This is a genomic window from Rhizobium laguerreae (genome assembly GCF_019778565.1).
Taxonomy (GTDB): domain Bacteria; phylum Pseudomonadota; class Alphaproteobacteria; order Rhizobiales; family Rhizobiaceae; genus Rhizobium; species Rhizobium laguerreae.
In genome coordinates this window covers 1-215,111 of record NZ_JAAXQT010000003.1, presented here as the reverse complement: position 1 = coordinate 215,111, position 215,111 = coordinate 1, and the positions used below count along the sequence as shown (strand labels likewise).

238 protein-coding genes and 18 pseudogenes (1 of these 256 running past the window's edge) are annotated in these 215,111 nt (G+C 60.4%); 118 read left to right on the top strand and 138 right to left on the bottom strand.

Going from position 1 to position 215,111, the window contains the following annotated elements:
- On the bottom strand, positions 1-38 hold the start of the coding sequence (locus tag HFO71_RS11610; RefSeq protein WP_131665885.1) for an SDR family NAD(P)-dependent oxidoreductase. Its footprint begins 733 nt before the window's first position; only the first 38 of its 771 coding nucleotides appear in the window; its start codon is at positions 36-38; the stop codon falls past the left edge of the window.
- 177 nt (positions 39-215) lie between these two features.
- Between HFO71_RS11610 and HFO71_RS11605 the strand changes: the two are divergent.
- Positions 216-1,123, top strand: a pseudogene (locus HFO71_RS11605) (AraC family transcriptional regulator).
- Here HFO71_RS11605 and HFO71_RS11600 read toward each other — a convergent pair.
- Positions 1,120-1,965: a metallophosphoesterase gene (locus HFO71_RS11600; protein WP_221967822.1), complete on the bottom strand. Its 846-nt coding sequence runs from the start codon at positions 1,963-1,965 to the stop codon at positions 1,120-1,122. The pseudogene HFO71_RS11605 and the gene HFO71_RS11600 sit on opposite strands and share 4 nt — an antisense overlap.
- A gap of 139 nt (positions 1,966-2,104) precedes the next feature.
- Positions 2,105-2,707, bottom strand: coding sequence for a superoxide dismutase (locus HFO71_RS11595; RefSeq protein ID WP_221967820.1), 603 nt, complete (start codon positions 2,705-2,707; stop codon positions 2,105-2,107).
- 224 nt (positions 2,708-2,931) lie between these two features.
- On the opposite strand from HFO71_RS11595, the gene HFO71_RS11590 reads away from it, so the two are divergent.
- The 3 genes from HFO71_RS11590 (at position 2,932) to HFO71_RS11580 (ending at position 4,934) form a co-directional block, all read left to right on the top strand.
- Complete coding sequence (locus HFO71_RS11590; RefSeq protein WP_077975981.1) at positions 2,932-3,258, top strand: hypothetical protein; 327 nt, start codon at positions 2,932-2,934, stop codon at positions 3,256-3,258.
- Between the two features lie 229 nt (positions 3,259-3,487).
- On the top strand, positions 3,488-4,141 hold the full coding sequence (locus HFO71_RS11585; protein ID WP_077975980.1) for a class I SAM-dependent methyltransferase: 654 nt from the start codon (positions 3,488-3,490) through the stop codon (positions 4,139-4,141).
- Positions 4,142-4,202: 61 nt separating this feature from the next.
- The gene (locus HFO71_RS11580; RefSeq protein ID WP_077975979.1) at positions 4,203-4,934 is read left to right on the top strand and encodes a sulfite exporter TauE/SafE family protein; all 732 of its coding nucleotides are present in this window, start codon (positions 4,203-4,205) and stop codon (positions 4,932-4,934) included.
- Positions 4,935-4,963: 29 nt separating this feature from the next.
- On the opposite strand, the gene HFO71_RS11575 is transcribed toward HFO71_RS11580, so the two are convergent.
- Entirely contained in the window at positions 4,964-5,308 is a 345-nt protein-coding gene (locus HFO71_RS11575; RefSeq protein ID WP_221988113.1) for a nuclear transport factor 2 family protein, read from the bottom strand.
- A gap of 399 nt (positions 5,309-5,707) precedes the next feature.
- On the opposite strand from HFO71_RS11575, the gene HFO71_RS11570 reads away from it, so the two are divergent.
- Positions 5,708-6,946 (top strand): multidrug efflux MFS transporter, encoded by a 1,239-nt coding sequence (locus tag HFO71_RS11570; protein ID WP_168258159.1) that lies wholly within the window; start codon positions 5,708-5,710, stop codon positions 6,944-6,946.
- Here HFO71_RS11570 and HFO71_RS11565 read toward each other — a convergent pair.
- The gene (locus HFO71_RS11565) at positions 6,943-7,563 is read right to left on the bottom strand and encodes a TetR/AcrR family transcriptional regulator (RefSeq protein WP_077975976.1); all 621 of its coding nucleotides are present in this window, start codon (positions 7,561-7,563) and stop codon (positions 6,943-6,945) included. The genes HFO71_RS11570 and HFO71_RS11565 overlap by 4 nt on opposite strands.
- A gap of 115 nt (positions 7,564-7,678) precedes the next feature.
- On the opposite strand from HFO71_RS11565, the gene gstA reads away from it, so the two are divergent.
- Entirely contained in the window at positions 7,679-8,362 is a 684-nt protein-coding gene (gene gstA, locus HFO71_RS11560) for a glutathione transferase GstA (protein ID WP_077975974.1), read from the top strand.
- A gap of 42 nt (positions 8,363-8,404) precedes the next feature.
- On the opposite strand, the gene nadE is transcribed toward gstA, so the two are convergent.
- Both nadE and HFO71_RS11550 read right to left on the bottom strand, forming a co-directional pair.
- The gene (gene nadE, locus HFO71_RS11555) at positions 8,405-9,238 is read right to left on the bottom strand and encodes an ammonia-dependent NAD(+) synthetase (RefSeq protein WP_077975972.1); all 834 of its coding nucleotides are present in this window, start codon (positions 9,236-9,238) and stop codon (positions 8,405-8,407) included.
- Positions 9,239-9,464: 226 nt separating this feature from the next.
- Positions 9,465-10,352, bottom strand: coding sequence for a branched-chain amino acid aminotransferase (locus HFO71_RS11550; protein ID WP_077975970.1), 888 nt, complete (start codon positions 10,350-10,352; stop codon positions 9,465-9,467).
- Positions 10,353-10,599: 247 nt separating this feature from the next.
- Here HFO71_RS11550 and HFO71_RS11545 point away from each other — a divergent pair, with 247 nt between their 5' ends.
- Complete coding sequence (locus HFO71_RS11545; RefSeq protein WP_221988111.1) at positions 10,600-11,643, top strand: zinc-dependent alcohol dehydrogenase family protein; 1,044 nt, start codon at positions 10,600-10,602, stop codon at positions 11,641-11,643.
- A 63-nt stretch (positions 11,644-11,706) separates the two neighbouring features.
- Here HFO71_RS11545 and HFO71_RS11540 read toward each other — a convergent pair whose 3' ends face one another.
- Positions 11,707-12,525 carry a sugar phosphate isomerase/epimerase family protein gene (locus HFO71_RS11540; RefSeq protein ID WP_077975968.1) on the bottom strand — a complete coding sequence of 273 codons (819 nt, stop codon included), beginning with the start codon at positions 12,523-12,525 and terminating at the stop codon, positions 11,707-11,709.
- 15 nt (positions 12,526-12,540) lie between these two features.
- On the opposite strand from HFO71_RS11540, the gene HFO71_RS11535 reads away from it, so the two are divergent.
- Together HFO71_RS11535 and HFO71_RS11530 are read left to right on the top strand one after the other, a co-directional pair.
- The gene (locus tag HFO71_RS11535) at positions 12,541-12,825 is read left to right on the top strand and encodes a hypothetical protein (protein ID WP_165503808.1); all 285 of its coding nucleotides are present in this window, start codon (positions 12,541-12,543) and stop codon (positions 12,823-12,825) included.
- A 125-nt stretch (positions 12,826-12,950) separates the two neighbouring features.
- Positions 12,951-13,418 (top strand): cupin domain-containing protein, encoded by a 468-nt coding sequence (locus tag HFO71_RS11530; protein ID WP_077975966.1) that lies wholly within the window; start codon positions 12,951-12,953, stop codon positions 13,416-13,418.
- A gap of 58 nt (positions 13,419-13,476) precedes the next feature.
- On the opposite strand, the gene HFO71_RS11525 is transcribed toward HFO71_RS11530, so the two are convergent.
- Entirely contained in the window at positions 13,477-13,986 is a 510-nt protein-coding gene (locus HFO71_RS11525; RefSeq protein WP_221988169.1) for a P-loop nucleotide/nucleoside kinase family protein, read from the bottom strand.
- An 803-nt stretch (positions 13,987-14,789) separates the two neighbouring features.
- Here HFO71_RS11525 and HFO71_RS11520 point away from each other — a divergent pair.
- The 3 genes from HFO71_RS11520 to zwf all read left to right on the top strand — a co-directional run bounded on the left by HFO71_RS11520 (position 14,790) and on the right by zwf (position 18,572).
- Positions 14,790-16,070: a hemolysin family protein gene (locus tag HFO71_RS11520; protein ID WP_131641495.1), complete on the top strand. Its 1,281-nt coding sequence runs from the start codon at positions 14,790-14,792 to the stop codon at positions 16,068-16,070.
- Positions 16,071-16,157: 87 nt separating this feature from the next.
- Complete coding sequence (gene tam / locus HFO71_RS11515; protein WP_131641496.1) at positions 16,158-16,928, top strand: trans-aconitate 2-methyltransferase; 771 nt, start codon at positions 16,158-16,160, stop codon at positions 16,926-16,928.
- Positions 16,929-17,063: 135 nt separating this feature from the next.
- Complete coding sequence (gene zwf / locus HFO71_RS11510; protein WP_221988109.1) at positions 17,064-18,572, top strand: glucose-6-phosphate dehydrogenase; 1,509 nt, start codon at positions 17,064-17,066, stop codon at positions 18,570-18,572.
- 34 nt (positions 18,573-18,606) lie between these two features.
- Here the strand turns inward: zwf and HFO71_RS11505 are convergent, their stop codons facing one another.
- The 3 genes from HFO71_RS11505 to HFO71_RS11495 all read right to left on the bottom strand — a co-directional run bounded on the left by HFO71_RS11505 (position 18,607) and on the right by HFO71_RS11495 (position 19,970).
- The gene (locus HFO71_RS11505) at positions 18,607-18,948 is read right to left on the bottom strand and encodes a hypothetical protein (protein WP_077975954.1); all 342 of its coding nucleotides are present in this window, start codon (positions 18,946-18,948) and stop codon (positions 18,607-18,609) included.
- Between the two features lie 76 nt (positions 18,949-19,024).
- Positions 19,025-19,480 carry an NUDIX hydrolase gene (locus HFO71_RS11500; RefSeq protein WP_168258155.1) on the bottom strand — a complete coding sequence of 152 codons (456 nt, stop codon included), beginning with the start codon at positions 19,478-19,480 and terminating at the stop codon, positions 19,025-19,027.
- A gap of 97 nt (positions 19,481-19,577) precedes the next feature.
- A complete protein-coding gene (locus HFO71_RS11495; protein WP_003546502.1) occupies positions 19,578-19,970 on the bottom strand; it encodes a hypothetical protein in 393 nt (130 codons plus the stop codon).
- A gap of 222 nt (positions 19,971-20,192) precedes the next feature.
- Between HFO71_RS11495 and HFO71_RS11490 the strand changes: the two genes are divergently transcribed.
- The 4 genes from HFO71_RS11490 to HFO71_RS11475 all read left to right on the top strand — a co-directional run bounded on the left by HFO71_RS11490 (position 20,193) and on the right by HFO71_RS11475 (position 24,510).
- Complete coding sequence (locus tag HFO71_RS11490; protein WP_077975951.1) at positions 20,193-21,755, top strand: helicase HerA-like C-terminal domain-containing protein; 1,563 nt, start codon at positions 20,193-20,195, stop codon at positions 21,753-21,755.
- Between the two features lie 218 nt (positions 21,756-21,973).
- Positions 21,974-22,333, top strand: coding sequence for a type II toxin-antitoxin system RelE/ParE family toxin (locus HFO71_RS11485; RefSeq protein WP_026265072.1), 360 nt, complete (start codon positions 21,974-21,976; stop codon positions 22,331-22,333).
- Positions 22,323-22,652, top strand: coding sequence for a helix-turn-helix domain-containing protein (locus tag HFO71_RS11480; RefSeq protein WP_077975949.1), 330 nt, complete (start codon positions 22,323-22,325; stop codon positions 22,650-22,652). The genes HFO71_RS11485 and HFO71_RS11480 overlap by 11 nt, the downstream gene beginning before the upstream one ends.
- Positions 22,653-22,914: 262 nt before the next feature.
- On the top strand, positions 22,915-24,510 hold the full coding sequence (locus tag HFO71_RS11475; RefSeq protein WP_221988108.1) for an ABC-F family ATP-binding cassette domain-containing protein: 1,596 nt from the start codon (positions 22,915-22,917) through the stop codon (positions 24,508-24,510).
- A 102-nt stretch (positions 24,511-24,612) separates the two neighbouring features.
- Here HFO71_RS11475 and HFO71_RS11470 read toward each other — a convergent pair whose 3' ends face one another.
- Both HFO71_RS11470 and HFO71_RS11465 read right to left on the bottom strand, forming a co-directional pair.
- Positions 24,613-24,885, bottom strand: coding sequence for a hypothetical protein (locus HFO71_RS11470; RefSeq protein WP_206103010.1), 273 nt, complete (start codon positions 24,883-24,885; stop codon positions 24,613-24,615).
- A 135-nt stretch (positions 24,886-25,020) separates the two neighbouring features.
- Positions 25,021-25,680 (bottom strand): helix-turn-helix domain-containing protein, encoded by a 660-nt coding sequence (locus HFO71_RS11465; protein ID WP_231285192.1) that lies wholly within the window; start codon positions 25,678-25,680, stop codon positions 25,021-25,023.
- 453 nt (positions 25,681-26,133) lie between these two features.
- Here HFO71_RS11465 and HFO71_RS11460 point away from each other — a divergent pair, with 453 nt between their 5' ends.
- Positions 26,134-27,654, top strand: coding sequence for an ABC-F family ATP-binding cassette domain-containing protein (locus tag HFO71_RS11460; protein WP_221988106.1), 1,521 nt, complete (start codon positions 26,134-26,136; stop codon positions 27,652-27,654).
- A gap of 238 nt (positions 27,655-27,892) precedes the next feature.
- Here the strand turns inward: HFO71_RS11460 and HFO71_RS11455 are convergent, their stop codons facing one another.
- The 3 genes from HFO71_RS11455 to HFO71_RS11445 all read right to left on the bottom strand — a co-directional run bounded on the left by HFO71_RS11455 (position 27,893) and on the right by HFO71_RS11445 (position 30,047).
- Positions 27,893-28,672 carry a VOC family protein gene (locus tag HFO71_RS11455; RefSeq protein ID WP_077975940.1) on the bottom strand — a complete coding sequence of 260 codons (780 nt, stop codon included), beginning with the start codon at positions 28,670-28,672 and terminating at the stop codon, positions 27,893-27,895.
- 70 nt (positions 28,673-28,742) lie between these two features.
- On the bottom strand, positions 28,743-29,210 hold the full coding sequence (locus HFO71_RS11450) for a DUF1579 domain-containing protein (protein ID WP_168258152.1): 468 nt from the start codon (positions 29,208-29,210) through the stop codon (positions 28,743-28,745).
- 108 nt (positions 29,211-29,318) lie between these two features.
- The gene (locus HFO71_RS11445) at positions 29,319-30,047 is read right to left on the bottom strand and encodes a DUF899 domain-containing protein (protein ID WP_168258151.1); all 729 of its coding nucleotides are present in this window, start codon (positions 30,045-30,047) and stop codon (positions 29,319-29,321) included.
- An 88-nt stretch (positions 30,048-30,135) separates the two neighbouring features.
- Between HFO71_RS11445 and HFO71_RS11440 the strand changes: the two genes are divergently transcribed.
- Positions 30,136-30,582, top strand: coding sequence for a MarR family winged helix-turn-helix transcriptional regulator (locus HFO71_RS11440; RefSeq protein ID WP_020049099.1), 447 nt, complete (start codon positions 30,136-30,138; stop codon positions 30,580-30,582).
- Positions 30,583-30,674: 92 nt separating this feature from the next.
- Here the strand turns inward: HFO71_RS11440 and HFO71_RS11435 are convergent, their stop codons facing one another.
- On the bottom strand, positions 30,675-31,097 hold the full coding sequence (locus tag HFO71_RS11435; protein WP_077975934.1) for an organic hydroperoxide resistance protein: 423 nt from the start codon (positions 31,095-31,097) through the stop codon (positions 30,675-30,677).
- Between the two features lie 124 nt (positions 31,098-31,221).
- Here HFO71_RS11435 and HFO71_RS11430 point away from each other — a divergent pair, with 124 nt between their 5' ends.
- Entirely contained in the window at positions 31,222-31,710 is a 489-nt protein-coding gene (locus tag HFO71_RS11430; protein WP_026265067.1) for a MarR family winged helix-turn-helix transcriptional regulator, read from the top strand.
- Between the two features lie 55 nt (positions 31,711-31,765).
- On the opposite strand, the gene HFO71_RS11425 is transcribed toward HFO71_RS11430, so the two are convergent.
- The 10 genes from HFO71_RS11425 to HFO71_RS11380 form a co-directional block, all read right to left on the bottom strand.
- A complete protein-coding gene (locus tag HFO71_RS11425) occupies positions 31,766-31,990 on the bottom strand; it encodes a hypothetical protein (protein ID WP_003546479.1) in 225 nt (74 codons plus the stop codon).
- Between the two features lie 221 nt (positions 31,991-32,211).
- Entirely contained in the window at positions 32,212-32,451 is a 240-nt protein-coding gene (gene rpsU / locus HFO71_RS11420) for a 30S ribosomal protein S21 (protein WP_003546477.1), read from the bottom strand.
- Positions 32,452-32,528: 77 nt separating this feature from the next.
- On the bottom strand, positions 32,529-32,813 hold the full coding sequence (locus tag HFO71_RS11415) for a hypothetical protein (protein ID WP_020049097.1): 285 nt from the start codon (positions 32,811-32,813) through the stop codon (positions 32,529-32,531).
- Between the two features lie 164 nt (positions 32,814-32,977).
- Positions 32,978-33,187: a cold-shock protein gene (locus HFO71_RS11410; RefSeq protein ID WP_003546468.1), complete on the bottom strand. Its 210-nt coding sequence runs from the start codon at positions 33,185-33,187 to the stop codon at positions 32,978-32,980.
- Positions 33,188-33,535: 348 nt separating this feature from the next.
- Complete coding sequence (locus HFO71_RS11405) at positions 33,536-34,270, bottom strand: L,D-transpeptidase family protein (RefSeq protein ID WP_077975933.1); 735 nt, start codon at positions 34,268-34,270, stop codon at positions 33,536-33,538.
- A gap of 177 nt (positions 34,271-34,447) precedes the next feature.
- Positions 34,448-35,254, bottom strand: coding sequence for a L,D-transpeptidase (locus HFO71_RS11400; RefSeq protein ID WP_168255130.1), 807 nt, complete (start codon positions 35,252-35,254; stop codon positions 34,448-34,450).
- 106 nt (positions 35,255-35,360) lie between these two features.
- Positions 35,361-36,281 (bottom strand): alpha/beta hydrolase family protein, encoded by a 921-nt coding sequence (locus HFO71_RS11395; protein WP_077975930.1) that lies wholly within the window; start codon positions 36,279-36,281, stop codon positions 35,361-35,363.
- Between the two features lie 116 nt (positions 36,282-36,397).
- Positions 36,398-38,023 carry a cisplatin damage response ATP-dependent DNA ligase gene (locus HFO71_RS11390; RefSeq protein WP_168255135.1) on the bottom strand — a complete coding sequence of 542 codons (1,626 nt, stop codon included), beginning with the start codon at positions 38,021-38,023 and terminating at the stop codon, positions 36,398-36,400.
- Positions 38,024-38,303: 280 nt separating this feature from the next.
- Positions 38,304-39,314 carry a ligase-associated DNA damage response exonuclease gene (locus HFO71_RS11385; protein ID WP_017959550.1) on the bottom strand — a complete coding sequence of 337 codons (1,011 nt, stop codon included), beginning with the start codon at positions 39,312-39,314 and terminating at the stop codon, positions 38,304-38,306.
- A 71-nt stretch (positions 39,315-39,385) separates the two neighbouring features.
- The gene (locus HFO71_RS11380) at positions 39,386-40,207 is read right to left on the bottom strand and encodes an alpha/beta fold hydrolase (protein ID WP_168287837.1); all 822 of its coding nucleotides are present in this window, start codon (positions 40,205-40,207) and stop codon (positions 39,386-39,388) included.
- Positions 40,208-40,317: 110 nt separating this feature from the next.
- Between HFO71_RS11380 and HFO71_RS11375 the strand changes: the two genes are divergently transcribed.
- A complete protein-coding gene (locus HFO71_RS11375) occupies positions 40,318-41,289 on the top strand; it encodes a glycerophosphodiester phosphodiesterase family protein (protein ID WP_221988104.1) in 972 nt (323 codons plus the stop codon).
- A 79-nt stretch (positions 41,290-41,368) separates the two neighbouring features.
- On the opposite strand, the gene HFO71_RS36310 is transcribed toward HFO71_RS11375, so the two are convergent.
- Both HFO71_RS36310 and HFO71_RS11370 read right to left on the bottom strand, forming a co-directional pair.
- The gene (locus HFO71_RS36310; RefSeq protein WP_331275732.1) at positions 41,369-41,524 is read right to left on the bottom strand and encodes a PAS domain-containing protein; all 156 of its coding nucleotides are present in this window, start codon (positions 41,522-41,524) and stop codon (positions 41,369-41,371) included.
- A 246-nt stretch (positions 41,525-41,770) separates the two neighbouring features.
- Positions 41,771-43,561 (bottom strand): methyl-accepting chemotaxis protein, encoded by a 1,791-nt coding sequence (locus HFO71_RS11370; RefSeq protein ID WP_077975921.1) that lies wholly within the window; start codon positions 43,559-43,561, stop codon positions 41,771-41,773.
- A gap of 479 nt (positions 43,562-44,040) precedes the next feature.
- On the opposite strand from HFO71_RS11370, the gene HFO71_RS11365 reads away from it, so the two are divergent.
- Positions 44,041-44,763, top strand: a complete 723-nt coding sequence (locus HFO71_RS11365) for a helix-turn-helix transcriptional regulator (RefSeq protein WP_077975919.1) — start codon at positions 44,041-44,043, stop codon at positions 44,761-44,763.
- A gap of 35 nt (positions 44,764-44,798) precedes the next feature.
- Here the strand turns inward: HFO71_RS11365 and HFO71_RS11360 are convergent, their stop codons facing one another.
- Positions 44,799-47,096: a sensor domain-containing protein gene (locus HFO71_RS11360; protein ID WP_221988102.1), complete on the bottom strand. Its 2,298-nt coding sequence runs from the start codon at positions 47,094-47,096 to the stop codon at positions 44,799-44,801.
- 254 nt (positions 47,097-47,350) lie between these two features.
- Between HFO71_RS11360 and HFO71_RS11355 the strand changes: the two genes are divergently transcribed.
- The gene (locus HFO71_RS11355) at positions 47,351-48,718 is read left to right on the top strand and encodes a TIGR03808 family TAT-translocated repetitive protein (protein ID WP_131641514.1); all 1,368 of its coding nucleotides are present in this window, start codon (positions 47,351-47,353) and stop codon (positions 48,716-48,718) included.
- 35 nt (positions 48,719-48,753) lie between these two features.
- Here HFO71_RS11355 and HFO71_RS11350 read toward each other — a convergent pair whose 3' ends face one another.
- Complete coding sequence (locus HFO71_RS11350) at positions 48,754-49,218, bottom strand: YbhB/YbcL family Raf kinase inhibitor-like protein (protein WP_131641515.1); 465 nt, start codon at positions 49,216-49,218, stop codon at positions 48,754-48,756.
- A gap of 17 nt (positions 49,219-49,235) precedes the next feature.
- A complete protein-coding gene (locus tag HFO71_RS11345; RefSeq protein ID WP_131641516.1) occupies positions 49,236-49,475 on the bottom strand; it encodes a hypothetical protein in 240 nt (79 codons plus the stop codon).
- 288 nt (positions 49,476-49,763) lie between these two features.
- On the opposite strand from HFO71_RS11345, the gene HFO71_RS11340 reads away from it, so the two are divergent.
- Positions 49,764-50,429: a glutathione S-transferase family protein gene (locus HFO71_RS11340; RefSeq protein WP_065279280.1), complete on the top strand. Its 666-nt coding sequence runs from the start codon at positions 49,764-49,766 to the stop codon at positions 50,427-50,429.
- 3 nt (positions 50,430-50,432) lie between these two features.
- Here HFO71_RS11340 and HFO71_RS11335 read toward each other — a convergent pair whose 3' ends face one another.
- Positions 50,433-51,329, bottom strand: a complete 897-nt coding sequence (locus HFO71_RS11335; protein ID WP_131641517.1) for a LysR substrate-binding domain-containing protein — start codon at positions 51,327-51,329, stop codon at positions 50,433-50,435.
- A gap of 161 nt (positions 51,330-51,490) precedes the next feature.
- On the opposite strand from HFO71_RS11335, the gene HFO71_RS11330 reads away from it, so the two are divergent.
- The 3 genes from HFO71_RS11330 to HFO71_RS11320 all read left to right on the top strand — a co-directional run bounded on the left by HFO71_RS11330 (position 51,491) and on the right by HFO71_RS11320 (position 52,547).
- The gene (locus HFO71_RS11330) at positions 51,491-51,691 is read left to right on the top strand and encodes a hypothetical protein (protein ID WP_077976276.1); all 201 of its coding nucleotides are present in this window, start codon (positions 51,491-51,493) and stop codon (positions 51,689-51,691) included.
- A 149-nt stretch (positions 51,692-51,840) separates the two neighbouring features.
- Positions 51,841-52,068, top strand: a complete 228-nt coding sequence (locus tag HFO71_RS11325) for a hypothetical protein (protein WP_231285188.1) — start codon at positions 51,841-51,843, stop codon at positions 52,066-52,068.
- A gap of 113 nt (positions 52,069-52,181) precedes the next feature.
- Entirely contained in the window at positions 52,182-52,547 is a 366-nt protein-coding gene (locus tag HFO71_RS11320; protein WP_077975908.1) for an MmcQ/YjbR family DNA-binding protein, read from the top strand.
- On the opposite strand, the gene HFO71_RS11315 is transcribed toward HFO71_RS11320, so the two are convergent.
- Positions 52,532-53,152 carry a glutathione S-transferase family protein gene (locus tag HFO71_RS11315; protein ID WP_077975906.1) on the bottom strand — a complete coding sequence of 207 codons (621 nt, stop codon included), beginning with the start codon at positions 53,150-53,152 and terminating at the stop codon, positions 52,532-52,534. The genes HFO71_RS11320 and HFO71_RS11315 overlap by 16 nt on opposite strands.
- 353 nt (positions 53,153-53,505) lie before the next feature.
- The gene (locus HFO71_RS11310; RefSeq protein WP_003546432.1) at positions 53,506-53,862 is read right to left on the bottom strand and encodes a hypothetical protein; all 357 of its coding nucleotides are present in this window, start codon (positions 53,860-53,862) and stop codon (positions 53,506-53,508) included.
- 144 nt (positions 53,863-54,006) lie between these two features.
- Between HFO71_RS11310 and HFO71_RS11305 the strand changes: the two genes are divergently transcribed.
- Positions 54,007-54,762: a DeoR/GlpR family DNA-binding transcription regulator gene (locus HFO71_RS11305; protein ID WP_077975904.1), complete on the top strand. Its 756-nt coding sequence runs from the start codon at positions 54,007-54,009 to the stop codon at positions 54,760-54,762.
- On the opposite strand, the gene HFO71_RS11300 is transcribed toward HFO71_RS11305, so the two are convergent.
- The gene (locus HFO71_RS11300) at positions 54,737-55,477 is read right to left on the bottom strand and encodes a hypothetical protein (RefSeq protein WP_168258147.1); all 741 of its coding nucleotides are present in this window, start codon (positions 55,475-55,477) and stop codon (positions 54,737-54,739) included. The two genes, HFO71_RS11305 and HFO71_RS11300, sit on opposite strands and share 26 nt — an antisense overlap.
- A 129-nt stretch (positions 55,478-55,606) precedes the next feature.
- The gene (locus HFO71_RS11295; protein WP_077975900.1) at positions 55,607-56,614 is read right to left on the bottom strand and encodes an asparaginase; all 1,008 of its coding nucleotides are present in this window, start codon (positions 56,612-56,614) and stop codon (positions 55,607-55,609) included.
- A 410-nt stretch (positions 56,615-57,024) separates the two neighbouring features.
- Between HFO71_RS11295 and HFO71_RS11290 the strand changes: the two genes are divergently transcribed.
- Together HFO71_RS11290 and HFO71_RS11285 are read left to right on the top strand one after the other, a co-directional pair.
- Complete coding sequence (locus tag HFO71_RS11290; protein ID WP_231285186.1) at positions 57,025-57,246, top strand: hypothetical protein; 222 nt, start codon at positions 57,025-57,027, stop codon at positions 57,244-57,246.
- Between the two features lie 144 nt (positions 57,247-57,390).
- The gene (locus HFO71_RS11285; protein ID WP_221988100.1) at positions 57,391-58,602 is read left to right on the top strand and encodes an MFS transporter; all 1,212 of its coding nucleotides are present in this window, start codon (positions 57,391-57,393) and stop codon (positions 58,600-58,602) included.
- Between the two features lie 20 nt (positions 58,603-58,622).
- Here the strand turns inward: HFO71_RS11285 and HFO71_RS11280 are convergent, their stop codons facing one another.
- Positions 58,623-59,246, bottom strand: a complete 624-nt coding sequence (locus HFO71_RS11280) for a helix-turn-helix transcriptional regulator (protein ID WP_221988099.1) — start codon at positions 59,244-59,246, stop codon at positions 58,623-58,625.
- A gap of 103 nt (positions 59,247-59,349) precedes the next feature.
- On the opposite strand from HFO71_RS11280, the gene HFO71_RS11275 reads away from it, so the two are divergent.
- On the top strand, positions 59,350-60,786 hold the full coding sequence (locus HFO71_RS11275) for an MFS transporter (RefSeq protein WP_077975892.1): 1,437 nt from the start codon (positions 59,350-59,352) through the stop codon (positions 60,784-60,786).
- 149 nt (positions 60,787-60,935) lie between these two features.
- Here HFO71_RS11275 and HFO71_RS11270 read toward each other — a convergent pair whose 3' ends face one another.
- The 4 genes from HFO71_RS11270 to HFO71_RS11255 all read right to left on the bottom strand — a co-directional run bounded on the left by HFO71_RS11270 (position 60,936) and on the right by HFO71_RS11255 (position 64,959).
- The gene (locus HFO71_RS11270; protein ID WP_168258143.1) at positions 60,936-61,934 is read right to left on the bottom strand and encodes an NAD(P)H-quinone oxidoreductase; all 999 of its coding nucleotides are present in this window, start codon (positions 61,932-61,934) and stop codon (positions 60,936-60,938) included.
- A 78-nt stretch (positions 61,935-62,012) separates the two neighbouring features.
- On the bottom strand, positions 62,013-63,818 hold the full coding sequence (locus tag HFO71_RS11265; RefSeq protein ID WP_131641520.1) for a GGDEF domain-containing protein: 1,806 nt from the start codon (positions 63,816-63,818) through the stop codon (positions 62,013-62,015).
- 154 nt (positions 63,819-63,972) lie between these two features.
- Complete coding sequence (locus tag HFO71_RS11260) at positions 63,973-64,212, bottom strand: ribbon-helix-helix domain-containing protein (protein ID WP_168255148.1); 240 nt, start codon at positions 64,210-64,212, stop codon at positions 63,973-63,975.
- 192 nt (positions 64,213-64,404) lie between these two features.
- Positions 64,405-64,959, bottom strand: a complete 555-nt coding sequence (locus tag HFO71_RS11255; RefSeq protein ID WP_077975887.1) for an HdeD family acid-resistance protein — start codon at positions 64,957-64,959, stop codon at positions 64,405-64,407.
- A gap of 139 nt (positions 64,960-65,098) precedes the next feature.
- Between HFO71_RS11255 and betI the strand changes: the two genes are divergently transcribed.
- The 3 genes from betI (at position 65,099) to betA (ending at position 69,052) form a co-directional block, all read left to right on the top strand.
- Complete coding sequence (gene betI / locus HFO71_RS11250; RefSeq protein WP_376766860.1) at positions 65,099-65,740, top strand: transcriptional regulator BetI; 642 nt, start codon at positions 65,099-65,101, stop codon at positions 65,738-65,740.
- The gene (gene betB, locus HFO71_RS11245; protein ID WP_221988098.1) at positions 65,737-67,200 is read left to right on the top strand and encodes a betaine-aldehyde dehydrogenase; all 1,464 of its coding nucleotides are present in this window, start codon (positions 65,737-65,739) and stop codon (positions 67,198-67,200) included. Before betI ends, betB begins: the two co-directional genes overlap by 4 nt.
- Positions 67,201-67,402: 202 nt before the next feature.
- Complete coding sequence (gene betA / locus HFO71_RS11240; RefSeq protein ID WP_168255150.1) at positions 67,403-69,052, top strand: choline dehydrogenase; 1,650 nt, start codon at positions 67,403-67,405, stop codon at positions 69,050-69,052.
- Between the two features lie 138 nt (positions 69,053-69,190).
- Here the strand turns inward: betA and HFO71_RS11235 are convergent, their stop codons facing one another.
- Positions 69,191-70,288, bottom strand: a complete 1,098-nt coding sequence (locus tag HFO71_RS11235) for an NADH:flavin oxidoreductase/NADH oxidase (RefSeq protein ID WP_221988168.1) — start codon at positions 70,286-70,288, stop codon at positions 69,191-69,193.
- Between the two features lie 94 nt (positions 70,289-70,382).
- A complete protein-coding gene (locus HFO71_RS11230; protein ID WP_168283741.1) occupies positions 70,383-71,183 on the bottom strand; it encodes an SDR family NAD(P)-dependent oxidoreductase in 801 nt (266 codons plus the stop codon).
- 89 nt (positions 71,184-71,272) lie between these two features.
- On the opposite strand from HFO71_RS11230, the gene HFO71_RS11225 reads away from it, so the two are divergent.
- Both HFO71_RS11225 and HFO71_RS11220 read left to right on the top strand, forming a co-directional pair.
- Positions 71,273-71,812: a MarR family winged helix-turn-helix transcriptional regulator gene (locus HFO71_RS11225; RefSeq protein WP_168283740.1), complete on the top strand. Its 540-nt coding sequence runs from the start codon at positions 71,273-71,275 to the stop codon at positions 71,810-71,812.
- 32 nt (positions 71,813-71,844) lie between these two features.
- On the top strand, positions 71,845-72,033 hold the full coding sequence (locus HFO71_RS11220) for a hypothetical protein (protein ID WP_131666466.1): 189 nt from the start codon (positions 71,845-71,847) through the stop codon (positions 72,031-72,033).
- Between the two features lie 100 nt (positions 72,034-72,133).
- Here the strand turns inward: HFO71_RS11220 and HFO71_RS11215 are convergent, their stop codons facing one another.
- From HFO71_RS11215 to HFO71_RS11195, 5 genes are all read right to left on the bottom strand, one after another.
- Complete coding sequence (locus HFO71_RS11215) at positions 72,134-72,541, bottom strand: helix-turn-helix domain-containing protein (protein ID WP_077975883.1); 408 nt, start codon at positions 72,539-72,541, stop codon at positions 72,134-72,136.
- A 4-nt stretch (positions 72,542-72,545) separates the two neighbouring features.
- A complete protein-coding gene (locus tag HFO71_RS11210) occupies positions 72,546-72,833 on the bottom strand; it encodes a type II toxin-antitoxin system HigB family toxin (RefSeq protein WP_221988097.1) in 288 nt (95 codons plus the stop codon).
- 109 nt (positions 72,834-72,942) lie between these two features.
- Positions 72,943-73,416, bottom strand: a complete 474-nt coding sequence (locus tag HFO71_RS11205; protein WP_077975881.1) for a DUF6644 family protein — start codon at positions 73,414-73,416, stop codon at positions 72,943-72,945.
- A gap of 22 nt (positions 73,417-73,438) precedes the next feature.
- Positions 73,439-73,825 (bottom strand): DUF6152 family protein, encoded by a 387-nt coding sequence (locus HFO71_RS11200; RefSeq protein ID WP_221988096.1) that lies wholly within the window; start codon positions 73,823-73,825, stop codon positions 73,439-73,441.
- Between the two features lie 131 nt (positions 73,826-73,956).
- Positions 73,957-74,832, bottom strand: a complete 876-nt coding sequence (locus tag HFO71_RS11195; RefSeq protein ID WP_276522904.1) for a LysR family transcriptional regulator — start codon at positions 74,830-74,832, stop codon at positions 73,957-73,959.
- Positions 74,833-74,951: 119 nt separating this feature from the next.
- Here HFO71_RS11195 and HFO71_RS11190 point away from each other — a divergent pair, with 119 nt between their 5' ends.
- The gene (locus HFO71_RS11190; RefSeq protein WP_131641528.1) at positions 74,952-75,713 is read left to right on the top strand and encodes an SDR family NAD(P)-dependent oxidoreductase; all 762 of its coding nucleotides are present in this window, start codon (positions 74,952-74,954) and stop codon (positions 75,711-75,713) included.
- 43 nt (positions 75,714-75,756) lie between these two features.
- On the opposite strand, the gene HFO71_RS11185 is transcribed toward HFO71_RS11190, so the two are convergent.
- Positions 75,757-76,203 carry an RrF2 family transcriptional regulator gene (locus HFO71_RS11185; protein ID WP_131641529.1) on the bottom strand — a complete coding sequence of 149 codons (447 nt, stop codon included), beginning with the start codon at positions 76,201-76,203 and terminating at the stop codon, positions 75,757-75,759.
- 420 nt (positions 76,204-76,623) lie between these two features.
- Here HFO71_RS11185 and HFO71_RS11180 point away from each other — a divergent pair, with 420 nt between their 5' ends.
- From HFO71_RS11180 to HFO71_RS11155, 6 genes are all read left to right on the top strand, one after another.
- Complete coding sequence (locus HFO71_RS11180; protein WP_018068798.1) at positions 76,624-77,382, top strand: phosphoadenylyl-sulfate reductase; 759 nt, start codon at positions 76,624-76,626, stop codon at positions 77,380-77,382.
- Positions 77,383-77,495: 113 nt separating this feature from the next.
- Positions 77,496-78,449 (top strand): sulfate adenylyltransferase subunit CysD, encoded by a 954-nt coding sequence (cysD, locus tag HFO71_RS11175; protein ID WP_025393709.1) that lies wholly within the window; start codon positions 77,496-77,498, stop codon positions 78,447-78,449.
- Between the two features lies 1 nt (position 78,450).
- Complete coding sequence (gene cysN, locus HFO71_RS11170) at positions 78,451-79,947, top strand: sulfate adenylyltransferase subunit CysN (protein ID WP_025393708.1); 1,497 nt, start codon at positions 78,451-78,453, stop codon at positions 79,945-79,947.
- A gap of 407 nt (positions 79,948-80,354) precedes the next feature.
- Entirely contained in the window at positions 80,355-80,996 is a 642-nt protein-coding gene (locus HFO71_RS11165; RefSeq protein ID WP_221988094.1) for a peroxiredoxin-like family protein, read from the top strand.
- Between the two features lie 182 nt (positions 80,997-81,178).
- Positions 81,179-83,467, top strand: coding sequence for a PBP1A family penicillin-binding protein (locus HFO71_RS11160; RefSeq protein ID WP_221988093.1), 2,289 nt, complete (start codon positions 81,179-81,181; stop codon positions 83,465-83,467).
- 472 nt (positions 83,468-83,939) lie between these two features.
- A complete protein-coding gene (locus HFO71_RS11155; protein ID WP_221988092.1) occupies positions 83,940-84,893 on the top strand; it encodes an NmrA/HSCARG family protein in 954 nt (317 codons plus the stop codon).
- Positions 84,894-84,946: 53 nt separating this feature from the next.
- Here the strand turns inward: HFO71_RS11155 and HFO71_RS11150 are convergent, their stop codons facing one another.
- Together HFO71_RS11150 and HFO71_RS11145 are read right to left on the bottom strand one after the other, a co-directional pair.
- Complete coding sequence (locus HFO71_RS11150) at positions 84,947-85,867, bottom strand: LysR family transcriptional regulator (RefSeq protein ID WP_221988090.1); 921 nt, start codon at positions 85,865-85,867, stop codon at positions 84,947-84,949.
- 126 nt (positions 85,868-85,993) lie between these two features.
- The gene (locus HFO71_RS11145) at positions 85,994-86,983 is read right to left on the bottom strand and encodes a LacI family DNA-binding transcriptional regulator (RefSeq protein ID WP_221985105.1); all 990 of its coding nucleotides are present in this window, start codon (positions 86,981-86,983) and stop codon (positions 85,994-85,996) included.
- Positions 86,984-87,580: 597 nt separating this feature from the next.
- Between HFO71_RS11145 and HFO71_RS11140 the strand changes: the two genes are divergently transcribed.
- Positions 87,581-89,086, top strand: coding sequence for a DegQ family serine endoprotease (locus HFO71_RS11140; RefSeq protein WP_221985104.1), 1,506 nt, complete (start codon positions 87,581-87,583; stop codon positions 89,084-89,086).
- Positions 89,087-89,228: 142 nt separating this feature from the next.
- On the opposite strand, the gene HFO71_RS11135 is transcribed toward HFO71_RS11140, so the two are convergent.
- Both HFO71_RS11135 and HFO71_RS11130 read right to left on the bottom strand, forming a co-directional pair.
- Complete coding sequence (locus tag HFO71_RS11135) at positions 89,229-89,594, bottom strand: hypothetical protein (RefSeq protein ID WP_221988167.1); 366 nt, start codon at positions 89,592-89,594, stop codon at positions 89,229-89,231.
- 71 nt (positions 89,595-89,665) lie between these two features.
- Entirely contained in the window at positions 89,666-90,070 is a 405-nt protein-coding gene (locus tag HFO71_RS11130) for a hypothetical protein (RefSeq protein ID WP_131641539.1), read from the bottom strand.
- Between the two features lie 174 nt (positions 90,071-90,244).
- On the opposite strand from HFO71_RS11130, the gene HFO71_RS11125 reads away from it, so the two are divergent.
- The 8 genes from HFO71_RS11125 (at position 90,245) to HFO71_RS11090 (ending at position 93,515) form a co-directional block, all read left to right on the top strand.
- Positions 90,245-90,544: a hypothetical protein gene (locus tag HFO71_RS11125; protein ID WP_011650973.1), complete on the top strand. Its 300-nt coding sequence runs from the start codon at positions 90,245-90,247 to the stop codon at positions 90,542-90,544.
- A 140-nt stretch (positions 90,545-90,684) separates the two neighbouring features.
- The gene (locus HFO71_RS11120) at positions 90,685-90,948 is read left to right on the top strand and encodes a DUF1488 family protein (protein ID WP_012756525.1); all 264 of its coding nucleotides are present in this window, start codon (positions 90,685-90,687) and stop codon (positions 90,946-90,948) included.
- Positions 90,949-91,026: 78 nt separating this feature from the next.
- Entirely contained in the window at positions 91,027-91,389 is a 363-nt protein-coding gene (locus tag HFO71_RS11115; protein ID WP_077975834.1) for a hypothetical protein, read from the top strand.
- A gap of 71 nt (positions 91,390-91,460) precedes the next feature.
- Positions 91,461-91,607, top strand: a complete 147-nt coding sequence (locus tag HFO71_RS11110; RefSeq protein ID WP_017959492.1) for a hypothetical protein — start codon at positions 91,461-91,463, stop codon at positions 91,605-91,607.
- An 84-nt stretch (positions 91,608-91,691) separates the two neighbouring features.
- Entirely contained in the window at positions 91,692-92,135 is a 444-nt protein-coding gene (locus HFO71_RS11105; RefSeq protein ID WP_025393686.1) for a pyridoxamine 5'-phosphate oxidase family protein, read from the top strand.
- Positions 92,136-92,349: 214 nt separating this feature from the next.
- Positions 92,350-92,586: a hypothetical protein gene (locus HFO71_RS11100; protein ID WP_017959490.1), complete on the top strand. Its 237-nt coding sequence runs from the start codon at positions 92,350-92,352 to the stop codon at positions 92,584-92,586.
- Between the two features lie 231 nt (positions 92,587-92,817).
- Positions 92,818-93,000 (top strand): DUF3606 domain-containing protein, encoded by a 183-nt coding sequence (locus tag HFO71_RS11095; protein ID WP_077975832.1) that lies wholly within the window; start codon positions 92,818-92,820, stop codon positions 92,998-93,000.
- 314 nt (positions 93,001-93,314) lie between these two features.
- On the top strand, positions 93,315-93,515 hold the full coding sequence (locus HFO71_RS11090; RefSeq protein WP_131641540.1) for a hypothetical protein: 201 nt from the start codon (positions 93,315-93,317) through the stop codon (positions 93,513-93,515).
- Positions 93,516-94,156: 641 nt separating this feature from the next.
- On the opposite strand, the gene HFO71_RS11085 is transcribed toward HFO71_RS11090, so the two are convergent.
- Complete coding sequence (locus HFO71_RS11085; protein ID WP_025393684.1) at positions 94,157-94,342, bottom strand: hypothetical protein; 186 nt, start codon at positions 94,340-94,342, stop codon at positions 94,157-94,159.
- 433 nt (positions 94,343-94,775) lie between these two features.
- Between HFO71_RS11085 and HFO71_RS11080 the strand changes: the two genes are divergently transcribed.
- Positions 94,776-95,012, top strand: coding sequence for a DUF6894 family protein (locus HFO71_RS11080; protein WP_025393683.1), 237 nt, complete (start codon positions 94,776-94,778; stop codon positions 95,010-95,012).
- Between the two features lie 218 nt (positions 95,013-95,230).
- The gene (locus HFO71_RS11075; RefSeq protein WP_131641541.1) at positions 95,231-95,998 is read left to right on the top strand and encodes a Crp/Fnr family transcriptional regulator; all 768 of its coding nucleotides are present in this window, start codon (positions 95,231-95,233) and stop codon (positions 95,996-95,998) included.
- Between the two features lie 68 nt (positions 95,999-96,066).
- On the opposite strand, the pseudogene HFO71_RS11070 reads toward HFO71_RS11075, so the two are convergent.
- A pseudogene (locus HFO71_RS11070) lies at positions 96,067-96,494 on the bottom strand (DUF1515 domain-containing protein).
- Positions 96,495-96,614: 120 nt separating this feature from the next.
- Here HFO71_RS11070 and HFO71_RS11065 point away from each other — a divergent pair.
- Positions 96,615-96,752: a hypothetical protein gene (locus HFO71_RS11065; protein WP_155247477.1), complete on the top strand. Its 138-nt coding sequence runs from the start codon at positions 96,615-96,617 to the stop codon at positions 96,750-96,752.
- A gap of 30 nt (positions 96,753-96,782) precedes the next feature.
- On the opposite strand, the gene HFO71_RS36435 is transcribed toward HFO71_RS11065, so the two are convergent.
- From HFO71_RS36435 to HFO71_RS11045, 4 genes and pseudogenes are all read right to left on the bottom strand, one after another.
- Entirely contained in the window at positions 96,783-97,097 is a 315-nt protein-coding gene (locus HFO71_RS36435; protein ID WP_376776693.1) for a hypothetical protein, read from the bottom strand.
- 729 nt (positions 97,098-97,826) lie between these two features.
- Positions 97,827-99,314: pseudogene (locus HFO71_RS11055) on the bottom strand (terminase); the annotation flags it as partial.
- The gene (locus HFO71_RS11050; protein WP_131641543.1) at positions 99,280-99,753 is read right to left on the bottom strand and encodes a terminase small subunit-like protein; all 474 of its coding nucleotides are present in this window, start codon (positions 99,751-99,753) and stop codon (positions 99,280-99,282) included. The gene HFO71_RS11050 and the pseudogene HFO71_RS11055, both read right to left, overlap by 35 nt.
- Positions 99,754-99,775: 22 nt before the next feature.
- The gene (locus tag HFO71_RS11045; RefSeq protein ID WP_077975830.1) at positions 99,776-100,012 is read right to left on the bottom strand and encodes a spike base protein, RCAP_Rcc01079 family; all 237 of its coding nucleotides are present in this window, start codon (positions 100,010-100,012) and stop codon (positions 99,776-99,778) included.
- A 477-nt stretch (positions 100,013-100,489) separates the two neighbouring features.
- Here HFO71_RS11045 and HFO71_RS11040 point away from each other — a divergent pair, with 477 nt between their 5' ends.
- The gene (locus HFO71_RS11040; RefSeq protein WP_077975828.1) at positions 100,490-101,371 is read left to right on the top strand and encodes a dienelactone hydrolase family protein; all 882 of its coding nucleotides are present in this window, start codon (positions 100,490-100,492) and stop codon (positions 101,369-101,371) included.
- A 105-nt stretch (positions 101,372-101,476) separates the two neighbouring features.
- On the opposite strand, the gene HFO71_RS11035 is transcribed toward HFO71_RS11040, so the two are convergent.
- Positions 101,477-101,974, bottom strand: a complete 498-nt coding sequence (locus HFO71_RS11035) for a hypothetical protein (protein WP_077975827.1) — start codon at positions 101,972-101,974, stop codon at positions 101,477-101,479.
- A gap of 298 nt (positions 101,975-102,272) precedes the next feature.
- On the opposite strand from HFO71_RS11035, the gene HFO71_RS11030 reads away from it, so the two are divergent.
- From HFO71_RS11030 to HFO71_RS11015, 4 genes are all read left to right on the top strand, one after another.
- The gene (locus tag HFO71_RS11030) at positions 102,273-102,602 is read left to right on the top strand and encodes an ArsR/SmtB family transcription factor (RefSeq protein WP_077975825.1); all 330 of its coding nucleotides are present in this window, start codon (positions 102,273-102,275) and stop codon (positions 102,600-102,602) included.
- Positions 102,599-103,063, top strand: coding sequence for an SRPBCC family protein (locus HFO71_RS11025; protein WP_132610389.1), 465 nt, complete (start codon positions 102,599-102,601; stop codon positions 103,061-103,063). The genes HFO71_RS11030 and HFO71_RS11025 overlap by 4 nt, the downstream gene beginning before the upstream one ends.
- A gap of 43 nt (positions 103,064-103,106) precedes the next feature.
- A complete protein-coding gene (locus tag HFO71_RS11020; protein WP_077975822.1) occupies positions 103,107-103,523 on the top strand; it encodes a GFA family protein in 417 nt (138 codons plus the stop codon).
- 210 nt (positions 103,524-103,733) lie between these two features.
- On the top strand, positions 103,734-104,525 hold the full coding sequence (locus HFO71_RS11015; protein ID WP_077975820.1) for an aldolase: 792 nt from the start codon (positions 103,734-103,736) through the stop codon (positions 104,523-104,525).
- Positions 104,526-104,632: 107 nt separating this feature from the next.
- On the opposite strand, the gene HFO71_RS11010 is transcribed toward HFO71_RS11015, so the two are convergent.
- The 3 genes from HFO71_RS11010 to HFO71_RS11000 are packed head-to-tail and all read right to left on the bottom strand — an operon-like array spanning position 104,633 to position 105,985.
- On the bottom strand, positions 104,633-105,106 hold the full coding sequence (locus tag HFO71_RS11010; protein ID WP_077975818.1) for a nucleoside deaminase: 474 nt from the start codon (positions 105,104-105,106) through the stop codon (positions 104,633-104,635).
- 13 nt (positions 105,107-105,119) lie between these two features.
- A complete protein-coding gene (locus tag HFO71_RS11005; RefSeq protein WP_221988089.1) occupies positions 105,120-105,539 on the bottom strand; it encodes a nuclear transport factor 2 family protein in 420 nt (139 codons plus the stop codon).
- Positions 105,536-105,985: a VOC family protein gene (locus tag HFO71_RS11000; RefSeq protein WP_221988088.1), complete on the bottom strand. Its 450-nt coding sequence runs from the start codon at positions 105,983-105,985 to the stop codon at positions 105,536-105,538. The genes HFO71_RS11005 and HFO71_RS11000 overlap by 4 nt, the downstream gene beginning before the upstream one ends.
- 51 nt (positions 105,986-106,036) lie before the next feature.
- Here HFO71_RS11000 and HFO71_RS10995 point away from each other — a divergent pair, with 51 nt between their 5' ends.
- Positions 106,037-106,639: a TetR/AcrR family transcriptional regulator gene (locus HFO71_RS10995; RefSeq protein ID WP_020048985.1), complete on the top strand. Its 603-nt coding sequence runs from the start codon at positions 106,037-106,039 to the stop codon at positions 106,637-106,639.
- A gap of 53 nt (positions 106,640-106,692) precedes the next feature.
- On the opposite strand, the pseudogene HFO71_RS35805 reads toward HFO71_RS10995, so the two are convergent.
- Positions 106,693-107,013: pseudogene (locus HFO71_RS35805) on the bottom strand (hypothetical protein).
- Between the two features lie 75 nt (positions 107,014-107,088).
- The gene (locus HFO71_RS10990) at positions 107,089-107,805 is read right to left on the bottom strand and encodes an SOS response-associated peptidase (RefSeq protein WP_077975812.1); all 717 of its coding nucleotides are present in this window, start codon (positions 107,803-107,805) and stop codon (positions 107,089-107,091) included.
- A 173-nt stretch (positions 107,806-107,978) separates the two neighbouring features.
- Here HFO71_RS10990 and HFO71_RS10985 point away from each other — a divergent pair, with 173 nt between their 5' ends.
- The 6 genes from HFO71_RS10985 to HFO71_RS10960 all read left to right on the top strand — a co-directional run bounded on the left by HFO71_RS10985 (position 107,979) and on the right by HFO71_RS10960 (position 115,275).
- Positions 107,979-108,569, top strand: coding sequence for a TetR/AcrR family transcriptional regulator (locus HFO71_RS10985; RefSeq protein ID WP_077975811.1), 591 nt, complete (start codon positions 107,979-107,981; stop codon positions 108,567-108,569).
- Positions 108,570-108,640: 71 nt separating this feature from the next.
- Positions 108,641-109,270: a hypothetical protein gene (locus tag HFO71_RS10980; protein ID WP_221988087.1), complete on the top strand. Its 630-nt coding sequence runs from the start codon at positions 108,641-108,643 to the stop codon at positions 109,268-109,270.
- A gap of 215 nt (positions 109,271-109,485) precedes the next feature.
- Positions 109,486-110,064, top strand: coding sequence for a DUF308 domain-containing protein (locus HFO71_RS10975; protein WP_245006919.1), 579 nt, complete (start codon positions 109,486-109,488; stop codon positions 110,062-110,064).
- Between the two features lie 441 nt (positions 110,065-110,505).
- Positions 110,506-112,428 carry an adenylate/guanylate cyclase domain-containing protein gene (locus tag HFO71_RS10970; protein ID WP_221988085.1) on the top strand — a complete coding sequence of 641 codons (1,923 nt, stop codon included), beginning with the start codon at positions 110,506-110,508 and terminating at the stop codon, positions 112,426-112,428.
- A 336-nt stretch (positions 112,429-112,764) separates the two neighbouring features.
- The gene (locus tag HFO71_RS10965) at positions 112,765-114,471 is read left to right on the top strand and encodes an adenylate/guanylate cyclase domain-containing protein (RefSeq protein ID WP_151518902.1); all 1,707 of its coding nucleotides are present in this window, start codon (positions 112,765-112,767) and stop codon (positions 114,469-114,471) included.
- A gap of 69 nt (positions 114,472-114,540) precedes the next feature.
- Positions 114,541-115,275 (top strand): phosphotransferase enzyme family protein, encoded by a 735-nt coding sequence (locus HFO71_RS10960; protein ID WP_221988084.1) that lies wholly within the window; start codon positions 114,541-114,543, stop codon positions 115,273-115,275.
- Between the two features lie 23 nt (positions 115,276-115,298).
- Here the strand turns inward: HFO71_RS10960 and HFO71_RS10955 are convergent, their stop codons facing one another.
- The 3 genes from HFO71_RS10955 to HFO71_RS10945 form a co-directional block, all read right to left on the bottom strand.
- Positions 115,299-115,793 (bottom strand): SRPBCC family protein, encoded by a 495-nt coding sequence (locus HFO71_RS10955; protein ID WP_017959462.1) that lies wholly within the window; start codon positions 115,791-115,793, stop codon positions 115,299-115,301.
- Positions 115,774-116,136 (bottom strand): ArsR/SmtB family transcription factor, encoded by a 363-nt coding sequence (locus tag HFO71_RS10950; RefSeq protein ID WP_221988083.1) that lies wholly within the window; start codon positions 116,134-116,136, stop codon positions 115,774-115,776. Before HFO71_RS10950 ends, HFO71_RS10955 begins: the two co-directional genes overlap by 20 nt.
- A 66-nt stretch (positions 116,137-116,202) precedes the next feature.
- Positions 116,203-116,844 (bottom strand): dihydrofolate reductase family protein, encoded by a 642-nt coding sequence (locus HFO71_RS10945; RefSeq protein ID WP_221988082.1) that lies wholly within the window; start codon positions 116,842-116,844, stop codon positions 116,203-116,205.
- A 142-nt stretch (positions 116,845-116,986) separates the two neighbouring features.
- On the opposite strand from HFO71_RS10945, the gene HFO71_RS10940 reads away from it, so the two are divergent.
- The 6 genes and pseudogenes from HFO71_RS10940 (at position 116,987) to HFO71_RS10920 (ending at position 119,930) form a co-directional block, all read left to right on the top strand.
- A complete protein-coding gene (locus HFO71_RS10940) occupies positions 116,987-117,343 on the top strand; it encodes an ArsR/SmtB family transcription factor (RefSeq protein ID WP_017959459.1) in 357 nt (118 codons plus the stop codon).
- Positions 117,318-117,806 carry an SRPBCC family protein gene (locus tag HFO71_RS10935; RefSeq protein ID WP_221988081.1) on the top strand — a complete coding sequence of 163 codons (489 nt, stop codon included), beginning with the start codon at positions 117,318-117,320 and terminating at the stop codon, positions 117,804-117,806. Before HFO71_RS10940 ends, HFO71_RS10935 begins: the two co-directional genes overlap by 26 nt.
- 213 nt (positions 117,807-118,019) lie before the next feature.
- Positions 118,020-118,124: pseudogene (locus HFO71_RS36580) on the top strand (DoxX family protein); the annotation flags it as partial.
- Positions 118,125-118,506: 382 nt separating this feature from the next.
- Positions 118,507-118,839 carry an ArsR/SmtB family transcription factor gene (locus HFO71_RS10930; protein WP_221988080.1) on the top strand — a complete coding sequence of 111 codons (333 nt, stop codon included), beginning with the start codon at positions 118,507-118,509 and terminating at the stop codon, positions 118,837-118,839.
- Complete coding sequence (locus HFO71_RS10925) at positions 118,832-119,317, top strand: SRPBCC family protein (protein ID WP_221988078.1); 486 nt, start codon at positions 118,832-118,834, stop codon at positions 119,315-119,317. Before HFO71_RS10930 ends, HFO71_RS10925 begins: the two co-directional genes overlap by 8 nt.
- Positions 119,310-119,930 (top strand): glutathione S-transferase family protein, encoded by a 621-nt coding sequence (locus HFO71_RS10920; RefSeq protein WP_221988077.1) that lies wholly within the window; start codon positions 119,310-119,312, stop codon positions 119,928-119,930. Before HFO71_RS10925 ends, HFO71_RS10920 begins: the two co-directional genes overlap by 8 nt.
- A gap of 127 nt (positions 119,931-120,057) precedes the next feature.
- On the opposite strand, the gene HFO71_RS10915 is transcribed toward HFO71_RS10920, so the two are convergent.
- Positions 120,058-120,408 (bottom strand): ethanolamine utilization protein, encoded by a 351-nt coding sequence (locus tag HFO71_RS10915; protein WP_026158575.1) that lies wholly within the window; start codon positions 120,406-120,408, stop codon positions 120,058-120,060.
- Between the two features lie 408 nt (positions 120,409-120,816).
- Here HFO71_RS10915 and HFO71_RS10910 point away from each other — a divergent pair, with 408 nt between their 5' ends.
- Entirely contained in the window at positions 120,817-121,755 is a 939-nt protein-coding gene (locus HFO71_RS10910; RefSeq protein ID WP_221988075.1) for a sialate O-acetylesterase, read from the top strand.
- A gap of 140 nt (positions 121,756-121,895) precedes the next feature.
- Here the strand turns inward: HFO71_RS10910 and HFO71_RS10905 are convergent, their stop codons facing one another.
- Complete coding sequence (locus HFO71_RS10905; RefSeq protein ID WP_221988073.1) at positions 121,896-122,369, bottom strand: SRPBCC family protein; 474 nt, start codon at positions 122,367-122,369, stop codon at positions 121,896-121,898.
- 33 nt (positions 122,370-122,402) lie between these two features.
- A complete protein-coding gene (locus HFO71_RS10900; protein ID WP_221988071.1) occupies positions 122,403-123,272 on the bottom strand; it encodes an SDR family oxidoreductase in 870 nt (289 codons plus the stop codon).
- A 104-nt stretch (positions 123,273-123,376) separates the two neighbouring features.
- On the opposite strand from HFO71_RS10900, the gene HFO71_RS10895 reads away from it, so the two are divergent.
- The 3 genes from HFO71_RS10895 to HFO71_RS10885 all read left to right on the top strand — a co-directional run bounded on the left by HFO71_RS10895 (position 123,377) and on the right by HFO71_RS10885 (position 125,531).
- Positions 123,377-124,267, top strand: coding sequence for a LysR family transcriptional regulator (locus HFO71_RS10895; RefSeq protein WP_221988068.1), 891 nt, complete (start codon positions 123,377-123,379; stop codon positions 124,265-124,267).
- A gap of 72 nt (positions 124,268-124,339) precedes the next feature.
- Entirely contained in the window at positions 124,340-124,774 is a 435-nt protein-coding gene (locus HFO71_RS10890; protein WP_221988066.1) for a hypothetical protein, read from the top strand.
- Positions 124,775-124,946: 172 nt separating this feature from the next.
- On the top strand, positions 124,947-125,531 hold the full coding sequence (locus tag HFO71_RS10885) for a GNAT family N-acetyltransferase (protein WP_221988064.1): 585 nt from the start codon (positions 124,947-124,949) through the stop codon (positions 125,529-125,531).
- A 90-nt stretch (positions 125,532-125,621) separates the two neighbouring features.
- Here HFO71_RS10885 and HFO71_RS10880 read toward each other — a convergent pair.
- Positions 125,622-125,738, bottom strand: a pseudogene (locus tag HFO71_RS10880) (CopG family transcriptional regulator); the annotation flags it as partial.
- A 699-nt stretch (positions 125,739-126,437) separates the two neighbouring features.
- Positions 126,438-126,536 (bottom strand): annotated as a pseudogene (locus HFO71_RS35800) (CopG family transcriptional regulator); the annotation flags it as partial.
- A 163-nt stretch (positions 126,537-126,699) separates the two neighbouring features.
- Here HFO71_RS35800 and HFO71_RS10875 point away from each other — a divergent pair.
- Complete coding sequence (locus tag HFO71_RS10875) at positions 126,700-127,245, top strand: BA14K family protein (RefSeq protein ID WP_077975783.1); 546 nt, start codon at positions 126,700-126,702, stop codon at positions 127,243-127,245.
- Between the two features lie 222 nt (positions 127,246-127,467).
- Here the strand turns inward: HFO71_RS10875 and HFO71_RS10870 are convergent, their stop codons facing one another.
- The 4 genes and pseudogenes from HFO71_RS10870 to aac(3) (HFO71_RS10860) form a co-directional block, all read right to left on the bottom strand.
- A complete protein-coding gene (locus tag HFO71_RS10870; RefSeq protein ID WP_221988061.1) occupies positions 127,468-128,385 on the bottom strand; it encodes an RNA polymerase sigma factor in 918 nt (305 codons plus the stop codon).
- Positions 128,382-129,125 carry an SDR family NAD(P)-dependent oxidoreductase gene (locus HFO71_RS10865; protein ID WP_168287669.1) on the bottom strand — a complete coding sequence of 248 codons (744 nt, stop codon included), beginning with the start codon at positions 129,123-129,125 and terminating at the stop codon, positions 128,382-128,384. Before HFO71_RS10865 ends, HFO71_RS10870 begins: the two co-directional genes overlap by 4 nt.
- Before the next feature lie 87 nt (positions 129,126-129,212).
- Positions 129,213-129,361 (bottom strand): annotated as a pseudogene (locus tag HFO71_RS36430) (sulfite exporter TauE/SafE family protein); the annotation flags it as partial.
- A gap of 1,099 nt (positions 129,362-130,460) precedes the next feature.
- Positions 130,461-131,276, bottom strand: a complete 816-nt coding sequence (gene aac(3) / locus HFO71_RS10860; protein ID WP_132610706.1) for an aminoglycoside 3-N-acetyltransferase — start codon at positions 131,274-131,276, stop codon at positions 130,461-130,463.
- Between the two features lie 388 nt (positions 131,277-131,664).
- On the opposite strand from aac(3) (HFO71_RS10860), the gene HFO71_RS10855 reads away from it, so the two are divergent.
- Positions 131,665-131,853: a hypothetical protein gene (locus tag HFO71_RS10855; RefSeq protein ID WP_077975779.1), complete on the top strand. Its 189-nt coding sequence runs from the start codon at positions 131,665-131,667 to the stop codon at positions 131,851-131,853.
- A 343-nt stretch (positions 131,854-132,196) separates the two neighbouring features.
- On the opposite strand, the gene HFO71_RS10850 is transcribed toward HFO71_RS10855, so the two are convergent.
- A complete protein-coding gene (locus HFO71_RS10850; protein ID WP_231285169.1) occupies positions 132,197-132,943 on the bottom strand; it encodes a glucose 1-dehydrogenase in 747 nt (248 codons plus the stop codon).
- 106 nt (positions 132,944-133,049) lie between these two features.
- Here HFO71_RS10850 and HFO71_RS10845 point away from each other — a divergent pair, with 106 nt between their 5' ends.
- Positions 133,050-133,394, top strand: a complete 345-nt coding sequence (locus tag HFO71_RS10845; RefSeq protein ID WP_132610369.1) for an ArsR/SmtB family transcription factor — start codon at positions 133,050-133,052, stop codon at positions 133,392-133,394.
- Positions 133,395-133,867: 473 nt separating this feature from the next.
- On the opposite strand, the gene HFO71_RS10840 is transcribed toward HFO71_RS10845, so the two are convergent.
- Together HFO71_RS10840 and HFO71_RS10835 are read right to left on the bottom strand one after the other, a co-directional pair.
- Positions 133,868-134,233 carry a hypothetical protein gene (locus HFO71_RS10840; protein ID WP_245006918.1) on the bottom strand — a complete coding sequence of 122 codons (366 nt, stop codon included), beginning with the start codon at positions 134,231-134,233 and terminating at the stop codon, positions 133,868-133,870.
- A gap of 1 nt (position 134,234) precedes the next feature.
- Positions 134,235-134,684, bottom strand: coding sequence for a hypothetical protein (locus HFO71_RS10835; protein WP_376778401.1), 450 nt, complete (start codon positions 134,682-134,684; stop codon positions 134,235-134,237).
- A gap of 140 nt (positions 134,685-134,824) precedes the next feature.
- Here HFO71_RS10835 and HFO71_RS10830 point away from each other — a divergent pair, with 140 nt between their 5' ends.
- Entirely contained in the window at positions 134,825-135,808 is a 984-nt protein-coding gene (locus tag HFO71_RS10830) for a phosphotransferase enzyme family protein (protein ID WP_221988060.1), read from the top strand.
- A 363-nt stretch (positions 135,809-136,171) separates the two neighbouring features.
- On the opposite strand, the gene HFO71_RS10825 is transcribed toward HFO71_RS10830, so the two are convergent.
- The gene (locus tag HFO71_RS10825; protein WP_221988059.1) at positions 136,172-136,906 is read right to left on the bottom strand and encodes an NADPH-dependent F420 reductase; all 735 of its coding nucleotides are present in this window, start codon (positions 136,904-136,906) and stop codon (positions 136,172-136,174) included.
- A 135-nt stretch (positions 136,907-137,041) separates the two neighbouring features.
- On the opposite strand from HFO71_RS10825, the gene HFO71_RS10820 reads away from it, so the two are divergent.
- Positions 137,042-137,425 carry a winged helix-turn-helix transcriptional regulator gene (locus HFO71_RS10820; protein WP_221988058.1) on the top strand — a complete coding sequence of 128 codons (384 nt, stop codon included), beginning with the start codon at positions 137,042-137,044 and terminating at the stop codon, positions 137,423-137,425.
- Positions 137,426-137,523: 98 nt separating this feature from the next.
- Here HFO71_RS10820 and HFO71_RS10815 read toward each other — a convergent pair whose 3' ends face one another.
- Positions 137,524-138,168 (bottom strand): TetR/AcrR family transcriptional regulator, encoded by a 645-nt coding sequence (locus HFO71_RS10815; RefSeq protein WP_221988057.1) that lies wholly within the window; start codon positions 138,166-138,168, stop codon positions 137,524-137,526.
- 126 nt (positions 138,169-138,294) lie between these two features.
- Here HFO71_RS10815 and HFO71_RS10810 point away from each other — a divergent pair, with 126 nt between their 5' ends.
- A complete protein-coding gene (locus tag HFO71_RS10810) occupies positions 138,295-139,173 on the top strand; it encodes an SDR family oxidoreductase (RefSeq protein ID WP_132610361.1) in 879 nt (292 codons plus the stop codon).
- Positions 139,174-139,249: 76 nt separating this feature from the next.
- On the opposite strand, the pseudogene HFO71_RS10805 reads toward HFO71_RS10810, so the two are convergent.
- Together HFO71_RS10805 and HFO71_RS10800 are read right to left on the bottom strand one after the other, a co-directional pair.
- A pseudogene (locus HFO71_RS10805) lies at positions 139,250-139,680 on the bottom strand (GFA family protein).
- A gap of 19 nt (positions 139,681-139,699) precedes the next feature.
- Complete coding sequence (locus HFO71_RS10800; protein WP_077975768.1) at positions 139,700-140,392, bottom strand: winged helix-turn-helix transcriptional regulator; 693 nt, start codon at positions 140,390-140,392, stop codon at positions 139,700-139,702.
- A gap of 165 nt (positions 140,393-140,557) precedes the next feature.
- On the opposite strand from HFO71_RS10800, the gene HFO71_RS10795 reads away from it, so the two are divergent.
- On the top strand, positions 140,558-141,715 hold the full coding sequence (locus tag HFO71_RS10795; protein ID WP_168260265.1) for an acyl-CoA dehydrogenase family protein: 1,158 nt from the start codon (positions 140,558-140,560) through the stop codon (positions 141,713-141,715).
- Positions 141,716-141,982: 267 nt separating this feature from the next.
- On the opposite strand, the gene HFO71_RS10790 is transcribed toward HFO71_RS10795, so the two are convergent.
- The 3 genes and pseudogenes from HFO71_RS10790 to HFO71_RS10780 form a co-directional block, all read right to left on the bottom strand.
- Positions 141,983-143,092, bottom strand: a complete 1,110-nt coding sequence (locus HFO71_RS10790; RefSeq protein ID WP_245006917.1) for a sulfite oxidase — start codon at positions 143,090-143,092, stop codon at positions 141,983-141,985.
- A 325-nt stretch (positions 143,093-143,417) separates the two neighbouring features.
- A pseudogene (locus tag HFO71_RS10785) lies at positions 143,418-145,306 on the bottom strand (adenylate/guanylate cyclase domain-containing protein).
- A gap of 431 nt (positions 145,307-145,737) precedes the next feature.
- Positions 145,738-146,625, bottom strand: a complete 888-nt coding sequence (locus HFO71_RS10780) for a LysR substrate-binding domain-containing protein (protein ID WP_168335646.1) — start codon at positions 146,623-146,625, stop codon at positions 145,738-145,740.
- 116 nt (positions 146,626-146,741) lie between these two features.
- Here HFO71_RS10780 and HFO71_RS10775 point away from each other — a divergent pair, with 116 nt between their 5' ends.
- From HFO71_RS10775 to HFO71_RS35795, 5 genes and pseudogenes are all read left to right on the top strand, one after another.
- Positions 146,742-147,446, top strand: a complete 705-nt coding sequence (locus HFO71_RS10775; protein ID WP_168335647.1) for an SDR family oxidoreductase — start codon at positions 146,742-146,744, stop codon at positions 147,444-147,446.
- 94 nt (positions 147,447-147,540) lie between these two features.
- Positions 147,541-148,110 (top strand): pyridoxamine 5'-phosphate oxidase family protein, encoded by a 570-nt coding sequence (locus HFO71_RS10770; RefSeq protein ID WP_168335648.1) that lies wholly within the window; start codon positions 147,541-147,543, stop codon positions 148,108-148,110.
- Positions 148,111-148,307 (top strand): annotated as a pseudogene (locus HFO71_RS36425) (hypothetical protein); the annotation flags it as partial.
- Positions 148,308-148,385: 78 nt separating this feature from the next.
- Complete coding sequence (locus HFO71_RS10765; protein WP_168335649.1) at positions 148,386-149,231, top strand: class I SAM-dependent methyltransferase; 846 nt, start codon at positions 148,386-148,388, stop codon at positions 149,229-149,231.
- Positions 149,232-149,306: 75 nt separating this feature from the next.
- Positions 149,307-149,453: pseudogene (locus HFO71_RS35795) on the top strand (kinase); the annotation flags it as partial.
- A 16-nt stretch (positions 149,454-149,469) separates the two neighbouring features.
- On the opposite strand, the gene aac(3) (HFO71_RS10760) reads toward HFO71_RS35795, so the two are convergent.
- The gene (aac(3), locus tag HFO71_RS10760; RefSeq protein ID WP_132610349.1) at positions 149,470-150,285 is read right to left on the bottom strand and encodes an aminoglycoside 3-N-acetyltransferase; all 816 of its coding nucleotides are present in this window, start codon (positions 150,283-150,285) and stop codon (positions 149,470-149,472) included.
- A gap of 351 nt (positions 150,286-150,636) precedes the next feature.
- Between aac(3) (HFO71_RS10760) and HFO71_RS10755 the strand changes: the two genes are divergently transcribed.
- The gene (locus tag HFO71_RS10755; protein WP_131641572.1) at positions 150,637-151,758 is read left to right on the top strand and encodes an NADH:flavin oxidoreductase/NADH oxidase; all 1,122 of its coding nucleotides are present in this window, start codon (positions 150,637-150,639) and stop codon (positions 151,756-151,758) included.
- A 183-nt stretch (positions 151,759-151,941) separates the two neighbouring features.
- Here the strand turns inward: HFO71_RS10755 and HFO71_RS10750 are convergent.
- Positions 151,942-152,190: pseudogene (locus HFO71_RS10750) on the bottom strand (transposase domain-containing protein); the annotation flags it as partial.
- A 271-nt stretch (positions 152,191-152,461) separates the two neighbouring features.
- Here HFO71_RS10750 and HFO71_RS10745 point away from each other — a divergent pair.
- Positions 152,462-152,650 carry a hypothetical protein gene (locus HFO71_RS10745; RefSeq protein WP_077975759.1) on the top strand — a complete coding sequence of 63 codons (189 nt, stop codon included), beginning with the start codon at positions 152,462-152,464 and terminating at the stop codon, positions 152,648-152,650.
- 154 nt (positions 152,651-152,804) lie between these two features.
- Here HFO71_RS10745 and HFO71_RS10740 read toward each other — a convergent pair whose 3' ends face one another.
- Positions 152,805-153,455, bottom strand: coding sequence for a pyridoxamine 5'-phosphate oxidase family protein (locus HFO71_RS10740; RefSeq protein WP_131641573.1), 651 nt, complete (start codon positions 153,453-153,455; stop codon positions 152,805-152,807).
- A gap of 348 nt (positions 153,456-153,803) precedes the next feature.
- On the opposite strand from HFO71_RS10740, the gene HFO71_RS10735 reads away from it, so the two are divergent.
- The gene (locus tag HFO71_RS10735) at positions 153,804-155,489 is read left to right on the top strand and encodes an adenylate/guanylate cyclase domain-containing protein (protein ID WP_245006916.1); all 1,686 of its coding nucleotides are present in this window, start codon (positions 153,804-153,806) and stop codon (positions 155,487-155,489) included.
- Between the two features lie 685 nt (positions 155,490-156,174).
- On the opposite strand, the gene HFO71_RS10730 is transcribed toward HFO71_RS10735, so the two are convergent.
- Entirely contained in the window at positions 156,175-156,555 is a 381-nt protein-coding gene (locus tag HFO71_RS10730) for a hypothetical protein (protein ID WP_131641574.1), read from the bottom strand.
- Positions 156,556-157,208: 653 nt separating this feature from the next.
- Here HFO71_RS10730 and HFO71_RS10725 point away from each other — a divergent pair.
- The 3 genes from HFO71_RS10725 (at position 157,209) to HFO71_RS10715 (ending at position 158,987) form a co-directional block, all read left to right on the top strand.
- Positions 157,209-157,424 (top strand): hypothetical protein, encoded by a 216-nt coding sequence (locus tag HFO71_RS10725; RefSeq protein WP_131666416.1) that lies wholly within the window; start codon positions 157,209-157,211, stop codon positions 157,422-157,424.
- Positions 157,425-157,429: 5 nt separating this feature from the next.
- Positions 157,430-157,960, top strand: a complete 531-nt coding sequence (locus HFO71_RS10720) for a metallophosphoesterase family protein (RefSeq protein ID WP_131666452.1) — start codon at positions 157,430-157,432, stop codon at positions 157,958-157,960.
- A gap of 205 nt (positions 157,961-158,165) precedes the next feature.
- Positions 158,166-158,987 carry a DUF1206 domain-containing protein gene (locus HFO71_RS10715; protein ID WP_221988055.1) on the top strand — a complete coding sequence of 274 codons (822 nt, stop codon included), beginning with the start codon at positions 158,166-158,168 and terminating at the stop codon, positions 158,985-158,987.
- Positions 158,988-159,014: 27 nt separating this feature from the next.
- Here the strand turns inward: HFO71_RS10715 and lov are convergent, their stop codons facing one another.
- Positions 159,015-160,052: a blue-light-activated histidine kinase gene (lov, locus tag HFO71_RS10710; RefSeq protein ID WP_168255324.1), complete on the bottom strand. Its 1,038-nt coding sequence runs from the start codon at positions 160,050-160,052 to the stop codon at positions 159,015-159,017.
- A gap of 206 nt (positions 160,053-160,258) precedes the next feature.
- Between lov and HFO71_RS10705 the strand changes: the two genes are divergently transcribed.
- From HFO71_RS10705 to HFO71_RS10695, 3 genes and pseudogenes are all read left to right on the top strand, one after another.
- Positions 160,259-161,284, top strand: a complete 1,026-nt coding sequence (locus tag HFO71_RS10705) for a sensor histidine kinase (RefSeq protein WP_131666419.1) — start codon at positions 160,259-160,261, stop codon at positions 161,282-161,284.
- Between the two features lie 41 nt (positions 161,285-161,325).
- Positions 161,326-161,676 (top strand): annotated as a pseudogene (locus HFO71_RS10700) (DUF1214 domain-containing protein); the annotation flags it as partial.
- Between the two features lie 219 nt (positions 161,677-161,895).
- Positions 161,896-163,095 carry a glycosyltransferase family 2 protein gene (locus HFO71_RS10695; RefSeq protein WP_077975753.1) on the top strand — a complete coding sequence of 400 codons (1,200 nt, stop codon included), beginning with the start codon at positions 161,896-161,898 and terminating at the stop codon, positions 163,093-163,095.
- 72 nt (positions 163,096-163,167) lie between these two features.
- On the opposite strand, the gene HFO71_RS10690 is transcribed toward HFO71_RS10695, so the two are convergent.
- Positions 163,168-164,787 carry an arylsulfatase gene (locus tag HFO71_RS10690; protein ID WP_168335654.1) on the bottom strand — a complete coding sequence of 540 codons (1,620 nt, stop codon included), beginning with the start codon at positions 164,785-164,787 and terminating at the stop codon, positions 163,168-163,170.
- A gap of 904 nt (positions 164,788-165,691) precedes the next feature.
- On the opposite strand from HFO71_RS10690, the gene HFO71_RS10685 reads away from it, so the two are divergent.
- The 3 genes and pseudogenes from HFO71_RS10685 to HFO71_RS10675 form a co-directional block, all read left to right on the top strand.
- The gene (locus HFO71_RS10685) at positions 165,692-165,964 is read left to right on the top strand and encodes a BON domain-containing protein (protein WP_017959395.1); all 273 of its coding nucleotides are present in this window, start codon (positions 165,692-165,694) and stop codon (positions 165,962-165,964) included.
- 397 nt (positions 165,965-166,361) lie between these two features.
- Positions 166,362-166,757, top strand: a complete 396-nt coding sequence (locus HFO71_RS10680) for a DUF1236 domain-containing protein (RefSeq protein ID WP_077975751.1) — start codon at positions 166,362-166,364, stop codon at positions 166,755-166,757.
- Between the two features lie 99 nt (positions 166,758-166,856).
- A pseudogene (locus HFO71_RS10675) lies at positions 166,857-167,036 on the top strand (DUF1236 domain-containing protein); the annotation flags it as partial.
- 104 nt (positions 167,037-167,140) lie between these two features.
- On the opposite strand, the gene HFO71_RS10670 reads toward HFO71_RS10675, so the two are convergent.
- The 9 genes from HFO71_RS10670 to HFO71_RS10630 all read right to left on the bottom strand — a co-directional run bounded on the left by HFO71_RS10670 (position 167,141) and on the right by HFO71_RS10630 (position 177,320).
- The gene (locus HFO71_RS10670) at positions 167,141-167,905 is read right to left on the bottom strand and encodes a slipin family protein (protein WP_077975750.1); all 765 of its coding nucleotides are present in this window, start codon (positions 167,903-167,905) and stop codon (positions 167,141-167,143) included.
- 28 nt (positions 167,906-167,933) lie between these two features.
- Entirely contained in the window at positions 167,934-169,283 is a 1,350-nt protein-coding gene (locus HFO71_RS10665) for an NfeD family protein (protein ID WP_168255329.1), read from the bottom strand.
- Between the two features lie 233 nt (positions 169,284-169,516).
- The gene (locus HFO71_RS10660) at positions 169,517-170,050 is read right to left on the bottom strand and encodes a DUF2062 domain-containing protein (RefSeq protein WP_168335656.1); all 534 of its coding nucleotides are present in this window, start codon (positions 170,048-170,050) and stop codon (positions 169,517-169,519) included.
- 209 nt (positions 170,051-170,259) lie between these two features.
- The gene (locus tag HFO71_RS10655; RefSeq protein ID WP_168335657.1) at positions 170,260-171,510 is read right to left on the bottom strand and encodes a glycosyltransferase; all 1,251 of its coding nucleotides are present in this window, start codon (positions 171,508-171,510) and stop codon (positions 170,260-170,262) included.
- A 97-nt stretch (positions 171,511-171,607) separates the two neighbouring features.
- A complete protein-coding gene (locus HFO71_RS10650; RefSeq protein WP_168335658.1) occupies positions 171,608-172,858 on the bottom strand; it encodes a cation:proton antiporter in 1,251 nt (416 codons plus the stop codon).
- 50 nt (positions 172,859-172,908) lie between these two features.
- Entirely contained in the window at positions 172,909-174,810 is a 1,902-nt protein-coding gene (locus tag HFO71_RS10645; RefSeq protein ID WP_221988053.1) for a potassium transporter Kup, read from the bottom strand.
- A gap of 501 nt (positions 174,811-175,311) precedes the next feature.
- Positions 175,312-175,569, bottom strand: a complete 258-nt coding sequence (locus HFO71_RS10640; RefSeq protein WP_168263182.1) for a GlsB/YeaQ/YmgE family stress response membrane protein — start codon at positions 175,567-175,569, stop codon at positions 175,312-175,314.
- Between the two features lie 167 nt (positions 175,570-175,736).
- Positions 175,737-175,955 carry a hypothetical protein gene (locus HFO71_RS10635; protein WP_168335660.1) on the bottom strand — a complete coding sequence of 73 codons (219 nt, stop codon included), beginning with the start codon at positions 175,953-175,955 and terminating at the stop codon, positions 175,737-175,739.
- Positions 175,956-176,444: 489 nt separating this feature from the next.
- A complete protein-coding gene (locus HFO71_RS10630; protein ID WP_168335661.1) occupies positions 176,445-177,320 on the bottom strand; it encodes a LysR substrate-binding domain-containing protein in 876 nt (291 codons plus the stop codon).
- Positions 177,321-177,393: 73 nt separating this feature from the next.
- Between HFO71_RS10630 and HFO71_RS10625 the strand changes: the two genes are divergently transcribed.
- Together HFO71_RS10625 and HFO71_RS36420 are read left to right on the top strand one after the other, a co-directional pair.
- The gene (locus HFO71_RS10625) at positions 177,394-178,029 is read left to right on the top strand and encodes a permease (RefSeq protein WP_204347583.1); all 636 of its coding nucleotides are present in this window, start codon (positions 177,394-177,396) and stop codon (positions 178,027-178,029) included.
- The gene (locus HFO71_RS36420; RefSeq protein ID WP_077975741.1) at positions 178,005-178,223 is read left to right on the top strand and encodes a YjiS-like domain-containing protein; all 219 of its coding nucleotides are present in this window, start codon (positions 178,005-178,007) and stop codon (positions 178,221-178,223) included. The genes HFO71_RS10625 and HFO71_RS36420 overlap by 25 nt, the downstream gene beginning before the upstream one ends.
- A 42-nt stretch (positions 178,224-178,265) precedes the next feature.
- Here the strand turns inward: HFO71_RS36420 and HFO71_RS10615 are convergent, their stop codons facing one another.
- From HFO71_RS10615 to HFO71_RS10600, 4 genes are all read right to left on the bottom strand, one after another.
- Positions 178,266-178,877: an ATP-dependent Clp protease proteolytic subunit gene (locus HFO71_RS10615; RefSeq protein WP_168335662.1), complete on the bottom strand. Its 612-nt coding sequence runs from the start codon at positions 178,875-178,877 to the stop codon at positions 178,266-178,268.
- A 46-nt stretch (positions 178,878-178,923) separates the two neighbouring features.
- The gene (locus tag HFO71_RS10610; protein WP_077975739.1) at positions 178,924-179,283 is read right to left on the bottom strand and encodes an SRPBCC family protein; all 360 of its coding nucleotides are present in this window, start codon (positions 179,281-179,283) and stop codon (positions 178,924-178,926) included.
- Complete coding sequence (locus HFO71_RS10605; protein WP_003546150.1) at positions 179,280-179,594, bottom strand: ArsR/SmtB family transcription factor; 315 nt, start codon at positions 179,592-179,594, stop codon at positions 179,280-179,282. Before HFO71_RS10605 ends, HFO71_RS10610 begins: the two co-directional genes overlap by 4 nt.
- Positions 179,595-179,729: 135 nt before the next feature.
- A complete protein-coding gene (locus HFO71_RS10600; protein WP_168335663.1) occupies positions 179,730-180,341 on the bottom strand; it encodes a TetR/AcrR family transcriptional regulator in 612 nt (203 codons plus the stop codon).
- Positions 180,342-180,478: 137 nt separating this feature from the next.
- Between HFO71_RS10600 and HFO71_RS10595 the strand changes: the two genes are divergently transcribed.
- The 3 genes and pseudogenes from HFO71_RS10595 to HFO71_RS10585 all read left to right on the top strand — a co-directional run bounded on the left by HFO71_RS10595 (position 180,479) and on the right by HFO71_RS10585 (position 182,136).
- The gene (locus HFO71_RS10595; RefSeq protein WP_077975738.1) at positions 180,479-180,868 is read left to right on the top strand and encodes a RidA family protein; all 390 of its coding nucleotides are present in this window, start codon (positions 180,479-180,481) and stop codon (positions 180,866-180,868) included.
- A 336-nt stretch (positions 180,869-181,204) separates the two neighbouring features.
- Positions 181,205-181,520 (top strand): annotated as a pseudogene (locus tag HFO71_RS10590) (PepSY domain-containing protein).
- Between the two features lie 16 nt (positions 181,521-181,536).
- Positions 181,537-182,136, top strand: a complete 600-nt coding sequence (locus HFO71_RS10585) for a general stress protein (protein ID WP_168335664.1) — start codon at positions 181,537-181,539, stop codon at positions 182,134-182,136.
- Between the two features lie 116 nt (positions 182,137-182,252).
- Here the strand turns inward: HFO71_RS10585 and HFO71_RS10580 are convergent, their stop codons facing one another.
- The 8 genes from HFO71_RS10580 to HFO71_RS10545 all read right to left on the bottom strand — a co-directional run bounded on the left by HFO71_RS10580 (position 182,253) and on the right by HFO71_RS10545 (position 190,621).
- Positions 182,253-183,116: a ferritin-like domain-containing protein gene (locus HFO71_RS10580; RefSeq protein WP_168335665.1), complete on the bottom strand. Its 864-nt coding sequence runs from the start codon at positions 183,114-183,116 to the stop codon at positions 182,253-182,255.
- A 157-nt stretch (positions 183,117-183,273) separates the two neighbouring features.
- Positions 183,274-183,990: an RNA polymerase sigma factor gene (locus HFO71_RS10575; protein ID WP_131666436.1), complete on the bottom strand. Its 717-nt coding sequence runs from the start codon at positions 183,988-183,990 to the stop codon at positions 183,274-183,276.
- Between the two features lie 371 nt (positions 183,991-184,361).
- The gene (locus HFO71_RS10570; RefSeq protein ID WP_077975735.1) at positions 184,362-184,823 is read right to left on the bottom strand and encodes a DUF2231 domain-containing protein; all 462 of its coding nucleotides are present in this window, start codon (positions 184,821-184,823) and stop codon (positions 184,362-184,364) included.
- A gap of 234 nt (positions 184,824-185,057) precedes the next feature.
- Positions 185,058-185,852 (bottom strand): Crp/Fnr family transcriptional regulator, encoded by a 795-nt coding sequence (locus HFO71_RS10565; RefSeq protein WP_221988051.1) that lies wholly within the window; start codon positions 185,850-185,852, stop codon positions 185,058-185,060.
- A gap of 115 nt (positions 185,853-185,967) precedes the next feature.
- Complete coding sequence (locus tag HFO71_RS10560) at positions 185,968-186,204, bottom strand: DUF6894 family protein (protein WP_221988048.1); 237 nt, start codon at positions 186,202-186,204, stop codon at positions 185,968-185,970.
- A gap of 594 nt (positions 186,205-186,798) precedes the next feature.
- Positions 186,799-189,003, bottom strand: coding sequence for an amylo-alpha-1,6-glucosidase (locus tag HFO71_RS10555; RefSeq protein WP_221988046.1), 2,205 nt, complete (start codon positions 189,001-189,003; stop codon positions 186,799-186,801).
- A gap of 17 nt (positions 189,004-189,020) precedes the next feature.
- Positions 189,021-190,115 (bottom strand): glycosyltransferase family 4 protein, encoded by a 1,095-nt coding sequence (locus HFO71_RS10550; protein WP_077975732.1) that lies wholly within the window; start codon positions 190,113-190,115, stop codon positions 189,021-189,023.
- 209 nt (positions 190,116-190,324) lie between these two features.
- A complete protein-coding gene (locus HFO71_RS10545; RefSeq protein WP_077975731.1) occupies positions 190,325-190,621 on the bottom strand; it encodes a DUF982 domain-containing protein in 297 nt (98 codons plus the stop codon).
- A 304-nt stretch (positions 190,622-190,925) separates the two neighbouring features.
- On the opposite strand from HFO71_RS10545, the gene HFO71_RS10540 reads away from it, so the two are divergent.
- Together HFO71_RS10540 and HFO71_RS10535 are read left to right on the top strand one after the other, a co-directional pair.
- Complete coding sequence (locus tag HFO71_RS10540; protein ID WP_077976261.1) at positions 190,926-191,603, top strand: winged helix-turn-helix domain-containing protein; 678 nt, start codon at positions 190,926-190,928, stop codon at positions 191,601-191,603.
- Between the two features lie 44 nt (positions 191,604-191,647).
- Positions 191,648-193,078 (top strand): sensor histidine kinase, encoded by a 1,431-nt coding sequence (locus HFO71_RS10535; RefSeq protein WP_077975730.1) that lies wholly within the window; start codon positions 191,648-191,650, stop codon positions 193,076-193,078.
- On the opposite strand, the gene HFO71_RS10530 is transcribed toward HFO71_RS10535, so the two are convergent.
- Entirely contained in the window at positions 193,026-193,847 is an 822-nt protein-coding gene (locus tag HFO71_RS10530; protein ID WP_077976260.1) for a glycosyltransferase family 25 protein, read from the bottom strand. The two genes, HFO71_RS10535 and HFO71_RS10530, sit on opposite strands and share 53 nt — an antisense overlap.
- Before the next feature lie 625 nt (positions 193,848-194,472).
- On the opposite strand from HFO71_RS10530, the gene HFO71_RS10525 reads away from it, so the two are divergent.
- A complete protein-coding gene (locus HFO71_RS10525) occupies positions 194,473-195,750 on the top strand; it encodes an ABC transporter substrate-binding protein (protein ID WP_245006913.1) in 1,278 nt (425 codons plus the stop codon).
- 376 nt (positions 195,751-196,126) lie between these two features.
- Here HFO71_RS10525 and HFO71_RS10520 read toward each other — a convergent pair whose 3' ends face one another.
- From HFO71_RS10520 to HFO71_RS10490, 7 genes are all read right to left on the bottom strand, one after another.
- Positions 196,127-197,266, bottom strand: a complete 1,140-nt coding sequence (locus tag HFO71_RS10520) for a response regulator (RefSeq protein ID WP_168335668.1) — start codon at positions 197,264-197,266, stop codon at positions 196,127-196,129.
- A gap of 12 nt (positions 197,267-197,278) precedes the next feature.
- Positions 197,279-197,644: a response regulator gene (locus HFO71_RS10515; RefSeq protein WP_168255361.1), complete on the bottom strand. Its 366-nt coding sequence runs from the start codon at positions 197,642-197,644 to the stop codon at positions 197,279-197,281.
- Positions 197,641-199,752, bottom strand: a complete 2,112-nt coding sequence (locus tag HFO71_RS10510; RefSeq protein WP_221988044.1) for a sensor histidine kinase — start codon at positions 199,750-199,752, stop codon at positions 197,641-197,643. Before HFO71_RS10510 ends, HFO71_RS10515 begins: the two co-directional genes overlap by 4 nt.
- Entirely contained in the window at positions 199,715-200,299 is a 585-nt protein-coding gene (locus HFO71_RS10505) for an SCO family protein (protein WP_131623497.1), read from the bottom strand. Before HFO71_RS10505 ends, HFO71_RS10510 begins: the two co-directional genes overlap by 38 nt.
- Complete coding sequence (locus tag HFO71_RS10500; protein WP_168335670.1) at positions 200,296-200,535, bottom strand: hypothetical protein; 240 nt, start codon at positions 200,533-200,535, stop codon at positions 200,296-200,298. Before HFO71_RS10500 ends, HFO71_RS10505 begins: the two co-directional genes overlap by 4 nt.
- Before the next feature lie 241 nt (positions 200,536-200,776).
- Positions 200,777-201,784 carry an ABC transporter substrate-binding protein gene (locus HFO71_RS10495; RefSeq protein WP_168335671.1) on the bottom strand — a complete coding sequence of 336 codons (1,008 nt, stop codon included), beginning with the start codon at positions 201,782-201,784 and terminating at the stop codon, positions 200,777-200,779.
- A gap of 749 nt (positions 201,785-202,533) precedes the next feature.
- Positions 202,534-203,043 (bottom strand): DEAD/DEAH box helicase family protein, encoded by a 510-nt coding sequence (locus tag HFO71_RS10490; protein WP_168335672.1) that lies wholly within the window; start codon positions 203,041-203,043, stop codon positions 202,534-202,536.
- A 164-nt stretch (positions 203,044-203,207) separates the two neighbouring features.
- Here HFO71_RS10490 and HFO71_RS10485 point away from each other — a divergent pair, with 164 nt between their 5' ends.
- Complete coding sequence (locus tag HFO71_RS10485) at positions 203,208-203,444, top strand: hypothetical protein (RefSeq protein WP_132614480.1); 237 nt, start codon at positions 203,208-203,210, stop codon at positions 203,442-203,444.
- A gap of 74 nt (positions 203,445-203,518) precedes the next feature.
- On the opposite strand, the gene HFO71_RS10480 is transcribed toward HFO71_RS10485, so the two are convergent.
- The 9 genes and pseudogenes from HFO71_RS10480 to HFO71_RS10440 all read right to left on the bottom strand — a co-directional run bounded on the left by HFO71_RS10480 (position 203,519) and on the right by HFO71_RS10440 (position 208,974).
- Complete coding sequence (locus HFO71_RS10480) at positions 203,519-205,093, bottom strand: carboxylesterase family protein (RefSeq protein WP_168335673.1); 1,575 nt, start codon at positions 205,091-205,093, stop codon at positions 203,519-203,521.
- 1,075 nt (positions 205,094-206,168) lie between these two features.
- Positions 206,169-206,762: a hypothetical protein gene (locus HFO71_RS10475; protein WP_077975716.1), complete on the bottom strand. Its 594-nt coding sequence runs from the start codon at positions 206,760-206,762 to the stop codon at positions 206,169-206,171.
- 13 nt (positions 206,763-206,775) lie between these two features.
- Positions 206,776-206,973, bottom strand: coding sequence for a response regulator transcription factor (locus tag HFO71_RS10470; protein ID WP_077975715.1), 198 nt, complete (start codon positions 206,971-206,973; stop codon positions 206,776-206,778).
- Positions 206,970-207,269 (bottom strand): GcrA family cell cycle regulator, encoded by a 300-nt coding sequence (locus tag HFO71_RS10465; protein WP_168335674.1) that lies wholly within the window; start codon positions 207,267-207,269, stop codon positions 206,970-206,972. Before HFO71_RS10465 ends, HFO71_RS10470 begins: the two co-directional genes overlap by 4 nt.
- Positions 207,266-207,664 carry a hypothetical protein gene (locus tag HFO71_RS10460; protein ID WP_025393569.1) on the bottom strand — a complete coding sequence of 133 codons (399 nt, stop codon included), beginning with the start codon at positions 207,662-207,664 and terminating at the stop codon, positions 207,266-207,268. Before HFO71_RS10460 ends, HFO71_RS10465 begins: the two co-directional genes overlap by 4 nt.
- Positions 207,630-207,995, bottom strand: coding sequence for a hypothetical protein (locus HFO71_RS10455; RefSeq protein ID WP_077975713.1), 366 nt, complete (start codon positions 207,993-207,995; stop codon positions 207,630-207,632). The genes HFO71_RS10460 and HFO71_RS10455 overlap by 35 nt, the downstream gene beginning before the upstream one ends.
- 51 nt (positions 207,996-208,046) lie before the next feature.
- Positions 208,047-208,326 (bottom strand): annotated as a pseudogene (locus HFO71_RS10450) (sigma-70 family RNA polymerase sigma factor).
- Between the two features lie 247 nt (positions 208,327-208,573).
- Positions 208,574-208,786 carry a hypothetical protein gene (locus HFO71_RS10445; protein ID WP_168287972.1) on the bottom strand — a complete coding sequence of 71 codons (213 nt, stop codon included), beginning with the start codon at positions 208,784-208,786 and terminating at the stop codon, positions 208,574-208,576.
- Positions 208,783-208,974 carry a hypothetical protein gene (locus HFO71_RS10440; protein WP_168336881.1) on the bottom strand — a complete coding sequence of 64 codons (192 nt, stop codon included), beginning with the start codon at positions 208,972-208,974 and terminating at the stop codon, positions 208,783-208,785. Before HFO71_RS10440 ends, HFO71_RS10445 begins: the two co-directional genes overlap by 4 nt.
- Positions 208,975-209,117: 143 nt before the next feature.
- Here HFO71_RS10440 and HFO71_RS10435 point away from each other — a divergent pair, with 143 nt between their 5' ends.
- Complete coding sequence (locus HFO71_RS10435; protein ID WP_221988042.1) at positions 209,118-209,765, top strand: S24 family peptidase; 648 nt, start codon at positions 209,118-209,120, stop codon at positions 209,763-209,765.
- 122 nt (positions 209,766-209,887) lie between these two features.
- Here HFO71_RS10435 and HFO71_RS10430 read toward each other — a convergent pair whose 3' ends face one another.
- Positions 209,888-210,169, bottom strand: coding sequence for a hypothetical protein (locus HFO71_RS10430; protein WP_245006911.1), 282 nt, complete (start codon positions 210,167-210,169; stop codon positions 209,888-209,890).
- A gap of 452 nt (positions 210,170-210,621) precedes the next feature.
- Between HFO71_RS10430 and HFO71_RS10425 the strand changes: the two genes are divergently transcribed.
- Genes HFO71_RS10425 through HFO71_RS10415 form a run of 3 tightly spaced genes read left to right on the top strand, consistent with a single transcriptional unit; the run spans position 210,622 to position 211,354 of the window.
- Positions 210,622-210,885, top strand: coding sequence for a hypothetical protein (locus tag HFO71_RS10425; protein ID WP_017963219.1), 264 nt, complete (start codon positions 210,622-210,624; stop codon positions 210,883-210,885).
- Between the two features lie 11 nt (positions 210,886-210,896).
- Positions 210,897-211,133: a hypothetical protein gene (locus tag HFO71_RS10420; RefSeq protein WP_168336882.1), complete on the top strand. Its 237-nt coding sequence runs from the start codon at positions 210,897-210,899 to the stop codon at positions 211,131-211,133.
- Positions 211,130-211,354 (top strand): hypothetical protein, encoded by a 225-nt coding sequence (locus HFO71_RS10415; RefSeq protein ID WP_025393563.1) that lies wholly within the window; start codon positions 211,130-211,132, stop codon positions 211,352-211,354. Before HFO71_RS10420 ends, HFO71_RS10415 begins: the two co-directional genes overlap by 4 nt.
- A gap of 26 nt (positions 211,355-211,380) precedes the next feature.
- On the opposite strand, the gene HFO71_RS10410 is transcribed toward HFO71_RS10415, so the two are convergent.
- On the bottom strand, positions 211,381-211,620 hold the full coding sequence (locus HFO71_RS10410) for a DUF982 domain-containing protein (protein ID WP_077975709.1): 240 nt from the start codon (positions 211,618-211,620) through the stop codon (positions 211,381-211,383).
- Positions 211,621-211,803: 183 nt separating this feature from the next.
- On the opposite strand from HFO71_RS10410, the gene HFO71_RS10405 reads away from it, so the two are divergent.
- From HFO71_RS10405 to HFO71_RS10390, 4 genes are all read left to right on the top strand, one after another.
- On the top strand, positions 211,804-211,992 hold the full coding sequence (locus tag HFO71_RS10405; protein WP_132614466.1) for a hypothetical protein: 189 nt from the start codon (positions 211,804-211,806) through the stop codon (positions 211,990-211,992).
- 9 nt (positions 211,993-212,001) lie between these two features.
- Positions 212,002-213,024 (top strand): LuxR family transcriptional regulator, encoded by a 1,023-nt coding sequence (locus tag HFO71_RS10400; protein WP_168285235.1) that lies wholly within the window; start codon positions 212,002-212,004, stop codon positions 213,022-213,024.
- 111 nt (positions 213,025-213,135) lie between these two features.
- Entirely contained in the window at positions 213,136-213,387 is a 252-nt protein-coding gene (locus HFO71_RS10395) for a type II toxin-antitoxin system Phd/YefM family antitoxin (protein WP_168336883.1), read from the top strand.
- A complete protein-coding gene (locus tag HFO71_RS10390) occupies positions 213,384-213,833 on the top strand; it encodes a type II toxin-antitoxin system VapC family toxin (protein ID WP_168285237.1) in 450 nt (149 codons plus the stop codon). The genes HFO71_RS10395 and HFO71_RS10390 overlap by 4 nt, the downstream gene beginning before the upstream one ends.
- Before the next feature lie 138 nt (positions 213,834-213,971).
- Here the strand turns inward: HFO71_RS10390 and HFO71_RS35790 are convergent, their stop codons facing one another.
- Together HFO71_RS35790 and HFO71_RS10385 are read right to left on the bottom strand one after the other, a co-directional pair.
- The gene (locus HFO71_RS35790) at positions 213,972-214,208 is read right to left on the bottom strand and encodes a hypothetical protein (RefSeq protein ID WP_245006910.1); all 237 of its coding nucleotides are present in this window, start codon (positions 214,206-214,208) and stop codon (positions 213,972-213,974) included.
- A 59-nt stretch (positions 214,209-214,267) separates the two neighbouring features.
- Positions 214,268-214,516: a hypothetical protein gene (locus HFO71_RS10385; protein WP_077975707.1), complete on the bottom strand. Its 249-nt coding sequence runs from the start codon at positions 214,514-214,516 to the stop codon at positions 214,268-214,270.
- Between the two features lie 220 nt (positions 214,517-214,736).
- Between HFO71_RS10385 and HFO71_RS10380 the strand changes: the two genes are divergently transcribed.
- Positions 214,737-214,976: a DUF6894 family protein gene (locus HFO71_RS10380; protein WP_131666974.1), complete on the top strand. Its 240-nt coding sequence runs from the start codon at positions 214,737-214,739 to the stop codon at positions 214,974-214,976.
- A 1-nt stretch (position 214,977) separates the two neighbouring features.
- On the opposite strand, the pseudogene HFO71_RS35785 reads toward HFO71_RS10380, so the two are convergent.
- Positions 214,978-215,111, bottom strand: a pseudogene (locus HFO71_RS35785) (Crp/Fnr family transcriptional regulator); the annotation flags it as partial.

Genomic DNA, 215,111 nt, shown 5'->3' with positions numbered 1-215,111 from the left:
ACGATTGCGACTTTCGAGGTTGAGTTCTGGTTCGGCATTTCAGGTACTCCTGATGTTTTGATCGCCCAGCTTATGCACCGCAAGCTTGGAATCCTGAATGCCGAAATCCCGCAATTTCTTGCCTATTCCTCCAAACGCCTTGCCCAGCCGGGCTGAGGGATTAAGATCATCCTTACCGGCGCGGCAGACCGACCCCGCGTTCACTGGAGGCGAAGATGTCCGCAGATCTGAAGCAGGCGCTCAATGGGTACATGGATGCACATGGCGGAGGTGACGGGCTCTTTGCCACCACTATCGACGGTCTTTTCCTGATGCGTTCCAGCACTCTCTCCATGCCGAAACCGGCGATCTACCGACCGGCGCTCTGCATCATCGTCGATGGCGCCAAGCAGCTCATGTTCGGAGGCCGGCTTTTCGATTACGAAGCGATGCAAGCGCTGATCATCAGCGTCGAGATGCCGGCTTTCGGACAGGTGACGAAAGCCAGTGCCGAACGGCCGATGATCGCCATCAACCTGGAACTCGACGTCACTATTCTACGCGAGGTGCTGGAGGAGATGGATGCACCGCCGAGGCCGGCAGGCGACGGCGGGCCGGGTGTTTTCGTACAAGAATTCGGCCCCGAGCTGCAGGACTGCATACTGAGACTGATCCGGACGCTCGCGACGCCCAAAGCGATCCCAATCCTTCATCCGGCAATCATGCGAGAGATCAGTTTCTGGTTGCTTTCCGGAAAAAATGGCAATGAGATCTGCAAGCTTGCATTACCCGACAGCCATACGCGCCGCGTGGCCGAGGCCATCTACTTGTTGCGCGGTAATTTTGCGGACGCCGTCCGGGTGGAAAAGCTCGCGGCGGCAGCCAAGATGAGCCCTTCCTCCTTCCACCAGCATTTCAAAAGTTGACCTCGATGACGCCGCTGCAGTATCAGAAGCAGTTGCGGCTACTCGAGGCCCGGCGGCTGATGGTGACCGATGGGTTCAACGCCGCAAACGCGGCCTATCAGGTGGGTTACGAGAGCGCCTCCCAGTTCAGTCGCGAATATGCCCGCATGTTCGGGACACCACCGAAGCGCGACATCAGTGAAATGAAGGCGATGCCGGTTGAGCCGGCAATCAGCTAGATGGACAGCGTGCGGCTCACCTCGCGGCCGAAGCCGCGGATTTCGATGCTGGAGGCATGGACCTCGACGATCGCGAAGGCGTTTTCCGTCTCAGTATCGACCACGCCCTTGAAATTGACGAAGTGGCAGGCGCCGGCCATGCCGTAATTGCCGACGTGGTCGTGACCGTTGAGATAGGCGACGACATTGCGCTCAGAGGCGAGCAGCGCGACGATGCGCTCGCTGTCCCACATGCCGTGCTCACTGGGCGGATGCACCGGATAGTGATTCATGACGATCACCTTCTCGCCGGCCCCGGCCGCTTTTGCGATTTCATCACCGAGCCAGGCGAACTGCTCGTCGCTCAGCGCAGCATTCCAGCGATGCGCATTCCTCGCACCCTTGGCCTGCAGCTCCGCCAGCATCTCAGCGGCCAGCTCACGATGATGATGGCCTTCGGGCGGCGCGAAGATGCTGACCTCGTTGCCGTCGAGCACGATAAAGCGCCAGCCGTGGCGCAAGAAGCTGTAATAGGGCGACGGCATGCCGAGACGCGCCGCGACTTCGGAGAGATGGCCCGCAGAAACCGAGAAATCATGATTGCCGAGCAGGAAGAGCGCCTCGTGCCTCAGCTTGCCGTAGACCGGCAGGATATCGTCGAAGCTTGAAAAGCTGCGGTCGATGACATCGCCGAGCGTCATGACGAAGCTCAGCTCCTCACCGTTGAATATCTCGATCGCCTCGGCGACCTTGGAAAGGCTGTTGGCATAATAACGATCCATGGCCACATGCGGCGCGATCGCCGCATATTGCGGGTCGGCGATAATGCCGAAGCGGAACAGGGGAGAAGCAGAGGAAGACATGGGGCGTGATTAGGAGCGGCCGATGACAGGCATGTGACGGCTTCGCGTGAAAACAGAACACCCGGCGCTTTGGACGCGCCGGGTGTCAAATTCAAAAAGGCGGACGACATCGCCGCCATGGCGGCGAGCCTGGTACCGCTTACTTCGTGGCTTCTTCGTAGCGTTCCAGGACGTAGTCCCAGTTGATCAGGCTATCGACGAAGGCCTCGAGATATTTCGGGCGGGCGTTGCGATAGTCGATGTAGTAGGAGTGTTCCCAGACGTCGACGCCGAGGATCGGGGTGGCGCCGTGAACCAGCGGGTTTTCGCCATTCGGGGTCTTGGAGATTTCGAGCTTGCCGTTCTTGACGGAAACCCAGGCCCAGCCGGAGCCGAACTGGGTGGCGCCGGCATTGGCGAAATCGGCCTTGAACTTGTCGTAGCCGCCGAGATCAGACGTAAAGGCCGCTTCGAGCTTGCCCGGCAGCTTGTTACCGCCGCCGCCCTTCTTCATCCACTTCCAGAAATGGATGTGGTTGTAGTGCTGGGCCGCGTTGTTGAAGAGGCCGGCATTGGTGCCGAAGGACTTCTTGACGACGTCTTCGAGCGACAGGTCCGAAAGACTGGCTTCGGCGGCGAGCTTGTTGCCGTTGTCGACATAGGCCTTGTGGTGCTTGTCGTGGTGGAACTCCAGCGTTTCCTTCGACATGAAGGGAGCAAGCGCTTCGTAGTCATAGGGAAGTTCAGGCAATTCGAAAGCCATGTCAGATCTCCTCTTGGCAATAGATTGCGTCTCGGCAGGTGAGGCGGAACATAGGAGGGGAAAGGGGGAGAGGCAACCGGCGAATTATCAAAAAACGACCGACCGGAGGAAAATTTGCCTCAGTTGCAAGGCTGGAATCGCGCATGCAAATCGCCTGGACAAATCCCTGGGGATGCCCGCCCCGAAAACCGCTTCGCTGGGGATAAAGATCAACGGAGACCGATATGAACAGGAATATAATCCAGCTTCTCGCCACAGCCGCGCTGCTTTCGCTGGCAGGTGCGGCGCATGCCTCCTCCGATGAGGCCTGGAAGCAGCTCGCCGCCGACGTCGAGGCCAAATGCAAGAAGGCAGCGGTCACGATCGAGAAGCCCAGCGCCACCGTCGATCCCTTCGGCAGCTCGCATTACGGGCTTGCCCTGGTGACCGGCAAGCCGAAGGGCGCCAAGGGGCTGATCGCCCAGATCTGCGTCTACGACAAGCAAAAGAAGACCGTCGAGATCGGCAGCGAACTGGACGCCAAACAGCTTGGGCTGATGCCGGCAAAATAGGCGGCAGCGGACTGCCACCCAGGCGCCCCTAAAGTGGTCGCAGGTGAGAATCTGTGCCTTGTGTCACATTTCGTGGGGAACCGGAGCCTCCCTTACGAGTTGAAAGGCTGGGCTTTACGGCGGATCGCGCTATTTCATGGAAGCGCAGAACCGCTGAAATCTTTTGTTTTATGCAATTCCTGGAAAACCGCTTTTCACTTTTCCTGGAATTTTCTGGGGAGGTGCCGGCATGTCAGAGCTTCGCAGCAGGGCGGAAGATCAGCAAAAAATCTATCAGCGCTGGGCACCGGTCTATGACCGGGTCTATCGCGGCATCCTGCGCGATGGCCACCGCAAGCTTGCAGCCCTGGCCGCTGCGGCCGGCACCGACATCCTGGAGATCGGCGTCGGCACCGGCCTGACACTCGGGCATTACCCGCGCCACTGCCGGGTGACCGGCATCGACATTTCCGAACACATGATCGCGCGGGCGCGTGAAAAGGCGAAACGCGAAAACCTTGAGCATGTGCAGGCGCTGGAGGTAATGGATGCGCATGCGCTCACCTTTGCCGACCGGTCTTTCGATGCCGTCTGCCTGCCCTTCGTCATCACGCTCATCCCCGAACCCGAACGGGCGCTGGACGAATGCGCGAGAGTGCTGAGGCCAGGCGGCGAAATCATCCTTGCCAGCAAGCTTGGCGACGGCGCCGGTCTGCAGGGTGCGATCGAGACGGCAGTGGCGCCGCTGGTGCGTCACATCGGCTGGTCCTCCGCCTTCCGCATTCACCGCATCGTCGCCTGGGCCGAGCGCCGCGGTGACTTTGCCGCTGCCGATATCCTGCCGGTCTTTCCGAACGGCTTCTTCAAGATCATCCGGCTGAAGCAGCGCGGACTTGCCGGCTGAGACCGGAAATTTTTTCCCCGCGTCGCTTATTCTGATGCTACCGTTCGTCTGAGGGGACTGCATGACATCGGATTTCTTCTTTTTCATCGTCGTGGGTTTCTGCGCGCAGATCGTCGACGGCGCACTCGGCATGGCCTTCGGCGTGCTATCGACGACGAGCCTTCTCGCCTTCGGGGTGCCGGCGGCCAATGCCAGCGCCATGACGCATGTGGCGGAAATGTTCACCACCGCCGCCTCAGGCATCTCGCATGCCTATCACCGCAACGTCGACTGGCGCCTGGTGGCGCGCCTTGCACCGGCCGGTATGATCGGCGGCGCGATCGGGGCCTATCTGCTTGCCAATATCGACGGCAAGGCGATCGAGCCCTTCGTGTCGGCCTATCTGATCGCGATCGGGCTGGTGATTCTCTACAAGGCCTTTCGGCCGCCGCCGAAGCGGGATGTTCGCGACTGGATGGTGCCGCCGGTCGGGCTTTTCGGCGGCGTGCTCGATGCGATCGGCGGCGGCGGCTGGGGGCCGATCGTCACCAGTTCGCTCGTCAGCCGCGGTCACGACCTGAAGCGGGTGATCGGCTCGACCAATTTCACCGAATTCGCGGTGACGCTGACGATTTCCCTGACCTTCATCCTGACGCTCGGCTGGTCGGAACTCGATTCGGCGATCGGCCTGATCATCGGCGGCGTCATCGCCGCCCCCTTCGGCGCGATCCTCGTCAAACGGCTGCCGGTGCGGCCGCTGATGGTGGCGGTGTCGATGATCATCATCGGCACTTCGGCGATACGCCTCCTGTAAAGCCAGGGCGATCACAGCCTCGGCCGGAGCTACAGATTTCGGCCGAAATAGACATCCACGGAGGCGATCTTGTCGCCGCGGAAGCGAAAGCACTCTATGTTGCGGAAGCTGCCGCCATCCCGTTTTTCGGCACGGTAGCGGACGACCGCCTCGTCGCCGTCGATCGCCAGGAATTCGATGTCAAAGCCGCGGAAGACCGGCTCCTTCGGCCAGCAGCGCTCGAAATAAGTCGCCCGGTCGATGTGGTCGTCGCGCGGACTGGAGAAGGTGAAATCCTCCGTCAACATGGCGCCGACGATATCCTTGCGGTCGTCGAGATAGGCGGCGTAGAGATGACGGACGGTCTGTTCTCGGGATGTGCGCATGTCGTTCATGGCAATGTCCTTGGATTAACCGATTGCATCATGCAATCGGTCCTGCTCTAGCACTTTTGCCGGAGAGGGTCCAGATTGCAGCTCTCATTTCCAAAGGCAGGTCAGCGATCTGGAAAGCGTTGTCTTGAGGATGGGCCATAGCGCGGTTATATCAGCGCGTGCCCGCCCTGGAACGGCGAGCGCATGCACCGCTACGGCCTATGCGCTCGACCTCGAAAAGCTCGATCTTCAGGACAGTTTCACCCGCGCCGATCCCCTCGCCGCGGCAAAGGGCACATCGTTCCATCAGGCGTGCGAACTTCGCCGCCGCATATTTCCTCAAATCGGAACCGATTTAAGGAAATATGCAGATTTCAAAGTGCTACAGCGGCGCTGTAGATCAATGCCGAGGCCGAGAAAATGACCGATACGCAGTGGGACGCCAGCGCCAGGCCGGGCTCGATCTACTGGAAGCGCAATCTCACCATCTCGCTGATCGGCTCCTTCACCACGATCGTGGCGATGACGCTGCTGCTTCCCTTCCTGCCGCTTTATGTCGAGGAACTCGGCGTCAGCGACCATGCTGACATCGTGCAATGGTCGGGCATCGCCTATGGCGCCACCTTCTTCGCCGCGGCTCTGGTCGCGCCGCTCTGGGGCCGGCTCGGCGACATCTACGGCCGCAAGCTGATGCTGGTGCGCGCCAGCCTCGGCATGACGCTGGCGATCTCGCTGATGGGCATGGCCGGCAATGTCTGGCAGCTGGTGGCGCTGCGCCTCTTCGTCGGGCTTGCCGGTGGCTATGCCTCCGGCTCGATGGTGCTGGTGGCGACGCAGACGCCGAAGGATCGTTCGGCCTGGGCGCTCGGCGTTCTGTCTTCCGGCATCATGGCCGGCAATCTCGTCGGGCCGCTCATCGGCGGCGCACTGCCGCCGATCATCGGCATCCGCGGCACGTTCCTCGCCGCCGGCGGCATGATCTTCCTCGCCTTCCTCGCCACGGCCTTCCTGATCAAGGAGGAAAAATCGCCGGCCCGCAAAAAGGCGGCCAAGGCCAGCGGCGGCTGGAAATCCATTGCCGACAAGCGGCCCGTCATCGCCATGCTGGCGACCGGCATGCTCTTGATGTTTGCCAATATGTCGATCGAGCCGATCATCACCGTCTATGTCGCGCAACTGGTGCCCGTCGAATCCCAAGTGACGATGGTATCAGGCGTTGTCATGTCGGCCGCCGCCCTCGGCAGCATCCTGTCAGCCTCGTGGCTCGGCAAGCTCGCCGACAGGATCGGCCACTGGCCGGTGATTTCAGGCGCGCTCGCCGTCGCCGGCCTGCTGCTGATCCCGCAAGCCTTCGTCACCAGCGCCTGGCAGCTGATTATCCTGCGTTTCCTGATGGGTGTGGCACTCGGCGGGCTGCTGCCCTGTATCGCCGCGGTCATCCGCCACAGCGTGCCGGATAGTGCGGCCGGCAGCATTCTCGGGCTTTCGATTTCCTCGCAATATGTCGGCCAGGTGGCCGGCCCCATCCTTGGCGGTTTTGTCGGCGGCCATATTGGCATGCGGGCGGTGTTCCTCGGCACCTCCGTGCTGCTTCTCGCCGGTGCGGCCTATGCCTGGGTAGTCCGGCCGAGGGATACGGAGACCCGGGACTCGACCTAAGGATTATTGGCGCTTCCGCAGATCAGCTCGACGCCTGACCGGGCAATCGCTTCCAATACCTCGCGGCTGTCGCCGGCGCGGGCGCGGACGGCGAGCGAATGCATGACGGCGGAGGCGAGCCTGGCAAGCATCTGCGGATCGGCGCTTTCCGGAAGCTCGCCTCTTTCCACGCCAAGCCGCATGCGCTTCTCAATCTTGTCGTCGAAATCGTTGAGGCTGCGGCCGAGCACCTCGCGGACCCGCTCATGCTGGACCGCCTCGGCCGACGCCGTGCCGATCAGCAAACAGCCGCGGGCGGCGGTTTCACCATGCAGATAGATCGCCAGCGCACCGGCATAAACGCGGGCGATGTTGTCGCGCAGCGGCAGTGACGGGTCGAGCGCCTCGGCGAGCGTATTCATGCCGTCCTGCCGATACCCCTCCAGCGTATCGAGATAGAGATCCTCCTTGTCGCCGAAGGCGCCGTAGAGGCTCGGGCGGTTGAGGTTGGTCGCAGCGCTCAGATTGTCGAGCGAGGCGGCGGCAAACCCCCTGTCCCAGAAGACATCGCGCGCCTTGCCGAGCGCCGCCTTGGCGTCGAAGGCCCTCGGGCGGCCGCGCCTCTTCTCGTCCTTCATATTTGTACCGTTTCGCATTAAATTCTTGACGAGAGACATTTTATGCGAAACAGTACAGATGTTCAACACTGTCGGCCGGCGGCATCGACCGCCTCCGCAAGGAGAGGAAACCGCAATGAAACTTTACATGCACGCCGCGGCCTGCTCGCTTTCGCCGCACATCATCTGCCGAGAGCTCGGGTTCGATATCGAGCTCGTCCAGGTCGACCGACGGACCCACAGGACGAGCAACGGCGAGGATTATCTCGCGATCAACGGCAACGGCTATGTGCCGGCGCTGATGCTCGACGATGGCAAGGTGCTGACCGAGGGGCCGGCGATCGTGCAGTTCCTCGCCGACAGCGTGCCCGAAGGGGCAGCCCTATTGCCGCCGATCGGCGATCTCCGCCGCAACGAAGTGCAGTCCTATCTCAACTTCATCACCGCCGAGCTGCACAAGCCGATGGTGCTGCTCTTCGAACCGACTTATTCCGGTGTTCATGGGGAGGTCCGCGCGCTGATATCGAAGCGGCTGACATGGCTGAACGGCCGTCTTGCCGGACCCTATCTCACCGGCGATGCCTTCACGGTGGCGGATGCCTATCTCTTCGTCTGCCTGAACTGGTCGCCCTGGACCGATATCGATCTCAAGCAATGGCCGGCGCTGCACGGCTTCATGGCCCGCGTGGCGGCACGACCGAAGGTGCGCGAGGCGCTGCAGGCCGAAGATCTCGAAGCCTTCGATGCCGGCGGCGTCTATTTCGCGCCGCATGCCTATCTCGCTTCGTCAGGACGGACGGGCGAGCCGGTAAGGCCGTAAACCCCGGGTCGCGCCCGCACGCATCCCGCGCCTGGACGACCTTCAGAGGGCGTTGACGGCCACCGGCAAGGCGCGCTTGTGGGCGGTCGCCCGATAGGCGGCGAAGATGCGGCGGCGGGCGATCTCGCCGACCGGCTTGCCTTCGAGGAAATCGTCGATCTCGTCATAGCTGACGCCATAGGCCTCCTCGTCGGGGCGCAGCGGCCGCTGGTCCTCGAGATCGGCTGTGGGCACTTTGAACACCAGTTCGTCCGGGGCGCCGAGCCGCTTTGCCAGCAGGCGGACGCGGCGCTTGTTGAGGCCGGCGAGCGGCAGGATATCGGCGGCGCCATCGCCGAACTTGGTAAAGAAGCCCATGACCGCCTCGGCCGCATGATCGGTGCCGATGACGAGGCTGCCAAGCGCCCCGGCAAGGGCGAACTGGGCGATCATGCGCTGGCGCGCCTTGATATTGCCGAGGATGAAATCCTGACGGCCGGCATCGGCAAAGGCGAGACCGCCATCCTGCGCGGCGGCAAGCATCGCATCCGCCGACGCTTTGATGTTGACCACCATCGAGCGGTCGGCGCCGATCGTTTCCAGCGCCTTCACCGCATCGGCCTCGTCCGCCTGGACACCATAGGGAAGGCGCACGGCGATGAATTCGGCCGCATGGCCGCTTTCCCGCAGCTCGCGCACCGCCTTTTGAGCCAGCAGCGCCGCCGTCAGCGAATCGACGCCGCCGCTGATGCCGAGGACGTAGCCGCGCATGCCCGAGGCGACGAGATAATCCTTGAGGAAAGCAGTTCGCCGTTCGATCTCCCGCTCAGGGTCGATATCGGCGGCAACACCCAGTTCGCGGATGATCTCGCCTTGTTCGTCGAACAGCATAGTCATAAGCCTCTTCCTCCCCGCTTACGGAATTTCGGCGCCACTATGGCGAAAAGATGGGGGAGGACGAAGCCGTTTTGGGCAAACCTGCCATGCATTTTATGCAAGTGGGCGGCTTGGTATCTCTCGGTAGGGTGTGCGGCACCCCCCTCTGCCCTGCGCTTGCGCTCCGGGCGTTCGTCGCGGCAATCGATTCACTGGATCGATTGCTTCGGCTTCGCCGAACCGCTGCTCACTCTTCGCTTTCGCTGCGGCCGTGGGCCCAGTCCATGTAGAGATCCAGCGCCTTGCGGGTGACCGGGCCTTCCTGGAGATCGCGGTCGTCGAGACGGATGACGCCGACGACTTTGGAATAGTTGCCGGTGGTGAAGATCTCGTCGGCTTGCATGAAATCCTCGACGGAGAGTGTTGCTTCGTGCACGTCGAAACCGGCCTTGCGCAGCAGGCCAATGACGCGGGCGCGGGTGATGCCGGCGAGGAAGGTTCGGTTGGCGGCCGGCGTCATCACTACGCCGTCCTTGACCATAAAGACGTTCGAAGAAGCGGTTTCGACGACGTTGCCGTTCAAGTCGCGCACCAGCGCATTGTCGAAGCCGCGGCTGCGCGCTTCGGCGATCATGCGGCCGCTGTTTGGATAGAGCGAGCCGGTCTTCGCCTCGGTCATCGCCGTTTCCGGCGACGGGCGGCGGTAGGGCGAGACGGTGAGGCTGGTGCCGCCATGGCCACCCATCGGCGCCTCGAACAGGCAGAGCGCGAAGCGGGTTGAGTCCCCATCGACCGAGACGACGCTGCCCGGCGAACCGTGCTCGCCCCAATACATCGGCTTGATGTAGATCGGTGTGGCGCCATCGAATTTCGCGACGCCTTCCCAGGCAAGTGCCACAATCTCCTCGGCTGATTTCACCGGCTTCAAGCCCATGGTGAGCGCCGAGCGGTTGATGCGCTGGCAGTGCAGGTCGAGATCCGGCGCGATGCCATCGAACCAGCGGGCGCCGTCGAAGACCGTGGAGCCGAGCCACATGGCATGCGAGGTTGGCCCGATCAGCGGCGGATTGCCGGGAAGCCACTCCCCGTCGACATGAGTCCACGTGGTTGAACGGGGTGATGTATCGACGGCCATGATGGTTTCCTCCTGAAGCCGGAGAAGGAAAAACCGCCGCGGCAAGCCGGGTCAAGGACAAATCCCGAGCGGAAACACGGAAGCAAGAAAATGCCAGGGAATGGCGCCAGGCCGCAATATTCGTGCGCAGCGATGGCAGCTTCATCGGTGGATGCATCAGCAAAAATGATGGAATGGAATGTTGGAATGGCTAGCTGCCGCATGCGATGATGGCGTAACAGCGGATAAGCAGCAAGGGAAGACGCCGATGAAAGCCATGTTCTACGAAGCCTTCGAACAGGCGCCCGAAATCCGCACCGTTGCCGATCCGACACCGACAGAGGACGGCGTCGTCATAGCGGTCGGGGCCAGCGGGCTCTGCCGCAGCGACTGGCACGGCTGGATGGGGCACGACCCGGATATCCGCTTGCCGCATGTGCCGGGACACGAGCTTGCCGGGCGGATCGTCGCCACCGGCCGCGGCGTGATGCGTTTCAAGGTGGGCGACCGGGTGACCGTGCCCTTCGTTTCCGGCTGCGGCCATTGCAGCGAATGCCATTCCGGCAACCAGCAGGTCTGCCCGAACCAGTTCCAGCCGGGCTTCACCCATTGGGGATCGTTTGCCGAATATGTGGCGATCGATTATGCCGATACCGATCTGGTGCACCTGCCCGATACGATCGACGATGCGACGGCGGCAAGCCTCGGCTGCCGCTTTGCCACCTCGTTTCGCGCCGTCGCCGACCAGGCGCGCACGGGGCCTGGCGAATGGATCGCCGTGCATGGCTGCGGCGGTGTCGGCCTGTCGGCAATCATGATCGCCACAGCGCTCGGGGCGAATGCGATCGGCATCGATATATCCGAGGAGAAGCTTGCCTTCGCGCGGGATTGCGGGGCGGTGGCGACGGTCAATGCATCCGGCGTCGCCGACGTGGCGGAGGCGGTGCGCGAGATCACCAAGGGCGGCGCGCATGTCTCGATCGACGCGCTCGGCCATCCCGTCACCTGCTTCAACTCGATCAAGAACCTGCGCCGGCGCGGCCGGCATGTGCAGGTGGGACTGATGCTGGGCGAGCATGCGACACCACAAATTCCGATGGCGCAGGTGATCGGCCACGAGCTGGAAATCTACGGCAGCCACGGCATGCAGGCCTGGCGCTACGACGCCATGCTGTCGATGCTTTCGGCCGGCAAGATCGCGCCGCAGAAGCTGATCGGACGGCGGGTCAGCCTCGAGGAAGCCGTGCCGGCGCTGATGGCGCTGGATAAGGCTGAGGCGACGGGGATCAGCGTCATTACGCGGTTTTCATGAGGGAACTCACCCTCCCCTCCTGTGCCGAGCACAGGTGAGGGAGAGCGGGACGAGCAACAGACGTTATTCAGCCACGCCGATCGAGGTGAGATAGGCAGCAGAGGCCGGTATCTTCGACTTGTCCTTGATCTCGATGATGAGGCGCGGATTGCTTTCAAGCTTGGCAAGGGCTGCGAAGACGGCATGCCAGCGGATCGTGCCTTCGCCGAGGCTCCAGTGGCGGTCGGCATATCCGTCGGCATCCTGCAGGTGGACATGCTGGAGGCGATTGCCGGCGGCCTTGACATAATAATCGACCGGCGGCGCACCAGTATAGCCGTGGGCATAATGGGCGTGGCCGGTATCAATCGAGACGGCGACGGCGGGCGAGTTGAAGCTTTCGGCAAGCGCCACGCGAATATGCGGATCCTTGTCCTCGATGTTCTCGATGACCATGGTGCAGCCGATATCCTCGGCGCGCCTGACGGCGTCGCGCAGGGTCATGTGCGTGCGCTCGGCCAAGGCTTCGCGGGCGCCGGCATTGTCGTCGAGATTGTTGTAGGACCAGGACGTATAAGGGCTGTGGATGACCATATGGGTCGCGCCGATGGCGGCGCAGACATCAAGACCCTGCAGCAGGCGCCGGGTGACGATGGCGCGGATATCGGGATCTTCCGAGGCGACGGTGAAGCCCCAGAACGGGCCGTGAATGCCGAGGCGGCCGCCATGACCGTCGAGAAGCCTTCTGGCGCGGGCGGCAAGCGGCGCCCAGTCGCCGTTGAGAATCTCGGCATCGATGAAGCTCTGCAATTCGAGATCGCGGGACTTTTCGAAGAGCCAATCACGGTGAAGTTCGACTTCATCGAGCGTCATGGCGGCGCCGACGACGGGAAGAGAGGACATGGTTGCGCTCCATCAATGTGGATGATCAATGTGAATGCCGGGACGGCGTGGAAGGACGGCCGCCGCGTTCTATGCGCCCCTTCTGTGTCGGCGGTATTACAGGCGCCGAGCCTTTCGAACCCGTCCGGCCTCAGTCATTTCCGCATAGCTGATGCGGCATTGGCGGACCTTGCGGAAACGCCCCGAAGTACCGATATCGGCCTCGACAGTCTCGTGACGCAGTGGCGCGCGAGCGGCGCTGAACCCCTGGCAACGGAGCCGTTTGTTCATCGCTTCGGCTGGCGCAGCGTGCTTCTTTGAAGCGCCGTCGGCGATGTTACCCCCAACAACAGGGGGTGGGTTGTCAAAGGCGGCGCAAAGGTCTAACGGCTGCGCCCGCAAGAAAAAGCCCATAAGAAGAAGCCCTGTAAGAAAAAGAAAGAGACATGATGTCCAACTCATTTGTGAAAATGCCTGCGAGCGACGAGGCAAAGCGGTTTTTTGTCCTCGGCGACAGGGTCGAGCGGCGGCTTAGAATCAGCGGAACCTGGCTCAATATCTTCGACGTCACCGTGCCATCAGGCAGCCGGACGCCGAAACATGCGCATGCGAGCCCCGAAGTGTTCCGCATCATCGAGGGACGCCTGACGATCTGGCGCCTAGGCGACAGCGGCCCCGAAGAGATCGAAGCCAGCGCCGGCGACATCGTCACCATCCCGCCCTTCATGGTGCACGGCTATTCCAACCGCGGAACCGTTCCCGTGGTCTTTTCCGCGGTCGTCGATCGGGGCATGGCCGAGTTCATCGAAGCGGAAGGTACGACCGAGCCACCGAAGGCCAGTCCTTCGACGGAGACCATCGCCCGCATGACGGCGGCGGCCAATGCCTATGGGATCACCATCCTCGCGGCGTGATGGCGTGAGTGCATGATGCCTTTTTCAGACGACATCATGCATTCCTTCGTCGATCATGCTACGCATTTAACGGGAACGATTTCAATCGGCTCACCAGTTCATCCAAAGCTTCGTCGACCGTTTTCGAGGCGGTGTCGATGACGATCGCATCGTGCCATTCGTCATAGGCTCTTTCGGAAGTCTCTTGCCATGTCGGCTTCACCAGATCTTCGACGTCGGTGAGGCGCGTTTCAGCACGCTTGCGGTGCTCGGCTTTATCCGAGCAAACGACCTCGACCTCCGCCGCCGGCACCCCGGCCGCTTGGGCGACTGAAAGCCACGCTGACCTGGTTATCCGGAGCGGGTTGACTGAGTCGGCGATAACAATCCTGCCGAGGGTCAGATTGTCTCCGGCGACACCGTAAGCTGCGATATAGCCTGCAGGCCCTGCATCATCAGCTATTCCGGAAGCGCGGATTGCCTGTTCAATGGTATCGACGCGCACATGGACTGCATTCAACCGCTCAGCCAAAGCACGGGCAATCGTCGTCTTTCCACTGCCGGGCAGACCGCCCAAGATAATGAGCATCGTGACCTCGTCGTTTTTGGAGAAGCTCCACGAGAAACCAGAGCAGCTCGCGGTCACAACAATCATTCACCATTAAGGCCCGGTTCGCAATTCCTTCGTCAGCACCAGATTTGTCATAGGCTCGAGCGCCGCGCGTCCTTTCAGACGTTTAAACAACGCTAACTTTGACTTTGTAGGTAACTTTGTCCTTGGCTCCACCTCTTTACCAGATCGCTATTCCAGCTCGTGGGACGCGCCGCAGTCCCCACGCTCCATCCCGTCAAATTCCCTCTGCCGACAGCTCGGTCATTACCAGGCGCTTTTGCAGAAAAGCGGAAAACCAGCCGAAATCCTCAACCAAAACGAGGTGCTGCTCTCCTTTTCAAAACTGTCACATCAAGACGCTATAAGGATTTTCGCCCGGCGCCTCTTGCGTCGGCACTGTTTCACCGTCAAAATTGCGATATGCCTGACAGCGACCCATCCAGTACAAGCTCCGCTCCTTCCAACCGGGATCTCCCGGCCGAGGAAGCAGGCGACCATTGTAGACGGTGCGATGACCTCCGCCTCGCCTCAGGCCTATCAAGGCTCCCGCAGAGAGGGCCGCTTCCCATTGTCAATGACGGGTGGCCGCAGCCTGCCGGTTTTACCGATGGCCCTGACTTTCACTTCAGAGGAAGCGGCCTTATGGAACCTGAACTGATGTCAACACGATAATGGAAAGACGACAGGCGATGCGTATATGCGTATAAGAGCGTCCCTTCGAATGCCTCGCCGCTTCGCCTGACGAACGCGGCATTACAACCTCAACGAATAGGGTCCCTGTGTTTCTGGAAATTGGAATTGTGGCGTTTCTCACCATCCTGAATGGTGTGCTCGCCATGTCTGAGCTGGCCGTCGTGTCTTCTCGAACAGCCCGCCTGAAGGTTCTCTCCGACAATGGAAGCAAGGGTGCAGCTCAAGCGATCAAACTTGCCGAAAACCCCGGTCGTTTTCTCTCTACGGTGCAGATCGGCATCACGCTGGTCGGCGTTCTATCCGGCGCTTTCTCAGGGGCCACGCTCGGCGGCCGCCTGAGCGGATGGCTGGAAGTCCAAGGAATGTCATCGACAGCCGCTGATGCCCTTGGCGTGGGTTCAGTCGTGGTGGCAATCACCTATCTTTCGCTGATCATAGGCGAACTTGTTCCAAAGCAGATCGCGTTACGGGAACCCGAAGCGGTTGCGGCCAAGGTCGCACCCGCTATGGCGGTCCTTTCAAAAATTGCGCTGCCACTCGTGTGGCTTCTGAACGCCTCCGGAAACCTTGTGCTCAAGCTCCTGGGCCAGGCAGGAAAAGGTGGCGACAATGTCTCTGACGCAGAGATCAAGACCGTTCTGGCCGAGGCGCAGTCGGCTGGAGTGATCGAAAGCGAAGAGTCCGCGATGATATCGGGTGTCATGCGGCTGGCTGACCGCACCGCCCGAGCACTTATGACGCCCCGACGCGACGTCGAAATTATCGATATTGACGACAGCCTTGATGAAATTCGGACCCAGTTGCACAGGACGAAGCGGTCGCGGTTGCCGGTTCGAAAAGGCAGTTCGGACGAGGTGATCGGGATCCTTCCGGTCAAGGACTTCTACGACTCGATGTCCGAACACGGCACTGTCGACATCAAGGCGCTGACGCAAGATGTCCCGGTGGTTTCAGACCTTGCAACTGCCATCAATGTTATTGAAGCCATCAGGAAATCGCCCATTCACATGGTGCTGGTTTTCGACGAGTACGGCCACTTCGAGGGGATTGTCTCGTCGGGTGACATTTTGGAAGCAATCATGGGGGCTCTCCAGGAGGGACCTGTCGATGAACAGGCCATCGCTCGTCGAGATGACGGTTCTTACCTCGTGTCGGGCTGGACGCCGATTGACGAGTTCGCTGAATTCTTAAACCTCAGGCTCGATGACGACTTGGAATATCAGACTGTGGCCGGTCTGGTGTTGGAGGAGCTGAAACATCTGCCCGAATTGGGGGAGAGCTTCACGAGAGGTGGATGGCGCTTCGAGGTCATCGATCTCGACGGGAGGCGCGTCGACAAAATACTTGTGTCTGAAGATCGAGGGTGACGGCTTGGCCCGTGTCGTCAAGCTCGACGGCAGCAACATCGACACGATGCGCATGGAAGACGTGGCCCGACACCAGGAGGTACCGCCATGGCATGGTCCGCCAGCCAATATGTGAAATTCGAGGACGAGCGCACGCGACCGTCGCGTGACCTTCTGGCACAGGTGCCGTTGCAAAACATTCGTCATGCCATCGATCTCGGCTGCGGCCCGGGCAATTCGACCGAGCTGATCATCGAGCGCTATGGGGCGGACGGCGTCTCCGGCGTCGACAGCGACATGAACATGCTGGAGGCGGCGCGCAAACGGCTGCCGGGCACAGCCTTCGTCGAGGCTGATCTCGCCAGCTGGCACCCGGCTGAACCCGCCGACCTGTTGTTTGCCAATGCGGTCTTCCAATGGCTGCCCGATCACCTCGACATCTTCGACCGGCTGATGGACGGGCTTTCCGAAGGCGGCGTTCTTGCCGTGCAGATGCCCGATAATCTCGGCGAACCCTCGCATCTAGCAATGGAAGAGACCGCCCATGCCGGCCCGTGGAAGGCCGCCTTCGAGGCGAAGAGCATGCGCCGCAAGCCGCTGCCGCCGCCGTCCAGCTATTACTCCAGGCTGATTGCCAAAGCCTCGCGCGTCGATATCTGGCACACCATCTACAATCACCCGATGGCGGCTGCTGAGGCGATCGTCGAATGGGTGAAGGGAACCGGGCTGATGCCCTATCTCGCCCATGCCGGCGAAGAGCATCGCGAGGCATTCCTGGCGGATTATCTGGAGCGGTTGGAAAAGGCCTATCCCAAGATGTCGGACGGGCGGGTGCTGCTCAGGTTTCCGAGGATCTTCATGGTGGCGGTGAAAGGGTAGTCGGCCGCCCCGGCCAAGGTGACGCGAGGGTCGGCCACTCCGCATGGTGTCAAATGCCTGTTATCCCTCGCCTGCATATGTTGCGACACAGCCGGCGCGCGGTATAGTCGGCCGCAAATTCCACGGAGATGACACATGGACGCTGCCCCTACCCCGCCGGTCACTCTCGTCATCTTCGGCGCCACGGGAGACCTGACGCGCCGCTTGCTGGTGCCGGCGATCATCAATCTGACGCGCAGCCGCCTGGTCGGCGAGGATCTCCACATTCTCGGCATCGGCATCGAACCGGGTGACGACGAATTCCTGCGCGGGCGGCTCGATCAATTCCTCAACCATCTGAGCGGCGAAGCGCCAACGGTGAAGGACGAAGCCTGGGAAAGCCTGCGCCGGCGCATTTCCTATACGTCCGGCGATTTCACCAAGGACGATATTTTCGCCGAGATCGGCAAGCGACTGGGGCCGCATGCCAATGCCGCCTTCTATCTCGCGGTGCCGCCATCCTTCTTCGGGACGATCGTCGAGAAACTTGCCGCTCATGGGCTGAGCAATGAAAGCGACGGCGTCTTCCGCCGCGTCGCCATCGAAAAGCCGTTCGGCACCGATCTCGCCTCGGCGCAGGCGCTCAATGCACAGATCCTCGCGCAGATCGGGGAAAGCCAAGTCTACCGGCTCGACCATTTCCTCGGCAAGGAAACCGTGCAGAACCTGATGACGGCGCGTTTCGCCAATATGATGATCGAGTCCTTGTGGAACAGCCGCTACATCGACCATGTGCAGATCACCGCCGCCGAAATCGTCGATGTCGGCAGCCGCGGCAAATTCTACGATGCAACCGGCGCGCTGCGCGACATGGTGCCGAACCATCTCTTCCAGCTGCTGGCGATGATCGCCATGGAACCGCCGAACAGCTTCGATGCCGAAGCGATCCGCAACGAGAAGAGCAAGGTGCTGAAGGCGCTGCGCATCTATACGCCTGAGGAGGCCAAGATGCATGGCGTACGCGGCGCCTATGGCGCGGGGCCGCTCAATGGTGCTGAGCTTCCGGCCTATCGCGATACCAAGGACGTCTCGCCCGACAGCAGGACCGAGACCTTCGTGGCGCTGAAGCTCTATGCCGATACCTGGCGCTGGGCCGGCGTGCCCTTCTATCTCAGGACCGGCAAGGCGCTGACGGCGCGCGACACCGAGATCGTCATCACCTTCCAGCCGGTTCCCTTCGCGCAGTTTCGCGAGACCGACGTCAAGCGCCGCCTGCCGCCGAACCGGCTGGTGATCCAGGTGCAACCGGACGAGGGCATGAGCATGAAAATCTCGATCAAATCGCCGGGGCTTTCCGTCGATACCGTGCCGGTCTCGCTCGATTTCCGCTATGCCGACAAATTCGATATTGCCAAGACGACCGGCTATGAATCACTGCTCTATGATCTCTTCATCGGCGACCAGACACTGTTCCAGCGCGCCGACGGGATCGAGGCCGGATGGGCGGCGGTGCAACCCTTCCTCGATATCTGGGCTAGGGATGAGAGCGTGCCTGACGCTTACGCGCCGGGCAGCATGGGACCGATCTGCGCCGACGAACTGATCCAGCGCGACAGGCGGCAGTGGCATGAACTCGGCGTCGTGCTGCACAAAAACGACAAATAGCCGGTCCTGCTTTTCTATACCCGGGACTATCCCGTCAGCGGCAGGCGTCGCTTAGCGTACCGTCGCGCTCGGCCGCGCGGTACTGACGCGTCCCGGGGCGCGGGCATGTGGGCCGATCCGGCGGAATGACGACGTTGATATCACCGGTTTCGACAGAATCGAACGGAATCACGAGTCCGCTGCTGGATTCCGCCCCCGGCACCGTGCCGGGCGGCATACCGCCGAAGCGGCCGCTATAATCCATATCAGCAAGCGCCTGGGAGAAGGCCGGCGTGGCGAATCCGAGGAGAATGATCGAGGCTGCTGCAAGAAACATACGCATGATGCTATTCCCTATGGTTTCAGCGATGCGACAGAAACAGCACGATGACCTCATTGTTCCCCGGAAGCGGGGGCCGACGATCAAGGTTTGGCGATCGGAATATGGCGCCTCACAGCGGGCGATCTCCAGCTCAATCGCGCCAGCGCGACAGCAGCCTGTCGAGACCTGTCGGATAGAGATCGATGCCGGCGTCCTGCAGCCTGTCGCGGCCGAACCAGCGCGCCGTCGCCGCCGTCTCGTCGAGTTCGGAATAGCGGATTTCGTCGCGCTGATAGAGCGACGCATCGGCCAGTTCGATATCGGCGGCGAAGATGTATTCGTGACCGATTGCGCCTTGATGTTCGTAGATGTTTTCAAGCAGATGCCAGGGACCGACGATACGGATATCGGTCTCGAGTTCCTCCCTGAATTCGCGGTGCAGGGCCTCTTCGCGGCTCTCGCCGAATTCAATCGCGCCGCCGAGCGGGCGAACGCCCTTGATGCGGCCGCTGTCGTCCTCCACCTCGGCGGCAAGCAACTGGTCTTTCCGCCAGGCGAGGCCGATCACCTTCACCCTGATCTGCTGCGATGGGCGCCAGACGGTCATCTGCTCTCCTTCGATAGGGGCAGCGCTTGCTTTTCACCCCGGTGTGGCGAGAACAGCGAGCCCCGCAACAAAGCGAGGCTCCTGCCGACTTCTCGTTTCAGACGAACTGGCTGAGGCCCGGGACGGAAGCGACGACCTCGTCGACGACCTCTTCGCCGGCATATTGCTTGGCGATCGCGATGGTTTCCTTGGCAAGCGAGGTGATTTCGCCCATGCCGAGGCCTTCGCCCATCAGCTGCTGCCCGAGCCCCATGATGCCGCCGCCGCCGAGCGAGCTCATCAGCCCGCCGAGCAGACCGCCGCCGCCGGCACCTGCGCCGTTGAACTGGGCGACAAGATCAGCGCCGCCGGGGATCGCTTCGATCATCTTGGCAACCGGGCCATCGGCGGCCTCGCGCTGCAGGAAGCCGAGCATCATGCCGAGCGCCTTTTCGGCGAGATCAGGCGCAATACCCACGCGATCGGCGATCTGGGTCACAATTTCATTCATCGTCAGCCTCCTGTTTTTTGACGTTAACGTCAACGTTAATCGAGATTCGACCACAACTCAAGCCGGCCCCTCCCCGGGCCGCACTTTGTCCGGTTTTGCTTTCAATGCAAACAGTTGTCCGCATGCGCATGCCTGCTTATAACAGGGAAACGATGGTTCGATGAAGGCGGCAGAAGCACGCCTTCTCATACAAATGGCGGCACAGCCCAAGGAGCATTCCGAATGATCGAGGAAGGCAAGATTTTCATCGGCGCGAGCCGCAATCCCGATGACAGCATCAACAAGCCGGAATATCTCGACCTGAAATTCGGCAATCGCCACGGCCTCGTCACCGGCGCGACCGGCACCGGCAAGACGGTGACGCTGCAGGTGCTGGCCGAAGGCTTCTCGCGGGCCGGCGTTCCGGTGTTTGCGGCCGATATCAAGGGCGATCTTTCCGGCATCGCCGCCAGGGGCGAGCCCAAGGACTTCCTGACGAAGCGCGCCGAGCAGATCGGCTTTACCGACTACGAATTCGACCAGTTTCCAGTGATCTTCTGGGATCTGTTCGGCGAGAAGGGCCACCGGGTGCGCACCACCATCGCCGAGATGGGACCGCTGCTGCTCGCCCGCCTGATGGATGCCTCCGAACCGCAGGAAGGCGTCATCAACATCGCCTTCAAGATCGCCGACCAGGGCGGGCTGCCGTTGCTCGACCTCAAGGATTTCAGCTCGCTGCTCAACTATATGGGCGAGAACGCCAGCCAACTTTCCAACCAGTACGGGCTGATCTCCAAGGCTTCGGTCGGCTCGATCCAGCGGGCGCTGCTCGTTCTCGAACAGCAGGGTGCGGAGCACTTCTTCGGCGAGCCGGCGCTGAAGATTTCGGACATCATGCGCACCAGCAATAATGGCTACGGCCAGATTTCGGTGCTGGCCGCCGACAAGCTGATGATGAACCCCCGGCTTTACGCCACTTTCCTGCTCTGGCTGCTCTCCGAACTCTTCGAGGAGTTGCCCGAGGTGGGCGATCCCGAAAAGCCGAAGCTCGTCTTCTTCTTCGACGAGGCGCACCTGCTCTTCAACGACGCGCCAAGGGTGCTGACCGAACGCGTCGAGCAAGTGGTGCGGCTGATCCGCTCCAAGGGCGTCGGCGTCTATTTCGTCACGCAGAACCCGCTCGACGTGCCGGAAACGGTGCTCGCCCAGCTCGGCAACCGGGCGCAGCATGCGCTTCGCGCCTATTCGCCGCGCGAGCAGAAAGCGGTGAGGACGGCGGCCGATACATTCCGTGCCAACCCGGCCTTCGATTGCGCCACCGTCATCACCAATCTCGGCACCGGCGAGGCACTGGTCTCGACACTTGAGGCCAAGGGCGCGCCTTCGATCGTCGAGCGAACACTGATCCGCCCACCATCCGGCCGCGTCGGCCCGGTGACGGATGCCGAGCGCCGGCAGATCATGGACAAGAGCCCGGTTCTTGGCATCTATGACGAGGATGTCGACCGCGAATCCGCCTTCGAGATGCTGGTGGCGCGGGCAAAGAAGGCGGCCGATGCCGAGGCCGCCAAGCGAGCGCAGGAAGAAGCGGCAGAGCAGCAGCCGGGCACCACCTCCGGCTGGACCCTTCCCGGCTTCGGCGGCAGCAATGACGACAGCCAGGGTCGCGGCCAGTCGCGCGGCCGGGCGTCCGGCTATCAGCGCGAAACGGTGGTGGAAGCAGCGATGAAGAGCGTGGCGCGCACTGTTGCGACGCAAGTCGGCCGGGCACTGGTGCGCGGGATCTTGGGGAGCTTGAAGCGGTGAGCCTGGGTCTCTTCTTCCCTGGGTCCGAAGGACGATGCCCGCAGGCAGATGAAGGGTAAGAAGCATCATCGAGAACGCCTTGAGCGACCAGTGAAAGGCAGCAACGCGGTGTTCTGTCCCTCATTCGAGCTGCTTGGGTTGAGCCACGTCTCTCAATCCAGCTTGTTTGATCTCGATCTTGATTTTATATCTTTAAATATATATTTCTTAGGCAGCCGATGACATATAAGGTTCAATTCCATCCCGACTTCGTTCCTGAATGGAAAGAACTGGAGATGGGGTTAAAAGAACTGGTTGGCGAAGTGTTCGACCACCTTGAAGATGATGGCCCGTTCTTAGGGCGCCCTGAGGTCGATACGCTTTCAGGTTCCGATTATGCGAATATGAAGGAAATCAGAGTCAAATTTGGCAAACAGGTCTGGCGTTTTGCTTTCGCCTTCGATCCCGCTCAAAGTGCCATCATCCTTTGCGGAGGAGACAAGCAAGGCATGAATAAAGCGCTCTTTTACAAACAACTGATCAACAAAGCTGACGCGCGGTTCGGTGCGTGGCTGAAGGAGAAGAAAAATGAGCACTGAATGGAAGACGTTACGCGACGAACTTCCAGAAGATGTTCGTGCCCGGCTCGACATGAAACGTCAGGAGCGTCGTCTGGGCAAAGCCTTGGCGGAAGTGCGCAAAGCGATGCATGCAACACAGCAAGAGGTCGCTACGCGTGCGGCCATGACGCAGAACACTGTTTCGAAAATCGAAAGCGCCGACGATGTCCTCCTGTCGTCCATCGTGCGGTACATGCATTCTCTTGGAGGCGGAGTCGAGCTTGTCTTGAAAACGCCTGACGGAAAAGCGAGGCGCGTTGATTTTGATCCTGAGATCTACGTGAGGCAGACCGTGTAACTGCAGAGCAATCGAATACGGCAGCCCTGCGCTCCGTGTGCGGAACATTCTGCAGCCTGAAGCGACAAATCCGCCGGCTGCTGCAAGCAGAAGAAGGGCGGCAAGATCGCTGTCTGCCGCCCGATTGGCTGCGTTGCCTTGAACCGGATGCCTTTATTCCCTAAATTACCTGCCATCGACCATTTCAACAGGATGTGTGCCGCAATGGATTTCAACCCGATCGCAACGCCAGTTCGCCTTGCCAACGGGGAAATCCATATTCATGCCTGCATCCATCACTCTCTCCCAAATTTCATGGTCCGCTCCTGACGGGCGGCCACTTTTTTCCAATCTCGACCTGAGTTTCGGGGCCGAGCGGACCGGTCTCGTCGGGCGCAACGGCGTCGGCAAGACGACGCTGCTGAAGCTCGTCTCCGGAGAGGTCCATCCGCATTCCGGGACGGTATCCGTCGGCGGCAGCCTCGGTGTGCTGCGGCAGAGTATTCAGGTGGCGCTCGAGGAAACGGTCGCCGATCTCTTCGGCGTGACCGATGCGCTCGCTATTCTTCGCCGCGCCGAAGCCGGCGAAGCAACGGCCGATGAGCTCGCATCGGCGGACTGGATGCTGGAGGCGCGCATCGCCGCAGCGCTCAATCGGACGGGGCTCAACGCACCGCCGGAGACGCCGCTTGCCGTGCTCTCTGGCGGGCAGCGCACCCGTGCCGGGCTTGCCGCGCTTGTTTTCACCGAACCGGATTTCCTGCTGCTCGATGAACCCACAAACAATCTCGACCGCGACGGCCGCGAGGCGGTGATCGCGCTGATCTCAGGCTGGCGGGCCGGCGCCATCATCGTCAGCCATGACCGGGAACTGCTCGACAGCGTCGATGCGATCGTCGAGCTGACGTCGCTCGGTGCCACGCGCTACGGCGGCAACTGGAGCCATTATCGCGAGCGCAAGGCCCTTGAGCTCGCGGCGGCACAGCATGATCTCACTGAAGCCGAAAAACGCATGGCCGAGGTGGCGAAGAAGGCGCAGGCGACGGTGGAGCGTCAGGCGCACAGGGACAGCACTGGGCGGGAGGTCGCAGCCAAGGGCGGCATCCCGCGCATCATGCTCGGCGGCATGAAGGAACGGAGCGAAACGACGGGTGGCGACAATGCCCGGCTCGCCGACCGCCGGCGCGCCGAGGCAATGGAAGAGGCAACAGCAGCGCGCGGGAAGATCGAGATCCTCCAGCCCTTGTCGGTCACCCTGCCACCAACCGGACTGCCCGCCAGCAAGATCGTGCTGAGGATAGATGGCGTGACATCGGGCTACCAGCCTGATGATCCCGTCATCCGCGATCTCTCCTTCGATATGACGGGACCCGAGCGTATCGCCGTCACCGGCCGCAACGGCTCGGGCAAGACGACCTTGTTGGCGCTTGTTGCCGGCGCGCTGAAACCCTGGGCGGGCACGGTCAGCGTCATGACCGCTTTCTCGATGCTCGATCAGAAGGTGAGCCTGCTCGATCCGTCGGCTTCGATCCGCGACAATTTTCGCTGGATCAATCCGCAGGCCGATGAAAATACCTGCCGGGCTGCCCTTGCCCGCTTCATGTTCAGGGCCGATGCGGCGCTACAGACGGTATCGACGCTGAGCGGCGGGCAATTGCTGCGGGCGGGCCTTGCCTGCGTCCTTGGCTCGGCACCGCCGCCGCTGTTGATCCTCGACGAGCCGACCAATCATCTCGACATCGACTCGATCGCCGCGGTCGAGGCAGGACTGCGCGCCTATGACGGCGCGCTGCTGGTGGTCAGCCACGACGAGACATTCCTCAGGAGTATCGGGATAACGCGGAGGCTGGAGCTGCTTGGCGGCGAGCGGGCCGGATAATCAGAAATTGGGTCGCAACTGCGCCAAAGACATGCGGACGCATGCCAATTGCCGGCCAGCCATATACCGCCACTGGCATCGCCGATGCCGGCACCACGGCGGTTATTTCGAAAGAACGACTTCGGCCCAGGCTGCGAACTCTTCGAGGCGCTCAAGGGCGCGTAACGCGTCATCACGCGTCTTCGCCCTCGAACCGTACTGCACTTCGTCCTTCTGTTCGAGAAGTGTCTTCAGATTTGCTTCCTGTCTGTTGGGCAGTTCGTTGCCCAGTGCGCCACGAAGGAGTTTGACGACCGCCTGATGATCTCCTTGGTTGATCTCGCCCTTAAACTTGGCGGTGACCGCGTCTGCATAGGCGATCGCACAGTTGATCACGTTGGATATCGAGGGGTTTCCAATGTCGCCGGGATCGGCGACCGCATTGCCGTTGCGAGCATCCTTGAGAAAGCCACGAGCGACGGCGAGCCGTCCAGCAACATAGGTGCCGTCCTTTTTCTTCGTGGACCGGTTCTAACCATCCGCGCGCTCCCTGACCCGTGCCGCAAGATCCTCTGGGCGTGCTCCCTGCAGGACGATGGCGTCTTCGAGCATCGAGTTCCACCAAGGATTCCCATCGCGGTCGAGGCGACTAACGTCATCGAGGTCCAAGCCGACGACCGAAGGAGTGAAGCCTAGCGACCTTGACGACTGCCGCAGATTCCCTCTCACCTTTTCGACAATTCCCGCAAGGACGTCCTGGCGGGCGACAAGGCCGATATCCAGATCGCTGCCGCGGCGATCCTCACCCCTTGCTACACTACCGTAGACAAAGAGACTCGAAAGATCCGGCGTCTGTTCTCCCGCGCTGAGACGTACGGCATCGAGCATCTTCTCGAATCTCACGGATTCGGCGCCGAACAGCGCCTTGATCTGCGGCGCCAGATAATAATCGTGATTGAACCTGTGCAGGCGACTGTGTCCCACTTCGGTGACGATCGCACCACATTCTTCCAGGGAGATCAGACCCTGTCGCGTGCCGGTCTTCGAGAGCTTCGCTCGCCGTGTGATGTCCGAACTGGAGAGCGGTCCACCATGGGCAGCGAGGACACGCAGAACGCGAACGTTGGAATCGACCCCGAACACGGTGTCGAGCGGCGCCCGCATTGCACTCTGTGGTTCTGATCGTGCCACATCTTTCTCCAGACGGATATCAAATCAACTGATTTAATATCAAATGTCTTGATCCGATATTAAACCTTTATAAGGCTAGGGCAATCGTCTGGATCGCCCTCAGAACTACCGGCATCGGCGCGGCGCCGGGAATATCGGTGACTCCGAGCTCCCTTGCCTCTTTTTGCGGGCAATGTTATTTGGATCGCGCAAGCTTTTGAGAAAGGAGGATCACGCAATGCAATATTATTTTCGGTTTAATCGCCAGCGTGGTCCCGTCAACGCCCTGCAAATGCGTTTGCAGGGCTGACCAGAGACCGTTTCTCGACATCTCTTCCTGGTCTGCCCTCGTGGCCAATGCGGCGCCGTAAATGACAGCGCGCATTCTCATTTCCCGGGTCCGAACCGCGAAATTCCGTGATGGCTGAACGCCCCGGACCGCGCTTGATACCCGGTCAAGACCAGAGAACGATCATGACACTCATCAATATCCGCAATCTCGGCGTGACGCTGGGCAATCCTTTGTTTTCCAAGCTCAATCTCGTCGTCAATGCTGGCGACCGCATCGGCCTCGTCGCCGCCAACGGGCGGGGGAAATCGACGCTGCTTGCCTGCATCACCGGCGCGCTGGAGCCGAGCGAGGGCGAGATCACCAAAGCGCGCGGGCTGACCGTCGGCCATGTCGCGCAGAATGTGCCACCTGCCCTTTTCGACACGCCATTCTACGATGCGGTGCTGCAGGCGTTGCCGGCCGATCAGGCCGAAAGCGAAAGCTGGCGTGTCGACGTGGTGCTGGAATCGCTCGAAGTGCTGGAGGTCATGCGCGGCCGGCCATTGAAGCAGTTGAGCGGCGGATGGCAGCGGCTTGCCATGCTTGCCCGCACCTTGGTTGGCGAGCCCGACGTGCTTCTGCTCGACGAGCCGACCAACCATCTCGACCTCGAAAAGATCTCGCAACTGGAGAGCTGGCTGAATGCGCTGCCGCGCGACGTGCCGGTTATCCTGTCCAGCCACGACCGCGCCTTCCTCGATGCGACGACCAACCGGACGCTGTTCCTGCGGCCGGAGCAATCGCCGGTCTTCGCCCTGCCCTATAGCCGGGCGCGCGCTGCCCTCGACGAGGCCGACGCCTCGGAGGCGCGGCGCTACGAGCGCGACATGAAGGTGGCGGAGCAACTGCGCAAGCAGGCGGCGAAGCTCAACAATATCGGTATCAATTCCGGCAGCGATCTGCTCGTCGTCAAGACGAAGCAGCTCAAGCAGCGGGCGGAGAAGCTGGAGGATGCGGCAAAACCGGCGCATGTGGAGCGCTCGGCCGGCGCCATCCGGCTTTCCAACCGCGGCACACATGCCAAGGTGCTGGTGACGCTGGAGGATGCGGCGGTGACGACGCCGGATGGAACGCTGCTGTTCAAGACCGGCCGGCAATTCATCTGCCAGGGCGACCGCATCGTGCTGCTCGGCCTCAACGGCGCCGGCAAGTCGCGGCTGGTGTCGATGCTGAAAGAGGCGATCGAAAGACCGGAGACGGCGCGGGACAGCGTCAAGGCGACGCCTTCGCTCGTTCTCGGCTATGGCGACCAGGCGCTTGCCGATCTTGCCGATACCGACACGCCGATCGGCACGATTATCCGCCGCTTCGATGTCGGCGATCAGCGGGCACGGGGCTTGCTGGCCGGCGCCGGCATGACGATCGATATGCAGGCAAAACCGATCGGCCAGCTCTCCGGCGGCCAGAAGGCCAGGCTCGGCATGCTGGTGCTGCGGCTGACGGAGCCGAACTTCTATCTGCTCGACGAACCGACCAACCATCTCGACATCGACGGGCAGGAGGCGCTGGAGAGCGAGTTGATGGCGCATGAGGCGAGCTGCCTGCTGGTCTCGCACGACCGCAGTTTCGTGCGGGCGGTGGGAAACCGGTTCTGGCTGATCGAGAGGAAGCGGCTGGTGGAGGTGGAAAGTCCGGAAGGGTTTTTTGCTTCGGTTGCGGGGTGATGGATGGCGAGGATGTGGCGTGGGGCCGCTGCCCCCCCTCACCCTAACTTACCCGGGTAGAGCCACTCGTCTCGACCCGTGCTGCGGAACCCCGCTCGCGGGGAGAGGGACGTGCCCTGTGAGAGGTGGGTGGGGAACGGAGAGGTTGCGGCGTATCCCCTTCGCCCCGCAAGCGGGGAGAAGGTGCCGGCAGGCGGATGAGGGGCCAACCACCCACCGCCAACGTCGCTCCCAAACCCTACCGCTTCGGTGCGACCAGGCAGAAGAAGGCGCCTTGCGGGTCGGTGGCCTGGATGATCCAGCTGCCGCCGGGGACTTCCATCGGGCCGTTGACGACCGTGCCGCCGCCTGAGGTGACACGTTCGATCGCGGCGTCGAGGGTGGGCACGATGAAATAATAGCACCAGAAGGTCATCGGCATGTTTTCCGGCTTGGTCATCATGCCGCCGGTCTGCCTGCCGTTATGGGCGAAGATGTAGTAGACGCCCATCGGTCCCATATCCATCTCGCTGTCCTTCGTCCAGCCGAACAGCTTGGAATAGAAGGCCAGCGCCTCTTTGCCATTGCCGGCATAGAGTTCGCGCCAGCCGATATTGCCGGGGGCATCGAAGGCCAGTTCCGGCATGGGTTTCTCCATCGGCGCCGGCGTCATGATGCAGAGCACCGCGCCATGCGGATCGGCGACGACGGCGAAGCGGCCGATGGTCGGAATGTCTTCCGGCGGACGGCGGACCGAACCGCCATTGGCGGCAAAATCCTTGGCCGACTGGTCGACGTCGTCGACATCGACATAACCCGTCCAGTTCGGTGGAATGCCCTTACCTTCGAGTTCGGCCGGAAATTCCATCAGCCCGGCGACGCCGATGCCGTTCGCCTCGAAGATCGTGTAGGTGGGCATGCCCTCCACCTTCATTTCCGAGGTGGTCCAGCCGACGACAGAGCTGTAGAATTTCGCCGCGGCCGATGTGTCGGGGGTCATCAACTCGCACCAGATGAACTTTCCATGCGTCTTGGACATCGTACTCTCCCTTTTTCGACGCCGCTTTTTCCTGGGCCCCGTTTTTGGGGTTTGGGGCCCGCCGTGATTGTCAGATCTTGCGGGCGTAATGCGCTTCCATGAACTGCTTCCACGAGCCATCCGGCTGTTTGGTGCTGGAGACGAAAGTGCGATGATCGGCGTCCACGAAGATGATCTGCTCGCGATAATCGGTAAGGCCTTCGGTGTTGAAGTCGGGACCTGTCGTATAGAGGTCGAGCACATTGCCCAACGCGTCGACCTCGCCCTCATAGACCCACATATAGTCCATCATGCTGCCGATCCAGCTGCCGATGTACTTAGCTTTCGAAGCATTGTAGCCGAGCGTCAGGATGCTGGTGGCTTGTTTGCCATCCGGCATCCGGCCGGTCCCTTCGGCGACGAACCAGATGCCGTGCAGCGAGCGGACGGTCTCCGTCCAGGGCTCGCCGCCACTCATATCGGGTGCGGTGACGGTCCAGTCGCCGACAAGTCTTTCCAGGAAGGAATGTTCCTTCAGTACTTCAGCGGTCTTCATCATCCTCTTCTCCCTTGAATGATGGTGATGTTAGTTTTTCCGCATCCTGGGAAAGTCACTTCGCGACTTTCCCGGCCAAGCCGCTTGCACTTTTCGGCATCATGCTCCGGCTCAGTGACAGCAGGATGGCACCTTGGCGGCCTCCTCATATTCGTCGTGGCGGCGCACGAAATTCATCGTGCTGTCCTCGTTGCGGCCCTTCGGCGCGCGGTCGAGCATCATCAGGGTGCCGATCAGTTCTTCCGGCCCGCGGGCATAACTCGAATAGGTATGGAAGACCTCGCCCTTGTCGTTGCAGTAGAAAGCGCTGAGGCCCGGCAGTTCGTCATTGGCATCAGCCGGCGGCATAGGCGTGAAATTGTAGAAGACTTTGTCTTTGGCAAGATCCTCCGGGCTGAAAGAAACGTGATAATCGAAATTGAAATCGTTGCCGAAGGAAGAAACCCAGGGAAATTTCCAGCCCATGCGCTGTTTATAGGCGGCGATCTTATCGAGCGGTGCGCGCGAAACGGCGACCCAGGTGACGTCGTGATGGTTCAGATGCGGCAGGGCGCCATCGACATGATCCGACAGGAAGGAGCAGCCGGTGCAGCCGGCATCCCAATCCGGGCCAAGCATGAAATGGTAGATCAGCAACTGGCTGCGGCCGTCGAAGAGATCGGCGAGCGACTTCCTGCCCTCCGGCGTTTCGAAGACATAATCCCTGTCGACCTTCACCCAGGGCAGCGCCAGACGGGCGGCGTTGACGCTGTCGCGCAGCCGCGTCGCCTCTTTCTCCTTTGCCAGCAGGGCACGGCGGGCTTCGAGCCACTCTTCGCGGGATACAACTTCATTCTGCATGGAATGCGCCCTCCTCCGGCGCTTGCCGGTGAAGCCGGCTCATCTCCTTCTCCTTGACTAAATAGATTGATATCAATAGAAATTGAGCATGTCAAATTTGATCGAGATTCCTTTTTCCACGACGCTGATGGTGCGCGACACCTGCCTTTGCCTGCATGTGCAGCGGGCAGCACGCGCGCTTGCCCGGCTGTTCGACGATGCGCTGAGGCCGGCCGGGCTGACCAATGGGCAGTTTTCGCTGATGATGTCGCTGAACCGGCCCGAGCCACCGCCGATGGGGCCGGTCGCTGCGCTGCTCGCCATGGATCAGACGACGCTGACGGCGGCGCTGAAGCCGCTGCAGCGCAAGGGCTGGGTGACGGTGACGGAGAATCCGCGGGATAGGCGCGGCCGGCTGCTGAGCCTCACCCCTGAGGGCAAGGCGGTGCTGGCAAAAGCGCTGCCGATCTGGAAAAGCACACATGCGATGATCGACGGAAAGCTGCCGAAAGGCGGCTCCGCCCGGCTGCGGCAGGATCTGCAGGCGCTGTCATGAATAACGATAGAAACGCCGGGGCCCGCCGGACAGCGCGCCGTCCGGCGGGCAGATGGCGGCAGCCGATACGGCTACCAAGTTTTTAAAATCGATCAGGCGACGGTGACTGGGACCTCGGTCGAGGTGCGCATCGCGTGGCTGTAGGGGCAGACGATGTGGGCTGCGGCTGCGAGCTTTTCGGCGGCTTCGCGGTCGAGGCCTGGGATGTTGACCGTCAGCGCCACTTCGATGCCGAAGCCGCCGCCATCTTCACGCGGGCCTATGCCGACCTTGGCGGAGACCGTCGTGTCCTCGGGAATCTTGACCTTCTGCTGGCCCGCGACAAATTTCAATGCACCGAGGAAGCAGGCGGAGTAGCCGGCAGCGAAGAGCTGTTCGGGATTGGTGCCGGTCGCGCCGTCACCACCGAGTTCCTTGGGAACGGTCAGCGTCACGTCCAGAACGCCGTTTTCGGAAACGGCGCGGCCCGCGCGGCCGCCGGTGGCAGAGGCTTTGGTCGTATAGAGAATAGGCATGACAATTTCCTTTGGTTGGCCCTTCGATCGGGTTGGATTTTTATTATCGCACAATTAAATTGCACGCAAGTAAATTTTGCAAATTGCATTTCGATTTCGGAAAGAGGACAATCAGGCTTCAGGGATAATAGATATGAGAGCGCAAACGACGAAGACGATGGAGATACCGCAAGAGGAGAAGCGACTGGAAAAGCAGTTGTGCTTCGCGGTCTACGCGACGGCGCATGCTTTCACCCGCGCCTACAAGCCCATCCTCGACAGGGTCGGCCTGACCTATCCGCAATATCTGGTGATGCTGGTGCTGTGGGAACGCGGCGAACTGCCGGTCAAGACGATTGGTGAGCAGCTGGATCTCGATTCCGGCACGCTGTCGCCGCTGTTGAAACGGCTGGAACAGAGCGGGCTGATCAAGCGCATCCGCGACCTGCGCGACGAACGGCAGGTGATCGTGTCGCTGACCCCTAGAGGTGAGGCAATGAAAGGAGAGATCGATACGATCATGACGGCGATCGGGCAAGCCGCAGGCTGCACGCTTCAGGAAATGGCCGAGATGCGCGACATGCTGCATCGGCTGCGGGGCAATCTCGGGCGGGCCGGCACGGGCGGCGGCTGAACGCATTCACCCCGTAGAGCCGGCACTCGGTGGAGCCGGCGTGCGCGCCGAGAAATCAGGGCCGCGGCTTGGCCGGCGACCGGCGCTTCTTTGCAGGCGCCGCCTTAGGTTCGGCCTCGGCCTCCTGCTGCAAACGCAGCGCCTTCAGCTTCTCCGTCTTCTTGTCACGGGCCGATGCCTCAGCGGCAATAATGGCGCGCGCAGTGTGATCGGTCGCTTCCGCCTTGTCGCGAGACGAAAGCTTGGCGGGATTGAAGAATTCTCCCTTGGTGGCGGTCATAGGCCCCTTTCCCAGGTGATGGCGGCGTTACTGCATAGTTCCTCAAATCGGAATCGGTTCAAGGAATTATGCTGAAATTCAAAGTGTTACAGCCTCCTTTGCGTGTCTGGAAAAGACGCGCGGCGCTGTAAGCCATGGCTCCACGGCAGAAACCATGATTCACGGCTGAACCGTGATTGCCACGGTTGGGCCGTGATGCCGCGGTTGGGCCACGCCCGGGATTAGCGGGTGGGGCGGAGAACCTTCTTCGGTGCCGGCAGCAGACCTTCGCGCTGCAGCTTCTTGCGGGCGAGCTTGCGCTGGCGGCGAATGGCCTCGGCCTTTTCGCGGGCGCGCTTCTCGGACGGCTTCTCAAATGCGCTGCGCGCCTTCATTTCCCGGAACAGGCCTTCCCGCTGCATCTTTTTCTTGAGCACGCGGAGCGCCTGATCGACATTGTTATCTCTGACGAGTACCTGCAAAACGATATCCTTCCTGTCGCGGCGGCGAGGCCGCACTGTCCAAAATAAAAAACCCGGGCCAAATAAAAAACCCGGAACTACTTCCCGATTTTGATGCTCGAAAACTTCAGCCAGGGCTCGGCGCCGTCGGACTTGGCTGCCACCTCGGGGGAAGCCCTCGACGGAGATTCACCGGTGTCGATGTCGGCCTCAGTGATGCGGCGCTCGAAATTCTCCGCGTCGAACTGGACACGATATTGCACATGCCCGTGGTCGTTGGGCAGGATGCTGGAGATCCGGCACCGCTTGTTGGCTTTCGCCGTTCGAGTGAGGCCGGATTTCAGCACGATCATGTCGCCGACTTTATAGTTTTGTCTGCCCATTTCAGCGTCCCTTCAACTCTTCGGCTGCTCAATCGGTCAATCACAAGGCCTGCGCAAAGCAAAAAGGCCGGGCTCGAACCCGACCTCTTCCAGTCACTCAGCCCGCTGCCAGTTTGGTCAGCCCGCTGCCAGTACATCCGTGGTCAGCGTAGGCGAATGACAAATCATGCGGCCTGAAGGTTGTCGGCCGAATTCTTGCCGGACTTCTTGTCGCGGACGAGATCGTAGCGGATCTTCTGACCTTCAACGAGTTCGCGCATTCCGGCGCGTTCAACCGCTGAGATATGGACAAAAACGTCCGTAGAACCATCATCGGGCTGAATGAAGCCAAAACCTTTGGTGCCATTGAACCACTTGACGACGCCTGAATTCATAACGATCTCCTTTTCAACCGTTTGTGTTCGCCTGCGGAAAGATGTCCGACAAGCCGTATCGATGTTGAGAGGATATCTGACGGAGCGCTCAAGCGCGTGGACAAAGGTCGCAAGCAATTCGATACGCACCATGTAGGATATTTAGCAAATTAAGCAATGGTATTTCGGAAAATAATTCTCTCGAGGGGGCAAAACGAAGCTCTTGCGTCAGGAGAAAGCACCTGTTTTTCCGGGGCAAAGCGCCACCTTGCCTGGGATAAAGCAACCACTTGCCTGGGGGAAAGCACCGGCTTGCCCGGGAAAAGCGATCGATCCGAGGCGGCCGGATTGCGGCCGCCTCGGTGACGATCATTGCCAGACGACGATGGGCGCCTTTGTCGGCACGCGGTCGTAGAGATCGATGATATCCTGGTTCATCAGCCGCACGCAGCCCGACGAGACGGCCTTGCCGATCGAGCGCCAGTCGGGATTGCCGTGCAGGCGGTAGAGCGTGTCCTCTCCGTTCGAGAAGATATAGAGCGCGCGGGCGCCAAGCGGGTTCTTCAGACCCGGCTCCATGCCGCCGTTCTCGATCGAATATTTGACGAGTTCGGGCTGACGGGCGACCATCTCGTTCGGCGGCTTCCAGCGCGGCCATCTCTGACGCCACTGGATGACGCCCGACCCCTGCCAGGCGAAACCCTCGCGGCCGATGCCGACGCCGTAACGCATCGCCATGCCGTCGCCCTGGACGAGATAGAGGAAGCGCGACGGCGTATCGACGACAATGGTGCCGGGGGGCTGACCAGTGGGATCGACGACGCGCTGGCGATAATAGCGCGGATCGATCTGCTCGTAGGGAACGGCTGGAATGAGAAAGCCGCCGTCTTCGATGGGGCCATACATGACGGCAAGTTCCGCCCCGCTCGGCACGCTCGATGTTCCCATCGATTGGAACAGGCGCATGGGCGAACGGTAAATGATCGTCGTATCGCCTGATGTCACGGTGTTGGCTGAGGAGGCGCAGCCGGTGAGCGCGGAGGCTGCGGTCAACGCCGAATAGGAAAGAAAGCTGCGGCGGGAAAGATGTCTATCGAAGCTCATGACGCGAGACTGATTTCCTTTGATACGGGAAGCCGGACAAGACGCCGGTTAAACCGGTGATTCGTCCGATGCCGATAACGATATTAGGAATATCTATCGGCTTGCGCCAAATAAACCATAGCTTCACGCAGACGTGTCCCGCCAGAAGCAGACGATATGGGAAGCGCTGTTGCAGCACTACATCACAACGATCTCGGCCTTGGCAGGAAGGCGGTCGTAGAGATCGACGACGTCCTGGTTCAGCATGCGCACACAGCCCGACGAGGTGGCCTTGCCGATCGACTGCCAGTCGGGTGTGCCGTGGACACGGTAGAGCGTATCCTGCCCGTCCTTGAAGATATACATGGCGCGGGCGCCGAGCGGGTTCATCAGCCCCGGATTCATGCCGCCATTCTCCGCGCCAAACGGGCGAACTTCTGGCTGGCGCGAGACCATTTCGACCGACGGCGTCCAGCGCGGCCATTTCTGCTTCCACTGGATGACGCCGCGGCCGGACCAAGAGTAACCGTCGCGGCCGAGGCCGACGCCGTAGCGCATCGCCTTGCCGCTGCCCTCGACGAAATAGAGGAAATGCGCCTTGGTATCGATGATCACCGTGCCGGGGCGCTCGGTCGTCTGATAATCGACCTCCTGGCGCAGGAACTGCGGCTGCACGCGGCTGACCGGGATCGCCGGCAGGGTGAAATCCTCGTCACGCTGCTGGCCATACATCGCCATGTGCACGGGATTGGTGACCGGCAGGCCATAGGTCTGGTGGAACTGGGTCTTGTAGAGCTCGCGCGTCTGCGGCACCGGCTGATCGGGGATCGGCCGAACCCGGCGCGGATCGACGCCGGGCGGCTGATAGAAGACCGGCGAGGTTTCCTGGACGAAGCGGGCGGGCGAATCGGCGGCGACATCGGGAATGAGGATGTTGCAGCCGCTCAGCGACGCAACCGCAATCACGAGCCCGGCAAGCGGGAAGACCCGGCGCAGAAAATTCATGGAACCACCCTTATCAACGATCGGCGAGACAGCGATATCTGCCGGAACGATGGCATCTGCGGCTGGCGCGAAGCTGGCGTTGATGTGGGAAAGGCGGCGGCGAAAGTCAGGCCGCCACCCCGCGGAAGAAGCGGATGCTCTGTTCGATCTCGGCCGGCAGCGCCGAGGTGTGGTTGCCGGCGACGGTTTCCGTCTCGATGGGAACGCCGGCGCCGCGGGCGCGGCGGGCCAGCAGATCGGCGCGGTCGTTGAAATGCGGCTCCTCGGTGCCGTGGACGACACGGACCGGGCATTTGAAGCTGTGGGCGTAACATAGCGCCGAACGCACCTCGAATTCATGCGCGTTGCTATCGTCGAAACGGATGTCCTGGGGATAGCGGTTGAAGAAGCGGAAGGCATCGGGGTTGCCTGAAATCGGTGCAGCGGCGCGGAATTTGTGGGTGCTCATCGCCGTCAGCATTGTCAGCGTGCCGCCGATGCTGTGACCGGCGATGAAGAGGCGCTCGGAATCGACGCCCGGCAGATGCGCCAGGCGCTCGGTGGCGGCGAGCACGTCGTCGACCTCGTCGTAGAAGCCGGAGAAATTGCCCATCTGGCCGTTTTCGCCGCGCAACGACGGCATCATCACCACGTAACCAGCATCCGTATAAGGCTTCATCAGCTGCCAATGGCCGATGCCCATGGCATTGCCGCCGTGCAGGAAGAGCACGGCCGGCCTGGCGGCGCGCTCGCGCTTGTATTTCGAGACAAAGGCCGCCAGCTCCAGCTCGCCGTAACCGGAGCGGTAGAAGATCTTGTCGGCATCGGCAGGCGCATTCAGCGGTTCGTATTTGTCGGGCGCCGGGCCCTTCTGCAACAGCTTGGTGCGGAAATGGTGGCGGACCTTGGTATAGTCGCGCTTGGCAAGGCGCGGCTCGTCCGGGACATCGAACGCGGCCGCCATGCGCGGCAGGATAAGTGCGCCGGCAAGACCCGCCAGGATGGCACGGCGCTGGAGGAAAAGGGAATTTCGTTCACGCGAGCTCATAACGCAGCATCCATCATTTCCCCGGCACGCAGAATCTGCACCGGAAGATCGTTGCCGCCAATACACATGCTGTTGAAAATATTGCCCTGCGTCATTGTTGCGCAGGGCTTGCAACTTCACGCCGGCTTGGCCTCGATCATGGCGATCAGCGTGCGCAGCCGGTCGGCCTCGTAGGAGGGTTTGTCGGGGCGAAGGCGGGCGATGCGGGGGAAGCGCATGGCGACCCCCGATTTGTGCCGGGTCGAACGGTTGATGCCCTCGAAGGCCACTTCGACGACGAAGCCGAAATCCTTGTCGGCGCGCACGGCCCGCACCGGGCCGAAACGCTCGGTGGTATTATTGCGCACGAATTTGTCGAGCACCTCGAGCTCGGCATCGGTGAAGCCGAAATAGGCCTTGCCGACGGGCACCAGCTGTTCGCCGTCCTCGTCATCGGCCCAGACGCCGAAGGTGAAATCGGAATAGTAGCTGGAGCGCTTGCCGTGGCCGCGCTGGGCATACATCAGCACCGCATCGACATTATAGGGGTCGCGCTTCCACTTGAACCAGGGACCCTTCATGCGGCCGGCCTGGTAGATGCTGTCGCGGCGCTTGATCATCACGCCTTCGATGACCGGATCGGGCGGGGCGGCGCGCAGAGTATCGAGCTCTTCCCACGACGAGAACGGCACGAGCGGCGAGAGGTCGAAACGGTCATGGGGGGCGCGGTCGATGATCTCGGTCAGCCGGTCGCGGCGATCGACATAGGTGCGGCCGCGGACGTCGTCGTCGCCATCGAAGAGCAGGTCATAGGTGCGGATGAAAGCGGGGTAATCGCCAAGCATCTTTGCCGTCACCGTCTTGCGGTTCAGGCGCTGCTGCAGGTCCGAGAAGGTGCGGGTCGGGCTATTGGAGCGGGCGGTGCCGCCGACCAGGAGCTCGCCGTCGACGACGCCGGAAAAATTGATCGCGTCGAGAATATCGGGAAAGGCGCCTGATATGTCGTCGCCGGAGCGGGAATAGATCTTGCGCCTGTCGCCGGAGCGGGAGAGCTGGACGCGGATGCCGTCCCATTTCCATTCGGCTGCATAATTCGCCGGATCGAGACCGGTCAGATCCCCCTCCTCCACCGCATTGGCGAGCATGACGGAATGAAATATCGCCGGTGTGGCCAGGACCGGTTTTTCGCCGCCACCCGCCAGCCATTCGAACAGCGTCTCATAGGGTGGCTGCAGGCCATGCCAGAGAGTTTCGATCTCGGTGACGTCCTTGTCGCCGAGATCGGCGAGCGCCTGCTTGGCAAGGCGGGCGGAAACGCCGATGCGCATGGCGCCGGTGGCAAGCTTGATGAAGGCGAAACGGCCGGACGAATCCAGCCGGTCGAGAAGGTCGCGGACGTAGCTGCGCACTTCGGTTCGGCCGAGGGCATTCATGCCGGTGACGATCTCGCCGAGACGCGGCTGGGCAAGGGCCGAGCGGTCGATATCCCTCTCATTATCCCAGACGAGCGAGATGGTTTCGGCAAGATCGCCGACATAGTCGTAGGAATAGCGAAACAGCACCTCGTCCATACGCTCCAGCACCAGCTCGCGCAGCATGGCGGGCTTGACGTTGCGCACCTCCAGCGTGCCGGCGATGGCGGCAAGGCCGTAACCGCGGTCAGGGTCCGGCGTGTCGCGGAAATAGTCGGTGAGAAGCTTCAGCTTGCCGTTACGGCCGGGGGTCAGCACCAGGCGGTCGAGGAGATCGGCGAAGGCTTTCATGGGTGCCTCCCACTGGCGTGAAGAGGCCCCACGGGTGCTCCCTCATTCCTGTCCTCGGGCTTGACCCGAGGGATGTCACAGGAATCCAGTGCGTCCAAGTCCTTGGACGCGGGACGCTCTTTTTCGTTGCATGAGTCTTTCACCGCGCCGACGCGCGGTGGCTGGATTCCTGTGACAAGCACAGGCATGAGGGAGCGAGAAATGCGACGGGCGCGGCACGAACGCCCCTCCCCCTTGTGGGCAGCGATTGGGGAGCGGTTCTCAGCGACAAACTCCACTTTCAATCCCCCTCGTCCTCGTAACCCACCAGATGCAGCGGCTTCGCCTTGATGCCCTGCAATTGGCACCAGCGCACCAGGGCCTCCTCGCGGCCATGCGTTACCCAGACCTCGGCCGGGTGAAGCTCCCGGATTGTTTCCGTCAGTTCCGGCCAGTCGCAATGATCGGAGATGACGAGCGGCAGTTCGACGCCGAGCTGCTTAGCGCGCTGGCGCACCATCATCCAGCCGGAGGCGAAGGCCGGCAGCGGCTCGTTAAAGCGCCGGGCCCAGCGGTCAGCGAAGGCCGATGACGGGCCGATGACGACCGCACCCCTGAAGGCGGATTTGTCGCGGCTTTCGATTGTCGCCGGCAGCAGTTCCCCGAGATCGATGCCCTGCCCGATGTAATAGTCGCAGAGAGTTTCCATGGCGCCGTGGATATAGATCGGTTCGGCATAACCGGCATCGCGCAGCAGCCGGATGACGCGCTGGGCCTTGCCGAGCGCATAGGCGCCGACGAGATGGGTCCGCTCGGGAAATTGCCGCAGCGATGCCAAAAGCTTGCCAATCTCGTCCATCGGATCGGGATGATGGAAGACCGGCAGGCCGAAGGTCGCCTCGGTGATGAAGACATCGCACGCAACCGGCACGTAGGCGGCGCAGGTCGGGTCGGGGCGGCGCTTGTAGTCGCCGGAGACGACGATGCGGGTACCGTTCTTCTCGATGGCGATCTGGGCGGAGCCGAGCACATGGCCGGCCGGGTGAAAACTTACCTTGACGCCGTTGACCAGCAGTTCCTCGCCGAAAGCTGCCGCCTGCTCGCTGGCGCAGAAACCGTCGCCGTAACGCAAGCGCATGATGTCGAGCGTCTGGCGGGTGGCAAGCACGTTCACATGGCCGGGGCGGGCATGGTCCGAATGGCCGTGGGTGACGAGCGCCTGCTCGACGGGCCGCACCGGATCGACATAAAAGCCGCCTTCCGGGCAATAGAGCCCCTCGGGGGCGGGATAAAGCAGCGCATCAGGTCTCATGAAACGAGAGATAGCGGCAAATGGGCGCGAGGCCAGAGGGCGGGAAGAAGGGACTGGCGAATGCGCCGCGGTCAACCCCGGCGATCGTCACGGCCTATTCCATCGAGGAAGGATTCCACAGCGGCATTAAATTGCGACGGCCGCTGCAGCGGCGCGAAATGGCTGACGCTTGTGAGATAAATCATCTCAGCGTTCGGAATGCTGCGGGCAAGATATTCGGCATGGTCCGGCTTGATGAATTCGTCGTGCTCGGCAAGGACGATCGCAACCGGCACGCGGATCAGGCCCAAGTCGGCGGCCTGATAATTCGGCTCCGTCCGCATCATCAGGCTGACCGCCTCGACGAATGGATTAAAATCATCCGGCGTGGCGGACAACGCGGCATAGTCCTTGGCGTGCCGGCTGAAGCATCGGTCGATGACCGGAGTCGCGACGAATTCCCGCGTGCCGCTCGGATCCATGTTGCAGCCGAAGAAAAAGACGCCCTCGACCCGCGACGGCGCCGCCATGGCGAGGATCAGAGCGATGCAGGCGCCGTCGCTCCAGCCGATGATGGCCGCCTTGTCGAGATGCAGTTCGTCCATGACGGCGAGCACATCTGAAGCCATCAGCTCATAGCTATAAGGACGGGAATCGCGGGTGCTTCGTCCATGGCCGCGGCTGTCGATCAGCACGACGCGGCGGCCGCGGCGCGCGAGCGCCGGGACCTGATAGCCCCAGTTGCCGCTATGGCCGAGGCCGCCATGCAGCAGAATGACGGGTGGGCCAGAGCCATAGCTCGCATACCAGATACGGGCGCCGTCATGCGCGACATGACCGTCGACTGCCGCCGGCAGCAACGGGGCAGCGCCGTGCGCTTCGAAATGGATAAGCTCGTCGTCGTCAAATTCCATAGCAATCAGACTCATTGTTGTCGCAGCATAGAAAAGCCAGAAAACAGCCCAAGAACAACCGGAATCGCTTTCTAGCACTTGCTCGTCGATGCAACCAGAGGGGGATCAACTTGGGCAGGAAGCTTTTCTATTGCGCCGCGGCGATCGCGGTTGCAGTCGCCGGCATCTACCTCAACAATACCAGCCTGCTCGCCGAACATCGGCCGGGAAAGCCGGTGCTGCTCGCCCATCGCGGCATCGCCCAGCGGTTCGACGAAACCGATCTCAAGAACGACACCTGCACGGCGAGCCGCATGCTGCCGCCGAAACACGACTATCTGGAAAACACACTTCCGTCGATGCAGGCAGGTTTTGCGGCCGGCGCCGATATAGTCGAGATCGACGTGCATCCGACGACGGACGGGCAGTTTGCGGTTTTTCACGATTGGACGCTCGACTGCCGAACCGACGGGCATGGCGTCACCCACGAGCATTCGATGGCTGACATGAAGAGGCTCGACATCGGCTATGGCTATACCGCCGATGGCGGCAAGACCTTTCCCTTTCGCGGCCGGGGCATCGGCATGATGCCGACGCTTGCCGAGGTGCTGTCCACCTTTCCGGATCGGCGCTTCCTGATCAACGTCAAGAGCCGCGATCCCTCCGAGGGCGAAAAGCTCGCCGCCGTGCTCAACGGGCTTTCCACTGAGCGGCGGGCGGAGATCATCGTCTATGGTGGCGACGAGCCAATCGACGTGCTCCGCCTGATGGCACCCGGTATCAAGACTGCCTCGCGCAAGAGCCTGAAGGGCTGCCTCACCGGCTATATCGGCTATGGCTGGACCGGCCTGCTGCCGGACGAATGCAAACACGCGATGATGCTGGTGCCGATCAATATCGCGCCGTGGCTCTGGGGCTGGCCGGATCGTTTTCTCAACCGGATGGCAGATGCCGGGACCGAGGTTTTCGTGCTCGGCCCCTATCGCGGCAGCGATTTTTCCACCGGCATCGACGACCCCGCGCAACTGGCGCGGCTGCCGCCAAACTATGCAGCGGGCATATGGACGAATGAGATCGAGGCAATCGGTAAGCTTGTGAAATGAGGTTCGTCCTCGGACATCGTTGAGGACGTGTCCGAGCTGTCTTCGAGATTACGCCGCTCGTGCTTGATCTGCGGCCGCCTCAACACGGTCGCGGCCATGCTTCTTCGCCGTGTAAAGCGCCTGGTCCGCCGTGGCGGTTCCGCAACGGGACCTTCGACGTCAGGAACGAGCGTTCCCGGCCATTCCCTTGGACGAGCGGTTCCTCGAAGTCGACGATGGATTCGCCGGTCGCCATGATCTCCTGTTCGCGAGCCGAAGCCAAGTTTCGCCTGGACCTTGGAAAGGCGATAGAGCTTGTAGTGCAGGTGCATCCACACCGAGATAACGAGCGAGACCGCAGCCACATTGCCTATCAACACTGCCAGGGCACAATATCTTCCCCCTCATACGCACGATAACTTGCTGTAAATTCTTGATGAAAATCGGCATGCCGGCGCACTGCCGATCTCGGGTCCGAGACCGCCAGCCGACTCATGCGCGATCAGAACTCTTCCCACTCGCCTCCTGCTACCGCGGCATTCCCGTAAAAGGCGGCAGCCACCTTGGCCGTCCTTGCCCGGGCCGGCGACGTCGCAGGCTTGGAGGCCGCAGTTACCGCGGTCGGGCGATATTGACGTTGCGCCGTGCCGCCGATGTTGAACTGACCCAGCAGCTGGAAAAGCGCATCAGCTTCTTTGGCAAGGCCATGGGCCGCGGCCGTCGATTCCTCCACCATGGCGGCATTCTGCTGCGTACCTTGGTCCATGGTGTTTACGGCCGTGTTGATTTCCTTCAATCCCGTCGCCTGCTCCTTGGAACTTTCGACGATCGCCAGAACATTGCCGTTGACTTGCTGAACTTGGGCGACGATCTCTTCCAGGGCCTTGCCGGTTTCGCCGACCAGGGTCACCCCGCTCTTCACATGCTCGTTGGAGGCGCTGATGAGCTCCTTGATCTCCTTTGCCGCTTTGGCCGATCTCTGGGCAAGCTCGCGAACTTCTTGCGCGACCACCGCAAAACCCTTGCCGGCATCGCCCGCGCGTGCCGCCTCGACGCCCGCGTTCAGCGCCAACAGATTGGTCTGAAACGCGATTTCGTCGATCACGCCGATAATATTGCCGATCTCCGCGGACGATGTCTCGATCTTTCCCATGGCCTCGACGGCGTTGCGGACCACCGCGCCGGAGCGCTCGGCATTCTCGCGGGTGCTGCGCACCAGTTGGCCGGCCTCCTGGGCGCGGTTGCTGGAATCGGAGACCGTTGTGGTGATCTGTTCAAGGGCGGCTGCTGTTTCCTCGACGGAGGCTGCCTGCTGTTCCGTGCGCTTCGACAAATCGTCCGAGGCGGAACGAACCTGCTGGGCCCCGGCGGCAATGCCCGTTGCGTTCTGGGCCACGACCTGCATCGCAGTGCGCAGCTTGCTCACCGCCGCGTTGAAGTCGATCCGGAGTTTTTCCAGTGTCGGAATGAACGGTGTCGCGACTTCCTGGGTCAAATCCCCTGCGGACAGGGACGTTAGGGATGCCGCGAGCTGATCGACATTGCTGACGCGCGTAGTGACGTCAGTGGCGAATTTAACGACCTTGAAGACCTTGCCGTTCATGTCGAAGATCGGATTGTAGGAGGCCTGGATATAGATCTTTTTCCCGCCCTTGCCGATGCGCATAAACTCGTCAGCCACGAATTCGCCACCTGACAGACGCTCCCAGAACCGCCGATAATCGTCGCTGTTTGCGTAAGCGCTCTCGCAAAACATCGAATGGTGGCGCCCCTGGATCTCGGCAAGCTGGTAGCCGAGCGCCGACAGGAAATTCTCGTTCGCCGTCAGAATCTCGCCTTTCGGTGTGAATTCGATTACCGCCTGGGCCCGCGAAAGCGCGCTTATTTTGCCGGCATCCTCGGCGCTTTGCAGCTTCTGCTTCGTGATATCGGTGGCGAACTTCACAACCTTATACGGTTTTCCGCCACTGAAGACGGGATTATAGGAGGCTTCGATCCAGATTTCCTTGCCGCCCTTGCCGATGCGCTTGTATTGGCGCCGATCGAACTCGCCCCGGCTGAGCTTTCCCCAGAACTCACGATAATCGGTCGACGAGGCTTCTGCCGGCTCGACGAACATCCGGTGGTGCTGGCCGACAATCTCGGACAGTTGGTAACCGAGCGCAGCGCAGAAATTGGCATTGGCCGTTAGAATCTTGCCGGTAAGGTCAAATTCGATGATGGCCTGCGACCTGCTCATCGCGGCCAGTACAGCCTTAGCATCCGAACGGAAGCTGAATCCTATCTTCGTCATGCTTTCCCCCTAACTCAACTCTGAGCGTGACTGCCGCGACCCATCGCGGGCTTGCGCTGGACGAGCAACCTGAAAATAAAATCCGATAAATTCTTTAAGCATCCATTAACCGGGCCATCGCAGAACTGGCCCCTGCATACCGCGGCCGCGCGAGAAAATAACAAAGTAGAATCAGCTATTTGTATGGGAGATGCCAGAAGGGTCGCTTCGGCAGAGGATCTTCCGGCATGAATTTCGCGCGCGAACAGAGCGCTTTTTTATCTCGGCCCGCTCCGGAAATTCGTAGCCACGTTTACTCTTTGTTAAGCACAGACTGCCCTTTATATTTGTGTTCCCGGCAGCCGGAGGCCTTCTGTCTTTCCCCTGCAAAAGCATATTTCACCGTCCTTCGAGCGTGTAGAATCAACCTCCGATACGAGCGGATAAGGTGGACACATCAGCCGCCAAGCGCCGGATACGACCGGCGATCGGAGAAAGTCATGATACTCGAGGCCGAGTTCAATCGAATTGAGGAAGTCGCCGCAGGCTTCAACACGCATTACGAAGTTTTCAAATATATGAAGGGCCTCACTCAGGATCTGGGAATGACTGCCTTCCTGATCATGACGCTACCCACTGTCGACTTCGTTGAAATAGGCGCAACAAAGATCATCACCAACTGGCCGGCGGAGATGGTCGATTATTATGATGCGCATAACCTGATGGTCGACAGTCCGGTCATGCGCCGGATGCTGAGATCGACCAGCCCCTTCAACTACGATGTCGAAGCGATCAATACCAATCGTGGAGGAGGCAAGAAGTCCACGGTCATCGAGCTGTTCAACCGATACGGCATGGAAAAAGGGGCCTATTTTCCTGTTCACGATGCCGCGGGTGGACGCGGCGCCATGTCGATTTCGGGATCTCGGAATTTCAGCATGGTCGAAATGGCGAAGCTGCTGTTCATCGCCACACTGATCTATGACCGGCTCTCGCAGCTGACATTGAACGAGAAACACAAGCCCATCGAGTTTACGCCGAGCGAACTGGACTGCCTGAGGCTGACCGCCGGCGGCAGGAAGGGCAATGAAATTGCCAAGCTTCTCGATCTCACAGAAAATGCGGTCAACAATCACATAGGCAGCGCGATCAGGAAGCTCGGATGTACGACAAGAACGCAGGCCGTCGTGAACGCTCTGCGGCTCAATATCATTCGTGTTTAGAGATCGAGGCGATCGGCAGGCTGATGAAATAAGGCTCAGAGACTGCGTGCCCGCAGCAATGCCGGGATCTCCTCCGGCGAGACCGGTTTGGAGAAGCGGAAGCCTTGCGCCTCCTCGCAGTGCGCCTGGCGCAGGAAATCCATCTGGGCGTCGGTTTCGACGCCTTCGGCGAGAACCGAGAGCTTCAGCGTCTGCGCCAGCGAAATGACCGCCGAGGCGATGGCGACGGCGGTCTTGTCGCCCGGCAGGGCCTCGACCAGCGAGCGGTCCATTTTCAGGCGGTCAAAGGGGAAGGTTTTCAGCGCCGCAAGGCTGGAATAGCCGGAGCCGAAATCGTCGATCGACAGGCGCACGCCAAGCCCCCGCAGCGTTTCCATCATGGCAAGCGCCCGTTCGGCATTCTGCATCACCACGCTTTCGGTGACTTCAAGCTCCAGCCAGCGGGACTGCAGACGGTGGCGCTCCAGCGCCTCGGCGACATGGGTTGCGAAATCCGGATCGGCGAACTGCTTGGCCGAGACGTTGACGGCGATCGTCAGCGGCGCCAGGCCCATGTCCTGCCAAAGCCGCGCCTGGCGGCAAGCCTCATTCAGCACCCAGAGGCCGAGGGGAACGATGAGGCCGGTCTCTTCGGCGAGTGGAATGAAATTGACCGGCGGCATCCTGCCCTTTGCCGGATGGTTCCAGCGCACCAGCGCTTCGAGGCCGGTGATACGGCCGGTGGCGACATCGACCTGTGGCTGGTATTGCAGGAACAGCTGGCCGCCAGTGATCGCCTGGTGCAACTCCTCCTGCTCGCCGAGCGGCATTCCGACGGGCGTGCCGCCGCAGTCGTGATATTGCAATGTGTTGCGGCCGAGTTCTTTGGCGCGGTACATGGCGCGGTCGGCATTGGCGAGAAGCTCTTCCGAGGTCGCGCCATCGAAGGGGAAGGCGGCAACGCCGATGCTCGAGGTGACGGTGATCTCGCCGTTCGCGCCGCGGATCGGCCGGTTGATTGCCTTCTGCAGCTCGCGAAGGCGGCGCGTGATGCCGGCATCGTGGCTCGACTGGTGGACGAGCACGACGAGGAATTCGTCGCCGCCGAGACGCACCACAATATCGGAGGCCCTGACGCTGTTAGCCATGCGGGCGGCGGTCTCTTTCAGGACCTCGTCGCCGGCGGCGTGACCGCGGCCGTCATTGATGTCCTTGAAATTGTCGAGATCGATATAGGCGACGGTCACCTTGCGGTTGTTGCGCCGGGCCTGATCGAGGATGCTCGCCAGCCGTTCCTTCAGGAAGGCGCGGTTCGGCAGGCCGGTGAGATCGTCGTGATGGGCCATGAAATGGATGCGGTCATCGACGCGCTTGCGCTCGATGGCGATGCCGGCGATATGGGTGGCGAGCGCCACCAGCGTCATCTCGTGCTCGGTGGGGCGGCGGACTGCCCGGGAATAGAGTGCAAACGTGCCGAGCACGTTATTCTCAGACGTCGCGATCGGCGTCGACCAGCAGGAGCGGAAGCCGAACGGCGCGATCATCGCGCGGAAATCCTCCCAGAGCGGATCGACCGTCACGTCCTCGACGATCACCGTCTGGCCGCGCCACACCGCGGTGCCGCAGGAGCCGACCTTGGGGCCGATCGTAACGCCATCGATCAGGCGGCTGTAGCCGCCGGGCAGATTGGGAGATGCGCCGTGATAGAGCCTGGTGCCCTCGCCGTCGAGCAGCAGCACCGATCCGTCAATCCCATCCAGCTGCGCCTCGATCATCAGCACGAGCGCCTCGAGGATCATCGGCAACGGCTCGTTGCGGGCGATCATTTCGAGCAGGCCCGCCTGGCCGCGATGCAGATCCTCCTGGCGCTTGCGTTCGGTGATATCACGGGAAACGCCGATCAGACCGACGATCTCGCCGCGATCATTGCGCAGCGGTATCTTCGAGGTCAGCCGGCATATCGGCCTTCTGCTGCCGGGAAGGACGTAGGATTCCTCCATGTCGATGCGGGCTTCGCCCGTCGCCATGATCTGCTGCTCGATGTCGAAATGGCGGCGCGCCGTCTCAAAATCGAACAGGTCGAAGTCGCGCTTGCCGGTGATCAGATCGGCGCGCTGCAGGCCGAGGCTGCTGGCGGTGACGGCGTTGGCGAAGACGAAGCGGCTGTCACGATCCTTGACGTAGAGGAAATCCGGAAGTTCGTGGACGATCGCCTTGAGGCGCAGATTCTCGATGCCCTCGGAAAGGTGGTGGGCGGTCGATGCCATCATTGCCTCCGTCGCGGCGACGATACGCCGCGTTTCGGCCGTCAGGGCATCGGCTGATTCCCATCGCCTGGCACTCGGTTCGTGCATGCCGCCATTCTCCCCGCCGGCCGAAGGCCGTATCCCGCACCCGTCATCATAGAAATTCCCTTAAAAGTAGTCCTCATTTCCTTCGGCTTGCTTAAATGAAAGGGTGAACAAGACGACAATATAAGCGGCGATATCCTGCCGTCGGCCTCGGCCATAACGGCGATTTCGCCCGCCGTTGCCAAGCTTGTGCCAAAAGAATACTGCGCGCTTGGCACGTTTCCTGCTACGGGCCCGTTATGACAAGTGATCCCCGGATGCCTTCACGCCGCGACATGCTTCTATTCCTCGCTGCCTCGGCCGTTGCGGGAGGGGCATCGCGCGCGCTTGCCTCGCCGCTGACGGCGGCCGCTCAGCCCGATCTGCGCGGGGCGATCGACGCGGTGGAATATCGCGCCATTCCCGAAAACGGCAACCGCAAGACCCGCAACCTGCAGCAGATGATCGAACAGGCGGCGCGTGAGAACGTGCCAGTCTTCCTGCCGCCCGGCACCTACCGGGTTTCCAATCTCGCTTTGCCGGACAATACGCGTATCACTGGCGTGCCCGGCGCCTCGCGGATCGTCTATACCGGCGAAGGCCATCTGTTTGCGGCCGAGAACGTGCGGCGGATCGAGCTTTCCAATCTCGTCATCGACGGCGGCAACCGCTGGCTCGGCGACTATGCCGGCGGGCTGTTGCAATTTACCGGCGTCGACGAGGTGCTGATCGACAATTGCGAGATCGGCGGCAGCCGCAAGCACGGCCTGCAACTGGAGCGCTGCGGCGGGCGGATCGAGCGCAGCCGCATCTCGGGAGCTGCCCAATCCGGGCTTTACGCGGTCGATTCCACCGCCCTCTCGGTCACCGGCAACACGGTCTCGGATTGCGGCAATGGCGGCATCCTGGTGCACCGCTGGAAGAAGGCGGAGGACGGCACTGTCGTCTCCGGCAACCGCATCTCCAACATCCGCGCCAATGACGGCGGCACCGGGCAAAACGGCAACGGCATCAACATCTTCCGCGCCGACGGCGTGATGGTGGTGAACAACCAGATCTCCGATTGCGCCTTTACAGCGATCCGAGCCAATTCTGCCTCGAACATCCAGATCAGCAGCAATCAGTGCCGGCGTTCCGGCGAGACGGCGATCTACGTCGAATTCGCATTCGAGGGCGCCGTCGTTTCCGCCAATATGATCGACGGGGCGGCAAACGGCATCTCGATCGCCAATTTCGACGAGGGCGGCCGGCTGGCGAGCGTCACGGGCAACGTCGTGCGCAACCTGACGCTAAAAGGCCCCTATCAACACGAGGTCGGTTTCGGCATCGGCATCGCGGCGGAGGCCGATACGCTGATTTCAGGCAATGTGATCGAGGACGCGCCGCGCTGGGGCCTGCAGATCGGCTGGGGTCCTTATCTGCGCAACGTCGTTGTGACAGGCAATGTGGTGCGCAAGGCGCCTGTGGGATGCGCCGTCTCGGTCGCCGATGGCGCAGGAACCGCCGTCATCACCGACAACATCTTCCAGGAGACCGCCGAAGGGGCGGTTTTAGGATTCCAATGGGAGAAGAAGGTCTCCGGCGAGATGGCGGGCGGCGGCGCGCCCTATGCGCAGCTCACCGTCGAGCGGAACCGCGTCTCCTGAGGAGCACGTCGTGATCCACGGTCAATTTCCATCGGTTATCGCGCCTGATAGGTGCCGGTGACGGTCGCTTCCTCCAATGTGTGTTTCTTTGCCTCTGCCCACATCACGCCTATGCCGGCGGCATCGGGAATCGAAAGTGTCGGCACGTCGAGAGCGGCGAGGCGGAAGATATAGCGATGCGGGGGATCGCCGGGCGGCGGTTGCGGGCCGTCATAACGGGCTTGGCCGAAATCATTCCGATAGAATCGCGGCGCGTGCTCCGGCGCCGTATCGGCACTTTCGCCAAGAGCAGTCCACTCAGCCGGGATGTTGGCGATCCCGCAATGGCGGAACGTGCCATGAGGGGCGTCCGGATCCTCGACCACCAGAGCGAAGCTCCTGGTTTTGTCAGGAGCTTCGCTCCAGGCCAGCGGCGGGAAGAGGTTCTCGCCCGTTCGCGCATATTTCGCAGGAATCGGCTGGTCTTCTGCGAAAGCTTTGCTGATCAATGTCAAAGCCATGACCTTCTCCTTCCCTCTCACGGGCGACCGCTTCCCTTTTTATGCCCGCTTTCCTGATTGCGGCCGCGCACAATGCTCCGATCCTGGTTTCCGGAATCGGTGCCGGTCTGCAGATCGCTTCCTTTTCGATAAGCTTCTTTCGCCTGTTCATTCCGGTGCAGATCCGCCGCCGCGTCGAAGGCCTCGTCGGCATTGGCGGTTTTCTCGCGTTTTTCGATGATGCGAAGCTGCTGTTCATGCGTCTTCTTCCCCGTCATGACATTCTCCTTTCGTTGCAGGTGTATGTTTTGGGGTGCGGTTGATCGCTGTGGACACCTTGGGGGTTCTAATCTCCGAGTCGAACCCGCTGGCGTTGCCATTGTTCCTTCGAAACGGCAGCAATTGTGCTTCGATCGTTGCGGGCGGGGAAGTGCATCCGAACTGAGCCCTAGTCGGTCCGAGCACTCGCATCAAAAGCTTTCATCATCCCATTAGCGGCAGGGACTTTTCGCAACCCGATCCGGCATTTACGCTCTCCTGGACAAATATCGAGGGGGATATCCATCATGCTGACAGTCTACGGGGTCTATCGCTCGCGCGCATCGCGTGTCTACTGGATGGCCGAGGAGCTTGGGCTCGAATTCCGGTCGGTGCCAGTGCTGCAGGCAAGGCGGCTCGCAGATCCGCTGGCGCCGGAGGCGGCGCTTAACACGCACTCGCCTGACTTCGCTGCCGTCAATCCGATGGCGCAGATTCCCAGCATCAGGGACGGCGAGTTCGTCATGCACGAGTCGCTCGCCATCAACCTCTACCTCGCGCGCAAATATGGCGGACCGCTTGGCGGGCAAACCGTCGAAGAAGACGGATTGCTGACGATGTGGACGGTCTGGGCGGCGTCGCAGGTCGAACCGCAGACGGTGAAGATCGTGCTCACTTATGATGACGGGCTTGAAAACAGCGAAGACGGCAAGCAGACGATCGCCGTCGCCTGTCGCCTGCTGCGCAGGCCGCTGGCGGCTCTCGAAAGCCACCTTCACGGCCGGCAATGGATCGTCGGCGACCGCTTCACCGTCGCCGATCTCAATATCGCCGAGGTGCTGCGCTACGCCCAGAGCGAAGAGGCCCTGTTCGACGCGCATCCGAATATCAAAGCCTGGATCGAGCGCTGCCAGTCCCGCCCGGCCTACAAGGCGATGCAGGCGACGCGTGCCAAGGAGCCGGTCGAGGTCTGAAAACTACGTGAAAAGCGCCAGCGTGCCGGCCATTTCCTCACGGATCCAGGCCTTGAAATCCTTGACCTTCTTCGGCTCGCGCGTGCCTTCGGCGGTGACGAAATAGTGACCGAAGCCGGTGCGGGCGCGAATGCCGAAGGGGGCGACGAGCCGGCCCTCGACGAGCGCGAAGCCGGCAAGGGTCTGCCAGGCCAGCATGACGCCCTGACCGGCGATCGCCGCATCGAGGCAGAGCGAGGCATCGTTGAAGACGTGGCGGGTCGAAAGGGTGGCGCCGGATAGTCCGGCCTCGCGCATCCAGACCTCCCAGGTAAACATGGCGCGGCCATCGATGATGGCAGGCAGTGCGAGGATATCGGCGGGTTCCTTCAAATTCGCCGCCATCTCGGGGGAGCAGACGGGAAAGACCTCCTGTGCCAATAACAGTTCGGCGTTCACGTCAGGCCACTTGCCGTTGCCGACGCGGATGCCGATATCGACGTCGCAAAGCGCCGGATTGACGAGATTGGTCGTCGCATCCAGCCGCAGCTTGATGTCGGGATGACGCTCGGCGAAGCGATCGAGCCGGCAGACGAGCCAGCGGGCGGCGAAAACCGGCGCCACCGAGATCGTCAGAATCGTATCGTCCTTGCGGCTGGCGATCGACACCGCCGCCGAAAGACGGGCAAAACCCTCGTCCAGCGCCAGAAGCACCGGCCGGCCGGCTTCGGTGGCGACCATGCCTCTGGCGGTGCGCTCGAAGATCACCTGACCGAGTTGGGCTTCGGCCTTGATCACCTGCTGGCTGACGGCGCCGACCGAGACGCCGAGTTCATCGGCAGCGGCCTGCAATGAGCCGAGACGGCCGACGGCTTCCAGCGCCCGCAGGCCGTTGAGATGGACCATGTTCAAGTTCTTCATATAGTTTTTCTATAGCGCCTCAGCGTTATTCTCAATTGAAAATCTGCCTGCTGAGGCCGACATTGCAAGCATAGGCAACCCATTCGAACGTAATTGCGTGGACGAGAGGCGAAAACCGCTGCGCGATCACATCCGCGCCACTGAAGAAAGCGAGGCATGCCATGTCGTTGCTGAAGTTTTTCTTGAGGCCCGCTCTTCCTGTGGGCAGCGCGGAAATTGCCGATGCTACCGCTTGGAAGGACGATCCGTTGCGGCATCCCGAGGTCGAGCGCATGTCGATGCGCGAAATCGCCGATCTGCCGCTCGGGATGCCGGCCGGCTTTCAGGCGGAGGACAAGTCGCCGTTGGCGAAATGCGCGTGAAAACACTAAGTCAAAGAAAGAGAGCATCATGTCGTCCGAAACCGATCACCCTCTTCGGCATTGGGCTCTATCGGCTTGAGGGTCATCCAACTTTGACCCGACCCTTAAGCTGTCCTTTGTCCTCAGTCCCAGGACAAAGGACAGTTAGGATGAAAAGCCAAGACATCGTGATTTTACTGAAGCTCGTCAGCCTTCAAGAACAGGAAGAACATCGGGAAGACGAGTGGCTTCAGCTGGAATCGCAAGGCGGCGATCCCTACTCTGTGCGCAATCTGGAGGCATCGCTGGGGATAAGCAAGACGGAAATCAGCCAGGCGATAAAGAGGAGTATCTCCTCTGGAATTGCATCAAAGGATGGTGACCTCAATGCGCATTGAGGCACGATGGTTTGCCAAATTATTACCCACACCCGCGCGGATAGGCCCGTGCCTTTCGCCCGCACTTTTCGGCATCATGCTCTAAGCTTTCGCCCTGGCAGAAAGGGCGGAACATGGCCGGCGATGTCGATGCGATCTTCGAACGCCTGAAGCGGCTGGCGGCAGAAGCCGGGCTGCCTGATGTCGAGGAGAGCACCTCCTACGGCAATCCGGCGCTGAAGGTCGGCGGCAGGAGCTTCGTGGCGGTGAAGAATGCGGAGACGATCGTGATCTCGATTTCGCTCGACGACAAGGATCACCTGCTGGAGATGGTGCCCGACGTCTATTTTCAAACCGATCATTATGTCGGCTGGCCGCATCTGCCGGTGCGCGCCGCCGTGATCGGCGACGAGGAATTGCGGCTGCGGCTGATCGGCGCCTGGCTGTTCCGGGCGCCGAAGAAGCTTGCCGCCGGATTTAAGGATCAGGCCCGATCGTAGGCCAGCGCTCGCTGGACGGCGGGACGCTGCAGCATGCGGGCGTGATGGTCGCTCGCCTTTTCGAAGCGGGCGGGATCGACGCCGTCGGACGGCAGCCAGTCGGTCATGACGAAGAGGTAGGGATCGGCGAGCGAATAGGCTTCGCCCATCACCCATGGGCCTTCGAACATCGTCTGCTCGATCAGCGTGAAACAATCGGCCATATTCTCAGGCACCTTGGCCTTCATCGCCTCGATTGCCGCCGGCTCGTCGGCCCAGCGCGAGCCGCGCGGGCGGTGGGCATGGTTCACATGCACGGTCGAGCAGATATAGCTGTTGAAGGATTGGAGCCTGGCAAATTCGAAGGCATCGTCAAGCGGCGCCAGCTTGGCGGCCGGCGCGCTCTGGGCGATATAGGCCAGGATCGCCGGCGTTTCCGTCAGCACGCCATAATCGGTGACCAGAGCCGGCACACGGCCCTTCGGGTTGATCTTCAAATAGTCCGGCGAGCGCTGCTCGCCATCGCGCAGGCTGATCTTCTTGACTTCGAAGGCCAAGCCGGATTCTTCCAGGGCAATAAGGCTTGCGAGCGCGCAGGTTCCGGGCGCGTAGTACAATGTCAGCATGGTTCTCGACTCCCTTTCGGCAAGGGTTATAGCGTAGCGGTGCGCGGGTCGGAACTGGTTGGATTGGGTTTTGCTTCTCCCAGGACAAGTGAGGTGCGTTGAGCACGAGCGAAGGGCAATGTATGGTGTGCCGTGTGGCCCCCTCATCCGCCTGCCGGCACCTTCTCCCCGCTGGGGAGAAGAGATTTGTGGCAGCGCCTCACTTCTCAAAGCGTCTGTTGTGGAACCGAAGCCAACCCGCTTGCTCCCTCTTCTCCCCAGCGGGGTGGCCCGAAGGGTCGGTTGAGGGGGTGAGCGGCAAAGCCGCGAATGTGCTGAGCGTAAGCGAAGAGCAAGAGCTTCGCCGATACCTCTCAGCCGCAGCCCGGCACATCCTCCAGCCTGTGCCAGACCGGAATGCCGCGTTCCCGGGCGATGCGGACGTCGTTGTCCGCGCCCTTGGAATCGCCCGGCAGGCGCAGCACGCCCTCGCAGAGCTGCAGCAGCCGGCCGGCGACGGGGTGGAAGATCTCTTCGTAGAGCGCGTCGCCGACCGACCGGCCGCCGGCGGCGTGCCAGATCGGCAGCGCCACCCATTCGCCGATCATCGGCACGTGGCCGGCTTCAAACAGCGCGTGCGAAGGCGCTTCCAGCCGCTTCAGGTTGGCGGCCATCTTTTCCGGGTCGTCGCCGGTTCCGGACCGATAAGGCCCGGCAATCAAAATCAACATGATCCACTCCTTCGCTCCGCTTTATGCGTGAGCACTCTCCCCGGCCTCATGCACGGGATTTCGTGAAAATGCACGATATTTCTTGAATGTCGAGTCATTTCGTGCAACATCGGGCTGTTATGTTAATTTTCGTGCAGAGAACCGATGCTGACAACCCAACGCAAATCCCTCATTCTCGACATCCTGCGCCGTGACGGCCAGGTGGTCGCCAAGCGCGTCGCCGAGGATTTCGCCCTTTCGGAAGACACGATCCGGCGGGACTTAAGGGAAATGGCGGCGGAGGGGCTGCTGAAACGGGTGCATGGCGGGGCGATGCCGCTAGCGCCTGATCTGCCCGATTTCACCGCCCGGCGCGGCGTCTCGTCGCAAATCAAGGCACGACTCGGCGCGGCGGCGGCGGCGATGGTGAAGCCTGGACAGATGATCTTCCTCGACGGCGGCACGACGACGGCGGAGATCGCCAGGCACTTGCCGCGCGACATGCCGCTGACGGTTGCGACCCACAGCCCGACGATCGCCGCCGAACTCGAACACCATCCGACGGCCGAGGTGATCCTCACCGGCGGGCGGCTTTACAAACATTCGATGGTGGCAACGGGCGCGGCGGCCATGGCGGCGATCGCGCAGCTGCGCCCCGATCTCTTCTTCCTCGGCGTCACCGCAGCGCATCCGGTGCACGGGCTTTCCACCGGCGATTTCGAGGAAGCGGCGATCAAGCGGCATATCGCCCGCTGCTCGGCTGAAACGCATGTGCTGCTGACCGAGGAGAAGTTCGACCTCGTCTCGCCCTGCCCGGTGCTTGGCATTTCCGAGGTGGCGGGGCTGATCGTGCCCATGGAGATGACAGCGGAAAAGCTGAAACCCTATCGCGATCTCAACGGCGCAATCGCCGCAGCATGATAGTGCTGCGGGAGGGCTGTGGTGCTGCAGCATGTGGCAGGAGACTTGCGGCAAGGGCCGCGATGAAGGCCGCCAGCACGGCATAGGCCGGCGCCACGCTGCCGGTTCCAAGGGTGAGCACCGTCTGCAGATAGGGTTGCGCCAGCGCGATGACGACGGAAAGTGCCGGCATGTCGAGCAGGGTCCCGGCGATCGGCGACAGTTCCGGCATGAAGGCTGCACCGGCAAGCGCGCCGTAGACCGCCGTCAGGCGGAGTGTGAAGCGCAACGGCACGGAGGCTGCAAGCGGCAGCCTGTCGCCATCCTCGACGGCAATCACGAGATAGGCGACGAGGGCCGCCAGAAACAGGAAGGCGACGGGCAGCGCCGCCAAGGTGGCGGGCAGCGTCAGAGCCGCCGCATCCGCTGCCAGGAAGAGGAGCATCGGCGTGGAGGCGACGAACCAGATGGCGGCGACCGGTCCCCAGAACCAGATGAGCGAGAGAGTGTGAAGACGGAGCAGCGTCGCCACGAAAAGCACGCCGATCGCAGCCCAGATGCAGGCGGGTTTCAACATGCCCGATATCAGCCGGAGAACCGGCTCGCAGGCGCCGGACATATCGCCGCAGCCGGACAGCTGGATCGTGAGCCAGGTGATATAATCGAGGCTCAGCGCGGCGAACATGAAGATGCCGATCCCCATCAGCATCCACCAGAGATAGCGGCCTGCAAACATGCCCCGCCCTCACGGCTTCCAGGACTGTGCTCACGTCGCCGCGAAAGGGTGCATCCGCGATCGCAGGACGTACCCTTTTATATTAGTCAATTCTTATTTTTCTAATAACTTATGTATGCAAACTCGCATTCATCCGGCCAAGGCGGAGGTGACCCTGACATCGCCGACATGGATGCCGTTCCAATTGCGCATCGGCGTTGCGGCATAGGCCATCAGCGCCGCATGCACCTCATCTTCCGTCTCGAAGAACCGGGCGAGTGTCGCCGCCACCATGGCTTCGGCGGCGCGGGTCATGCCATCCTCGCATTTGAGTGCGATGGCGATGCCCTTTTCCGGGATCGCGGCGCAGAAGACGCCCTCGGCGCCTGTCTTGACGAAGATGCGGCCTGGGGCGATCTGCATCAGCTTGGTGCAGGCGCGGCCGGAACCGGCGACATAGAAAGGCTCGGCCATGCAAGCCTCGATCAGCCGGCGGGATGCCTTGGCGCGCAGGGGTTCGAGGCCGGTACCGGTCGCCATCTTGGCGAAACCGTGGGCAAGGCTCCTGAGCGGCACGGCATAGGTCGGAATGGAGCAGCCATCGGTGCCGCAGCTATCGGCGCCAATCACGGCTCCCGTGAGGCTTTCCATCGCCGCACGGATCTCGATCTGCAGCGGGTGATGGGTGCCGACATAGCCCGTCGGATCGACGTCCTGATGGCAGCAGGCGCAGATGAAGCCGGCATGTTTTCCCGAGCAATTGTTGTGCAGCGCGGTCGGCGCTTCGAGCGTGCGGGCCTGCTGGATCAGAATCTTCTGGCTCATCGACCAGTGGGCGCCGCATTCCAGCGCTTGCGCATCGCGACCGGCGCGCGACAACATGGAAGCGGCAAGCGCCACATGCTCCTCCTCGCCATTATGCGAAGCGCAGGCAAGCGCCAATTCCTTGTCGCCGAAGCCATAGGCATCTGCAGCACCACTCTCGACCAGCGGCAGAGCCTGCATCGCCTTGCAGGACGAGCGCGGGAAGACCGCGGCCTCGATGTCGCCCAGCGAGAAGACAAGCTTGCCGTCGCCATCGACCACAGCCACCGCGCCGCGATGGCGACTTTCGACGAGCAGGCCGCGGGTGACTTCGACGGTGACGGGATTGGTCATGAGCTTTTATCCGGATGCTGGCGGGATAGCGCAGTCCATAACGCGTCACGCGGGGAAAGCCAACGGGGTTGACGTTTTGCCAGGGTTTAGGCGGCTGCGCGGGTGCCTGCTGCTAGTGCACCGGCTCTATCTGTGGCTGGACGTCACCGCATATTCCGTCCTCCTCTGCCTTGAGCCGAGGATCCATACCCGCTGCCGGTGGAGGCCGGCGTAGATCCTCGGGTCAAGCCCGAGGAAGACGGAGGGCGGGGTGAGCCTCTGGAGCAAGTACAGCGAAGTCACCGGAATTGCGCCTCCTGCGGGTCGCGCCGCAACCTCCGCCATCCTAGGCCTTGAGTTTCGACGCATCGGGACGCTATCGTGCAGCCGGGTTCACATCCCAAGGGATTGTTTTGCAAGTAGGCCTGTCTATGACCGAGTCCATATTGTTGGCATTTTTGACGATTGTTTCTTTGGCTCTGGCGTCTTGGCTGGCACGCCGGCCGGCAAAGGCGAGCGTTGGAATAATACTCGGAACACTTCTGGGGCTAGCGCTGATCGTCAGCACGTCAGCTCTGGTCGGATTTTTGGGAAAGGTGCTTCCCTTCGGGCAAATCGACTTCTGGCTCTCAGGTTTGGTCGCGAAATTCTGAGTTCGGCGCTCGGCCGCGCTGTGGGGTCGGACCGCGATCACATCGTCCAAACATTCATCACATAAATTGACCGAGGCGATCGAAAACTATCGTTTCTCTGATAGGTCCGATGCAGCTAAGAGTGGTGCATCAGGAACCGCCCCCATGCCATCCACCTTTTCCTTGATCCTTCGCGACAACAGGATCCGAATTCCGACCGTGACCCTCGTCGCGCTCGCCTTCACCTATGCGTCGACCGCGCCCTACCAGTCGATCATCGGGATCAACGAACTTGGCTTGAGCAACGGCGGCTATTCGGCACTGGTGTTCTTCTCTTCGATCGTCAACGTCACGACGAGCCTGACGCTCGGCATCTGGTCGGACAGGCTGAAGGAGCGCCGGCCGCTGGTGCTGGGGCTTTCCGTTGCCGGCATGCTCGGCTTCGGGTCGATCGCGCTCGTCCATAGCCCCGCGGTCTTCATCTTCTCCACGCTGTTGCTGGTGCCGATGAGCAATTCCACTTATTCGCTGCTGTTCGCCAGCCTGCGCGCCAGGACCAACCAGATGGACCGCGGCCAGGGGGCGGCGATCACCGCAATGGTGCGGGCGCTCTTTTCCGGCTCATGGGCGCTGGCGCCGGGGTTGATCGGCCTCTATCTCGTCAGTTCGCCGTCGATGACGCCGGCCTATGGGATCGCGGCATTGGCAAGCTGCACCTGCTTCTGCCTGTATTTCTTCTTCGCACCCGGAAATGGCGCCGGCGGCCCTGCCCCCGATCCAGTCGGCTTCATTGCTTCGCTGAAACGGATTTTCGTGCCGCATGTGCTGTCGCGCGTCATCGTCATGGCGATGCTGTTCGGGCTGCAGCGGCTGAATGCCATGCTCCTGCCGCTGATCATCACCCATGCGGCCGGCGGCACCGTGGTCGATGTCGGCTTCATGGCAGGTTTGACCGCCTTGCTCGAGATGCCGTTCATGATGATGTGGGGATTTGTGCAGCGCCGCTTCCGGACCGTGCATGTGCTCGCCTTCGGCGCGCTGATCTATTGCGTTTATCTGCTGCTGCTCGGCTTTGCTTCCGCGCCCTGGCACGTCTACGCACTCCTCCTCTTCAATGCCTGCGGGGCGGCAGCGATCCTCAGCGTGCCGATCACCTATCTGCAGGACCTGATTGCGGACCGGCCGGGGCTCGGAACCTCGCTGATCTCGCTGAACACGTTCATTGGGGTTGGCGTGAGCGCCGGCCTCTTTGCCTTCGGCACCGCGATCACCGATTATTCCGGCACCGCCTTCGTCGGCGCGGCCGCGGGTCTCGCATCGATCGGAGTGCTGCTCTATCTCGAAAGCAGCAGGCGCCAGGCGCGGCAGCCCGCGTGAAGTGCGACGATCGACAGACGTCAACCGGGCGTGATGCGATAGGCGCAGCGGCGGGCGCCGGCGAGGATGTGTTCGCTGCGTTCGACCTTAGCACTGAGGACCGTGCGGAATGTTTCGAGTTCGGAGCGGCAGAAGCCGGCACAGGCAGTGGCGGCCGCACAGATGGGGCAGTGGTTTTCGACCAGCATGAAGGATCCGTCCTCTTGCCTCCAACAATCGGCCATATAACCCTCGCGGGTGCGGATGCCGGCAAGGGCCTCGACGCGCGAGGCTAGGTCACCGACCTTACTGAGCTCCTGCCTATAGCGCTGCAGCGTCTCGGCCTCGCGGGCGGAGATGACGGTATCGAGCGCTGCGGGGCCGAGCTGTTCGACGAGCGTGCCGAGGAGATTTGCCGTCAGCTCGGCATGGCCGTCAGGGAACTGGCGGTTGCCGCTCGTTGTGAGGTGCCAGAGCTGGCGCGGCCGGCCACGGCCCGCGCTGGCAAGGGTGACCGGTTCCACCAGCCCCTCCTCCGCCATCTTCGACAGTTGCTGGCGGGCGGCCTCGCCCGATATGCCGAGCGCATCGCCGATCGCGGCGGCGAGCTGCGGGCCGTCGGTCTTTATCAGGATCAGAATCCGGTTGGCTGGGGACTGGCGCATATTTTCCAAGTCAAGTCTTGTTTAATTCGAGACGGCATGCAATTTTTCCAATTTATAACTTGGAAAATAATCCTTCGCCAGCAAAAATCTCGGGGGCCCTCCCATGTCGAATATCGACCAGACAGCAGCCATCCCCCCCAGCTCCCTCTTCCGCCTCTTCCTGCCCGAGCACCTGCCGGCAACATTGATGCTGGCCGGCGGCGTGACGCTTTATGCGGTGGAGAGTTACATCATGGCGACGATCGCGCCTTCGATCGTGCGCGATATCGGCGGGCTCGCGCTGTTTTCCTGGGTCACCAGCCTGTTCGTCGCCGCCGCCGTGCTCGGCTCGATCTTCGTCGCCATGCGGCCGCGCGGCATCGGGCTTCGGTCCGTCTACGTGATCGCAGCACTGGTCTTCGGCGTCGGCAGCCTGATTGCCGCAGCCGCACCGTCGATGCCGGTGGTGCTGATCGGACGCGCGGTGCAGGGTCTCGGAACCGGCGCACTTGCCGCCCTCGGCTATGCCTTCATCCGCTTCGTCTATCCCGAGCCGCTATGGCCGAAGGCCTCGACGCTCTACGCGGCAATCTGGGGGGTCTCGACCGTCATCGGGCCGACGCTCGGCGGCTTCTTTTCTACGGGCCACGCCTGGCGCTATGCTTTCATCGTGCTCGTGCCACTCGGCCTGCTGATGGCGGTCTTGGCGCCGCGGCTATTGCCTGACGTCGAGGACGACCGCGAGCAGGCAAAGACGCCGGTTGCGCAGATCGGGCTGCTGCTTGCCGCCGTCCTGATGGTGAGTGCGGCCGGCGCGGTCGAGGCGACAGCCACGAAGGTCGCGCTGATCGCGGCTTCGGTCGTCGCGGTCGCCGGCATGATCGTCACCGAGGGCCGAAGCCCGAACCACCTGCTGCCCTCCGGCGCCATCAACCTTTCGCAGCCGATTTCACGGGTCTACCTGGCGATGCTCGCCATGACTGTCGTTCTCGTCAGCGATGTCTTCATTCCCTATTTCCTGCAAACCTTGCATGGGGTGCCAGCGATCGTCTCGGGCTATCTCGTGGCGCTCGTCGCCCTCGGCTGGACCTTCGCGGCCTTCCTCAGCGGCTGGTGGGCCGGCGGCCGAGCCTATTGGGCAATCGTCATTGGCGCCCTCATCGAGGCGGCGGCGACCGCCTGCCTCGCCGTCTTCCTCGCCAAGGAGAATCCCGAGGGGCATATGCTCCTCATCGTGCCGGCGGCGATTGGCATGTTCATGATGGGCTTCGGCATCGGTCTCGGCTGGGCGCATCTGGTCGCCATGGTTTTGAGGCTCGTCGCCGACAACGAGAAGGACAAGGCTTCTGCCGCGATCCCGACAATGAGTTCGCTTGGTGGGGCGTTCGGGGCCGCCTTTGCCGGCCTGATCGCCAACGGCGCCGGCCTCGTTCATCCCGGCGGCATATCAGGCGCGTTGTCGGCAGCGCACTGGCTCTATCTGCTGATGGCGCTGCCCGGTGTTCTCGCGGTTGGCGTGTCGCTGACATTACCGCGCCGCGCGTCCGATAGGACGCAGTAAGAGCGCCCTATCTCCTTGTTTTGAGGCAATTCCCGGCAAAAGCGCTTCGCGCTTTGCCTGGCAAGACCGCTGCACACTTTTGCTGGAATTGCTCCTTGTTTCTTCGCAATCCGGACGCAAAACCGCTGCGCACTTTTGCTGGAATTGCTCTAGCCGACGCGCAGCATGACCTTGCCGACATGGCTGCCCTCTTCCAGCAGCCGGTGGGCTTCGACGACCTCTTCGAAGGCAAAGACCTTGTGGATGACGGGGGCGACAGTGCCGGCTTCCAGCAGCGGCCAGACTTCGGAGAGCAGGTCGTCGCGGATAGCGCGTTTTTCCTCCGCCGTGCGCGGCCGCATGGTGGAGCCGGTGACCGTCAGCCGTTTGACCATGATCGGCGAGAGATTGACCTTTTCGGCGAGCGCACCGCCGAGGAAGGCGATGATCGAAAGGCAGCCGTCCCTCGCCAGCGAGGCGATGTTGCGCTCGAAATAGGCGGCGCCGATCATGTCGAGGATAATATCGACGCCGTCGCCGGTCTCGGCCTTGATCACCTCGGCGAAGTCCTCGCTCCTGTAGTTGATCGCCCGCCTGGCGCCGAGCTTCTCGCAGGCTTCGCATTTCTCCTTTGAGCCCGCCGTCGCGTAGACCTCGGCGCCGAAGGCGCGGGCGAGCTGGATCGCCGTCGTGCCGATGCCGCTGGAACCGCCATGGATCAGCACCGTCTCGCCTTCCGTCAACCCGGCCATTTGGAAGAGATTTGCCCAGACGGTGAAGAAGGTCTCAGGCAAAGCTGCCGCCTTCACCGCGTCATAGCCCTTGGGAAAGGGCAGGATCTGGCCTGTCGGCAGCAGGCAATATTCGGCATAGGCACCACCATTGGCGAGGCCGCAGACCTTATCGCCGACGCCATAGCCGCTGACGCCCGGGCCGACGGCAACGATTTCGCCGGACAATTCCAGGCCGAGGATCGGGCTCGCACCCTTCGGCGGGGGATAGCTGCCCTGGCGCTGGGCAATATCGGGGCGGTTGACGCCGATCGCCTCGGCGCGCACCAGGACCTCTCCGTCGGCGGGCACAGGAAGCGGACTCCAGCCGATCGTCATCACCTCCGGGCCACCGGAGGACGGCAGATCGACGAAACGCATATCCTGAGGCAAAGGCATGACCGGCTCCTCCCTAATCGGAAGCAACCGGAATAAATCAGCCCCGCAGGCTTGGGAAGGCACGATGTGGCAAAGGCGTCAATTCGCCTCGCCTAGCAAATGGAAGACGAGACCTTCCTCGCTGTCCTTGGCGGCCGACTTGATGATGGCGATTTCGGCGCTGACGCGGTTGATATCGTCGACAACGAGGCCTTCCGGCAGTTCGATGACGCCGATCGAGCAGCGCATCAGCGGGAACAAAGCTTCGGCGCCGGTGCGGTCGTGACCGAGGATACGGCCGGCGGCACGGTCCTCATCGGAATAGAAATCCCGCACATCGTCATGAAAATCGCTGATCAGCCGGTCGAGGATCTCCGTCAGCTCTTCCTTGCTCCAGCCGACGACGCCGATGAAGAAATCGTCGCCGCCGACATGGCCGAGGAAATGGCGCTCGGCGAAGAAATAGCGGCGCATCAGCGCGGCAAACAGCGAGATCGCGTGGTCGCCGAGATGGAAGCCGTAGGCATCGTTGAACGGCTTGAAATTGTCGAAGTCGCAATAGCAGAAGTGGCGGAGCTCATCGCCGTCGCGGCCGGACTGACGCATGAAATCGCGGATGGCGCGATTGCCCGGCAAACCGGTCAGCGGGTTCTGGTCCTGCGCGGTCTTCAGCTGTTTCTCGTTGATCACCTTGATCAGCGAGGCAGCTGAGACGACGCCGGCATAACGCATATTGTCGGTCAGGATCAGGCAGTTGCTGCCTTCCATATTGGCGAAGATCGCCATCAGCTGCTCGGCGTCGCTGTCGAGGCCGACGATCGGCGCCATCTCGACGAAATGCGAGATAGAGCGCTCATACATCTTGTTCTTCAAGAGATCGCGGCCGAAGGGCTGGTAGATATATTCCTTGAGGTGATGCTCGTGAATGATGCCGCGCGGCTCGTCATTGGCGTTGAGGACGGGAAAGAAGGCCTGGCGCGGATTGCGGCGAAAGAGTTCGAAGACGCTGTCGATGCTGTCATTCTCATAGACCGTCGGCAGCAGTTCGATCTGCTTGCGGATGAGGATTTCGTCGAGCGACTGGCTGCCCCGCTTGCTCTTGCCGAGCTCCTGCAGATGCGGGAAGGATGGCGCCAGCTCCGATATATGCGTCGTCGGGCGGGAGATGAACCAGCCCTGGACGAGGTCGACGCCATATTCGCGGCAGGCGATGAATTCGGCCTCGGTCTCGATGCCCTCGGCGATGACGCGCGTGCCGAGCACGTGGGCGATGTTGACGATGCTCTTCAACAGATGGCGCTTGCGCGGGCTGCGGTCGATCTCGGCGACGAAATGGCGGTCGATTTTGAGGTAATCAACGGCATAGTCGCAGAGCAGCTTCATCTCGCCGTGACCGACGCCGAAATCGTCGATCGCCAGCTTGAAACCGGCCTTGCGCAGCCTGGAAACCAGGCTGGAAAATTCCGGCACGCTGGTATTGTCGAAACGCTCGGAGAATTCGAAGCAGACGGAGGATGGCGGAATATTCGCCTTCCGCAGATGCTGCAGCAGGCTCTCGACCAGGTGTTCGCCATGCGGGATCAGCCGGACATCGAGATTGAGGAAGAGCGTCGAGGTGGAGAAATTCGACAGTGTGGCGAATTTGGCGAGCGCGCGGCTGGCGACCATCTGCTCAAGTTGCAGCAGCTGGCCGGCCTGGTGAGCCTCGTCGAGGATGTCGACCGGCGTCTCGTAGCCGATGCGCTCCTGGCCGCGCATCAGAGATTCGTAGCCGAAAACCGTGCCGGTGCCGGCCTCGACGATCGGCTGGAAGGCATTCTCGACCACGAGCTTGGCAAGGGTTACGATCTGATCGCTGGCGTAGCGGCGCAGGACATCCGGCGCGACGGTGGCAGCCAAGGACATGCTGATCTCCACTGTGACTTGTTCTTTTTCGCAGGCAACATGCCGCAGAAGGATCAATGAACTCTTTCGCCAATGTGAAAGTTTTATGAAACGCGCAAGGGTCTTGCACGCGTTCCGCGTCTATTCAATTTTTCCAATGCAATCAGACGCTTGTTCAGGCGGAGCGACGGCGCTCCGCCTCGTGATCAGCGAACATGTCGGCGACGCATCTGCCGCCGGATGGGGCGCTGTCGTCAAGAATATCGTCCCGGAACTCATTGAGCTTGCGGGCGGTATCCCAGAGGCGCAGCGCCTCGCGGACAACCTCACTGCTCGAGGCATAACCGCCATTATCGACGGCGGCGCGGATTCCCGCTGCCTGTTGCGGGGAGATGGAAACGGTGACCATCGGCATGAACTTCCTCCCTTTTCTGATCAGGCAGAACCCTGCCTCTGGGGGACGCATGACCATTTTTAGCATTCTCGGCGATCTCGCCGGTGCCTTGGTGCATTCGCACATCGGACCATCCGTGTGCTGGGATTGGCCCGTAACCCCTTAAGTCTAATCCCCTGTCCCAGTCTTGTCAAAAAAGCACGGTCAGCGGCATCAGTTTGAACTGCGGATGCCGATCCCGAAAGCGATCAAGGTTGAGCCCTGGACGATGAGATCAGCGGCCAGGAACAGGCCGAGAATCCACAGGCTGTTCACCGGCCAGCCGAGCGCGATGACGAAACCCGCAAGAGCGGTGATGACGCCGCTTGCGACGATCCAGCGCCAGCCCTTGACCGGCTTCATGCGCATGCCGACCCAGGTGCGGAAGACGCCGGCGACGACGAGCGCCAGCGACAGGAACAACGTCAGCGCCGCCGAGGTCAGGATTGGATTGATGAAGGCGCAGATGCCGGCAAGCACATAGAGCAGGCCGCTCAGTATCCAGAAAAGCACGTGATCCCAGCCGCGCACTTGGAAGGCATGGACGAGATAGATCACGCCGCCGAACAGCATTAGCATGCCGACATAATAGACCGAGACGACGGTGGCGAGCATCAGATTGCCGAGCGCGATCAGACCGCAGACGAGCAGCAGCACGCCGAGGCCGGCAAACCAGATCCATTTCGATTGCAGCGAAGATGTCGGCGTTCCCTCAAAGACATCGGCCATGACGCACCTCCTGACAGGTTCGAATATGCTGCAGCAATTCGGGAGGGAAAGATCTGCGTTCGAGCAAATCGGCAAAGATTTTTATTGATTGATCAGTCAATCAAAAATAACCTGTCGCTGATTTCAAAGGAGTGGTCTGTTGCCGAAGGTCGGAATGGAGCCGGTGCGCCGCAAGGCGCTTGTCGATGCGGCGCTGCGGGTGATCGGCGATCACGGCTCGCTTGCTGTCACCATGTCCGACATCGCCCGGCAAGCCGGCGTGTCGCCAGCCTTGGCGCATCATTATTTCGGCAGCAAGGAGCAATTGCTGATCGAGACGATCCGCTCGCTTCTGAGACAGTTGCGCAGCGATACGGTGGCGGCGCTCAAGGCCGCCAGGACGCCGCGCGCCCGGCTTTCGGCCATCATCCGCGTCAGCTTCCACGCCGACCAGTTCGCGCCGGGCACGATTGCCGCCTGGCTTGCCTTTTATGCCGAAGCGCAGCGCTCGGAGGAGACCCGGCGCTTCCTGGTGATCTATGCGCGACGGCTGCGCTCCAATCTGCTGGCCGACCTCAAGGCGCTGCTGCCCACTGACGCCGCAGAACGCATCGCCGAAGGCGCTGCGGCGATGATCGACGGGCTCTATATCAGGCAAAGTCTGAAATCCGCGCCGATCGGCATTGAAGCCTCGATCGCGCTGACGGAAGATTATCTGAATGCGCTTTTGGCCACCGCCTCCCCTTCTCCCCGAAGGGAGAAGGGACGACCACATCGAACGACCAAAGGACAAATGACATGAAAGCCCAGCCGAAAGCCTCGCACTTCATCGATGGCGAATATGTCGAGGACACCGACGGCACCGTCATCGAGAGCCTCTATCCGGCGACCGGCGAGGTGAACGCCCGGCTGCATGCGGCAACGCCCGCGATCGTCGAGAAAGCGATTGCGGCGGCCAAACGCGCCCAGCCGGAATGGGCGGGGATGAGCCCGATGGCGCGTGGGCGCATCCTGAAACGGGCGGCCGACATCATGCGCGAGAGAAACCGGGCGCTCTCCGAACTGGAAACGCTCGATACCGGCAAGCCGATCCAGGAGACTGTTGTCGCCGACCCGACCTCGGGTGCCGATGCCTTCGAATTCTTCGGCGGCATTGCGCCGGCCGGTCTCAACGGTTCGCAGATCCCGCTCGGCCAGGATTTTGCCTATACCAAGCGGGTGCCGCTCGGCGTCTGCGTCGGCATCGGTGCCTGGAACTATCCGCAGCAGATCGCCTGCTGGAAAGCTGCGCCGGCGCTTGTCTGCGGCAATGCCATGGTGTTCAAACCGTCGGAGAACACGCCGCTCGGGGCGCTGAAGATTGCCGAGATCCTGCTTGAGGCCGGACTGCCGAAAGGACTCTTCAATGTGATCCAGGGCGACCGCGACACCGGGCCGCTGCTCGTCAACCATGCCGATGTCGCCAAGGTGTCGCTGACCGGCTCGGTGCCGACGGGGCGCAGGGTCGCGGCGGCGGCGGCCGGCAACCTCAAGCACGTGACGATGGAACTCGGCGGCAAGTCGCCGCTGATCGTTTTCGACGATGCCGATCTCGATTCGGCAGTCGGCGGCGCCATGCTCGGCAATTTCTATTCGACCGGCCAGGTCTGCTCGAACGGCACACGCGTCTTCGTGCAGAAGGCTATCAAGGACGAATTCCTGAAGCGGCTGAAGGTCCGCACCGAGGCGATGCTGATCGGCGATCCGATGGATGAGGCGACGCAGGTCGGGCCGATGGTCTCCTGGGCGCAGCGCGAGAAGGTGATCTCCTACATCGAGAAGGGCAAGACCGAGGGCGCGACGTTGATTGCCGGCGGCGGCATTCCGAACAATGTCTCCGGCGAAGGCTATTACGTGCAGCCGACGGTGTTTGCCGATGTCACCGACGACATGACCATCGCCCGTGAAGAGATCTTCGGGCCTGTCATGTGCGTGCTCGATTTCGACGCCGAGGACGAGGTGATTGCGCGCGCCAATGCCAGCGAATTCGGCCTTTCCGGCGGTGTCTTCACCGCCGACCTCACCCGCGCTCACCGCGTCGTCGACCGGCTGGAAGCGGGCACGCTGTGGATCAACACCTATAATCTCTGCCCGGTGGAAATCCCCTTCGGCGGCTCGAAACAATCCGGCTTCGGCCGCGAGAATTCGCTGGCCGCGCTGGAGCATTATTCCGAACTGAAGACGGTCTATGTGGGCATGGGGCCGGTGGTGGCGCCTTATTGAAGAACATCTTGGCCCCTCACCCTAACCCTCTCCCCGCTCGCGGGGATAGGGGACGTGGCATACGCAGCGTCGAGGTTGGGGGAAGCGGTGCGGCATGTCCCTTCGCCCCGTTTACGGGGAGAAGGTGCCGGCAGGCGGATGAGGGGCAGGTTCTGGGAAAACAAGAAGTAGCCGGATGATGGCAGCTCGAGGGAACAAGACTATGCAAGCAGATTTCGTCATCATCGGCTCGGGCTCCGCCGGCTCCGCTCTCGCCTACCGTCTGTCGGAAGACGGCAAGAACAGCGTCATCGTCATCGAGGCGGGCGGCAGCGATTTTGGGCCGTTCATCCAGATGCCGGCGGCACTCGCCTGGCCGATGAGCATGAAGCGATATAACTGGGGTTATCTGTCCGAGCCGGAGGCGAACCTCAACAACCGGCGTATCACCGCGCCGCGTGGCAAGGTGATCGGCGGCTCCTCCTCGATCAACGGCATGGTCTATGTGCGCGGCCATGCCGAGGACTTCAACCGCTGGGAAGAGCTCGGCGCCAGCGGCTGGGCCTATGCCGACGTGCTTCCCTATTACAAGCGGATGGAACATTCGCATGGCGGCGAAGAAGGTTGGCGCGGCACCGACGGGCCGCTCCATGTCCAGCGCGGTGGCTTCACCAATCCGCTCTTCAAAGCCTTCGTCGAGGCCGGAAAACAGGCGGGCTTCGAGACGACGGAGGATTATAACGGCAGCAAGCAGGAAGGCTTCGGGCTGATGGAGCAGACGATCTTCGGCGGCCGCCGCTGGTCTGCCGCCAACGCCTATCTGAGACCGGCGCTGAAGCGGCAGAATGTCGGGATCATCTATGGCTTCGCCCGCAAGATCGTGATCGAGGACGGGCGGGCGACCGGCGTCGAGATCGAGCGCAACGGCAGAATAGAGGTGGTGAAGGCGAACCGCGAGGTGATCGTCTCGGCCTCCTCCTTCAACTCGCCGAAGCTGTTGATGCTGTCGGGCATCGGTCCAGGTCAACATTTGCAGGACATGGGCATTGCGGTCAAGGCAGACCGGCCGGGTGTCGGCGCCAACCTGCAGGACCATATGGAATTCTACTTCCAGCAGGTCAGCACCAAGCCGGTGTCGCTCTATTCCTGGCTGCCGTGGTTCTGGCAGGGGGTGGCGGGCGCGCGATGGCTGCTCTCGCGCGGCGGGCTCGGCGCCTCCAACCAGTTCGAAGCCTGCGCCTTCCTGCGCTCGGCGCCGGGGCTGAAGCAGCCTGACATCCAGTATCATTTCCTGCCCGTGGCGATCAGCTATGACGGCAAGGCGGCGGCGAAAAGCCACGGCTTCCAGGTTCATGTCGGTTATAACCTGTCGAAATCGCGCGGCAGCGTGAGCTTGCGCTCGGCCGACCCCAAGGCCGATCCGGTGCTGCGCTTCAACTATATGAGCCATCCGGAGGATTGGGAGAAATTCCGCCACTGCGTGCGCCTCACCCGCGAAATCTTCGGTCAGAGCGCCTTCAACGACTATCGCGGGCCGGAGATCCAGCCGGGTGAAGGCGTGCAAAGCGACGATGAGATCGACGCCTTCCTGCGCGAACATCTGGAAAGCGCCTATCACCCTTGCGGCACCTGCCGGATGGGCGCCAAGGACGATCCGATGGCGGTGGTCGATCCGCAAACGCGGGTGATCGGCATCGATGGCCTGCGCGTCGCCGACAGCTCGATCTTCCCGCACGTCACCTATGGCAACCTCAACGGACCCTCGATCATGACCGGCGAGAAGGCGGCCGACCATATTCTCGGCAAACAGCCGCTGGCACGCTCGAACCAGGAGCCATGGGTCAACCCACGCGCGGCCGTCAGCGATCGATAAGAAGCGAGGCGTCACGGCCCAACCAGTCTGATGTAAGGCGCGATGTCTGCGATATCGCAACCATGAATCAGCGGGCCGGGTTCGTTTTTTAATGCCAGGAGACAGGGCCCCTCAACGCTGTTCGAGAGCCCCGATCAATCAGGCAGTGCGGTAGGATGCGAGCCAATGTGCGTAAGGGGCAGGCAATGTCCAGGACGGACGCTCGACACCGAGCTTGCGCGCGGCTTCGTAGGGCCAATGCGGATTGGCGAGCATCGCCTTGCCGATCATAACCAGGTCAAGCTGCCCGCTTCGGATAAGTTCGTCCGCTTGCTCCGGCTGAGTGATGTTCCAACTTGCGGCACCGGGGAGGCCAGTGGCCTTGCGGACTTGATCGGCGTAAGGCGCGATGAACCCTGGACCCCAGGGAATATTGGCGGCCGGAGTTGAGAAGCCGAGGCTGACGTCGATGAAGTCGAGGCCGGCCTCCTTGAATTTTCCGACTAGATCGATCGCGTCCCGCAGGGTTTCCTGGTCGCGACCGTCAAACTCGATGACGCCGAAGCGAGCCGTGAGCGGACGATCCTCGGGCCAGACTTCACGAACGGCCGCCAGCGTCTCGAGGAGAAAGCGTCCACGGTTATCGGCGCTGCCGCCATATTCGTCGTCGTGCTGGTTCGAATGCGGCGAGAAGAAGCTCTGGCCGAGATACCCGTGAGCAAAATGCAGCACGAGCCAGCGGAATCCGATGTCGCGCGCGCGGATCGCTGCAGCGACAAAATCGCCACGGACGCGATCTATGTCGGCCTTCGTCATGGCGCGCGGCACCTTGGCCAAGCCGCCGCCGAACGCGATGGCGGACGGTGCGATGGTTTCCCAGCCGCGCGGATCGCTATCGGCAATATGATCGTCGCCTTCCCAAGGGCGGTTTGCACTGGCCTTGCGGCCGGCGTGGCCGATCTGGATCCCTGCGACCGCGCCCGCCTTTTCGATGCCGGCGACAATCGGCCCAAATGCCTCGGCCTGGACATCATTCCAAAGACCGGTACAGCCCGGCGTGATACGCCCCTCCGGAGAGACAGCCGTGGCTTCGACGTTGATGAGGCCAGCGCCACCGCGCGCCAAGCTTGTGAGATGGGCGGCGTGCCAGTCGTTCGGAACGCCATCAATCGCGGAATATTGGCACATGGGAGATACCGCGATGCGGTTTCGGAGGATGACGCCTTTCAGCGTGAATTGGTCGAACAAGCTGGGCAATGGAATTTCCTTAAAATGAATATCAATCAACCGCACGGATCTGCCGACGCCGCTGGCGTAGGGGTTAATCCGTGCGCTCGATCGTTCGGGGCGTCTAGACGGCGCGGTAACGGGGCGCAGGTTCACCGGTCTGCGTCGCGGCGAACAGTGTGGATCGGGCTTGGTCGAACTTGTCCCACAGACTGGCGTCGGCAACGGATGGCAGCGTGATATCTTCGCCCTTGTCGAAACCGGCCAGGGCGGCGTCGACCAGGTTTTCGGACGTCATGACGGTCGCCTGATTGAGCGACGCCAGCGGTACGCCCGACAAATCCCAGAGTTCGGTCGCCGTGGCCGCCGGCATGACGAGTTGCAGGCGGACATTGGTCTCAGCCAGCTCCTGCTGCAGACCGCGGCTGAAGTTCATCACATAGCCCTTGGTGCCGCTGTAGATCGCGCTGATCGGCAGGGCATGAAAGGACAAGACCGAAGCGACGTTGATGATTGCGCCGTGGTTGCGGCTGAGGAATGCAGGCAGAACGGCGTGTGTCAGCCGCGTGAGCGCAGTGATGTTGAGTGCGATCATCGCGGCCGCGTCTTCCTCAGCGGTCTTTGCGACCGGAGCCAAGGTCGAGTTGCCGGCGTTGTTGACGAGGAGCGTGATCGCTGAATTTTCCTTCAGCACCTTTTCAACGCGGGTGACGTCGGCGTCTTTCGTCAGGTCGGCTTCCACGACCTCGACTTTCGTGCCGTGGGTAGCGCCGAGCTTGTCCGAGAGCGCCTTCAGACGATCGGCCCGCCGGGCGACGAGGATGAGATCATAGCCCCTTTCGGCGAGGCGCGCGGCGTAGATGGCGCCGATGCCAGCGGAGGCGCCGGTGACGAGGGCAACGGGCTTGGGCGATGATGCAGACATGTCAAAATCCTATTTGGTTGAGTACTCAAGTTTACGTATGGTCGCGATGTCCTCTTGTCAATGGATGAGCCCTCAACTATTTCACTGGGATGGGCAAGAAACTTTCGATTGGCGATCCAGGGGAGGAGTTGCGCGCGGGCAGGCTGAGCCCGCCGGAACTCCTGGCCGAACTCGTGTGCACAAACACCGCCCTCCGGCGCGCGTCACGGCGGTTGGGGCAGATCTATGATGACGCGGTGGCGCCAACCGGCCTGAAGGCCACTCAAGTCGGACTTCTGACCCAGATAGCAGCGTTGCACGAAGGCGGCCATGGATGGCCAACTTTGCTATTGCTCGCCGAGCGCCTTGCCGTCAGCATTTCTGCTTTGACCCACGCCCTTCGCCCGCTCGTCCGGGACGGACTGGTCGAGCTCATGCCTGACGAACATGATGGCCGGACGAAGCACGCAATGCTGACGACGCCTGGCGAGCAACGCCTGCACGAGGCATTGGCCCTGTGGGCCGATGCCAATCAGCGCGTTGAGGTGGTGCTCGGTCCTTCCGCGGCTGCGCTGCGCGCGCTGGCCGATGACGTCGCCTCTCCGGAGTTCCTGGAAGCTTACGAAGCTCGTCGCATGCTGCGAGGCTGACGGTGGGATGGTCGCGGCAGAGGATTCGGGCGATGAATTCGAACAGCATGTTGAAACCGCCGTGCCGCTCGAGCCCGCGGAGGGAGCGCGTCGCCGACAGCTCGATCTTCCCGCACGTCACCTTCGGCAACCTGAACGGACCATCGATCATGACCGGAGGGAAGGCGGCCGACCATATCCTCGGCAAACAGCCGCTGGCGCGCTCGAACCAGGAACCGTGAGTCAATCCGCGCGCGGCCGTCAGCGACCGCTGAAGCGTAGAGACCTATTGGGCAGCACTGCCACCGACCGGTCGTCGCTGGTCGTCGGGAATGTCTATCGTCAGAGCGATAGAAATACGGATGCCGGTATCAGAAATCGCTCACTCAGCGCGCGGGCTTGTCGAACATTGATTTGTCGCTTCCCGCTCAAAATCTCAGACACGACGGACTGAGCGCCCACTTCCGGCAGCTCGGACTGGCCAAGGCTGCGCTCCTCCATGACATAACGGAGTGCATCGGCGCCAGTCACCGGAGGCATTGGGCGGTTTTGCTCGTCATAGGCCTCAACAAGGTCCGCCATACGAGACGCAAGCAACGCCAAAGGATGATCCTCATCGTCGCCCACTTCAGCGAGAATCTCGTCAAGTTGCTTCACGAGATGATCATACTCAGCTTCGTTGGCCGGCATGGCAAGAAGAGGAGCCACATGCGTCCAGTGCTCGCTTACCAGTTTTACAAGTGCGCTCATCGGCCTAACCCTTCCATGCTCCTTTGTCGTACTCGGCATGATCCATAATCCGCTGAATATAGACCTTCCTAAATTTGTAGTGCACCATCGCGATCAAGCGCAGCTTGTTGCCGCCAATGTCGAACACGTGATGCTGCCCGACTTTGTCCGTTGCCGGAAACAGTGATTTCATGTCGGCGAAGTCTGTCGGCTCCGACGACTTCATCAGTCGATACCAAGTATCCAGGGCATTGGCTGTTTGAGGCCATCGGTCTTTCGCCTCCCAGATTTTTTTCTGCGTGACGATATGCATAAATCCGGAATCGCGTATCGCATTTTGCTATAGCTGCAATCTAGCGCAACTATCTGATTATAGCAAGTTGCTATGGATGAGATCGAAGACCGGCAAGCGGGTCTTTGCCTTAGAGAAATCCGATCCACCGTCCGGCGATCACAGCGGCGATCCAGATCGCGGCCGACAGGGTGGCGGAGAAGCGCAGGCCGGGCCGGACGATGCCTGTCGATACCGCCGTTTTCCAGCCTCGCCCGAAATGAACGATCGACAGGTTGAGAAGGCCGATGGCGATCAGGCAAAGCTTGGCAAGGAAGGCGGGATTGGCGGCATATTCCACCGCCCGGACGCTGAAGAGGCAAAAGCCGGTGACAACGGCCGCGGCAAGGCCGACGGCGGCGGCGCGTGATAGAAACGGCGCGACGATCTCAACCGGCACCTTGCGGAAGAAGCCGGCGAGCCTCAGATCGAGCGGCAGGATGGCGCCGATGAGAAGGCCGATCGCCAGGATATGGGCGGCGTTGACCAACATGTAGAGCGTTCCGGAGCGCCGGAGCGCGAGCGCAGGCATGGTAGCCGACAGCCATTCGAGCGTGTCCATCACGACAGGTCAGTTCGCCCAGAGGTCAGTTCGTCTTGATGCGGTCGGGATAGATATCGTAGCGCTTCTCTCCGATAGTGAGACGCACCGCCTTCATTCGCTTCTCCTTTGGATCCTGCGAACGGTTTCCAAAGGCCACCACCTGGTCGCCGGGCTTGGCCACGCCTTCGACGAAGCCGGAGCGTTCCGTCTGGCGCGGATTGCCGAGCTCGATAAGCCAGACGCCGTCATCGGCGGTGGCGACATCAAGCGTCGGATGCGGTCCGCCCATGGAGATCTTCTCGATGGTGCCGCGCAGTTCGATCTGATCCGCCTCAGCCCAGGACCAGCCGTGATGAGCGGCCGCCCCTGTCGCGAGGGCCGCCGAGAATATGGCCGCAGCCACGATCCGCTGTGCTGAAATTCCAAACATGACATTCTCCCTACCAGCATGGTCAGGCAGGTGGAGCATCCCGACTGGAAGAAAAGGGATTTCACCAAATCTTGAAGTCAAGAGCGTCTCTGCCTGCAAATGATTTCAGGTCAATCGGCGGGACGATATACCTAGTCCTCAGGTTCCCTGCCGAATTCTGCAATGGCAAAGGCGATGATGCTGCGCAAGCGCGGGGTCATGCGTCGATCACGGTGGTAGATGAGCGACATGGGCCGTTCACGCAGTTTCCAATCCGGGAAGAGCCGGACGAGAAGGCCAGCCTGTATATCCGACGTCAGGAGAATGGCTGGCTGCATGATGACACCCAGCCCAGCCCGAGCAGCCATGCGGACAGCCTGACCGCTGTTGACGGTGATTGCCGTTTTAGGGACGACTTCGACCTCATCCTTGCCTTTCGACAGCTTCCATGGCGACCGTGCTGCCGGGGTAAAGCCGATGGTTTCGTGGCCGGAAAGTTCGCTTGGATGGCCGGGATTCCCTTGACGCTCGAGGTAATCGGGTGAAGCACAAATCATCATTCGATAGGGAGCGAGATGACGCGCGATGAGGCGGCTATCGGGCAACTCTCCAATGCGGATAGCAATGTCGAAACCTTCTTCGACGATATCGACGTTGCGATCCGTCAAGGTGATATCCAGCGTCACGTCAGGGGCAAGCTCCCGATAATGATGCAAAGCCGGCATTAAAACCTCTGCCCCAAAAGTCGTCGGCGCCGTGATCCTCAATAGCCCGCGCGGTTTCGTCTGTGATGCCTCTGCGTCCTGATCCGCAATTGCTACGCGCTCCAGGATGTCCCTGCACTGCTCGACATAGCTCATGCCGAAATCCGTCAAGCTCTGGCGACGCGTGGTTCTGTTCAGAAGGCGCGTACCGAGCCGCTCCTCCAGTGCGGCCACATGTTGCCCGACCATCGCCGGCGATATGCCGAGCTTTACCGATGCTGCGCTCATCGAGCCTTCCTGCACCGTCGTGACAAACACCTGCATGGAGCGAAAAAGACCCATTCGATAATTCTGCTTTCAAATGAATACGCAATTTCTCCAATTATCGTGAAATGCCGCTGGAATTACAACGGCCATGACGCAATTCATTCAAGGAGCAAGACATGACGCAAACCCGATTCATCGGCAAAACGGTCCTCATTACAGGTGCTGGAACGGGTATGGGGCGGGCCGCTGCCCTTCGCCTGGTGGCCGAAGGTGCACAGGTAGCCCTTGTCGGCCGCCGCCTGGATCCAATCCGTCAACTGCTGTCGGAGATCGAGGTATCGGGCGGTGCGGCAATCGCGATTGCTTGCGATATTGCAGACAATGAAGCCGTCGCGGCGACTGTCGAGAAGACGATCGAACGCTTCGGACGCCTGGACGCCGTCTTTGCCAATGCAGGGGTTCTTGGCGAATTCAAGCCACTGGTAGTGACCGATGCGGATGATTTCGACGCGCTGATCGCCACCAACCTTCGAGGCACCTTCTTCACGCTCAAGCACTGCCTGCCCTTTCTGAAGGGAGGCAGCATTCTCATCAACGCCTCGTGGACGGCAGGCGGCGTGATGCCGGGTGCGGGAGCCTACGCAAGCACGAAGGGGGCCTTGCTTGCCATGATGCGGACCTTCGCGGTGGAGCAAGGTCCTCGAAACATCCGGATCAATGCCATCAATCCCGGCATCATTCTGACTCCGATGGCAGATGATGTTATCGATCCGGCTTTTGCCGCACGCCTCGCCGCACACACGCCTCTTGGGCGAAACGGGACATCGGAGGATGTTGCGGGAACCGTCGCCTGGCTGCTTTCCGAAGACGCCAACTTCGTCACCGGGCAAGAGATCACCGTTGATGGCGGCTATACGATAGGAGGTCTGCGGCCGTAGGGTCGATACAACCGTCGTTCATTCCTGACGTAATGCTAAAAGCTCAAGCCAGCAGCCGGGTGACTTCGGCGTTGTGCTTTGGGGCGACGGCGTCGGCGATAGTGGTGGAGAACAGCACCTTGCGGGTGGCGTCTGCGACCTTGGCGAAGATATGGCGGATCTGGCAGTTCTGTTCGCCGTCGCAATCGTCGCACCGGCGGTAGGCGGTGATCGACAGGCACGGAAGCGGCGCGATCGGGCCGTCGATGATGCGCAGGATCTCGCCGAAGGTGATGGCGTGGGCCGGCTTCAGCAGGAGATAACCGCCCTGCTTACCGCGACGGCTGACGACGATGCCGTGATGCTTGAGGTCGAGCAGGATCTGTTCGAGGAACTTCTTCGGGATCTTCTGCTGCGCCGCGATATCGGAAATCATCACCGGTTCGTCGGCATCGGCATCAGCCAAGACCGTGAGCGCCCGCAGCGCATATTTCGCCTTTTGCGTAATCATTTTTGACCATCGACACACACAGACGGCACGAATCTTCGCACCGCTACAGAAGTTCTTTTGTCTCTATGGCACAACCAGCATGAACGGAATTTGAACGCGCCGGAGAAAGCCTTGAGAGACAAGCGTTTTGGCCTTGTTTTTCGCCCTCGGCCAAGCGCGCTTAATTTATGCCAAAACCGCGCCTTCTGCACCATTTTCGGCATCACTTCAGATTTCGGATTGACAGGCTGCGTGTAACTCTACTATTTCTATAGACATTCGAGCTGCCGATGTGGATTTTCATCCGCAGGCGGCTGCTTTTCTGCATCGCGGCAGCTTCGGAGAGATATTTGCTCCTCCGCCCGCAGCTTTCGAAATCCCTTTTTCTGTCCGATCCATGCGTGAACTGCGATACTCACGTCAACAAAGGACAGGATTCTCATGACTGCTATCAATACGATTGCGGAAGAAGGGCCGATTGCGGAAGCCGAGGCGCTGAACGACAGACTGGCAGGTCTCGACCTTGCCGGACGTCTGTCGCTGGTCTCCGGCCTTGGCGGCCGCGTGGTGTTCACGACGTCACTCGGCATCGAGGACCAGGTGATCACCGCCGAGATCGGCACGCACCGCCTGCCGATCGATATCGCGACGCTGCAGACCGGCCGGTTGTTTGCCGAGACGCTGTCGCTGATCGACGAGACCGAAAGCCAGTACGACATCCATATCCATCGCTTCGAGCCAGAAAAGGCCGATATCGATGCCTATGCGGCGCAATACGGCCTCAACGGTTTCTACGAGAGCGTCGAAGCCCGGCATGCCTGTTGCGGCGTGCGCAAGCTGAAGCCGCTTGCACGTGCCCTCGAAGGTGCTGCGATCTGGGTCACCGGCCTGCGCCGCGGCCAATCGGCCAACCGCGCCGAAACGCCCTTTGCCGAATACGACGCCGAACGTCACCTCTTGAAGGTCAATCCGCTCGCCGATTGGGACCTGGAGGCGATCAAAGCCTTCGTTTCCGCAAATGGCGTGCCAGTCAATCCGCTGCACGCCCGCGGTTATCCCTCGATCGGCTGCGAACCCTGCACGCGGGCGATCAAGCCCGGCGAGCCGGAACGCGCCGGCCGCTGGTGGTGGGAGCAGGACGAGACGCGCGAATGCGGCCTGCATGTCGCCGAAGAGGCCGCAGCGATCGCCGCACAATAATCACCCCACGGCTTTCCCAATCAGGGCGCGGCGACCGCCGCAGCCTTGGGGACGCCAACGCCAAGGAATTGCTTTGCGGGCACCCGCAAAGGATCGACAGTCTGGAGTAACACATGCCCGATAGCCGTCCGGATACGGAACTCAGCAATCCGCAGAGCGCCAAGGCGCCGCTCGACCCGCATCTGAAAGCGCTGGAAAACGAATCCATCCACATCTTCCGCGAGGTTGCGGCCGAATTCGAGCGTCCCGTCATGCTCTATTCGATCGGTAAGGACTCCTCGGTGCTGCTGCATCTGGCGCGCAAGGCCTTCTATCCCGGCCGCGTGCCCTTCCCGCTGCTGCATGTGAACACCGGCTGGAAATTTTCCGAGATGATCGCCTTCCGCAACGCGACCGCGAAGAAGTACGATCTCGATCTGATCGAACACATCAATCCGCGCGGCAAGGCCGAAAACATCACGCCGTTCACGCATGGATCGGCCGCCTTCACCGACATCATGAAGACCGAGGGGCTCCGCCAGGCGCTCGATGCCGGCCAGTTCGACGCCGCTTTCGGCGGCGCGCGGCGCGACGAGGAAGCCAGCCGCGCCAAGGAGCGGATCTATTCCTTCCGCACGCCCGATCATCGCTGGGATCCGCGCAACCAGCGGCCGGAACTCTGGAACGTCTATAACGGCATGATCCGCAAGGGCGAGAGCGTGCGCGCCTTCCCGCTGTCGAACTGGACCGAAGTCGATATCTGGCGCTACATCCAAGCCGAGGACATTCCGCTGGTGCCGCTCTATTACGCCAAGAAGCGGCCGTTCGTGGAGCGCGACGGCATGATGATCCTGGCTGAAGATCCGCGCCTGGAACTGCTGCCCGGCGAAGTCCGCCAGGAAGGCATGATCCGCTTCCGCACCCTCGGCGACTTCCCGCTGACCGGCGCCATCCGCTCACAGGCCACCACCCTCGAAGAGGTGATTGCCGAACTCGAAATTGCAACGGTGTCCGAACGCCAGGGCCGCGCCATCGACCGCGACCAGTCCGGCTCCATGGAAAAGAAGAAGCGTGAAGGATATTTCTGAGATGACCGCAGCCCAAACCGCCGTCTCGGCCGCAACCGTCGTCAACCTGCCCGCCGCCGAGCCGCTCAAGGCCCTGCGCGATACCAGGCCGCTGCGGCTCATCACCTGCGGCAGCGTCGATGACGGCAAGTCGACCCTGATCGGCCGCCTGCTCTGGGACACCAAGGCAGTCAAGGAAGACCAGGCCGCCACGCTGCAGCGCGATTCCACCGGCAAGCAGAACGACCTCGGCCTGCCCGACTTCGCGCTGCTGCTCGACGGCCTGCAGGCCGAGCGCGAACAGGGCATCACCATCGATGTCGCCTATCGCTATTTCTCGACCGACAAGCGCTCCTTCATCGTCGCCGACACGCCCGGTCATGAGCAATATACCCGCAACATGGCGACCGGCGCCTCAACCGCCGATCTCGCAATCCTGCTCGTCGATGCGCGCCTCGGCATTCTGGAACAGACGCGCCGTCACGCCACGATCGCCTCGCTGCTCGGGATCAAGCAGTTCGTGCTTGCCGTCAACAAGATCGATCTGACGGGCTACGACCGCGCCGGCTTCGACAAGATCACGCATGAATTCAAGGAATTTGCGCTGTCGCTCGGCGTCAAGCAGATCACCGCCATTCCAATGTCGGCGCTGAAGGGCGAAAACGTCGTCTATTCCGGCCAGGCCGCCATGCCCTGGTATACCGGCCCGTCGCTGGTGGAGACGCTGGAACTTGCCACCGTGCGCTCGTCGCAGACGGTCGGCTTCCGCCTTTCCGTCCAGCGCGTCTCGCGTCCGGGCGAAAGCTTCCGCGGCTATCAGGGCACGGTTGCCGGCGGCTCGGTCAAGCCGGGCGACAGCGTCATGATCCTGCCGTCGGGCATGGTCGCCAACGTCTCCAAGATCGTCACCTTCGATCTCGTCCGCAACGCCGCCGTTGCCGGCGACGCGATCACCCTGGTGCTCGACCGCCAGGTGGATGTGGCGCGCGGCGACATGATCGTCTCGATCGACGCCCAGCCGCAGGTCGGCCTTGCCTTCGACGCGCAGATCGTTGCCTTGCAGCCCGAGGGTATCGAGCCCGGCAAACGCTACTGGCTGAAGAGCGGCAGCCGCCGCCAACGAGTCCAGGTGCAGCCGCTCAGCCAGCTGGAACTGAAGACCGGCACCTGGAATGCGGCGCAACGGCTTTACATGAACGCCATCGGCAAAGTCCGGCTCGTCTTCGACGAAGCGGCGATCTTCGACCCCTATGAGCAGAACCGGCTTTCCGGCTCCTTCATCCTGATCGATCCGGAGACCAACAACACGGTCGCCGGCGGCATGGTGACCGGCAAGCGTACCGAGCTCGGCGGCCTGCACAATGGCGAAGCCCGCGTCATCCTCTCGCTCCCGGCCGATCTTGCCGAACAGATCATGGCAAGCGAACTCTTCGCCAGCCGCAGCCATGAGGCCGAGGTACGGCGCATGACGGCCGCCGAAGCGGCCGACCTCTGGTCGAGCGCTGCAAGCGATATCTGACAAGGGACAGGGGCCAGCAAGACTGGCCCCTCACCAAAGAACCGATCAGAACTGAGACTTCAAGATAGGGCTTCGTGCCCGCTTCCGGCCGAATCTTGCCGCTCAATGCTGTTTCACTTCCGCTATGCAGCCCAACGCTGCTTCAACGCAAAATGGCAGGTCCCCCAGCTCGATTTTCCGTGTCGGCCTCTACGGCCGCAAAAAATCAGAGTTCGCAAAAAAACGGACTTTTTCGATTAACGATTCGCTGTTTTCCGCTTGCCCGCGGGCCAATGTGGGGCCATTCTTAGATCGGATCCTGGCGGTGCGGTAAAACGAGAGCTCAGGCCTTGCAGCACTCAATCTCGACCTAGAAGCATCTGACGTGGCGCCTTTTCTCGACTGATCCCCGAGCGAGGAGGTTGTCCATGTCCACGCGCTCTGTCGACCATCCGCTACAACCGGGCGACCGGGTCCCGAACGTCGTGCTTGATGCGATCTCGCGCGAGGGGAAGATCGCACTTGATGATTTTCGTGGCCGCAGTCCATTGTTGATCGGTTTGTTTCGAGGCCTGCATTGTCCGTTCTGCCGGCGCCATGTCGCGGCCATGGCATATCTCAACCCGGTGCTGCGTGAGAAAGGCGTCCAATCCCTGGCGGTGGTAAACACCCCGGTCGAACGCGCGCGGCTCTATTTCCGTTACCATCCGATACCCGATCTTCTTGCTGCTTCCGACCCGGTACGGGCTTCGCACCAAGCCTTCGGCTTACGCGAGGTCGGGATCGACACGGCCATGGCGATACGGATCGATCTTCCGGGCGAGTTGCCCGAGCCTATGGGCGTGATGGCAATGGACGATTTTCTCAACAAGAAGGAAGGATATCAGATGACGGAAGCCGATCAGCAGATGATGACTGCCGACCACGGGCAGCTTGTCGGTCAGTTCCTAATCGACCGGGAGGGAATCGTACGCTGGAGCTTCACTGAAGTTCTGGAGGCTGGGCTCCAGACATTCCAGGCACCGAATTCCGAGGAATTGATGTCGGTCGCTTCCCGAGTCGTGCATTGACAAAGAAAGCCTCGCTCGACGCCCAGCCAAAAGTCGGCCTTGCCCTCGGCCTGCAGACCGTTGCCTTGCGCCCGAGGGCATCGAGCCCGGAAACTCCTTGGAACCGTGCGGCCTTTGCGGTGGAACACTCCGCATCACCCAGCTATAAAGGTCATTATGCGTTGGCTTTTTTGCGGTAATCGATGCCCGATTCTCCCGAATCCTCAGATGAAAGCGTTAGCAGCTCGAACTCGGGTCGCAATCAGACACCAAATTCGCCAGCGAAAGTGGCCGCCTCGGATTTACCAGGAAACAACATCCAAGCCGACGACCCGCAACCTCCCCACGGATCCTTCGGCCAAACTCGACGGGCCGCCAGGACTCTATTCCGCGCGCTGCGCCAAGATTTGCAGGCAAGTTCTGTTTTGGCAAAGATCAAGACGGCCGCCTTGACTTGGAGCATTAAGCTGAGGTCGACGCGACCCGGGATCGCGTCAGCTCCCCACAAGTGGATGACGAGTGCTTTGGTCAAAGTGGGGCGCGGTCAGCGTTCAAACCCGCGTGAAAGTCGACGAAGCGCTCCGTTCTTTGCGGGCTGGCGGAAGTTCGCCATCGGGTTCGCCCTGCTTGTCTGCCTCCTTATAGGAAGCGTACTGGTGTGGGCACTGAAAGACGTGCCCTGGAGCGAAATCCGGGATGGAACGTTAAAGCCGGTCGTCGTGCTGGAAACCGCCGACGGCGCGCCGTTGGTAAGACTGGGACCTTATCAAGGGCCATATGCGCGATACGACCAGTTTCCGCCCCATCTGATCGATGCCGTCCTTTCGATCGAGGATCGCCGGTTCATGGATCATTTCGGCGTCGACCCCAGGGGCATCGGGAGAGCGCTTCTGCGGAACTTGGAGGCTGGCTCGGTGGTGGAGGGTGGCAGCACGATCACCCAGCAACTCATCAAGCTGCAATACCTCGACAGCGACCGAACCATAAAACGAAAGATACAGGAGGTCGTCATCGCCTTCTGGCTGGAGTGGAAGCTCGGCAAAGCGGAAATCCTGACGCGCTATCTCAATAGCGTTTATCTTGGCGCGGGCGCTACCGGGATGCCTGCCGCCGCGCGCATCTATTTCAACAAGGACATCGGCGCACTCAACCTGCCGGAGTCGGCGATGCTGGCGGGGTTGCTGCGGGCGCCGAGCCAATGGAATCCCATCGACAATTTCGAAGGTGCCCGGCAGCGCACCTTGGTCGTTCTCGACGCGATGGCAGCCAATGGCAAAATCACCGAGCCACAGGCGGCGGAAGCCAAGACGAGCTTTGCCAGGCTGCAACCCACGACGCCCACGCCGCGCTCCGGAAGCTGGTTTGCCGACTGGATCTCACCGCAAGCAAGCGAAATCGCCGGCTCCTCGCCAGGTTCGACGACGGTGCGCACCACGCTGGTGCCGCGGTTGCAGCAGATCGCCGAAAGGGTCGTGAAAAGAACCCTGGACAGTGAAGGAAAGACAGTCGGAGCATCGCAGGCCGCCTTGGTTGCGATGACGCCCGACGGCGCGGTCGTTGCGATGGTTGGCGGGCGCGACTACAAGGCAAGCCAGTTCAACCGCGCCGTCACTGCGATGCGCCAGCCGGGTTCCACCTTCAAGCTATTCGTCTATTACGCGGCATTGAAGGCTGGGCTCACCTTGTCTGACCAGGTTCCGGACGTGCCAATTGACATCGATGGCTGGTCGCCAGAAAATTCCGGTGGCAATTATCGCGGCTGGGTAACGCTTGCCGAGGCGTTCGCGCGATCGCTCAATGCCGCGTCAGTGGCGCTTGCCGAAGAGGTAGGGCTGGACAATGTGATAGCCGCAGCGCGTGAACTCGGCATCGATGCGCCACTGGCAAACACGCCATCTTTGGCGCTTGGCACATCAGAAGTAAATCTGCTTAACCTCACCAGCGCCTATGCGTCCGTCCAACTCGGCAGAGCACCCGTCAGGCCCTGGGGCATCATCGACTTCCAGGCGGCAGGGCAGCCCAAGACGTTTCGAGTTGGCTCACAAGCAAAACCGAATGTCGATCTTTCGCCCTACCAGTCCGACCTCCTCGGCCTGCTGCAGTTGGTGGTCGAGCGCGGCACTGGACGTGGGGCAGATCCCGGCACGTTTGCGGCCGGTAAGACCGGCACGAGCCAGAACAATCGCGATGCCTGGTTCGTCGGATTCACGGACGCGCTCGTCGTCGGTGTCTGGGTCGGCAATGATGATGACGCGCCGATGAAGGGGGTGACGGGCGGCGACCTGCCAGCGCATATCTGGCGGGACTTCATGCGTGAGGCAACGACCGAACCGACGCTGAACGGAGTGCGATCGACCGAAGCAGTAGTCGATGGCCAAGGCGCACCGCAATCCTGTAATATCACCGCCTGTTCGCGCAGTTACCGCTCATTTCGGCCGTCCGATTGTACTTATCAGCCCTATTCCGGCGGCCGACGGCTTTGTGAAAAGTGATGCGATTTGTCAGAGATCGAGTACCGGTCATCCTTGCCTCACGCCCATTTCGCAGATCGGCGCCGAATATCGTTTGGCCGATGTGCGAAGGCGCACGAATAGATGAAATCCGGACGTTCCTTGATTGGTCAGAGGCAGGGTGAACTTTGCAATGTAGCTCTCAGCTTTAGTCCATCAGAGCCGCCATTGGCGAAGAGATGTCTGAGCCAACGCCGGCACCTGAGAAATGGTTTCAAGAACGACACTTGCGCCGTCGCGAGGGATGGCGAACCGATTGCATCCGGGCCGGGCTGGTGTCCATTTATCTGAAAAATGGCATTATGTTATGTATTTCGGAGATCTACAGCCATAGAACCTGTTGCGATAGGGTGCCCGCCATCGAGTGGGCCCTCGGCACAGGCCGACCGCTCTCCCGCAAAATAACGCCTGGCACCGCAGTCGGCGTCAATGACAGGGAAAGGTTTAAAGCTCTATGTCTGCAGATGAAAAGCCACTGATCGCGATTGCCGGCGCAACGAGCAAACAGGGGCGCAGCGTCGCAGCGGCACTCGTTCAGAGCCAACGGTTCCGGGTGCGGGCTCTCACCCGGAAAAAGGATTCGCCTGAAGCTTTACGCCTCGAGAAACTCGGCGCTGAGATCGTCACCGTTCCTCTCGAACTTGGTCTTCAGAAGGATTTTGTTGCTGCATTCAATGGCGCGAACGGCGCTTTTTTGATGACACCGCCGATCGCCCCGCCGGAGACAATCGAGGCTCCGCTCGGCCGGCAACTGGCGGATGCCGCCGTGGAGGCCGGCGTCGGGCATATTGTTTTCAGCACGCTGGAGAATGTCGACAAGATCACCGGCGGGACGAAGTATGCGCCGCATTTCACCGACAAGGCGCGCGTTGCCGACCATATTCGCGGCCTGCCTATTTCTCATTCCTTCGTCATGCTGGCGTTCTTCTACACCAATCTTCTCGAATATTATGTGCCGCGCATGGAGGGCGATACGCTCCTTCTGCCGGTTTATCTTCCTGAAGATTTCCGAGCGCCTTTTGTCGATCCGCTGACGGCGACCGGGCCGGTCGTGCTCGAAATTTTCTCAAACCCCGAGCGCTACAACGGCAAAACGCTGCCGATCGTCGGGGATATCATTTCTCCGCGGGAGATGGTCGAAACCTTTCAGCGTGTGACCGGGCTCAAGGCCGAGTATCGAAACGCTTTCACCAGGGATGGCCTGTTGCGCTATTTTCCAGAGTTTGCCGCCAACGAACTTCTCGTTCGAGAGATTCTCGGGATGGTCGAATATGCTGTCGAGTATGGATATTTCGGCAAGGAGCATGACCTCGAATGGAGCCGTGGCGTGCACCCCGACACGCTCAACTGGGAGCAGTATCTGCGGAAGACGGGGTGGCGTGGCGATAAACAATCTTTTGGATTCTAAAGCGCGTCGCGATCTTTCGAACCGCTGCACAGTTTTGCGCGACGAGCTTTAAATCACGATGGCCGGATTCCCGGCAATTTGGAAACCTCGGCGACAAGAAAGTCGACCAGAAGCCGAACGCGGGCAATGGCGGCACGCTCTGGAACGATCAGCAAACTCACCGGAACCGGTGCGGGACGATAGTCGCCAAGCAAGACCTCGAGCTGCCCGTCGTCCAGAAGATCGTGAACCAACCAGAGGTGTGCGGGACCAATGCCGCGTCCGGCGGCAAGGGCTCTGCGCGCCGCAAGCCCGTGATCGACACGCAGCTTGCCGCTCACCGGGATCATCAGGCTTGTGCCATCGGGAGAGGAAAGAACAAGCTGATCGCTGCCTGCCACATTGGACATTATGACGGTTTCGTAGCGTGACAAATCGGCGGGGCACTCCGGCCGTCCGTGGGCGGACAAATAGGCCGGAGCGCCCACCAACAGCCGATGGCTTTCTCCGAGCGCATGAAGTCTCATCGCACTGTCGGCGAGAGGCCCAAGACGGAGTGCGACATCGACGCCTTCGCGAACCAGGTCGATCCGCTCGTCCGTCAGGTTGAGGTCGACCCGGATGTTCGGATGCTTGTCCTGGAAATCAAAGATCAGGCGCGTGATGTGCATCACACCGAGCGCTGCCGTACAGGAAAGCCGAACAGCGCCCGCGGGGGCCTGACGGGCATTTCTGGCTTCTTCAGCAGCCTGTTCGACCAGGCGCAATATCTGCAGGCAGTTGGTATAATAGCGGCTGCCCTCGTCGGTGAGGGTGACGCGACGCGTGGTTCGGCTGAGAAGCGGTACGCCGACAGCCTCCTCAAGCTCATTGAGGTGCCGTGTCACTGTGGATTGACCGACACCCAACTCTCTGGCGACCATCGACAGATTGCCGCGTTCGGCGACGCGAATAAAGGTGCGCATTCTGTCGAGAGACAGCCCTGCACTATCCATTTTTCAGCACAGTGATCGTCATTCATTCCATATAGGCAATAAACTGGAACGTGCCTAGTTCGAGCATACGACAGGCCGGTCCAATTTCATTCGGCAGATCATGCCAGCCTACCGCGTCGCGCCGCGCTAGCGCGTCGAGCCGCGCGGGATGATGGAGAATCCGCAATCGACCTTGTCTTCGCCGGGCGACTCGTCGCGGACGGCGCGCAGCAGCATGTCGGCGACGCGGTAGCCGATATCGTAGCGTGGTATGTGGACCGTCGTCAGCGAAGGCTCGGTGAAGGCCGAGAATTCCAGATCGTTGAAGCCGCAGATGCCGAAGTCCTCCGGCACGCGGATGCCGCGCACGCCGCATTCGATGAGCACACCGAGCGCCAGTTCGTCGTTCTGGGCAAAGACGGCATCGACATCAGGCACGCGCTGCAACAGGCGGGTCAACAATTCCCTTCCGAGACCGGTGGTGCCTGCCGCATCCGCGCCGATGGCAAGTTCGGGATCGAAACGGCCGGCTTCGCGCATCGCGGCTTCATAGCCCTCCCTGCGGCGGCGCGAGCGAAGATCCGTGCTGCCGCCGATGAAGGCGATCCTCTCATAGCCCCTCGACAGCAGGAAACGGGTGGGTTCGGCGCCTGCCGCATGATGATCAAGGCCGACGACCAGCCTTTCCGGCTCCTGGCTGAGATCGGTGATATGGGCGATCGGACAGGCGGCGTTCTCGATCAGCGGCAGAAGACCATCATAGGATTCGGCACCGGCAATGATGACGCCGGCCGGCTTCTGCATCAGGAAGGATTTCAGCTGGCCGGCCTCCCGATCCGCATGGTGGAGCGTGTTGGAATATTGCACACCGAATTCGGTGGCGCGCAATCGATCCTCGATGCCGATCATCAGGCCTGCAAAGGCGGGCCGGTGCAAAGCGGGCGTGATGACGCCGACGGTGCCGTTGTGGCGGCCGGCCAGCGCCCGGGCGGCAAGATTGGGGATATACCCCATCTCGTCTACCGTGCGCAGAATAACCTCGCGCAAATCCTCCGAGACGATTTCAGGATTGCGAAGCGCGCGCGAAATGGTGATGGGGCTGACCCCAACCTTTTTCGCCACATCGCTCAACTTCACATGCGCGCCGCGCCTGGCCTTCCGCCCCCGCTCCACTGTCGTCCTCACCGCCCCATTGTATGTCGCCCGCGAGACTCGCTAGCTCTCGATTCGCGATCTTTACTTTCTGAAGAAGAAATAATTTAGAGTCTACTAACATTTTATATTCGCAACAGGATCCGAGACTACAATTTCCGGAAACAGCAGCAGGATCGTCTTTCGGCAAATTACGGGCGCATGCGGCAATCGGATCACTGCCTTCGGGAATAAGTCCATTTATTTTCGAATGAAAACATCGCGAAGGACGCGAAACGAGGCAAGACCAGGCCGGAATTTCTGAAGCGGGGCAGTCGGCCGGAACACATCGGGAGTGAAGATTAAATTCCAGTCATATCTTACAAATCGGCAATATAAACATGATCAAACTTTAATTTGTAGTGGGATCATATGAATCCCGAGCGCCAATTCTTCTCTTCCCCCGGCCACCGCCCTCGACGACTGCGTGTTCCCAGGAGGAATTGGCGCCAAACGCCATCCGACGCCAGGTCCCAGGACATGGAACCACGACGCCATCCAAGCCAACGCTCTCGCAAGGGACCCGCCCAAGGGATCACCACCATGTCACACATCCTCCGCAACCATCGCACCACAGCCCTTGTCGGGGCCGCCATCATCGCCGGCGCAGCCTGCCTGCCCTTCGCCATCAACGCCTCCAATGCCGTTGCAGCGCCCTTTGATACCGGCGGCATTCTCGCGCCGAGCGGCTCCTTCGCGTCCATCGTCGATGCCGACAAGCCTGCCGTCGTCACCATCACCACGACAATGAAGGCGACCGATGTCAGCGCCGGAGAGCAGGAGTCGCCGATGGACGAGCAGTTCCGCCAGTTCTTCGAGGATCAGGGCATCCCGCTGCCGCGCCAGGCACCGCAAAAGCGGCCTTCGCAGCAGGCGATGGCGCTCGGCTCCGGCTTCATCATCAGCCCCGACGGGGTTATCGTCACCAACAACCATGTCATCGACAATGCCGTCGACATCAAGGTGACGCTGGATGACGGCACCGAGCTGCCGGCCAAGCTGATCGGCACCGATCCGAAATCCGATGTCGCCGTGTTGAAGATAGAGGCGGGCAAGCCGCTGCAGACCATCGCCTGGGGCGATTCCGACAGGCTGAAGCTCGGCGACCAGATTCTGGCGATCGGCAACCCCTTCGGCATCGGCACCACGGTGACGGCAGGCATCGTCTCGGCACGCGGCCGCGACCTGCATAGCGGGCCCTATGACGATTTCATCCAGATCGACGCGCCGATCAACCATGGCAATTCCGGCGGTCCGCTGGTCGACCGCAACGGCAATGTCGTCGGCATCAACACCGCCATCTATTCGCCGAACGGCGGCAGCGTCGGTGTCGGTTTCGCCATTCCCTCCGACGAGGCCAAGGCGATCGTCGCCAAGCTGCAGAAGGACGGCTCGATCGATCACGGCTATCTCGGCGTGCAGATCCAGCCGGTCACCAAGGATGTCGCCGATGCCGTCGGTCTCGATAAGACCGGCGGGGCGCTGGTTGCCGCCGTCACCGCCGATACGCCAGCCGCGCATGCCGGCCTGAAGCCCGGCGATATCGTCACCTCCGTCGGGGGCGAGAGCGTCAAGACGCCGAAGGACCTGTCGCGGCTGGTCGCCGACCTTTCGCCGGGCGCCAAAAAATCCCTCAGCGTCTGGCGCGACGGCAAGACGATCGATCTCAACGTCACCGTCGGCACCAATGAGGAAGGCCAGAAGCAGGCAGCGGCCGAAAGCCCGGACACCCAAGGCCAGAGCACCGGCCAGCCGAGCCTCGGCATCGGCCTTGCCGATCTGACGCCCGACGTGCGCCAAGAGCTCAACCTGCCGCGCTCGATCAGCGGTGCTGTGGTCGCCAAGGTCGCCCCGGACAAGTCGGCGGCTGCCGCCGGTATCCAGTCGGGCGACGTCATAGTCTCGGTGAATGACAGACCGGTCCACAATGCCCGCGACGTCAAGACCGCGATTGCAGACGCCGGCAAGGCCGGCCGCAGCTCGGTGCTGCTGCTCGTCGAACGCGACGGCAACAAGACCTTCGTCGCCGTGCCGTTTGGGGCGGCATGACGGTAGTCTGAGCTGTTGCTGCAAACAGGAAAAGCCTGCCTGACGCGGGCTTTTCGATGGACCGGAGCGGAGAGACCTTGAAGCCAAGCACCGCTCAGGCGGCAAAAATCTACAGGGCGCCGTCCGCCCCTCTATCTGCTGCTCAGGGATATTTCAGCTTCGTCCGCTTTGCACGCCTACGAAATTTGCCTGTTTGGCGGTTTGCCTCTTGCTGCTTTACCGCATCGGAGTGGCTGCGTTGCGCCGCCTCCAATTGCTGCTGCGTCGGGAGATCATGGTCGTAGGTGGAAGCACTGAATGCCGTCGCGTTATCGAACGGACCTTTGTGTGGACGCGCCAGACCATAGGCGGCGTTATCGATCCCCTCCTCCGCTGACGACAACCGCGCTTGACGCGCCTGCGCTATGAGATCGTCTGCAGTCGGGCTTAAGGTTACGATTTTCCGCAAGAAGGCGATGATCTTGCTTTTCCTGGCCCTGTCCTTTTGAACTGCGTGAATCCCAGACATGTCTTCTTCCTTGTTCGTCATGTCATCGCGACGATCGATCGGGGGGTGCCGGCGACATCGTAGCAGGACGTTCACGGGATCTCGGACAATCGTTCAGGCAGCCTGGTTTTGGGAAAGCGGTAGGCTGGCGGCCGCAGCGGTGCGTCCGCACGCCCGGACGCCGTATACCGCGCGATCCGATAGGCTTTCGCCGGGGCGCCGCCGTCATCCTGCCATCGGGCAAAGGAGGCGTCTTCCATTGCCTGCGGCAGCGGGCCTGATTTCAACTGTGTCGCGAGATACATTTTCAGCGCCGATTTCAACGCGGCCTCATCGACGATCCCCATCTGGAAGCAATCAATGAGGAAACTTGTGGCGGTGATCTCACCCTCATCGGCCGCGTGGGTTTCGCCGCCGCGAAAGCCGGCCTTTCGCAGAATACGATCGAGCATTCTCAAATTGTCGACACCGAAAAACTGATCTGACGTGGAAGACATGACGTCCTCCTTCGTTGGGGCTAGGGTTCAGTGGCGCGCCCCAAGCAGCGGTGCCCGTATCGTGCCCGCCGATAAATTAGCTTGCGCTTATTGCCGGCTGACCGCAACCTCATTCGCGGCGGCCATTGATAATGGCGTGGCGGAACCCATTTTAGCTATAGGAGGATTCGCATCATGCAGTTCAACGATGAAGCGACCCTCACAAAGCCGTCGGCACTGCCGGTGGAAAGGCGTGCGCTGGTCGATCACCTCAGAGAGGCGATCGCGCGCCTGACGCACGGGCTGGCAGCCGCCGGATTGGTGGAATTCGTGCCGCCTCTGCTGGAGATCAACAAAGTTCTCCGCGATATGACGGACGAAATTTCCCGTGCGGATTCGCTCTATTCCGATGAGGTTATCACGGGTACGATGCGCTTGATCAAGACATCGGAAGCCTTGCTTGAAAACCGGGTTATCGTGCAGACCATCCACTGAGATCTGCCGACGCCCCAACATGCAGGCAGGCTGATCGCTGGACATCCGGCGTCAAGCTACTCGCTCCCTCGTGCATCCATCATCACAACCGGTGCCCGAGTTCCGCAGATCGGCCGCGCCCACTTCCAAGGAAAACCGCAATGGCACTTATTTTCCCCAACAGAAGCCGCAGCTTCGACGAAGCGAGAAAAGGCGTCCGCTTCACCGGCTATGACGGCATGTTCGAAGTCCGGTTTCTGGTCGAAGAAGCAGCCCTCGGCAGCGCGATCACCCAGAACTCCTCCGAGGCCGCCTATCTCAATGCCTTTGATGCGGCGCGCTCTGCCATTCAGGAGGCCGCATCGAGAGCCTATCAGCATCGACGCGGAAACAACTTCACGCTCACGGCTGCAGATTTTCGCTGATCGCTGGAAGGCATGCGGCCGGTGAACTGAAATGGCCACCATCCTGCTACTGCCGGATGAGACAGGGAGAGCAAACATATGGTTTCCACACGATACCGCCCCAAGGACCTGAAGCTGGCGCGTCGCCATATCGTGAAGGCGGCGCATCGCGTTGCCGATCAGGAAATGGTGATCAGGAAACTATTGCGCAAAGGCAGACCCTCCGGGCCGGCCTATGCGCTGCTCAGCAGGCTCTACGACGATCAACGGCGGAAGCTCGATCGGCTGAAACTGATCGAAGCGATGGTTGAGGTAGAAGCGCAATCCTCTATGGACGTGCCCAGTAATCCTGGCACCTCCGCGCCGCCCTTTGCGATCGTACACAACAGCGGGATCTCTCGGCCGGACCGGCAATCCGCCACGCCTTGTAGCGCAGATGTTTGGCGCCCATATTTGGTGTAGTGGCAGTTTTTGAACGGGTGCTGCTTCCCGGGGTAATCAGAGTTACCCGGCCCCAACCAAAGGAGGGCATCATGTCTTCCACGGTAAACATCCATTCGTGGAAACGCCTGGCTCAGCATATCGGCAGGTTCCGGTATATCGACTTCCTGGTGAAATCGACACCAGCAATCTGTCTGGCCTTTATCGTCTATATCATTCTCAACGATGTGTTCTGGTAGGCGCTGCAAGGCTGTCGCGGCGAGCTAAGACGCTCTGCTGCCTATCAAACAAAGGGCTGAACGCTGACGGAATTGGATAACGCGATGCAACTGCGAGAAATGGGTGAACAAGATTGCCTCGCCTTTCTGGCAAGCCACACCCGTGGCCACTTGGCATGCCTCGGCGAAAAATATCCCTACATCGTTCCCATTCAGTATGCTTTTGACAAAGACCGGCTTTTCGTATTTTCCATGCCGGGCCTGAAGATTGATCTATTGCGGGCCCATTCACCCGCCTGTGTTCAGGTTGAGGAATTCGGCGAAAACCGAACATGGAAGAGCGTGCTTGTTCAGGGCACCTATGATGAGCTGACCGATACGCCGGCTCGGCATGACGAACGCCTCCACGCCTGGTCTCTCCTGCAGAAACAACCGTTTTGGTGGGAACCGGGATCGCTTGCCTTAAACTCGGAAAGCGAAGACAGCCCTGCTCCCTCCATATTCTTCGGCATTTCGATTGAGGTGGTATCGGGGAGGCAAGTAGTTTAACATGCGAGCGTTCAGACTCGCCGCGCCTTAATCCTTGATTGGCCAGGGTGCGCTGCTGCATGATATATGGAACTCCAGACAGACACCTCCAGCTAAACGCTGTCCGATACCAGCCTTTCCCATAGGGGCGCGGATTGCTTGATGCATCCACCAACGTGGCCAGCTGAACCGCAACACTGCGTTCAATGCCACGCGACCACTCATAGGGAAAACGATGACAGACGCACCTGAGAATGAAGCACTTTTCAACATCACCGGACACTATGTGCAGGAGTTGAAGGCCGTTCTTCAAAGTGAGAGCATTGTCGAAGGCACCGACTACGAAAACAGCGCCTTTAACGAAAAACGACGGAACGAAGGACTGCACCTGCTGCGATTCCACAAGACCGGCACGGCAGCCCAGGCAACGCAGATCTGGGAAAAACATATGACGGCCCGAGCGCATCGATAAAACCGCGCGAAGCCAATTCTTCGACCTATGCCGGCTTGACTCGTTCCGGACCCTACAGAGCTTGATGCCGAAAAGCGTGAGCGGTTTTCGGACGACATCATGCTCTAACTCTTTAATTGAAACAGGATTCCGATTTCAGAGCCGACCCGGCCGAAAATCATCCTGTTCTGGTGCTGACGCGCGGCGACATCAGCTGATGTCCGGCGCAACTTTGCCCTGAAAGGAAAAATCATGACCAATGATACAAGCAAAAAGGTCCAGCCCGCCAAAGCGGCCGTGGCTGACGGACCCTACGACGTCATCTATTTCGCGAAGAAACACCGTATTTCCAACGAGGATGCCCGGGACATAATCGAAAAACACGGCGCCAATCGCAAAGAGGCGGACAAGGCCGGCCGGCGCATCAGCGCCTAAGGCAGAACATGGTCTGGCAGGCGCTCATGCATGTCGTCATCCTAATACCGCTGCAACGTTCGGATGACATTGTATTCGCGACTGCCGGCTTTCCCTCTGTCGGCGATGCCACGATGCAACATCGGTGGACGAATTAACCCTACTGGCTTACCTTAATATCAGCATGCGCTTGAATACATCCGCTCCTATGCCATCGTAGCTTCACGATAACGCTTCTGGTTCCTGAAGCAGCTCGCCGGAACCGTGGCCCGCCTTTCTGGGAGAGGCCGGCTTGCCTTCACAGGGCTCGAGCTCAATCAAATGGAGGGTGTGCCATGAATAACGTCTTGGAATTTCGTCCAAAATGCCCGCATGTCGAGAGCCTGTCCGATTGCCGCGAAGCGCTTGAACCTGCCGTGATGAAGATCGTCAGCGACGCCGTCGGCAGGGGATACACGGCCGCGGAAGCCGCCATGGTGGTTGCCGATATCGCAGACGATTACATCCTGATGCTGTCGCGGCAACCACGGCATTGATAGGCTGTGCGGGCGCGCAACAGTGCCTTCTTGAGCGTTGCAGGTGACGGACGACAAGCGTGGCTTCGCCCGCTGTCAAGAGCCGCGAGTAAGCCTTCCGTGAGTCGTTTGCATCAGTGGACCGCGCAGCAACTGCAGGGGTAGCAGTGGTACAGGAGACGAGACCTGCCGCGCGATCCGCCGGCAAAACCCCTCATATTGCCTGAAGTTCCAGGCAGAGCGACGGCAACGCGATCCCGAAAATCCGCCGAAGGCTCATTTGCCCCCTGCCCGGCACGACTGCGACCGTCACGCCGATCGGCATGTGAAGATCGACAGCCACATCCGAACGCCGACGAAAAACCCCGCCGGCGCGGGGCTTTCAGCGGATCGAAGCGGAGCCAGCCGAGCAGTCGGCCCAAATCTTAAACTCCATCGATATTCAGAAATCCAGGCAATAAGGGCCTTGTCCTACGCCTTCCCCGACGCTTCATCGTCTCGCTCAATCTTTGAATCAAAGCCGTAACGCGGCGTGAAACGCTCATACGCGCCGCTTTTCGCGACCTCTGCACGAAAGAGAGCGATTCAGCTTTCATGGACTGAATCGCTCTCATCTTTTGTATTATGCAATTCCCGGGGAAACCGCTTCGAACGTCTCCCGACTAACGCCACCTTGGCTGGCGCGGCGGCGCGTTGGCTTGGATCTCATGCAGCGGCGCCTTGGATCCAAGCAGTTTCTTCAGCTTCTTCTCCTCCGTCGGGCCGATGCCGAACTTGCGGCAGTGCTCCGCAACATCGTGCTCTCGCGGACCGGGAATGCGAACCTGGCGATTGTTCATGCTCTTCATGTCGATCTCCTTTCGAAAGGAGAACCTGAATGCCGCCGATTTGTTCATTAGCGAACTCTAAAATTTAGCGATGACATGTTCCGAAATTAACCCACTATCAGCTTTGCCGCGCGGCAAGGATGGAGGAAAGAATACCGCTTTCGACCATGTGGAACCCGCGTTCAGCGCAACGATTGATGAGAATATTCCGTCGGCCAGGGAACAAGAGCCTCCCGCAAGCGTAAGGGGCGCCGGGTCGTGTGGAGGGCAGGTTTCACAACCATGCACTTCGATACCTCCGTGCGGCCCACCATTCCTCCCAAGAACCCCAACTCGCCCCGCCTCGGTGGGGCTTTTTTCTGCACTCGGCACTTTGGCATGGAGTTCAATCGAAGATCGGGGAACAACTGGCCTTGCGCGCGGTTTGGGGGAATCTCTTTGACGGAGGAAAATCATGCCGAAGTATTTTTTCCATGTCCGCCGGAACGATGTCTTCGAGGAAGATCCGGAAGGCATTGACCTGGCCTCACCTGAGCTTGCATGCGAGGAAGCAACCGCTGCCGCCCGCGAAATCGTGGCGGAGAGGATCCGTACCGGCGATCCGGCGAACGGCGGCGCCTTCGAGATCATGACGGAAGACGGCGCGTTGGTTGCGACAGTTCCCTTCCGGTCGGCTATTCACTTGGACTAATGCATGTCGCGCGAAGATGTGCGCCCCTTTTGCGACCGACGTAATCCGAATGAAGAGCTGAAGCGCGAGGATGCGAATCCGAACGATCGAGCGTGCTTTGGCGCCTCCGGCGCAGACGCCTGATGAGCCGTTTCAATTGTCAAAACCGCACAGACTGTTAAATCGGTTGAACCATAGGATTAACCTCGCGTTGGGCATTCAGTAGGCGGTGTAAGATCATGACAATGATGGTCCAGAGCGGAGTGAAGAACAGACTGTTGCGCCGGTTTCCGAGGGATGCCTTCGAGCTTCTCGCGCCGCTTCTCCAACCTGTCGATCTTCCCGTCAACCATCCGCTCGTGCTGCCGCACAAGCCGATCGAGCATGTCTGTTTTCTTGAAAGCGGCCTCGCCTCGATGGTTGCGGAAAGCGCCGACGGCAAAAGCGTTGAAATCCGTCATGTCGGCCGCGAGGGCATCGCCGGCTACCCTGTCGTCCTCGGCGTCGACCAAACGCCGAACAAAGCCTTCATGCAGGTGGCGGGCTTCGGGCTTCAGGTGGCCACCGAGGATTTTCTTTCGGTCCTCGAGCACCCCTGCGTGCGGCAATTGCTGCTGCGTTATGTGCATACCTGCGAGCTGCAGCTTGCCCACAGCGCGCTGGCTGCGGCAAAGTTCAACATGCATCAGCGGCTGGCCCGCTGGCTGCTCATGTGTCACGACCGCATAGACGGCAATGATCTGCCACTGACCCACGAATTCCTGGCGCTGATGCTGGGCGTCAGGCGGGCAGGCGTCACCGATGAACTGCACATTCTCGAAGGCATGCACGCCATTAAATCGACACGCGGCAACGTCCGCATTACGGATCGCAACAAGCTGATCGAGATTGCAGGCGGCTGCTACGGCGTGCCGGAGCAGGAGTACGAGCGGCTGATCGAGGGACCGGAACCGCAGGTGGTTCATCCTGCCAGCCTAAACGGGAATCGGCTTGGGAATATGCTCTGAGGAGTTCACCGCTGATTGGCAGGCCCGCCACTGCTGTTGCACCAGGACGTTCACCGGCAATACCGAGTTCAATTGATCTTCAACCAATGCCGAAGCGCCGCCACCGCGCCATCGCTCGCTAGGCAATGATGCCCCCGATCGTCAGCCCGGCGAAGGCAATCAACCCCGATATCCCATAGCCGATCGTCTTCATCCGTTTCCACTCTTCAAGCGCCGGCCCCGCCGCCTCCTGGTTCTTCTCGACGGTCTCCTTGAGGGTTCTGATTTCCTCGCGGATTAACGCATCCGCGCCGCCGCTGATCGCCACCCGGGTATCGAGGTGGGCGATCTGCCTGGCCTGCTCGTCGAGCCGCTTGTGGATTACGGCGCTGAAGTCGTGGGCATTGGCCTTTTCTTCACCGACCTCGTTGCGCAGAAGTGCCACGTTTTCCTCGATGCCGGTCAGCCTGCCCTCGACGCGCCCGAGGGCGCGCAGGATATCGTCATTGGATGTCATCTCTATCGGTGCTCTGTTGTGGGATGGAACGTTTTCAGCCTAGGGATGTTGAATCTTCGGATTCCCGAAGAGGCGTATGCATGCCGCCAGACAGCTCAATCGATCTGAAGCGAGGCGCCCATGAGAATGTTATTGATGATCATCATCGGGGTCATGGTCGCGTCGATCCTGAGCATCCCGGTGATCAAGCCGTTCATTCAAGGCAGCGGCAAGAGCGAAACGCCGCCGCCGGTCATCCAGCAGCCGGAGCCGAAGTGACGACGTCGAAGGCCTCTTCGTTCGCTCTGCCTATGGATTGAATTTCACCTTCTCGGATTGGGGAATGCCGCCCACGACACGGTCGATCACGGCGCCGTAGGGGTGGACGCCATCCGGCGTGACGCTCGGGCGGACGATGGAGCCGACCGGCAGCACGGTGGAGCGCGGGATCGAAATGATGATCGTATTGCCGGAGATGCTGCCGATCGACGTGGTCGACAGGCGGGCAAGGCCATCCGGCCCGGTATAGGTGCTGATCTCCTGCTCCGGCCCAAAGATGCTGGCATCCGCAACCTCGATCGTCGTGTAGGTCGCGACGCCATCCGTGCCCGACTGCACGGTCACCGCCGTGCTCGGTAGCTCCAGTATGCCGGGCCAGACGCCGTCCCTTTCACCGGAAACCCAGGCCGCATAGGTATCGATCGCGTCGTCGCAGCAGGCCGAGATCTTCGCCAGGATATCGGCGCGCAGCCGCCATTTGCCCGAGGCATCCGTGCCGTCCGCCGGCCAGGTGTTGTTGGCCGAGAAGCTCTGGTAGGAGGCCCTGAGATAGAGGTCGTTGGCGGTAATCGTGCCGGTCGCGGCGATGTCGCCGATCCGGCGAAATTATCGGCAAAACTGTTCGACCCGGTGACCGTCAGGGTATAGGTGCCATTTTCGTTGTCTGCGATTTCGCGAACGATGACGTCGATGGCGTCCGGCTTCATCGGGCGCCCTGTCCTTCAGAGAAAAACGCGCCCGAGACACGGGTTAAATCTCATCATTAGAAGATTGGGCGGTGGGTCATTCGTCGAGGAAACGAGTTAGATCAGTAGTGCCCCGGTTGAATGGCGTTAGCCTGGCCCTTAGCTCTATCCACTGTTTCAATATGGCAGGCCCGTGATCAATATGCTCTTCCATTAGAGTTGTGATCTCTTCGACACCAAAGGAGGGACGGCCTAGAACTAGCGCCCACGTCGCTTCGCCCGCGCCGATGACGTCAACATCGAAATGCTCCCCTAGTGTATCCATACCCAGCGGCGCAGCTAGCCTCGGGATTTTTTCGATTAGAAACATAATTCGCAAAACCGGATGCGGCTTCAGCGGTTCGGGCGCCAAGCCGGTGAAGATGATGGCGAGGCCGCCGAAAGCGTCCGCACCGTGCGAAGCCCAATTGTGCAGCGGCGCGTCGCGGAAGACGCTCAAATCCTCGTCCCAGTCCTTGCGGTAGTTCCTGAGGCACTTGATGCCCTGGATGCAGCCGGCCTGGTCGAACTCGATCTTTGCCAGAATGCGCCTAGTGCCGTTGATCCGGTCGTGGACATAGGCGCGCTCGATCTTGCGGACGGTGCCGAGGCCGCGGGCCTTGACTTCTCTCAGCATCACTTCGATGCGGGTCATGCCGCCGCGCGTCCATTCCCGAACCTTGATATCGTGCGGCATGTTGTGGACGCCGTAGACATAGCCGTGCTCGGCGCCGCGCCGCTCCAGCTCGTCGAGCATGCCGTCCATGCCGGTGCCGGTATGCTCGAAATAGCCGATCATCCGCACACGGCCGGGCAGCACCTGAAACAGCCAGACGCTGTTGGTGTCATCCATGCCGATGTCGGAAATGGTGTGGACGGGATAACCTTCGACATGCGGGAAGACCCCGATCCGCTCTTCGGCATCGGCCACCGCCATCTGGTCGGCGTAATAGGCCCCCTCGACGCTCGCCTCGAAAGCTTCTGCCGGTGTCGAGGGATATTCGCGCTTCATGTCGCCGAGCTGGGTTTCGGCCTTCTTGACATACCAGGCCTTCTGCCGGTCCGTTAGCGCGATGCCCTGGTCGGCCAGGTTGCGGAAATACTTTGCGAAAGCGTCGGTGACGATGACGCCTTCAGGCGCGATCGCATACTGCGGCTCCTTCCACCAGGGAAAGAAATGGAACTTGAAGTCCAGTTCGGTCAGTTTCGCCGCCTGGCGCTGCTTGACCTGGCCATCTTCGCAGAGCGTGTAGAAATGCCCTTCCTGCCCTTCCCTCGTGCTTTCGACGAAGACCAGCTGGCCGGCCTGCACCGTATTCAAAGCGCCGGTGCGGACTTCCCTCGCCTTCTGCGGATACTTCGCGCAAAGCTTCCCATATTCGGAGATGTGCAGATATTGCAGCGTACCCGAGCGCAGCGATGTTCCGACACGGATGCTCGAATTGTTGCCAAGCAGCAGTTCGGTCTGGTTGGCCCTGACGACAGGCACGGCGTTGCGGATACCGTCGGGCAGATTGTCATAAGGGTACTTGATCTTGTCCCTGAAGATCGTCTGCACGTCGCCCAGCGTATGGGCGATCGTGCCGGCGCGGATATCCCTGTTGAAGACACAGGCATCGAGCATGAAGATCTGAATGAAGGTCGTCAGACCCAGCTGGCGGGCCTTGAGCAGCACGTTGAGGTAATGCATCTCTTCGAAAAAGGTCATCTGCGTCCAGTTCATCTCGAACCTGACGCGTCTGCCCGATTTGTCGGTGATCCAATAGAGGTTGTTCAGACGCCAGCGCCAGTCGGAAAACTGGTCAACCGCCGTTTGGAAGTCCGCGCGTCTTGCCATTGATATCTTCCAGCAGTTGCGAAACTTCGCTCGCGACAACGCCACGGTCGGGCTCGACCTTGGAACCGTATTTCTTCGGCTTCAGCTTCTCGGCGACCCATTGGCGGGTGGCGATGCGGAGCTGCGAACGCCTTATGGCCTCGCCATTCTCCTGCCAGCCCGTGGTCTCGCCGCTCGCATTCTTCTTTTCGATCCAGTCGCCTGCGCGGTCATCGGCAATCTCGACCATCTCGTCGACAAAGCCGTCGGCCTGGATCTCGCGCGCCAGGGCGTATTTGACCCGAAAACCGGCCTTGTCCTCATCGGCGAGCCATGACAGCACGCTCGACATCGCCGGCATCGCTTCATCCCGGCAGATCGACCGCAGGCTTTCCCTGTCGGCGATGCGCTCGCAAATCCTGTCGGCAATCGCCTGGGTGAACTTGATGGGTCTGCCCATGAGGCGCTGCTTCTGGAGGGGTCTAGAACAGCGCGACGATGTTGGATGCCGTGGTCCCGGTCAGCGCCACCAGGGCGGCATGAACCGGCAGAATCGTCCCGGCCGGCACGTGTCTGAAGATGACCGGATCCATGTCCCGGCGCGGCGCAATGGCAACATCGCCAGCCGTGCCGATATAAAGCGCGCGCGCACCGACGATGGCGCTGTCATTCGGCGTCACCACTGCGGCCCGCGAGGCCGGAGCAATCGAAGGGTCCATTATAGTTCTCCTTGGAAGAGGCGCGCGCTACCCGGCCCCGATCCCGGTGTGATCGAAGATGGGAGGTCAGGCGGAAGAGGATAGGGGATCAATGATGATCTGGGGAAGCTGGCCGGACGGTGATAGACACACCAATCGAAGGGCGGCGGCGCCTTGATCGACGTCACCTTCTGGATTCAAATTTCGCAGCTTGGATTTACGGTAGTCTTAACTGATTTGCCGGGGGGTGATCAACGGCTAAACGTGGGTCGCGGATTATTCGCGCCGGCGGCAAGTCTGCCAAAAACGCATTCCCACCCGACATCACCTCTGAATTCAAATCTCGCAGCTTGGATTTACGGCAGTGATAACGGATGTGCCAGGGGGTGATCAAGCACTTTTGAGCGCAGATCATGCTGCTGTTGGAAATCGACCCAACCGGAGCCAATCGGCGGCAAAACCCCTCACCGCTTTGCGAGCCTTCAGCTCCGGCGTACAATGAGCAGCCTGTTGATCAAACGGTGGAGAAGTTCGGTGAAAACCACGAGACTTTTTCTTTGCCTCGTCGCTTTTCTCAGCGCCACGTTCGCTGAAAACCCGGCTGACGCCGAGGAACTGGTTCACTTCGAAAGCGCGCCCGTCAAGCTCAGCCCGTTTCGAATAAGCAAGGCTAGGGAACAGGGAGAAATTCTTTCTCAACCGCAAGGCACACCACTGCTCGGGTATCTATCCCGCCCCCGGGGTGATGGCCCCTTCCCGGCGGTCGTCGTCCTGCATGGATGCGAGGGCATGCGTTTGAGCGTCAAGGAGCTTTGGCCGAAACGACTGATCTCATGGGGCTACGTCGTGCTCGTCGTCGATAGCTTCACCACCCGCGATATCAAGGACACGTGTCAAGGCCACCTCCCCGATCGCGTCTTCGACGCCTATGGCGCTTTGAGTTTCTTGTCGAAACAAAGCTTCGTCGATATCAGGCGCGTTGCCTTGATGGGCTTTTCGACGGGCGGCACGGCGACGCTGGAGGGAACAAAAATCGAAGGCAACGAACAGCTGATGGACCAAAAATTCCGGGCGGCGGTTGCCTACTATCCCCTCTGCGCAGCAACCCAGGGCGATGCGACGGTGCCGATCCTGATTTTGACTGGCGATCGAGACAATTGGAGCCCGGCCGACCGATGCCGGAAGAGGCTTTCCAATCTGAGTGACGATAGCCCCCCGATCGAACTCAATGTCTACAAGGGTACTTACCACGATTTCGATGCCCCAGAGTTCAAGGTGGGAAGGAAGGTGTTGGGTCACATCGAAAAATACAATCCGGACGCCGCCGCAAAGTCCATCCGCAGCGTTCGCACATTCCTTCAAAGCTATCTCTCGAACTAAGGCCGATCTCTCAGCCTGTCGCCGGCAATTTGGCGGAAACGCGCCCCTGCCCTCCGTCATCCCAGGCCTCGAGCCTGGGATCCATGCCCGCCGCTCGCGGAGACACTAGCGCAAGAGCATCGCCTTCAGTCGCTGTTGCAAGACAGGAGATTCGACAGCCATTCGAACCTGACTGAGCGCATGGCGCATGGCCGGTGTGAAGGGCAGCCAATGTTGCAGACGATCCAGTAACTCCTCCGACATCAGGTCTTCGAGCGGACCGGCGCCCAGTTGGCCGAGCGCCTTTTCGTGGCCGGGCAATTGGGCTTGTTCGATAATGGCGAGCACTCGCTTCAAGACGATCTCGCTCGGGTCGTGCAGCAAAAGCGTCGACCAATACCATTCGCCGGGATCTGCGAGATAGGCCTCTACATAGGCTTCAGCGGTAAGCGGTGGCTTTCCAACAGCCGTCATATCCGGCAGCCACGTCAGATCCGATGCGAGCGCGCTGCGTGTGAACACGTCGACCGCTGGAGCGACGGCGATGTGTTTTCCCGAGCGCGGCTTGCTACGGTTTTTCTTGGTCACTTGGCTTTCCCTTTCGGCGTCACTCTGTATCAGCATATGGTTGTCCGCAACTCAACTCCGCTATCCCCGGCTACTCGACGCGCCATCCGCTGCGCCGGTGGCGAGTTTGGCGGAGACGCGCCCCGCCCCTCCGTCATCCCAGGCCTCGAGCCGGAGGCCGACGTGGATCCTCGGGTCAAGCCCGAGGAAGACGGAGTAAGGGGCGAACTCTGCTGAAAATACAGCGACGTACGCGGGAATTGTGCGAACGCGCCACCGGCGGAGTGACTATCGGCTAACCCCACCAAACAAATTAGTATTGACTCATCAATTAGCCTACGCTATTGATTTCCCCATGACCGAAACCGCCTCCATCACCGCCGTCATGCGCGCCCTTGCCGATCCCACACGGCGGGCCGTCTTCGAACAGATCGTCGATGCCGACGAGATCACCGTCGTCGAACTGACGCGGGCAAGCAGCGTCACGCAGGGCGCCATTTCGCAGCATCTCAAGGCGCTGAAACAGGCGGGCCTCGTCACTGAGCGCCCCGAAGGCCGGAAGGTCTATTACCGCGCCGAGCCGGAAGGCCTGGAGCCGCTTGTCGACTGGATGAGCCATTACGGCACCTTCTGGCGCGAACGCTTTGCAAATCTCAGAACATTGCTGAAGGAAATCGATCCATGAACGACGCCGCATTGAAACATGACACGCAAGAGATCGTGGTCGACGAGGTCTTCCCGCATCGACCGGAGACGCTCTGGAAAACGCTGACGACGGCCGATCTGATGGGCCGCTGGCTGATGATTCCTACCGGATTCGAGCCCATCGAAGGAAAACACTTTACCTACCAGACGACGCCGGCCGGCGACTGGGACGGCACGATCCACTGCCGGGTGCTGGAGGTGACGCCAAATGAGCGTCTCACCTACGCCTGGAAGGGCGGGCATGAGGGCAATGTCGGCTACGGCTCGCCGCTCGACACCGTCGTCACCTTCATCCTGTCCAAGGTCGAGAACGGCACGCGGCTGCGCCTCATCCATTCCGGCTTCGTGCTGCCGAAAAACGAGACCGCCTTCGAGAAGATGGGCGAAGGCTGGAAGAAGGTCGTGAAGAAGATCGGCGCCATCGCCGACGAAAAGAACTGAGGCGACCGCCGTCGCCAATACGGCGTTTTATCAGGAGAGAGACATGAGCAAGCCTTACACCGGCGGATGCGCCTGCGGTGCGATCCACTATGAAATCTCGGCAGAACCGATTGCGATGAACGACTGCCAATGCCGCGACTGCCAGGCAAGCAGCGGCACCGGGCACGGATCCTATCTGACCTTCCCGAGCCGGCAGGCGGTGAAGCTGGAAGGGCAGGCGACGCATTGGCAGATGGTCGCCGACAACGGCAACGTCAAGACCCGCGGCTTCTGCCCCGCCTGCGGCTCGCCGGTCTATATGACCTTCTCCTACATGCCTGACTTCTTCACCATCCACGCCGCAAGCCTCGACGAGCCCGGCCGATACCAACCGCAGATGGTGACCTACACCGCGCGCGGCCTTGCCTGGGACAAGACCGATCGGGCTGTGCAAAAATTCGAGGGAATGCCGCCAATGTGAGGCGGGGCAGCGGCCTGTCAGATTGTGCAATCGACGGTCAGACTGTCGCGAGCCGGTCGCAGGCCGCGTCTCACGCGTGCGCCGAGCGCCAATGCGGATTTGCAAATGAAGCGAACCATGTTTGTCTCCAGCCGGCTTGATGCGAGGCTGATCCGGGGGTAATCCAGAACATAGCCACCCTCTCCTTCGACACCAATCTGAAACGAACCCATGGCGCACTCCCTCAATACAGCCCCCTCGCCCGCCGGCGGCCCCAACCAGCCGAAACTTGATACGGACGATATCTGGCAGGCCCGCGTCGATCTTGCGGCCTGCTTCCGGATGGCGGCAAGGCTCGGCATGGAGGAAGGGATCTGCAACCACTTCTCGGCCGTCGTTCCCGGCTATGACGACCTGTTCATCGTCAATCCTTACGGCTACGCTTTCGCCGAACTGACGGCCTCGATGTTGTTGATCTGCGACTTTCACGGCAACGTGGTGTCGGGCAGCGGACAGCCTGAGGCCACCGCCTTTTACATCCACGCCAGGATTCACAAGAACATTCCCCGCGCCAAGGCGGCATTCCACACCCATATGCCTTATGCCACCGCCCTTTCGATGACGGAGGGCGATCCCCTGATCTTTGCCGGGCAGACCGCCTTGAAATTCTATGGACGCACGGCCGTCGACCGCAACTATAACGGCCTGGCGCTCGACGCGCGCGAGGGCGATCGCATCGCGGCCGCAATCGGCGATGCCGACATCGTCTTCATGAAGCACCACGGCGTCATGGTCTGCGCACCCAATATCGCAGAGGCCTGGGACGACCTCTATTACCTCGAGCGCGCCTGCGAAGTGCAGACGCTCGCGCTGTCGACCGGACGTGACGTCCTTGCCGTCGCGCCTGAGATCGCCGAAGCGGCCTACCGGCAAATGCGCGAAGGAGACCCGGAATCGGCCCGGCTCCATCTGGAATCGGTGAAGCGCGCGCTCGATCGCAGCGAGCCCGAATACAGGCGCTGAGCCGCAAACCGCGTCTTACGCGTGCGCGGCCGCCAGACATCCGTGCAGCGATCCCGTGATAGCGGGCGTTGCGGGAGATAGCTGCCTCGGCTTATCGCCGGCAACCTCTAAGCCTTGCCCAGATGCTTCGGCCAGAATTCTTGATGGACTTTGGCGGCTTCGTCTTCGAGGTTCGTCGGGCCAACCACGGTGACGTTGCGCGCGCCGGTTTGCAACACCGCCCGGCTTGGCACGTTCAACCCGATCCCGGCAATCTCGCCAAGCCGTGTTTCGGAACACGCAAACACCATGCGCCCGATGCCCGACCAGTAAATCGCCCCGGAGCACATCGCGCAGGGCTCCGTGCTGGTGTAGAGCGTGCAGTCGGCGAAAAAAGCAGTGTCGTAATGCTGCGCCGCCAGTTTCACCAGGTTCATCTCTGCGTGGTTGGTCATATCGCGGCCGCTGAAGACGCTGTTTTCGGCGCGCAGGATGACTTCGCCCTCCTTCACCAGCACAGAGCCAAACGGTTCGTCGCCGTTTGCCACCGCGGATTTCGAGAGTGCAATCGCCTCGCGTAAAAACGGCTCGTGGTTTTCCATCGGAGTCCCCCAGCTAGAGCGGGATGATCTTGTCTTGAATCGGAGGGATTTCCAAGGGGCTGCAAACAGGGGTGAGGTGGGTCAGTACGCACCGCCACCTGTTACCCTGCCGGTGATAGACGTCGGTGATCCATTCGTCGGCCGATATCGGTTCGCCACGGAACATGCCGGTGTTCTGTCCGCGACCGGTAACCGTGGCGACATTGCCGAGCAGATGGACGTGATGCGTCGTCTTGGTCATCGTGTCATGGCTCAAGACACCGGATCCGATCGCCGAAAGAATAGCCTGTGCAGGGATCGGGCCACGCTCAGGCGTCACCAGCACCCAGTCCTGGGTGATGCAGCCGGCGATCTGGATGGGATCGTTGGACACCATCGCCGCGTTGAAGGCGCGCTCAGCCTCCTCGAGCGCTTCAAGGGCTGCGGCACTCACGCCGACATACCCTCGTTCCAGCGGCGTTGCATCTCCTCAGGCGTGACCTGCTCGATGGTTTGCGACAACATCCAGCGATGACCGAAGGGATCAAGCACCTGCGCCACCCGCTCGCCGAAACTCTGGTCGGTCGCCGGGCGCAGCATCGTCGCCCCGGCCGACAGCGCCTGCGCCAGTGCTTCGTCGGTCGACACCGTGTCCATGTGGAAGGTCACCGGCGAGCCTCCGATGGTATCGGGAGAGAGGGCGCCGAAGTCCGGATATTCGTCTGCCAACATCATCAGCGTCTCTCCGAAACGCAACTCGGCATGGCCGATCCGCCCGTCCGAAGGATCGGTCATGCGGAAGACTTCCGTGGAGCCGAAAGCCTCCTTGTAGAAGTCGATAGCCCGTGCCGCATCCTTGACGATGAAGTAGGCGCTCACTTTTCGGGCAAAACTCGGCATGGGTGATCCTCCTTGACTGGGTCTTATATTAACGTTACGTATCGTAAAGATATGAGTCAAGAGAATAACGCAACACCGAAGAAACGCGGGCGGCCGCCAAGCGCTGCCGCGCAGAGGCGTGCCTTGGAGGCCGCCCACGAAATCCTGATGGCCGAAGGTTTTGGCCGCATGACGATCGAAGCCGTGGCGGCGCGGTCCGGTGTCGGCAAGCCGACGATCTACCGCTCCTGGGCCAACGCGCAGGAACTGGCGATGGCCGCTCTTCTGGTCAACCGGCTACCGGAAGCGGAGGTGGGAGGGGGCACGGCGCAGGCGGCTCTCGGCGCGCAGATGAGCGGACTGGTGACTGCCTTTGCGAGCACGCGCGGGCGGCAGATCACCATGGCACTTGCGGCCGCCGACCCGGAAAGCGAATTCACCAAGGCCTTCCGCAATCAGGTGATCCTGTCGAGCCGCAACGCGGGTCGTGTCATCCTGGAGGAGGCTCTGGCTCGGGGAGAAATCGTTCCGCCGCTTGATATGGAGGCGCTGCTCGACATGATCTACGGACCGGTCTTCTTCCGGCTGCTGGTCGGCCATCGCCCGGTCTCGCCGGAGTTCGGCGATGCGATCGTCAGGACCGCGTTGCGGGCCGTTGCACCGTCGGGCGCGTGAGACCCTCACGTCGCGATCGGCGAAGCCGACATCACGCCTGCCTGCTTCAATGCTCATGGATGCGCCGTCCTCCGTTTCCCGCTCTTGATGCTCTCGTAGATCATTTCGAGCCGCCTCGAGGCGACATAGGCACTGTCCTCGTATCCGGCTGACGGCCAATCCAGTCGAGGGCTGCCGTCCGTCGCCACGATCCAGAACCATCGATTATCGATCCCTCCGCCTGCCTATGGCCGGAATATCCTTCCGATCTGGGTATCGCCGTCAAAAGCGACGTAATCGTCACCGGGTTTCTCCTTCCAGGCGTGCCGCCATTTGTATTTGATTTCTCGGCCGCTGACATGTTCCCACGATTTCCAGGTGATTTGTTCTGGCATGCGTCGTCCTGTCCTCTCGCGAGGTATCGCTTTGACCGCATGGTTGATGGATGGCTCCCGCCCGAGCCGGTGAATTCAGATCAGCGTCGGCTCCGGATCGGGGTCGATCGGATCGATAATGTCAGCCGTGTCATTCTTGGGCGAACCCACTTTGCGGCCGATCGGCCACATGGTCATCAGCTCGGCCGGGAATGGCTTCATCAGGTCGTTTGGATCGGGTTCCGGCGATAGCCAGCGTTCATAATCCTCACGATGCAGGATGACCGGCATCCGATCATGGATCTGCGCCATCATCTCATTCGGCTCGCAGGTGATAATTGCGAAGCTCCGGATCTCTATGTCATTGTCGCGCCGCGTCTCCCAGATGCCGGCGAGCGCAAAGGGCGAGCCGTCGGCCATGGCGATCGCATAGGGCTGCTTGTTCTTGCCCGTGCCGAAGATATCCTTCCACTCGAAGAAGCCGTTGATCGGCACCAGGCAACGGCGCGACCTGTAGGCCGAGCGGAACAGGCCGTTGGTACCGATGCCCTCGCAGCGCGCATTGATCGGCGGCGGACGCCCTCCCGGCTTCATCCATGCCGGCATCAGACCCCAGCGCGCCGAGGCGAAGATCGGCCCCATGATGTCAGGCTCGCGGACCATATCGCGAATAATGATGGGATAATCCAGCGTCGGCGCGCCGTTGTAGAGTGGGAATCGGTTTCCGAGCGCATCGATCGCGCCTCGCTCTGCGAAGGCGAAATTGCGCACCAGTTCCTCAAGCGAGGTCTTGATATAGACGCGGCCGCACATCCAGAACTCCATCCCCACATATTAGGTGTTCTGATTATGTTCTGGTGGTTCGAGGCGAGTCAAGGCTGGTCGCTACAACCGATGCCGCCATCACGGTAACCGCCTCGACGACGGCCGACAGCAGAAAATTGCATTTTGCTTGACAGCCTTCCTACTGGAAGGTAGATGGCTTTATGAGCAATCTTTTGACGACGTCCGACGAGATCCTGGCCTCCGCCCGAACCCTGATCATGAACGGAGGCTATAACGGCTTCAGCTATGCCGACATTGCTGCCGTCGTCGGGATCCGCAAGGCCAGCATCCATCACCATTTCCCCAGCAAGACCGATCTGGTGCGCACGCTTGTGGTGCGATATCGCGAAGATGCCGAGGCGGGTATCGCGGGCCTGGAGCAGCGGGTGCAGGATCCCCTGGCGCTTCTCCAATCCTATGCAGGCCACTGGGCCCAGTGCATCGAGGATGCAAGCCGGCCGTTTTGCGTCTGCGCCCTGCTTGCGAGCGAACTGCCGGCACTGCCGCCGGAGGTCGCAGCCGAGGTCAAGGCTTTCTTCCGCTTTGCCTCGGCATGGCTGACCTCGGCGATGGAACGAGGCGCTCAGGACGGGAGTTTGAAACTGTCGAGCGAACCGCGCGTCGAGGCTGAAGCCTTCATGGCCTCCGTCCATGGCGCCATGCTCTCAGCCCGGGCCTACGGGACTCCGGAGGTCTTCGCCACCATTCTGGCTCCCACCTTGCAGCGGCTCACGCCAACCGCTGCTCGATAGAGCTCCGGACGGAATATACGCCCGAAGCAACAACCACGACCAGAAAGCTACCAACTAGTAGGAAGACAAGCATGTTCAAGACCATTCTTCCCGCTCTCGCGTTTGGGCTCAGCGCAATCGCGTCGGCGGCCCTTCCAGCGGCGCCCGCCCATGCCGAAGACCAGAAGGCCGAGCAGGTCCACGTCCGGGGCAGCATCGTCGCCTATAGCGGCTCCGCTCTCAAGGTGAAGACCCGCGAAGGAGAGACCATCGATGTCACGCTTGCCGACTGCTGGAAGCTGGCGAGCGTTGCAAATGCTGCGGTCACCGACATCAAGCCGGGCGACTTCGTCGGCATCGCATCCCTGCCGAGTGAAGGCGGCGGCGACGGCGCGCTTGAGGTGCTGATCTTCCCGCCGGCGATGAAAGGTGCCGGTGAAGGCAGCTACGGCTGGGACCTCAAGCCCAACAGCAGCATGACCAATGCGACCGTGGCCGACGCCGTCAAGGGCGTCGACGGCCGCACCGTCACCGTCTCCTATCACGGCAAGGAAAAGAAGATCGCCATTCCGGACGGCACGCCGGTCGTGACCATCGCTCCGGCCACCAAGGACGATCTCGTTCCCGGCGCCGTCGTCTTCATCCCCGCCGAAAAGGCTGCCTCGGGTCCCCTCGCCCATCAGGTCCTTGTCGGAAAGAATGGCGTGGTCCCGCCCATGTGACCACGTCGTCGCCGGTCGGCCGGGCCGCCCCCGGTTCGACCGGCGATTTACCAGGGAATGCCGCCTGACCGGCAGCCGATGGACCCGAACGACGGAGAACTTCGGCTCGCCAGCGGCCCGGCGGAGCTGAAAACCAGTCTCGATGACGGACGCCGCCGCTGATGACGGTGAGCCGCCCCTATCAGACCAACACCATCACACACAGGAAAGAGATCATGATGACCACCGATCAAACCACCATCGCGTCTGGCGACAGGGAAGAGTGGCTGACGCGCTATTACTTCACCCGCGCAGCCTTTTCCGCCATCTGGGTCGCCGCCGCCTTGACGGCCGGGCTCCAGTCGCTTGCCGTCGCGGCGGGTTTGCTGATCCTCTACCCGGCCTGGGATGCCGCCGCCAACCTCATCGATGCAGCTCGGAACGGCGGCCTGCCAAACAACCGCAGCCAGGCGATCAACGTCGCCGTCAGCGCGGTGACTACAGCTGCCGTGATCGTCGCCCTGACGATGAGCATGAACTGGGTTCTCGGCGTCTTCGGCCTCTGGGCGATCTTTTCCGGCCTGCTGCAGCTTGGAACCGCCGTCCGGCGATGGAAGACCGATGGCGGCCAGTGGGCGATGATCCTCAGCGGCGGCCAATCCGCGGTGGCAGGCGCCTTCTTCATCGCCCAGGCGCAAATGCCGGAAGCGCCGTCCATCGCCAACATCGCCGGCTATGCCGGCCTCGGCGCCTTCTATTTCCTGGTCTCGGCCGTCTGGCGAAGCGTCACGCAGATGTGGCGGAAGCGGGCCTGAGGCGAACGGGAGATCTCCCGTTCGGTTACGCATAGATTGGCGCGGGCGAAATTTCGAATACTCAATGCCATCCCCTGCGCCAGCGGGGGCTTCGCAAAACCCGCCTGCTGCGCCGGCGGGGGTACGGCGTACGCGCCCTCCACCCTCCGTCATCCCAGGCCTTGAGCCTGGGATCCATGCCCGCTGCCGATCGAGGCAAGAGTGGATCCTCGGGTCGAGCCCGAGGAAGCCGGAGCGTGGGGTGGCGGCTGGAGCAAGGGCAGCGGCGCATGCGAACATGATCGGCGACAGCTCACACGGTCGGCGATCTAGTTCTGCCGAGACGTGCAGCGGCGGTGTAACCGCACGCACCGCCTTGTGTAAGTTTTCAAAAAGCAGTTAGCTGCCATCGTTGGCTATGCCTCGTGTGCTGAGACGTGTCCGCATTTCGGGGGAAATCTCGTGCACTGGTCCAAACCCCTAAGACTGCATCTCGGCGTCTTGGTCGTCGCCTCGCTACTTTGCACCTCGACGCCAATCATCTGGCTGGCGTTCAGGCAAGGAAGCGATGCTGCCGTCAGTGCGGGCGTGCAGCAGATGCGCGAGATGAGCCTGCGGCTGATCGAGGGCTACCGCAATACGCTGCAGGGCGGCACCGAGGCGGTGGCACTGGCATCGACCCTGCCGCAGCTCACCTCCCCGCCGCCCCAGGATATCACGGCGAAACAGCAATTCTTTCTGGAGGTTCTCAGAAACGTCCCCAACGCGACAAGCGTCTACACCGGCTATCCTGACGGCTCGTATCTGCAGCTCATCAACACGCAAAGGCAGGATGTCCGCCGGATCCTCGCAGCACCCGATGGCACGACTTTCGCGATCCGCACGATAGCACGCAGACAGGGCCCGGACGTCATATCGACGTTTCGCTTCCTCGACCGCCAGGCAAGCCCGATCGCCGAGCGTGACGTCGACTATGCATCATTCGATCCGCGGCAACGCCCCTGGTACCAATTCGTCATCCAGCACAGCGAGGAAGTATCCGTCGGACCGTATGTTGCGGGAACGCTGCAGCTTCCAACGCTGACGATCGCAGCACCGATGAGAGACGACGATCAGGTTGTCGTCGGCATCAACATCCACCTGATGACTGTCAGCCGGCTGCTGGATGCGCAGGAGATTTCGCCGCGGGCGCGCGCCTACATCATCGATGACGCCGATGATCTGATCGCCCATTCCGACCCGGCAATCATGAACAGGCTTCTCGACGTATGGTCGAAAAATGCCGATGGCGCCGTTGCCGTCGATACGACGAAAGACAGTTACGACACGAGCCTCGAAACGGTGGCGAGGCTCAGGCGGGATCCGGCCTTTGCAAGCGGCGGCGTGGTGCGGATCGATCTCGATGGCGAACGCCAGATCCTGCAGATCGCCCCCGTCGGTGTGTCCGGTCTGTTCAAGGGAAGCGTCGCCGCAATCGTCGTGCCCCTGGAAGATCTGGTGGCGGAGGCCAATCGGCTGCTGATGCACAATCTCCTGATTGCGGCCGCCTTCCTGATCGCGGGTGTCGCCGCCTCGGTGATGCTGTCCCGCATGGTCAGCCGCTCCCTTTATCGGCTGGCCGACGAGGCGCGCAGGATCGGCGATCTCGATGTCGGCGAGAAAGGTGCCTCCCATTCCTTCATATCGGAGATCAACACGCTGGCGAGCGCGCTGGCGGCAAGCCGCCATGCCATCAGCCAGTTTGCCCTCTATGTTCCGCGTGAAGTCGTCAGACGGATCGTCAATCCCGAAGGGCGAGCGGTCGCCAAGGCGCAGCGTCAGGATGTGACGGTGCTCTTCACCGACATCAGAGACTTTACCACCATATCCGAGCAGCATTCGCCCGAGGACGTGGTCGATATGCTGTCAGCCTATTTCGAACTGTTGAACACCATTGCCGAACGCAATGGCGGCACTGTCGTGCAATATCTCGGCGATTCCATTTTCGTCATGTGGAACGCCCCTGTTCCAGATGTCAGACATGCCGAAAACGGCTGCCGATGCGCGCTTGCCATGAAAGCGGCGATCGACGAGTTGAATGAAGCCAACCGCCAGAATGGCCGTCCCGCGCTCATCACCCGATTTGGATTGCACACCGGCCCGGCGGTCGTCGGCAGCTTCGGCGCAATTTCCAGGCAGCAGTACACGGCCATGGGCGATACGATCAATGTCGCCTCGCGGCTGGAAGGATTGAACAAGGAATTCAATACGTCGATCCTGGTCAGCGCCGCCATCCACGATGCTGTCGCCGATTGCTTCGTTCTTCGCCCGCTGGGCCTGGTGCCGGTCAAGGGGCGCGCCGAGAAGGTCGATTTATGGGAGCTGGTTGGGGGAAGCGGCGACTAGCGACGGGCGATCCCGAGGTGGAGCCTTCGGGTTGCCACCAACGGCAGCTTTGCGCCAAAAGGGGCCATATCGAAGGGTTGGCGATGACCAAAATGTGGCCGGAAGGAGACTGGCCGCATCTGGAAGTTAGCCAGAAATGCAGTGCAGTTGCAGTTCGGGTCTCCCCGGACAGAACTGGGCACTTCCGCCGAAACCCCCGCTCCCAGCCAGACGTTCACAAAGAAGCATGACTGCTCGATCGAGGTGGAGATCGCCTGGATATTACCTCTTACGATTTGTTGACTGACCTGCGGTTGAACAATAACTTGCTAATTTGGTCATTAGGCTTGTCCTCACATGACGGACCAATCTATTCAGCGTCGCCTTGCCGCCATCGTCGTTGCCGATGTGGTGGGATATACACGCCTGATGGAGGCTGATGAAGTCGCAACGCTGGCGAACCTCAGGGAACTCCGTTCTGGCGTTATCGAGCCGGCTGTGATGCGCCACAACGGTCGCATCTTCAAGGTCGTGGGCGACGGATTCCTAATCGAATTCGGTAGTGCAGTGGACGCGGTCGCAGCAGCATTGGAAATGCAACGGGCCACCACTGCTGTTGAGGTTTCCGGGGACCGGCGCCTGCTTTTGCGTGTAGGCGTCAATCTGGGAGATGTCATTGACGACGGTTCAGACATGCTCGGCGACGGCGTCAATGTCGCGGCGCGACTCGAGGCGCAGGCCGCACCGGGAGGTATCTGCATTTCAGCCAAAGTTCACGGCGAGATCGTCGGCAAGATCGGCGACCGGTTCTTTGATGCAGGCGAACGCTACCTAAAGAACCTGACTCGCCCGGTCCGCGTGTGGCATTGGCCGGATGCGCTGCAGAGCACATTGCCGCTGCCCGAATGTCCCTCGATCGCTGTATTGCCGTTCACGAATATGAGTGGGGATGAAGCGGACGCGCCTTTCGTCGACGGCTTGACCGAAGACCTGATCACCGACCTTTCCCGTACGGCTGGCCTGTTCGTCATCGCGCGCAATTCCGTGTACTGCTACAAGGGCAAGCCGGTCGACGTACGGCTGGTCGCCCAGGAACTCGGCGTCCGCTACGTCCTGGAGGGGAGCGCCAGACGCGCAATGGGCCGTGTCCGCATCAATGCCCAATTGATCGACGCGCTTGGCGGCCAGCACTTGTGGGCCGACAGGTTTGACAGAACGGTGGAAGATGTTTTCGAATTACAGGATGAAGTTAACGCCAAGATTGTTGAAGCCCTCGTCGGCCGGCTGACCATCCCGAAGCAGCGCAATCGGCCGAAGAACCTTGAGGCGTATGATCTGTGTGTGCGCGCCCGCCTCCTGACGGAAGAGTCGCCGCAAACTGAGCGTGAGGCCTATATGCTGCTCCAACGCGCGGTTAAGCTCGAGCCATTATATGCCGAGGCGCTCGGTCTGCTCGCCTATAACCGTTGGCTTGCCTGGACTCATTTCGGCGAGCCCGAAGATCCTAACCGTCGGATGGCGGTGACGCTCGCGCAGAACGCGGTCGACCTAGATCCCAACGATGCCGGCTGCCGTTACGTTCTGGGGACCATTTTGGCTTATGAGCGGCGATGGGAGGAATCGGACGCCGCCTTCGCCAAGGCCCTGGAGCTGGACCCCAACCACGCCGACACCTGGGCCGCCATGTCGGACATGTCCGTGCTGGACGGCAGGGTTGCCGATGGACTAGCGCAAATCGAAAAAGCTCTGCGGCTCAATCCCCATCCAACCTGCTGGTATCTTTGTCATCTTGGGCAGGCGCAGTACGCCGCGCGTGACTATGAGGCGGCAGCCGCGACACTCCGCAGGGAAGATACGTATCGTACCAACTCACGCAAATTCCTGGCTGCTACGCTTGCGCAGTTGGGCCACCTTGAGGAGGCGCGGCGAGAAGCAGAATTGTTCCTGATCGCCCACCCTCATTTCACGATCAGCCATTGGCTCAGCTCCCAGCCGCTGCGTGATGCATCTGTACGAGACCACTTTGTCGACGGCTTTCGAAAGGCCGGCCTGCCGGAGATGTGACAGCGGGTGGGAACAATCGCGACGCGTATTTCTTTCGTCATTTAATCATGGGCTCCAAGGGTATCGCCAATGGGATGGGAAGCGCTCGAGCAATGGGGTGAAGGTGCGGTTCGCATCGAACGGCTCACCGGTGGCGTTGCCAACGACGTGTGGAGCGTTCGCGTCCACGGGCAGCTCGCGGTCGCTCGTCTCGGCTCCAGGAGCGACGCTGATCTCGCATGGGAAGCCGAACTGCTCCAACACCTCGACCGTGAGGGCATGACCGTTCCGGTGCCGATCCCGACGATTGACGGCCGGCTGTTCGTGGACGGTCTGGTGGTGATGAAATACATGGAGGGCGGCCCGCCCGAGACGGGGTCCGATTGGCGTCGCGTGGCCGACACTCTGCGCGAGCTGCATCGGCTGACGCAGGGCTGGCCGCAGCGCCCGGGCTGGCGATCGTCGACCGACCTCCTGCATACTGAGACCGGAACGAGGATCAACCTTACCGCGATGCCGCCTGAGGGCGTTGTTCGATGCCGAGCAGCGTGGGCGCGGCTCATCGGGCGTCAGACATGCGTCGTCCACGGCAACCCCAACAGCCCCGGCAACGTCCGCATCACCGCAGATCGGGTCGCGTTGATCGACTGGGATGAGTCACATGTCGACGTCCCCGACCTTGACCTGGTGCTGCCCGACAACGCCGCCGATCTCGACGACGGCGCACATGACATCGCCGCGCAAGCCTCAGCCGCATGGGAAGCCGCCGTCTGCTGGCAGGACGAGTACGCAGTCAAGCGGCTTGCCGAAGTTCGAGCGGTCTAAGCAGTTGAGTTGAAGGTGGGCTGTCACACGCTCGCGCTGAGCGTGATGAGAAGTTCATCCAACTGCTCGAACTGCTCGGGCAGCGCGTCTTCCATGCCGACGAACGACTGGTCGAGCGCTTCCTTCGAGGGATAGAGTTCCTGCAGGACCAGCAGCGTCCTGCCGTCCTCTTCCTCGAAGGTCACCGTGGTGACGGCGCCCTCCTCCCCGCCTTCGTCATTGGTCCAGACGAGGCGCGATGGCGGCGACACGTCGAGATACTTGCCGAAGAAGGCCATGGCGTCCGAGGCGTCTTGTCCGAACGTGATGCGATAGCTGCCCCCGGTGCGAACATCCATCTCGCAGGAAAGCAGGGGCACGCCCATCGACTTCGGCGCCCACCACAGCTTGAACAATTCCGGCTTGGTCCACGCGTCGAATACGAGGCGAACCGGGCCGTTGAAGGTGCGCGTCACCACGAGTTCAAGCTCCGACCTCCGTTCGACCACCGTGCGGCCGTTACTCGCTCTTTCCCCCATCGATTTTCTCCTTCCGTTTCAGGGCCTCGATGACTTGATCAAGCGCGTCGAAGCGTGCGTTCCAGATCTGGCGGCGCGCTTCGATCCAGGCCGCCTCTTCCTCGAGCCCGCGTGAGCCGAGCCTGCAGGTCCGCACGCGCCCGACCTTCTCCGTCGTCACCAGCCCTGCCTGCTCCAGGACGCCGATATGCTTCTTCATGCCCGTGAGGGTCATGTGGAATGTCTCTGCGAGCTCCGTGATCGAAGCATCCGCGCTCCCGAGCTGCTCCAGAACGCCGCGTCGCGTGGCGTCCGAGAGCGCGGCAAAGGAGGCATCAAGACGAGCTGTCGAAAACTGAACCATATAGTTCAGTGTTTAGCACGCGGAGCGGCGTCATGCAAGGGGCCGAGATCGGCCGGAGGATAGCGGCTAGCGTTGGAAAGTGAGGTGGATGGTGCCGCTCGGTGACGTTTCCGCCTTGACGGCGTAGCCAGCTTCCAGGCCGCGTAGATCGTCCCACAGGCGGATACCGCGCCCGAGCAAAATCGGCGTGATAGCAACATGAAGGCGGTCGACAAGGCCAGCTTTGAGATAGTCGCGAACGACGGTAGGACCACCGCCTATCCTCACATCCTTGCCGTTTGCGGTCCTCACCACCTGCTGGAGCGCGTCATCAGGGCTGGTATTGAGAAAGTGGAAAGTGGTGCCACCGGCCATCTCCAGGGAGGGCCGCGACTTGCGGGTGAGGACGAAGACCGGACATCCGAAAGGCGGCTCGTCGCCCCACCAGCCACGCCAGTTCGGATCGTCGGGAAAGTTGTGGAGACCGAACATGCCGGCGCCCATGATCTCGGCGCCCACATTCTCGAAATATTCCTTCGCATAGTCGTCGTAGAGACCTGTGGTCCCTTCCCCCGTCGTATCCTTGAGCACGCGCTCACGGAACGTTCGCGTTGCCGCATACGCGCCGACGAGACGCGGCCAGTCCTCGCCGAACGGGGTTTCGGGCGTCTGGTCCGTCGTTGTCGCGAAACCATCGAGCGAGATCATGAGATCGACACGAACTACCATTGGAGTCCTCCTTGCGGGTTGTTGCACCATACTGCCCCACCATTCAGGATACTAAGGCAACTACCTTCATATTCGGAGCCAGATACTAAGGCAAGTACCTTTTTATCCTTGACCGCCGCCACCGACCATTTTACGGATTGATATGCCTTACCATTCGACCCCTCTCGACCTCGCCTTTCACGCTCTCAGCGACCCGACCCGCCGTGCTGTGGTGTCGCGGCTGGTCGACGGCGAGTTGCCTGTCAGCGCGCTTGCCGAGCCTTTCGACATGGCGCTGCCCTCCTTCGCCCAGCATCTCAAGGTGTTAGAAGATTGCGGCCTGATCGCCAGCGAGAAGCGCGGGCGCAGCCGCTGGTGCCGGCTGGTGCAGGCGCGTTTCGACGAGGCGGCGGACTGGATGGTATCGGAGCGCCGGCGCTGGACCGAGCGGTTGGATCGCCTGGAAGTCTACCTGGACAAAACCGAAGAGGATGATGAAGGACATGGCAAGCCTGTTTGAGACATGGTCGCTCGACCGCGAAATCGTGCTGGTGAAGCTGCTCAACCACCCGCGCGACAAGGTCTTTGCCGCCTGGATGGATCCCAAGGCGCTTGGCGAATGGTACGGGCCGGCCGGCCTCAGCATCGAGACCCACGAAGCCGATATCCGCGAGGGTGGGGTCTGGCGGTTCGACATGGTGGGCGTGTTCGAGGGCCGGGAGCAGCGCTTCCCAAACCTCATGCGCTTTCTGGAGATCGTGCCGAACGAGCGGATCGTGATGGATTATGGCACGCCCGACCCTGACGACCCCGACCGTTTCCGCGCCACGGCGACCTTCGATGAGCAGGCCGACGGCAAGACGGTGCTGACCATGCGCCAGCTCCACGCCAGCGCCAAGCGGCGTCAGGTGGTCATCGGCTTCGGCGCGGTGGAATACGGGCTGCAGACGCTGGATGGCCTCGCCGCCTGGTTGGATCGCTGAGCGCCAGGCGCCGCGCGCGGCTGGCAAGGGGAAGGAAGGCGCTGCTACACTTGTCCTCTTCTCCTCAGCGGGGAAAGATGCCCGGAAGCAGAAAATCCGGCCAGCCGCCAGGGCAGAAAGATTGGCAAAAGCGCCGCCTCGATCTCCCTCCTTCCTGTGCTCGTCACAGGAATCCATTGCGCTCAAGTCCTTGAGCGCCGGAGACTTCCGATCATCATCGCAACTGCGGTTTTCACGGTTCTACGCCACCGCGACTATGCGCATCTTGCGCCGCTGAGGGTCTTTGTCACCCTCATTGCTGTTGCCGCGATCTGGTCTTGGGCGCGGTCGGCCGCTTTCACCGACAGCCGTGGGCGAAGCAATATCATGTGGTTGCTGGCGCCACCTGATCGCAGCGGCAGCCACCTTCGAGCCTCACTCAACCTCCCTTTGGTTAGCGAAACCCCTCCTCCGTCATCCCAGGCCCTGAGCCTGGGATCCATGCTTGCTGCTGATTGAGGAGGCCAGAGTGGATCCTCGGGTCAAGCCCGAGGAGGACGGAGCGCGGGGTGGCGTCTGCAGCAGGAACAAGCGACCTATCCCGACATGATCGGGAGCCATCAACACCGATTTTGTCCCATGATTTCGACCATGCAAAATTACCTTTGACATTACGCTATCCACAATATATCCATATGGCTATATAGCTAGATGGTGATATATGGACGACAAGCTCGATGCGATTTTCTCCGCACTCGCCGATCCCACGAGGCGAGCAATTCTTGGGCGCCTTGCGAGCGGCAAGGCGACGGTGGCCGAACTCGCTGATCCCTTCGAGTTGTCTCAGCCTGCTATATCGAAGCATCTCAAGGTCCTGGAACAGGCCGGATTGATCCGCTCCGGCCGTGAAGCGAATTCGCGTCCGCGCGTCCTTGAGCCGGCCGCGTTGAAGACGGTTGCCGATTGGATCGCCGATTACAGACGTTTCTGGGATCAAAGCTTTGATCGTCTCGATGACTATCTGTCCAAGGTACAAGGATACGACAATGACTAATTCAGAGACCGACACCGACAACACCCGCGACCTGGTTCTTGTCCGAAGGTTCGATGCTCCATGCGATCTGGTTTTCAGGGCATGGACCGACCCGAAAGCGTTGGCGCAATGGTGCGGTCCGCACGGTTTCAAGGCGGTGGGCGACCGACTTGAAGCCTGGCCCGGCGGTAGACACCGCGCCTGTCTGATCGCGCCAGATGGAGAAGAGCATTGGGTCGGCGGACAATATCTGGAGGTCGAGCCGCCGCACAGGCTTGTCTTCACACATGCCTGGGAGCTCGCAACCGGCGAAAATAGCCCGGAAACAGTCGTCACCATCACGTTCAGGGAAAGCGGCGGAGGCACGGAAATGACTTTTCGGCAGAGTGGATTTGATAACGCATCGTCACTTGAGGGTCATGAAGACGGCTGGTCGCAAAGTTTCGAGCGATTGAGCTTGTTTCTCGGGACTGAATCCGAAAGGCCGGATCATGCGTGAGGCGGCGATGAAGCTCTATTATTGCGAGACGCTCAATCCCCGCAAGGCCTGCGCCGCCGCTCGTTATCTGAAAGCCGACGTCGAGTTCGTCAGGGTTGACCTGGCAAGCGGAGAACAGCGCTCCGCAGAATTCCTGGCCCTTAACCCGAACGGAAAAGTCCCGGTGCTGCAGGATGATGCCGGAACCTTATGGGAAGCGAACGCGATCATGTGCAGGCTGTCTGACAGCGTGGCATCGGATTTTTGGCCGCATGACCACCGCCAGATCGACGTGCTGCGCTGGTTGAGTTGGGATGCCAGTCACTTCACCCAGCACGGGGCAACGCTGTGGTTTGAAACCTTGATCAAGCCGTTGTTCGGCGGGGAGCCTGACGTCACCGTGATCGAAAATGCGAAGACGAGTTTTCGGCTCCATGCTCGCGTGCTCGACGATCATTTGGCCAAGAACAGCGTCGCCGTCGGGAAGACACTGACTGTCGCAGATTTCGCATTGGCCGCTGCACTTCCTTATGCGACTTCTGCTGAGATTCCACTTGCCGAGTTTCGGCATATACAGGCGTGGTACGACCGGCTTGAAGAACTGGACGCGTGGCGAAACCCTTTCCCAGCCTAGGTGGGCACGGGCGAAGGACCTTTTGCCAGGGTGAATGCGTTGGCAAAGGCGCGTGAATTTATCGAGATCAGCCACCTGATGTCACAGGAGAAATACCGTGACAGGCAATGAGCAAAAGCGCTCCGCTTCAGGCGTGCGCCGGGCGCCAATGCGGATAGGTGACATAGGCGGTGAGCGCGCCCTCCTCATGCGTGCTGATCGTCACCGTTTCACCTTTGGGCATGTAGACGATCTCGCCCGGTCCGGCGGTGACCGTTCCCGCCTCTGTCGCGACCGAAAGCCGCCCTTCCAGAACGATCATGACGTCGTCAACAACAATCGTCTCGGTCAGGCTCTGGCCGGGCGCGTAACGCCCATAGCCGATGGTGATCGGCCCTCCGTGCCGCTCGTCGACCAGATTGCCGACGGAGATGTCTGCCTCCTGTCCGGGGGAACGCTCGAGGACCGCATCGGTAATTGCGAATTTCTGCATCTTCATCGTCTTCCTCCATGCCGTGGGCAGAGCTAGGGCGGAGTATTGATACGCCAAGACGGATGATGGCTGTTTCGATCGGAGGACATTCCCGCGTCGGAAGAGCTCGGCGCAAAAATGCGCCCCCAACCTCCGTCATTCCAGCCGTGAGCTGCTTTATCTGGACCCGCCCATAGCAGGTACGATCTAACCCATCCGGATGATTGTAATCACTGGTCCGATCTATAGTTTAGAGCAGGTTTGCGGCGACTCCACGCGAAATTGTCGTCGATTGGGGCTCGATCTTCGCGACGACAAAGATCATGCCCGAAGAAAGCAGATGTGGCTGGTGTGTAAAGGAACCTTCATGGCTGGAGCAGCCTTGATCGGTCCGATAGGCTCCATGTGATCGGATGATGTTTGAAAGGTAACGACATGCGCAAAACAATGGCAGTCGGCCTGGCCGCCTTGATCGCCATCTACTTTCTCGGCGGCATGAGCGCGAGACGTGAGATCTTTCCTTGGCCACAACTTTCCGCGCTGAAGAAACAGGTTGTCGGAGAGAAGGTGGGGGCTCCAAGCCGTTACACGTTCGACGACAAGGAACGGCTCATCGGCGATGAATCGAAAACGCTTGTGACCTGCCCGGCGCAGACCGACCGAACTGCCGTCTTACTCATTCTTGGCCAATCGAACGCGGCCAACTACGGAGGACAACGGCACCGGTCGAATTATGGCGCTCGCGTTGTAAACGCCTTTGACAAAAAGTGCTTTGTCGCAGCGTCGCCACTTCTTGGGTCGACCAATACCAGGGGAGAATACTGGACGCTTCTTGCGAATAATCTGATCGCATCGGGACAAAACGACAACGTCATCCTCGCGCCTCTCGCCTATTCCGGATCTGAGGTCGCGCGATGGGCGGCAGATGGTGACTTCAATCCCGTGCTGGTCGATACAGTGAAACAGCTTCAGGATTCTGGTTACCGGATAACGAACGTCCTCTGGGTGCAAGGAGAGGCGGACCTCGTTATCGCCACCACTGCGGAGGCCTACCAGGAACGTTTCATGTCGATGGTCGACACGTTGCGTCGGCTCGGCGTCGAAGCACCCGTTTACATTTCGATCGCATCGAAATGCCTCGAGCCGAGCAACGGCGGCTTCAAGGAGCATATTCCGGACAATGCGGTGGTGCGGGCGCAACTGGCCCTGTCAAAAAGCGGCCACGGTATTCGAGAGGGCGTCAATTCCGATGCGTTACTCGATGGAGACGACCGCTACGACGATTGCCATTTCGGCAGCACAGGCGGGGAGAAAGCGTCACAGGCATGGCTGAACCTTCTGCGCTCCGATGGCCGCCTGGAAAGCTCGCGATAGTCTTGCCTGAACTGGTTTTGGCGCCTTCGCGAGTGGCGGCCTCAGGCCCTGCCCGGTATTCGACACCTTGTCGCTTGTGCCCCAGCAAGGCAGGGCGCCTCGTTAAGAGGTCGCCCTGTTGTTCGTGTTTCTTTTGATGATCAGAGCTTTCCCTCTGCCAGCAATTCGCGGGTTCGCTTCAGTGTCGACAGCAGGGCGGCCTTGTAGCCGGTTTCGCCATCGAATTGCGCCTGCTCGGCCTGCTCTTCCGGGCCATCCGGCTGTTTGCCGCGCAGGCCGAGATAGCAGTAGAAGCGCAGTTGCAACCGGCCATCTTCATCTTCGAAAAGCTCGTTGACGATCGCTCCCTCGCGTGGCCCCGCCGCCTGAAAGAAGGTGACTTTGCTTTGCGGCTCCAGCGTGATGATCTCGCGCAGACCATGCCCGGCAATCGTCGCCTCGCGCACGAAGTGGGTCTGGCTTTCCTCGACGACATCGCAGCGGGTGCAGAGACCGGCGGGAAGAAAGAGCCGGGCGTCGCGTGCCTTGCGTTCGAGACCTTGCCAGGCCTCAGCGCGCGTCAACGGGGTTTCGCCGTCCGGGTTCACCGGAACCGTGGCGGTCGAATAGATCATGGTGATCGTCCTTTCGAGATCGCTATTGCTGCTTCAGGCGGAGGCAACGGTTTCCGAGGCGAAGGCGCGATAAGAGCGCAGCGGGCGGCCGAGCAGCTTTGTCAGACGTTCGACGTCGCCGGTCTCGGGCAGCATTCCGTCAGTCAGGAAACGCTCGCCCATCAGCCGCATGTCGTAGGCCATCCAGGCAGGCATGAACAGCTTGAGGTTCTGCTCGAAGCCCTCGGTATTGTCGCCGCCATAGGCGATCGGGCGGGCGAGCACGTCCGACCAGATGGCGGCGATATCGGCTCCGGTGAGTGTCTCCGGACCGACGAGGTTGATCCGCTCGAGCGCCAGCGGCTCCGAGGCCTGTTCGCGGCGCAGCAGCTCAAGGGCGGCGATCTCGGCGATATCACGGACGTCGATCATGGCGAGACCCTTGGCGCCGATCGGCATTGGATAGGCGCCGTAGCCGGTGATGACGTCTTTGACCATCAGATCGTTCTGGATGAAGTAGGCCGGACGCAGGATGGTCGCCTTGAAACCCATCTGCTCGATCATCCGCTCGACACCGAACTTGCCGGCGAAATGCGGCACGTTCACATAGACGTCGGCGTGGATTACCGAGAGATAGACGATGCGCTCGATGCCGGCCGATCGGGCGACGTTCAGCGCGATCAAAGCCTGGGTGAATTCGTCCGGCACCACGGCGCTGAGCAGGAACAGCGTCGACACGCCGGACATGGCGTTGCGCAGCGAGTCGACGTCGAGGAAGTCGCCCTGCACGACGCTGACCTCAGCGGAGAAATCCGCTTTCGACGGGTCGCGGACAAGAGCGCGGACATCGGCGTCGCGCTTGACGAGGTGTTCGACGATTTGGCGGCCAACATTGCCTGTGGCGCCGGTAACGAGAATAGTCATGGTCTTTCTCCGTGTTGGGTTGCTTGACACCTCGAATATGTGTGGTTCACTGGCAGTCCAATAGACGACAATTTTAGACAGACCGTCTCACTCGTGGAACAGCCATGGATCTTCTTGCGCTTGCCGATTTCAATCTCGTCGCCCGCCACGGTGGCTTCGGCAAAGCGGCACGGGCGACCGGCCGGCCGAAGGCGACATTGTCGCGCCGTGTCGCCGAATTGGAAAGCGATCTCGCTCTGCGGCTGTTTGAACGGGGTGCGCGTAACCTGAGGCTCACCGAAGAAGGACGGGCGCTGTTCGAGCGGACCGGGGCGCTGCTTGCCGAACTGGACGAGACGGCTGCGGCGATTGCCTCGGGCGGTCAGAAACCCAAAGGGAAATTGCGGATCAGCGCCCCTTTACATTTTTCCCAGACCGCCATGGGCAGGATCGCCGCCGGCTTTGCCCTCAAATATCCGGAGGTGAGGCTTGAGGTGACGAGTGAGGACCGGGCCGTCGATATGATCGAGGAAGGCTACGATCTGGTCATCCGGGTCAATCCAGATCCCGACGAAAGCCTGGTCGGACGGGCGTTTCTGCGCGACCGCCTGGTGGTGGTGGCAAGCCCCGACCTTCCCCGCCCGACCGGCGGACGCGCCGCGCCCGGCGTTGCGCGTGGCGCAGCCGAAGCGCAAACATGGCAGGTGAAGACATCAAGCGGCCGGTCGACGATCAGGATCGAGCCGGTCCTCACCTTGTCAACGCTCATCACCATCCGCGATGCGGTGCGCGCCGGCGTCGGCGTCGGCCGTCTGCCCATTTCGCTGGTGAGCCACGACCTGGCCGACGGCACTCTGGTCAATTGGGGGGATATCGACGGCCCCGAAATCGCTCTCTGGACGCTCTACCCCTCGCGGCGGCTGCTCAGCGCGCGCGTCTCGGCGTTCCTCGACTTTTTGAAGCAGGCCTTCCCCAACGGCACGCCCGAGGAACTGGCCGCCTATATCGGCAGGTGATGGCCGAACCCGCTTTCGGTCGTAGAGAGTCTGGTCCATAATCGACGAGATCGACATCCGAAGGAGAGCCGTGTGTTTCGTTATCTACTTGGCGCAGTATTAGCGTCCGCGCCGCTCGCTGCCGCCAATGCACAACCTCCAAATTTTTGCAGAACCAGTGTCAAACCTAACGAACCTATCGAGTCGCGTTTCATGGGAATCGAGTACGCGCTGATCATGCATGTGCTTGCGGAGAGATATTGCGGGGCGGAGCCGAAGCCGATGCGCCCGCGATTTTTACAATATGTCGAGAAACAAGGCTGTCGTCCTGGAACCGAGATCTATTCCGATCTCGAGGCGGCGATTGCCAAGATGGAGGGAGCGAGCCTGAAGCTTCTCGCTCAGAATGGAGAAGCCGGACTGACGATCTCCGAACCGCAGGTGCAGGAGTGGGCGTCGGCCACGACGAAAGAGCTTGGGGGATGCGACGCATTGAAAGCCGCGCATGATGCCGAGCTTCAGCAGTAGGTCGCGATAACAGAAACTGTTAGCGGCATGCATTGCGGCTCGGTGAATAGGTTCAAACGGGAGCCACTGAGCCAGTAGCAGTCGGTTTCGTTCCCACGCCATAGCGGTTAAGATGGGTTAGCTGAGAGCGGGCGCGGTCGCTGCGTCGGACCACCTACGTCAGGAGGGCAGTATGAAACCGCCAACAGTGAGAGTGATGGCCGCGGCCGAGGAAGATCTGGCGATCGAAACGGTCCTGCTGGCGTTTGCAGCGGATCCTATGGCGCGATGGACCTGGCCGCATGCACACCAGTACCTTGCGGCGATGCCGCGAATGATCCGGGCGTTCGGGAGCAGCGCCTTCTCTAACGGAAGCGCCTTTTGCACCGACGGCTACGCCGGGACGGCGCTGTGGCTACCGCCCGGAGTGCATTCCGACGAGGAAGGACTTGGTGCGGTGCTCGAGAGCACGGTTGCGCCCGCTCTTGCCCCCGAAACCACGGCCATATTCGAGCAGATGGCCACGTACCACCCGACCGAACCGCATTGGTACCTGCCCCTGATCGGCGTCGACCCGGCTCATCAAGGCGAAGGTCACGGCGACGCCTTGATGGTATACGCACTCGCACGGTGCGATCACGACCACGCACCAGCCTATTTGGAATCCTCCAACCCGCGCAACATTCCGTTCTACCGACGCTACGGCTTCGAACCGCTCGGCGCGATCCAGGTCGGTTCGTCGCCGACGCTCGTCCCGATGCTGCGGCGGCCGCGTTGAGCTTCAGTTCGATCAGATAAGTTTGTGGCATACGGGCGCCGAGCGCGCGGCCCCCAACATCCGAAGCCTGGCAGCGGCGACGCAGCTGTATCAAGCCGTCTCGTCCACTTCTTCGTCGAGATTGTGCACCGGCAGATAGGCGTTCTTCTCCATCCACTCGCCGACGAGATACCTGATGGCGTCTTCTCGCGTCATCACGAGTTCGCTGCAACTCCACTATCTAGTTGGAAAAGTGGCCGCGTAAAATTTGAGAAATGCTCGAAAAAGGTTAACATGAGTGCCCCAAATGAACTCCCTAAGTACAACCCTGCAAACACATGGTCTTTTCTCCCTAACACCCACTCATAAACAAAGCACTTCCCAATTGTGCAGCGACCAGAGCCGGGAACTACCCAGAGGAATACAACATTAAATATAATGTAGGTAGACACGCCAATCACAAAAAATCTTAGGGAGCTCGGAGGGCTTTCGTTGGATGTCTCAAGGTTTGCAACCGGTTTGAAGCGAAAACCGCTGACATGCATTACAATAAACCAGCATAGGCTTGAGATTATCTGACTTCCTATTAGAAGAATAGCAATGTTCTGATTAGAAAGAACTAACTGACACGCGGTCGCACTCAGACCGCTTGGAAGGAGTAAGGCACCTAAAAATGCCTCGCCGCTGGTTGGCGTTTTCGTTGCTACAGCGATACCGCAAGCGTACGCAGCCCAAACTGTTACTACAATTGGAATTGGGCCAATGACCCACGGCAAAGCCAAAAAAGACATCTATCCCACGAAGCTTGTACAGGCGCAGCATTTCAAGCATGACCTGCAACTATCGATTTTTTAGCAATGCTGAGGTCACGCTCCAATGTCAATGCTAGCAGGTCTCGAGAGCGATTGATTACGGCCTTGCGCAGCCGAGCGCGGCCTGGCGGAGCATGATCTGGAGATCCGCTCGCGAGATATCCGCGATACGATCGGCGGCGTCTTCGAGGAGGGTGGCGGTGTGGGTGGTCAAGTCGGCTGAACTCTGGTTGGCGGCCACGACAAGAAAAGCCTTCCTGCGAAATTCCTCGAATCAAAGTCGATTTTAGAGTAAAATTAACCAGTGCATAGAGAGGGCGGAAACGTCCTTGCGCGCCGCATGCGTCGCGCAGCGCTTACGAAGGAAAGATGAGCCAATGAAAAGGTTAGCAATCGTTATCCTGTCGCTGGTGACGGCGCTGACGAGCGTCCCGCAGGCCATGGCGTTTCCCACCATTGCCGTCCCGAAGATCGAAGCCCCGGAGGCGCAGCCGGTCCAGTACAGAAATTATCGCGGTGGGTACCGAGGCGGTTATCGAGGCTATCGCGGGCGTGGATACCGCCATGGTGGCGACGATTGGGCCTGGGCACTCGGCGGGCTCGCGACCGGCGCAATCATCGGCGGAATGCTGGCGCAGCCCAGGTATTATGGCCCCAGCTACTACGGTGGGGGCTACTACGACCGGGGCTACTACGGATCGCCCTATTACGGTCCGCCGCGCTACTACGGGTCGACCATTTACCGTCCGCGCTACTACGCGCCTTACCGCCCGCGCTACTACGCGCCGCGTTACCGCCAGGTCTATAGTGGCGGCAACGGACATACGCGCTGGTGCTATGCGCGCTACCGGTCCTACAGGGCTTACGACAACACGTTCCAGCCCTATTACGGTCCGCGACGGGCGTGCATCTCGCCCTATTGATGATTGCGGGCGCGCATGCCTGGGCGCTCGCCGTTGAAGCGTGGCGCGATTTTCGGGACTGAAGGCGATACCCACGGTTCCGGTCAGGCCAAGCCATTGCCGCAGCAGGCATGCGCCCTTTTGACGGTCATAGAGGCCGTTGTTGCCTCGGACCGAAAGCGGCCATCGCATTGCTTTGACACGACGATCTATGCGCCGACACAAGCGGTGAGTGCGCCAGGCCTAATAGCCGCGTTGCGATGCGGCCCGCGTCACAGCCGCGTTCTCCATGACGTAGGTCGCATATCGGTGGTCGCGGATCAGTGTTATCTTTTGATCCCTCCATTCAAGCAGCATGAAATATGCAGGAGCAGCGGACGGCGCAGCCGAGACCAGCAATATTTCCCTGCCCTCCAGAGAAGCCGGTTCGATCCAAACCCGCGGATAGTCCGCATAATAGGAAAAGAACCGGCCAACGTTCGCCGCACCGGAGACCTGCGGCCGTCGTGCCTGACGAAGCTGAACATCCTCGGCAAGCAGGCTGCGCAGGGCCGTCCAATCCCTCGCGTTGAAGAGCGCTGCGAAATTCAGAACCTCGGCACTTGGGGGCTGCGGAACGTCGGACTCTCTAGCGGAGATGGATCGCAATCCTGCCCGACCACGCGAGAGATGGGCTTTGACAGCATCGATACTCAGGCCCAATAGCGCGGCGATGTCTGCGATCGGCTCTCCGAGCACGTCCTTGAGGATCACCGCGCTACGCTGCGGCACCGGCAATTTGGCATAGTGAGCCAGGGCGATCCGCACCGTGTCCTGCCTTATCAACGCATCCTCCGGATCGACAGCAGTGACATCAGCCAGATCAAAGGCCGTCTCCAGCGGCTCCGACCGGCGGGTACTTCGCTGGCGCAGCGCATCGATGGCGCGATTGTGAACAATGCGAAATAGCCAGGGTCGCAGCGGCGTGCCGGACGAGATCGAGCCGACCATCGCGAACGCACTGACCAACGCGTCCTGTATCACGTCCTCGCCGTCGATCACCGAGCCGACCAATCGGGCGGCATAGCGATGCAGTTCCGGGCGAACTGCATCCGCCTCCTTGGCCAGCGCCGCGTAGAGTGTGTTCTTCGCTTCTGCTTCGAGGGCAGCTTCATCCATCATTCGATGACCGTCACGCCTGTATCTCCACGCACGGCGTAGATCATGGCCTCTTCCAGCGCCGTCTTACCGATCAGTTCGGCCACCGTATCGCCAAAGCCACGCGGGGTCATGTCCGGCCAGGTCGCGGCCTGTTCGGCGAATGTCCGGCCCGCCGCCGCAGCATAGGCGGAGATTCCGGCGTTGCCCACGCCGGTTCCTGCAAACATCTGCCGGGGAACAATGACCCGGAAACGCAGGCCGAGGCCGAGCTGGGTCGACAAGCCCTCGGCATATTTTGCGATGAACCACTGCGCCCGTTTTGCTCCTGCATAGCCTCCGGATAGCGGCGAGCCCTGCACCGCGGCTCCGCTGGAAACGAGAACGACCAGCCCGCCCGACGCCATCGGCAAGGTCAGAGCGGCCTGGACCCAATGCAGGGCGGCCTTCACATCGACGTTCCAGTTGGTCGTGAACGCCTCCCAGCCAACACGGTCGATCCGTTCCATGGGCGGTTCCGCGCCGGCGTTCATGATGACGACATCAGGTCGTGTCTCCGACATGATCCTCTTTGCGGCGTCGGCACTGGTCGCGTCAGCAGCCACGGTCGTGACGGCCAGTTGCTCTCTGAGCGCTTGCAAAGTCGTCGCGTCGCGCGCCACGACGGTCACTTTGGCGGCGCGCGCTACAAACGCCTCGGCCATTCCGAAGCCCAAACCGCGGCTACCACCGACGACAACGATCCGTTTTCCATCCAAATCCATGTTGTTTTCCTCATTCGATCCAAACCGCGCAAAGGCAGTCGCAACAAGGACGTTCGAACGAGCTGAAAAGAGTCATTATTTTCGCGCTTAGCTGTGTCGCCAAACCTTTACCGCTGAGATCAGCAGGATTGCGGCCAGGGCCGGCAGGAGGAAGGCGTTCGGCACTATGCCAAGCAAGAGGCCGCCGGCAAAGCTGCCGACGATTGAGCCCCCGCCATGACCAGCAGGAAGGTCTTGGCGAGATTTTGAGACTTAGGTTGCGAGGCGGGCAAACCCTCAGACATCGATATAGTCCGTTGAAGATATCGCTATCACTAAAGGAGATAACCGAATTGCCACGTCGGCTTAGGGCCGAAAGTGGGCAACTACCGTGATCTTCGATGGCGGGTGTTGAAACATGGGCTTCAGTGGTAGCGATGGTAACGCTGAGACTCAATAAAACTTCAATCTGAGCGGGGGTAACATTGCGATTTAAGGGCATTATTCTGAGTGCCGTCACGGCTCTCGCGTCGTGCACTACAACCTCACCCTATAACACCCCAGAGATACGCCGCGTCGGGTCAGCCGGGAGTGCATTGGGCAAGTGCTTGGAGCGGACCACAAAATCGTATCTTGTTTCAAACAAAGATCCGGAAAAAGTCGCTTCAATGCTTGATAACGCATGCATGGCAGAACGAAAGGCTATGTCGGATGCTAAGCTCGCGGCTGGTCTGCCCGTGGATTATTTCGATTACGGAAAAGGGCGACACGAAGTCTCATTATGGTGGGTGCGCCATTTACAGTAGTCTCAGAATAAGCGGTCAACAGCCATCAACCTCTGTATAGATGTGAAGCGGTGAACCGGCAGACCGTTCGCAATTGGAAGCGATCCTGACGAGTATCGTCACCTGTCGGCGCAATGCTGCCAAAACGTCGGTGCTAGTTTCCGCGCAAAGCGAAGTTGAACCACACCGTGAAGAGACGGGAGAACTCGGCGAACAGCAGAAGTATAAGGCTACCTCCCCACCGCGGCTCTCCAAAAATCACCATACTTATGAGCGCCACCAGAAAGTAGGCCGCCGCAAAAGATTGAAATGTACCTTAACAGCGCCACCTGTATCCTCCGTCCGCTATCCGCTTATTTACTCATCCCATCTCGAAATACAACCTCAGGCCGCAATCAATTCCCATGACCGCAATCGGCGCAAACCTGCCGCAGCTGGTCGATTCCTTGAGGGATGGCTGTCCGACTATCAGGCCAGCATTGCCGGGGAAGCAAATTTCCTCAGGACGTGGGAGACGGAGCGGTGTGTCGAGCGCCTGCTTTGATGCGCCTCTGACGCGCGGCGGAAACGCTCAGCCTTCAAGCCGAACATGATGCTCCAGCCATGCAACAGCGAAGCTGCAGATCGCGGCCGCGTCGACCAGCACCGATCCTGCGTCTCCCACCAGGCCCTGCGCGCCCTGCCCGCTGGCCAGAAACGCCCGCACGATCACGCCGAAATAATCGTCGTCAAGGCCCGGCACGACCGGGTCGCCTGTGTCGAACTCTTCCAGCATGCGCCACACCACGCCGGCCGATGTGGCAAAGGGCGCCTCGTAGCGACGCAGGCGCTTGTTCGGAATTCGCGCCAGGTGTTCTGCATGGTGGAGCAGGGTCATGGTGTCGAGCGGAGCTCCGGCCATCAGAACCTTGCCGCCTGCAGCCACCAGCCTGCCGAGCGGCGATGTCTCTCCATAGCCGTAATCGAGCGGGTGGTCGGCGGTGAGCCATTCCGCGCGCGCGCCGATCGCCGCGACCGAGGCGCCCGGATTGCCGCTGCGTCTTGCCCCTGATGTCGTTCGAATGAATTCGGCGAGCGCGCCATTATCGCGGGCAGCGCGGGAAACAGCCGGATCGAACGGCGCGATATGGGCGCGCCATTCCGACGGGACGCGGCCATTTTCATCCAGCAACGCGTCATAGGCGCCGTTCCAGTCGGTATAGGCGACGATGGTGCCGGCAGGCCCCACGGCATCGCGAAGCGCTTCGATCAGTACATCAGGCCCGTTGAGCAGCCGCCCCACCCGCTTCATCGCGGCGTGGACCATGACAATGTCGCCGGCGCGAATGCCGAGACTGTCGAGATCCCTGGTGAGCGAGAGGCGAGTGTGAATGCGCGGAACGATCATCGGCAGATGATCATAGGGGTCGCGTGCGGATGTCAAGCGATCGACGAGCCTGCTCTGATACTCACCTTCAGCCGACGATCGCAACTGCGGTCGGCCTCGTTGCGGCAGGCGCTACGCACATCTTATTCTGGTAGTCCCGTGTCACATATAGTCGCGGGGCGTGTGTCACGCTGATTTCACGCGATTTTGATGGCGGATTTTGTAAGATATCTTCACCACTTCGCCGGGGCGATCTGGTGGGACGCGTTGTCTTCTGGATCGCGTTTCGGACAGCGCCGGCCGCCGAAGTGGCAAAGAGTTTTTGTGCCGATCAAGCATTGTCCCTTTAGGATGGGCCGCGGTCGGTCGTTTTCATTTGGTCATGCTGCAGTGCAGGAGGCAGCTGAAGATGCAATTTCTGGTCCACTCAAAGACGATCGCCGAACTTGAATATGATAGCGAGACCTGCGTCATGCGGGTGCTCTACAAAGACGGACGAGTGAGCTCTGTTCCTGACGTCGCTCCCACTCTGGTGATGAAGATCGTCGCGCGGGTTCCCGTCGAAAAATCTCCATATCTCATGCAGACCGCGATCTGAGACTTGCGAAAGGCATAAGGCGTCGTAAAGGGGCGGGTAGCGCCGTTCCGAAGTTCAGGCGAGTTGAGGCAGCGGAGACATGGCGCCCATCCGCAATGTTCAAACCGGGACAGCGGAGGATGTCCCGGCTGAAGAGCCGGCAACGCCGGCTATCCGATCATGCGTGCCAGGATGCTGTTCATCGATTACCCCTCGGCATTATCGAAGAGGTGGACGTCGCCGTTTGCATTTGCGGGGTTCAGGTCTCCGCCCTGGAGCAATTCCAGTAAAACTGCGAAGCGCTTTTCCGACGACATGATGTTCTCACTCTTTCATGAGAACAGGATTCGGTGATCATCGCGCTTTAGCGGAAACCGCCGCTGGCCGCCAATCGTTCGCCGGTCAGCCAGCGGGCATCATCGGAAGCGAGGAAGACGGCGACACCGGCGATATCGTCCGGCTGCCCGATGCGGCCGAGCGGCGTCTGGGCGACGATAGTCTGCTGGAAATCCGAGCCGATGACGCCGGCCGTGTGCGTGCCCTCAGTTTCGACCATCCCCGGCAGGATGGCGTTGACGCGGATCTTGCGCGGGCCGAGTTCCTTGGCGAGCACGCTGTTGATGCCCTCGACGGCTCCCTTCGTCCCGGTATAGACGGCGGAATCTGGCGGCGCCAGACTGGTGACCACCGAGGAGATGTTGATGATGCTGCCGCCCTCGCCGAGATGCTTGACCGCTGCCTGCGTGGTCAGGAGAACACCGAGAACATTGACGTCGAAGATGCGGCGATATTGCTCCTCGGTCACCTCCTCAATCGGCGCGAATTCATAGACGCCTGAATTGTTGACCAGCACGTCGAGTTTGCCGAACTCCTTGACCGCCGCATCGACCAATCCCTGCGCCTCAGCGGCTTTCGAAACATCGCCCTGCACCGCGATGGCTTTGCCCCCGGCCGCGCTGATCGCCTCGACTACGGCATCCGCTCCCGCCTTGCTCGAAGCGTAGTTGACCACCACTTGCGCACCTTCGGCCGCGAGCGCCTTGGCAATCGCAGCACCGATACCCTTGGAGGCCCCGGTTACGACAGCGACTTTTCCTGTAAGCTTAGCCATTTTCCGTTCCTTCAGCTCTGGATAGCCGCCGGAGTGGCAGGCTTGTTCCATCGTTCGGAAATTCGGAACTGTTGATCCCGATGTCAAGGGGCGCTATATAAAATTCATGAGACCGCTCTTTCACCCAGCCCTGGAGGACATCAAGCCCGAGGCGATCCTCTATGCACTGTCCGATCCGGAGCGCGTTGCCATTTATGCAAAGCTTGCCGGCGCCAGCGGTGGCGGGACGTGCTCCGCGCTTGCCGATCTCGGCGACCGCGTCATTCCGAAGTCGTCGCTGTCCAACCATTTCAAGGTGCTGCGCGAATCCGGGCTGATCATGAGCGAGCGCCAGGGTGTGGAGATGCGCAATCAAACGCGCTGCACCGAGCTGGACGAACGCTTCCCGGGCCTGATCAGGGCCATTCTGACAGCTTACGGCCAGCTTCCCGGGCAGCCGAAGACGGACTGATCGCCGCTAGATGCATAGCCCCGCTGCCGACGGAGGTTCGCCAAGGTGTTTGCAGGCGACACGAATGGTTCGCATGGGTCCAGTCGCCCTTTCCACTGCCGTAAGGAAGATGTCGTGGACAAAGTCCTTGATGCAGGATGGAAGTCATGTGCCCTCCTGAAGCTATGTGCTGCACGCCATAATAGCACTGCTTTGCGGCCCATCCTGAAGTGCCCGCAGGGGCCTCAAAGGACGAGGCGGGCGTGCCGATGCCGGTTGAATGCAAGGAGCACCGCTGCGGCGGTTGCGCTTGTTCGGTTTACGGGCTCAGACTTTCCGCAAAGAGGCCCAGGCTGGTGCCTCGGCCGGTGACGACAGCAGGCTTACCCGGCAACAGGCTCATCCTGACATCGTCTCGGACACGGCAAATCGTGTCGAAGAGAAAGGGTAGGCCCTCGAGCTCAACTGGTGTTCGGCATTTGGAGTCGCCCCAATCATCGGCATGTGCCACGGTAAAAGAAGAGCTCGACCTGATGACCCGCGACCATGGCAAGCGCCATCGGCAAGGCAACAGCGAAAAGGTTCTTTCCCAATAAGTAAGCAAAGATGGGGGCTGAAAACATGGCAATAGCCGCCTTCCCATCGCCGAGCGGAGTAACGTCCATGGCTTTCCAGGCGACCCATGACAGAAACGCCGCAGGGAGCAGACCGGCCGCAATCGAAAGATCATTCGTTTTGGATGTCCATTCGATAGACGGCAGGAAGTTAAAGCCAGCCACCCTGACGAGAATGGCGAGCACTCCCGGCAACAGCCACACGGCCAGCAAAATCGTGACTAGTTTCCTGATGAGACGCTTCACCCTAGTTCTTGATCACATTGATGTTGACGGTGACGTCCTTGATGGTCCCCTCCCCGTAGGACACCCTCACCTTGTACATGTCACGTCCAGAATAGCCGCTGTTGGATGTATAGTATTCCGACACGCCGAGGGATTTCCTGGAATTGCATTTATTGCGGATGCCATCTTTGTAATTGGAATAAATATTCTCCTTGACGAATTCAACCGAGCCATGCGCCGGGGCTTCCACCAATTTTATATTGGCGATTGTTGCAGCCGTGCAGTCTTCATTCAAATTGTAGGACTGGCCCATCTTTGTCCGCTCTCCACTCAGAGCCCGACTGTGATCCGCAGAAATAGCCACACCGTTTTGAGTGGTGACACATCCAGACAGACCGAAAATGATGGAAAGCACAGAAATCGAAATAGAGTTTTCTTTCAAAAATCGCGGAGCCTGCATTTTGTTTTTCATCTCTTGGTTTTATTAATAGCGCCATTCAGCTTATCCAATCAGCAGCTCATTGCAATCGTACGTGCCTGCGGCCGCCACCGCCTTCATGGCCTTTTCACCGCGGAAGCAGCCTGCCAGCAAAGCCCGATGGTACAGCGCCCATGCTCGACTTCGATCCGCTCTATTCGACCTCGCAGGTTGCGGCCATCGAACAGTTCATCCATCAGCATTATCCGCTTGCAGGGCCGGTTACCTGCCGGATGCTGCAACGCGGCTTGAATGATGTGTATCTTGCCGTTGCGAGCAGCGGCGAGCGGTATGTGTTCCGGCTTTCCCATCGCCGCGCCCGTGGCCCGGCCGACGTCAAGACCGAAACGGCGTTCCTGGCGCACCTTGCGCAATCAGGCGTTCCGGTCGCCGCAGCCATCCCGACACGTGAGGGCAGCTTGTTCCTTGAGGGAGATGCGCCGGAGGGCGTGCGTCAGGCCGTGCTCTTCCGGGAGATCGGGGGCCGCAAGCCGGATGCGGCGGATGCCGGCGATGCACGGGCCAACGGCAAGACCCTTGCTCTGCTGCACACCGCCGGCGAGACATTCCAGCCGGACGGAGCGCTCTATCGGCTTGACCTCGAACACTTGCTGCACCGGCCGCTTGCCCGCATAGGCGATAGCGGCGTCGTGGACGACGCAGACGTCCGCGGCGATCTTGAAGAGATCGCTGCGCGGACCGCAAAGGCGATCGAAGCCTTCAGCGATTTGACGTGGACTTATTGCCATGGCGATTGTCACGGCTTCAATGCGCGGATCAACGACGCCGGCGAAGCCGTCTTTTTCGACTTCGATGACGGCGGTCCGGGATACCTCGCCTACGACTTGTCGGTGTTCTTGTGGGCGCAAACATCCTTCGGCCGAAGGTCAACCGCCATGTGGGACGCCTTCGTCGATGCCTATCGGGCCGTCCGGCCGATCACGCCAGCCGACTTTGAAGCCGCCCACCGCTTCGTGATCGTCCGTCACATCTGGCTGATGGGCGAGTACGCCAGCCGGGCCCAGGAATGGGGAAGCGAGACGGTCGGCTGGATTGCCCGGGAAGCAAATTTTCTTAGGCGGTGGGAGACTGAGCGATGTGTCGACCGGCTGTTTTGAATTCAGCTCTGCTCCGCCCGGAGGATCGGCGATGCGTCGGCGCAGTCGGCGATCGCTTCGACCTTCGCCCACTCCTGGTGCCGATAAAGGCACGCCCGAGAAGGTCGATATATGGGAACTTGTCGGGGATATCAGCACTTAGGGGCCACCGGCCCCGTTGGCCCCAAGCGGACTTTTTTCGTTATCGAAGGATAAGGCTGCTTTGCGCCGCTTGTCAGCCATGGATGCAGTATCTGCCCGAAAGCGGCCATCGCATTGATGTTTGAAGCCATGACATGTGTGCGTCGATATCGTTGGAAAAACTCCAGTCGCCATCGTGGCGCGAAATTAGTCCGAGGATACCAACCTTCATCTCCTTGTCGCTCACGCGGTCCCGGCGCGGTTTTGAGCTATGATGTCATCGTGAGTGAGGCTGCCGCCTTTTTCCATGAAGACCTTGATCAGGGCCTCGCGGTTGACCGCCGAGCGGTTCTGATCAGCTTTTTCGAGCGCCGTTTGCAGCTCGTCAGCAGACAGTTCCGTGCAATAGGCAGGCGTGCCTGGCTGTTGTCGCCATGAGATCGCGAGACCCCCGGCATCGAGAGCGTCGAAGCCGGTCGCCTCCACCAGTTGCATAACAATCGACTTCTTTTCGAGGTCATCACCCGCTACCGGAAGGGCGATGCGGCCGGGTTGCGACTTGTCTACGCCTTTTTCCGCGAGAGTCGCAGAAAGCACCGCATTCCAGGCTTTAATGATCGGTCGGTTGATCTGCTCGCTGACCCAGACCGCTTCCGGTTTGCCACCATCAACATCGGTGATCGCTCCGTCACGGAACGGATAGTAATTGGACGTGTCTACGACAACGACGTCCTCGGGAACATTTGCGAATAAATTGGCAAGATCGCGATGAGCCGAAAACGGGATGGAAAGGATCACAATGTCCACCCCCGTCACGGCATCTTCCTTGGTCGTTGCCGTCGCACCGACTTCCGCGGCGAGATCGCGGATGGATTCCGGACCCTTTGAGTTGGCAAGCTTGACCTCGTGATCTGCGGCCGCGAGCTTGCGTGCAAGTGTCGCGCCGATGTTTCCTGCGCCGACAATCCCGATGTTCATATCATTTCCTTGCTGCGAATATTGGATTCAACGCACGCCAACGGAGGCGTGACTTGTTGTGCTCCGAAGAATAGGATTAGCTACCGGGTATGGCAAGAACCGACCAAAAGGTGGGTAACCTACCCAGAGGTATGTATGGCAGTTGAACGAGACTGGCGCTGCGACGACCCGAAGCAGCGAATGGTATGGGCGGCGGCAACCCAGGATGCTCTGCGGGTCCTTGAAGGGAAGTGGAAGATCGTCATCATCTGCCAGCTCTTCGCCGCAAAGGGTCCGCTAAGATCCTCGGAACTCGAAAAGCGCGTCGAGGGCGTGAACCAGAAGATGCTGATCCAGCAACTCAAGGAGTTGGAGAAGGATGGTATCGTGACAAGAACCGTCTATCCACAGGTGCCGCCAAAGGTCGAATATGCACTGAGTGATATGGGGATCGCACTCGGTCCATCGATGGCGGAACTCATCGACTGGGCGTTCATGCGTCGTGATGCGCGTGCCGCAGCGTCGCAAGCTCCGGCGTAAGCGACCAGAATATTTCGGTGACCGCCCACTGTGCATCGCCAGATCAAAAGGAAGCCATTGCGTCGAGCCGCGCCGGCCGAGATCGTCTACCCCACCGCTTAACGAAATTGAGGTTCAGGCGACGTGATCAACGCATCCTCAAGCAACACCCTGGCTGCATCGCGGTTTGCCTCCACTATGGCAGGATCGCGCGTCGATTGTGCGATCACCATCGCGCCCTGGAAGAGCGACAGAATCTGGATCACGGCTCTTTCGGGTTTGCTTAATGGCAAAGGCTCGATGAGTGACGCAACAAATCCATGTAAGCCCTTAAAATACGCGGCGATGGTTGCCTGCACGTCTGGGGAGTTAGCCTCCGGCCCGAACTCGGCCAGTCCTTTCACGAAGGGACAGCCGCGGAAGGAAGGCGCACGGAACGGTTCCTCTAACGCATCAAAGATGGCGAGGACGCGCTCCAGCGGCGACAGCCCGGCTCTTTCAGTCGAGGTTGCGAGCATCTGAAACCAGGTGTCCGTTTTGTAACGCAAATAGGTAGCGATCAGGTCTGCCTTTGATGGAAAGTGCTTGTAGAACGTCATCTTGGCCACGCCGCTTTCGGCAATGATGCGGTCTATCCCAACTGAGTGGATGCTGAACCGGTAAAACAGGTCCGACGCCGTCTTTAATATACGTTCTCGCGGGGCAAGGGCGTTGAGCGGCTGCCCCTCCACATCCACGAACTCAAGCGTGCCGCGCGTTTCCATCCTTCGCCACCTCAGATTCTTCGTACACTGATATACAGACTATTCTGTCAATTTAAAGATTGCAAATACATACAGGTCTGTCTATGAGGATGGAACGCCCCTTGGATTTCAGAGAAAGGACTTAAGATGAGCGGAAAAGTCATTGTTGTGACCGGCGCGAGCAGTGGTTTTGGGAAACTCACGGTATTGGAGCTTGCAAGGCGGGGTCATACGGTGGTTGCGACCATGCGAGACGTCGAAGGAAGAAATGCCAAGGTCCGGGGCGAGCTCATCGACGCGGCGAAAGCTGAAGGGCATGTATTGCACGTCCTTGAAATGGATGTCGCCGACGAGGCATCGGTCAACTCCGCGATCGAGCAGGTCATCAGGCAGCACGGAAAAATCGATGCCCTGATCAACAACGCGGGAACGATGGCCGTCGGGGTCACGGAAGCCTATACGGTCGCGGACGTCGAACGGCAATTTGCGGTCAATTTCTTTGGCGCCCTACGGGCCGACCGCGCCGCACTACCGCACATGCGTGCCGCCGGCAGCGGACTTCTCGTCCATGTGACATCCCTGATGGGGCGCGTGGTTTTTCCGTTCTTCGGCGTTTATTCTGCGAGCAAGTTCGCGCTTGAGGCCTTTGCCGAAGCCTATCGGTACGAACTGAAGGGCTTTGGAATTGACTCCGTCATCGTCGAGCCAGGGCCATTCCCGAGCAACCTTATCTCGTCGAGCCCGGAGCCCTCCGATCAGACCGTGCTTGCATCCTACGGCGAGGTTGCGGCGATACCGGGTCAGATCAAGGCCCACGCCAACGACGGACACGACGCGGCCAATCCGCCACGGCCCCAACGTGTGGCCGATGCCATTGCGCAGTTGGTCGAGGCCACGGAACGGCGTCCATTGCGCACGGTCGTCATGCCTGAAGGCATGGATCTCGGTGTCCAGCGGTTGAACGAGGCCGTCAGCCCAATCCAGAACGACCTGCTCACTTCGCTCGGCATGTCGAGCATGATCTGACACTCTGCGGTTGGCGGGACCGTGTCCTACTGGTATGCAGCAAACCGTTGACGGGCAGGTGGTCCACATTTCGAGCCTAATCGGCTTCTTTCCGCGTTACGTGCCCTTCGTGCTGGGGCAATGCGTCGGTGATGGTGAACCAGGGCGCTTTCGAACCGACGAACATGTGGTCCGTCGGTGAAATTGACGGAGCATCGACCAGCGTCCCCATCGCGACGTGCCCGAACCCTCCGTCAACGCGAGAAAACAGCAGCGAGCCGCATGTCTTGCAATGCTCATCGCTGAACTGGTCTTTTTCGAATGAGGAGATCTCGCTTTCACCCCGAACGATGGTCAGTTCGTTACCATGGATGCGGGCGAATGCCTTGAACGCCGACCCCGTTGTGCGACGACAAGCTGCGCAATGACAGTTTGCTGCGAAAATGAACGCGTCTGTGACCCGATAGCAGACTGCTTTGCACACAGGCAGGTGCCCAGTAACGGGCGCTTACGGTTGGTCTCGCTCATCTAGGTTCTCCGCACGTCGTCAAGCCCTCATCCGGGGGGTTTTGGCAAACACACTAAGACCGAGCCATTCCTGCATGTCGCGCGCGAGGACCCTGTCCCCGTCAAGTTTCAGCGTTTCTGCATCGGTTTCCTGACGTATGGTCGTGAGGCCCATCCAAATTGCGGTCATCGAACGGAGCGACCCTTCAACGAGAAGGTCTACATCATAGCCCGGATCGAAGTTGCAGAGATCGACTTTTCCGTTTTCGACCACAAGCCACCAGCTCTTTTGCGCGGCCGAAAGTTCCGGGTACAGAAACTGTATCGTACAACGGCGGGTCGGAAGTCTTCTTGTATCGAGGCTCCGCCGCATGTCCCACATGAGCAGAGAAGGGTCCAGATTCTTCAAGGAAAGTCGCGATTCCATCCACCGTTGAGCCCAATTTCCGAGACCTATGATCAGAGGTCTCAATTCTTCGCCCGCTGCCGTGAGTTGGTAATCGGTAATGCCGTTCGCACTCCTTGTCACCGTAATGACGCCCGATTGTTCCAGTTCTTTCAGTCGTTTTGATAGGAGTGCCGGAGACATTTTTGGTAGACCGCGACGCAACTCATTAAAGCGCGTCGATCCGCAAAGGAATTCGCGGACGACCAAGGTCGTCCACCGCGAGCAGAGGATTTCCGACGCCATTGATACCGGACAGAATTGCCCGTAGCCGTCACGCTCTATCATAAGGACCTCCACAGGTCTGGATCAGGCACAGTATTGCAAAACAACCGGTCCGCCAAATGCTCCTTGCCTGGCCATACGGCGGCGGCGTTCAGTACAGTTCGTGTACTAGCCGCAATTGTGAAACGAGCGCAGAGTCTCAATCCTCACGAGATAGGAGGCATTGATATGCTCGGGCTTACAGAACCAAAACAGAACCTTGCCGGCGGTCGGACCATTGTCGAACTAACCAATTCGGTCCTGCCCACCATCGCGCAACGCGCCGCATCGATCGACGAGAGCGACACCTTCGTCGGCGAGAATTACGCGCTTCTAAAGGAATCTGGACTCGTGCGGGCAGGCGTCCCAATCGAATTGGGCGGGCTGGGCGCGGAAGTGCCCGAACTTTCTGAGATGCTCAAATCCATTGCTCGTGCATGTGGGTCCACTGCGCTTGCCTTTTCCATGCATACCCATCAAGTCGCCATCCCCGCCTGGCGCTGGCGGCATCAAAAGGTGGCCGCGGTGGAGCCGCTCCTGAGACGTGTTGCATCGGAGCAAATCATATTGCTCTCGAGCGGCGGATCGGACTGGATCGGCGGATCGGGCAAGGCCATGAAAGTTGATGGCGGATACCGGATCACCGCGCGTAAACGCTTCACTTCCGGCGCGGAGGCAGGAAACATCCTGATGACCGGTGCTGTTTATGAAGAACGGGACGGCGCGCGCTCCGTCATTCATTTCGGCGTTCCGATGGCATCGCCAGAGGTTTCGATAGAAGATACGTGGCGAACACTTGGAATGAGGGGAACCGGGTCAAACGATATCATCATCGAAAACCTCTTCGTGCCGGATGCGAGTGTCGCATTTTCCAGAAGTGCGGGGCAATGGCATCCAGTATTTCAAGTCATCGGCATGATCGCGTTTCCTCTGATCTACGCGGTCTATCTTGGCGTCGCCGAGAGCGCCCGCGACATCGCAGTCAAGATGGTCCGTAGCAAGGCCAACAGCGATCATGTGATCGGGTTGGTCGGGCGCATGGAAACGTCTCTGAGAGCCGCACAGATCGCGCATCGCTGGATGTTAGAGGTAGTTGCTCGAAACGAACCGTCCGCGGAAACCGTCAACGAGGTTATGATCGGCCGTTCCTTGGTCGCACGGCACGCTATCGAGGTGACGGAGCTTGCAATGGAGGTCGCAGGCGGCGCGGCATTCTATCGAGAGAACGGGCTGGAGCGCTGCTTCCGTGACATACAGGGCGCTCGCTATCATCCGATGCAGCCCGGAGCCCAGGCGCAATACGCGGGTTCATTCGCGCTCGGACTTCCCACCGAGAAGATTTTCTAGCGCCTGGCGCAACGACGAACTCCGCGGAATCATAGGCTAGGTGGGTAGTTTGACGTCCAGAATTCGAATGGACGAGCCCCGCCAGCAGGGACGACAGAGCAACCTCTTGTGCGCTTTGGACCGATATGCGACCTCGACCACGGCAGCAATGCGCCCTCATAATGGTCATCGAGCCACCCGTCGCTGTTGCTGCAAAGCGGACATGACGCAGTGACAACGCGGCTCGCAGTTGCGCCAAAAGCCGCCATTCCGCCCCATGCGGGTGGATTAGATCACGAATTCCTCCTCGTACGTCTGTGGCTCGGGAACGACCGTAACCTCCACCGGAACGATCCAATTGGCCGCGTAGCTCTCGCAGTCGGAACGCTGGAGGTCGGGCTGCACGCACCCCGCCCCATCGATCGCGCGGCATCGCAGCATGTATCGCCCCACTTTTTCAGGGGTCCACATGTACTCCCACAAGCGCCATGCAAAGGGACGTTCTGTTTCGAGGAGCCTTCCCTCGCGCCAGCCCCTGCCATCTCCGGTGCAGACCTGCACCTGCCGGATAACAGACTCTCCGCTCCAGGCGGCTCCGAAAATCCGGTACGGTTGGCCTGCGATGAGATGCGCCCCCTGCACGGGACGCGCGATCTGCGCTTTGACCTCCATCTCCGCAAGGGGGACCAGCCTGGGTTCCCCGAGGCTGCGCTCCCAACGGAAATAGTCGCGCGCCTGCCAGTAGCCAAGGAAGGGTTGCTCCACAACTGTGATATGCGTGATCCACTTGACCCAAGCCATGCCGAACCAGCCACCCACGACCGCGCGTAGCGGGTAGCCGTGATCGCGCGTCAACGGCTCCTCGTTCATCGAATAGGCAAGCATCGTGCTGTCAGCTATGGCCTTCTCAAGCGGTAAACTGCGCGCAAAAGCGATGGGGCCGGGAGAAGCCGTTTTCTTGTTCGTGTCGACGACGCCGCTGTCGGCGCCTGCGAGCAGAACCTCACGTGCGGTTGGCTTAACGCCTGCCATTTCCAAAATCTCGCGCAGAAGAACACCTGTCCACGCGGCATTGCCGACGGCTCCGTTCTGCCACTGCAACCCCTCCTTCGGCGGCTCATAGTAGACGCGCCCGTTCCCAGCACACTCGACGACGGCGGTGAAAGTCGTGCTCCGCATCGCCTTGATGCTGTCGAGGTCAAGTTCGATCGGCCGCTCCACCGCCCCGCCAACGCGCAATCTCCAGTCTCGCGCATCGAGGTCCGGCGACGGGAAATGGTTTCGCACGAAGAACAGCTCGGTTGGGATCAGCCAATCGGAGAGCGACGCAAACGGAAACTCGATGTTCTGTGGGGATTTCTGTCGAACTATTAGACTGGGTTGCTGTGGTGTCGGCATCGTCCTCGTCTCCCCTTTCAAGAACACAATGTCGGCTTTCGGTCGTGCGAATTCCGGTACGATCACACCGCCCCTCGCAGTGCGTCCGTCGCATTCCGCCTTCGGGCCGCATTCTAGCACATACCGCACGTTCCTCGGCTCGACCTCGAACGGCAGCAAAGGGGCCGAAGGCGGTCTTGACCGCTTTGCGCCCATTTCCAGACATACGTCTCGCCGACCGGAGCGAGCGCCGAGCGCCGCAACTGGGCTTTCGCGGTCGGTGAAACGAAGGTCGGGTCTCGGACCCTTCGAAGCGTTTGTCATCTGTGGCTGCTCGTCAACGCGATTACGGCGCAGCACACTCCGGCAGGCGCAACGGCTTCTTTAGCTTCGTGAGCTCTTCCGCTTTGGCGCAATCAGGAAAGCCGACGAGCTGCATGGTTTCGATCAACCGCTGGCGCTCCGCTTCGTTGAATCCGGGAATATTGACAAATCCCTCGACGGTCAAATTCGGAAACCGCCTGAGTGCGTCCGTTACCGAGACCTTCGCCTCTTCAGTTCGGCCAAGAGCCGCAAGCGCGCCAGAACGCATAACCCAGTGTTTCCTTCCATAGTTTTCCGGCGTCAGGCGGTCCAGCATCCGCAGGGCATCCTCATACCGGCCCGCCATGAAATAGGCATGAGTGAAAATCCTGGCACTCCACATCGGGAAACCGGGGTTGAGACTGACCGCCTTGTCGACCAGTTCCGCGGTGCGCTCTGGCTCACCGAAGGTCGAGGCCCCATCGATATAGAAAGTCAGTACTTCGAACTGGCCGGGAGCGAGGCGCAGCGCGGTATCGAACTCTGCCTTGGCGCGTTCGAATTCGCCTCTATCGCCTAAAGTCACGGCATAAACAGCATGCGCTTCGGCATCGCTCGGGTCGAGCTGGACGGCGCGCTCGGCAGCCTCGGCAGACAGAGCGCGGTTCTTGTCGGCTTCAACCCCAAAACCGATCAAAACACCATGGGAATGGCTAAGTTCGACCCAGGCGCGGGCAAGGCCGGGGTCCAGTTCGACCGCGCGGGTGAGCAGCCTGACGGCCTCTTCGACATCCGCCTGATTGACTTGCTCGAGTTTTTCGGTGCCGAGCAGATAAAGTTCGTAGGCGTTGAGATTCGCGGGTGGCTTTCGGTGGGCGGTGATGCGGCCTGCCTCCTGGACCAAACCTGCGCCGCCGCCGAGGCGGTTCGAAATCTGCTCGGAAATTTCAATCTGGATTGCGAACAAATTCTCGTCCGGCCGGTCCCAGCGCTGCGTCCAAAGATGTCTGCCCGTTTTGGCGTCGATGAGCTGCGCCGTAATTCTAACGCGGTCAGACTGACGCTGGATGGAACCCTCGACCACAAATCCCGCACCGAGCGCCTTACCCACCTCACTCGGCACGGCTGGTTTGTCCCGGTATTGTTCAGTCGAGTTACGGGCGATCACGTGGAATTCAGGAAACCCCGCCAGATCGGTGATGATGTCCTCAGTGAGGCCATCGGCGAGGCGTCCGGTCGCCTCGTCGCCGCCATAGTTGTCGAACGGCAGCACCGCTACCGACGGCTTGCCGCTTACTGTCGCGGTCGGCCAGAATTGCCAGACCGTCCCGGCCAAAACCAGAATGAGGACTGGCACGGCTGCTGCTGCCCAAACCCAGCGCGGAGGCGATGACCGCCCTGGTCGGCGTGGGGCTTGTCCCTCAAGGAGGACGCGGAAGGCCTGTACCGGTTCGGCGATATTCTTCACCTTCTGCTCGCCCATCGGCTCGAAACCGAAAGCCAGCTTCTTCTCAACCTCCCTGGCGACCTTTCCCGAGACACAGATGCCGCCAGGGTCTGCCAACTGCTGAAGCCTGGCCGCGACGTTGACGCCCTCGCCATACCGGTCCTCGCCCTCAACGATCACCTCGCCGAGATTGATCCCGATCCTGACCCTGATCCGTTGGTCCTTGGGAACGGCGGCATTCCGTTCCGCCAGCCCGCGCTGCAGCGAGACGGCGCATTCCACCGCGTCCACCACGCTGCCAAATTCGGCGAGCATCCCGTCGCCCATCAGCTTGAAAATCTGGCCGTGATGGCGAGCAATATCCGGCTCAAGAGTTCCTTGCGTCCCGCACGAAGGCGCTCGAATGTACCAGCCTCATCGCGCTCCATCAGCGCAGAATAGCCCACGACATCAGCAGCGAGGATGGCGGAAAGCTTGCGGTCCATTGGTTCGGCCTCACCCGCCCTATTATAGGACTGGTCGCACCTAAATGAAACGACCGACCTCAACAGCGCTTCAGGGGAACCCGCGTTTCATCCAACACTTCAACTGAACGCCGCAGGCAGTCCCTCGGTGTGGAATGCCCATGTGAGCCCGATTGTTCGTGTGCCTACCGCAGCAATGTGAGGACCGGCGTCGAACGCAGCCCCACTGTCCGGTGTGGGCGGCGAAGCGGCGCATGACCTAGCTTTAGACTAAGTCCATTTCCGCAAGTCTCGCGATATTCGAATTTGCCTTCCGTTATGTCATTGCGGGCCTTTATAATTTATAAAACGCCGTCCGATTTGGGCCAAACCCTGGCCTTGGCGGCAAGAACTGCTGCTGGGCGCAAGCCTGCCGCAGCTGGTTCATTCCTTGAGCGATGGCTTTCCAGCCGTCAGGCCTGGACTTGCGAGCGCAGCCACTCCTGAAGCTTTTCGACCGCTTCGGACTTCCGGTATCGCGGCTTCACCAGATAGAAGTGCGACCGCGCCCTGAGGGCGCCGTCGAAGATCTGCCTCAGCCTGCCCGCCTCGATGTCTGTCGAGACGAAAGCGCGGGTTGCCACGGCGATGCCCTGTCCGGCGATGGCAGCTTCGATCGCGTGCGATGTCTGCGAGAAGCTGATCCCCCGAAACAGCGAGGGATCGCCGCCGCCGAGGAAGCGATCGATATATTCGGGCCAGGAATTATGGGCATCGTGAAGCAGCGTGTAGTGCGAGAGTTCTTCTGCGTTCTGAGGCTCGGCTCCCTCGGCGACGAGGCTCGGATTGCAGATGGCAATGATCTCCTGCTCGAACAGCAGTTCGGCGGCGAGACCGGGACCGAAGGGAGGGCTGCCATAGCGGACGGCGAGATCGACGCCGTCGGCCTGGAAGCTGGAAATGCGGTCCGTCGCCAGGATGTGGAGATCGAGATCGGGATGCCTCGAGGTGAAATCCGGAAGACGCGGGATTAGCCATCTCGAGGCGAAGGTCGGTGTCGTGCTGACCACCAGTTTGACCGGCTGGGGCTTCAGGTTCGCCGTCGCGTTTGAAAGCAGTTCGAAGGCGCGCCTGACGTCGGCGACGTAGCTTCTCCCCTCGCCCGTCAGCGCCAATGACTTCGGCAGGCGCTCGAACAATGTCACCCCGAGTTCCGCCTCAAGCCCGCGGACGTGCTGGGCGACGGCTCCCTGGGTGACGCCGAGCTCTTCGGCCGCGAGCCGGAAGTTCAGATGACGCGCCGCCACGTCGAAGGCCTTGAGGCCGTTCAGGGACGGAAGATTGCCGATCAGCATGGACATTCGATAGTTTTTCTACTGGGACATTTCACGAAAACTGGTTCGTTCCCGCTCGAAGCCCATGCTATTCCATGGATCAACGCCCGGCAATGGGTGCAAATCGAGCAGGGAGAGCGACGATGGCAGTAGAAAAGGTAGCGATCATCACGGCTGGCGGCAGTGGCATGGGTGCGGAGGCCGCGAGGCGGCTGGCGGCCGATGGCTTCAAGATCGCCATCCTGTCCTCGTCAGGCAAGGGCGAGGCGCTTGCCACCGAACTCGGCGGCATTGGCGTCACCGGCTCGAACCAGTCCAACGACGACCTCAAGCGCCTGGTCGACGCATGCATGGAAAAGTGGGGTCGGATCGACGTCCTTGTCAACAGTGCCGGCCACGGCCCGCGCGCGCCGATCACCGAGGTCACCGACGAACAGTGGCATACCGGCCTCGACGTCTATCTGATGAACGTCATCCGGTCGGTTCGGCTAGTCACGCCGATCATGCAGGCGCAGAAGTCGGGCTCGATCGTCAATATATCCACTGCCTGGGTGTGCGAACCGTCGGCGATGTTCCCGACCTCGGCCGTCTTCCGCGCCGGGCTTGCCGCCTACACCAAGATTTATGCCGATACCTATGCGGGCGACGGCATCCGCATCAACAACGTGCTGCCAGGCTGGATCGACAGCCTGCCGGCGACGGACGAGCGCCGCGACAGCGTGCCGATGAAGCGCTACGGCACCAGCGCCGAAGTGGCGGCGACAATATCCTTCCTGGTTTCCGAAGGGGCTGGCTATATCACCGGCCAGAGCCTCAGGATCGACGGCGGCCTTACCCGGTCCGTCTGACCGGATCGCTCTCAACGCCAAGGAGAACAGCGATGTGCTTCAACTGGAACGTCAAGGCCGGCCAGATAAAGAACGTTGAGCCGGAGGCGGTACAGTGACCCTCGCCGATGTGGATGCATCGGCCTGGGCCGAGCTGGAAGGGGCGGCCACCGATCCGCAGTCGGCCTTCCGCTACCTGAACCTCTGTTCGGTCGACGCCTACGGCCGGCCGCAAGCCCGCATGGTGGTGCTGAGGCGCGTGGATGTGACGCGACGCCTGCTGGAAATCCATACGGATGTCAGAAGTCCGAAATGGCAGGAAATATCGGCCGATCGTCGGGTCACCCTCCTCGGCTTTGGCCCGCAGCCGAAAGTGCAGCTTCGCCTGCAGGGATCGGCCGAACTCAATGGGCCGGCAAGCGAATGCGGGGCCGAGGCCTGGAGCCTGCTGCCGCGATCGACGCGCAGCACCTACATGGGCGGGCCGCCGGGCGACGACATCGGCGAGCCGCCGGCAAGCGAGGGTAAGGCCGCAGACGCCGATGGACAGGCCTTTTTCGGGGTGCTGATCTTCCGGGCGGAGACGCTGGACTGGTTCCAGCTGCGTCACGCCAACAACCGAAGAGCTATATTCGCCTACGACCATCCGGGCGCGCTGACCTCCTCCCGCTGGATCAATCCCTGAACGCCTGATGACATCGAAGCAGCCCATCGCTTTGTGATCGTCCGCCACATCTGGCTGATGGGCGAATACGCAGGGCACAGGAATGGGGAAGCGAGACTGTCGGTTGGATGGCTGTTGACAGTCTGCGAAAAGCGGTATCTTTTCGCTGCGTCTCTAAGGCGATGAGAGCTGCGAGCCGGATTTTGTATCATGGCTAGGGCGCAAGGCTGACGAAGCTGTGCCATAAGTCCATGCCTATGAACGCCGTCGTTCGGAACCAGGACGGGGCAGACAAAATGAGCACCGCATCAAATTCCGAACAGATTACATCGACTGGGCATAAGCTCAGCGCTGGCGGACATCTTGACGTTCACTACCTGGCATTAAAGGACGAGTACGATGCCACTCTTCGCGCCGCCGGTATTCGACCCGGATGGTCAGTGCTTGACGCAGGTGCTGGCAATGGGGTCTTCCTGCCCTTGATGGCGGAATTGCTGGGCAGCGAGGGACATATTGAGGCCTTTGATTTGGCGCGGGAAAATGTCGAGGCAATCGAAGCCTCGATCGCAAACCAACCGTTTGCCTGTCCGATAAGCACGCGGATCGGAGACATCACTGCGCTGCCGTATGAGACCGGCACGTTCGACGCAGTCTGGAGCGCGAACGTCGTCCAGTATCTGAATGACGAAGAGCTGACTCAAGCAATCGGTGAGTTCCGTCGTGTCGTAAAACCCGGCGGACTTGTTGCGGTCAAGGAGGTTGATATCTCGGTCTGGCAGTATCAGCCCCAGGATCCTAAACTGACGTGGCGTCTGCTCGACGCGCTGTCTGATGACGTGCAGATGTCCGGCGCGATGAGGGGAACGCGCGTAACGGCGTGGTTTCGAGCAGCCGGCCTTGAGAACGTCTTCGCTATCACCACGCTCGCGGAGCGCCGTCAGCCCCTCAGGCCCGTGGAGCGTGAATATATTCGCAACAATCTCGAATTTTTATCCGGACTTGCCCAAACGTGCGACTTGACGGAAGCGGACCATCGCCAATGGAAGGCGATCGGCGAAGAGCCAGAGCGTCTGATTTCCGATCCCGACTTCTGCTATCGCGAAATGTGGGTCCTCAGCTTGGGTGTCGTGTCGACGGGCTGAGCCAATTTTCGCTGATGATGGTTTGGGCGTGTCGCTCGCACTCATTTATGTCAGTGTCAGAACGACGTGCTTTGAACGGCTGACGACGTCGAAGCCGCCCATCGCTTTGTGATCGTCCGCCACATCCGGCTGATCGGCGAGTATGCAAGCCGGGCCCAGGAATGGGGAAGCGAGACTGTCGGCTGGATTGCAAGGCAGGCGAATTTCCTCAAGCACGTCTGACGCGCGGCTTAGCCGCTCAGCCTTCAAGCCGAACATGATGCTCCAGCCACGCGACAGCGAAGCTGCAGATCGCGGCCGCGTCGACCAGCACCGATTGGGCGTCTCCCACCAGGCCCTGCGCACCCTGCCCGCTGGCCAGAAACGCCCGCACGATCGCGCCGAAATAATCATCGTCGAGGCCATGCACGACCGGGTCGCTTGTGTCGAACTCTTCCAGCATGCGCCACACCACGCCGGCCGATGTGGCAAAGGGCGCCTCGTAGCGGCGCAGGCGCTTGTTCGGAATTCGCGCCAGGTGTTCTGCATGGTGGAGCAGGGTCATGGTGTCGAGCGGGGCTCCGGCCATCAGAACCTTGCCGCCTGCCGCCACCAGCCTGCCGAGCGGCGATGTCTCTCCATAGCCGTAATCGAGCGGGTGATCGGCGGTGAGCCAATCCGCGCAGACACCGATCGCCGCGACCGAGGCGCCCGGATTGCCGCTGCGTCTTGCCCCCGGTGTCGTTCGAATGAATTCGGCGAGCACGCCATTATCGCGGGCAGCGCGGGAAACAGCCGGATCGAACGGCGCGATATGGGCGCGCCATTCCGGCGGGACGCGGCCATTCTCATCCAGCAAGGCATCATAGGCACCGTTCCAGTCGGTATAGGCGACGATGGTGCCGGCAGCCCCCACGGCATCGCGAAGCGCTTCGATCAGTACATCAGGCCCGTTGAGCAGCCGCCCCACCCGCTTCATCGCGGCGTGGACCATCACCATGTCGCCGGCGCGAATGCCGAGACTGTCGAGATCCCTGGCGAGCGAGAGGCGAGTGTGAATGCGCGGAACGATCATCGGCAGACGATCATAGGGTCGCGTGCCGGAGTCAAGCGGTCGAGACCGTGCTCTGATACTCACTTTCAGCCGACAATGCGTTGCAACGGCGTTCGGCCTCGTTGCGGCGTAAGCGGTGTTTTCCGCGTACATTGACCAAGCTCGGCTAGCCATTCCGAAAAATGCCGCTACAACATTGGTGGCAAGAATGCGCCAACAGCGGACGTTAGTCGATGGCGACGGTCGCCAACTAATAGCGTGCCAACGTGACTTGGCCGGGCGAGCTGCATCTGCGTATCGGGGGTTGCCAAGGCAGCTTAGTGATGCGCATCTAGCCGCGTATTTTCCTTCCAATTGTATCTGGCGGCCCTCATGTCCAAGCTCTTTTCACCGATCACCCTGCGTGGTGTCACGCTGCGCAACCGCACAGTCGTTTCCCCGATGTGCCAGTATTCGGCTCAGGATGGCTTTGCCAATGAATGGCACTATGTACATCTAGGGCGCTTCGGAATGGGAGGCTTCGGCTTGGTTCTGGTTGAGGCCACAGGGGTCCTGCCCGAAGGGCGCATTTCGTACGCCGACCTCGGTCTATGGAAGGACGAGCACATTGCCCCGCTTGCCCGGATCGTGAATTTCCTGCACGGCCAGGGTGCCGCCGTGGGCATTCAAATTGGCCATGCAGGCCGCAAAGCCTCGACGCCGGTTTGGCGGGATAAGGCAGATCAGCCCGCAACAGAAGAGCAGCGCCGCGCCGTTGGCTTCGAGCACTGGATTCCCGTAGGTCCGAGCGCTCAATCGAACGACCCAACCAACGCTGACTATCAGGTCCCCAAAGCCCTCGACAGAGACGGCATCCGCCGTGTGGTCGACGGATTCGCGGCTGCTGCTACGCGAGCCAACCAGGCAGGCTTTGACACGGTTGAAATCCATGCCGCCCACGGTTACCTGCTCAATCAATTTCTGTCGCCGCTCGCCAACCATCGAACTGATGAATATGGCGGTAGCCGACTAAATCGAACGCGGCTGGTTCTGGAAGTCACCGAAGCCGTCCGCAGCGTGTGGCCAGCCGAAAAACCGCTCATCGTTCGCCTCTCAGTCAGTGACAACAATGCCGACGGCTGGCGGGTGGACGACAGCGTTGCGCTGGCCGCGGAACTGAAGGCACGTGGTGTTGATGCTATCGATTGCTCTAGCGGCGGCTTTGCTCAGGGCCGCATTAGGTCCGCTCCAGCCTATCAAGTCCCCTTCGCTAAGGCGGTAAAACAAGGCGCCGGTATCCCGACTATCGCAGTCGGACTATTGGGCGATGCCTTTGAAGCCGAAGCGTTCATTGAGAACGGCGATACAGATTTTATAGCTTTAGCGCGGGGCGCGCTCAACGATCCCAACTGGCCGCTACATGCCAATCGCGAACTCGGCGGCGACTACACTCTTTGGCCGGTCCAGACCCGTCAAGTCGCTGAACGTGATCGCGTCCTTTCCTCTCCTCAGTGAAATTTCGCCGTGATCGGATGTGGCGGCCGGACACGATTGATATCACGGCCACGGTCGTCGGAGAGCGCATAGCGATCTCCGTATTTTGACGACGATCACATTGAGATATCCCGCTTTGTCGGAAACGAAGACGTCCTCGATGAGAAGGTCTTGGACGACATTTTGAGAAGGAACGGCTGAGCGTTATTGGCGGCCACTGAGGTTCATTGTCGGATGGTTCCAAGGCAGAAGCTCATCGATCCGGCTCTGTTTGTGGCCGGTGACGATAGCGGTGAGCGTGGCGCTCAGGTAGGCAAACGGCTCGACGGCATTGAGTTTGCATGTCTCGATCAGCGAGGAGATGGTTGCCCAGTTCTCAGCCCCGGCATCGTGGCCCGCAAAGAGCGCGTTCTTGCGATTGAGAGCAATCGGCCGGATGGTTCGCTCAACGCTACATCTTATTCTGGTGGTCCCGTGTCACATGTAGTCGCGGGGCGTGTGTCACGCTGATTTCACGGGATTTCGAGGGTGGATTTTACTAGATTTCTTCACGACTTCGCCGGCACGATTTGGCGGGACACATGGTCTTCTGGATCGCGTTTCGGACAGCGCCGGCGCCGAAGTGGCAAAGAGTTTTCGCGCCGATCAAGCATTGTCCCTTTAGGATGGGGCCGCGGTCGGTCGTTTTCATGTGGTCATGCTGCAGTGCAGGAGGCAGCTGAAGATGCAATTTCTGGTCCATTCAAAGACGATCGCCGAACTTGAATATGACAGCGAGACCTGCCTCTTGCGGGTGCTCTACAAAGACGGACGAGTGAGCTCTGTTCCTGATGTCGCTCCCTCGCTGGTGATGAAGATCGTCGCGCGTGTTCCCGTCGAAAAATCTCCTTATCTCATGCAGACCGCGATCTGAGACTTCTGCGAAAGGCACAATGCGTCGGAATGGGGCGGGTAGCGCCGTTCCGAAGTTCAGGCGAGTTGAGGCAGCGGAGACATGGCGCCCATCCGCAATGAGTCGCCAGCCTGTTTGGAGCGTGCCATCGCCCGCTTCGGCCGGCGCCGGGCAGCTAGTAAAGTGTCCTTCGGTAGGCTTGTTCCAGGTCTTCGTCCATCTTGCGCATTTCATCCCCGTCCCGCGGTGCCCCTGTCGTCTCATCCAGAATGATCTTTATCAGCGAGGGCATCTCCGTGCGGTCCTGGAAATGATCCGGGCTCCACAGGCGGGACCGTCTGAACGCCTTGGCGCAATGCATGAAGACTTCGCTGACGTTGACGATGATCGCGAGTTTCGGGAGACGATCGGCAACGCTCATGCTCGTCAGCAGTTGAGGATCATTGGTCAGACTTGCCCGCCCGTTGACGCGCAATGTGTCGTCGAAACCGGGGATAAGAAACAAGAGCCCGACATTCGGGTTGGCGATGATGTTGCTTAACGTATCAAGACGATTGTTGCCGGGTCGATCCGGGATCGCCAGGGTGCGCTCGTCAAGAACCTTGACGAACCCCGGAGGGTCGCCGCGAGGACTGACGTCAGCCTTTCCCTCCGAACTTTGCGTGCCGATGCAGAAGAATGGCGAGCGCCGAATGAATTCCTGCGCGTGCTCGCCAAGCGAATTCTGACACTTCACGATTGCCAGAGCATGGGTCGGCTCGAACAGCGCCCGAAGCGACTGCTCATCGGCGATGGCAAAATCTGGATTGAGTTTTAAGTCCGTCATGATCCCCTCCCGAAATCCCTCTCATCGCATGGCCGAACTGCAGGTCTGGAATTCAGACCTCGCAAAGCTCGTCTCCGCCCGCAAGCCATGGGTATGATGTACGTACCTCAGAAGATATACACGAGTTGGTATCCGGGATCAATGTGGGATCGAGCCATCGGATTGCAGCTCAAGGGCGACTGATGACGCGTTATCAGATGTAATCACGTTTCAGAGAGGGCAGCCGTCGCGGAGATCACCTCCGTGTGCATGACATCAGTGCCGTAAGACTGTACATTCCATTCGAAGCACTTGCCGTTTACTCGGGTTTTGTCACAGATGTCCTCTTCGCCCACTACCAGACGACTGATGGCAATCCTGACGACGGACGTTGTCGGTTATTCGCGCATGATGGAAGCCGACGAAGAAGGAACACTGGCAAGCCTTAGCCGCTTGCAAGAAGAGATCCTCAAGCCTCGAATCCTCAAGAGTGGCGGTCGGACAATCAAAGTTATGGGTGACGGCCTACTTTCGATCTTCGATAGCCCGGCCGTCGCCATCTCGACGGCGTTACAGGTACAGCATCTGCTGGCAAGCGAGGCTGTAGGTGCCAGTGGCACCGAGGCTCTTCGAATTCGAATTGGTATAAACTACGCCGAGGTCATGATCACTCAGGACGATGTGTTCGGCGACGGCGTGAATGTTGCGGCGCGCCTCGAACAATACGCGTTACCGGATGGCATCTGCATCTCAGAAACAACGCACGACATCCTTCCAGAGGAATTGCAGCGGCTGTTTGTAGATGGAGGACTGCTACATCTGAAAAACATTTCCAGGCCGGTGCGTGCATGGCATTGGCCTCGCACTCCCACGATAGTGCAGTCAATTCGAACTGTCGTCGCCGTCCTTCCCTTTCAAAGCGCAGATGAAGCAGCGAACGAGTTCCTCGTCGACGGCTTTACTGAGGACATCATCTCCGGTCTGGCAAGATTCAGGAGCCTGTCGGTGATTGCGGTGTCCTCAGCGTTTGCGTTCCGTGATCGCTCGGAGGGTTTAAAGGAAGTTGGGCGCAAGCTCGCTGCCAACTATCTCGTGACAGGCAACATGCGTCGGTCGGGAGACGAGGTTCGGATCACGGTGCGGATGATCCAAGCCGACACGGAGCGGTTGGTCTGGTCTGAGAAATATCAGCGGCAAGCGGCAGATATTTTCGGCATCCAGGACGAGATCGTGAAAATGATTGTCGCAAATCTCGTGGGCCAAATTGAAAGCTGTGATTATCGAGAGTCCCTCCGGCGGCCGCCGGCCAGCCTCGCTGCTTACGAATATTATCTGCGAGGGCTCGTGCATCTCAGAGGTTACGAGCCGGATGACAACGTCAAGGCGGTGGAGATGTTCGAAGCAGCGGTTGCCGGCGACGGAGGCTTTGCACTGGCACACGCTCATCTTGCGTTGGCGAGGATAGCGGTCGGCGGCTATGCCAACGCGCCGGAGGCTGTACTTCGCGACGGGATCGCCCTCGCTCGTCATGCCGTAAAGTTGGACGAGGGAGAGGCTGGCGCCCATCGTGTACTCGGGCTCGCTCACCTTTACTTGAAGGATTTTGACAACTCCGAGAGAGAATTCCGCTTGGCATATAAGCTCAATTCCAGTGACGCCCATGCATTGGTCCAGCTCGGCGGACTTCTGGCAAGACGAAACCGTGTAGAGGAAGCGCTTCCCTTGGTCGAAGAAGGGATGCGACTCAACCCCTACCCGCCTCACTGGTATCACGCGGTTTTGGGTAATCTTCTCTATTTTAAGGGCGACTACGAGCAAGCCCTAGCGGCGCTAAAGCAGCTACCGAACCCCGGAAAGTATACGAGCACCCGAATGATCGCCTGCTTGTCGATGGCGGGCCGCTCCCGCGAGGCTGCCGCACTTGCCAAAAGCGTTCGCGAAAATCATCCAGATCTGACGATCGGAGAGTTTTTGGCGCGAGGGATCGTGGTTGAAACCGCCGAACAGACTGAGAAGTTCAGACAGGGCCTGTTGGGAACGGGATTGCCGGAGTGATAGGACGCTGAGGCCACGTCCAGAGGCGGGGGAGTATGGCCATGCCATGAGCAAGCTAACAGCCGCCCACTCGTCTCTGGGAAAACGGAGTCAGTCCGGACAGGAATGATCAGGCAGCGCGCTCGCAGAGACGGGGCGGTCCGTCGGTGGTGCTTGGATACCGGACGCGGCCGTCCCTGACCAGCTTGTCGAGGCCTCGGGATAGCACGTTGCCAAGCTGGCCAAGTCATGGATCGTCCTCGGTCAACCCGATCTGCAGCGCGACCTGCTAGAGCGAGATTGTTTTAGGTCTGTTCATATCCGGCTTCCCTGAAGTAGCTATGGCCCCGGCGTGACGTCCGACGTCTGGAACACTTCCTCCATCTTTCGGTCGATGACGACATCCCGGTATCGGCGATCGACGACGTCCAGGGCCGACGCTTCGTGCTTCGTGAAGGTGTAGTCCTTTCGGGTGAGAAGCGGAACCGCCGAACCCTAAGCGGGTTTGAGAGCCGGTCGCTCGGCTGGTTTTCACCCCGAAAACCGCTGTCTCCTGTTAAGCCGGGCGGCCGCCCCGGCTTAACTGGTCGACGGTCCTCTTGATCGATGTTGCAGATCCTTCAATTGGAAGAGGACGAAAGCTCACCTGCTTCACCGATGCTTGCAGCGCCCGCGCCCGGCTTGCAAATCGATCACGGCCTCGAGGCTATTTCCAAGAATTTCTGCCAATATTCTCTTTTCCGTTCAACACGCTAACAGACTTCGGGCCTGTATTATTCCAGGTATCACACACCGCCTTGCCCGCGTCCCTCCCCCCCTTCCAGGTACGGCAGAACGTGTTGCCAGAAATGTGCCACACGCCGTCAATTGAGATTACATCTCCGGAATCGAGTTTAACCTGACCATGTGCGGTGCCGTCCTTGAGTACAGAAAGCTCCCCACTGTAGCCCTCTTTTGGGCCGCCCAGCGCAATCACTTTGCCGTCTGAAAGCAGAGCCTGAAGCTCCTTTCCTATCATCGCGGTAGCAGCAATAGCTTGCGTTCCGAGAAACATCACAGATAGTCCAATCAGTATAGTTCTATGCATTGGCCGATTTCTCCCATCTCTGTCAAGCACAGTTTCTATCCGACATATACGAACCACAAGTCATCTCTTGTAATTAGCTACAACCCTCCTTGCCGAAAAAGCGAAGTCGCTCGATAATTTGATAGTTGTCAGCAGATATCTGGGGAAACGTTAGTTCATGGATTATTGTTTTATTGAAAACCTATGATTTGTGTTCGAAATAGTTTTTGCGGCGCAATTAATTCGCCAGCCCAGAAAACACCCCCTTTCCTGATCCCGCTCCAGCGGGGTTTTTCTTTTCTGAACTCAACAATCGTCGAGCAAGTACAGATTAATCCAAGCATTGGTGCGGAAACGCACAGGAACCTTTTCGATCAATCGTTGTTTGGCCAAAAGGATCGTACAGGTGGCCCCAATCCCGGGGCCGTCCGCCATCCCTTCCTTCCTGTACGATCCGTCCTTTCCAGATTGCCCCGTTTCGGCGGGGCTCCTTTTTTGATCTGCGGCGCGAGCAAAGCGCAACCAGCCGGTTCCGCCGAGAAACAAACTTCGCCGAGAGTTTGACAGCCGGACCGCGCGGAGCATGATGCCATCCCTGTAGGCGGTAGCCGTCCCACTTCAGCCCGTTGCGTCGGATCTGACGTTCGCCCAAAAGACCCTGGAGGGGCGCTGACATGGCCGCTCGTTGCTGGCGCATTGATATGATGGTGGACCGGGGAACGCCGGACGTCTGGGCGTACAAACGTGATCATTCGATCCGAATGCCCAGAGCGGCCGCTGTTCGAAGGAACGAAGTGGGTATTTCCTACCTCGCACCGGCGAGTGGTTCCATCGTCAAGGAGGTCGGCAACAGCCGCAAGAAGGTCGAAGACGGACTCGATCATAAGTGAACAGCATGATCTTCTTCACCAGCGACACCCATTTCGGCGACTCTCGCGTTCTTCGCATCGATCGGCGACCATTCCCTGATATGGCGACCCACGATGTCGCCCTCATCAGGAACTGGAACCTGATCGTCGGGATCGACGACGAGGTTTGGCATTTGGGCGACTTCATGTCATCGCGGGCGGGCGATTGCGACACGCTCCTCGACCGCCTGCACGGCAGGAAACATCTCATTGTCGGCAACAACGATTCAGAGGCGACGACCGGTGCATCGGGCTGGAGCAGCGTCCAGCATTACAAGGAGTTGACCTTGGACGGCTACCATCTGGTGCTGTGCCACTACGCGTTTAGAACCTGGAATAAGATGGGCAAGGGCTCGGTCAATCTACACGGACACTCCCACGGTAGGCTGAAGCCGGTCCCCCGTCAGTTCGATGTCGGCGTCGATGCGTGTGAACTCCAGCCGGTCCGGCTTGACGCTCTGCTTGCCTCGACCCGCCGAAAGGCCAACGCGCGGCGAGCTAAAATGAACGCGACCTGAGCTTTGCGCGCTTTCTTGCCGCAAACTCCAAGTGGCACTTGCCTGGTTGCCCTCGATTTCGAGCGCCAGCCGCTATCGGCGGTTCAAGGGACGGGTCCTTTTGGAAGACGCGCCGGTCAGGCCGAAGAATGCATCGCGGCTTCTCAGGAAAACTTTCAGCGGGTTGGCGCGTTAACATCGCGCGCCCAGAACACGAGGACCGCTGATGACCAAGGGATTTCGATTCGATCTGCTCGCCAAAGGCGGTTATGCCGCGCGCGGCGTTGTCTTTTTTCTTGTGGCCGGGCTTGCTCTCTTCTCCGGCCTGGCGGGTGGCCGGCCGGAGACGAAATCCGCGGTTTCGGCACTGCTCGGGCAGCCGCTCGGTCGCGTTTGGGTCGGATTGATCGGGCTCGGCCTTCTCGGTTTTGTCGCCTGGAGGTTGGCGCAGTCTCTAGCCGATAGCGACGGCCATGGTGGCAAGGCAAGAGGATTGGCGATCCGATTCGCACTCTTCGGCAGCGCCATCACCTATCTCGGGCTTGCCGGATATGCACTCGGCAACGCTCTTTTCATGGGCGGCAGCAGCGGAAGTTCCGGTGAGAAGGATCTGGCAGGATGGATCATGTCGCAGCCCTTCGGCTCCTATCTTGCGATCGCCGTCGGAGCTGGCTTCGTCATCGGCGGCTTCGTGACGGCCGCCAAGGGCATCACCAGGAAGTTCGAACGCCACCTTCGGATATCTGATCAAAAGGGTATTGTGGCATTGGTATGCATCTACGGTCTTGTCGCCCGCGGCGTCGTGTTCGCGATTACCGGGGTCCTTTTCGCCTATGCGGGTTTCAGGGTGGATCCTGGACAAGCCGGCAGCATGGGCGACGCCTTGGAATGGCTCCGCCACCTTCCGCTGGGATCCTTTCTGTACGTCGCCGTCGCCGTGGGATTGGCGGCTTTCGGAATTTATAATCTTGTTGAGGCAAGGTACCGCATCGTTCGGAGTCCTTCGCTAGCGGACGCTAAGCGTTCGATCTCGATGGCGGGTTCCTGACATTACTTTTCCTGTGCCAAGGTGCCGTTATGCGGAGGTCGAGCTGGCAGCTGGAACTTCAATGTCGATAAGCAGCCCTTCCTCCGACCAGGTTTTCTCGAGACGTCCTTGAAGCTGCTTTTCAACCATTGCGCCGACGATCACCGTACCAAAACCCCGCTTGGCCAATTTGGGTGGAGTGGGGGCGCCTACCTCCTGCCAGCGGATGTTAAAGCCGGCCCCTGAGGGTCCGGGCTTCCAACTGATCGAAAGCCTGCCTTGCGCAGTCGCAAGCGCACCGTGATGGGCTGCGTTGACAGCGAGCTCATGGAGCACGAGCGCAAGAGGCTGGACGACCGGCGCAGGCATTTTGAGATCCGGCCCGCTAAAAAAGGCGCGGGTGGCCGCGAATGGCGCCACCTGCTGGCGAATGAGTTCCTCAAGAGAAATGCTTGTCCATCTTCGTGCAGCAAGCAAGCTATGCGCGCGGGCGAGCGCCTGCACGCGGTGTTGGATGGCGGCGGCGTAAAGCGCGGGGTCTTCGGCGTTGCTCAGGCGGACGATGCTGTCGACGATCGCCAGGACATTCTTGGATCGGTGGTCGACCTCCATGAGCAGGCGATGTTCGGAGGCTTCCAGTGCCTCGATCCGCCGGTACTCCGTCATGTCGATTTGCGACCCGAAGAAATACAGGATCCTTCCGTCATCACCATGGATGGGACTGAGATGCAAGCGGTTCCAGAACTGCTCTCCGCTGCTCTTGTAATTGAGGATCTCGACGGTGATCTCGCGCTCTTCGGCGATAGCGGCACGAATTTCGGCAACGGCGATCGGAGACGTAGCAGGACCTTGGAGGAAACGACAGTTGCGGCCCAGTATCTCCTGGGCCTCGTAACCTGTCAGTTCAAGGAATGCCTTGTTTGCGAGCACGATCGGCAGATCGGGTTTACGCGCGTCCGTAACGACCATCGGCATCCTGGTGCGTTCAAATGCGATCGCTGCCAACTCTTTCCGATCGGCAGAAGCTGCTTTTGAAGATGCGGAGGGCAAATCCCCGTGGAGTTTTTCTTTGGTATGGGCTGTCATGCTTGTACGCTCACAAAGTCGTCGGCTGATAACGTAGCTGGTGTGTCTTTGTTTCCGAGACAGTTGCATGGCTCAAGCGATCGCTACTCCCGAGACTTGCCGGACAACGTGTCACGGCTGCGGCCTTTGCCAACGCCACGCCGTCCGGTATAAATCAGGAGGAGGCCTTTCAGCCTTGCAGGCCCTGAAGGGATCAGACGCAGCATATGATCATGAAACTGTTTTCCAATTCCAGCCGCTCCCGGGAGCGCTTTCTCGAAGCGATCCTCCAAAGCGCGATCGAGTATGCGATCATCTCCATGGATCTCGATGGCCTGGTGACCACGTGGAATGAGGGCGCGCGCCGGATTCTCGGATGGGATGCGGATGAGATTGTCGGCCAGCCCGCGGCGATCATCTTCACCGAGGAAGACAGGCAGGCCGGGATTCTCCAGCGGGAAATGACTGCCGCTTTGACTGAAGGTCATGGCAATGATGAGCGCTGGCACGTTCGCAAGGACGCCTCGTTGTTCTGGGCGTCGGGCCAGATGATGGCATTGACGTCGGACGATGGCGAAGTCGAAGGTTTCGTGAAGATCCTGAGAGATCGTACCGAGCAGAGAGAGAATGAGGAACGACAGCGCATCCTGATGCACGAACTCTCTCACCGCATGAAAAACACGCTGGCCGTCGTTCAGGCCATCACCAGCCAATCCTTCCGAAACGCCAGCTCTCTGGAGGATGCGGAGCATTCGATCACGGCACGCATCAATGCTTATTCAAAGGCGCACGACATTCTGCTTCAGCAGAACTGGCTGGGCACGAGCATGACGACAATCGTCGAGGCGACCGCGATCAATCTCGGGCTTGAGACGTCAGGACGTTTCAAGGCGAGCGGTCCTGCGGTTGAATTGGGTCCGCAGGCGGCCCTTTGCTTCTCCCTGGTGCTGCACGAACTCGTCACCAACGCCAGCAAGTATGGTGCGCTGTCAGTAGATACCGGGACGGTCGAAATCGAATGGTCCGTACGCGATGAGGCGGGCGACCAACGCCTGAACTTCACTTGGCAGGAGGCTGGAGGCCCGACTGTGGAAGCTCCGAGCAAGAAGGGGTTCGGCACACGCCTTGTCAGCTCCAGCCTGTCCGCCTTCGGAGAGGTCGCACTTGATTATGCGCCGACAGGGCTCATCCTAAGACTGGATGCGCCGCTCCAGAAGCTGCAGTATAAAAACTATTCAGACGCTGAGGAATAATTTGACTACGAAGCTAGGCCGCAGGCGCGGCGAGGCACCCCGCTCGCACCGTAAGTGATGCGCGCACCAATTTCTTTTATGGTATCACCGGCATCATGCCCGGCATGGCTATGCGCCTGACCGGCATCGGGTCGCAGTATTTGTTTGCCTTCACGGATGCCGACAAGAATTACTTTGACGGCACCAAGACCTACAAGGTGACGTTGCCGAAAGACATCCCGGAAACGAACTTCTGGTCGTTTACGCTCTACCACAACATGACCCGCTCGATGCTCGACACGCCACAAGGCCATCCGCGCGCCGGCAGCCAGAGCTTCCCCTCGCCGGCAGCCGAGGCTGCGGCGGACGGCTCCACGGCCGTCTACTTTGGCCCGACCCAGCCCGACGGCGTTGCGTTGGTCCAGTGATGGCCGCTGGCTGTTGAAGGGTGGCGCCTCTCCACGCTCTGCGGGGGCGCCGCTCGAGCGAGTGTACGTTTTTGACCGAACTTCTGAAGGGCGGCTGCATCGGACGAAAGTCCATTTCGGGTCGCCCGAAGTTAGAATAAAGCGGGACTGATCGCCCATCATTATAACGAAAAGATTTATTGTTGGCCGAATGAGGGATCTGGAATGCTTTCCTCTTCAGACAAGGATCGGAGGGACGTTCGTCATTTCAGCGAGCCGTTGGTTTCGGTGGTCATCCCGGCGTTCAATGCTTTCCGCTATATTGAACGCACTCTTCGATCTGCCGGTCGCCAGACCTACCGGAACTTGGAGATCATAGTCATCAACGACGGCTCTACCGATGATACCGCAAAGGTGGTCGAGCAAGTGGCGCTGGAAGATTCCCGGATTCGCTTGCTGTCCACGCCAAACCGCGGCGTTGCCGCAGCAAGGAACACCGGCATCCAGGAAGCAGCAGGTTGGTTCGTCGCATTTCTTGACGCGGACGATCTCTGGCACCAGACAAAAATCGAAAAGCAGGTGAATGCGCTCAAGTGCTTATCCCCACAGTGGGCTGCGGTTTATGTGCTGCATTACATCATCAATAGTCACGACGAGATCCTTCGCTCCTGCCGGCCCGATGTCGCGAGAGGATATATCTTCGCCCGGCATCTGACTTTCAAATATGTCGGCAATGGAAGCGCCCTTCTTGTCCGTCGGGATGTCGCGCTCGAGATTGGCGGGTTTGACAGCTCATATGCAGCGGCAGGAATTGGCGGCTGCGAAGATCTCGATTTCGAGCTCAGGCTGGCTGCGCGCTATCATATCGAAGTCGTGCCTGAACGGCTCGTTGGATACAGGCAGTATCCCGGCAACATGTCGTCCAATCACCTGCAAATGGGCCGAGGCGCTCTGGAAGTTGTCAGGCGTTCGCTGGCCGCAAATGCTCCGCTTCCAAAATACGCAACGAAAAGCGCAACCAACGCCACCCAGAAATATGCATTTTGGGAATTTCGACAAGCCAGGAACACATATCTGTCACTTGTGACCATTTGGTCGATAGCACGAAGCGAGCCAGGTTTCATCGTTCGACTTGTACTCGATAAATCCCTGCGCCTGATACAACACTGTCTTCGTCTCGTGACCACAACAGCGAACGGTCAAGCTCCACCGCGAATGAACAGGTCGAAATTCGACCAGCAAATTGTCCCTTCCCCTGTCGAACGACCGGACGAGACCGAGCAATTTCGACGTCACCTGATGCGACTGGCAGCGGTGGATGCCGAGCTGAGTTCAATGCTAGAACCCCTTGCGAAGGAGTTCGCTCCGGCGGCTATAAATCACAAGCCCCGTCTCCGCAGCCGGACGCTAGAATCAGACATTTGAGCCGGCATCCCAGCGGTGGTTTCGTGGAGGCCAGAGGGCGGCCGTTGCAAGCCGCCCGCAACATAGCTTCGATTATTTCGCCATTGCGGCTCTAGCCGCCTCGATTTGCGCCTTGACGGCGTCGAGATTGAAGCTCGCTCCTTTCTGCATCGGCGGGAATTCGATGGCGGTTTCCGCCAGCTTCCCGACTTCCTGCTGGACAAACACGAAGCGCCAGAATTGGAACATGAACCATTCGTTGAAATACCCCTGTGCGCCGTCCAGCGTTCCGTTTGCCGGCGTGCCCAGGCGTTCGAAGGGATCGAGGCGCAGGTTCGTGATTGAGGGCGCGTCGACATGCTCCTTGGCTCCGAGCCAGCCATTCGGCTGCTCGATAAAGCGATACTTGTAGTCATCGATGCGCACCGCGCCCAGCGTGCTTTCGCCAAAATAGAAGATCTCGTGGCGCTTCGACGGGCCTTTGCCAGTGAGCAGATCTAACTGGTTGTAGCCGTCGAGATGGTTCTTATAGGTCCGGTCTCCGATCTGCTTTCCCTTCAACAGTTCGTCCGTGATGTTCGGATTTCCGGCAGCGGCCACGAAAGTCGGCAGCCAGTCCAGTCCGGAGATCAGGCCATTCTCCACAGTTCCGGCAGGAATCTGGCCGGGCCAGCGAATAAGCGCCGGCACGCGGAAGCCGCCCTCGTAGATCGTACCCTTCTGCCCCCGAAAGGGTGTGTTGCCGCCGTCCGGCCAGGTGAATGTCTCCGTGCCGTTGTCGGTCGTGAACAGGACGATGGTATTGTCGTCGACGCCTAAATCCTTGAGCTTCTGCATCACCAAGCCGACGTCGTCGTCGAGTTGAGCCATGCCGGCTTCCTGGAGCGACCAGCCATTCTGCGCAGTCCGCAGCGCCTCATACTTGGGCGAAAGATGAGTGATGACGTGCATGCGCGTGGGATTGAGCCACAGGAAGAAAGGCTTGTTCTCCGCCTTGGCCTTCTCCACGAACTTCAAGGCTTGGTCGCGGATCTCGTCGTCCACCGTTTCCATCCGTTTCGGATAGAGCGTGCCGGCGTCTTCGATTCTCTGCTTGCCGACCTTCCCCCAGCGCGCATCTACGGTCGCGTCGTCTGTTGTCGTTGCCCAGCTATGGACCATGTTGCGCGGCCCGACCTCGTCCAGCAAGTCCTGCGGATAGTTGGGATGGGCGGGATCTTCCATTGCGTCGAGGTGATAGAGATATCCGAAGAACTCGTCGAACCCGTGAACCGTCGGCAGGAACTCGTTGAGGTCGCCAAGATGGTTCTTGCCGAACTGGCCGGTGGCATAACCCATGTCCTTGAGGGCGGTCGCCAACGTCACGGCTTCCGCCGGCAGGCCGGTCTTGGCACCTGCCTGCCCGACGGTGGTCATGCCGGTACGGATCGGAAGCTCGCCCGTGATGAAGTTCGCCCGGCCCGCCGTGCAACTCGCCTCGGCGTAATAGTCGGAGAACAGCATGCCCTCGGCGGCGATCTTGTCGAGGTTCGGCGTACGGCCGGCCATCAAGCCGCGGTGATATGCACCGATGTTCCACATGCCAATATCGTCGCCCATGATGACAACGATGTTGGGTTTTTGCGCTTCTTGTGCCTGCGCCGGGACAAGCGCGCCCCAGAGAACGGCCGAAGCAGCCAATGCTCCGATGCCGTAGATGATCCTGCGATACATTTGACTCCTCCGTTGTGAATTCCGGCCGAACGACGAACCATCCGAACGCACGGCAGCAAAATTCAACGAGCGCCGCAGTCGCGTATTCACTCTGAATTCAATCGAAACAACTGGAGCAATTTCAGTTTCGGACGCCCTTCAATTGGGAGCGGCACCGCCCAAGCGTGAGGTCCCTCGGTTTGCGAAAGGAGGCTCACAGCGCGCAACCTACCAAACGGCGGCCCGTCGCGATATTGTACCTTGGGGCAGCCATGGCCGTTCTGCAATTTTCTTGAAAGGAAACAGACATCTCTTTCGACACTCGCTGTTCGCGAGCCGATAGCCGGAAAGTTGGCGGTAGAGCAGGTCGCCTGAATTCGTGTGACTAGGCGCCACGATATCGGCGGATGCAATGGCGGCTGCGAGGCGTTTGGGGAGCACCCAGCACGTCAGGGCATGGCGAAACCAACATCATTGAGATCTCCACGCGACACGAAGAGACTTGTTCTATGCCCACGATTGAGGAGCATGGCCGGTTGAAGCGTATGAAAGACCAGGCACACGGATCAACGGCATTCTTCCGAGCCGGACGAGGGAAATAACATGGCGAAAAAAGGCCACGATCCTCGACACCGAACCCAAGATTTACCGTGAAGGTGCGAGCGGCACATCACCAACCATTTACCTCGCAAGACGCGTGCTCCATCCGCTGGCATTGATCGGTAAATCATCAGGGAGGTTCTGACTGGAGTTGGGCAACATGCTGAACCTCCCTGACGTCCTTTCAGCAAGGATCAGGAGAATCTAAGCCGGATCGTGCCGGGGGAAAGCCGGACTTAAGTCCGGCTGGCGACGTCAGGACACGCTGCTCATATTAGGTCTGAGGCAATATGAAGGTCCGTGGAGGGGCGGACAGGAGGAGAAAATGAAGTTCGGCCCCGATAACTACAATCACGAAGAGCGCTGCTCGCAAGGCCATAGTTCGGCATCCACGATCGCCACAATCGAAGCAGCCCTTTCCGCCGATCCGGATATCGACAGCAGTGCCATCGAGATCAGGATGCTCGGCCCTGTCGTCCTGCTCGAAGGCTTTATAACCAAGGCTGTGGACCGCGACAAAGCCATCTCGCTTGCTGCGATGATCGTCGGCTGGGAGAACGTCCAGGACCGGATGCTCAGCCGTTTTCCCACGCAATAGCCAGGCGAATCTTACGCTAGAGCCTTTCCGGATTAGATTGCAGCATTCTGTTGGCTCAAACGGAGTCGGATGGTCGACCGGCCGGCGCGTGTCGTAGCCCAGTTCTACGGCCAAGCCGGCCGGTCGATCAGCCGGCCCGTTTCAGCCAACCCGAAGGGCCGGGCATCTTTACGTCAGGGCAAAGGCGATCGGCTCGGACGTGCCTGGGGGTATGCCCGTCGCCAATCGCCTTTGCCCTGACGAAAACCTGCTCCGGCAGAATGCTGCAATCTAACCCGGAAAGGCTCTAGGACCAAGGTCGGAGCGGCCCCGGCCTGAAGTCCCACACCTGGAACACTTCCTCCATCTTGCGGATTGTCTCCTCAGCGGAACCAACCGCATCCAAGGAGGAAAACAGATGAATATCAAACTAGTAGGGTTCGCAGTGGGCGTCCTTATGGCGTCGACTTCTGCCTTTGCGCAGTCGTCCACGGTGACGGGCGCCGCAGGCGGTGCTGCAACGGGCGCGATTGTCGGCGGCCCGGTCGGCGCTGCTGTCGGCGGCATCGTCGGCGGCGTCGCAGGTAGCGTCATCGATCCGCCGCCGCCGAAGGTGGTGACCTATGTTCAGCAGGCTCCGGCCCCGACCGAGCGTGTCGTGGTGAAGGAGAGAGTGGTCGTCGGACAGCCCCTGCCGGAGACCGTGGTCGTCACGCCAATTCCCGATGATCCGAACTATGCATACGCGATCATCAACGATCAGCGTGTGATCGTCGAACCTTCCTCCCGGAAGGTCATCCAGGTCATTCAGTGACCTCGGGCGGCTCAGCCGCCCCTTACGACGATTAGGGCACGCATGCGACGCATGAGAATGCGGGACGGCATCGCGTGCCCGAAACCTCCGAGGTTGATCATGAAAAGCAAGCATCTCACCATGCTCGTAGCAGCGCTGTCACTCAGCGTGTCGCCGCTTGCCACACTGCCCGCCGCAGCCCAGCAGGACACCAGGAGCGGCGGCCAGGCCCAATCCGGTTCTCAGACGGGCACCGATGCCGGTTCGCAGTCCGGCTCCAGCGCCAAGGGCACCGCCACCGGCATTATGGCGTTGCCGATGAAGATCTCAAACGCACTTCTTAGCTGACACCTTGACCGCAGGACCATCGCTCCATCGGCAAAAACAGCGCATTCAAGGCGTCGTCATCGGTCCGGTTTGGGCGGCATCAAATTGCCGAACTCCATCGGAAATGGAAAAATGATCGTCGAGGTCTTTTCGCCGGCGATGACGTTCAATGTACTCAAATAACGAAGTTGCATTGCCTCGGGTTGCCTGGCGAGGATTTCGGCTGCTTCAAGCAGTTTGGCTGCAGCCTGCTGCTCGCCTTCGGCATTGATGATCTTGGCACGCCGCTCGCGCTCGGCTTCCGCCTGACGGGCAATTGCGCGGATCATCGATTCGTTGATGTCGACATGTTTGATCTCCACATTGGCGACCTTGATGCCCCAGGCATCGGTCTGGGCGTCCAGGATTTCCTGAATGTCGATGTTGAGCTTGTCGCGTTCCGCCAGCATCTCGTCGAGGTCATGCTTGCCGAGCACCGAGCGCAGTGTGGTCTGGGCGAGCTGGCTCGTCGCCATCATGAAGTCCTCGACCTGGATCGTCGACCTCTCGGGATCGACAACCCGGAAATAGATCACCGCGCTGACGCGGACCGAAACATTGTCATGCGAAATGACATCCTGGCCGGGCACGTCGAGCACCCGCGTGCGCAAGTCGACCCGCATCATCTGCTGGACATAGGGGATGAGCAGGATCAAGCCAGGCCCCTTGACGCCGGTGAAACGGCCAAGCGTGAAAACCACGCCGCGTTCGTATTCCCGCAGGATCTTGATCGCAGATGCGACGACGACGAGCAGAACAAAGATAATCACAAGATAGAAGGCGAGATCTGAAAACATGCCCATGACTTTTCCTCCTGCATCCTGAAGGCGGTTAGGCCTCCTGCGAACTGCGGACCACTTCGAGCGTCAACCCATCCCGGCCTGTCACTTTCACGCCGTCGCCGGCGGAAAGCGGCTCAGTTGAAATGGCCTTCCAGCGCTCGCCATGGGCGATGACGTAGCCCGAGATGCCCGTCCAACTGTCGACCTTGCCTGAAATTCCGATCATCTGCTCGCCGCCGGTGACGACATCGTGCCGGCGCGAGATGTAGGCGAGACGGGCAATGACAAGGCTAAGAGCGAGGCAGGCGACGGCGATTGCGCCAAGCACCGACCAGGAAACCTTAAGCCCGGGTATGTCCGTGTCGAACAAGATGGTAGCGCCGAGCATCAGTGCGATGCCGCCGCCGACGCCGAGTGCGCCGAAGGAGGGCGAATGCGCCTCGGCCACCGTCAGACCCACGCCGAGAATGATCAGCCCGAGGCCCGCAAAACTCACCGGCAGCAAGGCCAAAGCATAAAGACCAAGCAGCAGGCAGATGCCGCCGATGGTTCCCGGCACCAGCGTCCCAGGCGTCAGAAATTCGAAGATCAGGCCGTAGATGCCGACCATCATCAAGATCAGCGCGATGTTCGGATTGGTGATCACCGAAAGCAGGCGGGTTCGCCAGTCCGGTTCAAGTTCCTGGACGATGAGACCCGATGTTTCGAGCCGGACATCCGTTTGACCGACCTGCACGACCCGACCCTGCGCCTGTGCCAGGAGATCGTTTATATCGGCCGCCACGAAATCTATGACCTTCTCACGCAGAGCTGCGGCGGAGGAAAGGCTTGCGGCCTCGCGCACGGCGCGCTCCGCCCAGTCGGCGTTACGATTGCGCAGTTCCGCAAGCCCGCGGATATAGGCCACCGCATCGTTGATCGCCTTCGCCTCGCCGGCAGCGCCCGGCACTTGCCGCTGCTTGCCGGTCGTATCAGGGCTGTCGTTCCGGTCATCATCGGATGGTCGGCCGCCAAGTGCGATCGGCGTCGCCGCACCCAGATTGGTGCCCGGTGCCATTGCCGCGATATGGCTTGCGTAAAGAATATAGGTGCCGGCGCTAGCGGCTCGTGCTCCGCTGGGTGCAACGAAACTCGCGACCGGTATCGGGGAGGCAAGGATCGCACGAATGATGTCGCGCATCGACGTGTCGAGACCGCCGGGCGTGTCGATCTGCAGGACAACCAGGCTGGCGCCGCGTTCATTGGCCCGTTGAAGGCCGCGTCTTACATAATCGGCCGTCGCCGGGCCAATCGCCCCGTTCATCTTCAGGACTATAGCGACACGCTCCGCTTCGGATGCGGGCGTCGCCAGGCCCAAGGCCGAGAGCAACGTCAGCAGCAAAGCAAGGATTGACGGCATCCACCGCCAAATCTCCAAACGCCACACAATCGTCCGCCGGACTCTCATATCTTGAAATATATGGCAGAACTGCGAAACGGTAAGAGACAAGTCTGAGCTGGCTTGCTCGCTGATGGCGAGCAGGAGGAAAAGCAGCCGGTCGTAGTCGTTTACAAATACGCGACGACGCTTCTCACGGACGTCAAGTCCATCTGCCAGAATTGGTCTTCGCGCGCTGCCGGCTCTTTTGGATCTTACGATCTCCGCCGCTTTCCTCGCTGCTGGAACAGGCGAACGCCTTGCCATGTCAATACATAGAAAACTGCACCGCATAGCGCGGCGAGCGGAAGGCCGCCGACAAGTATCGGCTTTAGAATTGGATGCCAAAGTGGCTCAAAATCGAGGTGCCGGAGCAGCGTGAACAGATTGGCTTCACCCACCCGCTCGGGCGCCCGACCCAAAAGAAAAATGCCGATCCGGTAAGCGGCAGCAAAGATCAGAGGAAAGGTAAGAGGGTTCCCAAACGCCGTCCCGAGCGCAGCCGCGATCATATTGCCTCTGAGGATGAAGGCTAGACAAAAGGCCAAGATGAAGTGAAAGCCGAGGAACGGCGTACAGGACACGGCCACCCCTGCTGCCACGCCAGCCGCAATGGCGTGAGGAGTAGCCTTCAAGCGAAGAACTCGAATGGCGATGTATCGGATGGACCGCAATAGCCCCTTGGATGGCCAAAAGACTTCACGGATCCGCTGAGCCGGTGAGAGCGGCTTCCGTCTCCTAAACAGCATTCCTTACCTTCCGCGGCGTGAGCGCTTGGGTTCACAATCGAATGATATATCGAGAGGCCCGTGTCCGGAACCCAAGCCATCGATCTGTGCAGGCAAGCGAATTCTTCGCGCCGGTCATTGGCACCGCTGCAGCTTATCGCGCTTTCCTGATCTTACCGGTCTGGCACGAATACGGAGTGTCGATTGGGCACGATGTCGTCCAATGCATTTCAAGGATGCGCCTGAAGTTTGTCCGCAGCAGCCTCGATGAAACCGACTGCGTTCGCAACCCCATCCTCGTCCCGGATTGGTGCGCCAACCGCATCTGCCTGGCGTCGCATATGTGGATCGTCCATGGCTGCGAGTGCATCTGTCAGGCTCTCGACGGTCAATGCTCTGCGATCGAGTGACAGTCCGGCGCCGAGGTCTGTTACACGCCTTGCCCAGAACGGTTGATCGCCGAAAAATGGGCAAATGATCATGGGTTTGCCGGCCCGAAGAGCGGCCGCGGTCGTTCCGGCGCCGCCGTGGTGGATGACCGCGCTCACCTCGGGAAACAACCAGTCGTGAGGGGCGTCGCGGACGACGTGGACATGCTCGGATTTATGGTCCGCGGCCAGGGCACCGCCTCCAAGAGCCAAGATGCCCCGCTTGCCCTGCCTTGCGAGGGCCTCGACAACAGTGGCTGTCATTCGGCCCGGATCGACGCCCGGCATGCTTCCGAAGCCAACGTAGATTGGCGGCTCCCCTTCCGCGAGGAATGCTGCCAAATCGTCTGGGGGTCGCCAGTTCTTGCTCTCGAGAAACCAGTAGCCACTCACCAGCACGTCACTGCCCCAGTCCGGAGGGACCGGCACGACATGGCGACTATAGGCGTAGAGCGCGCCACTCGAAGCGATAGCTGGCGTCCTGCGTCGCGCCAGACCAAGCCGTTCCACCCTCCAGGTCGAGAGCAACGTGCCGAACAGAAGTTCCGCGCCCCTGATCGCCGCGATATGGCTGATCCGGTTGAACCAGCCCAGATCTCTGAAAGGCAGCATCGGGCTGGGAAAAGTGGCGGTCGGCGTAAAGCCAGGCAGGGGCGAAGCCAGAATAAATGGGCACTGAAGCGCCTCCGCCATGTGTGGCACCGCGATTGCCTTCGGATGATGCACGAAGATGTCGGGGTTGAAGGCCTGCGCTGCTTTCCATTCCGCGTCTAGCAGGGTTCGCATCATCGGACGGACGTACTTGAGCAGCTTCAAACCCGCACTGAAGCCCTTGCCGCCGGCGATCGCCGCCTTTCCTTCCGGAGTATCGAGAAGAGCGAGAAACTCTCCAGGCAGGGGGGCGAATGCGACGCCGTGGTCTTGCACCATGCTCTCGAACTGAACCGGAGCAGCGAGCTGTACGCGATGTCCTCGCTCGATCAATCCCAATGCCAGAGCGATATAGGGTTGAACGTCGCCGCGCGTGCCGAGCGCATGAATGGCTACCCTCATTGCGCCGTCACCTCGCTTCCGCCTGATTCAATAGCCGATGTTGCCAGTGTCACCGTGCGATTTCGTCGTCCACTCAAGCTACTGTTGTTCTTTAGAGTCAAGGGCCGGACGGCCGCAACGAGCGGCTGGCGACTTTCCCCAGCGTGAGTCCCTGAACCACGATCGTGAAAATCACGACGGCATAAGTGGCGGCAAGCAGAGCCGCCTTGAAAGGCGTTTCCGGAAGGGACAGCGCCAAGGCGATCGATATGCCGCCCCTGAGACCTCCCCAGACGAGAACGATCACGGTCCCGCGAACGAAGTCGTACTGTCTGCGGAGCAAGGTCACGGGGATGATGGTCGACGCGAAGCGGGCCGCGAGCGCCACAGGTATCGCGGCGAGGGCGAGCGGCAGGATCGGCGCCTCGTAGCGAAGAACAAGTACCTCAAGTCCGATAAGGAGGAAGAGCACCGAGTTTAGGATCTGGTCGACCAACGTCCAGAAGCCGAAGAGATATCGCTGCGTTACGTCGCTGAGCGCGTCCTTCGGTCCGCGGTTGCCAACGAGGATTCCGGCGACCACGACGGCGATCGGACCGCTCATATGCAGTGCGGAGGCGAGGGAGTAGCAACCCATCGCCAGCGCGATGGAAATCAAAACCTCGACAGGATAGTCGTCGATCGCCCTCATGGCCAAGTAGGCGACGTAACCTGATAGCAGGCCGATCACTGCCCCTCCCAGTGCCTCGAGGACGAACAGTTCCGCGACCTGCGCCGCGCCAACATCGGCGCCGCCGCTCGCCAGCGCGAGCAATGCGGTGAATACGACGACCCCGACGCCGTCGTTGAACAGCGACTCGCCCGCCATGTCGGTCTCGAGCGCTTGCGGAACCTTGATGGCCTTGAGCGTCGAAAGAACCGCCACGGGATCAGTAGGGCTGATCAGCGCGCCGAACACCAGCGCCCACAGGAATGGCAGCTCTATGCCAAGCAGGGCTGCCAGGGCCCACATCGCGACGCCGACGAGCGCCGTTGAAAGCAGCACGCCGAAGGTGGCCATAGCACCCACGACCGCGACTCGTGAGCGAAGGGCGGAAAAGTCGACATGGAGCGAGCCAGCAAACAGGAGGAAGGCGAGAAGCCCGTTCATGACGGTCGTCTGGAAATCGACCTGCCGCACAAGAGCTGCGACATCCGCGTAGACGGAAACGTCTGGAATCGAAAGCTCCAGCAGGACGAGCAAAGCTGAGGCCGCAAGTCCCATCACGAGGATCCCGATCGAGGGGGGAAGCCTGAAATAGCGATGGTTGACCCAGGAGAACCCGGCAGTGAGAACCAGAAGCAGCGAGATGAGATCGAAGACGGACAAGATCAGCGTTCCTCGCAATGTGACAGAAGATCTGCGCTTATCGGCAGCCGCTAGATGGTTGTCTGCAGCCCGAGTTCGACCACTCGCCCCGACGGCAGCCCGAAATAGTCTGTGGCATTGCTGGCATTCTGTGCAAGCGAGATGAACAGCCGGTCTTGCCAGAACGGCAGGCCGCCTTTCTTCGATGGCAGGATCGTTCGGCGGGAGAGGAAGAACGAGGTCGACATAATATCGAACTTCAAGCCTAGCTTGCGGGCGAGAACGAGCGCACGAGGGATGTTGGGCGTCTCCATGTAGCCGAACGTGATCACCAGCCGGCTGAAGTGGCGATTGAAGCTTTCGAGAAAGATCTTCTCATCGTCCGGCACGAACGGCATCGTTGAGGTCACGACGCTGAGAATGACGTTCTGCTCATGGAGCACCTTGTAGTGCTTCAGGCTATGGAGGAGTGCGGTTGGCGCGCCTTCGATGTCGCTCGTCAGAAACATCGCAGTCCCAGGCACCGTGGGTGGCTTCTTCCGGGCCAGGTTGTCAATGATCGCGGAAAGTGGGATTTCGTCGGCCTTGGTGCGGGCGGCAAGCAGCCGACGCCCCGCCGTCCATGTCTGCATGATGAGCGCCATCGTCGTCGCCACCGCAACGGGAACCCATCCTCCATCTGCGAACTTCGCGATGTTGGCGGCCAGAAACCCGGCGTCGATCAGTGTCATCGGCACGATGACGGCAAGAACCGTCGCCAGCTTCCAGCTCCAGATCCGCCGCATCACGATGAAGAGGAGGATCGAGGTGATGAACATTTCGCCTGTCACGGCGATGCCATAGGCGGCGGAAAGGCCGCTCGAGTTTTGGAAGAAGAGCACCAGAGCAGCCACGAAGATGAACAGCAGGTTATTCACCTGCGGCATGAAGATCTGTCCGGACTGAGTTTCGGAGGTGTGGAGGATGCGCAGGCGAGGAAGCAGGTTGAGGTGCATCGCCTGACGGACAAGGGAATAAGCGCCTGAGATCACGGCCTGGCTGGCGATGACCGTTGCCGCGGTGGCCAGACAGACCATAGGAATCCGCGCCCACTCCGGATGCATGCTGAAAAAGGGATGCTCAGCCATCTGCGGGTTCGCGAGCACGAACGCTCCCTGCCCGAAGTAGTTCAGAAGCAGACTGGGGAAGACGAGCGAAAACCACGCCGTGACGATCGGACGGCGTCCGAAATGTCCAAGGTCGACATAGAGGGCCTCCGCGCCAGTCACGGCAAGAAAGACGGCCCCAAGCACCGCGATGGCTGAGCCGATGTTGTTTGCGATATACCAGAGTGCGTGGACCGGATTGACTGCGCCCAACACCGACGGGTCGTCAAATATGTGGATCGCCCCGCTGACGCCAAGGACGATAAACCACAGAGCCGTTACGGGACCGAACACCGACGCCACGCCGCTCGTCCCGAACCGTTGGACGAAAAACAGCATGGCGATGATCGTGAGAGTGATCGGCACGACCCAGTTGGACAACGCCGGTGCGACCACCTCGATGCCCTCGACCGCAGACAGTACTGAGATCGCAGGCGTGATGATCGCATCACCGATGAACAGCGAGGCGCCGATCACGCCCAGGACAAGCACCCATTTGGGGCGTCCGGCCAGACCTTCGCGGGCGAGCGTCATGAGAGACAGCGTGCCGCCCTCGCCCCGGTTGTCTGCCTTCAAAACGAACGTTACGTACTTCAAGGTGACTACGATCGTGAGCGCCCAGACGATCAGTGACAGGATTCCAACGATGGCCGCACGATGAGCTCCAGATCCGCCGGTGGCGTGGAGGGCTTCCCTAAAGGCGTAGAGGGGGCTCGTTCCAATGTCGCCATAGACGACTCCCAGAGCGGCGAGAACGAGCGATGGCAATCCTCGCCGGCTCTGGTGTTCCAGTTCCGGATCCGCGGATCGGAGCTTGGCATCGGTCAAATGGGCTGTCCTGTTGTAGGCACGGTGTACGTTGGAAGTTGCCACCGGCTTGGTCTGATGGCAACGCGAACGTATGCTCAGCGGTTGCATCCACCTTCCGAAAAAGTCGTGATTGAACCGGCTAGTTAGGGCATCATCAGAGGCTACCCACAGTGTTGAACTCATATGGACATTGAGAATCGTCTTACAGAATTGATCCGCGATTTTCGCCCGGCGGTTACTGACGAGTATATTCGCGAACACGTATCTTTGGCGGAACATGATGAATGTGCTGTCGCGCTGGAGAATCTATGCACCTGAATGAAGATGCCGTGCGTGCCGAGCTTGTCCAATGAACATCCTATTGCGGAATTTCTATCCGGTGTGTTGCGAATAGGCGCCCATTTATCCGCTATCTCGATCGCAATATCCAGATGTCGCCGCGACCGCGTCATGCCGAGTTGAAAACGCCGTTATGGGGATGCCGAAGGCGGCCGGTTTGCGAAGCCGCCTCCTGTTTGGTCAGGTCGTCCGTCTGACCATTCTCGCAACAGCGATGAGGATGCATGCTCCGATGAAGCCCGCGATCAGATAACCCAGCCATCCGCCAAGGACGACGCCGAAGAGCGACAGGATAAAGTTGGCGACGATGGCGCCGACAATACCGAGAACGATGTTCATCAGCACGCCCATGTTGCTCTTCATCAGCAATTCGGCGAGCCAGCCGGCAATGCCGCCGATGATGATGGCGGCGATCCAGCCGATACCTGCACTTTCCATAGCAATTCCCCCTTGTGAATGATGAGTGGACGGCGCGGGCAATCACATCTAGCAGATGCGGCTAAAGCGATTGCCAAGCGACGAGACTGTAAATCTTCGCCGCGCCAGTTGGTTCCATAAGCCCGCGCCCCAAAGCGCTCGCGTGCCCCTCCCCGATCGGCTTCAGGTCACTTTTCGGCCGCCGGCCAATCGTTCGCAGGCTCCTCTATGACGGCAGTGTCGTCCTCCGCAGGGTCAGGATCGCGCTCGAGGGCTGCGCGCAGATTGCCGATCTCCTTGATGATCGCATCGAAGACGTCCTGCTGCCTGGCCCCGGCCACAACGCAGTCGTCGACGAGATGCTCCAGCTTGGCGTGAAGCCCGGCCTTCCAGTTATTTTTGCTCACGACCTTTTCCTCCTCTGATCGATCCACACGGTGCACGGTCGCTCGCCTGTTCCACCGTTGATGGGCGGGCGGCGGTTTCCGCGCTCAGGAGACGGTGATCGATGTGTGGCCCTGGTTGACGGTTCGAACTCGCGCATGCTGTTGTCCGGGATGAGATCGCGGCGAACGGGTAAGGTGCTCGCCTGGCATTTCGTTGCCCGCACCGAGAAATCGGAAAAACCGGTGCGTTCACCATCTCCGTCACGTCCGATTGGCACGCCGCGACCTCGGCGGATTAACCGATAGCCGCAGCAACGGTTCCGCCCCTGCCTGGACTCTTTTGCGTCCGTGAAACTGTCTCGCCTTCACCTCTAGATGTGGAGCCTTTCCGGGTTAGATTGAAGCAATCTGTTGGCTCAAACGGAGTCGGATGGTCGACCGGCCGGCGCTCTTCAATCGGGAATTTCGCCAATGCTACGGGCCATCGGCTCCCTGTTAGGGTTAGGCAGTTTATTCGAGCGATCGAACTGTCTTCGACACGATCGCGGCTAGGGTGTCTGCAAGGCCAGTTGGCGCGGTGTTTGATCGCGTGAGGACGAGCGCAGTTTCCCCGAGCTGCGGAAGGATGGCATCCGAAAGTCGCCGGACTCGATCGGTGAACGCACCTTGCGGCAGGACGCCGACAGCGATCCCGGCCGAGATGGCGGCTCGAACACCGGCGACACTTTCGCTCGTGCAGACGATTTCATAATCCACTCCTGCTTTTTGCAGCAGATCGAGACAGCGTTCCCGCCACCAGCACGCCCGATCGAACAGGGCCACGGGCAGCGGACGACGATGCTCAATCTCGTGAAATGCCGACCCGGCCCAAATGGCGGCTTCTCGGTGAACGACGATATCGCGGGCGCCGACATTCTCAGGGGTATGCAGCGCTATATCGAGATCGCCCGCCGCGAGAGCGGCAGGAAACTCCACGCTCGTGCCGCACCGCACGAGGATGCGAGCGCTGGGTTGCTCTAGCGAAAATCCGGACAAGATCGAAGGGAGCAAGGTATCGCTGTATTCTTCGGGTATGCCGAGGCGGATTTCGCTCTTGTCGTCTGGTCCCCGCATAGCGATGACGACCTGATCGAGTGCTTCAACGACCTGACGCGCGATCGGCAGCAATTGTTCGCCGCGTGCCGTGAGGGAAACACCGCGTCCATGCCGATCGAACAATTGCTGCGCCACAATTTCTTCGAGCTTCTGCACCTGAAGGCTCACAGCGGATTGCGTGCGGAGCAGACGCGCCGCGCCGCCGCTGACGCTGCCGGCCTTGGCGACCGCCAGGAAGCTACGCAGCAGGTCGCTGTCGAGCTGCGGAACTGAGGTATCGCCTTGGCTCATATCTAGTATTTAAACTATTCGCTTTATCAATGGAAGAGCCCGCCATAAACTGCCCCTCAACAGGATGGTGGTCATGAACATTGCGCTTCCGAATCTACAAAAGCCAATCATGTGGGCAACGGCCGTTATCGTCACGGCCGCCGCGGCGATCTCTTGGCCGGTGAAAGCCCAGGAAACTCTGCAGTTCGTGCTGGAGAGCTTCGTTGACGTAGCGCCGACGATTGCGATCGGGCTTGTTCTGTCGGCGTGGGTTGCAGCGAGCGGAGCCGGGGCCGTCACGGCAAAGTGGTTCCAGGGGCGGCCTGCCTCAACGATCGTGATCGCCTCCGCGATCGGCTCCGTAACGCCAGTTTGCGGCGTGACCGTACTTCCGCTGATGACGGGGTTTCTGACGGCGGGCGTGCCGCTTGCGCCCATCATGGCGTTCTGGCTTTCCTCGCCCGTCACTGATCCTGCAATGTTTGCCGCCACATGGGCCGTTCTCGGCCCTGCTTTCGCCATCGGAAAGATGGTCGCGGTCTTGGCGCTCGGGATAATCGCGGGAACAGGGACGGCGGCGCTGTCGAGTACAAGCATGGTGCAGCGCCCGCTGCGCGCATCACGGATCGCGGCGGGCGGCGAGTGCGGCACTTGCGCGTCGGCTGGCTTCTCGTTTGGTTCGCTGGCGATCGGATACGCGTTCGGATGGACTTGGGCGTTGCTGCCATGAAAGGCGGCCGGATTGGAACTACTTTGGCGGCGTTCTGGCGCACGCTTTGCGCACGCTACCACTCACAAAGAAATCGACCGCTGTCCCGGCTCGACGATCATCTGCTTAGTGATCTCGGGATAACCCGCGAGCAGGCGGGTGAACTCGACCGCCGTCACGCGCATCAAACGAAATCGAGCGACAAATCCGTTTAGTATGGTGCTCTTGTCGCGAAAATCCGGGAGTTTCGCGACAGGCTATAGGCTGTCCGTGTCTTCCCGAACCTTTAGAATACGGTCGATAAGACCCCATTCCAATGCTTCTTCCGCCGTCATGAAGCGGTCGCGATCCATCCCGCGTTCAAAGTCTTCATAAGAGCGCCCGCAATGCTCCGCATAGAGCCGCGTCATACGCTGCTTGGTCTTCAGAATTTCTTCGGCATGAATCAGCATGTCGGAAGCCTGCCCCTGGAAGCCACCGGATGGCTGGTGAATGAGGATACTGGCATTGGGCAAAGCAGCTCTTCCGCCGGCCTCGCCTGCCATCAGCAGGAACGATCCCATGGAACGGGCTGTGCCCATGCAAAGCGTATGAACCGGCGCGCGGATAAAGCGCATGGTGTCGTACATGGCGAAGCCGCTGGTCACGGCGCCGCCCGGAGAATTGATGTAAAGATTGATCGGCTTGTTTGGATTCTCGGCCTCGAGGAACAGCAACTGCGCGCAGACCACAGCGGAAACGGTATCGTTCACCTCGCCGTTGAGGAAGATGATGCGTTCGCGCAGAAGGCGGGAGTAAATGTCAAAAGACCGCTCCCCTCTGCTGGATTGTTCTATGACCATAGGGACGAGTTGCATCGCTTCGCGCATCGGCGAACTCCAATCTTCCAGAATTTAAAGGGGAGAGCTTGCCGCGTCAGGCGGCGAGCATGAGGAGCGGACTGTTGCTGTTTGCGGCCGTTTCCGCCATCCGGTCAAGCCTCGCGTCGGTGAGCTCGTGGATGATGCGCAGGCGGGTGCCGCCGGTCGCGTTCGGGACGATCGTGAACGTCACCGTGCTTTCAAGGAAAGGTGGGGCATCGTCGCGCAGGCTATAACGGACTTCCTCGCCAGGAGTGATCGTGGCCGGGGTGGGATCGGCTAAAGCGTCTTTCGGCAACCAGTTTTCCCGAAATTCCGGAATGCTGATTGCCCGCCAGACCTTTTGCGGCGGTTCATCCAGATCGAATTCCAGTTCGATGCCGCCTTTCTGCTCCTTGGCCTTTCCATCCTTCATTGATCCATATCCTTCAGCAAGACCTTGAGAGCTTCGATGCGGGCAGGCCAGTAGGCGCGATATTTCGCCAACCATTGTGCGATGAGAGCCAGCCCCTCCGGATCGACTTCGTAATTCACGAACCGCCCCTGCCGTTCTTCCCTCACGAGCTTTGCGCTCCGCAAAACCGAGAGGTGTTGCGACATTGCCGGCTGGCTGATCTCCATGCCCTCGCGCAGGGCACTGGCATTCATGCCGCCCGCCGCCAGCTTCTCGAAGATCGCCCGGCGGGTTGGGTCGGCCAAGGCTCGGAAAATGTCGTTCTCGATCATGCCTACACATAAGCACACACTTATGCGATTCGCAAGTCCGCAAAACTCTGTCGCATAAGTTGGGGTTTCGCGGCGGATCTTTGCGACGCCGTTACTGCGGTGAACGTCCCTTCGCTCGACTTGGCCCTTGGTCGATCACAAAGGCTGCACCAGCAGACCTGCCGCCAAGGCATGAAAAGCCTCGACCGCCTTTGGCATCACGCTCTGCGGATCTTCGCTGGCGGCGATCCAGAGGGCGGCATTGAGAGCCGCGCCACTCAGCAATCGGGCGGCCGCCTCTGCATCGAGCGGCTTGAGGATGCCTTGGGCGATCAGGCGCTCCACCGTGCTCTTGGTCACCTGCAGGCAATTGTTCTGGCTCGGCCACTGCGAGGGATCGCCCAGCACCGCAGGTCCGTCGAGCAGGACAATGCGCTGGACTTCCGGATTGAGCGCCATCTCGATATAGGCCGCACCCTCGGCAAGCAGGCCCTGCCAATCATTGCCTGCGCGCGCCCCGATCTCCTGAGCGCGCACCGCCATCTCCGTGTCGATCTGATCGACAACCGCCGCCAGCAGTCCGCGCTTGTCTCCGAAATTGTGGTAAAGCGCGCCCCGTGTCAGACCGACGTCGGCCGTCAATTCGTCCATCGATGCTGCCGAATAGCCCTTTTCCGCAAAGGTCTTGCGCGCCGCCGCGATCAGCTTGACGCGGTTTTCCTGCATCGTTTCGCTGCGTTTCCTAACCATCCGATTCCTCAATTTCATATACGAAGCGTATATGGACTTGACATACGATGCGTATCTCATACATTCCACATACGAACCGTATATCAAATGGGGCGCGAGATGTGAAGCGATACGTCGCGCTCAACGGTCGTTGTCAACAATGAAGAGAGATCAGAATGACAAAACGCGAAGCAATCTTTCCGGCCGACAGGCACGCTCTTTACGAGAAGCACGGATACTCCGCCGCGATCCGATCCGGTGATCTGCTGTTTGTGTCCGGACAGGTCGGCAGCCGTTCGGACGGGACTCCCGAACCCGATTTCGAAAGCCAGGTGCGGCTCGCCTTTGAAAACCTGAAGGCGACGCTGAGTGCCGCCGGCGCAACGCTGGATGACATCGTCGACGTCACCAGCTTCCACACCGACCCCGAAAGCCAGTTCGGAACGATCATGGCGGTCAAGCAGGAGATGTTCAGCAAGCCACCCTACCCGAACTGGACGGCCATCGGCGTCAACTGGCTCGCCGGCTTCGACTTCGAGATCAAGGTCATCGCCCGTATTCCGTGAAGTCACTGACATTGCCGGGGCCGCATCCGTCACCGCACGACCTGCCGGCAGGAGAGCGGCCCCGCGCTGCCCCTCTTGGATATGACAAAACACAACTCTAGGAGTTATAGGATGGGCCTACACCGAGGCCCTTCCTCAAGGCGCCCGTGGGATCGTCGGTTACCCAACACCGTTACTTTCTGCTTACATTGCCCCGGCGCCGCAGAGAATAACCCGCAGCGCGCCACTTTCCCATATATTTAGAAAAATCAACTACATAATCTCGCGGAACAAAGATCTCTCCTGCGTGTTCTGACCGCATGGATCTCATCTGATCCGGAAATGGAAGAAACGCATATGAAGAAGATCGTCTTCGCGGCGGCAATTCTGGGCGCGTCTGCCATTGCAGCCTTTGCCCATACCACACCGGCTCCATCCAAGGATGGAAATACACCTGCGGTTGCAACCCCGGACACCAAAAATCCGACCGCGCCCGTTGAGGGCGCCAACAGCTTTACCGAAACTCAGGCTAAGGATCGCATTGCGGAAGCGGGTTACACCGACGTCAAGGATCTCAAGCTCGACGACAAGGGATCTGGATGGCCTCGGCATGAAGGACGGGAAAGCCGTCTCCGTTGCTCTCGATTATCAGGGCAACATCGTCGCCAAGTAACCCAAGGAGAAGCATGATGAGAACTGTAACCGGACTTTTCGACGACCACTCGGACGCTCGCTCCGCCGTCACCAAATTGGAAGCGGCAGGCTTTCCCTCAAACGACATCAGTATCGTCTCCAACAAGGCTGGCCGCGTCCATCGCGACTCTGACGTTGGCAAGGATGCCGCGACCGGCGCCGTCATCGGCGCTGCCGTCGGTGGCGCCGGCGGCCTGCTCACCGGACTGGGTCTGATGGCCATTCCCGGTGTCGGGCCGGTGGTTGCCGAAGGCTGGCTGGCCGTGACTGCGGCCGGGGCTGTCGCCGGCGCCGTCACCGGCGGTGCGGTTGGTGGCCTGATCGGCGCCCTCACCGACTCCGGCGTTTCGGAAGACGATGCCCACCTCTATGCCGAAGGTGTCCGCCGCGGCGGCAGCCTGGTCACGGCCAAGGTCGACGACGCCCGCGCCTCCGAGGCGGAGGCTATTCTTCGGGGTTCGAACTGGGTCGACCCGGTCGAACGTCGGCGTGCCTATAACGAACAGGGCTGGACCCGCTTCGACGACACGCTCGATCCATACGCCCCCGAGCAGATCGCACAGGAGCGCGACCGGTATCCGCGGACAGGCATTTAATCGAGTTCAACCGTCCTTGCACGTCGCAAGGAGGGTTGAAGCGTTGATCTCACGCAGAGCGGCGGATACCAATCCGCTCAGTTTCCGCTGGCCAATCGTCACGCGTCGCAAGTGGCTCAGGTGGACTTGAGCGTGCCGTTCATCCCTTCCGGATAAAAGCCGCCCTTGCTCACTCCGTCCTTGTCGGTGAGGTAGACGATCCGGAGCACCTCCTGCGGCGTTCTGGTGAACGCGATCGCATCGGGCGTCGAGGGAACGATGTTGGCTTTTCCGTCCCCCTGGATCCCCTGGTCCTTATCGTCTGATCCGTCGATTTTGTCTCGGGCATCGGAGACCGCGTTGGCGGCCTTCCAGGCTTCCTCTCCCTTTCGGTATAGCGTCGATCGCGCCATTCCCATGTGATAGGCCTCGACCGCCAGGATGCCTGCGGCAGCGGCGAGGAAGTCCTTGTTTTTCAGAACTGTCGTCGCACCGGCATAGGCGGTGACGCCGACATCCTCGAACACCATCCCGCCGAGAACGAAGTTCGTCTCGTTGCCGAAGGGGTCGAAGTCCGGCCCGAGGCCCGCTGCTTCCGCGACGGCTTTGAAGCCCGCATCGAAATCGATGGCCGGCCTGTCAACCGCGTTGGTTCCAAGCGTCTTGCGGTAGAAGCGGACGTGCGCGAGTTCGTTTTCCGCGACTTCCTGCATGAATTTGCCGATGGCGGGCGTCTCGAACGAGACTTGCTTTCCACCAACGACGTCGCCGGATTTCGAACCGGCGTCGGCTGCGTCGATGCCCATTCCGGTGGTGCCGCGGAGGTAGTATTCAGCCTCCATATATTCGAGGTTGAGCGCAAAGCGGAAAATGTCCTCGTCCGATATGTCCTGTGCCGATACCGGCAAAGGCCGCGCAATTCCGCTGAGTGCCGCTCCGACTCCGAGTACGATAAGTCCCTGAAGCGACTGACGCCGGGATAGGTCAAGTGGGGCCTGCATGGCGATCTCCTATGTTTGTTGATTCAGCACCGCTGTCAGCACCGCGGCACCGAATGCGTTTGCCTGACGATTAGATGATCCAGGCCGCCAAAATATTCCCGTGTCCCACTACAAAGGTCCTGCGAAGGAGCTGCCGTAATCTCGGCGTGGACGGCGTCTAGAGTTCAGTCGCCGCGTTCAACAGATGCGTATCCTCTCGAACCAAACGAATTGCGAGCCGATCGAGGACTGATTGCGCGAGGCGGTCACAACGAGCGCCAGCGAAGAGAAACGTATCCGTGAACACGGTGGCGAGCTGGTCCCGCAGCGCCTCGCGGAGCAGCCGGCGTGCGCGATAAAGACGGGTGCTCACTGTCTGAGGTCGCAATGCCAAAAGAAAAGCCGTTTCCTCAATGCTCATTTCCTCGACGTCCCGCATGACAAAGACGATGCGAAAGGGCTCCGGCAAGTCACCGACGGCTCGCTCCAGCAGGCCGCGGATTTCAGCGAGAGCGGCCGCCTCTTCGGGATCAGGCTTGTGTGCGCTGAACGGAGCGACCATGCCTTCGATGGCTTTCGCGTCTACGGTGGGTCGCCTTTTCCGGCGGCGTCCCAGCGCCTCGTTCAGCGCGATCCGGGTGAGCCAGGTCGACAGCCGCGCCTCCGCGCGGAATTCGGCCAGATGGGTGAAGGCGTGGATATAGGTCTCCTGAAGTACGTCCTCCGCCTCGATGTCGTCATTCAGGACGGCGCGGGCGACCCTGTGAAGCCGCAGATTGTGACGCTTGATGATTAGCCAGAATGCGGCGGGGTCAAGCTGTCGCGCGTGTTCAACCAGCCCCGCGTCGTCAAGGTCCTCGATCCTCACTGCCTCGGTGGATCCGCTCGGCTTCATCGTAGGCGCTCCAGATGCATCAGCTTACTATGAGATAAGCGTTTTCCGGCTTTTCGATCTGCGGCTAGGTGGAGACTTGGGACTCTACCGGACCAGAGGTCTGCTGACCAAGTAAATCGGACTTGTTGCGGAGCAGTTCTATCTTCCGGTTCTGGCGCAACTGAAACTTCCAGCGTGGTCGCCGGCGATGCATGCTTTCAGGAAGCGGCAAAGATAATCTCTACGGCCGGCATGAGGGTGCAAAGCAGCCTTATCCTTCGATAACCAAAAAGGTCCGCAGCCCAGGCCTCGAGCCTGGGATTCACGCGCCGCCGATGGAGGGCAGCATGGATCCTCCGGTCGACGGAGTTTGCGGAAATTTGCCGCCTTCCTCACCGCGCCGAATTGCTCGTCTCTTCGCTGACGCCGACCCGGTGGCGATACACCATTTCCCAGCCTTTCCAGCCGTTGAACAACAGCAGCGCAACGGCGATCAAAGACAGCGCCAGGCCGGTCGGCACGATGAAATCAGGGCCCTGTACGACCCGCCGCCAAAGGCTGACGGCCTCGATCAGAACGAGGACGATGTTGCCGATCATGTGGAGCCAGGCAGCCCGCAAGCTGCGGATGCGGCTATCGCCGAAGAAATCGGTCAATCCGGCGAGTGCTGCCAGGGCTGCCATGACGAGGCCGGCCGTCAGCATCCAGTTCGACGCCGCCGGCCAGAACGGGTCGTCGGATTGGCTGTGGAGGATATCGGTGACGAGCGTTCCGACAAAGAAAGCGACCGGGAACGGGATCAACATCGGATGGATCGGATGGCCGGCAATGTTCAACGTGCTTTTCGGGTTCATGTGCTCGCTCCGACGTGCTCGGCTTATGTGCTGTGAAAACAAGCAGCGGCATGTTCGGTTCCCGGTGCGTCGGGGACGAAGACAATTTCGAGCTGTTGGGAAGCAGGTTTGCGAAGGCTTCAGGTTTTCCAGGGCTTATCTGACAACAACTTTGAGATCACGGCTGAGCGTGATCGTCACGGCTGAGCGTGATCGTGATCACGGCTGAGCGTGACGTCCTTCTGCTTGATCATGTCAATCCCGGAGGCAGCTTCCGGGCTCCCGCGCGACGATGGCATGCTCTCTGCCTGGGCGCTCGACGAGGAAAACCACCTCAGGTTCCGGCCCCTCGATCAGCCGCTCGTATTCCTGCTCGGGTACGCCATAGCAGCCGCCGGCGATCTCGATCAGCTTGTTGCGGTCCGTGATGCGGACGTTGCCGCGTGTCGATTTGATGGCGTGCATGCCTTCGAGAATGTGCAGTTCATCGGTGACGCCCGCCCGCCTGACGCCCAGCATCAGCGCCAGGAATTCGTGGGTCAGTGGCAGATCATTGCCGTCTATGCGGTCGTGACACATGAGCAGCCAGCGGGCCAGCCGCTGATGCGTGTTGAACTTTGCCGCAGCCAGCGCGCTGTGGGCAAGCTGCAGCTCGCAGGTATGCACATAGCGCAGCAGCAATTGCCGCACGCAGGGGTGCTCGAGGATCGGAAGAAAATCCTCGGTGGCCACCTGAAGCCCGAAGCCCGCCACCTGCATGAAGGTCTTGTTCGGCGTTCGGTCGACACCGAGGACGACAGGGTAGCCGGCGATGCCCTCGCGTCCGATGTGGCGGATTTCAACGCTTTTGCCGTCAGCGCTTTCCGCAACCATCGAGGCGAGGCCGCTTTCAAGAAAACAGACATGCTCGATCGGCTTGCGCGGTCGCACAAGCGAATGTTTCACAGGAAGTTCGATAGGATCGAGGAACGGCGCGAGAAGCTGGAAGGCATCCTCCGGAAATTGCCGCAACAACCTGTTTCTCACCTGCCTCTGCAGCAATTCTGTCATGACGTCGCACCACCCATTCAATGGTCAACGCGACGCTATGTCTTTCGTTCGAGTGCCCCACGCTCTGTACGGTTTTGACAATTCCAACGACCGGTCAGGCGTTTGCGCGAGGGTGCTAATCCAGGCGGATAGCGGACCGGAAGGGAACGGTTGCGACCAACGAGCCGTCTTCCGTCATAATCTCGAAAGTGTCTCCGTTTGCCCGCCTGCCCATGCGGATTCTTTCCGCGACGATATCGCGGGCGGCAGCGGTTGCTTCCTCGAACGCCAGCTCGGGTGTGGCTAGGTCTATGCCTTCCGGATCTTCCTCGAAGACATCGTTCCTGCGGACGTGGAAAAAATACTTTGGCAAGCTGTATTCCTCCATCAATAAAAGGACCCCTAACTTCGCGCAAGACCAGTTGTTCCCGCGATTCTCGCAGCAACGGGGCTGGCCATGGCGTGTACGGGAGCGGGTCGCACAAAAGGGACGGAAGCGTGGAACGATCGAATTTTGAACAGAAGGCCGCGCAGAGCGTTACCGAAGGCGTTAGGTGGAGGAAACACACAAAAACCTTGCCTCTGCGCGGCTAAACCCTGGGAAGGGGTGGATCGCAAGAGTGTAGGGGCGGCCGAGGCTCGCAGACTGGGTCTCTTTCTCCCGCGAATCGACTTCCAAACCGCGCGCGCGATAGCAGTTCCAGTACCATTCCTGACAAACCATCGGCGGTGCGGTGGTGCCACAGGTGTTTATTCAACTACAAATTTCCTTCTTTCATTTTGCTCCAAAACATAAATTGACTCTGATTTCGAGTGATATTCCGTATCATGCTATTGGGCCGTTCAGCGATCATTGCTTGCCCCAAGCATTGCGTCTCCTGTACGTTGGGCGGCCCCTGACGATTGCTAATGCGATCAGTCATACCAATCATTCCGCTGCTTCGGACTCCACGCCCGTGCAGGGCCTCTAAGCGGTCGTGAGAACGCGTACATCTCCCTTGCGCCCTACGACGTCTACGACGACCTGTCGGCCGGACCGGCGAATGGTGACGTCAGCCGAACCGGAGCCAACCATAAGATGCCGCAAAGTGATCTCATCCAGGAATGCCGGCAGGCGCGGCTGGTTAAAGCTGATCTGCGAGGCGTTCGGGTCGAAATCCAGACCGAGGCACGATTGCAGTAACGACAAAGGCGCTGACGCGGCCCAGGCCTGCGGAGAGCACGCCACGGGATAGAAGGTCGGTCCATGCGACCGCCGTTGGGAAAAACCGCAGAACAGCTCGGGAAGTCCGCGTAATTCGATATAGGTCGAGGCTGCGAACAGGCCTTCAAAGATTTGCGCTGCCGCTGCCTTGAAGCCGTAGCGCGCAAGCCCCATGGCGATCAGACTATTGTCGTGCGGCCAGATCGAGCCGTTGTGGTAGCTCATCGGGTTGTAGCGCGCCTCGGTGGCGGGAATGGTGCGAATGCCCCAGCCGCAGAAGGACGAGGCGTTCATCAAGGTGTGCGCCACTTGTTCAGCTCTTGCGGGGTAGGCAATGCCGGTCATGAGAGCGTGGCCGGCATTCGAAGAGCGAACACGACAGGCTCGCTTGTCTCCGTCCAGCGCCAGCACGAACGTACCGAGTTCCTCGTCGAAGAAACGGACGTCGAAAGCACGCCGCAGCCCTTCTGCCTTCGCCAGCAATTTCGCCGCGCGCTCGGGCCGGTCGAGTTGGCGGAATATCTCCGCGCCCGCTTGCCACGCGCCATAGACATAGGCCTGTACCTCGGCAATCGCGATCGGTCCCCTGGCGAGTGTCCCGTCCTCATGAAAGACCGAATCGTGGCTGTCCTTCCAGGCCTGGTTGATCAGGCCCTCCACGGTCTGGCGCCCGTATTCGACGAAGCCGTCACCGTCGCGGTCGCCATATTCGTCGATCCAGGTCAGCGCCGCCTCGATATGCGGCAGAAGCTGATGAAGCGTCGCCGTGTCGCCGGTGCGGTCCAGGTAGCTCCCCGCAAGCATGACAAACAGCGGGGTCGAATCGACGCTGCCGTAGTAACGGCGGAACGGAACTTCCCCCAGCTCGGCCATTTCACCGAAGCGAACCTCATGGAGGATCTTGCCGGGTTCGGCATCCGAAGCGGGATTGATATCGGTCGCCTGGTTGGCGGCGAGATGGCGAAGCACCCCCTTTGCGATGGCGGGATCCAGCCAGAGCGTCTGCAGCGCGGTGATGATCGCGTCGCGGCCGAACACCGTGCTGAACCACGGCGTACCGGCATAGGGGTACGGCCCTTCAGGCGTGTCTGTTATCAACATGTAAAGGTCGGACACGCTTCGCCGCGCAAGCTGGTTGAAGATCTGATTGGAACTTGAAACCGAAGCCGCCCTTGCCATCGACGATCGCAATGCCCGTCGAGCATCGCGCATGGCCAGGAAAAAGCCGTTGACGCGGCGATCCTTGTCCGAACGGTCGCAGTCGATCTCGATGAAGATCGAGCGGCTGCCGCGCGCGCTCAAGTGGAGGTCGTAAACCGCCAGATTCGGTGCGAGTTCATCGGGAGCCGTATCGAACGAGACCCGGGTTGTCCGTGTTTTTTCATCGAGGCCGATATAGGAAAGAAGGACGCTTCCATCTTCGATGACGGCCGGCAGGCTACGGCCTCTTTTTGCCCGCACGGTGCCGCGCACTTCGAAGAGGTCAGCAAAGTCCGAAAAGAATTGGAGCTTCATCCGCAGGTGATGATCGCGGTCGTCATAGTTCTTCACTGCCAGGCGCTCATAACAACGCCCCGCCCATAGAAAGCGTGTCCGTCGAATATGGATGAGATCATGCTCGAGGCGCAGCTTTCCATCTTTGCCAAGGAAGTCCGGGTTCGTCAGATCGCAGGTGAGCGTGGCGTTGTCGTCGCGCATTGTCGACGACAGGAGCATCGGACGCCGATCCTCGAGCGTCAGGTAGAGATGCGAAAGATATCGCGTGTCGCGGTGAAAAAGCCCGTCGGGACTTCCTGGTCCGGAAAGAGCATCGCCATTGTGATCGAAGACCGCGAATGTATCGCCGTGCTTTAATGTACGTGGTTGCCGCTCCTGCAGCGACGCGGCAGCGGGAATGAAGAATTGCGCAATCGGCGCCACTTGCTTCGTTGCTGCGCGATTTGAGTTGCCGCCTGCAGATGTCGTCACATGTCGCCTCCGTTTTTTTACGCCACAACCTGGTCAATGGATATCGGGCGGTTCGCGCGCCGGCGCTGCGGGGCTTTTGCGCGCAATCCATGCAGCTGGCCGTAGACCGCAAGATAGTCTCTTGCCATGCGTCCCGCAGTAAAGCGTCTCTCGAAGTTCGCCCGCACCTTGCGCCGATCAAGCTGCAGTGCCCATTCGATGTTCTCGACAGCTTCGGCAACGGTATCGACCAAAATTCCCGAGATGCCGTCGTCGATCACCTCCGGGACCGAGCCGCTGCGGAAGGCAAGAACCGGTGTGCCGCAGGCCATCGCCTCGATCATCACAAGCCCGAAGGGCTCAGGCCAGTCGATCGGGAAAAGCAACGCGCCGGCATTGCCCAGGAAGCCCGCCTTCTGGCGATCGTTGATCTCGCCGATGAACTCAACATTCGGATGGCTCATCACCATCGGCCGAATTACCGTTTCCCAATAATGTTTGTCGACGTTGTCGATCTTGGCTGCGATCCTCAGCGGCATGCCGACCTTGGCCGCGATTTCAATCGCCCGGTCAGGTCGCTTTTCCGGAGCGATCCGTCCGAGGAACGCGAGGTAACCGCCCGCCGGCTTTTCCGTGAAAGGTAGGAGGCTAGCGGGAAGGCCGTGATAGACTGTCCCCAACCAGTTGACCGGCGGCATCGGGTGGCGCTGGTCATTGGAGATCGATACCAGGGGAATATCTGGAAACGCCTTGTAGAAAGGCCAGAGATCGGGCAGGTCGAGCCGCCCATGCAGCGTCGTGACGGTGCGGTCGGCAAAATATCGGGTCAGCGGGAAATGCAGAAGATCGACGTGGAAATGCAGGACATCGAATTCGTGCGCGCGCCTGCGGATTTCCTCAAGCATCAGGATCTGATGCGGCAGGTGGTCCTTGATGGCGGGATTTAGCCTCAGGGCAGTGTTCGAGCACGGCACGAGGCGGGCATCTGTAACGGAATCGCCGCTGGCAAACAGCGTCACATCGTGGCCTTGGGCCACCAGTTCTTCGGTAAGGTACGAAACAATCCGCTCGGTTCCCCCGTATAATTTCGGCGGAACACTTTCTGCAAGCGGGGCAATCTGAGCGATCTTCATCGGCAAAATCTCCTCAGGTGAGCAGAGAGTCGACCGCAAAAATCGGAGCCGCATACTTCAAGGCATGCGGCAGTTGAATCCTAGCTTTTGCAACGGCTGCTGTTTCCTGCGCGCTCCTTTCCAGTAAGACTTCCTCGTCCAATCAAGATTGAACTTTGCCGAACTCAGCGAGCGTGTTTTGGTTCCGGCTGCGGCGATCACCTTCGGTACTAGATACCTGAGACATTTCGATCGCTGACCCGCCGCAGGTGCAGGGGCACGTCTTCTATGTCGGCGAGCTTGCCATGCTTTTTGAGAAAGCGACTGAAATTCGCTGCGACGACCGACGCGGGTAGTTGCCGATTGGCTGCTTTCCGGCAGGCGTCCAACATCACCTCATAGGTGACATCGCGTTTCTCCTGTGGCCATTCGTCGAGAAAATCAAAGACATCGTCAAGCCCGGTGATCTCCTGCACGAAGTACTTCCGTTGCGCGTAAATCGGGTGTTCAAAAGTATCGAGTGCCATCGTTTACCTCCTTCCATGGCGTGAGTGCCGCTGATTTAGGCAACGGAATTCTGCTCTTCAAGATCGCGGATTGGCTGAAATCATCGCCGGGATGGCTTGACGCCAGGATGCATGTCCTCGTGCGTGATCATCCGGAGCGGGTGACGGACTGCCCGGTGAATAGCTTCTTCGAATCGATCGGGCGTAGATGGTTTGGAAAGCCAGATTGCCGCTCCCCACCCGTCACCTTACCAATCCGTAAGTTGTCGCCAAGCCTTCCTCTCGGCTAGATCTCGCCCCAGGCATGGCGGGAATGATCGGGCTGATGCGAATCCTGCTTATCGAGGACGATACCAAGACGTCCGATTATATTGCCAAGGGCTTTTCCGAGGCCGGGCATGTCTGCGACGTGGTCGGAGATGGCCGCGATGGGCTGTTTCAGGCGCAGCGCGAGGCCTATGACGTCATCGTCGTCGATCGCATGCTGCCGGGTCTCGATGGCCTGGCGATCGTACGTTCACTTCGGGCTGCCAAGATCGGCACATCGGCGCTGTTCCTGACCTCGATCGGCGGCGTCGACGATCGGGTCGAGGGGCTGGAGGCTGGCGGCGACGACTATCTCGTCAAGCCCTTTGCCTTTTCCGAACTCATGGCCCGCGTCAATGCGCTTGGCCGGCGCCCGCCGGTGCAGGAGCAGCGGACGGTGCTGAAGGTTGCCGATCTCGAGCTCGATCTGATCCGGCGGGAGGCCCGCCGCGCCGGCCAGGTGATCGAGCTGCAGCCGCGCGAATTCACCCTGCTCGAGGTGCTGATGCGCGGCGAAGGCCGGGTCATCACCAAGACGATGCTGCTGGAGCGGGTCTGGGATTTCCACTTCGATCCGAAGACCAGCGTCGTCGAGACCCATATCAGCCGGCTGAGAGCCAAGGTCGACAAGCCGTTCCAGGTCCAGCTTCTGCATACGGTCCGCAACACCGGATACAGCCTGCATGCGCCTCGCTAGAACAGGAAAATCTCAAATCCTGTTCGCAATTTAAGAGTAAGAGCATGATGTCGTCCGAAAACCGCGCACATTTTTCGGCATCATGCTCGAGCCTGCGCAGGAGCACGCCGTTCCGGCTTGCCGTGACCTTCGGCGTGCTCTTCGTCGTCACCTTCATCCTGAGCGGCGCGATCATCTACCACATGCTGCGCCTCGGCCTTGAGCGGGATCTCGAACAGTCGCTGAACGAGATGAATTCGCTCATCGTCTCGACCTACAATCCCGGTGACACCGAGGATCTGATCAACACACTGAACAATTATGCGAGCTTCCAGTCGACCTCCGATGGGCTCTATTCGCTGACGGATGCAGGCGGGCGCAAACTCGCCGGCAATTTCGCCGCACCCCGCATCCCGAACGGCATCTATACCGTCACCTCCAGGGATGTCGGGCTGAAGGGGCATGAACGCTACCGGATGCAGGTCTCGACCATCGGTCCCTACAGCCTGGTGGTGGCGGAAAATTTCAACGATGTCGACGAGATGCTGCGGATCGTGCTGGTCAGCTTCGAATGGGCCGCCGCGATCGTCGTCGCGACCGCGATCGGCGGCGGCGTCTTTCTCGCCGTTCGCGCCCAGGCGCGGCTGGACAGGGTCGCCCTCACCATGAACGACGTCTCCCACGGCGCGCTCGACGCCCGCATTGCCATCACCGGCAACGGCGACGATCTCGATACGGTGGCGATCCAGATCAACGCGGCGCTGGAGCGGCTGCAGAGATTGGTCGAGAGCATGCGGCAGGTGAGCGCCGATATCGCCCACGATCTGAAGACGCCTCTGAACAGGCTGCGCCTGACGCTGGATGCAGCGGTAGCCGGAAACGACCAGCAGGCGGATGTTTCGGCGCTGCTTGACGAAGCAAGGCACGAGAGCGACCGGATCAACGCCACCTTCGAGGCGCTGCTGCGCATTTCCCAGATCGAGGCCGGCGCGCGCAAGGAGCGTTTTCAGGCCATCGATATCGACGCCGTGCTTGCGGTGATTTCCGAGGTCTATGGCGATGTCGCCGAAGACGCGCTGATGGCGCTTGATATCGCGGAGCGCTGTCCCGCGCTCATCCGGGGCGACCGTGATCTGCTGACGCAGATGATCGCCAACCTGGTGGAAAACGCGATCAACCACTGCCCGGCCGGAACCGGCATCACCATTTCGCTGCGCTGCCAGGGCGGCCGCGCCATCATTGCGGTCGCCGATAGCGGCCCCGGCATTCCCGCCGATGAAAGGGACAAGGTCTTCCGGCGTCTCTACCGGCTCGACAAGAGCCGCGCGACGCCCGGAAGCGGCCTCGGGCTCAGCCTCGTCAAGGCGATCGCCGACCTGCATTCGGCTGAGATCACCATGGCCGACAATCATCCCGGCCTCATCGTTTCGATCGCCTTCCCTCTCACTTCGGCAGTTGGTCCCAACCTCCCATCCGCCATGCCGCGAGCCGGCTGAAGCGGGCGGCAAAGCGGCGCAGCTCGGCGGCAGTGCGATATGGCAGCACGCTCCACGGCCGGCGGCGGCCCAGCCGGTAGGTCGAAAGCGCTGCCTGAATCTGCGAGCAGGGATCGACCCTTTGGCTGACCGGCAGCGGATCGACGAAGCAGGCGCTCAGACCATCATCGAACTCCAGATCGAAGGCGAGATCATAAGGCAGGCGCATGGGGACAAGCACGCCGGCAATCCAGCCCGCCGCCTTGCGGTTGATGAGATAGGCGCCGGACCCCTTCTCGCGGGTGAGCGCAATGGCGAGCGAGCGCGACGCGGTCAGCGGCTCCACCTTGTGCTTTCGCCCGGAATTGACGGTCGACAGGCGCAGGATGTCCCAGCGCGCACCGTGATCGAGGGCGGCATCGAGCAGCTCGGCCAGATCGTCATCGAAATCGAGATCGTCTTCCAGAATGAGCGCGAACTCGGCATGGCTGGCGAGGAACCGCTTGGCGCATTCGACGTGGCTTAGATAACAGCCGATCTCGAAAGGGTTCGGCCGCCGGCCGTGGCGGCTGAGATAGGCAGCTTCGTCAAAGCCCGGATGCGGCAGGCTCAGCCCTGCCCCATCGACCGCCGCCACCCGCTCGAAGGCAAGGCCGAAGCTTGCCAGCAGGCGCTCCATTCGAAACCTGCGCAATGGCGCACGGTCGAGATTGATCAGGTAGGTGTTCACCCGCAGGCTGACCGGATGAAGGGCCGGCATAAGGGCGGCAGGTGCGGCGCGCATGTTCATGAAAGAGCTGACCTTCGACTTGGCAATGATGGCGCCAAGCCTGCGCTCCAAACCTCACGGGGACCTCGCCCGAACTATACATTTTGGTAAAGTGCAGCGGTCGAACGGCCAGCGCGGCAATCTTACGGATTGGTATGTTCCCGGCAAAGTGCGCGTAACAATTTCGCGCTACCAGCGTCGTGCGGCATGCAGTGGACGCCTCCCTTCCCGCGATCGAAACGACAACCCCGCGCCTTCGATGACGACAGCGCCCCACTGCGTGCCGCGCCGGATGATCCCTGGCAACGGCGTCCTGGGGATCCGGCTCTAAGATGGCCCCAACCTCCGTCATTCCAGGCCTTGAGCCTGGAATCCATGCCTACGGCTGACGGAGGCGAGAGTGGATCCTGGGGTCAAGCCCGAGGAGGACGGAGCGGGGGGTGAGCTTTGGAGCAAGGACAGCGACGCATCCGGACATGATCGACGGTTGAGGACTTTTCTGCCGACGCGATCGTTAAATGTTGGACAGCCGGATCGTCTGGATCGCGCTTCGAGGTCGGCATCACCGATCCCTGCCTGGTAACTATCATCAACGATCGCCTTCCGCCCAGTTGTGTCGGCATCGTTTTTCAAGAAAAGTTACGACATGAGTGAACACATCAAGATCGACATTCACGCGCTCCGCGAAATTGGGTGGGATCATTGGGACCCTATCGGCATTCGCCAGCGCGCCAATCTCGATTGCTGCTTCAGCTCGCGATTTGGCGTATCATCTTCACGTCACAGGCATCGCTTGATACGCAAGGGTGCGGTGATCCTGGTACGCCGAAGGTCAATGGCGAAGGACGGGGGCGGAACGAGCTCCGCCCCCGCGAAGATCTGGGCTTGCGAGGAACTTACCGGAGAGGACGCTTTCATGCCGATCGTGCAGAGCCGTCGTCGCTTTTTGGCTAGCGCCTCAGTGGCCGGCGCCGCTGGCTTAGTTGGTGGGTTCAAATCGCTTCACGCGGAGCCGGCGCCGGAGACCCCCATCATACGCATTGAAAAGACCCTCGGAGGTATTTGTACGGCCCCGATGTTCGTTGTAGGCGAGCTGCTCCGCGCAGAAGGCTTTGCCGAACTTCGGTATATCCCGGTGCAATCGGAGGACCTGACCAAAGCCCTCGCGCGGGGCGAGGCGGACTTCAGCCTGACGTTTGTGACAACCTTCGTCGCTTCAATAGACGCTGGGAACCCAATCACCGTATTGGCGGGAGTGCACCCCGGCTGCTTCGAGCTGTTCGTAAACAGTCGCATTCAGAGCGTCCGTGATCTGAAGGGCAGGAGTGTGGGCATACCGTCGGTCGGATCCCCGCCGCACCGGTTCTTGAGCGTTATCGCAAGTCAGGTCGGGCTTCGCCCCAGCGCCGACATCAATTGGGTCACGAGTACTTCGGCGAATCCGATGGAGCTGTTCGCCGAGGGGAAGATCGATGCATTCCTCGGCTTTCCACCCGAGCCGCAGGAACTGCGCGCGCGGGGCGTCGGTCGTGTGATTGTTAACAGTGCCTTGGACCGTCCATGGTCTCAATATTTCTGCTGCATGTTGGCGGCAAGCACGGATTTCGTCCAAAGTTATCCGGTCGCCACCAAGCGAGTGTTGCGCGCTTTTTTCAAAGCAACCGATCTCTGCATGACCGAACCGGAATGGGTTGCTCGGCAGATGGTCGATGGTGGCTTCACTGCGCGGTATGACTATGCGTTGCAGACACTGAACGACGTACCCTACAGCGCGGGACGCGACTATGACGCCGAAGATACGATCCGCTTCTACGCGTTGCGGCTCCAGGAAGCGGGCCTGATCCAGTCGAGCCCTCAGACGATTATCGCCAGCGGCACGGACTGGCGCTTCCTCAACGAACTCAAGCGCGAACTAAAGAACTGAGAATGTGAGAGTCGAATGGCGCTTCTGGTGCTCCTTACCCGTTGAGATTGACGAAGGAAATGCCAAGTTTCCATCCAAAGCGGGCCGCAGCTACAGTTATTAGATAGCGCAAACAATGACATACGAGTGCCCAGTTTCATCGCGTCGGGCGCGCCATTTTCCTACCACTCCAGAACAAAACTAAGAACTGCAGAGAAGGCTGCTTTGCGCCCTCATGTCGGCCATTGAGGAGGCCTTGCCCAAATGCGGACATCGCCGATGGCGAAACTGTAGGTCGCGGTTGCGCCAATTGTAGCCGTTCGCTTGCCTTCGCTGGAACGACCGCTCCCGCAGCCTGTATCAGCCTTTAGATCTACCTCATATCGGGCAGCGCTCGTCAGCCAAGCCACCGGACAATTTCGTAGGCCGGCATCGGGCGATGGAAGCCTTTCAAACTCAATTCGCCAACTGTAACGGCTTCGACCAACGGTTCCACTGCACCGAAGACTCGTTGGCTGACGAGGATCTGACGTGATTTGGCCTGTTCGCACAATCGGGCGGCATGGTTGGGGATGGTGCCGATGACCGCGTAATCCGAGCGCTGGCCGAAGCCGATTTGCCCGATGGTTGCATGGCCACGGGCGATGCCGATGCCGAAACCAAGCAAATAGCCACGTTTGCGCCATTGTTCCAAATGCTCGTCAATGGCATCGCGCATCCCCGTGGCCATGGAGACGGCTTTTTCCGTGTGGTCAGCGCAGGGCAAAGGATCGTTGAAGACGACAAGTAGACCATCACCGACAAAACGTTCCAAAGTCCCTCCGTAGCGAATGATTAGCTCTCCTAGACAGGAATGGTACTCGCTGAGGACTGTCATCACCTCTTCGGGCTCGGTGGTCTCCGCGAAGGCCGTAAAGCCGCGCAGATCGCAGAAAACGACTGTCACCTCGCGCCGGTGGCTTTGAAGAAGCGTGTCGCCATCCCCCGCTGCGACGATAAGGTCGGCGACCTGCGCCGGCAAAAATCGCCTGAGCCGGCCCATTCGCTCGATTTCCGTTACCTGCTCAGCCACCGTTTGTTCAAGGGAACGATTCCATGCCGCCAATTGGGCGGCCTGATCCTCCAGGCGCAGTGCCTGGCTCTCGACCGTGTCGTGAAGCGCCTTTTGGCGCAGCATCGAGCGCACACGGGCGAGCAGCGCCCTGTGCTCAAAGGGTTTGGTCAGATAGTCGTCGCCGCCGGCGTCCAATCCTTCGATCACGTCCCGCGTATCGGCCTTCGCTGTGACAAGGATGACCGGGATCCATCGAAGGGAGGCGTCCTGCTTAAGCGTGCGAACAACGCTGATGCCATCGAGTTTAGGCATCATGATGTCGAGGAGGATCAGATCCGGCTTGAACTCACGCACCTTCGCAAGCCCTTCTTCGCCATCCGCGGCAGTCATCACTTCATAGCCGTTCGCTTCAAGGCGAAGGCGCAAGATTTCGAGATTTTCCGGAGTATCGTCGACGGCAAGAATGCGTGGCGGATCGTGCAATGTCCCATCTCCTCACGCAAGAAATGCGCGAATCTTGGCCAGCAGCACACGCGGGCTGAACGGCTTTGCAAGGTAGCCATCGCATCCCGCAGCAAGCGCTTTCGCCTCATCGCCAGACAATGCATAGGAGGTGACGGCAATGATTGGAATGTGCCGGAGTGCCGGGTCGGCCTTGATACGGCGGGCAGCTTCATAGCCGTCTATCACCGGAAGCTGAATGTCCATGAGGATCAAGTCTGGATGCTCAGCTGCTGCCGCGGCGACACCTGCAGCACCGTCCGCGGCCTCTATCAGTTCGTATTCGGTGGTGGACAGGAGATCGCGGATAATCTGGCGGTTGTCCTCGGTGTCTTCCACCATCAGGATTCGTTTGCTCATGCCGCCTCCGCGCTTTCCTCTACCCGCATCGGGATCTTCAAGCGGAATGCCGAGCCTGAACCGAGAACCGACTCGACCTCTATGGTTCCGCCATGCATTTCAACGATACGTTTCGAGATCGCCAAGCCGAGACCGGTGCCGCCCTTCTGCTTGGTACTGCTGCTGTCGACCTGCTGGAATTCTTCGAAGATGAGCGCCTGGTCCTTAGACGCAATGCCGGGACCTGTGTCGCGCACTGTGATCTCGAAGTGTCCATCGACCGCATCGGCAAGAATGTCGATCGCACCCGTTTCGGTAAACTTGACGGCATTGCCTGCAAGATTGAGGAGGACCTGGGTCAAGCGGCGTTCGTCCCCGCGTCCGATTGGCAGTTTCTCGGCAACAGTCGCCGTGAGCATGAGACCTTTCGCTCGCGCCAGCGGCTCCACCGCCGTCACAGTCGATTGAACAATCTGCCCAACGGAGTATTCCTCGAGCGCAAGCGTTAGCTGGCCCGCTTCGATCTTTGAAAGATCGAGCACGTCGTTGATGAGCCCCAATAGGTGGTGGCCGTTAGCTTGTACGCGCGCCACGGTAGCCTTCGCCTTGTCCGGGAGCTCGCCGTAGATCCCGTCGACCAATAGCTCGGTGAAGCCCAAGACGGAATTGAGCGGTGTCCTGAGCTCATGGCTCATATTCGCGAGGAACTGAGACTTGTGGCGGCTGGCTGCTTCGAGCTCCCTGCCTTTTTCCTCAATCTCGCGGAACAGCTTCGCGTTTTGGATGGCGAGCACTGATTGGGCTGCGAAGGTTTCTATGAGGTGCACGACCTGTTCGTCGAATTCACCTGGCCTACGGCGCCTGACGACAAGCGCACCGACGATCTTGTCCGGCCTGAGCAATGGAACCACGAGGACGCCACGATATCCGGCGTCGAGGACGATCTTCTGTACGGAAGACGGCGTTTGTTCGTTGAGATCAGGTACTTGGATCGGCGTGCGACGCCGTGCGGCGTCGCCGATACCCGGGTCATTCAGCCCTATCGGCTGGTTGGAAATTGCGGCAATTAGCTCGTTGCTCATCCCAAAAGTCGCGCGGAGGCGGAATTGTTGGCTCGTGCTGCTGAACACATAGATGGTGCCCGCATCGGTGTTCGACAGTTGAACCGCCTTCGCTACGATCGTCTGTAGCACGGTATCAAGATCGAGCGTCGAATTCACAGCCTTACTGACTTCCCCGAGCGCCTCCAGTTCGCCAACCGAGCGCGCAAGTTCGGCCGTGCGCGCCTGCACCTCTTGATATAGCCGCCCCAGTTGCTCGGACGTCTGGTTAACATTTCTGGCAAGCACACCAAGCTCATCCCGGTTGACGACGGCAACCTGTTGCGCAAAATCGCCGGCCGCGATCTGGCGCAGACGCATCTCGATCTTCTTTACCGGCTCGATCAATGACCAAGAGATAATGTAGCCGAGCCCGAGTGCCAGCAGGATGCTGCCCACCGCAAAGGAGACCACGATCAGTCGCGACGTCCCGTACGCGCCTTCGGTCGCCTCGATTGCCGCCACCATGTCGGATTCCGCAATGTTGACCAGTTGGTTGGCCAGCCGCTCGAGACGGTCGGACGACGGTATGATCTCATCGAGCTGCATCCTGCGCGCCTCGTCGGTTCGTCCGGCGCGGATCAGCTCGACGACACGTGTAACCTTCGCGGTAATCTGGTTGTATTGTTGCCGGACCTGGCCCAACACTTGCTCCTCACTTGCGGCGACAAACTCCATGCGGTCGAGGTCGTAGCCAAACTGGTTGAGCTGGCGCAATGCTGCATCGAGCATCCTTTCGTCCTGAAGCAAAAGCGCAGTCGAGATGCTGTAGAGTTGGTTCGTCGTGTCGTGCTGGACCTGGCGATAGGCGGCAATCTTGCGCTGCAGCTTGATCAGCTCGGTCGTCTGAGCATTGACCCCACTCAGCACCTGCAACCCGACGGCCCCAAGCACGATCAGCAGTCCGACGATCGACAGGAACGCGATCAACAGCTTGGTCTGGACGCGCGCCGGGAGCCGCGCAACCCAGCCGATCAGCCAGCTTGCTACGTTACTTGGCTTCGTCCATGAGGCTAAGCAGATCACCACGGAATTCCTCCAAGTCGAAACCAGCGCCGAGATATTGAACGCGCAACATGCCATTCGGATCTACGAGCGACGTCAGCAGAGTGTGATCGACATCGCCATTCGCCGTCTTCTTCGCGATAACGCCGTATTTGCGTCCAACTTCATGGACAATCGCCGGATCGCCAGTCAGAAACGACCAGCCCTTTGAGTCGGCGTCGAAATTCCTGGCGTACTCCTTAAGCACCTCAGGGGTGTCGCGCTCCGGGTCGACAGTGATCGAAACGAAATCGATCTCCTTTCCGAACGCCCGGCCCAGCTTGGCTTTCACGCGCACCATATTGTCGGTCAACATCGGACAGATGTCGGAACAGGAAGCAAAGATGAACGCAACCGCGACCACCTTGCCGCGGAGGTCGTGCAATGAGACGGGTGTCAGATTCTGCGATGTCAGGGTGAAATCCGGCGCCGGTCCGATCATCGGCAGTCGCTGGTTGTGCGGCGCGTCATGCGCATGCGCCGTCCCGGAAAGCAGCGTCAATAACAGCAGAAGTATCGGCCACCTGCTCATGTCTTCAACTCGCACTTAAGCTCGCTGAACAAGCGCCAGTCTGTCCCCCTTGCGATAATCAGCTCCTCGGCGACGTATTGTGGAGCGACGCAGATGCCGGGCGCGTCCGAGAAGCGGGGAGTGGTGGTTTCAGGCGGCACATCTTCGGCCGCCGCATTGTGACTCCCGGAAAGACCCGCTGCCGCAAGAGCGGACACGCCGGCGGGAAACCGGCGGCGACTCTGGGTAGTTTGCATTGAAGCATCCTCCTCCTGGGCTGCAAGTTTGCAGCATGCGCTCGGTTTGACGCAAAGTGCCGTCAGCGACTTTAGCGCGGCGCTTTACAAAATCAGATCGGCATTCTCGCCAATTCGATCACAGGCCTCTACATGGCGACTAAACCTTCTGTAACGTTACCCAAGTTCCTTTCCGCTCCCTATCGCTCGGCGTCGGGCTGGATGGGCCAGCCGGGCGTAAGTCCGGCCGCCGCTACCAAGCTCAGTTCTTCAGTTCGCGCTTGATTTCGTTCAGGAAGCGCCAGTCCGTACTTTCCGCGATAACCCTGTCGGGCGAGGCGCTGATCAAACCGACTTCTTTCAGCCGCAGCGCATAGAAGCGGACGGTGTCAGCGGAATCGTAGTCCCGCCATTTCCGGTAAGGCAGCTCGCTGATCGCTGCGAACGCATCATCGTAGTGGCTGGCGAACCCGCCCGCCACCAGGCGCTCGGCAACCTGGGCCGGCGCTGCGGTGCATAGATCCGCAGCCTTGAGGATGGCGCGCAGCACACGCTTGGTAGCAACTGGATGCGCCGCCACAAAATCGCTGTTGGCGGACAGCATGCAGCAGAAATATTGCGACCAGGGCCGGTCCGCGGTGCTGTTGATGATCACGTTCCCGACCTTGCTGCGCCGCAATTCCTGCGGGTCCGGCGGAAAGCCGAGGAACGCATCGACGTCGCCGCGGGCGAACAGTTCCTTGGGCTTGACCGCCGGGTTCACCACCCAGTTGATGTCGTGCGCCGGATCGAGCCCGACATAGGCCGCGATGCTGGCGAGGAACAGATGCGGGCCCGTACCGAGCCCCTGGACGCCGACGTTCCTGCCTTTCAAATCGACGACGCTGTCGATCCCACGCTTGGCAAACAGCTCGAAGCAGCCGGGATGTACGCCGCCGAGCAGAGTGATCCGCGCGCCGGAGTCCAGGGCAACGATCAAATTAGTCACGTAGTTGAGGGTAAAATCGATCTCGCCATTCGCCACCGCGGAGGCCTGGGCCGCACCGGCGCCTGTGACGACATAGGCAATCTCGGTGAAGCCCTCAGCACGCAGAAGTTCCTCTGCAACATACTGGGGTGCTACGCAAATGCTCGGGATCTTCGCCAAGCGAATGCGCGTGGTCTCCAGCGGCGGCTCCGCATGGAGCGATTGCGGAGCGCCAAGAAAACCTGCGGCGACACCTGCCGAAAGGCCGGCCAAGAAGCGGCGGCGGTTCTGGATGACTTGCATGCCACGTCTCCCCTGGAGAGAATGGGATTAGGTGTTCAACTCACGCTTCAAACTCGCCGAGGAAGCGCCAGTCGGTAGACGAACCGAGGTCGTTTCCAGCGGTTCCGCCTGGAGTGACTCCGGAAGACCGACGATACCAGCAGCGCCCACCGTTGCAGCGCCGGCCAGGAATCGGCGACAGGTTTGGATGATCGGCATCAGTACGCTGCTCCGAACTACAAAAAGGGGTCTGGACCGGATTCGAGCAAAAGAGATTCCGGCAAAGGGTGACATCTTGTCGGCTTGTCGGCGCGCCCGAAGGCGGGAGTCTTGCGCTCCCAGTCGCTGACGCTTGCAGGGTCCTAGCCAGCGATAAGCAAGCATACGCCCTATTTCGGCGGCTGTCATTGACGGCTTTGAGTCGCATTCTGGATGTTTGAGCTTACTCTCGCGGCACGACATCCCGTGGCTAGACTCTCATCGTGACATGCAGCATCTCGCTGCCGCCCTCCGGAACCGCCCGTCTCTGCTGTCAGTCAGCGCAGCTTGGCTGGTAGGGGATAAAGACGAAGCAATTCGGCGGCTACGAGAGGCGATAGGGCGCAGACCTGCCGCCAAAGAGCATTTCAGTACTTGGGCAATCAACAATGGTGTTGCGCTCTGACCGAATCTGGACACGTGATCGTCTCTTTGGGAACCCTGACATGGGGCTAAGCGACGGGCACCGACCCCGTCACTGCTTTTCCTCCCATTCTCAACACTTCAGGGCATCAGGTGAGTTGAGCGAGGATATCGTCGACGACACTTGGGACAGTACCCGCCGTGTCGATATTGATGCCGATGGGAAGATATTCCCGGGTATGATGGTAGCGGAGCACCAGCGCCCGCTCGGCCGGCTCGAAGCCCGGCTCATTTGGCCGCCCATCCAACCGTCGGTTCAAGGTCTCAACGTCTGTATCGAGCACGAAAACCTTGTCGAAAAGGTCCAGGAATTTGTGGAAATTGCGCGAGCCGCCACAGAAGAAGGTGGCAGGATGGGTGGTGTCGGCAGCAATAGCGCGGACCTTGTCGACAGGCCAGATCCAGTGGGCGTATCCCCAAACGATGCGGTCCGCGCCTGCGGGTGGTGCTGCGAGTGCCTGGCCCGTCTCGGGGTCGCCGACATAGGCCAAGACCCTGTCACCATGGACGACATGGTAGCCCCGCCGCTCCAGTTCGGTAGCGATGGACGTTTTCCCGGTGCCGGAACCGCCTTCGATCAGATAATTCTTGATTCCCATAGGCGCCGCTTATCATGGCCTTCGGTGAGAAGACACTCTAGCTGGGAACGCTTCTGGTGGTTCACCTTCGACAGCGGAGAAATGTTCCAATCCATTGTCACCCATTGACGTGAACAGGTTTCACCCCAATACGGTCAGGCCAGCCAGACGACAACAGGAGTGTAATCGTGAGCGAACCGACCGTAGCAGATGCAACAAACCGCATTTATGAGTCGCTCCAGGCGGACAACGCCGACATCGACGTGCATATCGCGACGCTCAAGGCAGCGTTGACGCGGGCAGGTTTAAATGAGGCCGTATTCGACCCGGCCAGGCTCGTGCAGAATAACCGTTCTGGCAGGAAGCGGATGGAGGCCTACTTTCGCCAGCGCGGCGTCCTGGTGAAATTCTCAGCCTCGTGAAGCCTTCCAGACGGCTTCGCACCCCCCGCTGAATGGCGCGACAACGGTGCCAGAATTCGGGCGGCACCGACCTGTCACCTCTTTTCCTCCCAATACCTTTGCCAGAGGTCGAGCCTTGGCTTCAGCGGATCTGCTCCGAACGTCACGCCGTGATTGGTGAAGTCGATGACCCTGTGGACGAAGGGGTCGTGGTGAGGCCATTTTGGCCGTGAGCCGCCATTGGGGTCACCGCTCGTTGCAAATTGGACCCAGTAGGCACTCGCCAATGTGGCCATGGCCCAGTCGGCAGGTGTCACCTTGTCTTTCACCAGTGCGTCTGGAATGTTGAGCGTATACGGAATTTCGAAGCCGTGCAGAGCGCCTTTCCATGCCGGATCGTTGCGGAGGGCCTCGGCGACATAGGAGAAACGATACCACCACGTCGGCTGACCAGCGCGGATCATCTCGTCAGCGAGGTGGCGGGATGGTTCGACAAGCGTTTTATCGGCCAGAACCTGCTGCTTCAGCTCATCGAGCGTCTGTTGGCCGGTGGGATCGTAGAGGCTGCGGGCTTCGGCTGCGTGCTTCCCGAAGAGCGCGAAGAGATCATCTTTCGTCGCGGCCTGACCAAGACCGAGATCTCGATTATTTGCCCCGACGATGACAGGAACCGGCGCCTGCCGACCTGCCGCAAAAGCCGCTTCCGGCGTTTCGAGCAAAAACCGCCCGTCGATCATCGGGCCTGCGACGCCGATGACGGGCTCGCCGGTCGACATTCCCGCCAGCACGTCGTGTGCCGATGCGCCTTCGGTCAGCTTTTCCGCAGGCAGCGCCCGAAGGGCGGTGAGAGCGTCGGCATCGCTTCCATTGATTCCGAGAGAAGCCGCATAGTCCAACGCGGTTTTCTCTGCCGCTGTCAAAGGTGATAAAGGCGTACTCTCAGCACGCGCGGTAGGCAGGCCAGGCGACTGTAGAATGGCGCCGCGGAAAAGCCCCCGTGACAGTGGCGATATCATGTGCGCCATCACCGAGCCGCCACCGGCCGACTCTCCGAATATCGTCACTTTCTTCGGATCGCCGCCGAAGGCTTCGATATTTTGCTGGACCCATTTCAAGGCTGCAAGCTGGTCCATGTAACCATAATTGCCGACGGGCTCATCAGGGGATTCCTTCATCAGCGCCGGATGGGCAAAGTAGCCTAATCGGCCTACACGGTAGTTCATGCTGACGAACACAACTCTCCGGGCGGCCAGCTGGTCGCCCGGATATTGAAGGGTGTTTCCCTGGGCAAGAGCGCCGCCATAAATCCAAACCATCACCGGCAGTGGGGTCCGGGGACGCTTGGCGGGTGTCCAGACATTGAGGGTCAAACAATCTTCTGACTTCGGCAGGTCATCGGTCTGCATGCAGGACGGACCGAAATTGCGGGCATCCTTGATCCCGCTCCATGTCTCCATTGGTCTCGGATTGCGCCATCTCAGATCACCCACCGGCGGTGCCGCATAGGGTATGCCCTTGAAGCTGACGACCGTGCCCGACCTCTCACCCTTCAGCATTCCGCTGTCGATCGTCACGGTGTCCTCTGCCGCACCCAATTGCGGCGCGACCGTCAGTTGACACGATGCGACGGCCAAAAAAAGCAGAAACCTGCGACGGCCGTCCACAAACACTGCACTCTCCAGCGCCAAGTTGAGACAGTTTGGGAGCAAAATACTCTCATGGAGCGGCAACGGAAAGGGTCCGTCAGACGTCGACCAAAGTCGCTATCGGTGGATAGTTGCCATAGCGCTCCATTGGGCAGACGACGAAGGCACCCCATTAACCGCATATAAAGCGTAAGCGGTGTGCCGCTCACACCTGAGCGGAATAATTCCGATATTCTGCATCAAACGCCACCAGCCGTGGAGCGCTATGGCGACTATGCGCCAATTGCGATCATGTCGGCTATCGTTGTAGACAAGCCGAGGCTGCAAAGTGCGGCAAGAGAGGGGAAGAGGTTGAAAACCCTATGATGAGTGGAATCGCGCAGTTGCTCGACTTGGATCGCGCAAATGAATTATCGTCGCTGCAGCCGGTGTCTGAAATAGTCGCTGTGAGGATTGCAACGCGCTACCCCAGCATTTCCAAACAATACCTTGAGTTCATTCGTGCGGTTGGGGTGGGCTCAACTACGCGAGATTTCTATATCTACGAGCCCGAGCCCGAGCCCGCGTCCTCCGTCGAACCGCATCCCTCCTTTCAGCTTTACCAGTCTGCCTCCTACCGTGCACTGTCAGGCCCACGTCCCGAAGGGCATCCTATCCCCGCCGATGCGGTCGCTATTGCGGACAGCGGTGCCTCTTGGAGGTACTGCCTTTGCCCCTCTCTCGGCGAGGGGGTCTATTGTCTCGACATGGCTGGCCCCACATTCGAGCCGGAGGCTGACGACTTTTTTTCTTTTGTGGCAAACACCGTGTGTGTGAACTAAGTCCAAACCCTTCTCAGGGTATTGCAAGCCGCAGCAAATCGATAGCGATGGCACGGCCGCTTCGGTCCATCAGCCTCATCGGTGGCACTTACGCGCTGCTGATATCCTTTCATTCAAAAAATGGCCACAGCCAACTCGGATTCGGTCAATCCCGGACGTCCCGCAATTCTCTCTTTTATCCGAGTTTCAACCGTAGCCATTCAAAATCCTCCGATGCTTTCGAGTAAGCATATAGGAACCGAGACAGCATTCGATAGCGGCAATCGGCCTCCATTTCATCACCCACCCCTCGCCCCTCGCAACGCCGTCAACCCCCGCCGCAGCCACAGCAACTGCTGCGGCGGCATCTGGCGCAGGTGGTCATAGTCCATCACCGTGACGTTATAGACCATGCTGCGCACCTGCGGGCCATCAGGGCAGCGCAGCAGGATGCCCTGCAGCGCCATCATGCGGTTGCTGGCTTTGCGGGCGCGGTCGGCGAAGGTTTCAGTCTGTTCGCCTTCATGGCCTTTGACTGTGAACAGCGATTGCGCCCTCGGGCTCGGGGCCGGGATGCCTGTGGTCTTGTGGTAGCGGGCGATCGCCTCGGCATAGTCGTCGCCGGCCTGGCGCTGTTCGGCGGTGATCAGGCCGTCCAGGAACATGCGGCCGAGGGTATAGCCGGCAAAGGGGCTCCTGACCGTCTCGTCATCAACCGTCCGGCCGAAGCCGTGGATGCGGCGGCGGGCTGATATCGCGACGCTGATATTGTCCTTTTCGGTTTCGAAGGGCTTGATCTTGCCGCAGGGAAAACGCTCGACATTTTCCTTGCGCGGCCGGCCGGCGCCCTTGTTAACCCGTGCTGTCTTCACCTTGGTGGCTTTGCCGCCCATGCTGATGGTCCTTCTATCGAATGATGCCGTTTCTGAGTGCCGCGGCGACCAGCGCCGTCTCCTTGAAGACGCCGAGCTTCATCTTGGCGTTGGCGATGTGCGTATTCACGGTGATCGGCGAGATGCCGAGAATGGTGCCGATCTCGGCGGCCGTCTTGCCCGCCGCCATCCAGCGGATCACTTCGGTTTCGCGTGGGGTGACCTGGCTCATGGCTCCGCAGGCCCATCGATGCTCGGCACGCGCGGCATCGTCACATGCGCGCCCGACAGGGTCACCCGCGTGACGCGGTCGGGGTGGCGGATCGGCTGGACAGGCGGGGCCGCCTTCGGCTGCGGATGCCAGGTGTCCTGCCTCGAGGGAAACCTGTCGCGGTTGCGATGCGCCATGTTGATGACGGTGTTCTTCTTCGAGCCGAACAGGTTGGCGATCTCTCTCGCCGACAGCCCTTCCTTCCAGAGCTTTTCCGCCTTGACGATCTTGTCTTCCGTCCAAAAGGTGATGGTCACTTGGCTGCCTCCTGTGCATCGCGCGCGGCGCGGGCGATGATCGGGTTGTCGGGAAACATGCGGGCGAGCTCCCGCTTGGCGTTGCGGCTGCCATTGGCCGCATCGCGCAGCAGTTGCATCTTGTAGGCCGGCACTTTCGGCCGCGGCACCTCGGGCTCGGCTTCCAGGCGAGGCCGGCGCTCGGCCTCGATCGCCGCCTGCTGCTGGCGGCACTCCTCGGCAAAGCTCGCCGAGCTCGGCGCAAAGGCGCGGTTATGATCCCTCACCTGGCCGGAGATGAAGCGTTTGGCAGCCCGCCAGACCGCCTCTGCCGGCAGGCCCTCGACGGCGACGAGATAGGCGCGGATCTGCATGTCGGGATCAGTGCCTGCGGATGCCGGGAAGCCAGAAAGCATCCCCGAAATGATCTTCACCAGAGGGGAAATCTCGTGCGGCATCCACTGCTGTCCTTCTCGTGCTGCTGTTGATCGACCCGGCTTCCCTCGCCTTCTCCTTGAGGTACCAGTCGCATTTGATCGCCTGCCAGCCGCGGAAGATCTGCATCTCGGCGGCGCCGACCGGATCGCCGGTCATCAGATATTCTCTGGCCTGCATTCGTGCTGCATAGGCCGTCAGCGGCTTCCTCAGCGTGCGCTTGCGATGCTCGATGATCGCTGCCGCCAGCTCCTCGCCGAGCACCGGCCGGAGGATTTCCATGATCTCCTCACTCACCGTGTCCTTAGCCATGCGATGTCCCCTTCCCGGTTGAGGCCGCCACGGCCGCATGAATGGTTGGCCTCAAACCCGCAGCCTCCGTCGCCCGCCGGGCAAAATTGACCGGGGCGCCGGGCCTCGCGGAGCGGCGGGGAAATCGCCGGATCTTTGAGCCGTCATGGTCCTGCTGCGCGGTGTCGCCCTTCTCGGCGCTTCGAAGCGTGTGGATCTCGGTTTCCACCGACGGCACCGACCTCCCGAGGATGGCAGCGATTTCGATATAGTCCCGGCCGGTGCGGAAGAGCTCGAGCGCATTCATGTGCGTGTTTTGCTGCGCTGGCGCGGCCTCGGCCTGGATGCTCATCGCTTGATCCTTCTTTCCGATTTCGAACGCGGCTCGCCGTTCCCGCCGAAGCGGGTGGCTCGCCATATGCTTCATGTTCAAATTCATGGATGACGACCGGAGCCGGCCCTGGGAGCAAAGGCTCCGGTCGTCTGCCAGGCCGCCGCCTGGGTCGGACACGACATCGTCGCGCCTGTGGGCACGACACAGTCGCGCCCGGTGGGCTGGCGTCGCAGAGGGAGGGCGACGACGCCAGCGGCCGATAGCCTCAGGGAGGGGCTGGGCTATCGGGGTTGGGGATCGGCAGCGCGCCGGGCGGGATCATCGTTTCCCGCATCTCTTCCGGGCGCGTCGGCCGATCGCAATTCTCGCAGTGGCGCTCGATCACTTCGGCGATCGACAGCGCCTTTGCGCAGATCGGGCAGCCGGTGTAGCGGCCGTTCGGTGGCTGGATCTGCGCCGCGGTCAGGGTGATGGTCATATCGACTCCACCTCCCGGTTGGCGTTCAGCACCTGCTGCAGGGCCTTGGCGAGGAAGGGGATGTCCTCGTTGCGAACTGATATCACCGACATGCGCCCTCCCCTTAGCCCTTGCGGCCGGCGAATGACGACGCCGGTCGGCATGACGTCCATGGCAAGCCGCTCTTCCGAGGAAATGGTGAACCTCATGGTGCCGTCTCCTCCAGTCCGAAAGGCTGGACCGTTGTTGATGATGTCGGTATTTGTCATGGCGATTAGGGTACAATTAATACCCGTAATGTCAAGCGCATTAGGGCATGACATATACCCTTTTTTAGGGTATTTTTTATATCATGTTGAAAGATCAGGAACAATTTGAGCGCGAAGAACGCGCAAAGCGGCTGGTCATAGCCCGGAAGAATGCCGGTTTTGCCGGCCCGAAGGCGATCGTCGATCGGTTCGGCTGGAATGCCAATGTCTACAAGGCGCATGAATCCGGCCGCAACGGCTTCGGCATTGCCGACGCGAAGAAGTATGCCCGCGCTTTCAAGGTCAATCTCAACTGGCTGCAGTTCGGCGCCGGCAACGCGCTCGATCCGGATGAGCTGCCCGCCTCCGTCGCCGATGTCCCCAAAATCTCCTGGGTCAGCGCCGGCCAGCTGAGCGAGCAGGCGCCGATCACCGATTTTTCGGAATTCCCGACGGTCGCCGCCCTCGATCTGCCCGATGGCGAATGGATCGCTCTCGAGGTCGAAGGCAATTCGATGAACAAGATCTCGCCGCCCGGCTCGATCATTTTCGTCAATCTGCGCGACAAGCGCCTGGCGCCGAACGCGCTCTATGTCGTCGCCGACGAGACGGGTGCCGCAACCTACAAGCGCTATCGCCCGAATGACGACCCGCCCTTCCAGCCCGCTTCCTACGAAGACGTGCCGCCGCCGGAATTCCAGGGCGTCGTCACCATCGTCGGCCGCGTCCGCCGGTCGATCATCGAGATGTAGGGGCTCGGAATTAATGCCGCGAATCAATCATATTTCAACAGGGAAAACAGTATGATCCGCCCCTCCTCAGGCGCCGGCAGAATCTGGTTCTATATCGTCACGATCGCGGTGTTTCTCCTGGCCTACAGTGCTGCGCGCGAGATGTACGGCCTGTAGGATTTCGCTCCGAAGCTCGCCGATCCCCAGCCGGGATCATGAGGGATATCGGGACGATTCATCCTCTGAAACCACAAATTGCGGAAGCTCCGGATGCCCTTCGCGCACCACTCGTCACCGCCACCAGGATGGAACGGATGGCAGCGGGGAACATCTCCTTCGGCAGCTTCTCCTCCCATGGATCGTAAATTCGGTGATCCCAGCCCCGCCTCGATCACCTCGTCGGTGATTTCGATTTCGTTGCGCATAGCCGACCTCCTTTTTTCTCTTAGCTTCATACTCCAGCTTCAGTTCTCTATCCTATCTCTTAGGCTTAGGAAGAGAAGGTTCCTGAAGGCTGGTGAGGGAGGGTTCCGGCCAAAGCTTCCCCCTACCCCATGAGCAAAGCCCATGAAGCCGGGAGAGCATTGGCCAAGTCCTGAAGGCCGGAGCCGGGATGGGACACGTGCCAGAGGGGCCATTCGCTTCGCCCTCGTCCTGATTTTCTGACAGCGCACTTAAGGACTTTCGCTTCCCGCGCCGCTGGGCTTCGTCAGCTCGGGAGTTGCACCCGGTCGCCCAATCACTGGCCCCAGACATAAACCTACGATTCGTACCTCGTCAATCAATGAGGTATTTTTTATACCTCTCATCATTGACGTGATAGGGTATTATATATACCTTTCGCCTCAAGCCGATCAAATGGGCGAGAGGACAGGCAATGCAGCACATCCGCAATATCGAGACCGAGGAAAGCAGGCGGGATGCCCGCTGGAATGGCGCACAGACGATCGGCGACTGCCGCGCCTATATGGCGATCGAGGCCCAGCGTATGGGCGCGCTCGGCTTTGCGTTCCTCCGCCGTCCCGAACATTTAATCCGCGGCCCATCCTGGCTGCGGGGTGCGGCAGCCTCCGTCGAGGAGCATTACCGCTATGCCCGCGAGATCATGGGCATCGCCAACAACGATCAATTCTACGCCTGAGGGGAACGGAGATGCCTGCCGCCAACCTTACAGCTGATTCAACCGAGAGCTCTTCCCTTCCTGCCGCCCGACAGGCCGGAGCAAACGAAAAGACCCGCGCCAAGGCCCGCTTCACGGCCGGGGCGCCCGGTCTCCTGACGGCGCTGGTGGAGGCCGAACGCTTTTTCGACGGCAGCAAAGATCACGGCTGCGCGCTTCACCGGAAGATCCTCGACGCCATCGACACGGTGAAAGGCGGTGCAGCATGAGCGATTGCCTGATCAAGGCTTTTTCCGGCTGCGCCTGCCCGCCCGGCGAATGCGCTGAAAAGCCTACCACCCCGGCGCCGGTCACCTTCGTCTCGTGGCGGGTCCAGGCCATCGCCTGCCTCACCTTCGGCTTCCTCGCGGCGATCGTCTCGGCCGCCTGGATGGAGACGCAGTTCAAAACCTGGGATCTGCGAAACCAGGAGCATGTGTCATGGAAGTGAGCCAGGGCCTTGCCAGATGCCACGGATCAGGAACTGAACTTGATGTCGCTCGCCTTCGCCGCGGTAATGAATGCCCGCCGCACCTGCTCCGGCTCGGCGGCATCGTTGAACACATCAAGCACAAGCCGCTCGGCCACCTTGGCCGCCGGCGTCTGCTCGGGCCAATCATTCAGCAAGGTATTGCCGGCCTGAACGACATTGTAGACCGTCCTCACCTTGCCATTGATGGTGATCTTCACCGGCTTGAAGCTTCGTCGCCTGCTCATGATGCATCCCCCTCACGCTGGAAATACGCGACTCAACGAATCACCGCGGGACTCGTTCCGGTTGAGATGATTCTTTGTTCGCCCGCCGGGAGCCGAGCCCGATGTCCTCCGCCTGCATGACAGAGCAGGGCTCGGATGCGTGCGAGGATGCGGCAGATGAAGCCCGAACCGGGAGGCAACACCATGGACCTTCAGAGTCTCGTCGCCGCGCACATGCCAAACCGCCGCCGCCGGACGCCGATGGGTGCCTCGGCCGAGGACCGATACTACCGAAATCAGATCACCCTGCCGCGCCTGAGGCTTCAGCTCCTCGGGCTGATCGCAACCACCGCCGGCGCAACGCTGCTTCTGGCTGTCGTCATCCAGGCATGAGGTGCCGTCATGCTCCGACAGAGCGATCATGCTATGCTGCGATCCGTTGTCACGGGGGACCGCGAGATGGATGGCGGCGAGGCTGATCGGGCGGCGATCATGGCAGTGATCCGCGCCGAAACCGAGGCATGGCTGCAGCGGGACTTCGAGGCGCTGGCAAGCCACTGGGTACAGTCGCCGCAGACCCGGCGGATGGAATATTTCGCCTCACTCGGCGTCCGGGTGGACGAAGGCTGGGACCCGATCGCCGCGCGGATCAAGAAGATCGTCGAGCGATTCCCGGAGAAACACGCCTTTTCGGAGCGCGTCCGCTGGGAAAAGGTCAACATCGTCGTCGACGGCAACATGGCCTGGATGACCTTCGATCAGATCGGCAGCGACACCGGCGAGGATCGCAAGCGCCAGCTCCGGATCCTCCACCGGATCGACGGCGCCTGGAAAATCGGCTGCATGGTGATGATGGAGAGCAGCGTCGAGGAGGCGAACTGCCCGCTGATCGAGGTCGATGCGGATGCGCGGATTCTTTGGACGAACCGGCTGGCGCGGGAGCGGATGCCTGGCCATCCCGGGCTCATCACCGCTGCCGGCCGCATACGCGCAAGGCGGCGCGAACGCGACCCTGCACTGCGCGAGGCGGTGCGGGTGGCATTCCACGAACTGCAGAGCCAGAGACCGCTGAACATCGCGCCGAAGCAGGCCTGGTCGGTGGCGCTCGGCGAGGACGCGGCGGGGATTCCGCTCCACTGCTGGGTTCTGCTTGAGGATGGCAAGACGCTCATCTCCTTCGACGACGCCGAGACGCTGGTGCGCCGGATCGCAAGTGCGCGGGAGGTCTTCGGCCTCTCGCCGGCGCAGACCCGGCTTGCGCGCCTGATCGTCGATGGCCATGACCTCGCCGCCGCCGCCGATCGGCTCGGGGTCAGTGTCAACACGTTGCGCACTCAGCTACAGCGCATCTTCGACAAAACCGGCGTCCGCAGCCAGGCGGCATTGGTGCGGGCGCTGTTGAGCGCCGGGGCTCCGAGCCAATAGCCTCGACCGCCGGCGTCTGGCCGCTACGCCCTTTGGAAAATTCCCCTCTTGATTCCGTCGGCGTCACTGTCTATTTTGACCATATATGGTCATTTAAGACGTGAGGCCACAATGTCGACAATCAGCGTCGCAGAGGCAAAGGCCGGTTTCGCCGGTCTGGTGGATGAAGCGGCAAAGGGAGAATTCGTGACGATCACGCGGCACGGAAAGCCCGCTGCCGTGCTTGTGTCCGTTGAAGCGGCCGAGGCCGCGAAAAGGGCTTTGCAGAAGCCACGGCCGAATTTCGGGGATTTCCTGTTGACGTTTCCCGGCGGGGTCGAGCTGAAGCGGAACCCATCGAAAATGCGTGATATCGATCTGTGACCGCCTATCTTCTCGACACGAATATCATTTCGAAGTTCGCGCCGGGCAAGGTGCCGCCATCCGATCCGGTGCGAGCATGGTTTCATGAGCATGGCGAAGCCGACAGCCTGTTTCTGTCGGCTTTGTCGGTCGCGGAGATCGAGAAGGGAATGCGGAGCCTTCACCGTCGCGGTGGGGTCGAGAGGGCAAAGCGCCTTTCGGCATGGCTGGACGTCATCACCGAGAGTTTCGGCGATCGGATCTTGCCGATGGATACCGTTGTCGCGCGCATCGTCGGCGCTCTAGAAGATGAAGCCGAGAGCCAAGGCCGTCATCCCGGGCTTGGCGATCTCATCATCGCGGCGACCGCGCGCGCCTATGACCTCACTGTCATTACGGAAAACTTGCGGCATTTCCAGCCGCTTGATGTCGCTGTTGATCTTCCTGCCGCGTTCCGGTCGGAATGATCGTTACCGGCGCTGCCAAGACGCCGCCGAGCGAATCGCAGATATCTCGCGAGCAGGATGCTTCGCCGGCCGCGCGACGATTGCAACACATTGGCTCAATGATGTCCGCTCCGATATTCATCTGGATGGAGGCACTCATTACAGGTTAGCTAGGCCGGAGGTCTCCGCGTCCATCTGACCCGACCGGGGGCCAAGGCGCTCCGTCAAGTTCTGGAGGAGTGTGTCTCGGGCGGAGTTCTGAACGATGGCAAGGGTCAGGGCGCGGCGGCCTTCGTTGCTATCGATCTCACAGTGGTTCCTTGTACACCACTGCCGAACCGCAGTGATGACGACTTCGATGTCTTGATCGGACAATGTAATGAGGGACTGAAGCATTTCGATGCCTCCAAAATCCGAGAGCGCCTACGGTTCGCCAAGGGATGGGACCGATATCGCTAGTGATGAGCAGCGGACGTCGTCGCGTTGATCTTCAGCGAATGAGGGCTGTCAAACCTGGCGATCAGCAGCGTAGCGAGTTCCTCCGGCGTCCTGTGCCCCTGGCTAAAAAGATCGACAGCCGCGCTACAGAGCAATTGCGTTGCTCCTTCCGTCGGTGTGACGTGATTATGCCGGTACCAGGTCCGCACAGCCTCCGTAAGCACGTTCACGTCCTTCGTCTGGAGCGAGAGATTGAAATCGATCATATCATCCTCCGACGCGTCGCCGCTCCAGATTAGTCTTGAGTTGAAGCTCGCGCTAAAAACTTAATCCATTGGTTCCTCGCCGCCAACTATCAGTGCGGTTGCGCACAGTGGCCGTAAGGACATCGGCACCGATGACGAAAGAATGCCCAATGCTGTTGATCTGAACGCTGCGGAACGGCAAAATAAGTGACTTATCCCGCCGGGCTTTGAAGGATTTCGAATGCCACGCTTCTACTTCAATATCCTGTCGGAAGCCGGATCGCTCGAAGACTGGGAAGGAACAGAGCTTCCTGATCTGGATGCCGCTCGCATTGAAGCGGTGCGTGATGCTCGCGCGTTGATGAGCAGTGCCGTGCTGCTTGGATATGACATTGCGTCAAGAAGCGTCGAGATCAGAAACGAAACAGGCGATATCCTGCTCGTGCTGCCCTTTTCGGAAGCGGTTAAGCGAGTGGGCTGATCTACCTGGCGCGGAGCGGACCCAGCAGCTTTTCGTATTCGCGCTCCGGCACTCCATAGCAGCCACCGGCAATTTCGATCAGTTTTTCCCTGTCCATTATTCGCACGTTTCCGCGGGTCGATCGGATGGCGTGGA

What these genes read in the sequence shown, in the direction of transcription:
- HFO71_RS11505 (WP_077975954.1), bottom strand. Translation starts at nt 18,948, where the DNA reads ATGAGGTCATCGTGCTGTTTCTGTCGCATCGCTGAAACCATAGGGAAT.
- HFO71_RS11040 (WP_077975828.1), top strand. Translation starts at nt 100,490, where the DNA reads ATGAGCAGCCTGTTGATCAAACGGTGGAGAAGTTCGGTGAAAACCACG.
- HFO71_RS10940 (WP_017959459.1), top strand. Translation starts at nt 116,987, where the DNA reads ATGCCTTACCATTCGACCCCTCTCGACCTCGCCTTTCACGCTCTCAGC.
- HFO71_RS10470 (WP_077975715.1), bottom strand. Translation starts at nt 206,973, where the DNA reads ATGAGCCAGGTCACCCCACGCGAAACCGAAGTGATCCGCTGGATGGCG.
- HFO71_RS10835 (WP_376778401.1), bottom strand. Translation starts at nt 134,684, where the DNA reads ATGAAAAACAAAATGCAGGCTCCGCGATTTTTGAAAGAAAACTCTATT.
- HFO71_RS10870 (WP_221988061.1), bottom strand. Translation starts at nt 128,385, where the DNA reads ATGATGGATGAAGCTGCCCTCGAAGCAGAAGCGAAGAACACACTCTAC.
- HFO71_RS11150 (WP_221988090.1), bottom strand. Translation starts at nt 85,867, where the DNA reads ATGGATAGTGCAGGGCTGTCTCTCGACAGAATGCGCACCTTTATTCGC.
- HFO71_RS11385 (WP_017959550.1), bottom strand. Translation starts at nt 39,314, where the DNA reads ATGAGACCTGATGCGCTGCTTTATCCCGCCCCCGAGGGGCTCTATTGC.
- HFO71_RS11085 (WP_025393684.1), bottom strand. Translation starts at nt 94,342, where the DNA reads ATGAAGAGCATGAACAATCGCCAGGTTCGCATTCCCGGTCCGCGAGAG.
- HFO71_RS10820 (WP_221988058.1), top strand. Translation starts at nt 137,042, where the DNA reads ATGGCAGTTGAACGAGACTGGCGCTGCGACGACCCGAAGCAGCGAATG.
- HFO71_RS11410 (WP_003546468.1), bottom strand. Translation starts at nt 33,187, where the DNA reads ATGAATTCAGGCGTCGTCAAGTGGTTCAATGGCACCAAAGGTTTTGGC.
- HFO71_RS11275 (WP_077975892.1), top strand. Translation starts at nt 59,350, where the DNA reads ATGTCGAATATCGACCAGACAGCAGCCATCCCCCCCAGCTCCCTCTTC.
- HFO71_RS11215 (WP_077975883.1), bottom strand. Translation starts at nt 72,541, where the DNA reads ATGAGCGCACTTGTAAAACTGGTAAGCGAGCACTGGACGCATGTGGCT.
- HFO71_RS10730 (WP_131641574.1), bottom strand. Translation starts at nt 156,555, where the DNA reads ATGCATAGAACTATACTGATTGGACTATCTGTGATGTTTCTCGGAACG.
- HFO71_RS10500 (WP_168335670.1), bottom strand. Translation starts at nt 200,535, where the DNA reads ATGCAAACTACCCAGAGTCGCCGCCGGTTTCCCGCCGGCGTGTCCGCT.
- HFO71_RS11295 (WP_077975900.1), bottom strand. Translation starts at nt 56,614, where the DNA reads ATGACCAATCCCGTCACCGTCGAAGTCACCCGCGGCCTGCTCGTCGAA.
- HFO71_RS10895 (WP_221988068.1), top strand. Translation starts at nt 123,377, where the DNA reads ATGGATCTTCTTGCGCTTGCCGATTTCAATCTCGTCGCCCGCCACGGT.
- HFO71_RS11115 (WP_077975834.1), top strand. Translation starts at nt 91,027, where the DNA reads ATGGTTTCCACACGATACCGCCCCAAGGACCTGAAGCTGGCGCGTCGC.
- HFO71_RS10845 (WP_132610369.1), top strand. Translation starts at nt 133,050, where the DNA reads ATGAGACCGCTCTTTCACCCAGCCCTGGAGGACATCAAGCCCGAGGCG.
- HFO71_RS11290 (WP_231285186.1), top strand. Translation starts at nt 57,025, where the DNA reads ATGACCGAGTCCATATTGTTGGCATTTTTGACGATTGTTTCTTTGGCT.
- HFO71_RS11120 (WP_012756525.1), top strand. Translation starts at nt 90,685, where the DNA reads ATGGCACTTATTTTCCCCAACAGAAGCCGCAGCTTCGACGAAGCGAGA.
- HFO71_RS10755 (WP_131641572.1), top strand. Translation starts at nt 150,637, where the DNA reads ATGTCCAAGCTCTTTTCACCGATCACCCTGCGTGGTGTCACGCTGCGC.
- HFO71_RS10630 (WP_168335661.1), bottom strand. Translation starts at nt 177,320, where the DNA reads ATGAGCCAAGGCGATACCTCAGTTCCGCAGCTCGACAGCGACCTGCTG.
- HFO71_RS11130 (WP_131641539.1), bottom strand. Translation starts at nt 90,070, where the DNA reads ATGTCTTCCACGTCAGATCAGTTTTTCGGTGTCGACAATTTGAGAATG.
- HFO71_RS10610 (WP_077975739.1), bottom strand. Translation starts at nt 179,283, where the DNA reads ATGAAGGATGGAAAGGCCAAGGAGCAGAAAGGCGGCATCGAACTGGAA.
- HFO71_RS10830 (WP_221988060.1), top strand. Translation starts at nt 134,825, where the DNA reads ATGCTCGACTTCGATCCGCTCTATTCGACCTCGCAGGTTGCGGCCATC.
- HFO71_RS11340 (WP_065279280.1), top strand. Translation starts at nt 49,764, where the DNA reads ATGCTGACAGTCTACGGGGTCTATCGCTCGCGCGCATCGCGTGTCTAC.
- HFO71_RS10665 (WP_168255329.1), bottom strand. Translation starts at nt 169,283, where the DNA reads ATGCCGTCAATCCTTGCTTTGCTGCTGACGTTGCTCTCGGCCTTGGGC.
- HFO71_RS10960 (WP_221988084.1), top strand. Translation starts at nt 114,541, where the DNA reads ATGGGATGGGAAGCGCTCGAGCAATGGGGTGAAGGTGCGGTTCGCATC.
- HFO71_RS10600 (WP_168335663.1), bottom strand. Translation starts at nt 180,341, where the DNA reads ATGAAATTGAGGAATCGGATGGTTAGGAAACGCAGCGAAACGATGCAG.
- HFO71_RS11075 (WP_131641541.1), top strand. Translation starts at nt 95,231, where the DNA reads ATGACAATGATGGTCCAGAGCGGAGTGAAGAACAGACTGTTGCGCCGG.
- HFO71_RS11495 (WP_003546502.1), bottom strand. Translation starts at nt 19,970, where the DNA reads ATGAATGAAATTGTGACCCAGATCGCCGATCGCGTGGGTATTGCGCCT.
- tam (WP_131641496.1), top strand. Translation starts at nt 16,158, where the DNA reads ATGGCATGGTCCGCCAGCCAATATGTGAAATTCGAGGACGAGCGCACG.
- HFO71_RS11030 (WP_077975825.1), top strand. Translation starts at nt 102,273, where the DNA reads ATGACCGAAACCGCCTCCATCACCGCCGTCATGCGCGCCCTTGCCGAT.
- HFO71_RS10865 (WP_168287669.1), bottom strand. Translation starts at nt 129,125, where the DNA reads ATGGATTTGGATGGAAAACGGATCGTTGTCGTCGGTGGTAGCCGCGGT.
- HFO71_RS10975 (WP_245006919.1), top strand. Translation starts at nt 109,486, where the DNA reads ATGATGACCACCGATCAAACCACCATCGCGTCTGGCGACAGGGAAGAG.
- HFO71_RS10965 (WP_151518902.1), top strand. Translation starts at nt 112,765, where the DNA reads ATGACGGACCAATCTATTCAGCGTCGCCTTGCCGCCATCGTCGTTGCC.
- HFO71_RS10455 (WP_077975713.1), bottom strand. Translation starts at nt 207,995, where the DNA reads ATGGCTAAGGACACGGTGAGTGAGGAGATCATGGAAATCCTCCGGCCG.
- HFO71_RS11575 (WP_221988113.1), bottom strand. Translation starts at nt 5,308, where the DNA reads ATGAACGACATGCGCACATCCCGAGAACAGACCGTCCGTCATCTCTAC.
- HFO71_RS10925 (WP_221988078.1), top strand. Translation starts at nt 118,832, where the DNA reads ATGACTAATTCAGAGACCGACACCGACAACACCCGCGACCTGGTTCTT.
- HFO71_RS11180 (WP_018068798.1), top strand. Translation starts at nt 76,624, where the DNA reads ATGACTGCTATCAATACGATTGCGGAAGAAGGGCCGATTGCGGAAGCC.
- HFO71_RS10655 (WP_168335657.1), bottom strand. Translation starts at nt 171,510, where the DNA reads ATGAGGGTAGCCATTCATGCGCTCGGCACGCGCGGCGACGTTCAACCC.
- HFO71_RS11125 (WP_011650973.1), top strand. Translation starts at nt 90,245, where the DNA reads ATGCAGTTCAACGATGAAGCGACCCTCACAAAGCCGTCGGCACTGCCG.
- HFO71_RS10660 (WP_168335656.1), bottom strand. Translation starts at nt 170,050, where the DNA reads ATGCTGTTTAGGAGACGGAAGCCGCTCTCACCGGCTCAGCGGATCCGT.
- HFO71_RS11050 (WP_131641543.1), bottom strand. Translation starts at nt 99,753, where the DNA reads ATGGGCAGACCCATCAAGTTCACCCAGGCGATTGCCGACAGGATTTGC.
- HFO71_RS11400 (WP_168255130.1), bottom strand. Translation starts at nt 35,254, where the DNA reads ATGAATTTTCTGCGCCGGGTCTTCCCGCTTGCCGGGCTCGTGATTGCG.
- cysD (WP_025393709.1), top strand. Translation starts at nt 77,496, where the DNA reads ATGCCCGATAGCCGTCCGGATACGGAACTCAGCAATCCGCAGAGCGCC.
- zwf (WP_221988109.1), top strand. Translation starts at nt 17,064, where the DNA reads ATGGACGCTGCCCCTACCCCGCCGGTCACTCTCGTCATCTTCGGCGCC.
- HFO71_RS11570 (WP_168258159.1), top strand. Translation starts at nt 5,708, where the DNA reads ATGACCGATACGCAGTGGGACGCCAGCGCCAGGCCGGGCTCGATCTAC.
- HFO71_RS10615 (WP_168335662.1), bottom strand. Translation starts at nt 178,877, where the DNA reads ATGCGCGAAGCGATGCAACTCGTCCCTATGGTCATAGAACAATCCAGC.
- HFO71_RS10815 (WP_221988057.1), bottom strand. Translation starts at nt 138,168, where the DNA reads ATGGAAACGCGCGGCACGCTTGAGTTCGTGGATGTGGAGGGGCAGCCG.
- HFO71_RS11565 (WP_077975976.1), bottom strand. Translation starts at nt 7,563, where the DNA reads ATGAAGGACGAGAAGAGGCGCGGCCGCCCGAGGGCCTTCGACGCCAAG.
- nadE (WP_077975972.1), bottom strand. Translation starts at nt 9,238, where the DNA reads ATGACTATGCTGTTCGACGAACAAGGCGAGATCATCCGCGAACTGGGT.
- HFO71_RS10575 (WP_131666436.1), bottom strand. Translation starts at nt 183,990, where the DNA reads ATGAAGCCGAGCGGATCCACCGAGGCAGTGAGGATCGAGGACCTTGAC.
- lov (WP_168255324.1), bottom strand. Translation starts at nt 160,052, where the DNA reads ATGACAGCCCATACCAAAGAAAAACTCCACGGGGATTTGCCCTCCGCA.
- HFO71_RS11320 (WP_077975908.1), top strand. Translation starts at nt 52,182, where the DNA reads ATGGCCGGCGATGTCGATGCGATCTTCGAACGCCTGAAGCGGCTGGCG.
- HFO71_RS11600 (WP_221967822.1), bottom strand. Translation starts at nt 1,965, where the DNA reads ATGTCTTCCTCTGCTTCTCCCCTGTTCCGCTTCGGCATTATCGCCGAC.
- HFO71_RS11405 (WP_077975933.1), bottom strand. Translation starts at nt 34,270, where the DNA reads ATGAGCTTCGATAGACATCTTTCCCGCCGCAGCTTTCTTTCCTATTCG.
- HFO71_RS11585 (WP_077975980.1), top strand. Translation starts at nt 3,488, where the DNA reads ATGTCAGAGCTTCGCAGCAGGGCGGAAGATCAGCAAAAAATCTATCAG.
- HFO71_RS11285 (WP_221988100.1), top strand. Translation starts at nt 57,391, where the DNA reads ATGCCATCCACCTTTTCCTTGATCCTTCGCGACAACAGGATCCGAATT.
- HFO71_RS11140 (WP_221985104.1), top strand. Translation starts at nt 87,581, where the DNA reads ATGTCACACATCCTCCGCAACCATCGCACCACAGCCCTTGTCGGGGCC.
- HFO71_RS10525 (WP_245006913.1), top strand. Translation starts at nt 194,473, where the DNA reads ATGAGTGAACACATCAAGATCGACATTCACGCGCTCCGCGAAATTGGG.
- HFO71_RS11580 (WP_077975979.1), top strand. Translation starts at nt 4,203, where the DNA reads ATGACATCGGATTTCTTCTTTTTCATCGTCGTGGGTTTCTGCGCGCAG.
- HFO71_RS11440 (WP_020049099.1), top strand. Translation starts at nt 30,136, where the DNA reads ATGTCAAATTTGATCGAGATTCCTTTTTCCACGACGCTGATGGTGCGC.
- HFO71_RS10380 (WP_131666974.1), top strand. Translation starts at nt 214,737, where the DNA reads ATGCCACGCTTCTACTTCAATATCCTGTCGGAAGCCGGATCGCTCGAA.
- HFO71_RS11485 (WP_026265072.1), top strand. Translation starts at nt 21,974, where the DNA reads ATGACATATAAGGTTCAATTCCATCCCGACTTCGTTCCTGAATGGAAA.
- HFO71_RS10850 (WP_231285169.1), bottom strand. Translation starts at nt 132,943, where the DNA reads ATGGCTAAGCTTACAGGAAAAGTCGCTGTCGTAACCGGGGCCTCCAAG.
- HFO71_RS11015 (WP_077975820.1), top strand. Translation starts at nt 103,734, where the DNA reads ATGGCGCACTCCCTCAATACAGCCCCCTCGCCCGCCGGCGGCCCCAAC.
- HFO71_RS11090 (WP_131641540.1), top strand. Translation starts at nt 93,315, where the DNA reads ATGAATAACGTCTTGGAATTTCGTCCAAAATGCCCGCATGTCGAGAGC.
- HFO71_RS10405 (WP_132614466.1), top strand. Translation starts at nt 211,804, where the DNA reads ATGGACCTTCAGAGTCTCGTCGCCGCGCACATGCCAAACCGCCGCCGC.
- HFO71_RS11225 (WP_168283740.1), top strand. Translation starts at nt 71,273, where the DNA reads ATGGGCAAGAAACTTTCGATTGGCGATCCAGGGGAGGAGTTGCGCGCG.
- HFO71_RS10905 (WP_221988073.1), bottom strand. Translation starts at nt 122,369, where the DNA reads ATGATCTATTCGACCGCCACGGTTCCGGTGAACCCGGACGGCGAAACC.
- HFO71_RS10825 (WP_221988059.1), bottom strand. Translation starts at nt 136,906, where the DNA reads ATGAACATCGGGATTGTCGGCGCAGGAAACATCGGCGCGACACTTGCA.
- HFO71_RS11545 (WP_221988111.1), top strand. Translation starts at nt 10,600, where the DNA reads ATGAAAGCCATGTTCTACGAAGCCTTCGAACAGGCGCCCGAAATCCGC.
- HFO71_RS11335 (WP_131641517.1), bottom strand. Translation starts at nt 51,329, where the DNA reads ATGAAGAACTTGAACATGGTCCATCTCAACGGCCTGCGGGCGCTGGAA.
- HFO71_RS10705 (WP_131666419.1), top strand. Translation starts at nt 160,259, where the DNA reads ATGATCATGAAACTGTTTTCCAATTCCAGCCGCTCCCGGGAGCGCTTT.
- HFO71_RS11390 (WP_168255135.1), bottom strand. Translation starts at nt 38,023, where the DNA reads ATGAAAGCCTTCGCCGATCTCCTCGACCGCCTGGTGCTGACCCCCGGC.
- HFO71_RS10605 (WP_003546150.1), bottom strand. Translation starts at nt 179,594, where the DNA reads ATGATCGAGAACGACATTTTCCGAGCCTTGGCCGACCCAACCCGCCGG.
- HFO71_RS10550 (WP_077975732.1), bottom strand. Translation starts at nt 190,115, where the DNA reads ATGAAGATCGCTCAGATTGCCCCGCTTGCAGAAAGTGTTCCGCCGAAA.
- HFO71_RS10780 (WP_168335646.1), bottom strand. Translation starts at nt 146,625, where the DNA reads ATGTCCATGCTGATCGGCAATCTTCCGTCCCTGAACGGCCTCAAGGCC.
- HFO71_RS10900 (WP_221988071.1), bottom strand. Translation starts at nt 123,272, where the DNA reads ATGACTATTCTCGTTACCGGCGCCACAGGCAATGTTGGCCGCCAAATC.
- HFO71_RS11195 (WP_276522904.1), bottom strand. Translation starts at nt 74,832, where the DNA reads ATGCAGGTGTTTGTCACGACGGTGCAGGAAGGCTCGATGAGCGCAGCA.
- HFO71_RS10420 (WP_168336882.1), top strand. Translation starts at nt 210,897, where the DNA reads ATGCCTGCCGCCAACCTTACAGCTGATTCAACCGAGAGCTCTTCCCTT.
- HFO71_RS10915 (WP_026158575.1), bottom strand. Translation starts at nt 120,408, where the DNA reads ATGAAGATGCAGAAATTCGCAATTACCGATGCGGTCCTCGAGCGTTCC.
- HFO71_RS11425 (WP_003546479.1), bottom strand. Translation starts at nt 31,990, where the DNA reads ATGACCGCCACCAAGGGAGAATTCTTCAATCCCGCCAAGCTTTCGTCT.
- HFO71_RS11590 (WP_077975981.1), top strand. Translation starts at nt 2,932, where the DNA reads ATGAACAGGAATATAATCCAGCTTCTCGCCACAGCCGCGCTGCTTTCG.
- betB (WP_221988098.1), top strand. Translation starts at nt 65,737, where the DNA reads ATGAAAGCCCAGCCGAAAGCCTCGCACTTCATCGATGGCGAATATGTC.
- HFO71_RS11300 (WP_168258147.1), bottom strand. Translation starts at nt 55,477, where the DNA reads ATGTTTGCAGGCCGCTATCTCTGGTGGATGCTGATGGGGATCGGCATC.
- HFO71_RS10425 (WP_017963219.1), top strand. Translation starts at nt 210,622, where the DNA reads ATGCAGCACATCCGCAATATCGAGACCGAGGAAAGCAGGCGGGATGCC.
- HFO71_RS11310 (WP_003546432.1), bottom strand. Translation starts at nt 53,862, where the DNA reads ATGTTGATTTTGATTGCCGGGCCTTATCGGTCCGGAACCGGCGACGAC.
- HFO71_RS11350 (WP_131641515.1), bottom strand. Translation starts at nt 49,218, where the DNA reads ATGGCTTTGACATTGATCAGCAAAGCTTTCGCAGAAGACCAGCCGATT.
- HFO71_RS11380 (WP_168287837.1), bottom strand. Translation starts at nt 40,207, where the DNA reads ATGGAATTTGACGACGACGAGCTTATCCATTTCGAAGCGCACGGCGCT.
- HFO71_RS10625 (WP_204347583.1), top strand. Translation starts at nt 177,394, where the DNA reads ATGAACATTGCGCTTCCGAATCTACAAAAGCCAATCATGTGGGCAACG.
- HFO71_RS11100 (WP_017959490.1), top strand. Translation starts at nt 92,350, where the DNA reads ATGACAGACGCACCTGAGAATGAAGCACTTTTCAACATCACCGGACAC.
- HFO71_RS11370 (WP_077975921.1), bottom strand. Translation starts at nt 43,561, where the DNA reads ATGACGAAGATAGGATTCAGCTTCCGTTCGGATGCTAAGGCTGTACTG.
- HFO71_RS11160 (WP_221988093.1), top strand. Translation starts at nt 81,179, where the DNA reads ATGCCCGATTCTCCCGAATCCTCAGATGAAAGCGTTAGCAGCTCGAAC.
- HFO71_RS11095 (WP_077975832.1), top strand. Translation starts at nt 92,818, where the DNA reads ATGACCAATGATACAAGCAAAAAGGTCCAGCCCGCCAAAGCGGCCGTG.
- HFO71_RS10385 (WP_077975707.1), bottom strand. Translation starts at nt 214,516, where the DNA reads ATGATCGATTTCAATCTCTCGCTCCAGACGAAGGACGTGAACGTGCTT.
- HFO71_RS36420 (WP_077975741.1), top strand. Translation starts at nt 178,005, where the DNA reads ATGGACTTGGGCGTTGCTGCCATGAAAGGCGGCCGGATTGGAACTACT.
- HFO71_RS36310 (WP_331275732.1), bottom strand. Translation starts at nt 41,524, where the DNA reads ATGGCGACCGGCGAATCCATCGTCGACTTCGAGGAACCGCTCGTCCAA.
- HFO71_RS10460 (WP_025393569.1), bottom strand. Translation starts at nt 207,664, where the DNA reads ATGCTTTCTGGCTTCCCGGCATCCGCAGGCACTGATCCCGACATGCAG.
- HFO71_RS10395 (WP_168336883.1), top strand. Translation starts at nt 213,136, where the DNA reads ATGTCGACAATCAGCGTCGCAGAGGCAAAGGCCGGTTTCGCCGGTCTG.
- HFO71_RS10980 (WP_221988087.1), top strand. Translation starts at nt 108,641, where the DNA reads ATGTTCAAGACCATTCTTCCCGCTCTCGCGTTTGGGCTCAGCGCAATC.
- HFO71_RS11305 (WP_077975904.1), top strand. Translation starts at nt 54,007, where the DNA reads ATGCTGACAACCCAACGCAAATCCCTCATTCTCGACATCCTGCGCCGT.
- HFO71_RS11220 (WP_131666466.1), top strand. Translation starts at nt 71,845, where the DNA reads ATGAATTCGAACAGCATGTTGAAACCGCCGTGCCGCTCGAGCCCGCGG.
- HFO71_RS10725 (WP_131666416.1), top strand. Translation starts at nt 157,209, where the DNA reads ATGGCCGCTCGTTGCTGGCGCATTGATATGATGGTGGACCGGGGAACG.
- HFO71_RS11535 (WP_165503808.1), top strand. Translation starts at nt 12,541, where the DNA reads ATGTGGATGATCAATGTGAATGCCGGGACGGCGTGGAAGGACGGCCGC.
- HFO71_RS10475 (WP_077975716.1), bottom strand. Translation starts at nt 206,762, where the DNA reads ATGGGCGGCAAAGCCACCAAGGTGAAGACAGCACGGGTTAACAAGGGC.
- HFO71_RS11450 (WP_168258152.1), bottom strand. Translation starts at nt 29,210, where the DNA reads ATGATGAAGACCGCTGAAGTACTGAAGGAACATTCCTTCCTGGAAAGA.
- HFO71_RS10930 (WP_221988080.1), top strand. Translation starts at nt 118,507, where the DNA reads ATGGACGACAAGCTCGATGCGATTTTCTCCGCACTCGCCGATCCCACG.
- HFO71_RS11355 (WP_131641514.1), top strand. Translation starts at nt 47,351, where the DNA reads ATGCCTTCACGCCGCGACATGCTTCTATTCCTCGCTGCCTCGGCCGTT.
- HFO71_RS11135 (WP_221988167.1), bottom strand. Translation starts at nt 89,594, where the DNA reads ATGTCTGGGATTCACGCAGTTCAAAAGGACAGGGCCAGGAAAAGCAAG.
- HFO71_RS10795 (WP_168260265.1), top strand. Translation starts at nt 140,558, where the DNA reads ATGCTCGGGCTTACAGAACCAAAACAGAACCTTGCCGGCGGTCGGACC.
- HFO71_RS11525 (WP_221988169.1), bottom strand. Translation starts at nt 13,986, where the DNA reads ATGCTCATTATCTTGGGCGGTCTGCCCGGCAGTGGAAAGACGACGATT.
- HFO71_RS10985 (WP_077975811.1), top strand. Translation starts at nt 107,979, where the DNA reads ATGAGCAATCTTTTGACGACGTCCGACGAGATCCTGGCCTCCGCCCGA.
- HFO71_RS11595 (WP_221967820.1), bottom strand. Translation starts at nt 2,707, where the DNA reads ATGGCTTTCGAATTGCCTGAACTTCCCTATGACTACGAAGCGCTTGCT.
- HFO71_RS10995 (WP_020048985.1), top strand. Translation starts at nt 106,037, where the DNA reads ATGAGTCAAGAGAATAACGCAACACCGAAGAAACGCGGGCGGCCGCCA.
- HFO71_RS11480 (WP_077975949.1), top strand. Translation starts at nt 22,323, where the DNA reads ATGAGCACTGAATGGAAGACGTTACGCGACGAACTTCCAGAAGATGTT.
- HFO71_RS10855 (WP_077975779.1), top strand. Translation starts at nt 131,665, where the DNA reads ATGCAATTTCTGGTCCACTCAAAGACGATCGCCGAACTTGAATATGAT.
- HFO71_RS10540 (WP_077976261.1), top strand. Translation starts at nt 190,926, where the DNA reads ATGCGAATCCTGCTTATCGAGGACGATACCAAGACGTCCGATTATATT.
- HFO71_RS11395 (WP_077975930.1), bottom strand. Translation starts at nt 36,281, where the DNA reads ATGAGCTCGCGTGAACGAAATTCCCTTTTCCTCCAGCGCCGTGCCATC.
- HFO71_RS10945 (WP_221988082.1), bottom strand. Translation starts at nt 116,844, where the DNA reads ATGGTAGTTCGTGTCGATCTCATGATCTCGCTCGATGGTTTCGCGACA.
- HFO71_RS10515 (WP_168255361.1), bottom strand. Translation starts at nt 197,644, where the DNA reads ATGAGCAAACGAATCCTGATGGTGGAAGACACCGAGGACAACCGCCAG.
- HFO71_RS11080 (WP_025393683.1), top strand. Translation starts at nt 94,776, where the DNA reads ATGCCGAAGTATTTTTTCCATGTCCGCCGGAACGATGTCTTCGAGGAA.
- HFO71_RS10935 (WP_221988081.1), top strand. Translation starts at nt 117,318, where the DNA reads ATGAAGGACATGGCAAGCCTGTTTGAGACATGGTCGCTCGACCGCGAA.
- HFO71_RS11345 (WP_131641516.1), bottom strand. Translation starts at nt 49,475, where the DNA reads ATGACGGGGAAGAAGACGCATGAACAGCAGCTTCGCATCATCGAAAAA.
- HFO71_RS11325 (WP_231285188.1), top strand. Translation starts at nt 51,841, where the DNA reads ATGAAAAGCCAAGACATCGTGATTTTACTGAAGCTCGTCAGCCTTCAA.
- HFO71_RS11210 (WP_221988097.1), bottom strand. Translation starts at nt 72,833, where the DNA reads ATGCATATCGTCACGCAGAAAAAAATCTGGGAGGCGAAAGACCGATGG.
- HFO71_RS10535 (WP_077975730.1), top strand. Translation starts at nt 191,648, where the DNA reads ATGATGTCGTCCGAAAACCGCGCACATTTTTCGGCATCATGCTCGAGC.
- HFO71_RS11230 (WP_168283741.1), bottom strand. Translation starts at nt 71,183, where the DNA reads ATGTCTGCATCATCGCCCAAGCCCGTTGCCCTCGTCACCGGCGCCTCC.
- HFO71_RS10680 (WP_077975751.1), top strand. Translation starts at nt 166,362, where the DNA reads ATGAATATCAAACTAGTAGGGTTCGCAGTGGGCGTCCTTATGGCGTCG.
- HFO71_RS11255 (WP_077975887.1), bottom strand. Translation starts at nt 64,959, where the DNA reads ATGGCCGATGTCTTTGAGGGAACGCCGACATCTTCGCTGCAATCGAAA.
- HFO71_RS11270 (WP_168258143.1), bottom strand. Translation starts at nt 61,934, where the DNA reads ATGCCTTTGCCTCAGGATATGCGTTTCGTCGATCTGCCGTCCTCCGGT.
- HFO71_RS11360 (WP_221988102.1), bottom strand. Translation starts at nt 47,096, where the DNA reads ATGCACGAACCGAGTGCCAGGCGATGGGAATCAGCCGATGCCCTGACG.
- HFO71_RS11190 (WP_131641528.1), top strand. Translation starts at nt 74,952, where the DNA reads ATGACGCAAACCCGATTCATCGGCAAAACGGTCCTCATTACAGGTGCT.
- HFO71_RS10690 (WP_168335654.1), bottom strand. Translation starts at nt 164,787, where the DNA reads ATGTATCGCAGGATCATCTACGGCATCGGAGCATTGGCTGCTTCGGCC.
- HFO71_RS10885 (WP_221988064.1), top strand. Translation starts at nt 124,947, where the DNA reads ATGAAACCGCCAACAGTGAGAGTGATGGCCGCGGCCGAGGAAGATCTG.
- HFO71_RS11490 (WP_077975951.1), top strand. Translation starts at nt 20,193, where the DNA reads ATGATCGAGGAAGGCAAGATTTTCATCGGCGCGAGCCGCAATCCCGAT.
- HFO71_RS10800 (WP_077975768.1), bottom strand. Translation starts at nt 140,392, where the DNA reads ATGATAGAGCGTGACGGCTACGGGCAATTCTGTCCGGTATCAATGGCG.
- HFO71_RS10920 (WP_221988077.1), top strand. Translation starts at nt 119,310, where the DNA reads ATGCGTGAGGCGGCGATGAAGCTCTATTATTGCGAGACGCTCAATCCC.
- HFO71_RS10495 (WP_168335671.1), bottom strand. Translation starts at nt 201,784, where the DNA reads ATGCAAGTCATCCAGAACCGCCGCCGCTTCTTGGCCGGCCTTTCGGCA.
- HFO71_RS10745 (WP_077975759.1), top strand. Translation starts at nt 152,462, where the DNA reads ATGCAATTTCTGGTCCATTCAAAGACGATCGCCGAACTTGAATATGAC.
- HFO71_RS11550 (WP_077975970.1), bottom strand. Translation starts at nt 10,352, where the DNA reads ATGGCCGTCGATACATCACCCCGTTCAACCACGTGGACTCATGTCGAC.
- HFO71_RS11105 (WP_025393686.1), top strand. Translation starts at nt 91,692, where the DNA reads ATGCAACTGCGAGAAATGGGTGAACAAGATTGCCTCGCCTTTCTGGCA.
- HFO71_RS11445 (WP_168258151.1), bottom strand. Translation starts at nt 30,047, where the DNA reads ATGCAGAATGAAGTTGTATCCCGCGAAGAGTGGCTCGAAGCCCGCCGT.
- HFO71_RS10415 (WP_025393563.1), top strand. Translation starts at nt 211,130, where the DNA reads ATGAGCGATTGCCTGATCAAGGCTTTTTCCGGCTGCGCCTGCCCGCCC.
- HFO71_RS10570 (WP_077975735.1), bottom strand. Translation starts at nt 184,823, where the DNA reads ATGAACCCGAAAAGCACGTTGAACATTGCCGGCCATCCGATCCATCCG.
- HFO71_RS10410 (WP_077975709.1), bottom strand. Translation starts at nt 211,620, where the DNA reads ATGAGCAGGCGACGAAGCTTCAAGCCGGTGAAGATCACCATCAATGGC.
- HFO71_RS10430 (WP_245006911.1), bottom strand. Translation starts at nt 210,169, where the DNA reads ATGCGCAACGAAATCGAAATCACCGACGAGGTGATCGAGGCGGGGCTG.
- HFO71_RS11065 (WP_155247477.1), top strand. Translation starts at nt 96,615, where the DNA reads ATGAGAATGTTATTGATGATCATCATCGGGGTCATGGTCGCGTCGATC.
- HFO71_RS10740 (WP_131641573.1), bottom strand. Translation starts at nt 153,455, where the DNA reads ATGACGGACTTAAAACTCAATCCAGATTTTGCCATCGCCGATGAGCAG.
- HFO71_RS10545 (WP_077975731.1), bottom strand. Translation starts at nt 190,621, where the DNA reads ATGGCACTCGATACTTTTGAACACCCGATTTACGCGCAACGGAAGTAC.
- HFO71_RS11045 (WP_077975830.1), bottom strand. Translation starts at nt 100,012, where the DNA reads ATGGACCCTTCGATTGCTCCGGCCTCGCGGGCCGCAGTGGTGACGCCG.
- HFO71_RS10580 (WP_168335665.1), bottom strand. Translation starts at nt 183,116, where the DNA reads ATGCAGGCCCCACTTGACCTATCCCGGCGTCAGTCGCTTCAGGGACTT.
- HFO71_RS11200 (WP_221988096.1), bottom strand. Translation starts at nt 73,825, where the DNA reads ATGTTTGGAATTTCAGCACAGCGGATCGTGGCTGCGGCCATATTCTCG.
- HFO71_RS35790 (WP_245006910.1), bottom strand. Translation starts at nt 214,208, where the DNA reads ATGCTTCAGTCCCTCATTACATTGTCCGATCAAGACATCGAAGTCGTC.
- HFO71_RS11500 (WP_168258155.1), bottom strand. Translation starts at nt 19,480, where the DNA reads ATGACCGTCTGGCGCCCATCGCAGCAGATCAGGGTGAAGGTGATCGGC.
- HFO71_RS10695 (WP_077975753.1), top strand. Translation starts at nt 161,896, where the DNA reads ATGCTTTCCTCTTCAGACAAGGATCGGAGGGACGTTCGTCATTTCAGC.
- gstA (WP_077975974.1), top strand. Translation starts at nt 7,679, where the DNA reads ATGAAACTTTACATGCACGCCGCGGCCTGCTCGCTTTCGCCGCACATC.
- betA (WP_168255150.1), top strand. Translation starts at nt 67,403, where the DNA reads ATGCAAGCAGATTTCGTCATCATCGGCTCGGGCTCCGCCGGCTCCGCT.
- HFO71_RS11530 (WP_077975966.1), top strand. Translation starts at nt 12,951, where the DNA reads ATGATGTCCAACTCATTTGTGAAAATGCCTGCGAGCGACGAGGCAAAG.
- HFO71_RS11365 (WP_077975919.1), top strand. Translation starts at nt 44,041, where the DNA reads ATGATACTCGAGGCCGAGTTCAATCGAATTGAGGAAGTCGCCGCAGGC.
- HFO71_RS10685 (WP_017959395.1), top strand. Translation starts at nt 165,692, where the DNA reads ATGAAGTTCGGCCCCGATAACTACAATCACGAAGAGCGCTGCTCGCAA.
- HFO71_RS10715 (WP_221988055.1), top strand. Translation starts at nt 158,166, where the DNA reads ATGACCAAGGGATTTCGATTCGATCTGCTCGCCAAAGGCGGTTATGCC.
- HFO71_RS11330 (WP_077976276.1), top strand. Translation starts at nt 51,491, where the DNA reads ATGTCGTTGCTGAAGTTTTTCTTGAGGCCCGCTCTTCCTGTGGGCAGC.
- HFO71_RS10435 (WP_221988042.1), top strand. Translation starts at nt 209,118, where the DNA reads ATGTTGAAAGATCAGGAACAATTTGAGCGCGAAGAACGCGCAAAGCGG.
- HFO71_RS10585 (WP_168335664.1), top strand. Translation starts at nt 181,537, where the DNA reads ATGAGAACTGTAACCGGACTTTTCGACGACCACTCGGACGCTCGCTCC.
- HFO71_RS11540 (WP_077975968.1), bottom strand. Translation starts at nt 12,525, where the DNA reads ATGTCCTCTCTTCCCGTCGTCGGCGCCGCCATGACGCTCGATGAAGTC.
- HFO71_RS10955 (WP_017959462.1), bottom strand. Translation starts at nt 115,793, where the DNA reads ATGGGGGAAAGAGCGAGTAACGGCCGCACGGTGGTCGAACGGAGGTCG.
- HFO71_RS10490 (WP_168335672.1), bottom strand. Translation starts at nt 203,043, where the DNA reads ATGGGAATCAAGAATTATCTGATCGAAGGCGGTTCCGGCACCGGGAAA.
- HFO71_RS10400 (WP_168285235.1), top strand. Translation starts at nt 212,002, where the DNA reads ATGCTCCGACAGAGCGATCATGCTATGCTGCGATCCGTTGTCACGGGG.
- HFO71_RS11460 (WP_221988106.1), top strand. Translation starts at nt 26,134, where the DNA reads ATGACACTCATCAATATCCGCAATCTCGGCGTGACGCTGGGCAATCCT.
- HFO71_RS10670 (WP_077975750.1), bottom strand. Translation starts at nt 167,905, where the DNA reads ATGGGCATGTTTTCAGATCTCGCCTTCTATCTTGTGATTATCTTTGTT.
- HFO71_RS10765 (WP_168335649.1), top strand. Translation starts at nt 148,386, where the DNA reads ATGAGCACCGCATCAAATTCCGAACAGATTACATCGACTGGGCATAAG.
- HFO71_RS10565 (WP_221988051.1), bottom strand. Translation starts at nt 185,852, where the DNA reads ATGACAGAATTGCTGCAGAGGCAGGTGAGAAACAGGTTGTTGCGGCAA.
- HFO71_RS11165 (WP_221988094.1), top strand. Translation starts at nt 80,355, where the DNA reads ATGTCCACGCGCTCTGTCGACCATCCGCTACAACCGGGCGACCGGGTC.
- HFO71_RS10790 (WP_245006917.1), bottom strand. Translation starts at nt 143,092, where the DNA reads ATGCCGACACCACAGCAACCCAGTCTAATAGTTCGACAGAAATCCCCA.
- HFO71_RS11035 (WP_077975827.1), bottom strand. Translation starts at nt 101,974, where the DNA reads ATGCTGATACAGAGTGACGCCGAAAGGGAAAGCCAAGTGACCAAGAAA.
- HFO71_RS10950 (WP_221988083.1), bottom strand. Translation starts at nt 116,136, where the DNA reads ATGGTTCAGTTTTCGACAGCTCGTCTTGATGCCTCCTTTGCCGCGCTC.
- HFO71_RS11315 (WP_077975906.1), bottom strand. Translation starts at nt 53,152, where the DNA reads ATGCTGACATTGTACTACGCGCCCGGAACCTGCGCGCTCGCAAGCCTT.
- HFO71_RS11185 (WP_131641529.1), bottom strand. Translation starts at nt 76,203, where the DNA reads ATGATTACGCAAAAGGCGAAATATGCGCTGCGGGCGCTCACGGTCTTG.
- HFO71_RS11155 (WP_221988092.1), top strand. Translation starts at nt 83,940, where the DNA reads ATGTCTGCAGATGAAAAGCCACTGATCGCGATTGCCGGCGCAACGAGC.
- HFO71_RS11265 (WP_131641520.1), bottom strand. Translation starts at nt 63,818, where the DNA reads ATGTCCTTGGCTGCCACCGTCGCGCCGGATGTCCTGCGCCGCTACGCC.
- cysN (WP_025393708.1), top strand. Translation starts at nt 78,451, where the DNA reads ATGACCGCAGCCCAAACCGCCGTCTCGGCCGCAACCGTCGTCAACCTG.
- HFO71_RS10735 (WP_245006916.1), top strand. Translation starts at nt 153,804, where the DNA reads ATGGCAATCCTGACGACGGACGTTGTCGGTTATTCGCGCATGATGGAA.
- HFO71_RS10720 (WP_131666452.1), top strand. Translation starts at nt 157,430, where the DNA reads ATGATCTTCTTCACCAGCGACACCCATTTCGGCGACTCTCGCGTTCTT.
- HFO71_RS10990 (WP_077975812.1), bottom strand. Translation starts at nt 107,805, where the DNA reads ATGTGCGGCCGCGTCTATATCAAGACCTCGCTTGAGGAACTGGTGCGC.
- HFO71_RS11435 (WP_077975934.1), bottom strand. Translation starts at nt 31,097, where the DNA reads ATGCCTATTCTCTATACGACCAAAGCCTCTGCCACCGGCGGCCGCGCG.
- HFO71_RS11025 (WP_132610389.1), top strand. Translation starts at nt 102,599, where the DNA reads ATGAACGACGCCGCATTGAAACATGACACGCAAGAGATCGTGGTCGAC.
- HFO71_RS10445 (WP_168287972.1), bottom strand. Translation starts at nt 208,786, where the DNA reads ATGACCATCACCCTGACCGCGGCGCAGATCCAGCCACCGAACGGCCGC.
- HFO71_RS11260 (WP_168255148.1), bottom strand. Translation starts at nt 64,212, where the DNA reads ATGCCGATGGTCACCGTTTCCATCTCCCCGCAACAGGCAGCGGGAATC.
- HFO71_RS11110 (WP_017959492.1), top strand. Translation starts at nt 91,461, where the DNA reads ATGTCTTCCACGGTAAACATCCATTCGTGGAAACGCCTGGCTCAGCAT.
- HFO71_RS10595 (WP_077975738.1), top strand. Translation starts at nt 180,479, where the DNA reads ATGACAAAACGCGAAGCAATCTTTCCGGCCGACAGGCACGCTCTTTAC.
- HFO71_RS11000 (WP_221988088.1), bottom strand. Translation starts at nt 105,985, where the DNA reads ATGCCGAGTTTTGCCCGAAAAGTGAGCGCCTACTTCATCGTCAAGGAT.
- HFO71_RS11415 (WP_020049097.1), bottom strand. Translation starts at nt 32,813, where the DNA reads ATGGGCAGACAAAACTATAAAGTCGGCGACATGATCGTGCTGAAATCC.
- HFO71_RS10505 (WP_131623497.1), bottom strand. Translation starts at nt 200,299, where the DNA reads ATGAGCAGGTGGCCGATACTTCTGCTGTTATTGACGCTGCTTTCCGGG.
- HFO71_RS10440 (WP_168336881.1), bottom strand. Translation starts at nt 208,974, where the DNA reads ATGAGGTTCACCATTTCCTCGGAAGAGCGGCTTGCCATGGACGTCATG.
- HFO71_RS10530 (WP_077976260.1), bottom strand. Translation starts at nt 193,847, where the DNA reads ATGAACATGCGCGCCGCACCTGCCGCCCTTATGCCGGCCCTTCATCCG.
- HFO71_RS11455 (WP_077975940.1), bottom strand. Translation starts at nt 28,672, where the DNA reads ATGTCCAAGACGCATGGAAAGTTCATCTGGTGCGAGTTGATGACCCCC.
- HFO71_RS11020 (WP_077975822.1), top strand. Translation starts at nt 103,107, where the DNA reads ATGAGCAAGCCTTACACCGGCGGATGCGCCTGCGGTGCGATCCACTAT.
- HFO71_RS10775 (WP_168335647.1), top strand. Translation starts at nt 146,742, where the DNA reads ATGGCAGTAGAAAAGGTAGCGATCATCACGGCTGGCGGCAGTGGCATG.
- HFO71_RS11475 (WP_221988108.1), top strand. Translation starts at nt 22,915, where the DNA reads ATGCCTGCATCCATCACTCTCTCCCAAATTTCATGGTCCGCTCCTGAC.
- HFO71_RS11010 (WP_077975818.1), bottom strand. Translation starts at nt 105,106, where the DNA reads ATGGAAAACCACGAGCCGTTTTTACGCGAGGCGATTGCACTCTCGAAA.
- HFO71_RS10640 (WP_168263182.1), bottom strand. Translation starts at nt 175,569, where the DNA reads ATGGAAAGTGCAGGTATCGGCTGGATCGCCGCCATCATCATCGGCGGC.
- HFO71_RS10910 (WP_221988075.1), top strand. Translation starts at nt 120,817, where the DNA reads ATGCGCAAAACAATGGCAGTCGGCCTGGCCGCCTTGATCGCCATCTAC.
- HFO71_RS10875 (WP_077975783.1), top strand. Translation starts at nt 126,700, where the DNA reads ATGAAAAGGTTAGCAATCGTTATCCTGTCGCTGGTGACGGCGCTGACG.
- HFO71_RS10810 (WP_132610361.1), top strand. Translation starts at nt 138,295, where the DNA reads ATGAGCGGAAAAGTCATTGTTGTGACCGGCGCGAGCAGTGGTTTTGGG.
- HFO71_RS11280 (WP_221988099.1), bottom strand. Translation starts at nt 59,246, where the DNA reads ATGCGCCAGTCCCCAGCCAACCGGATTCTGATCCTGATAAAGACCGAC.